Origin of the sequence: Vibrio rumoiensis, assembly GCF_002218045.2 — a bacterium.
GTDB classification, from domain to species: domain Bacteria; phylum Pseudomonadota; class Gammaproteobacteria; order Enterobacterales; family Vibrionaceae; genus Vibrio; species Vibrio rumoiensis.
Genome location: NZ_AP018685.1, coordinates 1,955,736 through 2,186,421 on the forward strand (window position 1 = coordinate 1,955,736; position 230,686 = coordinate 2,186,421).

Genomic DNA, 230,686 nt, shown 5'->3' on the forward strand with positions numbered 1-230,686 from the left:
AAGTTTTAACAAAATACGCTGATATGCAGGCTTAGGATTCGTTGTCATGGAGTTTACCTTTAAAAGTATGATTGATTAACGGTTATGAATAGACGTTACTCGAATTCTCGTCACTCGTATTGCTTCACTGCTCGAACAAGCAAAAGCATTACTTAGCTTAGTTGAATCTAATATCTATTTATAACGATTAACGCTGTTCTGAAAACTAACAGTATTTATATCAAAAAACGAGAAGCGTAGCGCCCTAGCGCCGAGACTCGTTGGCTTCATTCACAAAAAGACCGCAGCAGTGCTACGGTCCTTTAGGCTAACTATACAAATCAGGAATTAACCCTTTTGTACCGCAGCAACTTCTTCAGCGAAGCTCATTTCAGCAGCTTTCTCGATACCTTCACCAACTTCTAAACGTACGAAGTTAGTTACTGAAGCACCTTGCTCTTTCAAGAATTCGCCAACAGTTTTCTTAGGTTCCATGATGAAAGCTTGACCAGTAAGAGAAACCTCACCAGTGAATTTCTTCATACGACCAACAACCATTTTTTCTGCGATTTCTTGTGGTTTGCCTTCGTTCATTGCGATTTCAACTTGAACCGCTTTCTCTTTAGCAACAACGTCTGCAGGAACATCTTCAGGGTTTACGTATTCAGGCTTAGAAGCAGCAACGTGCATCGCAACTTGCTTGATCACTTCATCGCTAGCGTCGCCAGCAACAACCACACCGATACGTTCGCCGTGACGGTAAGAACCGACTTTAGCACCTTCGATGTATTCAACACGGCGGATACTGATGTTTTCGCCGATTTTCGCAACTAGAGCGATACGAGTGTCTTCAAATTTAGCTTGAAGTGCTTCTACATCTAGACGCTCCGCAACAGCAGCGTCAAGAACTTCGTTAGCAAACGCTAGGAAGCTAGCATCTTTCGCTACGAAATCTGTTTGACAGTTTACTTCAAGAAGCGCAGCAAAGCCGTCAGCTTCTTTTATTAAAATAGTACCTTCAGCAGCAACGTTACCCGCTTTTTTAGCAGCTTTAGCTGCACCGCTTTTACGCATGTTTTCGATTGCTAATTCAATATCAGCATTCGCTTCAACAAGCGCTTTTTTACAATCCATCATGCCTGCGCCAGTACGCTCACGCAATTCTTTAACTAGAGCAGCAGTTACTGTTGCCATGGTTTAATCCTCGGTTGATTCCAAAAATGGTAAAAAAACAGGGGCCAGCCTAATGTAAATTAAAAGCATGGCCCCTATTAGTAACTATAACTCAGCCTTATTGTTCAAATTATGACAGTCAGACTAAGTGACAAGGAGCTGAGATATTAAGCTTCTTCTACGAAAGCGTCTTTATCTGAAACAGCAACTACGTCTTTGTTACGACCTTCTGTTACTGCTTGAGCAGCAGCGTTTAGGTATAGTTGTACCGCACGGATTGCATCATCGTTACCAGGGATAACGAAATCAACGCCATCTGGGTCAGAGTTTGTATCTACAACAGCAAATACTGGGATACCTAGGTTGTTCGCTTCTTTAATAGCAATGTGCTCGTGATCAGCATCGATTACGAATAATGCGTCAGGTAGGCCACCCATGTTTTTGATACCACCAAGTGATTTCTCTAGCTTATCCATTTCACGGGTACGCATTAGAGCTTCTTTCTTAGTTAGTTTCTCAAAAGTGCCGTCTTGAGCTTGAGCTTCGAAATCTTTAAGACGCTTGATTGATTGACGAACTGTTTTGTAGTTAGTCAACATGCCGCCTAACCAGCGGTTGTTCACGTAGTACTGGTTGCTGTTGATAGCAGCTTCTTTTACTGATTCAGAAGCAGCACGCTTAGTACCAACAAAAAGTACTTTACCTTTACGCTCACCGATTTTGCCTAGCTCAGCTAGTGCATCGTTGAACATAGGAACTGTTTGTTCTAGGTTGATGATATGAACTTTGTTACGAGCGCCAAAAATGAAAGGCTTCATTTTTGGGTTCCAGTAACGAGTTTGGTGACCAAAGTGAACACCAGCTTTAAGCATATCGCGCATTGATACAGTTGCCATTATATAATCCTCTATATGGGGTTAGGCCTCCACATCCCCCATGATACCGACCCTTCTGCTATTAATAAGCGAAAAAGAGCACCCCGGATCACGTGTCGGAATGTGTGTGATTTAAGAAATAAGTATATGAAACCCACACGACTTCGCCAATCAATGAAGAGAACCGTTGCGGATTTCGGTGCGCTTTATACCATAAAAACAAGCTAAAACACCAGAAAAACCGACCTTTTCCACGAGAGAATTTTTATTATTTTGTCATTTAATAAATCAGATAAAGACATTTATCCTTAATGTAAACGGATTTCAATTGCGATTAGAGCGCACTGTTAATACACTAGACACAACAGAGATAACGGATACCAATTATGTCGATCAAAATTAACACCGCGGAAGAAATTGAAAAAATGCGCGTCGCATGCAAACTCGCATCGGAAGTATTAGAAATGATTGAGCCTTACGTAAAAGAAGGCGTAACTACCGAAGAACTGAATCAAATTTGCCATGATTACGCATTAGAAAAAGGGGCTTACTCTGCCCCATTAGACTACCATGGCTACCCAAAATCGATTTGTACGTCAATCAACCATATCGTTTGTCACGGCATTCCAGCCAGCCAAGATGAGGTCGGTAGTAACGGTCAAATTAAACCTGCTATTTTGAAAAACGGGGATATTGTCAATTTAGATATCACGGTAATCATACCTAACGATCCCAATGCAGACCTTAGCGTGCGTCCTGAAGGTTATTACGGTGACACATCTAAAATGTTCCTCGTCGGAGAGGTTGCACCGGCCGATAAGCGCTTATGCTTGGTGACTCAAGAAGCTCTTTATGTCGGTATGCGTAAAGTAAAACCAGGCGCAACCATCGGCGACATCGGTACTGCGATTGAAAAATACATCAAAGAGAATAACAAAAAGAATCCTCGCAATAAATTTTCGATTGTGAAAGATTTTTGCGGTCATGGTATCAGTGATGAATTTCACTCTGAACCACAGGTTGTTCATTATAAAAACACCGATCGCCGTGTGATGAAAGAAGGCATGATTTTCACAATTGAACCAATGATCAACGCGGGTAAATTCGGTGTGACCGTCGATGCTGAAGATGATTGGACAGTGTACACAGGGGATGGTAAAAACTCAGCACAATATGAGCACACCATCTTAGTGACAAAAGAAGGTTGTGAAGTCATGACCCTACGTGCTGAAGAATCCATTCCACGTTTAATGAATAATAACTAACTCGAAACTCGAAACAGCAAAGCCTTTATCTTCTCAATGATAAAGGCTTTTTTATTGGTTTTATACTACTGAACAGGTACTATCAAAGCAGATTCACTTGTTGCAAGGAATGCATCCATGACGTTTCAATCTCCAGTCTCTCTCGATGACCAACAACTTTCTTCTATGTCGCTTAAACAGCAATTAGAGTTATTTTCAGACCACCAAAAACAAGCCTTTCTGAAACAGCAGCAGCCTGTTCAAGACTTAGTGTATGAACGTTCATCTTATATGGATTCAATCCTCAACCGCTTATGGGATTTCTTTGGTTTCACGCACATTGAATCCCTAAGTTTAATTGCGGTTGGTGGCTACGGCCGATCCGAGCTCCATCCCCTATCAGACATAGATATTTTAATCTTATCGGAAAAAAAGATTTCCGAGGGTGTGAACAAAAAAATCAGCGAGTTCATTACCCTACTCTGGGATTTACACCTTGAAGTGGGTCATAGCGTTAGAACACTCAAAGAATGTATTGACGTCGGTAAAGGCGACTTAACCGTTGCCACCAACTTACAAGAAGCCCGTTTTTTATGTGGATGTGAAAATACTTATCATCAACTGATCGAAAAAATTTCAGCACCAAGCTTTTGGCCGAGTGAAGTTTTCTATAAAGCCAAGCTCGATGAACAACGTGAACGACATGCTCGCTACCATGACACCACTTATAATCTAGAACCCGATATCAAATCTAGCCCGGGCGGTTTGCGTGACATTCATACTTTAGGCTGGGTAGCCCGTCGACATTTTGGCACCACTTCACTACGAGAAATGAGCTACGCCGGTTTTTTAACCGATGCTGAATATCGAGAATTATTAGAATGCCAAAACTTCTTATGGAGGGTTCGCTTTGCCCTACATATTGAATTAAAACGTTACGACAATCGATTAACCTTTGGTCATCAAGCTAAGGTCGCTGAGAATTTAGGTTTTACCGGTGAAGGCAACCGAGCCATCGAAATGATGATGAAAGAATTTTATCGGACACTACGTCGTGTCGCCGAGCTCAATAAAATGCTACTCAAGTTATTTGATCAGGCCATCATGAGTAAGGGGAAACTACCGAATGCCGAAATACTCTCTGATGACTTCCAACGCCGCGGCTCATTAATTGAAGCAAGAAAACCCGCTCTATTTCAAGCAAGACCAGAAACCATTTTAGATATGTTTTTGCACATTGCGAATGACTCAACCATTGAAGGCGTGAGCCCTCCGACACTACGCCAATTGCGTACCGCAAGACGTAGACTGAATCGATTCTTGCATACCATCCCAGCCGCTCGCGAAAAGTTCATGGCGTTAATCAATCACCCTAATTCATTACATAAAGCATTCAGCCTAATGCATCGTTTAGGCGTCTTAGCGGCCTATTTACCTCAGTGGAGTCAAATTGTTGGCCAAATGCAATTCGATCTATTCCATGTCTATACGGTCGATGAACATAGTATGAGAGTGCTTAAACATATTCATTCTTTCAGCCAAATGGAAAACCACAGTAAGCACCCTATTTGCTGTGATATTTACCCTAGAATACAAAAGAAAAACTTATTGATCATTGCGGCTATTTTCCATGACATAGGTAAAGGGCGTGGGGGCGATCACTCCGAAATAGGAGCCGTTGAAGCTTATGATTTTTGTATTGAACATGGACTTTCAAAACCTGAAGCAAAACTTGTCTCATGGCTGGTACAAAATCATTTATTGATGTCCGTCACCGCACAGCGACGTGATATTTATGACCCAGATGTCATTAGTGAATTTGCGAAAAAAGTCCGCGATGAAGAATATCTAGAAAACCTCGTTTGTTTAACAGTAGCGGATATTTGTGCCACTAATCCTGAACTTTGGAATAGTTGGAAACGCACGCTATTAGCTGAGCTTTTCTATTCTACCCAACGAGCATTACGCCGAGGCTTAGAAAATCCTGTCGATCTTCGAGATCGAATTCGCCATAACCAACATATGGCAGCAGCAATGCTACGTAAAGAAAACTTCACCCCTCGCGAAATTGAAGTGTTATGGCAGCGATTTAAAGCTGACTATTTCTTACGTCATACACCAAAACAAATCGCTTGGCATGGTGAGCACTTACTTACTCATCCAGCAGATCAACCTCTAGTGTTATTGAGTAAAAATGCGACGCGTGGTGGTACCGAGGTCTTTATTTATACCAAAGATAAAGCTAGCTTATTTGGCATGATGGCTGCCGAGCTTGATCGTCGTAATCTCAGTATCCACGATGCCCAAATCATGACGAGCAAAGATGGCTATGCTTTAGATACGTTTATGGTACTTGATCAAAATGGCGATCCTATTGAAGAGGTGCGCCACGAGCAAATCAAACGTTATTTAACCGATGTTTTAAATGGAAAGATTACGGCTAACACGCGCTCACGCCGAGTACCAAATAAACTGAAACATTTCCATGTTAAAACCCGTGTCGACTTCATTCCGACTCGTACCGGTAAGCGAAGTTTGATGGAATTAGTTGCCTTGGATACACCAGGGTTACTCGCCCAAATTGGCCAAGTCTTTGCTCAACTCGGCGTTAACTTACACGGCGCTAAAATCACAACCATCGGTGAGCGAGCAGAAGATTTATTTATCCTTACTTCACCGAGTGGAGGTAGATTAGAGCCAGAAATCGAAGAAGCATTAAAAATTGAATTAGTAGAGGCAATTAAAACCTTATCACCACATTCATGACTATCACTATAATATAACCAAGTAGGCTTCAAAGTGCAGAATGAAAACCGTTAGACAAAACTAAAGCTTGATTATTCTTGCTAAAAATCGCACTTTGAGGTTACTTGGAGATAAAAGTAAACTGCAACATTCATCTTTTGTTTTAACTAGAGGTAAATGATTTATGTATCCAAATTTAGAAAAACTTGGTATTCCAGACACATCCCTCATTGCTCGCTATAGCTTGCGCCAAGAAGCCCAAGTTGATGTACTAAAAATTTACTTTCACAAACAAAAAGGTGAACTGTTTGCTAAAAGCTTAAAGTTTAAATACCCACGTCAGCGTAAAAACATTCGAGTGCACAACCAATCAGGGCAATACAAAGAAACGACCGAAGTCAGCCCGAATCTTACTCAAGTAATGACTGAGCTAAATCAAATCACCAAACCTAAAGAAATGGACAGCTCAGACATTAAACATAAAATCTTGACCGATCTCCGTCATTTAGAGAAAGTGGTTGCAGGTAAAATCGCAGAGATTGAAGCGGACTTAGAAAAGCTGAAATAAGAGCCGAGAGCCGAGAGCCGAGAGCCGAGAGCCGAGAGCCGAGAGCCGAGAAGATTGTGCCCTGCACCTAACTCGAGTCAAGTCTTTTTCTCTCTTGCCTTTGCTCTTGGGCTTCCGAGCGTAGCGTCCTCGAAACTCGTCCCTATTAACTCGCTACACTCACTTGCCAACCAAACTCGGCAATCAAGCGATTCCACACCTCATCGAATCCAGCTTCAATAACAATATTCTCATCCGTGTATGGATGTTTAAACTCCAACTTACTGGCGTGTAGCATCAAACGCTTTGCGTCATAAACATCTCTAAATAGGCGATTTTGCTTACCATCACCATGAGAGGTATCCCCTAAAATAGGATGACGTAGATGTGCCATGTGACGACGCAATTGGTGTTTACGCCCAGTTAATGGTTTCATCTCAACCAAACAAAAACGACTGGTCGGAAAGCGGCCTGTTGAGTGGGGAACTTCTACTTTCGCGAGTGGTTGGTAATCGGTAATCGCAGACTGCGCTTCAACTTCTTTTGAGGCAAACTTATCGGCTATTTTGTCTTGTTCTTTTTTCAGAGGGTAATCAAGACGGTCACCTTCTTCAATCCAACCGCGCACAATCGCATGATAGGTTTTCACAAACTGATGCTCAGCAAACATTGGCGCGGCTTTTGAGGCAAATTCGCTCGATAATGCAAACAATAGAACACCGGATGTAGGGCGATCAAGTCGATGCAAAGGAAACACGTGTTGGCCAATTTGATCACGCAAAGTTTGCATCACAAATTGAGTTTCATGACGATCCAACCATGAACGATGCACTAACATTCCTGCAGGTTTATTAACCGCGATAAAATACTCATCACGATACACCACTTCAAGCTCTATCGTTTCAACTTGTGTTTCTTCCACTGATAGTTGGTCAACCAACTCAGGGTTATCTTCTACATTCATCTAACGGTTTCATCTAATTGATTAAGAATCGGTAATAATTCATCGCGATGGGTTTTATTTACCATCGTTTGTTCAAAATAAGCACTCACTTCAAAACCAATCGGCACCTCTGATTGTGATGCAATAAGCTCGCGCATTTTAGGAATAAAAATCCACTGTAACCATTGAGTGGGTTGCAATGTATCTAAGGAAAAGGGTTGTTCACTATTTAAATCTTGTTTCGGTGGCGATTGCTCTTCCCATAAGGATAATTGAATAAGTTTATCTTCTAATTGTTCAAGTACGTCGCTTAATTCAATATATTCACTCATTTTGTTTCCACCCCTTGATATTCTTGGCATAAGATACCATTTCATAACGAATAATCTACTCGAATAAATCTGGAAGCTGATATGAATGCAATACACAACCTAAGCCAACTATTAGAACAAAGTCAGTGCCAGTTTAAAATTTTTGATTTAGGGCGACGCATTCAAGCCATTGAAATTAAAGATTTCCAGCAAGTAGAAATGGGACAAAAGCCTTACCCTTACCCGCTACAACGTCATGCCAACCTAGCAATTGCTTACTGGAATAACAGTCAGCAACCTTGGATTTGGTTCTTAAAGTTCCCTCTTGATGAACGCGGACTACTCAATCAAACCGATATTGGTAACTTTTTAAAGTATGTGACCGAAGCTTTTTCTGTCAAAGCAAGTGGCGCACTTTTAACCCAAGAACTCACCGAAGATCAGCAACAGCATTTGGCCAATAATCCATATACCTTCAAACCAAACGACGACAAAATGGCGGTTTTCCATAGTGTTATTCGAGCCGATTTAGGGTTATCCACCAGCCAATATTATGAACATGCTCAACATTATTTTACGGGTGATTTAGGTTGGAATAATTGGCAGACGGTAGGCTTACAGGGTATTACCGACATGTGTAGTCGTTTGTCAGACCAACAAAACGGCGTGGCAATACGCAAAGCATTAATCAAGCTCGCAGAAGATAACGCCAACCACCCAGCGCTCTACGCTTTACTTGGCGCTTTAGAACATGTTGAGATTCCCGACAAATTAGCACAGCGATTATCAGAACTGGCAACGCAAGAATGCGAGAAAACTCAACCCGATCTATTTTTATTATCTGCGTATGTTCGAGCCTTATCAGGCGCCGATTCACAGCAACTTATTGCTATACTTGAAAAGGTTCTCGCCGATCAAGCGCTTTGTCACGCAGAGGTGTTAATTGCGATTGCAGGCCGCTGTTGGGCACAACTGAATACCGAAGCGCGCGCGGTGAAATTTTTACTTCGTCTAGCTCAAACCAAAAACCAAGATTTATTTAACCAATTGTTTGCTGACTTGGTGATGATCCCTGATTTACGTTTTACCTTTTTGCCACTGTTAAGCCACACTCCAAGCCCTGAATTGGCGAATGCGCTTTACGCACTACAACAGCAAACCAAATCTGCTCAATAATTTCATCAGAGAACACAATGGATAAGGATAGCCAATGATAACCGACTTACTGATGATACTTGTTGTGGTGTTCATTGCTTTCCTGTTTTGGCAACAACGTCGGCAATCAGAATTAGCGCATAAAGCGATTGCTCGTCATTGTGAACAGCTGGATTTACAACTCCTATCTGTGTCGCTGTTACGTTATCAATTACGCTTACCGGACGGGCGTTTTCAGTTTCATTCTTTATATCAATTTGAATTTTCTGCCCGCGGTGATGATTATTACCAAGGGCGAGCGATCATGATTGGTTTTAAAGTCGCCAAATTTATGCTGCCACCCTATCGTATTGTCGAAAGTGACTAACTCGACATAGATTAAAGAGACCAGAAATATGCAAACACACGATGTAACACAAGAGCTACATAGAGTACTTTCTGCCATCACCGAGGAAGGCAAAGAACCAAGCGTTGCATTGGTTAAGTCTAGGCTCTCAATCCCGGTTCCTATGCCGGCAATTATTGCCACACTAAAATCGTGGAAGTCATCTCATAAAGTGCCAAAAGTAGAAGTTGCGAGTACTGAAAACACATTATCCGCAGAGGAGCGCATTGCTCAACTAGAAAAGTTAGTTAACGATTTAAGCCAACGTTTAGCGGCACTAGAAAGGAAATAACATGAAAATTTGGGTTGATGCTGACGCGTGTCCAAAAACGATACGAGAAACCATCTGTCGCGCTGCCGAACGCACCGGCATTACCACCACGTTTATTGCCAATCACTTAGTGCCAGTACCTAAACGTAACAACATCCATAGTGTACAAGTCGAAAGCGGTTTTGATATTGCTGACAATGAAATTGTGCGCCGTGTCGAAACTGGCGATTTGGTGATCACATCCGATATTCCATTAGCCGATGAAGTGATCACTAAAGGCGGACAAGCGCTCAGTTCTCGTGGTGAGCTTTATACTAAGGACACCATCAAAGCTCGTCTTAATATTCGAGATTTTATGGATACTATGCGTTCAAGTGGTGTTCAAAGCGGAGGCCCTGCGCCATTATCGCAAACCGACAAGCGTGAGTTTGCGAATCATTTGGATAGGATATTGGCGAAGAGCCGTAACTCGTAGCTCGGCCGCTGCGCTTCTCGTTACTCGAAAAAGATAACGGCAAAAGCATTCTTTAGCTCAAATAAGCGAAGCGACCTACTTCAAATGATCCCAGGATAAATTCGACACAATGCGGCAATCGTCGCATTTAAAATAGAAAATATCATGCAGCGGCGCTTCTAATTTCCAATCGCCACCACAACGAGGACAAGGTCGATTTTGCTCAGCTTGCAAGCTTTCTCCCCCCACTCGGTATAAATAATAATAAGTCGGAATTTTTGTGATGTATTCTAATCGACCACGTAGATCCCAACCTCGGCGGAATAAATCACTGTCTACTTGAGCAATTTCTTTCAAGCCAGCATGTTCCGCTTCACAAGCGCCGGCCATTTGCAATTCATCACAGGCTTGCCACTCTGTCTGCCATTTTATTAACGATTTATGATCGCCATTTAAGGTTGGCGGATTATGATACAAAGGGATCGGTCTAAACGTATCACCACAGCGTAATGGTGAGCACGAGTGGACAAAAGTGGTATATAAAACCTGCCAACTCGGTGTGTTTTGCTCATCAAATGCCACGGTTTGCTCAGAGTTGAGATCTTGGCCAAGCACTTTGACTTTAGGTGCTAATACCTTAGCTTCCGTTAATCGCTGCAAACACACTTTGACATAATCAGAATGATAATCCGCGTGTAAACTATTGGCTTCTGGGCAAATTAAGCGTGCCCGAAATTCTCCATCGCCAATAATAATCGGAAACTCTCGACCTAAAATCTGTCCGTTATAACGCAAAGCATCAAATAAGCCGTTAATTGCTTTTTCTACTGCATCAATAGTGGTGTTATCAAAACATTCAAATCGTAATTCGACTACGTACACTTAAAACTCCAACTACACTTCAGCTTGGCACTGTAATAAAAACTGCTCGATATTAGGCGATAACACATCACGTTTATCGGTACCTAGTCGCTCTAAAATCACCTCACCAGAAATATTACAAATTGAAATCACATCCAACTCGGCATCAGTGGTACCAATGAAGATGGTCGGTTTTAATTTTAAGCGACGCTGCGTCACTAAGTGGCCTAGCAGGTTTTCTTGCAGGCGAATAAAGTCATCATCACTCCACACTTGTAACAAAGTGAATGGCTTACCTTTCCAAGACAAAGTAAGATCAGCGCTATATTGAGAGCCATAGAAGGTTTTCACATCTGGATGAATAAGCAATTCAATGCCACGCTCTAAATGGCTAAAATCGGCAAGTTCATCACGCTCTTGAGGTAACCACTCAATATTTTGGCCATCGGTACGTTGCACGCAAGGTGAAGGAATGCCCTCCATTTCATTGGCGATAGGAAAACTTTGATAGACCTCCTGCCATTTATCCACAAATTCTGTGGTTAAAACCGCTAATGCCTGGGCAATATTGTGATTCATTTAGGGCTCCCTGATGACAGTTAACTTTTGATTCAGTAATATTCAAACAAAATTTCGGATAAGAGAAGTCTCATGCCCCACTCATCAAAGCAGACAAAATATGCTAATGCCAAAGAATTGCAAGGATTAACATTAGGTCAAGCGACACAATATAGCCATGACTATGATCCTAGCCTTTTACAGCCTGTCCCACGTAGCTTAAACCGCGATGATTTGGGGTTACATGATGTAACAACACTTCCTTTTGTCGGTGGCGATATTTGGACGTTATATGAGCTGTCATGGCTGAATAACAAAGGACTTCCTCAAGTTGCGATTGGTGATGTTATTTTACCCCCGACTAGCCCCAACTTAATTGAATCAAAGTCATTCAAGTTATACCTCAATAGCTTCAACCAAACTCGCTTTGAATCTTGGCAACAAGTTGAGCAAATTATCGCCCAAGACTTATCTAATTGCGCAGGAGAAACCGTAGAAGTCACACTGCATCCGCTAAGTCACTACACTCAGCAGCCTATCACGACCATGCAAGGTCAATGCATTGATGAACAAGATATTGAGATAACAAACTACCAATTCAATGAAAGTTATCTTGAAGACTCAACAGAACCTCAAGAAGTTAGTGAGTGCTTGCATAGTCATTTATTAAAGTCTAACTGCCTGATCACCAACCAACCGGATTGGGGCAGCGTTGAAATTGAATACACCGGCAAGAAAATCAATCAAGAAGCCCTATTGCGTTATCTGGTTTCGTTTCGCGAACACAATGAATTCCATGAGCAATGTGTAGAACGTATTTTTTGCGACATTATGAAGTATTGCCAACCTGAACAATTAAGCGTTTATGCACGCTATACTCGCCGTGGTGGACTCGATATCAACCCATTCCGTTCTACACATCTTGCTAAACCAAGCCAGATGACTCGAATGGCTCGCCAATAACAACGCACTGATCCCCATTCATAAATGTAGGCTTATTCTTACTTACAACTCAACAAGCTGTCACAATAATGCTAAGCTACGGATACCCAAGTGACCTGAAAATACACGACTGTGTGCACTTCAAGTGATTGGGTATCATTCATTTCGTACCGCTTCTTAGAGATATTGTAATTATGAAAAAGATCCTTTGGATATGTATCGCTCTTATGCTGACATTCAGCTCTGCGCTTCAGGCCAAGGTCTATCTTTCTCCTATTCTCAATGAAGCGCATAAACTGCTCACCGTAAACCCTGAGCAATCCCTCGAGATCACCAAACAATATATTTCTAAGCGAAAACTCGTTTCAACCAAAAGTCAGGATTACACCTTATCGAGAGAAGGCAGTGAAAAAACCATTCGCACACCTTCAACGTCAATTGAAGCTCTACAGATCATGGCGAGTGCCTACTACGCATTAGGCTCGCAAAACCTAGCGTTTATTACTTTGAAAAAAGCGGAAGCTTTAGCAAAAGAATATCAAGTTACCCAGCCATTAATCACAACCGAACTGGCCTATGCGCAATTACTTTGGCAATGGACCAAAGATCTAGAAAGGGTACAAAACCACCTTAATGAGATTTCCGCGCAAGTACAAAAAGAGACGACCAATAAAAATTGGCAGCAAGAAACCCTATATCAAATCAACATGCTACAAGCTGAGATGAATGGCTACATGGGAAATGAAGTCAAAGCCAAAACCGCCTTCCAGCAAGCTTATCATTACTTAAATAGTGCTAAAACCACGGCACTGACTATCGATTATCACTTACGATTAGGTCAGTACTATTTATTTCAAGATCAATATGACCAGTCGTTAACCGAACTTTTAACTACCTATTGGTTAGCGGTTAAAGAAAGTGACAGCGTTGAACTCGCCAGAACAAACCTGTTACTTGCAAAACTATTTTACACTCGTCAAGTGTTTGATAAAGCGATTGAACATGCGACTGAAGCGGCTGATTTTTATGACAATTACCCACATTCAATACCACTCTCCAATACCGTTAAATTAATGGCGGATATTTTCTTCAAGCAAGGTAAATACAATTTAGCTTTGGTGAATTACTTGAATGTTTTGGACAATGAGACCAATCAAAAAAATATCGAACATGTCATTAAACTCAGGCTCGATATCGCTAAAACTTACCTAAAGCTTTTTGATTTAACCCATGCTGAAACTTATTTAGAACAAGCTAAAATCCTAGTTGAACAGACTGATAACCAACAGTTAAAATCAGAAGCCTTATTATTAAGTGCAGGGCTTTCTTTACCTAAAAACCAGACCGAAACCGCTCTATCCGAGAGTAAAAAAGCATTAGCTATTGCAGAAAAAATACAAAATAAGCCTCTGCAAATGCAAGCCTATCAAGTGCAATCTGAAGCTTACCAACAGAAGAAAGATTACCAACAAGCATTGCTCATGCAGCAACAATACCTGCGTCTATGGCAAAGCCAACAAGATCAATTTAATGCGATTAACGAAGATGTGTTTCGCCAACAAAAAGACATTATCGAAAAATCCCTTCATTACACAGGCTTGGAAGACAACTTAATTTACCTCAATGACCAATATGCAAAATATCAGCGAGCGACAGTTATCTCGATCATAGTGGCTTTCATTTTACTTTGCTTAGTGGTTCGCCGTGGTTACCTAATCCAAAAAATGCGTGAAGAGGTCGAAACTCAAACTATCGATTTATATCAACACCCAAGATCTGGCCTGCAAAATCTCAAGTTATTAAATGCCAAACTACCGAAATCATTAGAAAGAAGTAATGCGGTATTCGAACAATGGCGACTCGGTGAACTCATTAATGAACCATTAAGTGACCGTCTGAATTTTGTTATGTTTGATTTTCCTTTTTTACGTAACATATACCTGAAACAAGGTTACAAAGCCGGACTTGAAATTGAAAAGCAATTTGGCGAATATATGACCGACCTTATTATTAAGCCTGCACGCCTTTATCACTTCTCTGATGGATTATTTCTCTATATAGAACCCAAAAGCGACACGCAAAATACGCCAGATTATTTTTGTCATAAAATCCAAACTTGGATCGACCAATTTGAGCCGAATCAAAATATCGACCGACGCTTTAGAATGGGCATGGCTGAATACCCATTTTTACCTCGTGCTTATACTGCAATTAATGATAAAGAACTCATCGATATTTTATTTATAGCGATTTATCTCGCACGTAAAATCAAAAAACGTTATCCAGATAAATCGTCTTATTGGGTACAGCTATCGGCAATAGAAAATGCGCCTGCTGCCAGTTTCGCCAGTAAAGACATTCGTCATGCCTGTGAGCAAGCGGTCGAGCAAGGGTTAATAAAAATCCACACTTCCGGTGGTCACGATGAGTTAGCCAAAGCTATTTTGCGTAATGACGAAAGCAGCTTAAATCTTTAACGATCAAGCTTTAAAGTGTAAACAATGTCAAATAGATCACAGGCTTACCGATAAATATTATTGCCCACATATGGCGCAGTTAACAAAACCTGTGTAAGGTGAAAGCACCTACCGAAACAATCATAATTCATAATCGGTGAAAAGGAGCTTTCCATGATTACTCAAATTAGCCCAATGGGCAGTTTAGATTTATTGTCTCAATTAGAAGTGAGCAAGCTAAAAAAGGCCGCTTCTAGCGATCTTTATCAACTTTATCGTAGCTGTTCACTTGCCGTCTTAAACTCCGGTAGCCATACTGATGATTCTGAGCAGTTACTTAAATTAAACGAATCTTTTGAAATTGAAGTTCTCCGCCGCGAGCGTGGCATTAAACTTGAGTTAACCGATGCACCTGAACATGCTTTCGTTGATGGCACCATCATCAAAGGCATTCAATCTCACTTATTTTCCGTACTGCGTGATATCGTCTTCTTGCATGTACAATTAGCGGAAAGTCAGCGTCTACATCTAACCGACTCCACGCAAATATCTAACTTAGTCTTTGGTATTTTACGTAATGCCAAGGCACTACAACCGGGCACTGAGCCAAACCTTGTCGTTTGTTGGGGCGGCCACTCTATCAACCCTATCGAATACCAATATACTCGTGAAGTGGGCAATGAACTTGGTTTACGAGAAATGAATATTTGTACCGGTTGTGGTCCCGGCGCCATGGAAGGTCCAATGAAAGGTGCGGCCGTTGGACACGCCAAACAGCGTTATTCTAACCAGCGCTATATTGGTTTAACTGAGCCCTCAATTATTGCCGCAGAGCCACCAAACCCAATCGTCAATGAATTGATCATCATGCCTGATATCGAGAAGCGATTAGAAGGGTTTGTACGCTTAGGACACGGAATTATCATCTTCCCAGGTGGCCCAGGTACCGCCGAAGAGTTGCTGTATATTTTAGGTATATTGATGCATCCAAATAATGCCGACCAACCTTTGCCATTAGTACTTACTGGACCAAAAGAAAGTGAAGCTTACTTCCGCTCTATCGATCAGTTTATTCACGATACGCTTGGGCCTGAGGCGCAAAAACACTACCAAATCGTGATTGATGATCCGGCCAAAGCGGCGCGCATCATTAAAGACGCCATGCCGAAAGTCAAAGAACACCGTAAAGCTCACGAAGATGCTTATAGCTTCAACTGGTCCCTACACATTGCTGCGGATTTCCAAGCCCCATTTGAGCCCACGCATGAATCAATGGCGGCTCTGGATTTACACCTAGACCAACCAGCGGAAAAACTGGCGGCCAATTTACGCAAAGCCTTCTCTGGTATTGTGGCAGGTAACGTAAAATCGGAAGGTATTCGTGAAATCAAAAAGCACGGTCCATTCATTATTGATGGCGACCGTAATTTGATGGAAAAAATGGATACACTATTGAACGACTTTGTTGAACAGCAACGGATGAAACTACCCGGCTCTGAGTACATTCCCTGCTATCGCATTGCGCGTTAATCCAAACTAAAAAATCGACCTCAACGAACATGAGTTTGTTACAATGGCTCTGACTTACACGAAAAGTCAGAGCCATTTTATATGCTGCGTAGGAGAAGTTATGTCAATTCATCTGGTGATCATCGATGCCCTCAACCTGATCCGTCGAGTGCATTCCGCACAACCTGATCCCAACGATATTGACCGTACGATTACGACCACCAGCCGAACCATCAATAAGATTTTGGCTGAATCACAACCCACTCATATCATTGCCGTCTTTGATCATCACCTGCAAGATAGAGGCTGGCGAGCTCAAGTGCTACCTAGCTATAAAGAAGACCGAAAACCGATGCCTGCCCCTCTCCTTACTGGTTTAGAAAAGATCCAATCCGCTTGGTGGGAACTTGGTATTGATTCATTACTCTCTGATGGCGACGAAGCCGATGATTTAGTGGCAACTCTTGCATACAAGGTCGCTTCAGCAGGAGAAAAAGCCACCATCATTTCAACCGATAAAGGCTACTGCCAACTACTCTCACCCAATATTCAAATTCGTGATTATTTCCAACATCGTTGGTTAGATGCCCCGTTTATTGAACAAGAATTTGGCGTCAAACCCGAGCAACTTGCCGATTATTGGGGATTAGTGGGCATTAGCTCAAGTAAAGTTCCTGGTGTGCCGGGGATCGGACCAAAAGCCGCCAAGGAAATATTGCAACAATATGGTGATATTGAAGCCGCTTATGCCGCCGAAGATTTGGTGCCCAAATATCGTAAGAAGCTTGATGAGCACATTGAACTGGCACGTACCTGCAAGCGCATAGCTGCTCTACAAACAGATATGAAGCTAGGGTTTAATTTGCAGGATGTGAGGTTTGTTAACGAGGCTCGTAGCTAGGACGCTGCGCTACTCGAGATTCGAAAAAGATAAAAAGAATAATTGAATTAGTGGCTCATACCATCAAGATACGAGCCACGATAAGCGAAGCGCCCAAGAAGCGCAGCGCTCGCTGTAAATCAATACGGCGAAATATTTTTTAGAATCTGCACATGAACGGTAATTTCTTCACGGTCATGATACAAATGTTTCGCTTGCAGTTTAAAAAGCACATCATTTTCTTTAAAAAAGATCTTTAAGTTTTCAATGTCTTCCAATACTTCATCGTAACGGCCTTTCATCGGCAGTTTTAAGTTAAAAATGGCTTCTTTGGCCAAGCCACGAATCAACCATTCACCCATCAATTGTGCCACGCGAGACGGTTTCTCGATCATGTCGCACACCAACCAGGTCACATTCTTTTTCGCTGGCTCAAATTTAAAACCATCAGCCGCATGGTATTTCACTTGGCCAGTGTCCATTAAACTTTGTGCCATCGCGCCATTATCCACCGCATGCACAAACATAGAGCGCTTAACTAACTGATAAGTCCAACCGCCAGGACAAGCTCCTAAATCCACCGCCCACATACCAGGTGCTAAACGGGTATCCCATTCTTCTTTCGGAATGAAAACATGAAACGCTTCTTCCAATTTCAAGGTTGAACGGCTTGGCGCATCCGATGGAAATTTTAAACGAGGAATGCCCATAAAGAACTGGGAGTTATTTTGTGATAATGAATAACCAACATAGCAATGGCCGGGCGCTACAAAACAAATATGCAACACCGGTTTTTTAGCATTATCTTTTGCAAATAAGAAACCTTTACCACGCAACGCATTTCGCATAGGCACTGTAAACTTACGGCAGAATTTCAGCAGTTCTTTCGCTTCATTGGTATCCGGCGTTTCAATGCGAATATCACCACAAGTTGGGAATTTATCTTGCGCTTCAATCGCCGCTAGAATTGGAGAGATACGATCTTCTGTCGGCAAATCAGTTAATGCATCAGAAACGGCGATCATTTGACGCGCAAAAATCAGCGCCTTAAAGTCGAGAAGTTTGATCAGCTTATCCGCATCACCTTCTTGGTAACACTCGAAAAGCACGTAACCCGATAATCTTTTCACACGGGGAAAGCCAAAAATCTCTAAATTATTGGCTTTATCTTGGATTTCTCCTGCGCATTCTTTTTCAAAACCAGAACGGCAGTAAAGTAAAACGTGTTTCACAGTGTCACCTTATTTAATCGTAAAACGGATAGAGCGAAGATAATCCAGCCCAACATAAAAAACACACCACCTAATGGGGTAATTGGGCCAAACCATTTTATCCCAGTTAAAGCCAGCGCATATAGACTGCCACTAAAACAAAGGATGCCGATGATAAAGCAAATAGCAGCATATGCCACACCTTTACGCCCTTTCTCTGAGTATTCAGGTGTCTGAGACGCCGAATTCGGCGCAGTGATCATCAAAATCAAACCACAAGTGAGCAAAGCAAAAGTATGCCACGCTTGGTATTGTACTCCCGTTTTAAATACGCCAAGTAAATACTCAGGCAAACGATGCGATAAACCATGTGCCGCAAAGGCACCAAGTGCTACCGTGATGACTCCTGAAAAGCCAGCAAAGGCGAGAATCTTCTGCCCTCTGCATTGTGAAATAGACATATTTTTCTCTTATTTTGTTTGAGTATGTTGGTTAATGAACGCCATCATTTTGTTCACGGCCAGTGCTCGATTACCTGGTTCGGTAAAACCTGACTTCACTCGAGGTTTCAAACTGTGGTCACCATCAGGGATAAAATCAAGTTCGATAGAATCAGACAGAGCAAATGACTGGCACTCTTCTTTTGTACCAAACGTATCGCGTTCACCTTGCAAAATTAAGGTCGGTTTAGTGAGACTAACTAAATGTTCGCCTTTATAGTTTTCTGGCTTACCCGACGGATGAAAAGGAAAGCCTAAACACATAATCCCGCTTACCAAAGGATGTTCCGACAAATGGCTGGCCATTCGCCCGCCCATGGATTTCCCCGCAAGAAACAAATGCTGCTCTTCGCGGTGAAACGTATTAATTTTTTCTTCAAAATCCGCCAATAGTTTCGGAGCACGATCCGGTGGTCTTTTTGTCCCCTCTTGCGAACGAATCACCATATAAGGAAAGTTAAACCGCACCACACGAATTCCGTGAGCCGCTAGTTGTTGAGCCATGTCAGCCATGAACTCATGCTCCATACCAGCGCCTGCACCATGAGCAAATAATAACGTGACCTTAGCATTGTCATCTCCATCAATAATGAATGAATGCTCACAAGGCTGCCTGGTTACTGTCATATTTTTTCCTCGGTATTTTTTACATCATCACTTACTTCATGCGTAATATTTTCAGTGATATCTTCACCTATCTCATCAAGTAATTGATCTTGCTCACTCGCCGCCTTGCTTAGCATCCAATCACGGAAAGTGGCCACTCGTCCCACATCGGCTTGCTTGGTATCGCACACCACATAAAAGGCATTTTTACTGATCAATACTTCATCAAATGGCTGCACTAAACGGCCAGAATCCAAATCAGGTTGCGCAAGCACATTGTTCACTAACGCGATACCTTGACCGTGCATAGCGGCTTGAATCACCATGGTCGAGTGACTAAAGATCGGTCCATGATTAACATTAACACCATCAAGATTGTTCTCTTTAGTAAACTGCTTCCAATATTTACGTGAGCTATCATGCAATAAGGTGTGATGTTTAATATCCGCTAAACAATTTAATGGTTTAGTGCCTAATAACAACTGCGGAGAGCATACCGGGATCAAGCATTCTAAATACAACTTATCAGCGCGAACACCCGGCCAATTACCGCGACCATAATAAATCGCCACATCAACATCATCAGATAGAAGCCCTTCATCCATATCCACCGCTTTAATGCGAACGTCGATATCTGGCTCTTGTTGATTAAAGTCTGCCAGCCTAGGCACTAACCACTGGATCGCAAAGCTTGGGGTTAAGCTAATAGTTAACGCACCTTTTTCACTGCGTTCTAACACTTTATCAGTTGCATCAGAAATTGAAGTAAAAATATCTTTAATATCTAAAAAGTAGCTTTGCCCTTCCTCCGTGAGTAATAAAGAACGATTACGACGTCGGAATAACTTAATACCTAAAAACTCTTCTAATGCTTTAACCTGGTGACTGACCGCCGCTTGAGTCACAAAAAGCTCCTCAGCAGCACGAGTAAAACTCAGGTATCGGGCCGCGGCTTCAAACACACGTAATGAATTCAAAGGGGGTAAACGTCTAGCCATAGTTCAAACCTTATTAGCCAAAAATGACAGGATTGTTTGCATAAGATTAACGACATTATTATGCATTAATTTTTCTCATGCGAAGCATTATAATTTGTCCATTGCTGAACTGCCATTAAAACTCTATATTTCATCACACATTAATGAGTTACAGCATTTATTTCAAACCTGTAAATCTGTGATTGACTAATGCTAATGTTGTGTTTGCATTAACTCTTTTGAGTTTTATGATGCAGTGGTAATACTCCCTCATTACCCTTGTGTCCTGATTATTTGATAGTGAATCAAATTTATGCACAGTTAGATTTATTCTAGCTGTGCTTTTTTTATGTCTGCGATATTATCTTTTGCCACTGCTCTTTATCTTAATGCCGCTCATCAAGAACCTTATGCCCCTAATTCTCATATAAAAAACGCCGACTAAAAAGTCGACGTCTTATCTAAGTATGATTAATAAGTATCTGACAATAATTAAGGGCGATACACTTTTACGTTGTTATAGCCTAAATCTTTAAGGTACAAAGCTTGCAAACGACTCATCACGCCTCGGTCACAGTACAATAAATATTGTTTACTCTGATCTAAATCACCAAACTGAGTTGCTAGCTTGTAGAAAGGTAGATGTTTAATCTCAACACCATCAATTTCTAATGGATTCATATCCTCTTCATCTGGGCTACGAATATCAAGTACAACCGCTTCTTGAGCAATCTCGGCAACTTGTTCTACTTCCGGCGCTTGCTCTTGGCTTTCGGTTTCAATATCACGGATATCCATCACACGAGCATTGGAGACCACTTGCTCAAGAATATCGAAGTTAAAATTCAATTCTTCTTTTTCAAGTTTGGCTTTCACCGCTTTCACCGTTGGCTTTTTAGAAATCACGCCACAGTATTCAGGCATCACTTTGGCAAAATCTTCAGTACCGATTTGACGAGCAACGTTGATAATGTCTTCTTTATCCCAGTTGATCAGAGGACGAAGAATCAATGTATCGGTCACATTATCAATCAAACGTAGGTTAGTTAGCGTCTGGCTTGATACTTGACCTAACGCCTCACCGGTTACTAACGCTTCAATACCGAACTTCTCAGCAACCATGCCACCTGCGCGCATAAACATACGTTTCAGTACTACGCCCATTTGGCCGTCATCAACGTTTTCAAGAATTTCAGCGACTACAGGCTCAAAATCCACCGCGATGAACTTCACTTTGGCTGAAGAACCGTATTTCTTCCATAAGAAGTGCGCTACTTGCTTCACGCCGATTTCGTGCGCAGGCCCACCTAAATTAAAGAAACAGTAATGGGTTTTTGAACCACGCTTAATATGAAGATAGCTTGAAACACCGGAATCAAATCCACCAGAGATTAAGCTCAATACATCTTCTTGAGTCCCAAGAGGGAAGCCACCCAAACCTTTATGACGAGCGATCACTTGGTTTAGCTTATCATTCGAAATTTCTAAGTTGACCGTTACTTCTGGTTTAGTCAATTTTACTTTTGCTGACTCAACCGCTTGGTTTAGGCCACCACCGACATAGCGCTCAACTTCAATAGAAGTAAAATCATGCTGACCACGGCGTTTAACACGCACCACGAAGGTTTTACCTTCTATCAGGTCACGGCTTTGCTCTAGCGCTTGCTCGTAGATATTATGCAAATCAGTAAAATCTGACTGCAACACTTCAAGCGAGTGATGAATACCCGGTGTATGCGTTATGATCTCAAGCACTTTATCGTAATATTCATCGCTATTGGCAGCGATTTCAATGTGATCACGACGGTTTAATACCGCAACAGATTCTGTTTCGCGCTGGATAATATTGCGAAGATTACGCTCCAGTGTGCGAGTGAAACGCTTACGAACCGAGTCACTTTTAACAAAGATTTCTGGATGGGGCTTTACAATAAACTTCATATCATGATTCACTTTTTATCGGATTATTCGACGTTATGGCTAAATGCAATGCAGATAACGCCAAAACTAAGGCGCAAAATTATACACGACAATTCACCTAGGCGGAATGTATTTCCACTATCACCACTCTAAGCCACAATTTCCTATCGATTTTAGGATAAAAAGCAGATTAACCCTTGTTTCACCGCCTGTAGGTCAAATACAATTGACCCTTTCCAGATCATCTATATAAGCAGAATCAACATGGCGAGCAAAAAACCTGAAAACATGAGCTTTGAAGAGTCCTTAACCGAGCTAGATGCTTTAGTTAATCAACTTGAAAATGGCGATTTAGATTTGGAAGACGCATTAAAGAAATTTGAGCGTGGAATTGCTCTTGCTCGCTCTAGTCAAACCAAATTGACCGAAGCAGAACAACGCGTTGAGATTCTGTTAAAAGATGATGATGAATCAGAGCTGATTCCTTTTGACCCTGAAAGTGACCTTTAATATGAGCATTGCACTGGCTGACTATCAAGCAAGAAACAATAAACAGCTAAATTTATGGCTAGATAGTATTCCGCATCAAAACCAAACGTTAACCAAAGCCATGCGCTATGGCCTTTTGCTTGGTGGCAAACGTGCACGCCCATACTTAGTCTATATTACTGGGCAGATGTTTGGTTTACGCTTAGAAGATCTTGATACTGCGGCCTCAGCCATTGAGTGTATTCATGCGTATTCACTGATTCATGATGATCTGCCCGCGATGGACGATGATGAGCTGCGTCGAGGCCAACCGACTTGCCACATTGAATTTGATGAAGCCACGGCAATTTTAACCGGTGATGCGCTGCAAACACTGGCGTTTACTATTTTGGCAGAAGGTTCATTAGCTCCAAGTAGTGAGCCCTATCGCATTCAATTAATCAAAGAACTGGCCAATGCGTCAGGCTCTCTTGGCATGTGCATGGGACAATCACTCGATCTAGAAGCGGAAAATCGTTTAGTCAGTATTGAAGAATTAGAAGACATCCACAGAAACAAAACGGGGGCTCTGATTAAATGCGCTATCCGTATGGGAGCACTTTGCGCTGGTGATAAAGGCATTGAAGTGCTGCCACATCTCGATCGCTACGCTGAAGCCGTTGGGCTAGCTTTCCAAGTTCAAGATGACATTCTTGATATCATTAGCGACACTGAAACGTTAGGGAAACCTCAAGGTTCCGATCAAAATTTAAATAAGAGTACCTATCCTGCTCTGCTAGGATTAGAAGGAGCCATGCAAAAAGCGCAAGACTTGTTACAAGAAGCGCTTCAAGCTTTGCAGGCAGTGCCTTACAATACTCAGTCACTCGAAGAGTTCGCCCGATACGCCGTCGAGCGCAGCCATTAATATAATAAAAACGAACATCACTAAGCGCTAAATTTTATGACTCTTGATATATCAAAGTACCCAACACTCGCACTCGCCAATACTCCTGACGAGTTGCGTACTTTACCAAAAGAAAGCTTATCACCGCTTTGTGATGAGTTGCGTACCTATTTGCTTAACTCAGTGAGCCAATCAAGCGGACACTTAGCATCAGGTTTAGGCACGGTTGAACTCACAGTCGCACTACACTACGTTTATAACACGCCATTTGATCAACTTGTTTGGGATGTCGGCCATCAAGCCTATCCGCATAAAATTTTAACGGGTCGCCGTGAACGCATGCCAACTATCCGTCAAAAAGACGGTTTACACCCTTTCCCATGGCGTGGTGAAAGTGAATATGACACCTTATCAGTCGGTCACTCTTCGACCTCGATAAGCGCCGCGTTAGGCATGGCAATTAGCGCACAAAAAGAAGGTAAAGACCGTAAAGTTGTGAGTGTGATTGGTGATGGCGCCATCACCGCAGGTATGGCCTTTGAAGCCATGAACCACGCTGGTGATGTGCATGCGGATATGCTCGTGATCCTAAATGATAATGAAATGTCGATCTCAGAAAACGTCGGGGCATTAAATAATCATTTGGCACAACTACTGACGGGTAACTTTTATACTTCAATTCGTGAAGGCGGCAAAAAAGTGCTGTCGAATGTCCCGCCAATTAAAGAGCTAGTTCGTCGTACTGAAGAACATCTAAAAGGCATGGTCGTACCGGGAACCATGTTTGAAGAGCTTGGTTTTAATTACATCGGCCCAGTCGATGGACACGACGTGAAAGAGCTCGTTAAAACACTGAAAAACATGCGCAGTTTAAAGGGCCCGCAGTTTTTACATGTGATGACCAAAAAAGGCAAAGGCTATGAACCTGCGGAAAAAGATCCGATTGGTTATCACGGCGTACCTAAATTTGACCCAAAAGAAACCTGCCTACCGAAAAGCAGTGGCGGTAAACCGACCTTCTCTAAAGTGTTTGGTGATTTCCTATGTGATATGGCTGCCCAAGATCCAAAGCTCATGGCAATTACCCCGGCAATGCGTGAAGGCTCTGGCATGGTACGTTTTTCCAAAGAATTCCCACAGCAATATTTTGATGTGGCGATTGCCGAACAGCATGCTGTCACGCTTGCTTCAGGTATGGCGATTGCGGGGCAACACCCGATTGTGGCGATATACTCAACTTTCTTACAGCGTGGTTACGATCAATTGATCCACGATGTGGCCATTATGGATTTGCCTGTGATGTTTGCCATTGACCGTGCCGGCCTCGTTGGCGCAGATGGTCAGACTCACCAAGGCGCATTTGATCTAAGCTTTATGCGCTGCATTCCAAACATGGTGATCATGGCACCAAGTGATGAAAATGAGTGTCGTCAAATGCTTTACACTGGCCATAAACACCAAGGTCCAAGTGCAGTCCGTTATCCTCGCGGTTCGGGTTGTGGCGCAGAGATTCAAGCTGATATGACTGAACTTGAAATCGGTAAAGGTCGTATTGTTAAAGAAGGCTCGACTAAGAAAATTGCCATTTTATCTTTCGGGACCTTCTTACCTGAAGCATTAAAAGCTGCCGACAATCTTGATGCGACCGTTGCCGATATGCGCTTTGTTAAGCCACTGGATGAAGAATTAGTGCTTAAACTCGCAGCAGATCACGATGTGCTGGTTACGTTAGAAGAAAACGTGATTGCCGGCGGTGCAGGCTCTGGGGTGATTGAACTTCTCATGCAACGCAAGCAAATTAAACCTGTATTGCAACTAGGCTTACCTGATAGCTTTGTACATCAAGGCACTCAAGATGAGTTGTATCAAGAACTTGGTTTAGATGCCGCAGGGATTGAAAAGCAGATAAAAGCTTATTTGAACTAGCTTCAAGAGTAGATAAAAATGGCCCGATAGTCTTATCACTACCGGGCCATTTTTTATTGGTTCAATAAACCTTTAAAACTTAGGCGCGTCAAAGTTGTTTGGTTCATCGGTATAAACCGCGACATTTGATTTCTCTACTAAGCCTGTTTCTGCCACGCATTGTTGTTGGAAGAAGTCGGCAATTTCTTGACGTTGACAGTGCGCTTCAAACGCTTCGTTGCTTGCCCAAATTTCATGAAATGCAATTGGGTAGCTTTCGCCACCGGCAAATGGGCTAGTACGGTGACGCGTCACCACATATTGTAAGCATCCATCTTCACGCAGAGTATTTGGCTCTAGTGCTTGAAGTACCGTAAACAGTTCGTCTAGTTTGCCTTCTTTTGGTAAAAACTGCGCCACACAATACACTTTCTTCGACATATTATTTATTCCTTTCTATCAAACTATTTCCCAATCGCACGATAGTTCAATTGGTATTAGTAATACAATACCAGCAGCCATAAGCTGATGGCGGCAAAAACGCCAGCTAACACATCATCGATCATAATGCCAAACCCACCATGTACATGGCGATCCAATAAGCTGATCGGCCACGGCTTCACCATGTCAAAAATTCGAAATAGCACAAAACCAATCAGCAAAGTTTGCCAATCATAATGCGGTAGTCCCATCAAAGGCACCACACTCATGGTGATCCAAAATCCGACAAACTCATCCCAAACAATCGCACCATGATCATGCACTTGCATATCATCAGAGGTTTTTTGGCAAATGGTAATGCCAACTAAAGCCGCCAATACGACGACCACACAATAAGCCATCGCAGGCAACTGCACCAATAATAAGTAAAAGGGAATGGATGCAAGTGTTCCCATGGTTCCGGGAACAATTTTAGATAAACCACTACCAAACCCAACCGCTAATAAGTGCCACGGGTTAGATAATTTAATTCGCTCAATAGGGTTTACCCCACGGGATGGTTGCGACATGTTATGCCTTCTATATTGTTATTTTAATTAAAGTGATCAAATCCATGAACTTGCCTTGCCAGATCATCTTCTTGGATAGGCAAACCATTTCGAAGTAATTGAATAGTATGCTCAGCGTCCCGCTGGTTTTCAGTAACCTGCCCAATACAAGTTAACAGGCAACCGACCTGTTGCGCGATTTCATCTAACAGAGGTTTATCTTGCTTTGAAATGGTAAAGCACAATTCATATTCTTCACCACTTTGTAATGCGGCCAATTGGGCTTGTTGAGTATCACCGAAAAAGTCCGTTGCCAAATCACTAATAGGCAGTTGGGTAATCTCTACTTGGGCACTCACGTTTGAACGCTTTAGCACATGTTTGAGATCGGACATCACCCCATCGGAAATATCAATACAACTCGTGGCATGATCACGCAGTCGCTCAGCAAGCTTAATTCGAGATTGGGCATAAAAGTGACGTGACACTAATTCCTTCGCATGAGGTTTATTTGTAGCCTCAGGATTGAGAATAACACTTAAGCCAGCCTGACTGTCACCGAGATTTCCGCTTACAAAAATCCAATCCCCCACTTGAGCACCGCTGCGAGTAAGTGCTTTTCCTTTTGGCACCAAACCTTGAATGGTAAAGGAAATGCTCAGAGGTCCCTTGGTGGTATCCCCACCGATTAGCTGTAAATGATGAGCATCGGCAAGCGTAAACATTGAATCACAAAAAGGTGCTAACCATGCTTCATCAATTTCAGGCAAACTGATTGCCATTGAAAACCAAGCGGGCGTGGCTCCCATTGCCGCCAAATCACTAATATTGGACATTAATGCTTTATAGGCAACAGCAGAAGGATCAGCATTCGCTAAAAAATGTGTACCTAACACCACCGTATCGGTACTAATGGCCAGTTGATACCCTTCCGGTGGCGATACTAAAGCGCAATCATCCCCCAAAGCTAAATCAACATCTTGTCGATTCGCTTGGCGATGAGCAAAATATTTATCAATGAGATTAAATTCACCGGACATGGGCTTAACTCGATTAAATTCAGTGACAGTGATTATACAAAAAAGGCCAGCACTTGGCTGACCTTGATTAACAATTCGCAGAAATTACTTTTTGCGAACGTGCGGTGCTGCTTTATCAAGCACACCGTTGATGAACTTATGACTATCTTCTGCTGCAAATACTTTTGCTAGCTCAATTGCTTCGTTGATCACCACTTTATACGGTACATCATCACGCTTAGTCATTTCATACATCGCTAGACGAAGTAACGCGAGTTCCATCATATCCAAATCTTGCATTGGACGAGAAAGGAATGGGCGAAGCTTGCTGTCTAATTCCATATTAGTGTTCACGACACCTGACAGTAAGTCTTGAAAATAAGCAACATCCGTCTCAGGTGCTTTTAAGCTAGGCTCGCCAGCATGATGTTCTTCTTCATCATACTTTTCACCGGTTAGAAATTGATGTTCAATTGTTGCCACATTTTCTTTAGTGACTTGCCAAGAATATATCGCTTGTAGAGCGAATTGACGTGCATTACGACGTGCGGCTGGTTTCACGCGAGCCCCCATTAGGAATTAGATTGCAAAAAATTAATTAATTTCATTAAGAACGTTGATCATCTCAAGTGCGCTAAGAGCAGCTTCTTGCCCTTTATTACCAGCCTTGGTGCCTGCGCGTTCAATCGCTTGATCGATGGTATCAACAGTCAATACGCCAAATGCAACTGGAAGGCTATATTCCAAAGACACTTGAGCTAAACCTTTATTACACTCACTACATACATAATCAAAGTGTGGTGTACCACCACGGATAACCGTGCCAAGTGAAACAATCGCATCAAACTTGCCCGTTTTTGCTACACGTTGTGCAACAAGAGGCAATTCAACAGCACCAGGGCAACGAACAACGGTAATGTTGTCATCGCTTACTTGGCCGTGACGCTTCAATGTGTCAATCGCACCTGAAAGTAAACTTTCGTTAATAAAGCTGTTAAAACGAGAAATAACGATAGCAATTTTTGCATTAGGAGCGGCAAAAGCACCTTCGATTACTTTCATAAGTTATCCTTTAACTGTTTTCTAGAGAGTGAGAATCGGCGGATTCTACCACAAAATTGTGAGTGATATCTATTGGTAATTCGTTTCTCGTTGCTCGGAAGCTCGTAACTCGAATAAAAGCTTTTTCAAGCAACGAATAACGAGATTCCGAAAAACGTTATTCTGTTACATAATCCACAACATTCAAGCCGAAACCGGATAGTGCATGGTAGCGCTTATCTGATGACGATAATAAACGCATGTCTTTTACGCCTAAATCCGCAAGGATCTGAGAACCCACACCGACTCGGCGTGAAGTGCCTTGCTTTTTGGCCATCACAGGGGCAGTAGCATTATCTTGTTGCTCAAATACTTTCACTTTATGGATGATTGATTCTGCGGTTTCTTCCTTACCAAGAATAATCAGAACTCCACCTTCTTGGTGAATACGCTTCATCGCTGCTTCTAGAGACCAGCTACGATCGCTTGAACGGTTAGAGTGTAATAAGTCGGTAAAGGTATCTTGCAAGTGCACTCGAACTAAACAAGCATTATCCGTTACATTACCTTTACGTAATGCATAGTGGATTTGACTATCAATCGTATCGCGGTAAGTCACTAAATCAAACTCACCAAATTCGGTCGGTAGTTTACATTCCGCGACACGCTCAATGGTGGTTTCAGTATTGTTGCGGTATTCAATCAAATCAGCAATGGTGCCTAATTTAATGCCATGTTTTTCAGCAAACACTTCTAAATCCGGACGACGAGCCATGGTGCCATCATCATTTAAAATCTCAACGATAACGGAAGCAGGTTCTAGACCGGCAAGGCGCGCTAAATCACAGCCAGCTTCGGTATGACCAGCACGGGTTAATACCCCACCTTCTTGCGCCGCTAGTGGGAAGATATGGCCAGGTTGAACAAGGTCTGCTGCTTTAGCATTTTTCCCTACTGCTGCTTGAACCGTAACCGCGCGATCCGCGGCAGAAATACCGGTTGTGACGCCTTCTGCCGCTTCAATAGAAACAGTAAAGTTGGTGGTGTATTGAGCGTTATTATCTTGCACCATTGGCGGCAAACCTAGATTATGACAACGCTCTTTGGTCAGAGTTAAACAAATCAAACCACGACCATGGGTGGCCATAAAGTTAATCGCTTCTGGCGTGACATGCTCAGCGGCCATGATAAGATCACCTTCATTTTCACGGTCTTCATCATCCATCAAGATAACCATCTTACCTAAACGAATATCATCAATAATTTCTTTTGAGCTGCTAATTGGCATATTTGATTCCTAACTATTCTGCTGATGCTTTATTCGGCTGCAAATAACCCGAAAATAAAGTTAAATTAACTAAGGTTAAGCAAATCCATTTTTTTGCAATAGGTCCATAGTAACGCGAGAAGCTGGCGTCTCTTCTGCTTCCGCTTTACCGGTAATTAATCGCTCTAAATAGCGAGCGATCACATCGACTTCTAAATTGACTTTTCGTCCAACCACGAAACTATTAACGGTTGTTTCTTGAGAAGTATGCGGAACGATGGTGATTTTAAAGGCATTTTTGCGTACATCATTGACCGTTAAGCTAATACCATCAATGGTAACCGAGCCTTTTTCTGCAATATAACGGGATAAATGCGTTGGCACTTCAATCCAGTATTCCATTGCTCGGCCAATGGGTTGACGATCAACAATGACACCAACATCATCAACGTGCCCAGAAACAATATGTCCGCCAAAACGAGTCGAAGGTAGCATGGCTTTTTCTAAGTTGACTGACTCGCCCACTTGGTACTGTGAAAAACCAGTACGCTTGAGAGTCTCTAACGATAAATCCGCGCTGTAACTACGCTGATCAAATTCCACTACTGTCAGGCAAACACCATTGGTTGCGATGCTGTCACCTAAGTGCACATCCGACATGTCGAGCTTACCCGCATCAACCTTAATGGTGACATCTTCACCTTTAGGAGTAATCGCCAAGATAGTACCGACCGCTTCAACAATTCCTGTAAACATAACGTCTCTTTCTTATTTAAATTCTATTTTGTTTTGATGGCCGCGGTTAAGCGAATATCACTGCCTACCATGCGCACATCTTTGATATCAAGCTCAATAATATCGCTCATTGAGCTTAGGCCACATAGTTGAGTTAAACCACGCCCATCGGTACCCATCAGCTTAGGTGCTAAATACACAATCAATTCATCGACACAATTTTTCTCAATGAAACTCGCCGCTAACTGCGCACCAGCTTCAACCCAAACGTGGTTAATATTGTGTTCATCGGCTAATTGTTTTAACAGTGCGGGGAGCTCAAATTGTTGATTCACTACTTTTGCAGCAACAAATTGTTGGTAAGACTTAAGCGAAAGTGGCGACTCTATTAATGGATCATGGACAGCTAAAACATCCCCTTCATTCTTCCATAACTTTAAATCAGAATATTGAGCGTCTTGCAGCAGACCTTGGCGATCCAATATCACGCGAATAGGTTGGCGTACTAAATCCTTTTGGTAAACCGCCTGAACTGAATTCGGGAGTTCTTGCCAGCGGACATTTAAAGAAGCATCGTCATCTATCACCGTCTTGGCCGTTGACAGAATGGCGCCAGCCTTGGCTCGGTAAGCTTGTACATCTTGGCGAGCTTTAGCACCGGTAATCCATTGGCTTTCACCATTAGCGAGCGCGGTTTTACCATCAAGGCTTGCCGCAAGTTTTAATTGTACAAAAGGCATTCCGGTTTTCATTCGTTTAATAAAACCGGGGTTGAGATTAATGGCATCTTGCTCAAGCAAACCGACATCCACTTGAATGCCAGCATCACGCAACATTTGAACCCCTCGTCCAGCCACTTGTGGGTTAGGATCTTGCATAGCACACACGACCCGAGCGACTTGCGCTTTAATTAACGCTTCAGCGCACGGTGGCGTTCGCCCATAATGAGAACACGGTTCTAAAGTGACGTAAGCCGTTGCCCCTTTTGCTTGATCAGCGGCTTGACGAAGAGCATGAACTTCCGCGTGAGGTTGACCCGCTTTCAAATGCGCGCCTTGCCCTATCACCGTTTTTTCTTTTGTAATCACACATCCCACATTAGGATTGGGTGCAGTGGTATAGGTACCTTGTTTAGCCAAAGCAATGGCTTGCGTCATCATTTTATAATCAAAAGAGGAGAATACGGTTTGAGTCATGACTTTATTCCAATATCTGAAGCTGAAGGCAAAACGATTAATCTTCTAAGCGTGCGATCTCTTCGCCAAACTCTCGAATATCTTCAAAACTTCGATAAACAGAAGCAAAACGAATATAAGCCACTTTATCTAATATTTTCAGTTGTTCCATCACTAGATTGCCAATCATTTCACTCGGTACTTCACGCTCGCCAGTTGCACGCAGCTTCGATTTAATTGTACTGATCGATAGCTCAACCGCATCGGCACTAACAGGACGCTTTTCCAGTGAACGTTGAATGCCACCAATCATTTTATCTTCATCAAAAGGTTCGCGATTACCATTGGTTTTGATGACTTTCGGCATCACCAATTCAGCACTTTCAAAAGTGGTAAAACGCTCACTACAAGCAAGGCATTGGCGACGACGGCGAACTTGATGGCCATCGGCAACCAAACGTGAATCGATCACCTTGGTATCATTTTCAGAACAAAATGGGCAGTGCATGCTATCTCCCTTGAAAGCTATATTTATTGTTATTTCGTTAGTTTATCCGAAATCCCTAGGCTTAGCGACCGCACACATAGGCTTCTTCGGCATTATCGAATAAATTTTGTCCCTAAGTTGAGCAAAGTTGGCGATAAGGTTACACTTACTACAGTTTCAGTGATTGCCTAGCCACCACTCTAGGCTCTAGCAATCATTCACATTTTAATCCGATTATCTCGACGGATAAATATAGGAAGTAGCAATATGAAATATGTAGGATTAGCTGGATTGCTAGTATTGGCCTTGTCAGGTTGTTCAAGCACCACCCAAGAAGATAATTACTTAGATGCATCGTTTGAGCTATGTAACACTGAAGTCAAAGTATTCTCAACTAGCGATGATGGTAAAGTCCGTATCGTTTGTGCTGACGGTTCTAAGTTTGCGATGGACAACGCTAAGACATTAGACACCATGCGTGATCTGAATGCTTCTTACTGTTCAGGCGAAGGGCTTGGCCAATTTAACGAAAGCTCTCGTTATTACATGTTCAAATGTAAATCTGGCTCAATGATCAGCATTAATAAAGACGACTAAATTCAGTTTCGAGTTTCGAGTTTCGAGTTTCGAGTTTCGAGTTTCGAGTTTCGAGTTTCGAGTTTCGAGTTTCGAGAAAATCTTAAAGCCTCAGTTTGAATATTCAAGCTGAGGCTTTTTTTCCAAAAAACAAAACCCAGCCATTTCTGACTGGGTTTTATCTTATTCGAGAAGCGAAGCGCCCTAGATTCGAGTCACGAGATTCCGACTCAGCTATGGCGCAAAAATCGCCCCTTTTTATGCAGAAATATTATGCGTAAACCGGTTTACGCTTACAGATCTCTAATACTTTTGCTTTGGTTGCTTCAATCACAGACTCATCACCCATGTTGTCTAGAATGTCACACATCCAGCCAGCAAGGTTTTTCGCGTCTTCTTCTGTAAAGCCACGACGAGTAATTGATGGAGAACCGACACGAATACCAGACGTTACAAATGGGCTACGTGGATCGTTTGGTACTGAGTTTTTGTTTACTGTGATGTTAGCTGAACCTAGAGCAGCATCGGCTTCTTTACCGGTAATGTCTTTGTCAATAAGGTCAACAAGGAATAAATGGTTTTCTGTTGAGCCAGACACGATGTTGTAGCCACGTGCGATAAACTCAGCCACCATCGCTTTAGCATTTGCTACAACGCGCGCTTGGTATTCTTTAAACTCAGGCTCTAGTGCTTCTTTAAAAGCAACCGCTTTTGCCGCGATCACGTGCATTAGAGGGCCACCTTGGCCACCTGGGAATACTGCTGAATTTAGCTTCTTATAAAGATCTTCACCTTCATTAGAAAGAATCAAACCACCACGTGGGCCAGCTAATGTTTTATGGGTTGTCGTTGTCACAACGTGCGCATGCGGTACTGGGTTCGGGTAAACACCAGCAGCAATAAGACCGGCAACGTGCGCCATATCAACGAATAGGTAAGCACCAACTTTGTCTGCGATTTCACGCATACGTGCCCAATCACACACTTGAGAATACGCTGAGAAACCACCGATGATCATCTTAGGTTTGTGCTCAACCGCTAATGCTTCCATTTCTTCATAGTTGATCTGACCCGCTTCATCAATGCCGTAAGGAATGATGTTATAAAGCTTGCCAGAGAAGTTAACAGGAGAACCATGAGTTAAGTGACCACCGTGCGCTAGGCTCATACCTAATACCGTATCACCGGCATTCAATAGCGCCATGTAAACTGCGTTATTCGCTTGAGAACCAGAGTGAGGTTGTACGTTTGCGTATTCTGCACCGAACAATTGGCAAGCACGTTCAATCGCTAGAGTTTCTACTTTATCGACGAACTCACAACCGCCGTAGTAACGCTTACCAGGATAACCTTCAGCGTATTTATTCGTTAGCTGAGAACCTTGGGCTTCCATTACACGTGGGCTGGTGTAGTTTTCTGAAGCGATAAGCTCAATGTGCTCTTCTTGACGAAGAGTTTCTTCCTGAATTGCGGTAAAAAGATCCGCATCGTAATCCGCAATGTTCATATCACGCTTAAGCATTTGTATCTCCTGGTTCAGATTATCTGATAATTCCTAAAAAACCCGAAAGGTCTATAAAAACGGTAAGTTTCGTAAAAATACAGCCAACGACGCAAAGCAAACGTTTTCGTCACTGATTTGGATGGGGCTATTCTACCTAATTTGATTCATATCAGAAAGTAGCAATATGAACTTTCTGCATGCGAAAAGTTAACCATTAAGTTGAAAGAAAGTAATAGTGAGTAAATATCCACCACTTCACACTTAATATGTAAAAAACCATATCGTAAGTTTACATTTTCGTAAACATTCAAATACAAGTATCTAACACCAAATTTCCCATAAAACTATCATAATCACAATTCATTGATTAAAATTTTGCTCATTATGGACAAGAAAATTATTTCAATGATTGAAAAACACACAATATATGAAGATGGCATCGCTTTATTAGTGGGCAGCTTTCTGGTTGCTCTCGGCGTATTCTTTCTATCCTCAGCACAACTCATTACCGGCGGAACCGCGGGCTTAGCGCTACTATTTAGCCAGTTAACTGTTTTGTCTTTTGGCACCTTATACTTTTTTATTAATCTACCATTTTATGCTTTGGCTTGGCTACGGTTTGGTAAAGCATTTGCTATGAATAGTTTAATTGCTGGAGCGTTGGTTTCCATCTTTGCCGATCAGCTGCACCACTTTATTCAACTGAGCCGAATCAGTGACGTATTTAGTGCGATAGCCGGAGGGTTATTGATTGGAATAGGAATGCTGATTTTATTCCGTCATCGTTCAAGTTTGGGTGGATTCAATGTGATGTGTTTGCTAATCCAAGATAAAACCGGAATTTCGGTCGGTAAAACTCAGATGGTGCTCGATTGCAGTATTGTCGTTGCATCCCTGTTTTTTGTCTCAACATGGATCATAGCCTTGTCGGTACTCGGCGCTATCGTATTAAACATCACGCTTGCCATGAACCATAAGCCCACTCGCTATACGGTGAAATACCAACAATAGTTCACTTCAGCGTCGGGTCATTAAAACATGAAAATAAACGCAATAAAAAAGGGCTCATTTGCCCTTTTTTACTTTACTTCACAAGAAAACAGTCATTGAATGTTTCATGATTTAAGGTAATTGTCGCCTTATCACCTTTTTCCCAAAATATTTGCATACCATCGACAGATGCGTATTTGCTGCCTGATGCCGATTCAACGCGAGTCAGTGGATAAGATCCCGAACGTTCCACCAGCATTGCTTGTTCTTGACCAGAGTATTCAATCAAAAAAGGCTTCTCAAACTGACCTTGCGATTCACTTTCCGACTGATCAATGCGGCATTTATAAGCCACGCTGGTTACTTTAACGCCATCAACCGACGTCGTGGTTGCGATATTGTCTGTATTCGGTTTTTCTTCAACCGTGGTACACCCAGCTAATAATGCAACTGAAAGTACTGTCAATAAAAACGATTTATTGTATGTCATAAATCACCATCCAATTAATTATATAAAAAACACGAGACAGAATGATGAGAACCTTCATCTTCTATCAAAACTGGCTGTTGTTGGCATTTTGACATGACTTTAGGGCAGCGTGAAGCAAAGCGACAACCTTTAGGCCTATCAATCGGTGATGGAATATCTCCTTTTAATAAAATTCGCTCACCAATACCTTGCTCTTGTAATCGAAGCTTAGCATTTCTGTATTTAGGATGAGTGATCGGAATCGCCGATAATAAAGATTGGGTATATGGATGTTTCGGATGCTGATAAACACTTTGCGCTTCGCCGTATTCAACAATTTGCCCCAAATACATCACGGCAATTTTGTCGGAAATATGACGAATCACCGATAAATCATGAGCAATAAAAATTAAGGTCAGCTCCATTTCTTGTTGCAACTCGAGCAGTAAATTTAAGATTTGAGCTTGCACCGACACATCCAACGCCGACACTGACTCATCACACACCACGAGTTTCGGCTTTAAGGCTATGGCGCGCGCGATACCAATACGCTGCTTTTGACCACCAGAAAACTCATGCGGATAACGCTCAGCTGCATCTGGTGTTAAGCCTACTTTTAGCAGCAACTCTGATACCCATTGTTTTCTTTCCTCTTGTGTCCCCAATTTATGGATGACAAACGGCTCTTGTAAAATCATCCCAACAGTATGACGAGGATTTAATGACTCCGTCGGATCTTGAAATACCATTTGCATTTCTTGGCGTAACGAACGCATTGCCTTGTTATCAAACTGGCAAATATCTTGCCCTTCAAATAAGATCTGCCCACTGGTTGGTTCATATAAACGTAATAAGCTGCGACCAAGGGTGCTTTTTCCGCAACCCGATTCCCCCACGATCCCAAGCGTTTCACCTTTATGGACCACCAGAGACACGTCATCAACCGCATGTACGGTGTAGCCTTTTTTCAACAAGCCCTTTCCTGAATGAAAGTACTGCTTAAGATTTTTAATACGAAGTAACTCACTCATACAGCAGGCTCCTGACCATTACCTTTGGCACGTAAATCAGACCAAAAATGACAACTCACTTGATGCTCAGCATTTTTCATTTCTAGGATAGGAGCTTGTTGCAAGCATTTATCTTGTTGATAAGGGCAACGTGAGGCAAATCGACATCCCACAGGCATCTCATTGAGGTTAGGCACCGCGCCTTCAATGGTCGGTAAAATAGCTTTTGGAATAGATTGACTATTGGGCATAGAAGCCAGTAACCCTTGAGTGTATGGATGGCTTGGGTGATCGAACAGTTCAAACACATCAGCTTGCTCGACGACTTTCCCCGCATACATCACCACTACCTGATCACAGATCTCAGCTACTACGCCTAAATCATGGGTGATAAAGATAATCGACATGCCCGTTTCTTGTTGCAGTGATGTCATCAAATCTAAAATTTGCGCCTGCACGGTCACATCAAGCGCCGTGGTCGGTTCATCACAAATTAGCACATCAGGCTTACACGCTAAGGCAATCGCGATCATCACACGTTGACGCATTCCGCCAGATAATTGATGCGGAAATTCAAGCATTCTTTGTGTAGCAGAAGGAATACCAACTTTTTCTAGCATTTCGAGTGACAATTGATAACGCTGTTTTTTCTTCAATTCAGGTTGATGTAATTGATAGACTTCCATCAATTGCTTACCAATGGTATGAACCGGATTAAGCGCGGTCATCGGATCTTGGAAAATCATCGAAATCGCATTACCACGCATTTGGTACATTTTATCCGGGGTTAAAGAAGCAAGATCATCGATTTTACCTTGATGGGCATAATCAATTCGCCCTTCAACGATATTCCCAAAGGGTTTTGGCAATAAACCCATAATCGACATCGCTGTGACGCTTTTACCACATCCCGACTCACCTACAATGCCGACGGTTTTCCCTTTAGGGACATGGAAAGTCACCCCATCAAGCACACGAACTTGACCATTATCGGTTTCAAATTCAGTGCATAGATCGGTAATGGTTAATACAACATTTGAAGTCATTTGGGTCCCGTTAATTAAACTTTGTTCGGCTCTCGTCGCTCGGCCGCTTCGCTTATCGTTACTCGAAAAAGATAAAAAGAAAATTACCGATAAACGAGAAGTGAAACGCCCGAGACTCGCATTACGAAAACACTTTCTCCTCCCGAGCATAGCGTCCCCGAAAATCGGCACTCGCGGTGACTTTTCCTAGAAACTCGGGACGAGTAACCTAGCATCCTCTTTTTACTTATATTTCTCATCAACAATAGTGACTGGCTCAAACGATTTGCCTGAATCCATTGCTTCTTTAGTTTCATTTTTTACATCTTGATCGATCCAAAATGTTCCTAATCCCCCGACAAAACCGGCAGGATAAAATAAAACCTCCGCTTGTTTCGTTGCGAATTCTTTTGGCAACTTCATCCAACGCCAATAACCTTCACGTGCATATGGCACGCTATAACCAGAAATGATCACTTTCGCATCATCAATTTTCTGTTGGATTTGTCGTGATAATTGATGCTTCTTCTCTAAATCAAATTCGTTGCGATAAGACTCGATTAACTTATCCAATTCAGGTGAACTGTAGTTGGTAAAGTTATTGTTTTGCGGTTTATTCGCAAATTCAGAAGAGAAGTACTGCCAGTAAACCGGAATACGTGAAGCGGACATATCATGAAATGACAATTGATGCTTTTTCTCAAGCACATATTTAAACATGCTAGAGCCATCGATCAGGTTAAGCGTTAAATCTAAACCCGCTAATTTGGCTTGTTCACGTAAATAAGCAATGCGTGGCGTATGCGCAGGCGTTGCGTAGGTCACCGCAAAACTCAATCGCTGACCTTTGTCATTTTGACGGATGCCATCGGGACCTATTTGAGCAAAGCCTGCTTTTTCAAAAAAAGAAACCGCTAATTTTGGTTCAAATTTTGGTGCGGAAATATCAGGTTGATCATACTCACCATGCCCGCTCCCCATTGGATTATTTTTACGAACATAGTCATTACGCAAGATTTTATTTAACATGCCATCATAATCCATCGCATGCATTAAACCCTGACGTACATTAATATCATCTAGCATTGGCATCGCGGTATTCAACCAAATGCCTCCCGCCCCGACTGGCGCTTGATTAAACGCCCACGCTTTATGAATATAACCTTTATCGTAGTTTTCACCGACGGCTTTATCATGCCAAAGCGTAGGTCGTAATAATGCAAATGAGTCAAGTTGGCCTTTTTCAAAATATTTGAATGCAATATCCGGATCTCGAATAACTTTGATGCTGATTTTTTCAACGTTGAAACGATGCTGGTAGTACTTATTACCGTAACCCCACCAGTCTTTCACATGCTTAAAGCTCACCGCTTTACCTTTATCAATATCATCAATGTAATACGGACCTACGGTCGGCTCGGGCTTAAAGTTATAGCGACGAACAAAATCATCGGCAATACCATCGTCATTTTCATCTTTACGAGGATTAGCATAAAAATGAGCCGGGATCGGTGACAGGTTCACATAATCCATCAACTCATCGGGATTTCTTGGTTTACCTGAAACAACAGCAATGGTGTGATCATCATAAGCAATCACATCACTGACTTCCTTGGTATAAAAATCGTTGTACCACGGCGCGACGATATCTTTCGAGCGCATCAGTTGCAGAATAAAGGTGAAGTCTTTGGCGGTAACCGGCTTGCCATCGCTCCATTTTGCTTTGGGATCAAGCTTGAAATACACCGTTTTATGATCATCGGAAAATGCCCAAGAAGTGGCAATCGATGGTAACCAATTATCAGTATTAGGATGCCGATCGAGCAGCGCCATGGTAGAACGGCTCCATGCTGCAAAAGTGCCGTTGGCATCCGGGCCAACTGTACGAAAAGTTTGTGGAAAGCTCGCCATGTAGGTGTGATAAATACCACCAAATTTAGCGTCTGGCGAAGCAAAAATAGGATCGTTATTATTAGTCTGCCAATCTAAGTTATCGGGCAGCTGAGCGGCATTAATCAGCGGTGATGAAAGCGTAAGGTAAAATGAAAAACCTGCCGCGATGAATGCTCGTGTCGTTTTCAATAGAGTCATGGTTTGTCCTTAAACATAGTCTTTCTATTCTCATTTAAACATATTTGGTAAAACGTTTGGGATCAAAGGCTTCACGAATGGCTTCACCAATAAAGGTCACCATGATTAATACCGATACAATGGCCGTTACCACTGAAATGGCAATCCAAGGGGCATCGAGATTAGATTTACCTTGTTGCAGTAATTCCCCCCAACTCGGTGTTGGTGGCATCAGGCCTAGCCCTAGGTAATCTAATGCCGTTAACGCTGTAATATTGGCGACAATAGTAAAGGGCGCCAGAGTCACTATCATCACCATCGTATTTGGCAAAATATGATGAAATAAAATTCGCCAATTCGAGGCCCCTAACGCTTTAGCCGCTAAGGTATATTCTCGCGCTTTTTCTTTGTATGTCATGGTGCGCATATACCAAGTCATCCCCATCCAGCCAAATAACACATTAATGAAGGTGAACAACATAAAGCTTGGCTGCATAATTGAGACTAAAATCATGATCACATACAAAAACGGCACCATCGACCAGATTTCAATAAACCGTTGAAAGAACAAATCGAACTTACCGCCCCAAAAACCCATCACACAACCAACGGTAACGCCTATCGCATAAGAGATCACCATGGTTAACAGAGCAAATCCCATCGCGATCCTAAAGCCATATAATAAACGAGCTAAAATATCTCGCCCTATGGTATCGGTACCTAAATAATGTTTTGCGTCCATACTTGGTGCCGCAGGGGGGAAATCGCTATCAAAATCTTGTTCATAAGGATTCCAAGGTACAAGCGGCATAATCACCAAACCTTGGGGATCTTTTTCACTTATCACTTTTTGAAGCTGACGGTAATTGGTTTCCGATTGGTAACCGAGCTCAAAGGTAGTACCAGAAATCACATCAGCATACGTCGGGAAATACCATTGGTCTTGATACTTGACCACAATGGCGCGGCTATTCACCAGCAGCTCTGCCAATAATGCGAGCACAAATAAAAACGTTAAAATCATTAGCGACCAATAACCACGTTTGATCGCTTTAAAGCGCTTCAGTTTCTTTTGCGTTAAAGGATTCGATATCAAGGTCATATCAGGCTCCAAACTTAATGCGAGGATCAACTAAAGCGACGCAAATATCCGACAAAATATTGCCAATCAGTAGCATCAAGGCATTGATCGCAAATAAGCCCATCACCACCGGATAATCTCGCTCCATGATCGATTCATACCCCAAAAGCCCGATCCCATTAATATTAAAAATCACTTCAATTAAAAATGACCCTGTTAAGAAGAACATTAGTGAATTACCAAATGAGCTGGCAACCGGAATCAAACTGTTTCGCAATGCATGTCGCTTAATCGCTTGTTTAAACGGTAACCCTTTTGCGATAGCGGTTCGCACATAATCGGCCGCTAAGTTTTCCATTAAGTTATTTTTCATCGTCATGGTTAATAGAGCAAAGTCCCCAATCAAATAACAAAAAAGAGGCAACACCGCATGCCACAGCACATCTTTAATTTGCTGTGGCAGGGTGAAGTACTCAAAATCATCACTGACAAAACCGCCCATCGGAAACCATTCCAAATGGAAGCTAAAAAGACTCAGCAATAAAACCCCTATGACATAACCGGGCAAAGCAAATCCGACAAAGATAAAAATAGAACTGGAGGAATCGATGACACTACCATGTCGGAGTGCTTTGAGATAACCAAGAGGAATTGAAACGAAATAACTGATTAGAAACGTCATACCGCCATAAAATAACGATACGGGTAAACGCTCAGCAATCATATCGGTGACGGGCTCGTAATAACGCGTTGACTCACCGAGATCCAATTGAATGAGTTTGGTTAACCATTGCCAATAAGCTTGTGGAATGGGTTTATCTAAACCATAAAATTCATTAAGCTCGGCAATTTGATCATCAGACAAGGCATTATTTGCCCCTTGCGTTACGCTACTTGATACCGTCGTTTCACCTTGCTGCATCTGTAAGCTAAGCAGCATTCGTTCAACCGGCCCACCAGGCACAAAACGCGTTAAAGTAAATATCAATAAAGTAATGCCAATAAACGTGGGCACCACCAATAATAATCGTCTAATTACATAAGCAAGCATCAAATTCTATCCATTGAAATACTAACAACTCCCACAGCTCAGTAACATATCAAACATCAAGCTGCCTAATACTTTCATCGCTCAACAATAGACGACCGTTATACCACTAACATATTATTGTTTTTAAATAAATTTATTCTAAATCCAATCAGAAAAAACAGACACCAACGTGATTGCAAATATCATTGCGATAAATACCTATACCCCAACCCATAAAGTGTGACGAAGATCTAATTTTCATGGCTAATTTGAACGTTTAAAATTATAATAGCCGCTTCATTATTGCTTGCGAAAACCTCATGCGTACACCAACCATCTCTTTAAGAACGGCGGTTATTTTACCGTTTATGGCTGTTCTACTGCTTACTGTTTGTGTGATTACTCTAATACAAAAACACACTTATCAAGACATGATTAAAGAAATCAGTCATAAACAATTAAGCTCTATTTCACAAAATGTAGATTCTAATTTATCGGCATTTCTCTATGGCCCATACAAAGTTAGTATTGCTTTAAGCCAATCTATTCTCAATGATGGAATATACGCCCCAGAAAACTTAACCCCTCTCGTCAATTATATACGCTCAAACTATAACAACTTAAAAACGCACCTCCCCCAACTCTCATTAATGAAATTTGCTAGTGAGAAAGACGGTTCTTTTGTAGGGTTTCGCGCCGATAGCTCTCACAATTTATCTTTTATAAAGAAAGATCAAACGACCTATGGGAATATGAATATTTACAGCGGTGAAACCGATTCAACCCCTATTTTAGCGACAATACCTAACTATAACCCATTGCCTCGACCATGGTACCAACCAGCAGTACAAGCGGGTAAAACAATTTGGTCAGCACCTTATATTGATCAAGATGAACGCCAAGATATTTCTTTATCCGCCTCAACACCGCTTTATAAAAATAACCAATTAATCGGGGTGTTTTCGTCTGATGTGCGTTTAGCTGAGTTTAGCGATTTCTTAGCCGAACAAAAAAAATTGAACAATGCGTCTATTTTTATCTTTGATGAAGACCATCATCTGATCGCACATTCAAACTTTCACAATTCGATCGCCTCTAACCAAACAAGTAACAAACAACCTTTTATTCATCGCTTAACCACCAACAGTCATGATCCGATCATTAAGGCAACCGCAAGCCAAATTATCGAACAAGGCATTGACTTAACATCTGGTTCTGATTTTACCTTTTCTCTCAATAATGAACGCTACTATAGCTATACCATCCCATTTAGAGACAGTAACGGCATTAAGTGGTCGATTGCTCTAACGACACCCGAGTCAGCATTACTCGGCACTTTACCGACGGAGCAACATAATGCACTTTGGTTTGGCTTATTTGCAGGTCTACTGGCCAGTATTTTTGGCTACTTGGTATTTAGCCGAGTCACTCGCACGTTGAACGCTACCGCAACTGCAGCTTATAAAATAGCGGAAGGTGAATGGGAAACCTCATCACTACCTAAAAGTTGCTATATCCAAGAAACCAATGTTTTGGTCGAAGCGTTTTCAAGTATGACACACAAATTAAAACAGTCTTTTGAGAACCTACGAGAACAGCTTATCTACGATAGCTTAACTCAGCTCTATACCCGCCATGGTTTGGTTGAAGCGTACAACAAATCAACTGCTTCACACTCCGGTACTTTAATTGCGATTGGTATTGCTCGTTTTAGAGACATCAATGATAGCTTTGGTCACTATAAAGGCGATCGCGCTTTATTATTGGTAGCGCAATACTTAAAAGACATAAAAGAAAAAGATCATATTATCTCTCGTAGTTCGGGGGCGGAATTCATCTTGTATATTCCAACGCAAGATGAAGACGCCATTGAAACGATCGCCAACAAAATCCAAGGTCACTTTAAAGCCCCTCAAGAGGTTGGAACGAAACAAATATTGATCACGCCAATATTGGGCATTGCTAGCGTCAATAAGAGTGAAAATCTGCATGATGAGATTAAAAATGCCAGTATTGCACTGAGTTATGCGAAAAAATCCCCGGAAAAACGCGTGAGCTACTCCGATGAGATGGCCAACGAATCAGGCAAACGCATGGAATCGATTGCTGATATCACTAAAGCAATCAGTAACGATGAGTTTATTCCTTTTTATCAACCTATTATGGATGTAAAAAGCGGCAAAATGATTGGGGTTGAGGCACTTGCTCGTTGGATTTCCCCAACGAAAGGCTTAGTTTCCCCACTCGACTTTATTCCGACCGCTGAAGAGTATGGGTTGATCAAACACATTGGTTATAAAATCTTGCTTAAGTCTTGTATTGATACTCAAAAAGCAATCCGTGAAGGTATGTGGGATAAAGACTTCCACTTGCATGTCAATATTTCAGTGAAGCAATTACAGCAAGAACACTTTATTGATGATATCCGTGACATCCTTGAGCAATCTCAACTCGATGTTAAACACCTTACGCTTGAAGTAACCGAAAGTAATATGGCCGATGCCGACACCATGGTTATGCAAAATATGAAAGCCATTCGGGCACTTGGCATTGGTATCGCTATTGATGATTTTGGTACTGGTTACTCATCATTATCATACTTACATAAACTGCCTTTTGATTGCTTAAAAATCGATCGGGCATTTATCAAAGATCTTGATACAGAAAATGCGCCGTCGTCCATCGCGGCAATCATCATGGGAATGGCGCAAAACATGAGTGTTACTGTGGTTTCCGAAGGGGTCGAAACCGAAGGACAAGCTCAAATATTAAAAGACTTAGGTTGCCAACAAGCTCAAGGCTTCCTATACGCTAAACCGCAACCTTTCGAAGAGTGGGTAAAACTGGCGACGAATAACGACTGTAATAACCATCAGAAAAAATTAACCACCTCGTCTCAATAAAAAACGCCCAATGAAGTCAATCATTGGGCGTTTTTTTCAAACAACAAAGTTTCAGGAAACCTATCGCTCAGCAAGGTACTTCGGTACATCTTTAATACTATCTAACACCACATCGGCTAAAGACTGAGACTCTTCCGTTACCTTTTTACCTGTACGCACTAAAATTTTGTGCTTCAAGCCTGCCGCAATCGCCGCTTTCATATCATCGGCTTTATCACCAATCATGACAGAGCGTGACATATCGATATCCAACTCTTCTTGAGCTGAAATAAACATCCCAGGAGCAGGCTTACGACAATCACACACTTGAGCGTATTTTTCTACCGAACCGTCAGGATGATGTGGGCAATAATAAAAACCATCAAATTCCACCCCTTGATCAACGAAATTCCAGTCCATCCACTCGGTTAAGGTTAAAAATTCTTTCTCTGAATAATAACCACGGGCGATGCCAGACTGATTAGTGACTAACACTAGCAAATAACCTAAATCTTTCAGCGCTTTGGTTGCCTCAAACACACCGTCGATGTATTCAAAGTCATCGACTTTACTGACATAACCATGGTCGACATTAATGACACCATCACGATCGATAAAAACGGCGGGTTTAGACACTATTACACTCTCTCTTTAAGCTCAAACTAATCGTGTTTGAGTCTGAAATTTCTAGTACGTAATTATTGCACGCTTTGCTTTGTTGTTCATTAAGATTAATCCGAGCTAAGTTAGATTAAGTCGGTCTTATCTGAAATAACACTTTAGACGTCTAGACGTAAAAATATCTATTGACTTGAGATGGTGAAAACCATAGCATCATCTACCAAGTCGCAATCACAATGCGTGTTTTCACTAAACTTATACGTTATTGAAAATAGAATATATGGAACGTATTACCCATTAGGTTGTTAAATGATTGAAATTAATCAAGTCAATAAAGTGTTTTATCAAGGCAATAAAAAGATCCCAGCCCTGATAGACATTAATCTTCATATCCCTCAAGGGGAAATCTTTGGTGTAATCGGCTCATCAGGTGCCGGTAAAAGTACCCTTATTCGCTGCGTTAATATGCTAGAAGCCCCAACGTCTGGATCGGTTTTAGTTGATGGCTTAGATCTCACCAAGCTTTCTTCTAAAGAGTTAGGTCAAGCGCGCCGCAATATCGGCATGATTTTCCAGCATTTTAACCTACTGTCTTCTCGAACCGTTTTCGATAATGTAGCGCTACCTTTAGAGTTAGCTCAAACACCAACCAGCGAAATTGAAAAGCGAGTGGAGGAGCTGCTTGATTTAGTGGGTCTTGCCGACAAACGTGACACCTACCCTGCGAATTTAAGTGGTGGACAAAAACAGCGCGTTGCGATTGCACGTGCATTAGCCTCGAAACCAAAAGTATTATTGTGTGATGAAGCGACTAGCGCGCTCGATCCTGCAACCACTAAGTCTATTTTAGAATTGCTAAAAACCATCAATCAGCAGCTTAATTTGACGATTTTAATCATTACTCATGAAATGGATGTGGTGAAAAACATTTGTGACAAAGTGGCGATCATTGGCGGTGGCCGATTAGTGGAACAAGGCCTAGTGAGCGATATTTTTGCCCACCCTAAAACCGAACTGGCACAAGAGTTTATTCGTTCAACGCTCGATTTATCGATTCCTGAAGATTACCAAGCGCGCTTGCAAGACACTCAAGTGGAAGGCTCTATTCCTTTGGTGCGCCTTGAATTTACTGGCTCAACCATTGATGCGCCGGTTATTAGTCAACTCTCTCGCAAGTTTAATGTCGATGTCAGTATTTTGAACTCTGATATTGATTACGCCGGTGGCGTTCGCTTTGGCTTGATGGTTGCAGAACTGTTTGGTGAAAAAGAACAGGTTAAGCAATCTGTTACCTTCTTAAAAGAACACAATATAAAAGTCGAGGTACTTGGCTATGTTTTATGATCACATCATGGATTGGTATTACGATCATCGCACTTTTCGCCTCATTTGGGGCGCGACCTGGGAAACGCTTTACATGGTCGGCATTGCAGGTTTAATCGGCTTTATCATTGGTATTCCGATGGGCGTGATTCTGCATATCACCAAAAAAGGTGGCTTAATCGAAAACCGAGTGGTCAACATGGTGCTTGGTGCCATTGTCAATATTGGCCGCTCAGTTCCTTTCTTGGTATTAATGGTCGCCATTATCCCATTTACGACGTTACTCATTGGTAAATTCATTGGTACTACCGCTGCTATTGTTCCATTGACCGTTGGTGCGATCCCGTTTATTGCTCGCTTAGTGGAAAGCGCTTTAGTTGAAGTGCCAAGCGGCCTAATTGAAGCGGCGCAATCAATGGGTGCGAGCCCAATGCAAATCATCCGCAAAGTATTGTTACCAGAAGCATTACCTTCTATTGTTAACACCATTACTATCACATTGGTTACCTTAGTAAGCTATTCAGCCATGGCAGGAACCGTTGGCGGTGGTGGCCTAGGGGATGTAGCAATGCGTTATGGTTATCAACGCTATCAGCCTGACATCATGTTCATCACCGTTGTGTTATTGGTAGTAGTGGTACAAATTATTCAAATGGTCGGCGATCGAATCGCCAGCCGAGTGGATCATCGTTAATTACAAGAAATAGACCCGAATAAACATATCCAAAGTCATTGGAGTTGCAGTGAGGCGACAAGTGAATGAGACCCCATGAGCATAGTTTACCTATTCGATTGGGGCGAATGAACGCCGTCAACAAAGCTGCGGCTTCAAGTACCAAGGATATAGTCATAAAGAATGCATTTTTATACATGGAGATAAGTATATGAAATTAAAAAGCCTATTTAGCGCAGCTGCGGTTGCTACCTCACTACTTTTAACTGGCACAGCCAATGCTGCCGATAACACTATTAATGTTGGTGTCATTGCAGGGCCAGAAGCACAAGTTGCGGAAGTGGCGGCAAAAGTGGCCAAAGAGAAGTACAACTTAGATGTGAAATTGACCATTTTCTCTGATTACATCATTCCTAACGCCGCTTTAGATGATGGTTCAATTGACCTCAATGCATTCCAACATTTGCCATACCTTGATAAACAAATCAAAGACCGTGGCTACAAAATCAAACCGGTTGGCAATACATTCGTTTACCCAATTGCCGGTTACTCGAAAAAAATTAAATCACTTGATGAGCTGAAAAAAGGCGATAGCATCGCGATTCCAAACGATCCAACTAACGAAGGTCGCGCATTATTACTTCTACAAGAAAAAGGCTTAATTAAACTAGCCGCAGATGCTGGTCTTGAAGCAACGCCTCTTGATATCGTTGAGAACCCTAAAAAGCTAGACTTTGTTGAACTAGAAGCACCACAGCTTCCTAATTCACTACAAGATGTCGCGATTGCGATCATCAACAACACGTTCGCCGCTCAAAACGGTTTAACCGCTGAGAAAAATGGCGTATTTGTTGAAAACAAAGAATCTCCATACGTAAACCTAATCGTTGCGCGTGAAGACAATGCCGATAGCGAAAACGTGAAGAACTTTGTTAAAGCCTACCAAACAGACGAAGTTTACCAAGAAGCAATGAAACTGTTTAACGGTAGTGTTGTAAAAGGTTGGTAATCCAACATTCAACTTACCTAAGTTAAAAACTCATCAATCACAAAGGGTAGCTTCGGCTGCCCTTTTTTGTGCCTCTATTTTGCGGCATAGGAAATGGATTGAAACAAATTATTCATGAGATCTAGATAAAATTGCTCGCATACCCCACTAGACTTACACGTGTAAGCTCGATATTCTAGCGCACACTTGTAGCCTGAAACTTGGTCATTTATGAAAACACAAAATCCTCCTTTCATTTGGTTAAATGTCTTCATCTTCGCTAGCAGTATGTTGCTCGCGGTCGTTGTTGCTCCCATTTACTTTATTAGCCATGGTATTACCGCGGCCCATTGGCTGTGGCTTCTGGTCACCTTTAGCTTTTGTAATCTATGCATCACAGCTGGCTATCACCGCTTGTGGTCACACCGAACTTACCAAGCTCACTGGTCTTTACGGTTTATTTTTGCTTTAGGTGGAGCGTTTGCTCTGCAAAATAGTGCGCTTCATTGGTCATCGGATCATCGAGTTCATCACCGTCATGTTGATAATAACGACAAAGATCCCTACTCCGCTAAACGTGGTTTTTGGTTTTCTCATATTGGCTGGATGCTACGCCACTACCAAAGCGCTGAAGTATATTCTGATTACTCCAACTGCCGAGATCTACAAAAAGAAAAGATCGTCATGTGGCAGCATAAATACTATGTACCTCTTGCGCTGTTAATGAACTTAGGTATTCCGCTTTTATTAGGCATCATTTACCAAGATATTATTGGCATGCTTTTAATGATTGGTGCCGTACGGTTAGTATTGAATCACCACACAACGTTCTTTATTAACTCTCTAGCGCATATCTGGGGAAGCCAACCTTATACCAATAAAAATACCGCTCGTGATAACAGCGTATTAGCGGTACTTACCTTTGGTGAGGGTTACCACAACTTCCATCATATCTTTGAAAATGACTACCGAAATGGTATTCACTGGTGGCAATACGATCCAACAAAATGGCTAATCAAAACCTGCTCATGGTTAAAATTAACCGAAAAGTTGCGTATGACACCGGCCGATAAAATCGAAAAGGCCAAAGCATTGCAATTACTCAATGACACCAAGAAGAAGATTCGCCACTTGCCGAATCAACATGATGTTATCGAAAAAATGCACAAAGAATACGATGCATTAATAAGCCAAATGACAGAATATTATGATTTGAAAAAGCAGCTGATGAGCACTAAAAAGCAAGAGATGATGGAGCAATATGAGCATGCCGTTTTAAAGCTTCGCTATCAACAAATGAAGCAACACTTTAAACAGCAACAATTACAATGGCTGATGTTAATGAAGCAATATGCATAAGCTCTTATCCTCTTATAAATGATGTATATAGAAAATCCCCAAACGATCAAACATCGTTTGGGGATTTTTATTAACGCTTTGAATAACGTTATCAATGTCTCTTAAGGCGTATAGTAGGTTGCAGCTCCTGGACCTACCGGTAGACCTAATACGAATACCCAGATGTAGAACAATAAGCTCCAACCCACTAAGAAACATAACGTATATGGCAGCATGGTAGCGATTAGCGTACCAATACCTAAATTCTTCACATAACGCGATGCCACCGCCAAAATCAAGCCAAAGTAACTCATCATAGGCGTGATTAAGTTAGTCACAGAATCACCAATACGGTAAGCCGCTTGAATGGTTTCTGGTGCATAACCGACTAACATCAACATTGGGATAAAGATAGGTGCTGTTACCGCCCACTGAGCCGATGCTGAACCAATCATTAAGTTGATAAAGCCACACATGATGATGAACGCAAAGAACAAAGCTGGGCCTGTCAGACCGATGGTTTGTAGAAAATCTGCACCACCAACCGCAAACACTTGACCAAAGTTAGTCCACTTAAAGAACGCGACAAATTGCGCAGCAAAGAACACTAAAACAATGTACATACCCATTGAAGACATTGATTTAGACATTGCATTGATCACATCGCGATCATTGTTCATGCTGCCAGTGACTTTACCGTAAATAAAGCCGGGAATAGCAAAGAAGACAAAGATAAAGGCAACAATACTCTTTAAAAATGGAGAGCCCGCGACTTCACCGGTTACCGGATTACGTAATACGCCATTTTCCGGAACAATCGTCCAAGCTAATAAAGCACATACTACCAAGGTTGCAAGACCGGCCATTTTGAGACCTTTCTTTTCCACCGCCGTTAATGCGCCCATTTTATCTTGAGATAAGTCTTCCGCCGCTTCTTCAATTTTGTATTCGCCCAACTTAGGCTCAACAATCTTTTCAGTAACGAAAGCACCGACAATCGCAATAAAGAACGTCGAAATGAACATGAAGTACCAGTTCACTTCAGGGCCAACCGTATAAGTTGGATCAATCATTTGCGCTGCTGATTCGGTGATACCAGAAAGCAGTGGATCGACAGTACCAATCAATAAGTTGGCAGAATAACCACCCGAGACACCAGCAAACGCTGCCGCAAGACCGGCCAATGGGTGACGACCTAATGAATGGAACAACATCGCGGCTAGAGGGATTAGTACCACATAACCTAGCTCAGAAGCCGTATTAGAGATAATACCGGCAAAGATTACTGTGAATGTCACCATGCGTTTTGACGCGCCCATCACCATGCCACGCATTGCAGCAGATAAAAGGCCAGAGTGTTCAGCAATCGCCACCCCCAACATAGCAACCAATACCGTACCTAATGGCGCAAATCCGGTGAAGTTTTTCACCAAATTGGTCACGATAAGCTGCAAGCCTTCCGCATTAAGCAGACTCACCACATGGATAATACCATCGGCAGAACGGCCACTTGCCCCTTCAGGACGCGGATCAACAACCGACACCTCAAAATAACCGGCAATTCCTGATGAAATCAGAATGGCGACACAAAAAATGGCAAATAAAGTGATGGGATGAGGAAGTAAGTTTCCTAAATATTCAACCGAATCGAGAAAGCGGGTAAAAAGCGTTTTCTTCGAGCTATACGGCTTACTCGAACTTTGAGTTGTCATCGGGACCTCCTAGTCAATGACATCCAGCGTTTTGACACTGGCATAACAAAAGGGCGCTTAGGGTACGTGACTCAACAAAATTCAGAAAAGCATAAAATGTTAATAAGTGTAACTGTACTGAAATAAAAATTTATATATATACGGAAAGATAAAAAGTAAAATCTGCAATTTCAATAAAATAGCAGAACTATATAGACTAAAAATCAAACGAATTGAGTGAAATTTAACGATGAATCGGCCTTATCAAGAATGTGATCTTGATCGACACTAGATTATTTCCCATCTCTGACTATTTATCGTTATCATTAACCATTACTTCCTAACTAGATCACGACTATGCCATTTTCCATTGAACCTATTGGGCGAATCCATTCTCCTTATAAAGAAAAATTTTCAGTGCCAAGGCAACCTAGACTAGCCCCTTCAGCAAAGGCTCGCATTGAATTATTCGGTGAAGCAAACTCCCCCGAAGCGGTACGCGGCCTAGAACAATTTAGCCATGTGTGGTTATTGTTTTTATTTGATCAAAACCTAGAAGCTGGTTGGAAGCCAACCGTTCGTCCACCAAGACTTGGCGGTAATGAACGAGTTGGAGTATTTGCTTCGCGTTCCACATTTAGACCAAATGGTATTGGTATCTCTGCGGTAGAAGTCAAAGGCATAACGCAACAAGGCAATCAAACATGGATTGAACTTGGCAGTGTTGATTTAGTTGATAACACACCAATTATTGATATCAAACCTTACATCCCCTATTCAGATGCCATTCCAGATGCGATCGGTGGATTTGCAGAAAGTGAGCCCGATGTATTGCCGGTAATATTTTCAACTTCAGCGCAATTAACGTTGAAATCCCATTCAGAAGGTCAGCATATTCAATCGGTGATTGAGCAGGTTTTAGCGCAAGACCCTCGCCCTGCTTACAAAAAGAATAAGGCCGATGACAAAGAATACGCCACGCATTTATTCGATCTCAACGTCAAATTTAAAGTCGAAAGCGATAGCAGCAGCCATAATCCAGAAATAAATCGCAATTTCATTCATGTAACGTCCATCGAACGCTTTTGAGAAAACCTCAGTGCTGCTATTATTACGGGCTAAATTGCCTCTTTGATTTTGGCTTTCAATTATTAACACTATATAAATAAGCGGGTACAAAAATGCGCACCAGCAAATACCTTGTTTCTACACTAAAAGAAACTCCAAACGACGCAGAAGTGATCAGCCACCAGCTGATGCTACGTGCCGGTATGATCCGTAAACTAGCTTCAGGTCTTTATACTTGGTTACCGACCGGTCTACGCGTGCTGCGTAAAGTTGAAACCATCATTCGTGAAGAAATCAACAATGCAGGTGCCATTGAAACCTTAATGCCCGTTGTTCAACCATTTGAACTATGGGAAGAAACAGGCCGATCTGAAAAAATGGGGCCTGAACTACTTCGCTTTACGGATCGCCACTCTCGTCCATTCGTTCTTAGCCCAACGGCGGAAGAAGTGATCACCAGCCTTGTTCGTAACGAAGTGAGCTCGTACAAACAACTTCCATTGAACTTGTACCAAATCCAAACTAAATTCCGTGATGAGCGCCGCCCACGTTTTGGCGTCATGCGTTCTCGTGAATTCTCAATGATGGATGCTTACAGCTTTGATATCGATAAAGCTGGATTACAGCAATCTTACGATGCAATGCACGATGCTTACTGTAAAGCATTCGACCGCATGGGTTTAGACTACCGCCCAGTCCTTGCTGATAGCGGCGCGATCGGTGGTAACGGCTCTCAAGAATTCCACGTATTAGCAGAAAGTGGTGAAGACCTGATCGTATTCTCAACCGAATCAGACTACGCCGCTAACATTGAAAAAGCAGAAGCTTTGGCACCAACCACTGAACGTGCAGCGCCAACACAAGAAATGACGCTAGTCGATACGCCAAATGCTAAAACCATTGCAGAACTTGTTGAACAACATGGCCTAGCGATTGAGAAAACCGTCAAAACACTATTTGTTAAAGCTTCAGATGAAGTCGATGCCTCGATCATTGCCTTGATCATCCGTGGCGACCACGAGCTAAACGAAATCAAAGCTGAGAACCTACCACAAGTGGCTGCGCCTTTAGAAATGGCAAGCGAAGAAGAAATTCGTCAGCTTATCGGTGCAGGTCCAGGTTCATTGGGCCCTGTAGGCCTTGAATTACCGTTCATTGTTGACCGTTCGGTCGCGGTAATGAGTGACTTCGGTGCCGGCGCTAACGAGGATGATAAACACTACTTCGGTATCAACTGGGGTCGTGATGTTGAATTAGGCCAAATTGAAGACTTACGTAACGTAGTTGAAGGCGACCCTAGCCCATGTGGTCAAGGAACACTACAGCTTAAGCGTGGTATCGAAGTAGGTCATATCTTCCAATTAGGTACTAACTACTCAGAAAAAATGAACTGTGGCGTACTTGATTCAAATGGCAAAAACGTCATTCTAGAAATGGGTTGCTACGGTATTGGTGTCACTCGTGTGGTAGCCGCTGCGATTGAACAAAACCACGATGATTCAGGGATTATCTGGCCAGATGCAATTGCCCCATTCCAAGTCGCCATTGTTCCTATGAACATGCACAAATCTGAGCGCGTAAAAGAAGCAGCAGAAAAACTGTATGCAGAGTTAACCGCCGCGGGTATTGAAGTGCTATTTGATGATCGTAAAGAGCGTCCTGGCGTAATGTTTAAAGATATCGAGTTAATCGGCATTCCTCATACGGTTGTGATCGGCGATCGCAGCATGGATGAAGGTAACTTTGAATATAAAGACCGCAAGAATGGTGACAAAGTTGCGATTGCAATGGATAACATTGTTGAGCACTTGATCAGCAAGATTAAATAATCGCTCATAACACGATAAAAGGCCGCGTGATTGAAGGGTTAATAACCTCAATTACGCGGCCTTTTTGTATCAATCAAAACGCTCTAATTGCTCAATCTAATTTAACTTATCAAATCGATACGGAATTGGCTTTAAGTATTCTCACCAAAAAATAACCGAGTGATGAGATCATTATCAATCGTCTCACCTTTTAGCGTTCGCACAAGTAATTCACTGCCTAATAATTGCAGTGAAAATACAACATCAGGTTTCACTCGCTTCACTTGAGAGATATGCTTACTTGAGTTTACCAATGCTATAGTTTTTGTATTCGCTCCTCCAACTTCTTTGGCTGCTAATACACTAAATGCGTTTTCTGCATCATCATTTCTTAATGCCATAACATATTTGGCTTTTTGAGCACCAGCTTCAATGAGTATATTTGATGACGAGGATTCACCAATCACAATATCAGCGTCATGAGGATATTCATGCTCACAATCAGCAGGGACAACGACCGTCACTGCTTCCCCTCTCTCAGTTAACCCAGCATAAACACTGTGTGCCGTTGGCGACACACCTAAAATAATATAATGATTTTTTCTCATCACGTTTGATATCCTGCCTTTAACAATTCTTTTTAAATTCCCTCCAATCACAGGGCCGATAATAGCACTGATTGAAGTAGCAAATACGGTAATTCCCATGACAATAATAGAGGCAGTAAATAACCTTGCTGTTGAGGTGATAGGATAAAGATCGCCATACCCAACCGTTGACATACTGACAATTGAGAAATAAAACGCCGTCGGTAAATCCATGATAGGTGAGCTAAACTGCTCTCCAAGATATAACGTTCCAAAAACCGCGTAGAGCATTAAAGCGCCAGTGCTCGTCAAGGCAAATAGACTACCAGCCGCAATACTAGAGCTATCAAATGTCTTCCAATATATAAGCAGTAATACAGAAACAACGAGGGAATAAGATAAGAGTAATAGGCCGGCACTGTCTGATAATATATTGATCGTACAAACAACCGCTAATAAGATCAGAGAAAATGTCCAAGCAAGCCTAGCTTTTAACGCTAAACCTATCGACATGATAATAAGGCCGCCTCCAAGAACCACACGAGGTAGCTGAGTAATACCAATTATATCAATAAAACCGGACCAATCATCAGCTAAATGTCCAAAGCTTGGAATGATGGAAAAGCTGTGTAGAATGACGGGTTCAATAAACCAGTAGCCATTCAGTGCGACCAAAATAGCCAGTAACCAAGCTGGGTTATATAATTTAAGTAACTTACATTTAAGCATTCCGATTTTCAAACCCAATAACAACACAAAAACAAAGGATAACACTGACTATTTATAAGTGAAATAATATCCAGTAGGAATTTTGAGTCTTTTCTTTCCACTCATTCCCAAAAACATTAATCTAGTGACATCATCCCCCATTAGGAATATTACGTGAAAATTTATGACTGCTGTGATTTAGTCCGTGAGCTTTATGCTCAAATTGGTAGTGGCGATCAAGGTTACATTCCTCAAGCCATTACTTGTGCGGTAAAAACATTTAATGACATCGCTGCCGATGAGAGCTTGCCAAAGCAAACACGTGAGCGAGCGGCCTTTGCTGCCGCGAATTTATTAATTTCAGACTTTGAAGACTAAGAAATATTAGCTGCCGGAGAATAACCATGAATTTAGCGAATTTTGAAAGTATGGATCCCGTGATGCTAATGAGTATTATCAATATGAAACTGCGCGATGAGTATGGTGACTTAGATAACCTAGTCAAGGCGTTTGATATTGATAAGCAAGCGTTGATAAACAAGCTGTCTAGTGCTGGCTTTGATTACCTACCAGATGTGAAACAATTTAGATAATCATAACCCCTCATCAATAAAAGCCGTAATAACCATCAAGTCTTCTCTTGAAATTGAGTATTACTGTTATGCGGCTTTTTGTCAGATACACGACGATCATCTTCACTGATTAACGCTCTTTCTTAGCCCCTCTTATTGATACATTTATCCGATAAACCTTACCTAAGTATAAGCTCTTATTAAACAACCTTTAGCCTTGAAAAGGGTTGATATAAAAAAGTAAACTCCCGCCTCTTAATGAACTACCATAATTAAAGTTAACCCCTATGCCGACCGTATCAATAAAGTCCCAACCGAATATATTGGCCCAAGTAATTCCAACTCCGGCTTCATAATAAGAGTTGGTTTGTAAAATACTGGTCGCATCATGACCAATATCAATACGTTTCAAACTGGTGTACAACGCTGGTTTAAACTGCTCAAAACTGGCAAGATCATATTCAATTTGAACACCATTACTCACTCGCCAACCTTCAGGAGAGCCATAAGCTCCTTCATCGATCTTATCCCAGTTAACTCCCGTAAAGTAATGCCATTGGCTCATCAAAGCCCAACGCCCCCACTCAGTATCGACGTTATAATGAAATTCAATATAAGGCTCAATTAAGGTTGACCACACCGACATATTAGAGAAAGTCCGATCTAGCTCTGGCTGGATTTGTTGTGATTCTGGACTTCGAAAATTATAGTCGTTGTTGGCATACATTAAATACGAACCAACGCCATAAGCAAGTGTCCACTTATCGGTAAGCGAATATTCCAAAGTATAAGCAAGGTAAGCAGAATACACTTCCTGCTTGAGATGATCGGCTGGAACATTTTCAACTAAATTGATATTTTCACTGTATGAAAAATAACTGAATTTAAGCGTTATTTGATTTTGAAAATCTGGATGAGCGCCAGCCATATTAAAGTGTAAAGGCAGGTTATAAACGGATATTTTTTTACGCTCATTTAACGCGTCTTGAGTCCCTAGGTTTTCATTTTCTCTTTTAAAAACCTCATTGGGATTAAAGCTTTTTATCCCTAATGAAATAAGATCACTATCCGACAAAATTACAGCGGAAGCTAACAACTCTTCATAGTAGTTCTTCCCCGCATCCCTCAGTTCATCAGCCCCCCCCACTGAAGACATCCCTAAGGATAAAGCTAAAGTTACTATCGATGAAGTCCATTTCATCCAATGAGTCCTTAATTGCTTAGCATCACGATAACAGCACTAAAAGACATAGCGGATTCCACTCGCCAATATCAAATTACTGCTTTGATAGAAATCCAAGTTCGATACTTTCTCTGTATAGCCTCCCATGATAGAAACCCCAACACCATGCCAATCAAAAATATTGTCATAACTATACGTTACTATTACCCCAACAATATCGTCCTCACGTGTTTCCATGAAAATAGGATGCTTATCAGAAAATTTGGCATATTGATATTTAAAACTTGCCGTTAAAGTCGCACTATCAAACTGTTGAACAACCGCTAGCTGACCTGTATAAGTATCGGATGATACGGCATCACCTTTGGCATCCTGCTTTAAATAACCGAGGGAACTTCTGAGGAATAATTTTTCCGTCAGCGGGGTTAAATAAGAGAGCTCGGTATAATAAATATAACCATCTCTATCTAGTTGAGATTGAATATCTCGATTGTATTGGCTGGCACTAAGCTCATCTTCCAACTTACGCTGGCCAACGGCTACCTCTAGACCCAACCCCGTCCCCAAAATTTCTTGATACTGAAACCGCCCGCCAACAATCCGCTGATCCGTTTCTTGTCGTTTGCTGCCCACTAAAAAAGGATCTTCCCAAGTTGTTGAACTTAATAAACCGGGAATATAAGAAATTTTAAACGTACCAATTTGTTGAACATGCTTCGCATAGCCAATGGCAAAATGAGGTTTCCCTAGTGCAATATCGGCATTACTAGTCCCGAGAAAGAGTTGATTATTGCCGCCTTTAAAAGTGTAATTAAATTGGCTTGCGGCAATTGGAAAAATAAATGCCTCTGTCTTGGTTTCAGCTTTATCGTCTAATGAGTCAAGCTTATCACTGCCAGAATCGGCTTGAGAATCTGATTGACTAACCCCAAACAATAGCATCGCAGTACCAGAAAAACCTTCCTCCCACTTACCTTTAGTTTCTGCTCCACTGACCATTGATGAAGACAATAGCAGCATCAGGCCCGTGTAGTGTCGTCTTTTCATATCCATTCCTTAAATACTTAAAAATTCAAACGACTTAAACTCAATAATTTAAGTTTAAGTCGTTTGAATCTATCCCGCTAATCCTTTGGCTAACCTAAATAAAAGTTATAACTGAGTTGCTTATAAACTACAAATAGAATACCCGATCACATCTATTAATTTGCTTATCAAGTCTCATAAAAAAACCAACTAACCTTAGCTAGTTGGCTGTTATCAAGCAATTGAAAATCATAACATAGACGTGAATGCAGTAAGTTAGATCACAAACACTTCATAGCCTTTTAATTCAGGTACTTGTTGACGAAGCGCTTCTTCATCTTTTGCGATATCTTTCAAATCAACACAGTAATCGTTGGCTTCTTTTTGTAATTCTACTGACTGAGATTGTAGTTTTGTTTGCACTTTTGTTTTTAAATCAATTAATTGATTTTGTAATTCACTTAAATTAACACTGCCATCGGCTTTCATTTTTTCCGATAATACAGCAAAAGCGCTAGAGAAAAACTCACCATTAAAACGTTGCATCGCGGCGGCTGAATCCGCCTTCCAATTGGCAATGGCTTCGCTTACTGCATCTTTTTTTAGGACCCATTCGCCATTATTGTAATAACGAGATTCAATGTCGGCATAGAAATCATTCATAGATGTTTTCAAATTATTGAAAGAATTAGGGTCGTTAAACGATTTACTCACATCATCAATCACTTCATTAGCTAATTCGACACCTTGATCTGCAATGTCTTTAGCTTTCGGCACATAAGTACTGACTTTCTCACGATACGTTGCGACTGCTTGCTGCTGCATTTGGTTTAAATCAAATTTCTTACCGTTAATGAATAATTGGTTATTTTGGTCAATAACCACCTTTGGCTCACCTTGTTGATAAACCGATACAACGTTATCTTTAAGGTGTAGCTCATTATTGATATTAATATCACATTGAGGGGTCTGCGCTAGAACAGAAAAAGAGGACAATACAAGAGTGGTAGCCAGTAGCGTTTTTTTCATTTAGGTTGCCTCATTAGAGATGAGTAAATACAGTTATATATGAGAAACAATAGCAAGATTCTTCCTTCTAACGTCAGTAATAAGTGAAATTATTCACCATCTCAATCAAAATAATGTAACTACTTCATAATACTTTGGCTTTCCACTGATGGTTAACTCGCACTCATCTCCTACAAATTTATTTTTAAGTGCACGCCCTAAAGGAGAATCGAGTGTAATCATTTGAACTGTAAGCCCATTAAAATCAAGGCTAAGCCCCCCCGCAACCGGACTAACAAAAAACCATTTATTGCGATCTAACTCTTCGTCATACAATTCAAGTAATGCTCCTAAATTTACCCCATCATCTTGAGAAAACGCTTTTATCGGTAGCGTCTTAAAGGTATGAATATCCTGCAAGCACTGTTGTACTCTTTGCGCTTGTCCATGGGCCAAGTACGCGGCTTCCAAACTTAATGTATCGTACTTATGTTCGGGTATGTTTTGCTTATCGGTTGCGGCACTGATCGCGGTTTGTGTCGCTTGGTGAGCCACATCATGGATATCTATCAGAGCTTTTATGATCGCCTGATGTAAATATTCTTTATTCATAGAAAAGCTCGATATCCTTTTTCATTAATCTTTTTAAATGCGCTAAGATGCGTCTTCGTTTATCGATATATCGCATTATTTCTCAAGAGTAGATGGATTTTATGAGCCCGATTCAACAAGCCCTAAAAGATTACTTTGGTTTTGACAACCTTCGCGGTGGTCAACAAAAAGTCATTGATACGATTTTATCGGGCCAGTCTGCAGCCGCCATCTTTCCCACAGGCTCTGGCAAATCATTATGCTATCAGCTTCCAGCAATATTATTACCTCATCTTACTCTGGTTATCTCCCCATTATTGGCCTTAATGAAAGATCAACTTGAATTTTTACATAGTAAAGGTATTGCCGCGGCATCAGTTGATTCAAGCCAAGATAGAGAAACGACCAACCGCATTATGCAACAAGTTCGTAATGGCGAGATAAAAGTTTTAATGATTTCAGTTGAACGCCTTAAGAATGAACGTTTTCGCCAGTTTATTTCGCAAGTGCCGATTTCAATGTTAGTCGTAGATGAAGCGCATTGTATTTCTGAATGGGGGCATAATTTCCGTCCTGATTATCTCAAGCTCCCCTTTTATTGCCAAAGCTTAAATATTCCTCAAGTACTACTACTGACCGCAACGGCGACGCCATCTGTCATTGATGACATGAGCCGTAAGTTCAATATTGAAAAGCAAAACATCACCATTACTGGCTTCTATCGTCCCAATTTAGATCTCAACGTTCTTCCTTGCGAGGATGATGAAAAGCCACAAGTATTAGTCGATCTATTATGCACTCAAGCAAACTTACCGACGATTGTTTATGTCACGCTGCAACACACTGCCGAACAAGTTGCTAAGCATTTGCAATATCATGGGCTAAATGCTTTGGCTTATCATGCGGGACTAGATTCCGATATACGTCAAAATATTCAACAGCAATTTATGAGCGGTGCTGTGCCTTGTATTGTAGCTACGATCGCATTTGGTATGGGAATAGATAAATCGGATATACGCCGTGTCGTTCACTACGATTTACCGAAATCAATTGAAAACTATTCACAAGAAATAGGCCGTGCAGGTAGAGATGGCAAGCAATCCCACTGTACCGTTCTGGCGAATAAATCGGGTATCAATGTTCTAGAAAACTTTGTTTATGGAGATACGCCCGATCCTCAATCCATTCTATCGGTACTTGAATCAATCTTTGATGATCAAAGTGCTTCCGGTCAATGGGAGGTGATGCTGACTCGCTTATCTCGCGATTCAAATATCCGCCAGTTACCGCTAAAAACACTGCTGGTCTATTTAGAGCTGCAACAGGTCATTCAAGCTAAATATAGCTACTTTGCCGATTATCGTTTTAAGCATCGAGTCAGTGAGAATGAGATTTTGTCACGGTTTCCTGAGCATGGTCAACATGCCGAAAGACGTCAATTCATCCAAGCGATTTTCAGTTGTTCAAAAATCGCTAAGACATGGCGCAGTGTTGACTTTGACGCACTTTGGATGAACTATCAAGCCGACCGCTCCCGTGTCATAGCCGCTTTAGACTACTTTCATGAACAAGGTTTAATTGAGTTAGAAAGTAAGCAGATTACCGATGTCTATCAAGTATTAGATAACCCAGAAATCCCACATGATCATCAAGTGATCGCACAAGAGCTGTCTCAGCTATTTCAGCAAAAAGAACATGGTGATCTAAACCGAATACAAACCCTGATTAATTTATTTGAAAGCCCGTCATGCTTGAGCTCTAAGCTTGCCAGTTACTTTTTAGATCATGATGTTCCAAATGCTTGTGGGCACTGTAGTGTTTGTCGGGACAAAATTGCGGTTCTCCCTTCTCCCTATTTGGAGGACGTTGATATTGATAAGGTATCGCACTGGCTTAAGCCCTACAGACAAGCGTTTTCTAATCATGATAAGCCTCAACAATGGCGCTTAACATTAGAAGCTCAGACGCGATTTCTGTGTGGAATTGCAACGCCACTCAGCACTCAACTCAAAGCGAGTAAAATGGATGGGTATGGAAAATTAGAACACTATCCATTTGCTCAGGTAAAGCGGTGGGTCGAAAGCTGCGCTTAACATGAATCTGGTCATAAACTCAGCATAAAAAAACGGCTACTGTACGTAGCCGTTTGATGTTGTAAGTTAGCTGAACTGCTTTCAGATAACACAAATAAGATTACTCTTCGTTTTTTCGCTTACTAGCAGAACGTCGCTTATTACGCTCAGATTGAATCTTTTGGAACTCAACTAATTCTTTTTCTGCCCACTCTTTAGCTTCCGCTTCTGTAGCGAAACCAAGTTGACGTTTAGAAACTACCGTTCTACGTGAAGTAATTTGGCGAACAATTTCTGCCGCCCACCCGTTACGCTTCTCGATTAATTGAAAGTCGTACTTTTTACTCATAATACTCTTTTGACCTTTCCTACCTCAAACAAGGAAACATTCGCTCTGACATAGGAATAAATTAGGTGCGCATTAGAGCATAAATCCACTTAAAAAGATGTAATTATTCTTGCAACAAAATCACTCCGGTTGGAAGACAAATTGAGCCGTCACCGGAATACTGGTTGCAATTGAATCTAGCTTCGCCACATCTTGTAATGCTTTCACCCCTTCACCAAGATCAAATGTATTGATATCAATCACAATAGGCTCTAGCGTATTCACTTGGAATGCTCCATCACTCAACGCAGAAACTGACACTTTAGTATCAATTTGTTGTTGATGATCATGCAAAGAAAGATCAATCTTCAGTGGCATTGTTTTAATGTCCCCCACTTTCATGGTATTCAGTGCTTTTAAATCAACTTGCGCACTTAAGCTCGCTTCAGGGTAATTAACAACGTTAAACAACATATCTTTGATTCGTTCATCACGAATTTCAATATGAGTATTCACACTAGCCAGATCAATATCAACGACCGCCATCCCCTGTTCGTTCATCATACCGCTGATAGTACGGAAGCTGTGAACCTCAGTAATGGCGCTATTTTTAACGGTGATAAAATGTAACTCGGATTGTAAAGGGTCCAAGTGCCATGATGCTAAGGTTTGTTGTGAAAAGATAATCCCAGACGCCAATATGACTATTTTTGAGAAAACCTTGCCAACGGACGTTTTCATACAGCCTTTCCTATTATTAAATAAAACTTCTTATCCGTTAGTTTATGATTATTTTGTAAAAGTTAAGTACTAACAATGTCAGAACATTATTAATTTTATGACAATATAAAAAAACGGCCACCGAAGTGACCGCTTGGTTCTTATGTTTTTCCTAGAAACTAGGGACTCGCTACCTAGTCTCCTTAACCTATATGCTTACGTGCATTGCGGAACATACGCATCCATGGGCTATCTTCTGACCCTGCACCTCAAGGAATAAGGTCTGGGTGCCAAGAGTTCGCGACCGTTCTAAATACACGTTCAGGTTCTGTTGGTTAGGCGCATCATGATGCTTTTAGATACGCCTACCAATTTCATTAGCCTATATGCTTGCGTGCATTGCGGAACATACGCATCCATGGGCTATCTTCACTCCAATCCTCTGGGTGCCAAGAGTTCGCGACCGTACGGAAAACACGCTCAGGGTGCGGCATCATGATGCTCACACGTCCATCTTGCGTTGTTAGACCAGTAATCGCATTTGGTGAGCCGTTCGGGTTATTTGGATATTGTTGAGTTGGATTACCCATATTATCTACATAACGCAACGTTACCGTACCTGAATCTTCAATCGCTTGTAGATGCTGATTATCACGAACCTCTACACGACCTTCACCGTGTGAAACCGCGATTGGCATACGAGAACCAGCCATGCCATTAAAGAAAGCGGATTGTGATTCTTGTACTTCCACTAAACTAAAGCGTGCTTCAAAGCGCTCAGATTCATTGCGCACGAAACGTGGCCATAAATCGGCACCAGGAATTAAATCGCGTAGATTAGATAGCATCTGACAGCCATTACACACCCCGAGAGAAATCGTATCTTGGCGTTCAAAGAAGCTTGCAAACTGCTCACGAGCATTATCATTAAACAAAATAGACTTCGCCCAACCTTCACCAGCACCTAATACGTCACCGTAAGAGAATCCCCCACAAGCCACTAAGCCTTGGTATTCTTCTAGTGCTGCTTGACCGGTAAGAATATCGCTCATGTGGATATCGGTCGCTTCAAAGCCTGCACGATCAAACGCAGCGGCCATTTCAACATGCGAGTTCACGCCTTGCTCACGCAAAATTGCCATTTTAGGTTTCGCGCCTTTATTGATCATAGAAGCGGCAATATAAGGAGCAGCCACATCTTCATTAATATCAAAGCTTAATTTTACGTTCAGACCAGGGTCGCTGTTATCAGCTTTCGCGGCATGCTCTTGATCGGCACACGCAGGGTTATCACGCATCGCTTGCATTTTATGGGTCGTTTCTGCCCAGATAGTACGAAGCTCGGTACGATTACGTTCAAGGACGACCGTGTTACCTGAACTAATGCGAACGGTATCGGATGCTTCAACCGAACCAATGACATGCGAACAAGAGGCTAATCCATTGTCTGCTAACACAGCTTGAACTGCTTCCAGTTCATCATTACGAACCTGAATCACCGCACCTAGTTCTTCATTGAACAATGTAGCTAACGCATCTTCACCTAAATTAGCAATATCTGCATTGATACCGCAGTGGCCAGCAAACGCCATCTCAGCAAGCGTGACAAATAAACCACCATCGCCTTTATCGTGGTAAGCCAGAAGCTTATTCTCACGAACGAGTGCTTGCATGCCAAGGTAGAAACCTTTTAATTGTTCAGCGTTATCCACATCAGCAGGTTTGTCACCTAATTGCTTGTAAACTTGCGCCAGCGCGGTTGCACCCATACGGTTTTTGCCATTACCTAAATCAATCAGAACTAGGCTCGTCTCGCCTTTATTCGTTTGAAGTTGTGGGGTAACAGTTTTACGAACATCTTCTACGCGAGCAAAGGCAGTGATCACCAATGACAATGGCGAAGTCACTTCACGCTCTTCACCATCTTGTTGCCATTTGGTCTTCATTGACATCGAGTCTTTACCCACAGGGATCGTTAGGCCTAGTGCCGGACAAAGCTCTTCACCAACCGCTTTCACCGCTTCATATAGACCGGCATCTTCACCAGGATGACCCGCTGGAGACATCCAGTTTGCAGACAGTTTTATATGCTTAATATCGCCAATATCGGTCGCGGCGATGTTAGTGATCGACTCACCGACCGCTAAACGCGCAGATGCGCCAAAATCAAGTAATGCAACGGGGGTTCGCTCACCAAGAGACATCGCCTCACCATGATACGAGTCGTAGCTTGCTGCCGTCACTGCGCAGTTTGCAACCGGTACCTGCCAAGGACCAACCATTTGGTCACGGGCCACAAGACCGGTTACGCTGCGGTCGCCAATAGTGATAAGGAACGTTTTTTCTGCCACCGTTGGTAAACGTAATACGCGATCTACTGCTTCATTCAGCTCAATGCCACTGCGATCAATCGCTGGGTTATTGGCTTTTAACGTTTTCGCATCGCGGTGCATTTTCGGCGTTTTACCAAGTAGCACATCCATAGGCATATCGATTGGCGTATTGTCAAAATGTGAATCTTCCAGTTTCAATTCACGCTCTTCTGTTGCAACACCGACTACCGCATAAGGGGCACGTTCACGCTTACAAATCGCATCAAACACGTCCATATTTTCTGGCGCAACCGCCATAACATAGCGTTCTTGCGATTCATTACACCAGATCTCTAATGGGCTCATTCCAGGCTCATCATTGGGTACATCGCGTAATTGGAAAATACCGCCGCGTTCACCATCATCGACCAATTCAGGCAATGCGTTTGAAATGCCACCTGCGCCCACATCGTGAATAAAGGCAATTGGGTTGGCATCACCTAGCTGCCAACAACGGTCGATCACTTCTTGACAACGACGCTCCATTTCTGGGTTTTCACGTTGCACTGAAGCAAAATCTAAATCTTCGGCTGATTGACCAGAAGCCATTGAAGAAGCCGCGCCACCACCTAGGCCGATGTTCATGGCAGGACCACCTAAAACGATAAGGCTTGCTCCTACTGGAATTTCTTTTTTCTGAACATGCTCATCACGGATGTTCCCCATACCACCAGCCAGCATAATTGGCTTATGGTAACCACGGATTTCTTCACCGTTGTGTGAGTTCACTTTCTCTTCGTAAGTACGGAAGTAACCCAATAAGTTAGGACGACCAAATTCGTTGTTAAATGCCGCGCCACCTAGTGGACCTTCGAGCATAATATCCAACGCGGTTACGATACGGCTTGGCTTACCAAAATCGGTTTCCCAAGGCTGTACAAAATTTGGAATTTTAAGGTTAGACACAGAGAAACCAACTAGGCCGGCTTTTGGTTTACCGCCAATACCCGTCGCGCCTTCATCACGAATCTCACCACCCGAACCAGTTGAAGCACCCGGCCAAGGAGAAATCGCCGTTGGGTGGTTATGAGTCTCAACTTTCATCAAGATATGTGCTTGCTCTTGATGGTAACCATATTGACGTGTTTTCGGATCAGGGAAGAAACGTCCAACCGTTGAGCCAGTCATGACCGCCGCATTATCTTTATAAGCAGATAACACATTATCAGGCGTCACTTCATACGTATTTTTGATCATCTTGAATAGAGATTTTTCTTGCTCTACCCCATCAATCGTCCAACCGGCATTAAAGATTTTATGGCGACAATGCTCAGAGTTCGCTTGAGCAAACATCATTAATTCAATATCCGTTGGGTTACGCTTTAATTTTTCAGTAAAGCTTTCAACTAGATATTCAATTTCTTCTTCTGCCAGCGCTAAGCCCAGTGAAACGTTTGCTTCTTCAAGTGCAACTCGGCCACCAGAAAGTAAATCCACTTCGGTTAACGGTGCAGGTTCTGCGACTTGGAATAAAGCTTCGGCTTCTCCAAAGTCAGTGAAGACAACTTCCATCATGCGATCATGCAATAACGCTTTCAGCTCAACGAGTTGTAATTCAGAGAGCTCAACCGAAGATTCAATGTAATACGCACTGCCGCGCTCAAGACGTTTAATTTTGTCTAAGCCACAATTATGAGCAATGTCCGTTGCTTTCGATGACCAAGGTGAAATGGTACCTGGGCGAGGAGTAGTGAGAAGTAACAAACCTTGAGGCTCGTGGTCCTCAATCGTTGGACCATACGTAAGCAACTTTTCGAGCTTTTCCAACTCTTGTGTATCTAATTCAGAAGTGAGGTCTGCAAAATGCGTAAATTCAGCATAGATGCCAGACACAGGTAGATTCAATTCACGACACAGCTCTAAAAGCTTGTTGACACGAAACTCGGATAAAGCGGGGGAACCACGCAAAATTCTCATGTGCTTAGGTCTCTTTAGCAGTTGTTAAAAAAGAAAAGTGATATTGAAATCAGTTCAAAAAAGCGTTCTATCAGTATTAACACAAAAGCTGATTTCAATTTCACCTTATCCTTTTGCGGCGTATTATAGAGTAAATTCCATGCCGACGTAACACCAAAAGCAACCGTTTGCGTGTTTTTTTAAATAAAAATTTTTCACTTTAAAATCTTGACGTAAATTTCCTCAGCAGCAAACCAGTTCTAGCAGATAAATCCCTCGGAATTTTGCTGATATCGCTACCTTTTGGTATAAAGTAACTATTAATGGCTTTGTGAGATTTTCTTTTGATAAAACTTTGTTCTCATTTCCAATATAAGCGATTGGTTTTTATGTTGTTTATCCTAATTGGAATAACCGCATGTAAGCCAGATAGCAAATCAATGACTGATATAGAAAAGATCCAAGAACGCGGTGTTTTACGGGTGGGTACTTTAAATAATCAGCTTTCCTATTTTATCGGTTCAGAGGGACCAACTGGGCTAGAATATGAGCTAGCAAAACAGTTTGCAGATGAATTAGGTGTAAAACTTGAAATTAAGCCTGTCTATCACCTAACCGGATTACTTCCGGCTTTAGAAAACCACGAAGTAGACATCGTGGCTGCAGGCTTAAGTCATACTCCTGACCGCTTAAAAAAATTTAATGCAGGCCCTGCTTATTATTATGTAAGCCAACAAGTGATTTATAAGAAAGGCACTTGGCGCCCAAGAAATTTGCAGCAATTGATTGATAAAAAAGCTGAACTTCATGTCGTTAAAGGTTCTCAGTACGAATATACATTAACGCAATTAAGTAAAATTCATCCTGATTTAAAATGGAAAGCGACGGCGACTGAAGATAATACTGATTTATTAAAAGATGTATCAGAAGGTAAAATTGATTTCACTGTCGTTGATTCTGTCTCACTTTCTATCACACAAAGACTTCACCCTAATCTCGCTTTAGCATTTGAATTAACAGAAGATCAACCGATCTCTTGGTTCATTCGTAAAACCGATGATGACTCTTTATATGCATTAGTGTTGGAATTTTTTGGCAACTTTAACCAATCAGGAAAACTGGCGATCTTAGAAGAAAAATATTTCGGTCATATCCAAAGTTTTGATTATGTGGATACCAGAGCCTTTATTCGCTCTTTAGATACCAAGCTTCCCCAATATAAAAAATTATTCCAAACGTACTCAAAAGAATTTGATTGGCGCCTGATTGCTGCGCTCTCTTATCAAGAGTCACACTGGAACCCTCACGCCACATCTCCAACAGGGGTTAGAGGGATGATGATGTTAACCCAGTCCACGGCAAAAATGGTTGGGGTGCGAGATCGCCTTAATCCATCAGAATCCATTCGCGGTGGGGTTGAATACTTAAGGCGAGTCACACAACGTATCCCAGATTCAATTCCAGAGTACGAGAAAATCTGGTTTGCTCTTGCCTCTTATAACGTAGGTTATGGGCATGTTATGGATGCAAGACGTATTACTCTTCATGAAAATGCCAACCCAGACTCATGGGCTGACGTAAAAGAACGACTGCCGAAATTAAGAATCCCTGGTTATTATAAATATACTCGTTATGGGTTTGCTCGTGGCGATGAGGCAAAAAATTACGTTGAAAACATACGCCGTTACTACCAGACAATTATCGGTTATGAATCGGAAAATCAGATGTTAAGCCCAAATGGTGACACTGATGATTTTCAGGTTATTCCAGCAACAGTAAGCAATGCCGATACAAGTAACGTCGATGAACAAGTCGAGCCACACGCATCAGATGACGCCAGTACAGATAAATAAACTAAAGCGACCATAAACGCATAAATAAAGAGACTCAACGAATAAGGTTCAATACTTAGTTCATCAAGTATTGAGCCTTTTTATCATTTATATGATGCTTTGGCGCTAAATGTCTAAAAGGGTGATTTAGGCAAAGAAAAATGATTAGCTGGAAAAAATAAACTGTGCTACAAATGTCATTGTTACGTCATAAAAGAACGATATAAAAAGATCAATAAAATCGCAGATAAACATTAAGGAGGCATCATTATGTTCTCTAAAAAGAAAACCATGAACCGGCTTGTTCGAAATAAAGCCAATAACACTCGTAGAAAACGTATGCTTGCAAACAATAAGAAACAGGTATTATGGCGTCACCGCTCTTATGTATTCTGGTCTGAAGTTTAATTGCAAAAGTAATACGAAACACAAATAAGTAAATCTATCGACAAACAACTGATTGAGCCTTGTTTGTCGATAAGCATCATTCTCCAGGATCCTTTTCTTCTGGTTTAACCTTCAAATTTTTCAACTTTCTTGCTTGTTTTATTTCTTTACGGCGACGCTTAAAAAAAGCCTGTAACTGATGACGACACTCTTCTTCCAATAAACCACCTTCTACTTGAGCGTAGTGATAAGAAGCCTGACTTTCGAACAAATTTAAAACTGTTCCAGCCGCTCCTGCTTTTAAGTCATAAGCGCCGAAAACAATGCGACCGACTCGGCTATGTAATAAAGCCCCCGCACACATTGGGCAAGGCTCGAGAGTGACATATAATGTGGTATCTAAAAGACGATAATTTTGTAACGTTTGTCCTGCTTTCCGCAGTGTAACAATTTCAGCATGTGCCGTTGCATCATGCCCACAAATTGAAGCATTCCAACCTTCAGCAATGATCTTGCCCTCTTTGACGAGTATCGCTCCCACAGGCACTTCACCATGCTCTTCCGCGATACCGGCAAGTTGCATAGCGCGCTGCATAAACACTTTGTCTTGCTCACTAAAAGTAACTTGAGGCTTATCCTCACTATCTAAACACATGTCAGTTAACTCACAGGTTACATAATCTAGCCGGATTATACCTGATCACATTTAAGATAGAGACTCGATTTATTGCACATTAAAAATCTCGCCATGATCCTTTAACCCAACGGGGTGGTGTCGTCCCTAATACCGCATCAATCACATCTTCGTTATAGCTAAAATTTAATGAATCATGGAACAATGCTAATTGACCATCCATATCGAGAAATTGCCCCCCAGTGAAATTAAATGAACCTCGCTGAAAATAAGCAGCGGTATTAGCTGGAGCATAATTATTTCCATAGGCTTTCTTCAACTGGTGATCAAAAACCGTTACACCAGGGCTATTTAAATAATCGTTAGCCTCCAAACCAACCCAATCTGCGGCACTAGGTTGAAATCCATCGTTTAATTGGAATAGTACTCCTTTAAAATTACCACTACCGTTTAAAGAAAAGACGCCATTATGAACGAATAATAATACGCCATCTGTCAGTTGGCTGGTTTGCGTCATACCTGATAAATTCGCTCCCGATATTTCACACGAGCCTTCCATCCAAATATGTGTATGACCGAGATCCACTAATTCTTTTACCTTTTGACCGCAATCAGTAATTCTTGCAGAAGAGCTTCCGGCTACAGCAGCATCTCCATTCAAAATAACAAAATCATATTTAGGGTTATCTCTCACTTGTGTCCAATTATCTTTTGAGACTTCAAACATCGATTCAAATGGATTTAAATTTGAATCTTGCATCAAATCTTGTTCTTGATGGTTACTCGACGCTGATTGAGTATCATATCCTTCTGCACAATCCTTCCCATTATTATCAAAGCCAACATAAGGTGCTTCAATAGTATCACCTACTCCTTGGTTAGTTATCCCTGCTCCTGGCGAAAACACCCCCTTATAGCGAACCGCTACACACTCCCAGCCATCCTCAGTTTCCATTCCAGGGTCGGGAGGACTTATGGTTGTTGAAGCTTGAGTAAAAAGGTCAGCAGTGGATTGAATGGCTCCGGCTAAACGATTATTACTAAAATCCATGACTTTCTGCACTATCGGTTGGGTACCTCCATCGACAGGTTGTAGAGAATATTTTTTATTCCCTACCGATACCACTTGAATACCATTTAAGTTTAAAGGTTGTTGGCAATCTGCTTTTAGATAATCGGCTTGAGTAAACTGAGTACGACTTCTGTCTTGTTGCGCTTTAGTAAATGCGCACTCAATAGCACCTTCACCAGCCCATTGATTTTGGCGGGAAAGAATTTCATTTTGCGCACGCTTAGCTTGAAAGAATGTTGATTTGTAACCCGCGAGAGATAACGTCAAAGCAGCAACTAAAATCAAAGCCGTAAAAAGGAGGCCCACAGCCCCCTTCTGATATCTCATCATTGCAATTCCTTTGCATTAATTATTATTTTTAAAACAAAGAAATTTTAATTGATAAATTGGTTATTTAAATTAATTTGAGACAGTTGTTGATAGTTACAACAATAAATTCGAGTCAGTTATCAAATTCATTGTATTTAGAGATCATAGTTTTCAGTGCAACAGATTGTCGCTCATTCCAGCGGTTATTCCAGCCTGTTTCTATATTGATCGTTTTTAAAGCTCCCGACAACGAATCAGTCACAATCCATTGAGAAGTGTAAACTCCAGAAACACTAGAACCACTTGAAATAGAAGCAAACGTTATTGTCCCATCTGCGCCACTTACTGAGCGAGTACGAAATAGTTCTAATTGGGCCTCAGCCAAGTGAAGTGCTTTAATGCAATTTTCAGCGTAATCCGCCTGCCTTTCCATATAGGTTTGTAACTTGATTAACCCCATAATGCCGACGATAAGAATGATAAAAGTAATCAACACTTCAATTAAGCTAAAGCCTTGTTGTTTAGAAATCATTCCATGATCCTTTTAGCCATTTGGGTTTAAGTAATTGACCAAGTGGGTTTTCTATTTTTGATTTATTGTATGAAAACTTTATACTTCCTTGAAATACTGCCAGCTGATCTGGCGCATCAATAACTACAAGTCCATCCGGTATATATGATCCGCTAAGGTACATAACTGGTACCTCTCCAATATCGGAATAAGTCGAGTTTGCCCAAGTATTCCCTGTTAGCCCATCCCATTGAGTAAGGCTTGGTGCCGCAGAGTTTGTATATAACTGGTACAAAACACCATTAAATGGAACACTTCCTTCAGAAGATAATAATCCATTATATACAACAACAATTATTCCTTCTCTTCCTGTCGAAATATCAGCAAGGCTTATCTTACTACCTAACCCTAAATCACAGTCTCCATTTACCCAAATCAGCTTCTTACCTGCGTCTATAGATGCTGCTATGTTTTTATCACACTGACAATCAGATGGGTTGATAACACTTGTACCATTACTATAAAAATCACATCGGCCACCGCTAATTACTTCGAACTCATCTTTAATAGAATCTAGCTCGGCAAGTGGAGCACCAAAAAGATCTTCAAATGGCTGGAAATTTCTTTCAAAGACATAATCACCTTGAAATTCTACCTCTTCGGGCAAGCTATCACTCGCGCTATCCAAGTTATCTTTTTCTTCATATAACTGCTTAGTTACGCTGACAGTTCTAACGTTTGTCTTAAAGTTAGAATCACATTCTACGTTAACCATGCTCGGTGTTTGAATTGATTGTGTATCTAATAAGCTTTCAGGAGTGTTTGGGGCTAGATATAAACTCTTCGAATATTTTACACTCACACATGATGGTTTTCCCGATTCCTTCATATCTAGAGGCTGAGGGTTAAAAGAATATGAGCCGATAAAATACACATCAGCATTAGCAGATAAAGCCCCCATAGCCCCGACACTAGGGACTCGTATTATTTTAATGACTTTATATCCATTCTCATTGGATTCAACTCTATAAAGATTAGATGAGCCCTGTCTAACAACTGCAATGCTAGTAGGTTGATCGCATTCTGAGTAAGCAATGGTTGTTGGTAATACCGAAGAGTTATCTGAAACCTTCGCCATCACACATTCTAATCTTCCCTCACCCTTCCAGTGTAGTTGCCTAGCCTCAATCTCATTTTGCGCACGCTTAGTTTGAAAGAAGACACCTTTATAACTCGTCAATGAAAGAACCAACACACTCGCAAGTAGCAGTACTGCCACCAATAATGTTACAGCTCCTCTTTGTTTTGAAAGTAAGGAGGTAAAGTTAGGATGATTCAACATTACTTCCAGTTCCTTTGTTTGATCTGCGTAGTTAATGTTTGGGGATGAGTACCATCAAGCAGAGAAGCGGTGAGTGATAAGGTAATAAAAGCAGAACTAACCGTACTGCCTAATGGAGCTTCACTAACATTAAACGCATCGACCGTTAATCTATGCTGATCTAATAAAGACTGTACTGGTGTACATGTAGTCAAAATAGGACTGGCTTCTGTATTTTCGCAAATTTTAAGTTTGGAATCGTCTAAAGCAAAAGTCACTTGAGTGTATTGGCCATCGGGTTTCTTATAGGTATAGGCCAGACTCGAAGACGATGTGCTGATAACATTCGTCGCGCCAGATAGCATTAATGAGGCCCCCTGCGAACCATTAAATCCCGCTCGTTGTGCATCTTCTTTTATATAACGAAGTGCTTCGTTAATTCCTTGAATAACCAATAAACGCTGGGTTCGTTCTGTCGCCAGTTTTTGTCCTGAAAGAAAAACGCTCCCAATGGCAATAATGGCAACAATACTAATTGCCGAAGCCACCATCATTTCAACGAGGGAAACGCCTAATTGTTTGTGACGCAAATTAAACACAGGATGGATAGCCATAAAACGCTCCTCCGTCACCACAAATTCGTATGCGACCAGTGATACTACTAAACACCAATTTGAGCGGCTTATTGGCGTCAACAAAAAAAGATAGATTTGAAGATTGGACAGGCTTACCATTCACTGGCTCAAATTCGAGAATTGAAAGCAAAGTGGTTGCATTTGCCATTGGAAAATTCACCGTTATATTTTTGAAGGGTGAACCATCTAAATAGACCAAAGCACCTGATTGTGCAGAAGAAAGTGACGTTGCTGGGGTTGATGTCGACTTTGTGGCTATCCCCCACTCACCACTGTACGCTGACCCGATCTTCACAAAATTGAGATACACGGGCTGATTTCTCAATACAGCCTCTGATTTCGTCTGAACAAAAAAGCCTTGCAGTTCTTCGGCTAACCTTTGCATTTTCGCTCTTTCATTCATCCCGCTAAACGATGGTACTGCTGCCGCTAGCAAAACCGCTAGCACGACTAATGAAATCAGCATTTCTATTAGCGTAAACCCTCGAGCCATTCCCCAAAATCCTCTGCAACTAGTTACATCTTGATATTTCAACTTGCAGTGATGCTAGCACTTATCAAAAATGGCATAAGTCTCTAACAGGAAGTAATAGAAATGATTCGAATAAATCGATGCAAGAAAAACAGCAGAAGACAAAAAGGAATGACATTGATCGAATTATTGATCGCTCTAGCCATTCTTGGTGTTTTGACCGCCATCGCCTACCCTAGTTATCAAGAGCATGTGCTGAAAAGTCACCGGGCTTCTGTCATGTCCGATATGATGAAAATTCAATTAGAGCTTGAGCAGCATCGTACCCAAAGTGGCAGTTATGATTATACGGTTGTCGATAATACTGCGGGGACGTGTAACTCTCGTTTAGGCTGCCAAACCGATACTGACCGCTATAAATTGTCTATCACTTCCGGTGCAAGTGGCATTGACCTTTATGTGATTAAAGCCACACCACAATCAACTTTGGGACAGGATAAAGACAAATGCGGCACACTAGAGATGAATGCAGGTTCAGTAGGAAGTGCCAAAAAAGGTGGAGTTAATGTGGATAGATGCTGGAATTGAGATGCGTTACTCGAATCTCGGACGCTGCGCTGCTCGTTTTTCGAAAAAGAATAAAAGCATCGCCTGAAAAATATATCTGTCAATAGTTGCTCTTAGTCTCTTCACGTTACTAAAAATCGCTCTTTACCGAGCAACGAGCAATGAAACGCCCGAACACCGAGAGTCGTAAACCAACAAAGCCCCTACTATCGCTAGCAAGGGCTTTGTTATTCATATCAAAGTTGACGATTAACTCGTTAAATCATCAAAAAACTTCTTTACGCCATTGAAGAAACCATCCGATTTGGGCTTATGCTTTTGGCTCGCTTCTTTTCCACCAAAAGAATCTTCCAATTCACGCAATAGTTCTTTCTGACGAGAACTTAATTTCACCGGTGTTTCCACTACCAGCTTACAAATTAAGTCACCCGTCGCACCACCGCGTACTGATTTCACACCCTTGCCGCGCATACGGAACATGCGACCAGTCTGCATCTCAGCAGGCACTTTAAGCTTAAAGCGACCATCCAATGTTGGAACTTCAACTTCACCGCCCAATGCCGCTAAAGTAAAGCTTACTGGTACTTCACAATGTAAGTTATTACCGTCACGCTCAAAGATATGATGATCTTTCAAATGGACTTGTACATATAAATCGCCAGCAGGAGCACCACGCTCTCCAGCTTCGCCTTCACCATTTAAACGAATGCGATCACCGGTATCGACACCTGCCGGAATTTTAACATTTAATGTTTTGCTCTTATTCTTACGGCCTTCGCCATGACACGCACCGCATGGATCTTTAATGATTTGACCACGACCATTACAGGTAGGACACGTTTGTTGTACAGCAAAAAAGCCCTGACGCATTTGAACTTGGCCATGTCCATGACAAGTACCACAAGTTTGCGAGCTAGACCCAGCTTTGGCACCACTACCATCACACACTTCACACTCAGTTAGTGTCGAAATGTTAATCTCTTTTTCGCAGCCTCGAACCGCTTCTTCAAGAGACAGCTCCATGTTGTAGCGTAAATCGGCACCACGTTGGGCGCGCTGTTGACCACCGCGACGGCCGCCGCCAAAGATATCGCCGAAGACATCACCAAACATGTCTTCAAAGCCGCCGCCTCCACCGAAGCCACCGCCGCCCATGCCACCTTGTTCAAAGGCAGCATGGCCGTACTGATCGTAAGCTTGCTTTTTCTGTGGGTCAGTTAAAACTTCATACGCTTCTTTAACTTCTTTAAATTTGTCAGATGCATCCGCTTCCTGGTTGCGATCTGGGTGATATTTCATCGCAAGACGTTTATACGCCTTTTTAATATCGCGCTCTGATGCATCACGGCTGACACCTAATACTTCATAAAGATCACGTTTTGACATGCTCAGTTCACCAATTTCTTTTAACCAACAAGCACAGCTTATCGGTGTATGTTTTAACTATAAAAAAGCTATATCTAGCTAGATAATCCGATATACCCCTAAACACCCGCCCTTTCATTGCAAACTGATGCGAAGTAGAAGTGATTATCTAGCAGGACAAGGCGCTCATTTTTCGTTTGCCTTCAGATATTTGACGACTAACAGATCGAAAATTGCGGGCGTGAGAGACAAACTCTAAACGCCCGCAGTTTCGTATCATTCGCTCTTTAATCAATAAAGAGCGACAGACTTAACAATAATCAACGCGGATTATTTTTTGTCTTCGTCTTTAACTTCTTCAAACTCAGCGTCAACAACATCATCTTCAGGTTTAGCTTGCTCGCCACCTTCAGCTTGCTGTGATTGTGCTTTTTGCTGAGCAATTTCCATCAGTTTTTGAGCTGCTGTTGCTAACTCTTGAACTTTCGCATCGATCGCTTCTTTGTCGTCGCCAGATTTAACACGCTCTAGCTCGCCAATTGCTTTTTCGATGTTTACTTTGTCTTCTTCAGGAAGTGCATCACCAGCTTCTTCCACTTGCTTACGAGTACCGTGAATCATTTGGTCAGCTTGGTTACGAGTCGTTACTAACTCTTCGAACTTTTTGTCCGCTTCTTTGTTAGCTTCGGCTTCTTGTACCATTTTTTCGATTTCTTCGTCGGTTAAGCCACCATTCGCTTGAATCGTGATTTTTTGCTCTTTACCGGTCGTTTTATCTTTCGCTGACACATTCAAGATACCATCTGCATCCAAATCGAAAGTTACTTCAATTTGAGGCATACCACGTGGTGCAGGGTTAATGCCTTCTAGGTTAAATTGACCTAGAGACTTATTGTAAGACGCTTGCTTACGCTCACCTTGCAATACGTGAATCGTTACTGCACTTTGGTTGTCTTCTGCTGTTGAGAATACTTGATTCGCTTTAGTTGGAATCGTTGTGTTTTTCTCAATCAGTTTCGTCATTACACCACCCATCGTTTCGATACCGAAAGATAGAGGCGTCACGTCTAGTAGAAGTACGTCTTTCACGTCACCCGCAAGAACACCACCTTGAACGGCAGCACCAATTGCCACTGCTTCATCAGGGTTCACGTCTTTACGCGCTTCTTTACCAAAGAATTCAGCAACTTTCTTCTGAACCATAGGCATACGAGTTTGACCACCCACTAGGATAACGTCAGTAATCTCACTTACTGATAGGTCAGCATCCGCAAGCGCAACTTTTAATGGCTCAAGTGAACGTTGAACTAGGTCTTCAACTAGAGATTCTAGTTTAGAACGCGTTACTTTTACGTTCATGTGCTTAGGACCAGTCGCATCTGCCGTTACGTATGGTAAGTTCACGTCTGTTTGTTGTGCAGAAGATAGTTCAATCTTCGCTTTCTCAGCCGCTTCTTTCACACGCTGCATCGCTAGTGGATCTTTCTTAAGATCGATGCCTTGCTCATTTTTAAACTCAGATACTAAGTAGTTGATTAGGCGCGTATCAAAGTCTTCACCACCTAGGTGTGTATCACCGTTAGTAGAAAGAACTTCGAATGTTTTCTCGCCTTCAACTTCATCAATTTCGATAATAGAGATATCGAATGTACCACCACCAAGGTCGTAAACAGCAATAGTGCGGTCGCCACCTTTCTTATCAAGACCATAAGCAAGCGCTGCTGCTGTTGGTTCGTTGATAATACGTTTCACTTCAAGACCTGCGATACGACCAGCATCTTTTGTTGCTTGACGTTGAGCATCGTTGAAGTATGCAGGAACCGTAATAACGGCTGCGGTTACTTCTTCACCAAGGAAATCCTCAGCGGTTTTTTTCATTTTTTTCAAGATTTCAGCAGAAACTTGAGGAGCCGCCATTTTTTGGCCTTTCGCTTCAACCCAAGCATCACCGTTATCTGCCTTAACAATTTTATAAGGCATGATTTCGATATCACGTTGAACTTCTTCGTCTTCAAAACGACGACCGATCAAACGTTTGATTGCGAACAATGTGTTTTCAGGGTTAGTTACCGCTTGGCGTTTTGCAGGTTGACCTACTAATGTTTCGCCATCTGTGTAAGCTACTACTGATGCTGTTGTGCGTTCGCCTTCAGCATTTTCAATTACGCGTGGTTTGTCGCCGTCTAGTACCGCAACACATGAGTTAGTTGTACCTAAATCAATACCAATGATTCTACCCATTTGACATTCTCCAAAGAATTTCAGTTATTCAGTTTTTGCTATATCCAGCTATTTTATAACAAATAGATGGGGGCTCAGAATTGGGATTCAACCCTGTAAGCTAATTTGTTTTGCATTTCGCATTACGTGTTTCTGTATGCTCAATAGATAAGGGCACTAAAATGCTTTTCAAGGGTAAAAATAAAAAAATTAACGTCTTTCTCCTTATTTCAAAACAATTAGGTCAATAAAAAAGCTGCCCCATGGAAGAGACAGCTTGATTATTCACCCACTAATAAGCGACTAGCTTCGTATGAAGAAGTTATTTGACTACGTTTGTGAAGATTTAGCCCATAGGTTGATGGCTTCATCTTGTGCATACAAATCAATCTCATCTAGCTCTTGTTGAGTAAAATCCAAATGATGAATCGCACCGGCACAATCTAAGACCTGTGATGCTTTTGAAGCACCAATTAATGCAGTGGTGATACCTTCATTGCGCAGTACCCAAGAAATAGCCATCTGAGCAAGCGTTTGTCCACGTCGTTGGGCAATATTATTAAGGGCTTTAATTTTTTCAATCGCGTTCTCGGTCAGCATATTTTGTTGCAACGACTTACCTTGAGTGGCTCGACTGCCTTCTGGAATACCATTGAGGTATTTCGTGGTCAACATCCCCTGAGCTAAAGGACTAAATGCAATAGAACCGACGCCTAATTCTTTTAACGTCTCTTTTAGGCCATCCGTTTCAACCCAGCGATTCAACATACTGTAACTTGGCTGATGAATTAAGCACGGCGTTCCAAGATCATTTAAAATCTCAACCGCCTTACGTGTACATTCCGAGTTATATGAAGAAATCCCAACATATAAAGCTCGACCAGATTTAACGATATGATCAAGTGCACCCATCGTTTCTTCTAATGGGGTATTAGGATCAAAACGATGCGAGTAAAAAATATCAACATAATCAATCTCCATGCGTTTTAACGATTGATCACATGAAGAAATTAAATATTTACGTGACCCCCACTCTCCATAAGGGCCATCCCACATGTGGTAGCCCGCTTTCGTCGAAATGACCAATTCATCGCGTAAACCTAAAAAGTCTGTTTTTAAAATTTGACCAAAAGCGCGCTCTGCACTGCCCGGCTCTGGGCCGTAATTATTGGCTAAATCAAAATGCGTAATGCCGTTATCAAACGCGGTTTGGCAAATTTCGCGCTTATTTTGATGGCTAGTATCATCACCAAAGTTATGCCACAAACCTAAAGAAACCGCAGGCAAAAGTAACCCAGATTGACCACAACGGCGGTATTTCATTTTTTGATAGCGATCATCGGCAGGAATATAACGACTCATATAAGCTCCTAAAACGAAAAAAGTGTAGAGAACATTATTCCCTACACTTTCATAATCATTCGTTATCAGACTAAGCCGTTACCCAAAAATTTTGAAAGTGATCACTTTTCTTCTGTCAAAAGGTGATCTTTCTAACAAACTTCCAGGCTTTTATGACGTTATTTAGCAACCATAACCATGGCAGGACGAATGACTCGACCATTTAATTGATAGCCTTTTTGCATCACGATCATTACCGTATTAGATTCATGATCTGGGCTTTCTTGAATGCCAATCGCTTGGTGCAATTCAGGGTTAAATGCTTCACCTTCAGGGTTAATGGCCTCTAAACCAAATTTAGCCACCGTATCTACGAAAGATTTGTGGGTCATATCAACACCTTCAAGAATCGGCTTAACGGCTTCATCTTCAGGGTTAGCAGCTTGTAATGCGCGCTCTAGGTTATCGATAACCGGTAATAATTCTTCGGCAAATTTATTCAATGCATACTTACGAGCTTTATCAATTTCTTGTTCAGAACGACGACGCATGTTTTCAACTTCAGCTTTTGCACGTAATACCGAATCTTGCTGCTCTTTTACCTGCGCTTCCGCAGCATGCAAAGCGGCTTCTAATTCGATAACTCTTGAAGCTTCTTGTTCAATCTGCTCAATTTCTTCATTCCAATCAAGGTCACCTTCGCCACCAATTGTTTGGGCATCATCTTGAACAAGCTCTTGCTCAACTTGTACTTCTTCAGCTTTAAGCTCTTCATCTTGCGGTTTGTTATGTTCTGTAGTCATGATATCTCCAAGAATATATTCAACACTATACGTTTGTCCCACCGAAATAGGCACAAAATACTCGCATAGTCGTTCCACTTGCCTCTATACCCAAGTGACCTCAAGATGCAGATTCAGAGCATTCATCCAAGCTTTTACTCAAGGAAGATTGGTGAAGTCATGTACTCACCTTACAGACCAATCTGACGTAGAATAAAAGTTTGGATGAAGCTCCCGAAGGGCAAGTTAAAACAAGCTTTATGCGGCGTTAAATTAAATAGAGATAAAATAACTATGATCATATTCAATTTGCCTTGCCTAAAGCTTATTTTATTCTTGCTGAAACTCGCATCTTGAGGTTGCTTGGGTATATTATGGGGATGAAGATTTATGATTCAAGCGTAGAGTGTGTTTATCTTTCACTATGCTTAATAAATATGCTTGATAAAATAGCGGCAACCCCTTTTCATCAATAGAGTTGATACCTATGCAGAAGCCTTTTAACGTTATCGCCATTATTGGTAAGCCTCGCGACCATAAAGCTGTGCAAACGCATAAAGAGCTTTTTCATTGGCTTACAGAACAAAATTATACCGTATTAATTGATGACCGATTGATCGACATTTTAGATGACATTCCAAAAGACGTATTTTCTAGTTTGCTCAATATTGGCAAACAAGCCGATTTAGCAATAGTAGTCGGTGGTGATGGAAATATGTTAGGGGCAGCCCGTATATTATCTCGTTTTGATATTTCAGTGATTGGCGTAAACCGAGGTAGTTTAGGCTTTCTAACCGATCTTAATCCTGAAGATTTTCATGAAGCGTTACTGAATGTTCTCAAGGGAAACTATCTAGTTGAAGAGCGCTTTTTGTTAGAAGCGGAAGTTCATCGAAGTGGTCATGTAAAAAGCCATAATTCAGCATTAAACGAAGTGGTTTTACACCCTGGTAAAATTGCTCATATGATTGAATTTGAAGTCTATATCGATGATAGGTTCGCCTTTTCACAACGCTCTGACGGGTTAATTGTTTCGACACCAACCGGCTCTACTGCCTATTCACTTTCTGGCGGAGGTCCGATCCTATCCCCTAGTTTAAATGCAATCTCATTGGTTCCAATGTTCCCGCACACTTTATCCAGCCGACCTTTAGTGGTTGACGGTAATCGAAAAATTAAACTCGTTGTCTCCCCTGATAATAGAGGCACTCAAGAAGTCAGTTGCGACGGGCAGATTTCACTTCCAGTTTCACCGGGCGATGAAATCCAAATCTTCCAAAGCCCAAGTATTTTAAAGTTAATTCACCCTGAAGATTACAGTTACTATCATGTCTTGCGCCATAAACTAGGCTGGTCAAGCAAGCTGTTTTAACCAAAAACCTGTCACTTATCGACCGATTTTCATTTAAGCAAACCTAAAAAATGCCCAAGTGATTTTGTGATCATTTGGGCACTTTTATGACTAAGCAAAAAATTCACACAAAAAAACTTTACTGTATAAAAAGCCAGTATATACTGTTTTTACATACAGTGATTTGTTTTATCTTTTTTCGAGGTGGATTTATGCTCTCCCATTTAAGTATTAATAATTTTGCAATTGTTAAGTCTTTACAGCTAGAGCTTTTCAAAGGAATGACGACCATTACCGGTGAAACTGGTGCTGGTAAATCTATTGCGATTGATGCATTAAGCTTATGCTTAGGTGGACGGGCCGATAGCAATATGGTGCGTCCCGGCGAAGATAAAACCGATATCACCGCCTCCTTCATTCTTGATAACAACATTAATGCCACTCGATGGTTAGAAGATAACGAATTACTGGATGGCGAAGAATGTATTATTCGACGCATCATTACTAATGAAGGTCGATCTCGCTCGTTTATTAATGGCAATCCAGTGCCATTATCACAATTGAAATTACTAGGCCAAAATTTAGTCAACATTCATGGGCAGCACGCTCATCATTTACTGATGAAACAAGAACATCAGCTAACTCTATTGGATCAATACGCGGGCCACCAACAGTTGATCCAAGCAAGTAAAAAACACTACTCCGATTGGCGTCAGCTTCGAAATCAGCTAAAAAGCTTACGCGCCAATAGCCAAGAAAACTTAGCTCAGAAGCAACTACTTGAGTACCAAGTCAAAGAACTAGATGAATTAGCATTATCTGAAAATGAATTTGAAGACCTAGAACAAGAACATAAAGTGTTGTCTAGCAGTGGTCAAATTGCACTTATTTGTCAGCAAACCATTAATGAATTGTACGAAAGTGAAGACGTGAATGCGTTAGGGCTTCTTCATTCTGTTAGTAATTCGCTTTGTGAGCTTGCCGAATTAGATCCATCATTATCCCACTTACCGAACCTATTGTCGGAAGCTATGATTCAGATAGAAGAAACCAACTCAGAATTAAGGCACTACGCTGATAATATTGATGTGGATCCAGCGAGAATAGCAGAAGTCGAAGAACGCTTTAGCAAAGTGATGAGCACGGCACGTAAACACCACGTTCGACCGGAAGAACTATATCAATATCATCAGGATGTAAAAGCGCAAATAGAGGCTCTAGATTGCTCTGATGAAAAGTTCGAACAGTTAGAAAAAGATGTCGACGAAAAGTACCAAGCATTCTTGGTTGCAGCGGAAAAACTCAGTAAAAGCCGCAGCCGTTATGCAAAAGAGCTGAATAAACTTATTTCTCAAAGCATGCACGAGCTGAGTATGGAAAAAGCGCAATTCTGTATTGATGTGATAAAAGATGAAAAGCATGCTGCGCCACTAGGTGTAGACCAAATAAATTTCTTAGTTTCGACTAACCCAGGCCAACCATTGCAAGCATTAGCAAAAGTCGCCTCTGGTGGTGAGCTATCTCGAATTTCTTTGGCTATTCAAGTTATTACGGCACAAAAAGTTCAAACACCAAGCCTAATATTCGATGAAGTTGATGTCGGTATCAGTGGTCCAACTGCAAGTGTTGTCGGCAAAATGTTACGCCAACTTGGTGCATCTACTCAGGTTTTATGTGTCACTCACTTACCTCAAGTGGCAGGCTGTGGTCATCAACAATTATTTGTCGCTAAACAAGCAAAAGCAGGAAAAACCGAAACTCGTATTCACCAACTCGATGAGAATCAACGCATTGATGAATTAGCTCGCTTACTTGGGGGAAGCACAATTACCGATTCAACCAAAGCAAATGCTAAAGAACTATTAATTGCAGCTTAACACTCTCGGGTCTCGGGTCTCGGGTCTCGGGTCTCGGGTCTCGGGTCTCGGGTCTCGGGTCTCGGGTCTCGGGTCTCGGGAGGAATTATTAATTTCTATTTAAAGTTTGCAACTAAACTCTAAATTTTCAGTCTTATTTTGCATGTTTAACACTACGGGCTTTTACTTCTTTGCTTGGCTTGTTTATCATCGAGCAAGTTTTTCGCCTTTAACTCAAAGAAACCACTATGCATTTTAAAAAGTGGATACTCATTATCCCTTTCGTTTTAACGATATTATCCGGCTGTAGCGTACTCGAACGCTTGGTTTATCGCATCGACATTGCTCAAGGTAATTATATTGAGCAACCTGATGTCAATAAACTTCGTGTAGGTATGACCAAAGAACAAGTTCAGTTTGTTCTAGGATCTCCGATGTTGGTTGAAAATGGTTACCCTGACACTTGGTACTACATCTATCATTTTACTCATGGTCATGACGACCCAGTTCAGAAAAACTTTATTGTGAAATTTGATCCTCAAAATCAGACATTAACTGAAGCTTCGGGTGATTTTGAATTGAGCCCAGATTTCAATACCCCATTGAACTAATCACCATATACTCAAAATGGCCTATCAAGTGTTTACTAAAACATCACTTGATAGGCCATTTTTTTTATCACTATCTAAAAAGCTACATAACCTAACCTCCAGCGAGGTTAGATGAATCAAACTTAAGCTTTTTGGTTCTTTGCCTGCTCCGCTCGTTTACGGCGAATTTCTTTTGGATCTGCCAGTAAAGGTCGATAAATTTCAATACGGTCTTTATCACGCACCGTCGAATCGAGTTTTACATTTCGACTAAATACACCAACTTTATTTTTGGCTAAATCAATTTCAGGATAATTGGCTAGCACACCTGATTGTTCAATAATTTCCTGAACAGTTAAATCTTCTGATACCGCGAGCTCAAACACCTTTTGTTCATGCGGTAGTGCATACACCACCTCAACATGAATCAGAGAAGCCCCACCTGTTTGCTCTGTCATTCTTTCTCACCTGTAATGGCAACTTGCCAATCAATTACTATAAACTTGCTTTGCTCGTTGAGTAAAAGAGTTCACCATATTATTCGTCAACTCATTGAATATTTTACCAAACGCCATTTCAATCAACTTATTGGAAAATTCAAACTCTAAACATAATTCTACTTTGCATGCGAAGTCATCAAGTGGTGTAAATAACCAATACCCCGATAACGATTTAAATGGCCCATCCACGAGTGCTAAAGTAATTTTACGGCCTGGTTCCATAGTATTGGATGTGATAAACGTTTTCTTAATCCCCGCTTTAGACACATCAACAGAAGCAACCAAAGCGGTGTGACTAGATTCAATCAACTTTGCGCCTGAGCATCCAGGTAAAAACTCAGGGTAGTCTTCAACATCATTGACCAAATCATACATTTGCTGAGCACTAAACGACACTAATGCCGAACGATTAACCTGGGGCATACTTCTTCCTAATTTGAGCCATGAAGCAAATTCTCGAAAATAAACAAAATATTATCAAGAATCGAACAAAAGGATTCGCCAAAATAAAAGCAATCCGTATAATGAGGCCATTATGGCAAAGAAAAAATCAAAATCAAAAGCCGGTAGTAATACTATCGCTCTTAACAAGCAAGCTCGACACGAATATTTCGTTGATGATGAAATAGAAGTTGGTCTTGAGCTGCAAGGTTGGGAAGTAAAATCTTTACGTCAAGGTAAAGCCAATATCGCAGAAAGCTACGTCTTTCTTCGCGATGGTGAAGCATTCCTAAGTGGCGCCTCAATCATACCACTTCAACAAGCTTCTACCCACATTGTTGCTAATCCGACACGTGTTCGTAAATTATTACTAAACCGCCGAGAATTAGATAACCTGTTTGGTCGAGTGAATAGAGAAGGCATGACATTAGTTGCCCTATCGCTTTACTGGTCAAAATCTTGGGTAAAAATGAAAATTGGTGTCGCGAAAGGTAAGAAACTTCACGACAAACGCGATGATAAAAAGAACCAAGATTGGCAGCGTGACAAAGCTCGAATTATGAAGAGCAGCTTACGCTAACACTCTGTTCCAAGTAATAAACAACAAGTGGGTTAATGTTAACCACTTAAACGCAAGTCACTAGACTCTTAAAGGTTTTATGTTACTATGCGTTTGAAGTATCGAGTATCACAATACTTAGTAAAGATACAAAGCGTGAAAGCGCAAGTTTGACATTTTGATGAGTAGTTCAAAATCAATCAAACAACCCTTGGGGCTGATTCAGGATTCGACGGGAATTTGTAAGTCTGAGGTGCATGTCGTGGGGCGGTTTGCCACGTTAAAAGCCGCAAAAAAATAGTCGCAAACGACGAAAACTACGCACTAGCAGCTTAATAACCTGCTGAGAGCCTTTCTGCCCTAGCTTCCGTTTGTAAGACGGGGAATAACAGAGAGTCAAAACCAAACAAACTCGTGTGGAGTCTCCAGCCTGAGAGACAAAGCATTAAAAATAATTCAGGATAGCCATCAACTAGCGTGTCGGTTCGCAGGTCGGTGGTGAAATTAAAGATCGACTAAGCATGTAGTACCAATGATGGATGATTTTCGGACGCGGGTTCAAATCCCGCCAGCTCCACCAATCGATTGGAAAGGCCGCTAAGTTCTCATACTTAGCGGCCTTTTTGATTTTTATACTTTAAAAACTAGAATCGGATTCAGATGCGCTGGCGGGATTTTAACCCGCGTCCGCTTTTCTTTTATTCTTGTTCCGATTCACTCTTTCTTAATTCACGAGTTTCAGCTTCTAACCTTGCCGCATCAATTTCATCTAGAATGGATTCTACGTCAGCTAATTCGTCTGACTCTACAAACAAACCTGTCAGTTTAGTATCGGGAAATAACTCCCCGGCTTGATAAAGTTGCCACATTTCCTTGGCGTATTCAGTCTGCTCTAGTTCTGGAACATATTGGCCGTAATAGCTGCGCATGTTGTTAACATCACGAGCAAACATCCACTCTGCATTGTTATTAGCAGAAGCATTGACGGCTTGGGGTAAATCAATGATAACAGGGCCATATTCATCCACCAGCACGTTAAATTCTGACAAATCGCCATGGATGATACCTGCGCACAACATTCGTTTGATGTACTCGATCATTTCATCATGATCTTCTAAGGCTTGCTCCGCTGACATAGAAACATCATTTAAACGAGGAGCAACAAATCCTTCTTCGTCAGTGATCAGTTCCATCAACAAAACACCATCAACGACACCGTAAGGTTCAGGTACTCTGACTCCAGCCGCTTTCAAAGCATATAACGCATCCACTTCTGCACTTTGCCACACGGCTTCTTGTTCACCACGACCAAACTTTGAGCCTTTTTCCATGGCACGAGCACGACGACTATTTTTTACTTTGCGCCCTTCTCTATATTGCACCGCTTGCTTAAAGCTACGTTGATTGACTTCTTTATACACTTTGGCGCAACGAATTTCATCGCCACAACGCACGATATAGACTGACGCTTCTTTGCCACTCATAAGTTGGCTAATTACGTCATCAACGACGCCATCTTCAACTAAAGATTGCATTTGTTTAGGTATTTTCATTACAGAGGTGGGGCTACTTATAGAAAAGGAGAATTCAGCCTAGCTTATCTCATTTATAGCCAATTAGATATTATTGACTCAATTAAGCTACTCCCTTCTCTCACTACAGACAATAGGATTAGCCTATCAATACAATAAGAACAATCTATTTTTCAAAACATTCAAACAATGTGAATATACTTCCCGTAAGCAACAAACGAGGCGCAATAACGCATTGCCCCTTTAGATTTCAGAAAGACTTTAGAATTTTAAAAAAAGGAAAGGCAATATTATGATTAACACTCAAATCAAACCATTCAACGCAACAGCATTCAAAAACGGCGAGTTTGTTGAGGTTTCAGAAAAAGACGTATTAGGTAAATGGGCGGTATTTTTCTTCTACCCAGCAGATTTTACGTTTGTATGCCCAACGGAGTTAGGAGACCTTGCTGACCACTACGAAGAACTACAAAAACGTGGTGTAGAAGTTTACTCAGTATCAACCGATACTCACTTCACTCACAAAGCATGGCACGATAGCTCTGAGACTATCGGAAAAATTCAGTACTACATGCTAGGTGACCAAACAGGCAACATCACTAACAACTTTGGTGTTATGCGTGAAGGTCAAGGTCTTGCAGACCGTGCAACATTCCTTATCGATCCAGAAGGTACGATTCAAGCGATGGAAATTACAGCCGAAGGTATTGGCCGTGATGCAGAAGACCTACTTCGTAAAGTAAAAGCTGCACAATACGTAGCTGCACACCCAGGTGAAGTATGCCCTGCGAAGTGGAAAGAAGGAGAAGCGACTTTAGCCCCTTCTCTTGACCTAGTAGGCAAAATTTAATTAGCCACAATAAATAGTAAACAGTCGGTAGTCCCCCGCTACTGACTGATAAATAGAGAGCGGGTCGGCAATATTACTTCTGACGACCTATGTTGCTGATTCGCTCTCCCCCTGAATCATTTTCATTTTAGATTTTATCCAGAGTAACCACTCTAATTTAAAGAATGTAAGGTGTCATACCATGCTTGAACAAGCGATCAAACAACAATTAGAACAGTATTTAGCCAATATAAAACATGATATCCAACTAGTGGTTAGCCTAGATGAAAGCAAAGCTTCACAGGATATTCTTGCACTGGCTAACGAAATTGCTGAGTTAAGCCAATTTATTACCGTCTTACGCGATGATGCAGCAAGCGACCGTAAGCCCGTTATGTCTGTGGTTAACCCAGATAAAGGTACGCAATTACGCTTTGCTGGCTTACCAATGGGCCATGAATTTACTTCGTTAGTTTTAGCCCTACTGCACACCGGTGGTCATCCAATTAAATTGGAAAGTGAAACGATTGAGCAAATCCACCAACTGGACAAAAAGCTTGATGTGGAAGTCTTTATTTCTCTGTCATGTCAAAACTGCCCAGATGTCGTTCAAGCGTTCAATATGATGTCCGCTATTAATCCTGACATTCGCACCACCATGATTGACGGCGCGCTCTTCCAAGATGAAGTGAAAAAACGCGACATCATGGCCGTACCAAGTGTCTTTGTGAATGGTGAGTTATTTGGCCAAGGCCGCATGACGCTAAATGAAATTCTTGGAAAGCTTGATGATGGAGCAGCCAAAAAAGCCGCTGCTAGCTTAAACGAAAAAGCGCCATATGATGTGCTAGTGGTCGGCGGTGGCCCTGCAGGTAGTGCCGCAGCTCTATACGCTGCCCGCAAAGGCATTCGCACTGGCGTAGTAGCCAAGCGCTTTGGTGGACAAGTTATGGATACCATGGCGATTGAAAACTTTATTTCAGTGAAACGCACTGAAGGGCCAAAACTAGCAACCGATCTGGCTGAACATCTAAAAGAATACGATGTTGATGTGGTAACCGAGCAACAAGCCGATAAAATTATGGGGGCGACTCATAATGAAGATGGCCTTATTCATGTTTCACTTGAAAGTGGTGCTACATTAAAAAGTAAAAGTATCATCCTTAGCCCAGGAGCGCGCTGGCGTGAAATGAATGTACCGGGTGAGCAAGAGTATCGTAATAAAGGTGTCGCTTACTGCCCACACTGTGATGGACCATTATTCAAAGGCAAACGTACTGCAGTGATCGGTGGCGGTAATTCAGGTATTGAAGCAGCGATTGATCTTGCTGGCATTGTAGAGCATGTCACGGTACTGGAATTTGCAGATGTACTACGTGCAGACCAAGTACTGATTAATAAAGCAAATTCATTACCTAATATCCATATTATTACCATGGCTCAAACCACTGAAGTGATTGGTGATGGTAAACGTGTCACGAGTCTAAAATACAAAGATCGCAACACCGATGAAATCAAAGAAATCGAGCTATCAGGTATCTTTGTCCAAATTGGCCTAGTTCCAAATACCGAATGGTTAAAAGATAGTGAAGTAAAACTCTCTGAACGTGGTGAGATCATCGTAAATGATCGCGGCGAAACTAGCCTACCAGGCGTTTTTGCTGCAGGCGATGCAACTACAGTGCCTTACAAACAAATCATCATTGCGATGGGTGATGGCGCTAAAGCAAGCTTAAGTGCTTTTGACTACTTAATTCGTCAAGATGTTTGATATTTGATAACACTGACCTAGTACAAAAACGAGCTCATTACGAGCTCGTTTTTATTTATATCGTTATACCTCAGCAGGTGCATGCTCCCTTTCTTCCGGTAATTTTTCTTTTACCACTTCAGGGACTTGGCCTTCACTTACCGCTTCTAAGTAACAGCCACTCATCTTAATGGCGAGGTACATATCTGCACGCAGTCGAATGCCCTCTTCTCCAACCTTAATTCCAGCCAAATCACACCATTGCTTAAGACGCCGCTTATGACCTGCAAACACTAAGCGAATACCGCGTTTTTTTAAGATAACTTGGATATCGCTGATCACAGCCATCACTGTCAGATCTAAATGAGTGAAACTTGCCACCGCATCAATAATCACACATTTAACATCATTAGAGCCTGCTTCAGCCACTTGGAATAATAAACGCCGTTTAAAGTGCGCAGCGTTAAAGTAGGTTAACGGTGAATTGAAACGATAAATCACGAGACCTGGAATCGCTTTGGCTTTTCCTGATTTACCTAAACTTCTCACAGTCCCTTTAGTGTCAAGGCCTAGTACTTGATCAGTAGGACGCATTATAATTCGCAAAAATTGGAACAATCCAAGCAATACCGCCAGCGTAATCCCCGGAATAACACCAATTACCAACACGGCAATAAAAGTGATGCTGGATAAATAAAATGCATCCTTATCTCGCTTACGTAGCCCCCAAATACCTTTTAAATCAATTAACGATATTGACGCTACAATCAAGACGACACCTAACGCGGCGACAGGAATAAACTGTAATGGTTGATAAGCAATCACCGCCACAATAGCAATAATGGCAGCAGAAATAATGGAAACCAGCTGCGTTTTACCGCCATTGGCATCATTCACTGCCGTTCTTGAACTGGTACCACTGACCACAAAACCTTGAGAAAACGCCGAAGCAATATTGATCATACCAAGTGCACGAAATTCTTTATCCGCATCAATATCATAACCATTTTTAGCGGCAAAACTACGCGCGGTAATCATCATACTAACAAAACTCACCATCGCTAAGTTAAGTGCAGGCATCACTAACTCTCGGCTTAGACCTATATCAAATTCAGGAGTTTGAAAAACCGGTAGTCCACCTTCAACCATTCCGACAATACCCACACCAACCGATTGGAAATCGCCAAGCCAAACGAAAAGGCTAGAAATAATGATTGCGAGCATCGCGGCAGGCCAAGTTGGTCGTAGCTTCTTACAAAAAATGTAAACACCAACTGTCATGGCACTTACTAACAGTGTTTGCCAATGAATATTGACCAATTGCGAAGGCGCTTCCCACACCTGTTCAATGAGGTTCGGTTGGTTATAGGTAATACCGAAGACTTTAAAAAACTGACTAACTATGATGGTGATCGATACACCATTAAGTAGCCCAAGCAAAATAGGACGAGAAAGAAAATCTGCAAATACACCGAGTTTAAATCGGCTCGCAATCAAACACCACACACCGGTCATGGCTGTCATGGTGATAACTAACTGCCAATGCTTAACCGTATCGCCAGCAGCAAGCGGTGTCACCACGGCCGCAATCACCGCACAAGTTGCCGTATCTGGGCCAACAATTAATTGTTTGGAGGTTCCCATTAAGGCATAAACTAACATAGGTAAAACGCAGGAATACAAACCAACTATCGCGCTTACCCCGGTTAATTGCGCATAAGCAATCGCAACGGGCAAGGCAACAGCGACCACCGAAAGTGCCGCTCTTATATCATCGCCAAGCCAAGCTCTTTCATAAGACTTTAATTGAGATAAGCCGGGAAACCACTCTTCAATCCATGCTCTTTTCAATTCTGAATATCCTTTATAAACTTACCTTTCCATATCATATACCTTAGTAAGTGTAAGTGATCGTTTTCATAAAAATATTTTTATCTATATAAATAAACCACTTAACCTCAAGCATTCATTTAAACAATCAATACTTAAGGTTAGTAAAAGATTTGAGGGTTAGAATAGTAAACAGCGTTATCGCGGTGGGTCGACTTTATTTACTCCCGAACCATTCACTCGAAACCAACCCGCGATTGAATAACGATCACGATTAGCAGGTAGTACCTCATGAGGAAAGTCTTCACTGAGAAAAATAGCAACCGTCCCAAAGCTAGGAGTGACACGTACAAGCTCATCGCTGCTCTCTTCTCGATAGATCACTAATTCCCCTTGATCTTCTTTAATCCAATCGGGGTTTAAGTACACCACTAAGCTAATAATACGATTAGATTCTCCCTTAAAGGCATCTTTATGCGTTTTATAAAAATCCCCCGGTGAGTAATGAGCAAAGTGGCTTTCAAATGAAAAAAGCCCTAAAAATAAGTGTCGATTTAAGTAGCGTTGTAATTCGGCAGCCCAACTCAACCATGCTTGCCCTGCCTCGCTTTCTCCATTAATCCAACACACTTCATCTTTACGCACAAACTGATTGAGCATCAGTTTATCTTCACGGCCAATTCCTGCACGTTTAAAGTTCTCATCAGGCATGCTATGTACATGGTGATGCAATTGATTGAGTAAATTAAGAGGAAGTGCATTAGGGTGAATGCTATAACCTTGATGAGCAATATTTTCGGCCATAGTATGGAATAGTGATTCATTCACCAAAGGCAAATCAATCACATCTTCAGTCAAAACAACGTTCATTTTTATCCTTTAAAAAATACACGCTGCCTCTCTTCTCTAAACAGATACATAGAGAAAACCAAAGAGGTCAGAACGGCGGATGAGTGTAATTCGTGTTTAATTTTTAGGCGAGTGTTATTTGATTCATAAACTGAATTATTAGATAGATACATATAAAAAAACACCAAACTGGGGAGGTTTGGTGTTTTTTCATTTTTCACTAGTCAACTTGGAGTTTCACTAGGTTTTCCCAGAGAGATACATCGCTATTCCAATTGAAACGACTAGGATTTTAAGCCTAAATACATTTCAGCGACGCTCAATTTACAGCAAACAATTTGTCGGAATCTGACTATTTAAACAACAAGCAAATAAAACAATCAGTACGCAACATCTTGATTACATTCCATCCATTATGCTTACATTCATGAAAAACTAAACCATCATTTTTGAAATGTAAATTTACTTGAAAAGGTCGTTTTCAAGTTGGCCTTTTTCAAATAATCGTCTACAAAAATGACAATGGTATCAACTCTAAACCGAGCACTGAGCTAAATGCCATAACCACTAATAGTGACGTCTTAAATACCGATTTAGACCATTGAATATAATTCGATTCATCCATGCTTCGAAAGGTTACTTTTGACCATGCAAAGCAAGATAATGCAGCGACCGCTAAATACTCATAGCCAGTGTGCCCAAAAGCATACAGACCAAGTGCAACCAACGAAAATGCCGCTACATATGCCATCATATGCTGACGAGCGCGCTGTATTCCTTTTACGACTGGAAGTACCGGAATACCCGCGTCTTCATAGTCTTGCATTCTGAACATGGCAATCGCATACGAGTGCGGCATTTGCCATAAACAGAACAAGCTAAACAGTAATACCGCTTCAAAACTAATGTAATTAGTCACGGCAAGATAGCCCACTAATGGTGGAATCGCCCCCGATACACTGCCGACTAAAGTGCCGTATACCGAGGTTCGCTTATACCACATGGTATAAAAGAATACGTAAAACACATATCCAAGCAGCACCATTACTGCTGATAATGGGTTGGCCATTTTATACAGCAATCCAGTACCTGCCAGTAACATCACCAAGGCGTAAAGAAAGGCGTGATCAGCCTTGATTCCACCTTTCACCATGGTGCGATTCTGAGTTCGTGACATTTTAAAATCGATATCACGATCAAAAATGTTATTAATCACACAGCCAGAGGCTATGACCAACGCCACGCCTAGCATAGTAAACAACAGCAAACTCAATGTAGCAGGCTCTGATTTAGCCGCTAGAAAGTAACCTGCTAAAACAGAGATCAAATTGCCAACAATAATGCCGGGTTTGGTGATGGATACGTATTCTTTCAACATGAGTTACAACCTACATCATCATGTTATGGTTCAAGTTCCACATAATCCAGATTGAACCTGCAATTACGATGAAAACGATCACGGCCGTAAACGCAAAAGACAGTGCGTTAAACCGGCCTTTTTCAGAGCTATCCATGTGTAAGAAATACACAAGATGAACCAATAACTGAACCACTGCGGTAATGATCAAAATTTCGATCGTCGCCTCGCGTGATAACACACCAGTGTAAGCAAAATAAAACGGAATAATCGTCAACACTAATGAAGCGATAAAACCAATAATATAGCCTTTAGCACCAGAGTCTTGGTGGTCTTTTGATACTGCTGAATTTGACATTAGATCACCCCTAGTAAGTACACGATAGTGAATACACAGATCCAAACGATATCTAAGAAGTGCCAGAATAAACTTAAGCAGTAAAAACGGCCTTTCATTAAATCATTCAACCCTTTAGAGCTTAATTGGAAGTAGCATACAGACAACCAAATAAGACCAAAAGTTACGTGTAATCCGTGCGTGCCGACCAAAGTAAAGAATGCCGATAAGAACGCACTACGCTGTGGCCCAAAACCTTCTTCAATCAAATGATGGAATTCATAGACTTCCATCGCGATAAAGCCAAGCCCGAGTAATGCGGTGATCAGTAGCCAACGTTTTAAGCCAGCGACATCTTCACGTTTCATCGCAATAATACCGAAACCAAAAGTGATACTACTTAATAGCAGCAGCATAGTTTCGACAAACACAAATGGCAGCTCGAAAATATCTTTACCTGTTGGCCCACCAGCAGTGGCATTTACGAGTACCGCATAAGTAGCAAACAAACTACCAAATAGAATGCAGTCACTCATCAAGTAAATCCAGAAGCCATATTGCTTCATCTCATTCGCGTCATGATGATCGTGATCATCATGATGACCATGCTCAACCGCAGTATTAGCGTGCATAATCGACCTCCATATCTTCATCATCACCCGATGGGGCTGTTTGCTGAGATTTTGCTTTTCTCAACTGCTCTTTATGCGCATTTTCTATTGCTTTAATTTCCTCAACCGAGACATAGTAATCACGATCTTCATTAAAGCTATGCACAATCGCAGTCACGACAATACCGATGAAACCAACGGCAGCTAACCACCACATATACCAGATCATGGCGAAACCAAAGATCAAAGCAAAACCAGAAATAACCATACCTGTCGCGGTATTTTTCGGCATATGAATTGGAGCGTATTCTTCTTGTTCAGCCAACTTAGCCTCTACACCTGCTTCGCCACGTTGCTTCTGATACCAAAACGCATCAATTTCATCGCCTTTCGGGATTTTGGCAAAGTTATAAAATGGCGGTGGTGATGAAGTTGCCCACTCAAGAGTACGAGCATTCCACGGATCCCCCGTTAAATCGCGATTTTGTTCACGATCACGCACACTCACAATAAATTGAATCGCTTGACACAGTACGCCACAGAAAATAATGAAGGTACCGAACGCTGCCGTAGCTAATAACGGGAAGTATTCAGGGTCAATGTGTTGACTCAAACGACGAGTCATCCCCATAAAGCCAAGTGCGTATAGTGGAATAAAGGCAAATAAGAAGCCGATGATCCAGCACCAGAAGGCACGTTTGCCCCATGTTTCATTAAGCGTGAAACCTGTTGCTTTCGGGAACCAGTAAGTCACACCAGCAAAACAACCAAATACCACACCACCAATGATTACGTTATGGAAGTGAGCAATCAAGAATAAGCTGTTGTGTAGAACGAAGTCCGCTCCTGGAACCGCCATCAATACCCCTGTCATACCACCAACGGTAAAGGTGATCAGGAACCCGATAGTCCAAAGCATTGGAGAAGTAAACTCAACGCGACCACGGTACATAGTAAATAGCCAGTTGAAGATCTTAACCCCAGTTGGAATCGAGATAATCATGGTGGCAATACCAAAGAAGGCATTAACGTTCGCCCCTGAACCCATGGTAAAGAAGTGATGCAACCAAACCACAAACGCTAAGATGGTAATAACCACGGTAGCCCAAACTAATGAGGTATAGCCGAATAGCTTCTTACGAGAGAACGTTGCAACGACTTCTGAATACACACCGAATATCGGCAGTACTAAGATGTAAACTTCCGGATGTCCCCATGCCCAGATTAAGTTGACGTACATCATCATGTTGCCGCCCATATCATTAGTGAAGAAATGGGTGCCGATGTAACGGTCAAGCGTCAGTAACGCAATGGTCACTGTCAAAATTGGGAAAGAGATAATAATTAAGATATTGGCGCATAATGAAGCCCAAGTGAATACTGGCATCTTCATTAACGGCATTGATGGTGTACGCATACGCATAATCGTCGTGAAGAAGTTCACACCCGATAACGTAGTACCTACGCCCGATATTTGCAGTGCCCAAATCCAGTAATCAACTCCAGTACCTGGGCTGGCTTTAATACCGGACAAAGGTGGGTACGCTAACCAACCGGTACGAGCAAACTCACCCACACCTAAAGAAACGTTAGTCAGAATCACACCTACCACAAATAACCAGAAGCTCAAGTTATTCAAATATGGGAATGCCACATCACGTGCACCAATTTGCAGTGGTACGACAATGTTCATCAAACCAATGATCAAAGGCATCGCCACGAAGAAAATCATGATCACACCGTGAGCACTGAAGATTTGGTCATAGTGCTCAGGAGGTAAGTAGCCTGCCTCTCCTGCAGAAGAAAGCAATTGTTGGCTACGCATCATCACGGCATCCGAGAAACCTCGAATCAACATGATTAATGCAACCGCAATATACATGAAACCAATTTTTTTATGGTCAATCGACGTAAACCATTCTGACCATAAGTATTGCCATTTACCGTAATAAGTAATGGCTGAAACTAATGCTATCCCTACCAGAGCGATCACTGCCAATGTCACCACGATAATGGGTTCATGGTATGGCACGCTGTCGAGGGAAAGTCTTCCAAAGATACTTCCAAACATAGTATTTCCTACCCTTTAATGTTGTGCCATGTCCATATGGTGCCCTTGATTCATACCTTCATCGGATGAATTCAGAGAACCTTTATACTGCTTAACCACATCGGCAAACAAATGCTCAGGAACGCTTGAGTAATACGTTACTGGTACATTTTCACTTGGTTTAGCAAGCTGGCGATAGCCGTCAAAATCATTCATGACTAAGGCATTCTTATTCGATTTAACGCTGTTTACCCAGTCATTAAACTGCTCTGGCGTGTCAGTAACATGGGCTGTAAATTTCATCCCAGAAAAACCGTCACCACTATAACTAGCCGAAATACCTTTATAATCATTTGCTTCATTCGCCATAAGATGAACACTAGTCATCATGCCTGGCATCGCATAGATCTGGCTGCCAAGACGAGGAATAAAGAAAGAATTCATGATGTTGTCTGAAGTAACTTTGAACTTAACAGGGACATCTTTAGGGAAAGCAACGTAATTCACCGTTGCAATATGTTGTTCAGGGTAAATAAACAACCACTTCCAATCTAAAGAAACAACTTCAATGGTCATATGATCGACTTCACTCACTAGCGGTTTAGATTGCTCTAATTCGTGAGTGGTGCGCCAAGTGATGGTGCCTAAAATGGCAATAATAATGATAGGAACAGTCCACACCACCACTTCAATCTTGGTTGAATGCGCCCATTCTGGATCATATTTTTCATCGGTATTGCTAGCACGGTATTTATAAGAAAAAAAGACTGTCATTAAAATGACGGGGATAACCACGATCAACATCAGCAATAATGCGGTGATGATCAGTTCTTTTTCTTGAATGCCAATGACCCCTTTAGGATCAAGCAAAGCAGATTTACACCCTGACAAAAGAAGGGCTGCACTAAGCATCCCCACTCGTGACAAGATACTTTTATATCTTGAGGCTTCCATTCTAATTCTCGATGTTTAAGGGTTGCTGTCACATTGTGGATATAAACGAAACAACCGAGTGGTAAACAACGCAGTTTTATTAACCAATAGCCACATTTAGCGGCATGTTAACTAACATTTACTGCTTTTTATTTGTTATTTCCAATGTCTAACTTGCCGATCTAAAGAGAAAAAACGAAGAAAAACACGCAGAGGAAAACAACAAAACACAACAAGCATGTGCAAACATTACATTTACAAACATCTAGTTACATTTAGAACATTATGCTTACACACAAACAACAACTCACCATCTAAAAATGAAAACTAACTTCTCACAAATAAACACAAGAATATAAAAACCACTAATATTCAATACGTTAAATAATCACACAAGAAATATACTTTAAATAAAAGTGAAAAATATGATCACTGAGATAATAGAAGTTAAGCGATTTTTAATGAGATATAACGTATTTTCAAGCTATTTTCTTGCCATTTATCTAAACTAAGATATGTCAATATTGAAAACAAAAAAAAGGAGCCGGAATCTAAGTTCACACTCCTCTTTCTATCAAAAAATTCGTTCTAACAATGTTAAGCGGTTCCAAACCTTTTTATCTAGTGCGCAGGTTGTTGGAGCTAATGATAAAAGCCACTAACATACACCAGAAAAATGCATTAAGCATAAAAATCCACATAATCAATAAATATCAAATTAAAAAATCAAAAAAGACAAAAAATCAGACTTTAATCTTATTATTTTATATGAAAAGTGTTATTTTTCATGTGAAGCCACAATTTAAAGGTGGCATTTTAATTAATGGATTGTCGTATTTTGCTTAGGAGTAGCTATTATGAGCACGCAAAAAAATCCCTTTGCTTTAATTGATAAACCCACCTTCTTTGGTGCGTTATTCGTATTATTCGCAGCCGTTGTACCTTTATTGATTTTCCCCGAAAAAGGCGCTGAATGGATCGCCATCGCCAAAACCTTCATGACCGATGAAGTCGGTACGCTATACCTGATTCTTGGGTTAGCGGCATTCTTCTTTATGATTTATATTATTTTTTCCGATATCGGCCAAATTAAGCTGGGTGAGCCGGATGAAAAGCCAGAGTTTAAAACTGGCTCATGGGCAGCCATGTTGTTCTGTGGCGGTATTGGGGCCAGTATTTTATATTGGGGCACCATTGAGTGGGCCTTTTATTATCTAAACCCACCATTCCAACTAGAACCTGGCAGTGATGAAGCGATTCGCTGGGCTGCTACCTATGGTATTTTCCACTGGGGCCCGATTGCGTGGTCAATCTATTTAGTTCCAGCCATTCCAATCGCCTACTTCTACTATGTGCGTAAACAACCTGTACTAAAAGTGTCTGCCGCTTTAATGCCTGTCATTGGTGAAAAACGCGCTCACGGTTGGTTAGGTAAAACCATCGATGTACTATTTATCTTCGGTTTACTTGGTGGTGGTGCGACAACATTAGGTTTAGCTGCGCCACTTATCACCGAAGGTTTGAATAACTTATTTGGTATTCCTAAAACCACCATGGTGCAACTTGGGGTACTACTCGTGTGTACCATGATTTTTGCTTATTCTGCTTATGCCGGGATGTCCAAAGGTATCCAACTATTAAGTAACATCAACTTCTGGGGTGCCATTGGCCTACTTGCCTTTATCTTTGTCGTCGGGCCAACCAACTTCTTAGTTGAAACCGGACTTGATTCATTAGGCCGTATGCTAACCCACTTCTTTAGAATGGCGTCTTGGGCGGAACCATTTGGTGGCTACGGAGACTTTAAAGATACCCACTTCCCACAAGACTGGACTATTTTCTACTGGGCTTGGTGGTTAGTGTTTGCGCCAAGCATGGGTTTATTTATTGCTCGTATCTCACGGGGTCGTACGATTAAGCAAATGGTGGCAGGTTCTATTTTCTTTGGTTCACTAGGTTGCTTCTTGTTCTTTATGATCTTAGGCAACTACGGACTGTCGTTACAGCTATCTGGCACAGTTGATGTAGTGGCTATTTTGCAACAACAAGGGACAACAGCCGCTATCTTCTCCATTTTAGAACAGCTGCCGATGAGCACATTTGTCATTGCGGTATTTACTATTTTATGTGTTCTATTTACCGCCACCACCTTTGACTCAATCTCATACATCTTAGCCTCTGTGGTACAAAATGATGTAACCGAAGAGCCAATGCGTTGGAACCGTTTGTTCTGGGCATTTACGCTATCATTTATGCCTGCGGTACTGATGTTTATGGGTGGCTTATCGACACTACAAACAGCAGCGATTGTCGGAGGCTTACCTTTAATTGCCATCGTCGCCATGTTGATGCTATCCATCATCAAAGCTGCCTCTCTCGACTTATCGCACCAAGACGGTTACCAAGATCCTGTGATCAATATCGAAGACTTACCCGAAGTGGATCCTTGGTCGACTGAAGGTATGGCTCTGGCAAAATTTGAAGAGTTAAAAGCCACCGCTATTGAAGCGGCTAATGATGAGCGCGAAGCCCTCAAAGCGATTTGGAAATTGAAAAAACAGATCCGCGAGGAAGCGCTCACTTATGGTGACAATGGTTTAGAGCTTGGTGACATTCCAAGTGAGATGCAAAAAGAGCTAGACCGCCTCACTACCGAAGCGATGGCTGCGAAAGAAGTCAAGCTTGCGGCATCTGAAGAAGCTCAACAAGCTCGTATTGCTTTCAATGAATTATTAAAAGAAAGAGAAGAAGAGTCTCAAGGCTCTGAAGTAATCGATGCTTCAGCCGCAATGCAAAAAGAAAGCAAAGCCGCAAGTTAAACAACTCAGGCTTGCAGAAAAACGCTAAAAACAAGGGCAGCCAATAGCTGCCCTTTTTGTTGTTTATTGGTTGTTTATTTCATACTCACGACTTTTATTATCAGCAGTTATGCCAATAAATAGTTCGCATGAAACTTAATGTGATCATCAATGAAGCTCGCAATAAAGAAATAACTGTGGTCATAACCATCACGAAGATTAATTTCAAAAGGATAGTTCACATCGTTAGCCGCATTTTCCAAAAGTTGCGGTTTCAATTGCTCTTCCAAGAAGTTATCCGACAAACCTTGATCAACTTTAATCGGCGGTAGGTAGGCTTCATTACCTTTGATTTTTTTCATCAATTCCACGGAGTCATACTTAACCCACAATGCTTGGTCATCTCCCAAGTAAGCCGTTAAAGCTTTGTGCCCCCACGGACAATGCAGTGGGCTAGCAATCGGGCTAAATGCCGAAATCGACTTAAACCTTGGCGCATTACGCAAACCAATCGTTAACGCGCCATGACCGCCCATCGAGTGTCCAGAAATAGAACGCTTATCGCTTACCGGAAAATGCGCTTCAATCAACGCGGGTAGCTCATAGGCAATGTAATCATACATTTGATAATGCTTAGCCCAAGGCGCTTGAGTAGCATTAAGATAAAACCCCGCCCCTTTACCAAGATCGTAAGCTTCATCATCCGCCACATCGTCACCACGAGGGCTGGTATCAGGCGCAACAATCGCAATGCCTAATTCCGCCGCCATACGTTGCGCGCCAGCTTTTTGGACAAAATTTTCATCGCTGCAAGTCAAGCCGGATAACCAATATAACACTGGCACTTTATTCGACTCTGACGCTTGCGGTGGTAAAAAAATCGAAAAGCGCATTTGGCAATTAAGCACTGATGAATCATGCTCAAATTGCTGTTGTTGCCCACCAAAACACTGATTTGAATTCAACTGTTTCATAAATATCCATCTACCATTTTTACGTGTCTCGTGTCTCGTGTCTCGTGTCTCGTGTCTCGTGTCTCGTGTCTCGTGTCTCGATAAAGAGTTTACACTTGAAACACAAATAACAAGCTTCCTAGCCACGATTCAATCTTCAAAGTAATTGAACTTACAGCTAGGCGACAAGTAAGCGAAGCCCCATGAGCATAGCTCGCCTATGTGATTGGGGTGAGTGCACGCAGTCAACAACGCTGTAAGTTCAAGAACGAAGAAGATTAGTAATGAATCACACTGCGGATACTCTTACCCTCATGCATCAATTCGAACGCGTCATTAATATCTTCTAAGCCCATCGTATGAGTAATAAAGTCATTCAACTTAAACTCACCTTTCATGTAACGCTCTACGTAATCAGGTAATTGTGAACGACCTTTTACACCACCAAAAGCCGATCCTTTCCAAACTCGACCTGTGACTAATTGGAATGGGCGAGTTGAAATCTCTTGGCCAGCGCCCGCGACACCGATGATAATCGATTCGCCCCAACCTTTATGGCAACACTCAAGTGCAGAGCGCATTAAATGCACATTACCAACACATTCAAATGAGTAATCAACGCCACCATCGGTCATTTCAACAATCACTTCTTGAATTGGCTTATCGAAATCTTTCGGGTTGACCACGTCGGTTGCGCCTAGTTTTTTGGCTAACTCAAATTTTGATTCATTAATATCAATCGCAATGATTCGACCCGCTTTAGCCATAGTTGAACCAATGATCGCAGACAAACCAATGCCCCCCAAACCAAAAATAGCCACGGTATCACCTGGTTGCACTTTCGCAGTATTGGTCACCGCGCCCATACCGGTTGTTACCCCACAACCCAATAAACACACTTCTTTTAAGTCGGCTTCTGGGTTGATTTTGGCTAAAGAAACTTCTGGTAAAACGGTGTACTCAGAGAAGGTAGACGTTCCCATGTAATGGTAAATAGGCTCACCGTTAATAGAAAAACGCGTGGTACCGTCCGGCATTAAGCCTTTACCTTGCGTTTCACGAACCGAAGAACACAAGTTGGTTTTGCCTGATTTACAGAATTTACATTCGCCACACTCCGCGGTGTAAAGTGGAATAACATGATCGCCAACTTTCACCGATGTCACACCTTCACCAATCGATTCCACAATGCCGCCACCTTCATGGCCAAGGATCGCAGGAAAAACACCTTCTGGATCATCACCAGACAGCGTAAATGCATCGGTATGACATACACCGGTAGCAATAATTTTCACACGAACTTCGCCAGCTTGCGGAGGCATCACATCTACAGTTTCCATCTTAAGAGGCTCACCCGCTTTCCATGCGACGGCTGCGCGTGACTTGATTACTTGTGCTGTCATTTCAATTCCTTATTGAGAATATTAATAATGGATATTCATTGATTTCAGTATAGTCAAACTCACTTAAATGATAAGGATCGTATTTGCAAAACACTTTTACCATTAAGTAATAATAGCTAAGATATGACATCAATTAATACATATAGGTGATAAAGATGCAGTGGCAAGGAATATCGGAATTTGTAGCTGTCGCGGAAACTGGCAGCTTTACTTTAGCGGCAAAACACCTATCGGTATCGACCGCACAAATCAGCCGTCAGGTGAATCAATTAGAAAAACGCCTGTCGGTAAAATTGTTTTATCGCACCACTCGCCAAGTTAAATTAACCGACATTGGCCAAAATTATTTTCAACAATGTCAGGCGATTCTAGAACAATTAAAAGAAGCCGAATTATCCGTTACCAACCTCAATCATAGCTTGCAAGGCCAACTGAAAGTTTCGGTACCCATTGCTTACGGGGAAAGTCATATTGCGCCATTAATTAATGATTTCTGTCTGCTATACCCAGACTTAACTATCGAGCTTTGGTTAACCAATCAATTGGTCGATCTGACCGAAGAAAAAGTCGATTTAGCGATTCGCTTAGGCACGCTAGATGATTCAAGCATGATGGCGAAAAAATTACGTCCAAGGCAGCAGTACTTATGCGCCTCGCCCAAATATTTACGTCAACAAGGCATGCCGGAATCGCTACACGATCTCAAGCAACATAACTGCTTAGTGGGAACCTTAGATTATTGGCGTTTTCATAATAGGAAGTTAACCGTCAATGGCTCACTCAAATGCAATAATGGCTATGCTTTACTGGATGCTGCGCTTAAAGGAATAGGGATTGTCCAACTTCCTGACTACTACGTTGAAAGTTATGTCGAGTCAGGTCAATTGGTCTCCATTTTGCCTCATCTACAAACAAAAAATGATGGTGTGTGGGCGGTGTACCCTCACAACCATCATTTATCAACTAAGGTTCGTTTACTGCTCGATTACTTAGATAAACATCTCAACTAACTCGTTAACGCTACTTTTTATTCATCTCCGCCAACGTCGCTTGCAGTTGATCGAGCTTTTCATTAAGCGCCTGCATTTCTTGTGAAGTCGCCATGGTATCCGCATCAGGATTTTGCTCTTCACGTAGTTGCTTATGCTCTTCTGACATCACTTCCAAAATAGTACCAACCATCATATTTAAGAAAATGAACGCGGTAAGGAAGATGAACGTTAGGTAGTAGATCCAACTTAATGAATAGACTTCCATGGTTTCATACATCACATCAGTCCAATCCTCAAAGGTCGCCACTCGGAACAGGGTTAGCATTGAGATCGACACATCACTCCACAAAGTTGGGTTAATATCGGCGAACAACATGCTGCCGATTGCGGCGTAAATGTAGAAAATGACAAACATTAATAATCCGATATACCCCATCTGAGGAATCGCTTTTATCAATGCATTGACCAGTACCCGTAACTCCGGAACCATGGATACCAAACGCAACACGCGGAAGATACGTAGTAGCCTCGCGATAAGGATGGTCGAGCCTGCTGCTGGATATAAGCTACCGATAACAATAATGGTATCGAAAATATTCCAGCCCTTTTTAAAGAAAGAGCGGATACCATCACTAGCGAGGTAGCGGATCACTAATTCCACTAAAAAGAATACCGTGATCGCGATATCCATAATGTTGAGGGCCGACTCCATCGCCGGTGGCAAAGAATAGGTATGGGCTCCAACCGTTAGGGCTGAAATGATGATCACCGCAATGACAAACCATTGAAAACTTTTGCTTTGATCGATGCGTTTAAAAGCTCGCTGAAAGTGCGAAAAGGTAGACGTTTGTTCCAAGAATTTATCCCTTATTAATATCGTGTCATACCAATTCCAATAAGTAAGTGGGCTAAATTAGCGTAGAGAAAAAGCTTGATAACAAGGCATAAAATTTTTGTTCGTAGTGGTTCTACATACAAATTTTATAACGCAGTTAGCAAGTTTTTTAACAAGCTAAGATGATCAGTTATTTGTTGGAGTTGGTATTATAACTCACATCATGATAAGTGGATTCTTGGTATAACAAAGTGAATAGACGTAACAGAGTATTACCTGCACGTCTATTCAATGACAATTAACTCATTAAGCCTAATAAATATTTGGCCGCTGCTTGTGGATCTTGCGCATGACAAATGGCTGAAACCAAAGCCAAACCATGAACGCCAGTTGCCATTAATTCAGGAATATTGCTTTGATTAATGCCTCCAATCCCGACAATCGGTAACGAGGTAGTATTCAACGCCTTTTTCAAACCTTCAATGCCCCAATGATTTTTCGTATTGGTTTTGGTCGGGGTGGCAAAAATGGCGCTTAAACCAATGTAGTCAATTGGCAACGTATCGGCTTGTGCAAGTTGTTGTTCGTTTTCAATCGACAAGCCAAGGATCTTATCTGGGCCAATTAACCGACGAGCGATGTCAGCAGGCATATCCGACTGACCTAGGTGAACGCCATCAGCATCAATCGCCAGTGCAACATCCACTCGATCATTGATAATTAAAGGTACGCCACTGCCGGTTAAAATATCTTTTACTGCTTGTGCCCGTTCAATAAAAGCACGCACATCACCATGTTTTTCGCGTACTTGCACCATGGTAACGCCACCTAACACTGCTTCACTGACTACATGTTTCAGTGTGGCTAAATCTTGTTGATCATCGGTGACCAAATACAAACGATAGTCGCTCATTGCGCTTCCTTATTCACACGCTCTAGGTTTAGAGGTTCTCATTTAAGACGTTCTAATTTAAGACGTTGACTCAGCGTTTGCACATCAAGTTGATATAACTCATCTAACAATGCCATTTGCAGACTACCCGGGCCACGCGCTTGCTCCGCAGCCATCTCACCGACTACACCAAGCACCGCTGTAGCAGCTAAACCAGACTCATCACCGACGGCGGCAAATGCTCCGGTCAAAGCGCTAAGCGTACAACCCATCCCCGTTACGCACGGCATCATGGGATGACCATTGCTGAGTTTTACGGTTTGTGTATTACTCACTATGTAGTCGGTTTCACCAGAGATCACCACACTCGCACCATACTCATTAACCAAGAAGCTGGCTGCGCTTAATGCCGCATCACTACTATCTAAAGCATCTACGCCTTTGCTTTGCGCTTGTTCACCGGCTAATGCAATAATCTCAGAAGCGTTGCCACGAATGATCAACTTATTGACTAACTGAGCAATTTGACGTGAAGTGTTGGTTCGTAACTGACTGGCACCACAACCCACAGGATCAAGCACCACTACTTTGTTGTTGGCATTGGCTTGCTCGACGGCAAACATCATTCGCTCTGTCCAAGCACTATCAAGCGTGCCAATATTCACCACCAGCGCGCCAGCAAATGACATCATCTCCGCCATTTCTTGTTTTGAATGCGCCATGATAGGAGATGCACCAATTGCCAATAACGCATTAGCCGTATTATTCATCACTACATAATTCGTAATGTTCACTACTAATGGCTTCTGCTCTCGTAACGAAGTGAGCGCTTGAGTAATTTGTTCGATTAACATGTGAATTCTCCAATTAGCCCTATTTAACGTTTAAACCTTGCTGCCAAAAAGCCACTTCCATACGAGTTGCGGTTTTAAATACTTCAATCAAGTTTCGGCCACGCTGACTATTAATATCGATTTCGGCTAATAGCTGATTAAAGTGCTCCGCTCCACTTGCCACACCAGACTGAAACTCTTCACCGCCGTATAAATTTATCCAGCTTGTATAAGGATTGCCTTCCAAAACAGTATCGCCATCTTCTATCAACCTTTTTCCGATCACGGCATACCCAATCGAACAAGGCGCTAAAGCAGCATAAAGATCGACGAGATCGCCAGTCATGCCAGCATCAAGTACATAACGGGTATAGGCAACGGTGCCAAAATCTTCTGGCTCATTTTCCAAATCACTTTCGGTTAACCCCCACTGACCGCAATAAGTCACATGATGCGACAGTTCAGAATCAAGTAAACCTTGTACCGTAGGTAAAGCGCGGCGCATATCATCCAAAGTACGAGCTTTGTAAATCGCCAACGCGTAAGCTCGTGCGTATTGTTTTAAGAATAAAAAATCTTGCTTTAAATAATGTAAAAAACAAGGTTGAGCCAGAGTACCTTTTGCTAATTGCTCAACAAAAGCATGTTCAGTGTATTGCTGCCAATCTTGCTGACAAGCGTTAATCAAATCTTGGTATTTCATAATGTGGTTCTCTCAAATTGGTGATATATACCCGTCGAACTTGAAGCTGCAGCTTTGTTGACGGCGTTCATTCGCCCCCCTGTGTCTTTATAAAAGAAAGCCATAGGCAAGCTATGCTCATGGGGTCTCATTCACTTGTCGCCTCACTGCAACTCCAATTACTTTGGGTATAGGATTAATCAAATCCATAGTTAAAACCTTATAACTAAATCTCTTAGCTTAAAGGCTAGGTACGTAATCTTTTGCTTTTGGTAGCGTCTCGATGATTTTTTTATCAAACATAAACTTGGCGTAATCGTCATAACGTTTGAGATCGACCGCTGATGGACGCAGTGAAAATCGAGTTAAAGTATCTTTCCACGCACGATGATTAAGCTCGTTATCTAGCGTATCCGGTGCGTAGGCGACAAACTCTTTCCACGAGGTTTCTGGATGGTTAACGATATAAGTAGTGGCTTGTTGTAGTGCGGTATTGAAAGCTTGGATCATCTCTTTATCGTAGCTTTTCGCATTGGCAACAAACACCAACTCATCATAGGCAGGCACTCCATGCTCTTCAGGGTAGAAAGATTTCGCTTTATAACCTTCTAGCGCTAATTGGTTGGTTTCAAAGTTACGTAGACCGCCCCAAATCGCATCCACCTTGCCAGAAGCTAATGAAGACGATAGCGCCCAACCAACGTTGATCATTTGCACATCAGAAAGCTCAACGCCCTCTTGCGCTAACATAGTGCCCACCGTTGCTCCTTCATTACCGGAAATCGCAATACCAATTTTTTTACCTTTAAGATCTGCAAGATTTTCATTCTTTCCGTTATCCAGCACCATCAAGGTATTAAGCGGTGTGGCGACAAGAGTTGCCGAGCGAATTAAAGGCAAACCAGCTGCCACATCAATGGTTAAACTAGGTTGGTATGAAATCGCCATATCAACCTTGCCTGCTGCAACCAACTTGGCCGGAGTACTAGGGTCAGCTGGCTCTTGAATATTGACTGTTAAACCTTGTTGCTTGAAGTAGCCCCGCTCTTTAGCAATCACAATTGGGCCATGATTTGGATTGACGAACCAATCCAGCATTAAGGTCATTTCTTTGTCTGCGGCAAGCGCGTTAGTCGAAATAAGCGAGGTAACTAAAGTGACAGCACTGAGCAATTTGTTTATTTTCACGAATCATTCCTTATTAAATTGTCCTGTTGGTTTACGACTTACTAGGCTCTGTTGAGCTTTCGATTCTTGGAGAGCGTTATTTGCTTTCCCAAGGGCTTAATCATTTGGTTTCTCAAGGGGCTAATTATTTGCTCTCCCAAGGGATAGCGGCTTTCAATAATTTATCGGTGATGAAATACAAGGCGATCGATAGCATTGCCAAAATAAATAACGCGGCAAACATTTCATCGATAATCATCCGGGCGTTAGCTTGTAACATTAGATAGCCCAAGCCTTCACTTGATCCGACCCACTCCCCCACGACGGCTCCAATTGGTGCGATCACTACCGCGACACGAATCCCTGAAGCTAAGGTTGGTAAGGCTGCCGGTAGTTGAATATGACGTAACAACTGCCACTTAGAAGCGCCCATGGTTTTGGCGAGATCAAGGTAACCCGTTGGGGTATTACGCAGGCCGTCATAACAACAAGTCGTCACCGGGAAGAATATAATGATGGCCGCCATCACCACTTTCGATGCAATGCCATAACCGAGCCAAAGCATCAAAACTGGCGCGATAGCAAATACTGGGATCGCCTGGCTGGCAATAAGAATCGGCAATAGCCAGCGCTTGAGCGGTTCAAACATCAACATTTGTAAGGCGAACAGCAAACCCATCGATAAACCAAGCGCAAGACCTAGCAAAATTTCCTGCGCGGTTACCCAAGTGTGTTTAAGCAACACATCATATCGAGTGAGTAATTTATCCAGTACATCGACTGGCGCAGGTAAAATAAAGCTTGGCATATCAAACATCACTACAACCAACTGCCATAAGCCGAGAATCACCACAACCGTAACTAGCAAACGTAGCGCAGGATGCGTCACACGCTCTTTTTGACTCACTCGGCGAGAAAGCGATTGGTATTGAGTCATCTCACTCATAATCTTTCTCCAATTGCTGCAAAATGGCTTGCTGTAACGCGGCGCATTCGCCATCCAATACTCGGGGAATCGGCGATTCAGGTACCGCAAGAGATTGCGCTTTGGCTGGTGTTCCTTGCAGTACATACAATTGATTGGCTAGCCGGACGGCTTCTTGTGGATCATGGGTGATCAAAACTACGGTTTTCTCTTTCAATAACTCGGCTGACAAAGTCTGTAATTTATGACGCGTCACGGCATCTAACGCAGAGAACGGCTCATCCATCAATACCACTGGCTTGTCTTGCATTAAGGTGCGAGCAAGCGCCACACGTTGTTTCATTCCACCAGAAAGTTGATCCGGCTTGGCATGGCAATAATCCACCAGCCCGACTTGCTGCAATAATTTCAGTGCACGTTGCTGCTCTTGTGGAGAATCTCTTGGAGAATGGTTAAAACGCGAACTTAAACAAACGTTATCCAACACATTGAGCCACGGCAGCAGTAGATCTTGCTGAGCCATATAAGCGATATGTTCAGTTAAAAGTAAATTGTCGGTAGTCGTCAGATCGCCCTGACACTCCACTTTGTCAGCCAATAAGCCCGCTAAGTAGCGAAGAATCGTGGTTTTTCCACAACCACTTCGACCTAGTAACACCGTCCATTGTCCAGCTGGGATCTGCATATTGATGCCTGAAAGCGTCGGAGTTTGGCTACCCTTATATTGCAAACAAGCGTTGGTAATTTGAATGCCGATGGTTTTAGCTGGCATTGCTCTAGGAGACGTAGATTTAATAGACATAGCTAACGCCTAGCTTTATCACGATGGTATTAAGTGGGATGACCGATAAGTGATTTAAATCAACGTAGTGAGAACCCAAGATCACAGGCGTACTAGGTTCTTTTAATGAAGATATTTTTTGAGGATTACGCTGTATTGAAAAATTCGCCATTACCACTCCTATTACCGACGTATAGGAACTGGCTTTGGCCGTCATTTGGAAGGATCGAAGATCAGATTCGCAAAGGTTGCCGGGCTGATTCGGCGAGTGGCAAAGCGTGATAGTTCCCTACGTCAGTGCTAACTGAATCAGGTTCTACGGGTCTCGAATTTCGATCTCAGCCATTACTGGCCCCCCGACTATTACGCGCAAATCATAACAGGACATTTACATCAGTAATATGCTTTTTTGATAATAACTCCTATTTAGAATTCATTTATGAGAACTAGGTATTCCGTTTGCTATCACTTTTGGTCAAGCGAGTGCTATGCCTGAATGATGGATAAAAAAATAATGTTTCTAGTGACTTACCCCTAAAGAGCAATGGTGATTATTTAAAATGGCCAGCAGAACTCAATAACTGTCCCACCTTTCTCGCTAATATAGCAGCGAGTATTGCCATTGTGTGCCGTAGCAATCGCTGAGACAACAGCCAAGCCTAATCCGCTGCCCCTTTTAGGATTATCCGTAGCACCGCGAAACGCAGTGAAAATATGCGGAATGAACTCTGGTGAAATTCCCGGACCTGAATCTTCCACACTTAAATAACAAAAACCATCTTTAAGCTGGGTCGAGATGGTTATTGCCCCCGGAAGCGCATATTTACTCGCATTTTCCAATATAGCCAACAAAGCTTGTCTTATTCTGGTAGGGTCACAAAAGACCGGTTGTGTGGTTACATTAAGCTCTACATGTTGGCCGGCTTCATCAAGCATGTTTACTGATAAATCCGTAAGTAATTTTATTTCTGTCGCTAAGTTGGTTTCTTTCCTATTTATTTTTAATTCATCACTATTCATTAAGCTAATAACACGAAGATCTTCTATTAATCGAGATAACCCTTCAATTTGTACTAATAGTTTAGTGAACTGGGTTTTATCTGGCGTAAATACACCTTCAGCTAACCCTTGTAATCGGCCCCGCAAAATTGTCACTGGGGTTCTAAGTTCATGGGCGATCGCTGCATTCCAAAATGCGTGTTCTTCTGTCATTCGTTGAAGTTTATCCGCTAACAGGTTGAAATCGTCTACCAATAAAGCAGCTTCACCTAATGAACGGTCACCAACGTTAGCGCGAAAATGTAGGTCACCTTCAGCAAGTTTCCGCATTCCCTCAGCAACAGCACTTAGTGGTTCCAAAATGCGTTGAGATAACTTAGTAGCAAGATTGACGGCTAGCAGAATAATGTAATGGACCCACCCTTTTATACGGCTTCGCAATGAGCCATGATGAAAGTGACAAACTACATCAAATAAGGGCAGGTCCACAATGAAGATTACAACAGCTGGCTTAGATATAGCAAAAAATAAGTTTCATTTTTATGGTGTTAATCAAGTTGGGAAGAAAGTTAAAAAACGAGTGCTAACTCGTTCTGAAGTCCTTCCTTTCTTTAGTACATTGGAGCCAACTCTTGTTGTCATTGAGTCTTGTGGTAGTGCTAATCATTGGGGACGAAAGCTCATAGAGCTTGGCCATGAGGTAAAATTGATAGCACCACAATATGTTGTTCCTTATAGACGAAAAAATAAGAACGATTTTAATGATGCTGAAGCGATAGCAGAGGCCGCTCAACGAAGTAACATGACTTTTGTACCGATTAAGTCAATCGAGCAACAAGATATACAAATGTTATTGCGCATTAGAGATAGGCATGTTCAAAATCGAGTTCAGCTCGGTAATCAAATCCGAGGTTTACTTGCCGAATATGGCTTAATTATTCCATCTTTGGGAAAAGCCGCGTTAAGAAAAGCATTACCCGAGTTTCTAGAAGATGCTGAAAATGAATTAACAGCTTCCAGTCGAGTCTTATTTTCAGAGTTGTATGAAGAATTACTTCAACTTGATGAAGTGATTAAAGCCTATGATAAAAAAGTAGAAGGCGTTTCAAAGTTAAATGAAACATGCAGTCGAGCTCAAACGGTTGTGGGTATTGGGCCAATCACCGCTGCAGCTCTTTATGGTGCAATAGGTGATGGGCATAATTTTGCTAATGGCCGTCATTTTTCTGCATGGTGTGGTTTAGTTCCAAAGCAGAACTCGACCGGAGGAAAGAGTGTTTTGTTAGGAATAACAAAACGTGGCAATCCTTACTTGCGAACTTTGCTTAATCACGGAGCCAGAACCGTTTTAAAAAACTGTGAAGGAAAAAACGATAGATTGAGCCTGTGGGCTCAAAAGCTCAAGAAAGAAAAACACTATAATCAGGCGTGTATTGCGGTAGCCAATAAATTGGCCAGAATAGTCTGGGCTGTCATCAGTAAAGATGAAGACTACCAAGCAAATTACATTTAAGTAGTAAAAACACAGCTATAAAAATACAGAGTTACAACACTCACCATCAGTTGCGAAATGAATTTGAACGGATAATAGACAGTTAAACTGTGCTACTTAAAAACTACTCCTGTCATTGGCTCAAAGAAGCCGTCGGAATGATAAAGTTAAGTAGAAGCAGATTGCATCCAGGCTATGGGATTAATGCCCAATGAATAAGCCGAATATATGAAGGCAATAACTATTTTATTAACTGCTCAAAATCACTTGCAAACTGGGTGGGTCCATATATGACAATAATGCAGGTTAGTGCGAGCCAAATCCATTCTGGCCAAGAAGGCGCGAGAGCGTCCTCACTCGGTATATAATTGGGCCAATATTTATCCCAAAGATAATAAAAAATAAACGAGCCTATCGTCGCAAGTAATGCGGATCCGATTGCGATTTTTATCATTGAGAACGCAATCTGACGGCTCAAACCACTTAGTTTCATTGGTCAACCTTAAAACGGTAACCAACACCACGAACACCAGCCGGAATCCCTTGAATTCCATAGGCTTCAAGTTTTTTGCGGATCTTGCTGATGTGGCTGTCAACTGTGCGTTCCAGAGCATCGCCTTCAGGTAAGCAAGAGTCCAATAATTCTCCTCGACTAAACACTCGCTTGGGTGAACGAATGAAGTGAGTTAACAACTTAAACTCAGTTAAAGTTAGCAGCAGGGTATGACGTTCTCCGTCCACATTAACAGCGATTTCGTGACTCTCTAAATCGACTTCAAACGGTTCGGCTCGCAGTCTATTTTTCTTGTGAGGTTGATTAACTTCTAATGTGCGTCTTAGAACGGCTTGAACTCTCGCAACGACTTCTGCTGGATTAAACGGCTTAACGACGTAATCATCAGCCCCAATTCTGAGTGCCATCAATTTATCTAAATCTTGGTCCATGGCAGTAAGCATGATGACGGGAGTATTACTTTTCTGACGAAGTTCCGACAACACTTTCCATCCATCCATTTTAGGCATCTGGATATCAAGCAATATAAGATCTGGATTCATGGATGAATGAAGTTCGAGTGCCCTGTGACCATCTGAAGCGTGAATCGTACGCATATTACTGCGCGTTAGGTAAGCGGAGAGTATATCGACAATTTCAAATTCATCCTCAGCGATCAGAATTAACGCCTGACGATAAGACCCGGTTCCTGCATCTGGACCAGAATCTGCAGCAAATTTCTGCCCTTCAACGTACAAATTGTTCATCTCCATCAAATCTCCACATTCACTCAGCGGGATCTCCACACACAGGTATTAGACTCTACAGCTACCTACAGCGGATAGTCCGCTTTAATTTGTTCAGAGGATACCTCAGTGAAAAAGATAAATATATGTGTATCTAGCAGCTTACATATATTGCTACTTTTCTTTTTAGTTGGCTGTAATCAATCCAATAAAGACGAAAATGAAGTCGGACTAAAAGAGTCTTTACCTTTAGTTTCAACAATAACGACGCAACCACAACAATTAGATGTGTATGAAGAGCTTCCTGGAAGAGTGAAGGCCGTACGCGTTTCGGAGATTCGTCCACAAGTGGTTGGGATTGTACAACATCGGATGTTCAAACAAGGTGCCGAAGTGAAAGCTGGTCAGTCTTTATTCCAGATTGATCCTGCGCCATTTGCAGCGGAAGTTGACACAGCCAAAGCTAATTTACAAAGAGCGCAGGTGACCTACAAACGTTCTTTGGATAAAGAACTACGCTTAAAACCTTTGGTGGAAGCTGATGCGATTAGTCGTCAAGAGTATGACGATGTTGTGTTACAGCGTGATCAAGCAGCTGCAGAAGTTGCGGTCGCTAAAGCCACTTTGACTCGTCGTATGCTTGATTTGAAATTCGCCAATGTAAAAGCCCCAATATCTGGGCTGATAGAGCAAACCCTAGTGACAGAAGGCGCTCTGGTTAGCAGTACAGACGCAACCCCGATGACGCGCATTCAACAGATCGATCAAGTTTTTATTGATATTCGTCGACCAGCGTCTTCATTAGAAGCAATTCGTGAGGCTTTAGCGGCCAAATCTGATGGAGAACCTAGCGTTGCTGGAACAAAAATTGAAATTTTACGCAGCAACGGATCTCCTTATCCAGTTAAAGGTGAAATCTTGTTTTCTGGAATCAATATCGATGTAGGCACAGGTGATGTGTTGTTACGAGTACTCGTGGACAACTCTCAACGTTTGCTATTACCGGGTATGTTCGTTAAGGCAAGGGTACTTTATTCGAGTTATGACAACGCGTTAGTTGTTCCGCAACAAGCGGTTATGCATCTTGCCGGTGCTCCTCATCTTTGGAGTATTGATCAGGAAGGGCGTGCACATTTGAAACCTGTAAAGCTCGGAGAATTGATCAATGGTCAGTACCGCGTGAAATCGGGTATTAGCAAAGGAGAAAATATCGTTGTAGAAGGCAAGGAAAGGCTTCAGGACGATATTCTTGTCGACCAACGCAAATGGGAAGAATCTGAGATTTTTTTAACATCTGCAACAAACTAATTAAGGTTAGAGAGTCTTTTTTATGTCTCAGTTTTTTATTCATCGTCCGGTATTTGCTTGGGTTATAGCTCTTTTCATTATTTTGTTTGGATGCCTTTCGATTCCGAAGTTACCTATTTCCCGTTATCCCTCTGTTGCGCCGCCAACGGTCAGTATTATGGCGACATATCCGGGAGCCAGCCCGAAGGAAATGAATGACGGTGTACTTAGTCTTATCGAGGGTGAGCTGTCGAACGTTAAGAACTTGATGTATTTCGAGTCGTCTGCTGACAACTCAGGTTCTGCGTCTATTACGGCTACATTTAAGCCGGGAACAGATTCTGATATGGCGCAAGTTGACGTTCAAAACCAACTGAAAGCGGTCGAATCTCGTTTACCTCAGGTGGTGCGCCAAAGCGGATTGTCCGTAGAATCCGCAACATCCAACTTTTTGATGATTGTCGGATTGAAATCTGATGATAACCGCTTTGATGAAATCGCATTAAACGACTATTTGGCTCGCAACATCGTAGATGAACTGCGCCGTATTGACGGTGTGGGACGTGTACAGTCATTTGGTGCTGAGAAGGCAATGAGGATCTGGGTTGACCCGAGTAAGCTCAACTCATTGGGTTTAACAATGAATGATGTTAGTCAGGCTATCACTCAGCAAAATACACAAATCGCACCCGGAAGTATCGGTGCCGCGCCGACGGTATTAGGGCAACGAGTAACGGTTCCATTAACCGTGCAAGGCCAGTTAACCAGTGTTGAAAAATTTTCCAATATTATTCTTCGCGCAAATAACAACGGTTCGAAAGTCGTCCTAAGCGACGTTGCACGTGTAGAAATCGGCTCTCAATCCTATGGATATTTAAATCGTGAAAATGGTAAAACAGCGACGGCTGCGGCTATTCAGCTCACATCGGGAGCGAATGCTGTTAAAACTGCGGATGCGGTACAAAAGCGTTTGGCGGAGTTGAGTCAAAGTCTACCTTCTGGGATGACCTATTCAATTCCATTTAATACAGCACCTTTCGTTAAAGTTTCAATCAATAAGGTTATCCATACCTTAGTTGAAGCTATGGTGCTGGTATTTTTTGTTATGCTTTTGTTTTTACAGAATATTCGCTACACCTTAATCCCAGCCATCGTAGCGCCGATAGCCTTGTTGGGGACGTTCACCGTCATGCTGTTAACCGGCTTTTCGATCAACGTGTTAACGATGTTCGGTATGGTTCTGGCGATAGGCATTATCGTCGATGATGCGATTGTCGTTGTCGAAAATGTGGAACGCTTGATGTCGGAAAAAGGCTTATCTCCGAAAGAGGCGACATCAAAGGCCATGAAGGAGATTACTGGCGCCATCATAGGTATCACACTTGTACTAACGGCGGTTTTCATCCCGATGGCATTTGCCAGTGATTCGGTTGGCGCCATTTATAAGCAGTTTACATTATCGATGGCGGTATCAATTCTGTTTTCAGCATTTTTGGCGCTGACCCTAACGCCGGCGCTTTGTGCCACGTTGCTAAAACCGGTTAATGGTAATCACCACGAGCAAACAAGATTCGCTAAATGGTTTAATCGTGGCTTTAACCGAATGAACAATAGATATGAAGCTCAGGTCAGCACATTAGTGAATCGCAAAGGACGAATGATGCTTGTCTTTGTGTTTCTGTGCGCAATTTTGGTTCTCGTCTATAGACAGTTGCCGTCATCGTTTTTACCAGAAGAAGACCAAGGCTATTTTATTACCAATATTCAACTTCCGGCAGACGCAACGACAGCACGTACGTTGGATGTTGTGAAAAAATTTGAACAGCATGCGTTAAGCCGTCCTGCAATTGAGTCAACAATGACGGTGATTGGTTTTGGATTTTCCGGTTCAGGTACTAACACCGCGCAGAGTTTTACCACGTTGAAAGATTGGGAATCACGCGACGATACCTCAACACTGGATGAGTTAAAACTTGCTGAGGAAGCGATGGCTGACGTAAAAGAAGGCACGGTTATGCACATGCTGCCTCCTTCTATTGAAGAGCTAGGAACCAGCTCTGATATTACGTTTTTCTTGCAAGATCGCGGTAATCAGGGATACGAGGCATTGAAAGCCGTTGAGGCCAAGATGTTAGAGTTAGCGAAAAATAGTAAGTCACTTAGCGATATCTATTCTGATGGACTTCCTGCAGGTACGAGTATTCATTTAGATATTGATCGCCAGAAAGCTGAGGCGTTAGGTGTTTCATTTACGAGTATTAGTGAGACGTTATCAACTGCGATTGGATCGTTATACATCAACGACTTTCCTAATGAAGGCAGAATGCAGCAAGTCATTATGCAAGCAGATGCTTCATCAAGGATGCAGATTGAGGACGTACTTAAGCTTTATGTGAGAAACATTAATGGTGGAATGGTTCCGTTATCAGAAATCGTGACACCTATTTGGTCTGAGTCGGCACCGCAATTTATTCGCTTCCAGGGTTATCCTGCGGTTCGAATTTCTGGTAGCGCAGCTGCTGGAGTTTCCAGCGGCGAGGCGATGGCTGAAATAGAACAAATGGCGAAGCAACTTCCATCAGGCTTCACCATTGCATGGACTGGACAGGCATTGCAAGAGCTTCACTCAGCAAAACAAGCACCGATGCTAATGGCGTTATCGATGCTAGTCGTTTTCTTAGTGCTTGCAGCACTCTATGAGAGTTGGGCTATTCCTTTATCGGTGATGTTGGTCGTGCCCTTGGGATTGTTAGGTGCGGTAGTCGCTATTGTCGTACGTGACATGCCAAACGACGTTTTCTTCAAAGTCGGCATGATCACCGTAATTGGTCTTTCGGCGAAAAACGCAATTCTAATTGTTGAATTTGCCAAACAGTTAAGAGAGCAAGGCAACGGGTTGGTACAGTCAGCCGTTCAAGCAGCGAAGTTACGATTAAGACCTATCTTGATGACCTCTCTGGCATTCGGTCTTGGTGTTGTACCACTGATGCTAGCCTCAGGCGCTAGTGCAGAAACTCAACGAGCTATCGGAACCGGTGTGTTCGGTGGAATGGTCAGCGCTACATTACTTGCGATTTACTTTGTTCCAGCTTTCTTCGTGTTCGTGATGAGTATTCAAGAGCGTTTAAAGTCTTGGCAACAGAGAAACTAGAAGTCACCTATGCAGATTAAAGGTTAGTACTATGCATTATATTGTTTTTATTATGGTTTTATTTCTGTCAGCCTGTTCTCTGACTCCAGAAATGACTAAGCCTGCTGCACCAATACCGGAAGTATTTACTGTAAATGGTCAAACCATTCCGGCATCTGCAATTCCAACGGCGGAAATGGGTTGGCGAGAAATGTTCATTGATAAGCGCTTGCAGGCGCTTATCGAGTTAGCGTTGTTCAATAACAGAGATCTTCGTATTGCGACACTAAATGTAGAAGCAATGAAAGCTCAATATGGAATCGAACGCTCTGCAAGATTGCCGAATGTGGGGCTATCACTTGATTCTACAAGGCAGCGATCTGTTACTGGAGGAGATCCCAAGGTATCTCAAATAGAAGAGCAGAGTAGTTTAAACGTTGGAATTAGTGCATTCGAAATTGATTTGTTTGGACGCGCACGTTCGTTGTCAGATGCGGCTTTTGCCCGCTATCTAGCGAGTGATTACGGGCGTCAAGCGGCACAAATATCGTTGATTAGTTCGATTAGTGAAGCCTATTTTTCTGAACAACTCGCCTATGAGCAACTAAAATTGGCGGAAGATACGTTAGCGGATTGGAAAAAATCATTAGAGTTAACGATTCAACTACGAATGGCTAAGCAAAACAGTGCTCTTGATGTCGCTCAAGCAGAGGGGCAAGTAGCAAGTGCAGAAGCGATAAAGATTGCGAATAAGCGAGCTTTAGAGCAGGCAAGGAACGCACTGCGTCAGTTAGTCGGTTCAGAGATACCGAGTGATCTTCCAGAGCCAGATTTGCTCTCTGATCAATCAGTGAATACCTCTTTACCTGCTGGGTTGCCGTCTGACTTGTTGCTACATCGACCTGATATTTTGCAAGCGGAGCAGAATTTAATTGCCGCTAACGAGGATATTGGTGCAGCTCGAGCTGCGTATTTTCCTCGTATATCACTGACAACTTCGATCGGATATGTAAGTCAAGATGTGAGGAACTTAGTGGGATCCGGCTTCGAAACTTGGTCAATAGCACCGCAAGTGACGCTGCCTATATTTCAAGGCGGCAGACTTGATGCGGAGTTAGAACTGGCGAAAGTTCGTAAATCGACTTCAATTGCAGAATATGAAAAAGCAATTCAAGTTGCGTTTAAAGAAGTCGCAGATGGTTTAGTTGGAAGTGAAACATATCAGTTACAAACTATCGCGCAAAAGAGAGTCGTATCTGCAGCGGAGAAAAGGGCTAAGTTATCTGATCTTCGTTACAAAGCGGGAGTGGAGCGACGTTTAGAACTGTTGGATTCGCAGCGTCAACTTTATCTAGCTAAACAAACGTTACTGGAACTCAAACAACAAGAACTAAATAACGCGGTATTTCTATATAAAGCGTTAGGTGGCGGGCTGAAGTAATACTGAAGCAGATCCTATGCTTACCACTGACAGTCAGTTTTTGTCGATTTGTTCGAAATAAGAAGCATTAAAAAAATAAAAAATACTATTTTCAAAAGGTTAATTTAGGTTATGAATGAGAAATGTGTACGTCTGATACCAGTAGGACTAGAAGATCTATCGGCCTTTAAAACAAAGTTGCAGCAGACTTTTACCGATGCATTGGTCGAGCAATTTGGCCCATCGCACAGTGAGCCGATCCCATCAGATGAAGATATATCTGGTTCTTTTAACGCTAAGGGAGCCGTAATCAATCATATAGTATACGGAGGCGAGAAAGTGGGTGGGGTTGTACTGAATATTAATACGGATACCCAATGCAACAGTCTCGACCTGTTTTTTATTTATCCCGAAATCCATAACAAAGGTTTAGGGCTGGAATCATGGAAAGCGATTGAAGCGGCGTATCCTGAAACTAAGGTTTGGACAACAGTCACTCCTTATTTTGAAAAAAGGAACATCAACTTTTATATCAATAAGTGTGGTTTCCACATTGTTGAGTTCTTTAACCAATACCATCTAGAAGATGATTCTCAGGTTAGGGATAGTGACGTCGATAACTTAGTTTTGAATGAAGAAGAGTTCTTTAGATTTGAAAAGATAATGAAGTTTTAGTTATCTTAACTAACCTTTGAACCGATCTCCATGAACAAGCCATAAAAAATGCCAGTCAAAAACTGACTGGCATTTTATTTTTTAGAACAGTGGGTTAGCTATTTATAGCAAGCCCTACTCCCACTCGATCGTCGCAGGTGGTTTACCTGAAATATCGTAAACCACGCGAGAAATACCATCGATTTCGTTAATGATACGGTTAGATACCTTACCTAGGAAATCGTACGGTAGGTGCGCCCAATGTGCAGTCATGAAATCAATCGTTTCAACAGCGCGTAGTGACACAACCCAATCGTATTTACGGCCATCGCCCATTACGCCTACAGAACGTACTGGCAAGAATACCGTAAAGGCTTGCGATACTTTGTTGTAAAGATCCGCGGCATGCAGTTCTTCAATAAAGATAGCATCGGCGCGACGTAGCAAGTCACAGTACTCTTTCTTCACTTCACCAAGAACACGTACACCTAGGCCAGGACCTGGGAATGGGTGACGGTAAAGCATGTTATATGGCAGACCAAGCTCTAAACCAATCTTACGCACTTCATCTTTAAACAATTCACGCAATGGCTCAACTAGGCCCATCGCCATATCATCTGGCAGACCGCCAACGTTATGGTGTGATTTGATCACGTGTGCTTTGCCGGTTTTCGATGCCGCTGATTCGATGACATCTGGGTAGATAGTGCCTTGCGCCAACCATTTCGCATTCTTCAGCTTCTTCGATTCTTCATCAAAGATTTCGACAAACACACGACCAATGATCTTACGTTTCGCTTCTGGTTCCGCTTCACCACCCAATGCATCTAGGAAGCGGTTTTCTGCATCTACATGGATAATATTAAGACCGAAGTGATCACCAAACATTTCCATAACTTGTTCAGCTTCGTTCAAACGTAATAGGCCGTTATCGACGAATACACAAGTCAACTTAGGACCAATAGCGCGGTGGATTAACATCGCAACCACTGAGGAGTCGACACCGCCAGATAGCCCTAGGATCACTTCATCATCACCCACTTGCTCTTTAATACGAGCTACTGCATCTTCGATGATAGAAGATGGCGTCCACAGTTTGCTACAACCACAGATATTCAACACAAAGTTTTCAAGCATGCGTAAGCCTTGACGAGTGTGCGTTACTTCTGGGTGGAATTGTACGCCATAAAAACGTTTTTCTTCATTCGCCATCGCCGCGTATGGGCAAGTATCGGTTTGAGCAACTTTGGTGAAATCGCTTGGGATCTCAACCACTTTGTCACCGTGGCTCATCCATACATCTAATAGTGGTTTACCATCTTCTGAAATCGCATCTTCGATATTTTTGAATAAAGCGCAGTCTGCCACTGATTTCACTTGAGCGTAACCAAATTCACGTTCGTTCGAACCGGCAACTTTACCGCCTAATTGCTCTGACATGGTTTGCATGCCGTAACAAATACCAAATACCGGTACGCCAGCATTAAATACATATTCCGGAGCACGAGGAGAACCCGCTTCCGTCACACTTTCAGGACCACCTGATAAGATAATACCGTTTGGATTAAATTCACGGATATCCGCTTCATCTACATCCCAGCTCCACAGTTCACAGTACACACCGATTTCACGGATACGACGAGCAATCAATTGGGTGTATTGAGAGCCAAAATCTAAAATTAAAATGCGTTCAGCATGGATATTGGTTGTCATTAGTGTTCTCTAATAATCTAATCAAAGTGAATTGGGTGTGAGTTTCGAGTGTTGAAAAGCATCCTTCTGCTTGTTTCTAGCTCAACGTCTCACACCTTTAAATTTTATATCTGCATAATTTTAAACTACCACGCAGTTATTGGACTCAATAACTCGTGTTAGATGAAAATTTTAACCTAAGCGGTAATTTGGTGCTTCTTTGGTAATTTGCACATCGTGTACATGTGACTCTTGCATGCCCGCACCAGAAATACGAACAAACTCAGCTTTGGTTCGCATATCTTCGATGGTTGCACTGCCAGTTAAGCCCATGCTTGAGCGTAAACCACCCATTTGTTGATGAATGATCTCTTTCAAATGGCCTTTATAAGCTGTACGACCTTCAATTCCTTCAGGAACAAGTTTGTCTGCTGCGTTATCCGACTGGAAGTAACGATCGGATGATCCTTGAGACATGGCGCCTAATGAGCCCATACCACGGTAAGATTTGTATGAACGACCTTGGTATAAAATAATTTCACCCGGTGCTTCTTCAGTACCCGCGAACATTGAGCCAACCATCACACAAGATGCTCCAGCGGCAATGGCTTTACAAATATCTCCTGAAAAACGAATACCACCATCGGCAATCACAGGAATACCAAACTCAGCTGCTGCGCTTGCTGCTTCAGAAATGGCAGTAATCTGAGGAACACCAACTCCCGTAACGATACGAGTCGTACAAATAGAACCCGGGCCGATACCCACTTTTACAGCATCCACACCAGCATCAATCAATGCACGAGCACCAGCAGCCGTTGCAACGTTGCCGCCAATAATTTGTAGGTTAGGGAATAAAGCACGAGTTTCTTTAATACGATCCAATACACCTTGAGAGTGACCGTGAGAAGAGTCGATAAGTAATACGTCTACACCCGCTTCAACCAGCGCTTGAACACGCGCTTCATTGCCAGCACCTGCGCCGACGGCAGCACCAACACGTAAGCGGCCTTGCTCATCTTTACAAGCATTTGGTTTACTTTCCGCTTTTTGGAAGTCTTTCGCAGTGATCATGCCTGATAATTGAAAAGCCTCATTGACCACTAATACTTTTTCAATACGACGTTCTTGCATTAACTGTTGAACATTCGACAATGACTCACCTTCTTTAACCGTCGCAAGACGATCTTTTGGGGTCATGACCTGTTCAACTGTTTTGGTCAAATCTGTCACAAAGCGAACGTCACGGCCAGTAATAATACCTACAAGCTCATTGCTTTGAGTAACCACTGGGAAACCAGCGAAACCGTGTTTCTCTGTCAGTTTTTTTACATCAGTAATGGTTGCATTTGGACGAATCGTCACCGGGTTGCTTACGACACCGGCTTCGTAGATTTTCACTAAGCGAACTTGCTCAGCTTGTTCTTCGATTGACATATTCTTATGAATAAAACCGATGCCGCCCTCTTGCGCTAGCGCAATAGCTAGACGAGCTTCTGTTACCGTATCCATAGCGGCAGAAATCATAGGAACATTAAGGGTGATCTTTTTAGTCAACTGAGTGCGAAGATCAGCTGTATTAGGAAGAACAGTGGAGTGTGCTGGGACGAGCAGTACGTCATCAAACGTTAAAGCTTCTTTAGCGATTCGTAACATTGCAATATCTCACATAAGAGTGTTAGAAGGATAAATCCCGCATTGAGCATAAACTCTCCGCAAAAAAGTCATTTCATCGTTTCGCATAACAAAATGAATTTGGGATTTGATATTGCAGCGGGATTATACGCCTCGCGCAATCGTTTGACTAGCCGTTTTTCATAGTTTCTTTATGATTATTTTCCCTGCTTTATTATTCAGTATAATAATGATTAAATTTCGTTCACTTACGACTATTATCAAGTTGATTTGCCTACTCCAAATGCGCGTCAACATTAGGTTTTGCTACCAACACACGCTATAATCTAAGCCATTGATAATATTCCGTTCACCTAACCCAATGGCAAGCGATGATTCCTGATCCTAACCCTAATATTTTTACTGTTTCGCGCTTAAATGCCGAAGTCAGAATGTTACTTGAAAATGAAATGGGGATTGTGTGGCTCGTAGGTGAGCTATCCAACTTTTCAGCCCCAGTTTCCGGCCATTGGTATTTCTCTTTAAAAGATGCACGAGCGCAAGTTAAGTGTGCCATGTTTAAAGGGAATAACCGACGAGTGAGTTTTAAACCGCTTAATGGCAATCAAGTTCTCGTTAAAGCACGTTTATCTCTCTATGAACCTCGCGGTGACTACCAACTTATCATCGAAAGTATGCAACCTGAAGGCGACGGTCGCTTACAACAAATGTTCGATGAGTTAAAAATGAAATTAGCGGGTGAAGGCTTATTTGCTCAACACCTAAAAAAACCGTTACCAGACAACCCTAAACGCATTGGGGTGATCACCTCAAAAACCGGCGCTGCACTCTACGATATTTTAGATGTTTTAAAACGTCGGGATCCAAGTTTACCGGTCGTGATTTACCCTACGGTCGTTCAGGGTGAAGAGGCAGCATTTAAAATTGCCCAAGCGATTGGACGCGCAAATAGTCGTAATGAGTGTGACATATTGATTGTCGGTCGAGGTGGCGGCTCACTGGAAGATTTATGGTGTTTTAACCATGAGATCGTGGCAAGAACGATTGCCGCAAGCCAAATTCCGATTGTCAGTGCGGTTGGTCATGAAATTGATGTCACTATTGCTGATTTTGTTGCCGATGTACGAGCACCAACGCCGTCGGCTGCGGCTGAGTTAGTCAGCCGAGATAATAGCCATAAAGCTCAAACCATTTTAAGTAAGCAACAAGCGCTAATGAGCGCTTGGCGTCATTATGATCATCAACAAAAAGCCCGGATTAATCGTTTACAGTTTTCTTTAGAAAAACAGCACCCGCGTTACCAATTGGAAAAACAAAGTCAAAAGTTAGATGACTTACACTCTCGCCTGCAACAAGCATTAGTTCGCCAGTTGGTACAATCGCAAAATCAACTCAGCCGAATGCAGCAGAAGTTAAATTTTTATTCACCAAGTAAGACCATCGAACGCAATCAATATCGTCTGAAAAGTAATAAAACTCGGTTAATACAAGCAATCAATCAACAATTACTGAGTCAACAATATCGACTTTCTCTTCAAGCAGAAAAACTCGACACAGTTAACCCACTGTCTACTTTAAAGCGAGGTTATTCAATTACTAAAGATGAAAATGGCAAGCTGATCAACTCTACTAAGCAGCTAAGATCAGGGCAAACGATTAAAACGACATTTACTGATGGTGATATATACTCAGTAGTTGTATGAATAATATCTAGCGAGTAGAAGCAAGACATTTATATAGTGAGGCTTGATTTGAATCAGCAACAAGAAACATGGCCATCGCTATGGCAAGAAATTGCAAATTTGATCGCCGAACTTGCTGATGTCCCTGTTGCGCTTATTATGCGTAAAAAAGACAACAGCATGGAAGTGATCGTTAGGAGCAATAATACTGAAGATAATCCTTATCACCTAGGTGACGAGGAGGCTCTATGCCATGACTTATATTGCCATCATGTGATTCAAACAGATTCTCCTTTGTTGATTCAAAATGCGCTAAAACTCGATAAATGGAAAAATACCCCAGACATAAAGCTTGGAATGATCTCCTATTACGGCTTACCTATCCACCTTCCTGATGGGGAGTCTTTTGGTACCTTCTGCATTTTAGATAGGAAAGAACGTCACTTTGACGAAAAGTTTCAACGTCTAATGCAACTACTGGTTAATTCAATTGAAAGTTCGCTAGCGATACATAGTGAAAATAATAAATTAAGTAAAGAGCTACAGCAGCACGAGCATTATAATGCATTAACAAACTTACCAACTCAGTCTCTTGGGCAATTAAAATATTCACATAAAGATGCTCTCAACCTCTCCATTCTCTTCATTCGAAATATACAAGCTTTCGATATTCGAGATAATTTAGGCTTAGTCGATGCACAGCGCCTGGCTCAAGAGTTTTATTCGCAAGTTAAGCTCTGTGTCCCTAATGGTGTTGAAATCTACTACATTAGTAATTCTGAATTAATTTTAGTCCACAGCACATCATCACCCGATACGTTGGCGGGTGAAACAGAAACGTTAGCGTGCCTACTTCGTGAATTATTTTCTTCTCCGCTAGAATTAGATGGTAAAAAAATCACCGTCCCTGTGAGTATCGGCTGTGCTTTTTCTTACAATAACGAACATCGTTTTGAAGAAGTCCTCGATATGGCAACCGTAGCTTGTACTCAAGGCTCCCAATCTGGCAAGACGTTTCATATATTTAATCCTGAACAACAAAAATTGCGTCAACACCATTATGAAGTAACGCAGCAATTTCCTAATGCTTTTGTAAATTCGGAATTTTACCTGAATTTCCAACCGATCATATCGGCTGAAACGAATAAAATAGTCGGCTGTGAGGCATTAGTGCGTTGGAACAATGCACAATTAGGTATGGTTTACCCTGATGAGTTTATTCCTTTAGCCGAGAAATGTGGCGCGATGGCACAGCTCGGTGATTGGATATTAGATCAAGCTCTATCAGATTTAAAACGCTGGGCAATCGATCATAATCCTGACTTTTATATCAGCATCAATATTTCTAGTACTCAATTTAATCAAGATGACTTTACCGATAAAGTTAAAGCTAAATTACAGCAATACCAAATATCACCAAATAATATTCTGCTTGAGATGACTGAGACCGCGTTACTTCATAACCAGAAGCAGGTCATGAAGCACTGCCAAGAACTTTCTCAATTAGGTATAAAAATTGCCTTAGATGACTTCGGGACAGGCTTCTCATCATTAAGCCATTTGCATGATTTCCCAATAGATATAGTAAAAATAGACAAGAGCTTTATCTTTAGCTTAAACACGTCGAAGAAATCAGAGCAATTAGTAAAAGGAATCCTTTCTCTTGGAAAGATGCTTGATTTAAAAGTCGTCGCGGAAGGCGTTGAAAGCTTAGACGTCTGCCAAAACCTGAAATCCCTTCGTTGTGATTTCATGCAAGGTTACTATTGGGATCGTCCTCTATCTTCTGAAGATTTTGAATCAACCTACATCAATCGTAACGATTAATAATGTATTGATAGCATGAAGGCCAGGTAGTCTTAATAAACTATCTGGCTTTTTTATTTAGGCGCCATTCTTTTGGTATTGAAAAGTAATACGGGATTTAGACTTCAATTCATTACAGTTAGGGCAAAAGTAACTCACCGCCCCACAAGCTTGAATTTTCTCGGCTTGCCACTTGCAATCAGGACAAAACGCTAATTGATTAAAAGTAAGGTTACAAACCTGACACTGATAGCTATCTTTCCCGGCTTTATTATTAGAATTCCACACTAACTCTCCTTCACAACAAGAACACTCATTCTTATTCATTCCCCCCTCCTTCAACTACTTCTGATTTACCCAAGATAATGAGATCTTACTCCGATCTTCCGCTTTCTACCTTGTGATCAGCGATCTACCCCATTAAGAATATTTATATCACCATATGCCGAAAGCATAAGTTACATGTTCTGCATTTCAATTTTTAAAAGGATAAAATATCGGTTAATCATTTTTAATCACCATGATCCGATATTTTAAATATTCATAGAATAACAATTTAGGGTATTAAACTGGAAGATCATACTCTAACAGAAGATGTTACTTATCCAGTGTCTAGATTAATTTTATGCTTCCAGAATATTAAATGGCTAGAGCTTTACTGTTAGTACATCCGTAAAACAGACTGCCGTTTCATATCGAGCGAAGTTAGCGAGTATAGAGGTTGCGCTATCTTACACACAAAGTAAGGTTCAAAACGACGATAAGAATAACAATAAGTCGGCGAATCATGCAACATAGGCTAGATACAAAAATACCACTCAATTAGAGTGGTATTTAAGATTAAAATCATTGTCGTTCAAATACTCTGATTATTTTTTACGGCCACGCTTGATTAGACTCACCATGCGTTTACGTTTTTGCTCTTCAGAATAACCCGCTTTCTTCGTTGGTGCTTGATTCTCAAATGGGTTCTCACTGTTTTGGAATTGAATGCGGATTGGAGTACCCATGATTTCCAAAGAACGGCGGAAATAGTTCATCAAGTAACGCTTGTAAGAATCCGGAAGATCTTTTACTTGGTTACCATGGACAACCACGATTGGTGGGTTATAACCACCCGCATGAGCATATTTCATCTTCACACGACGGCCACGGATAAGCGGCGGCTGATGGTCATCTTGAGCCATCTTCATAATACGAGTAAGAACCGAAGTACCAACACGCGTCGTCGCGGATTTATACGCTTCTTGCACAGATTCAAATAAGTGCCCCACACCTGTTCCATGTAAAGCTGAGATAAAGTGAATGCGAGCAAAATCGACAAAACCTAAACGTCGATCCAACTCTTTTTTTACTCTCTCTTTCACATCAGTATCTAGACCATCCCACTTATTTACCGCGATCACGAGTGAACGCCCCGCATTAAGCGCAAAGCCCAATAAGCTTAGATCTTGATCTGAAATGTTTTCGCGAGCATCAATAATCACTAATACAACGTTAGCATCTTCAATCGCCTTCAATGTTTTAATCACTGAGAACTTTTCAACCGCTTCATTGATACGCTTACGACGACGGACACCCGCGGTATCAATCAACACATATTCACGCTCATCACGCTTCATTGGGATGTAGATAGAATCACGAGTGGTGCCAGGCATGTCATAAACGACAACACGCTCTTCACCTAAAATTCGGTTAGTCAGCGTTGATTTACCCACATTCGGGCGACCGATGATAGCCAGTTTAATTGGTTGGTCTTGTAGACGCTTAAATTCCGCTTCCGCTTGCTCTTCTGTGTACTCTAATTGTTCTTCTTCAGGATCAATTTCACCCGTCAGGTCTTCAATATCACCATTAAGTAAGGCTTGCTCTGCTGCTAGCTCATCAGAAAATGGCTTCAATGCTTTATCAATAAGGCTCATCACACCACGACCATGTGCCGCAGCAATTTGATAAATCTTATCCATACCAAGTTGCCAAAACTCAGCACTGGCCGCATCGGCATCAATACCATCAACTTTATTCACAACCAGCATGCTTGGCTTTTCACGCATACGTAAGTGACGGGCAATCGCTTCATCGGCAACCGTTAAGCCTGCACGTCCATCAACCATAAACAAAACAACATCGGCTTCTTCAATCGCCGCCAAAGATTGCTCTGCCATTTTAGTTTCAACGCCATCTTCAGTACCATCAATACCACCGGTATCAATGACGATGAACTCATGCTCACCAGATTTGGCTTGACCGTATTTACGATCGCGAGTTAAGCCTGGAAAGTCAGCCACCAGTGCGTCACGTGTACGTGTAAGACGATTAAATAACGTGGATTTACCAACGTTTGGACGCCCAACTAGAGCTACTACAGGAATCATATTTACCTCTACAATCTAAAAATAACGACAGCAGTTATAGGTAATTAACATAGACATGATGCTTACCTATAACCACTTAATCTATTCAAATATCTTAACCACGCTTCTAAATGATATGGCTAAGAATAACAACGGCTCCTATATATCCAAATTGGATAGGAGCCGATTACTCATACTGATAAAATCAGGGTCGCAGATTATATCATGATCCTTCAGGGATCTGCATTTTCTTTATATCACCATCTCGACCAATGATAATAAAACCGTCATCCGTTTCAATTGGCGCCGTCGTAATACCATCGTCATCAATCAGTTGCTGAGCAACAAACTTACCAGTCGTTCGGTCCAACCAATGTAAGTAACCTTCCCCATCCGCCACAACCAGATATTCACCTAGCATAGTCGGAGCAGTTAGTTGACGATATTCTAACGAATCATTGCTCCAAAGCTCTGTGCCGCTACGAACATCTACCGCAGAGATATGATCTTTGTCAGTCACGACAAAGATACGACTTCCATCCGTTGCAAGATCAGTTGCAGAAGAATAAGTACGCTTCCACATTGGGGCGCCTGAACGTAAATCAATCGCCACTAATTGACCATTAATACCAACCGCGTATAAGTTCGAGCCGATAATTAAAGGGCTAGCATCGACATCAACAAGACGATCTATTTCCGTAGAACCTTTTGGTGTACCAATCGGTTGTTGCCACAATAACTGGCCACGTTGAATCAATGCGGCTGCAAGACGGCCATTTGCCATTCCCCAGAAAACGCCACCCGAAACGGAAACAGGAGAACTATCACCACGCAAAGTCAAGTTAGGAACCTCATTACTGATATCCCATGCTTTATCGCCAGTATCCTGTTTTAACGCGACCATCGAGCCTTTACTCGTATGGAACATCACTAAACTTTCATCCGCTAGTGGCTTAGCTAATATTTCGCCATCCACTTTCTTTTGCCAAACAATCGAACCATCTTCAACTGATAAAGCAAAAGCTTCGCCATTTTCTGTACCAATATATAACTTATCATAAGAAGCGGTTAAGCCCCCTGACAAGCGAGCGGGACCTTTTTCTGACAAGTCCTGCTTCCAAATGGTATCGCCAGTCTCTGGATCAAGAGCTTTAACTTCACCATCACGGCTGGCTACAAACACTTTGCCATAAGCATAAACCGGTGAGAGCTTTGAAAAATAATGTCCAACCCCATCGCCGATAGAAGCGCTCCAGTCTTGCTTTGGAGTGAATTGGCTATTTACTACAGGTAGTGGAGCCATCACAATCGTATCTTCTTCACTAGAACAGCCTAAAAGACCGAGTGCAATAACTGAAATCGCTAAGCTGCGGTTGAACATTTTCTTCATGCAAGACATCCTTTACTTTGCAAGATCATCAAGTTTTATTTGCAGTGCTTGGTCAGTGGAACCATCTTGTTGAGCTTGAGTATAAGCTTTCGCTGCTGCGTTCTTATCACCTTTTAATAGGTAGATATCTCCCATTAGCTCTTGATTTCTCGCTTTCCAAGCCTCGGATTTCACATCTGAAACCGCTTTAATTGCATTATCAAAATCACCTTTAGCTGCAAGAACTCGAGCAGTGCGATAAGCAATAATTGGCGTTAAAGTCTCATCATCAGTATGAGCTTGAGCCCATTTTAACTGATTAAGCGCATCATCCAGTTTATCAGCATCGATTTGTACCTTTGCCAATTGCAATGACGTTAAAACTGCATACGAGGTTTTATCGTTACTATCAATGAATTTTTGAGCAGACTCTGCAGCATCAATACCTTTCGCTTCTAAATTTGAAACGGCGGCAGTATAGCCATGAGAGGCGGCTTCTTGAGCACTCGTTAATGTATCTTGATAATAACGCCATCCGATAATGCCACCGATACCGACAACGATACCAATCACTACCGCTTTGCCATTTGCTCGCCACCAATCTTTGATTGCTTCTACTTGTTGTTCTTCATCAGCGTCGTAGATACTCACGTCCTGTCCTCTTAAATAAATCGACTTAATATAAATTAAATAATGCTTGCTAGATGAGCAGCGATATCCGATTGCGGTAATGTATGTTGCTCACCACCAGCCAGATCTTTTAAGACAATAGTCTGATCAGCGACTTCATTTTCACCTAAAACTAGCGCGATAGTCGCCCCGACTTTATCCGCACGTTTAAATTGCTTCTTAAAGTTACCACCACCAAAGTGAGTCATAAGACGAAGACCCGGTACCGATTCGCGCAATTGCTCGGCAAGTTTCATACCGTTAATCAACGTTCCTTCACCAGCCGTCACTAAATAAACATCAACCACTTTACGTGTATCATTAAGCTCTAAGGTTTCTAGCATAAGAACCAAGCGTTCCAGCCCCATAGCAAAACCTACGGCAGGAGCGGGCTTACCGCCAAGTTGTTCAACGAGGCCATCATAACGGCCACCACCACAAACCGTACCTTGTGAGCCTAAACTTTCGGTGATCCACTCAAAAACGGTTTTATTGTAGTAATCTAAACCACGAACTAAACGTTGATTCACTTGGTATTCAATACCCGCTGCATCAAGTAATTCACAAAGGCCAGCAAAGTGAGCTTTAGAATCCTCATCAAGGTAGTCAGCTAATTGAGGCGCATCGACTAAGATTGCTTGTATTTCAGGGTTTTTAGTATCCAGCACTCGTAAAGGGTTGGTATACATACGGCGTTTTGCATCTTCATCTAGTACGTCCATGTGCTGTTCTAAAAACTCGATCAGCACTGCACGGTAGTTTTGACGCGCCTCAAGTGAACCGATTGAGTTCAACTCTAAACGTACATGTTTATCAATACCCAGTTCACGCCATAGACGTGCGGTCATCATAATAAGTTCAGCATCAACATCTGGACCTTGAAGACCAAAGACTTCAACGCCTACTTGATGGAATTGACGATAGCGACCTTTTTGTGGACGCTCGTGACGGAACATTGGTCCTACATACCATAGGCGTTGTTCTTGGTTATAAATCAAACCATTTTCAATTCCAGCACGTACGCAGCCCGCCGTCCCCTCAGGGCGTAAGGTCAAGCTATCACCGTTGCGGTCTTCAAAGGTATACATTTCCTTTTCAACTACATCAGTCACTTCACCAATCGCACGCTTGAATAAATTCGTCATTTCAACGATTGGCATACGGATCTCACTGTATCCATAAGAGCTAACAACACGCTTAACCGCGTCTTCAACTTTATGCCAAAGTGGAGATTGTGTCGGAAGGCAGTCGTTCATGCCTCGAATTGCTTGAATTGTTTTACTCACAGTCTATACCGTTCAATGTTCGTGGATATGATTATTTATCAATGTGGTTGATATCAATACGGTTGTTGCTATCTAACATAGATGCTTTGGCGCGAATTTTCGCTTCAAGTTGGTCGATAACATTATCATTATCAAAGCGCTCTTTCTGACGTTTACCGTCTTCATAAAACGCGCTTTTCTTATTACCGCCCGCGATTCCCATATGTGAAACTTCCGCCTCACCAGGGCCATTCACCACACAGCCAATAATAGAAACATCCATCGGCGTGATAATATCTTCTAAACGTTCTTCTAACGCATTCACTGTTCCGATCACATCAAACTCTTGACGAGAACAAGTCGGACAAGCGATAAAATTAATACCTCGAGAACGAATACGCAACGACTTCAAAATATCAAAGCCGACTTTAATTTCTTCTACTGGATTGGCGGCTAACGAAATACGCAAAGTATCACCAATCCCTTCAGCAAGTAGCATGCCTAAACCGACAGCAGATTTAACCGACCCAGCACGCGCACCACCCGCTTCCGTAATACCAAGGTGAAGAGGCTGGTCGATTTTTTTAGCCAGTAATCGGTACGACTCTACGGCTAAAAATACATCAGAAGCTTTTACACTAACTTTGAATTGATCGAAATTCAAACGGTCAAGAATATCCACATGGCGCATTGCCGATTCAACCAATGCTTCCGCAGTCGGTTCACCATATTTCAACTGAATTTCTTTCTCTAACGAACCACCATTAACACCGATTCGAATAGGAATATTCTTGTCTCGAGCACAATCAACAACTGCGCGAATACGCTCTTCGTTACCAATATTGCCTGGGTTAATACGCAAACAATCAACGCCATACTCTGCAACTTTTAATGCAATACGATAATCAAAATGAATGTCCGCCACTAAAGGAACATTCACTTGTTGTTTAATCAACTTAAAAGCTTCAGCGGCGTCCATTGTCGGCACTGATACGCGAACAATATCGGCGCCAACTTTCTCAAGCGATCGGATTTGCGCTACTGTCGCGTCTACATCGGTAGTGCGAGTATTCGTCATGGACTGAACGGCGATCGGGGCACCGTCACCAATTGGGACGTTACCAACATAAATACGAGTCGACTTACGACGTTTGATAGGAGATTCGTGCTGCATAATAATTCTACGGTAATGTCAATCGAGCGACTTTACCTGGAGTATACCTAGAAAGGTCAACAGGTTCGTCAGCTAGTGAGATAGAAACTCCTTCCGGAGCGCCTAAAATAATAGAGTATGGTGCTTTACCGGTTAAGGTTAAAGATTCACCTGCTTTTTTCAGTCCAGTGGCTAATACTGAACCAGAGCTATCTTTTACTTGGATCCAACAATCATCTTTAAATTGCATAGCTAAAACATTATTGTTCTTTTGAACTTCAGTAATTTGAGCGATTTCTTGGCTTTCTGTTTTAGTTGGTTTTACGGTTTCTGTTGTTGAGTCAACAGTATTATCCGCTGGAAAAACTTGCTCATCAGTTGCTGCTTGCTCGGTCTCTTGTGGTTGACTTACAGCACCATCGTTAGATTCTTGCTCTGATGATTCCATTACAGTTTCATTAGTATCAAGTGACGAAGTCTCATCGGCTAATTCATCAGAGCCGCTGATCGTACTTTGTTCTTGCTGTGAGGAAAGAGATGACGGGCTCAAGGTATCAAGTTGATGATTTTGCCACCACCATACTGACGAGATCCCCAAAATAACGATAAGAATCCCCCAAGTCAGACGCATAATATGGTTATCATGCTGCTGTTTCTTGGTTTTTTGAGAAAAACTATGCATAGGCTGCTCTTTGTGCTGCCCTCGCCCAGATTGCTCCAGAGCGGCAAGTATATCTTTCTCTTTAATTCCAACAGCCTTGGCATAAGATCGAAAATAGCCACGGATAAATGTGGCTACATGATGGCTATCAAAATGGTTACTTTCGATATTTTCAATCACTGAAACTTTTAAACGTAGGCGCTCAGAAATGTCTTTCTGGCTTAAGCCTAGTTCTTCTCTACGCTGGCGTAATATTTCACCAGGAAGGTTATTGTGACTGTCTACTTTTGGCTCTAATTCTTTATTTTCAGTACTCATTCTGCCTGTACTTCTGATATTGGACAGAGTCTGGGTATTTAGTCTTAAGTATGTTGCCATATTTAGACACTAGCTCAGGGTTATTGGCTTTATTTTCTAGTTTTATTAATAAACCTAAGCTAACTGGACGGTACCCATATCTCTTATTAAACTTTAATAATCGACCCCTTGCATTGGAAAACTCGTCCTTTTCGATTTCCAACTCAGCCAATTGTAATAAAGACTGAGACCTGCTGGGATCATGATCAAGAGCGCGAGAAAAATAATTTCTTGCTTTATCCTTATTGCCACTTTTTAGTGCGCATAAACCCGCATTTTCATAACTGGCTGCGACTAAGTAATAATAAGGTTGCTCTATTGCGCGGTTAAAAAATTCATCCGCTTTGTCATAGTCGCCTTGTCGGCATAAAAATGCACCGTAGTTATTTAATACATCCCCATTTTTAGGAGAACTATCCAATGCATCTTCATAAGCCTCTTCGGCTAATTCGTATTCACCAACTCTCTGATAATAATAAGCAACCGAGTTTAAAGCACGATAATAAGATGGCGCATATTTAACCGCCATCTCAAGATTTTCTCTGGCTTTCACCATATTGCCTTCTTCCAAGTACCCCAATCCTAATGAGATTCTTGCTTCCGACGCTTTGATATTATCAAACTTAGCAGTATTTGGCTTGTCAGACACTGTAACACAACCAACTAAGAAACTAACTACTAAAGTAAAAACTAACTTTTTTATAGAGAACATTGGATACCGCCTATTCAGGTATAGGAACCAATGCCATCTATATTATCAGACGGCTTTTACTGGGATTGGTTCCCCTTGCTGCTTTTGCTTTGTACGTTTTGTTCGATCAATCACATCTCCGACAAGCTGTCCACATGCCGCATCAATATCATCACCACGAGTTTTACGTACCGTAACCGTATAATCGTATTGCATTAACGTTTTCATGAAACGGTCAATGCGAGAATTACTCGGTTTGTTGTATGGTGACCCAGGATAAGGGTTAAATGGAATCAAATTAATTTTTGCAGGGGTATCTTTTAACAACTCTGCGAGCTGCCTAGCATGTTCCATATCATCATTAACGTGATCGAGTAAAACATACTCCACCGTTACTTTACCGCGATTAGCATTTGAGGTCGCAATATAACGACGAACAGATTCAAGAAAGTCTTGAATATCCCAACGATCATTGATTGGCATAATTTGACTACGAAGCTCATCATTAGGCGCATGCAATGAGATCGCGAGAGCAACATCGATATTGCCTGTCATTTGGTCAAGACCAGAGACGACACCAGAAGTAGAGACGGTTACACGACGCTTAGATAAACCAAAACCGAGATCATCAAGCATGATCTCTAATGAAGGCATTAGGTTTTTCATATTAAGCAATGGTTCACCCATTCCCATCATCACGACATTGGTGATAGGACGGCGACCGGTTTCTTTTTCAAGACCAATTTCACGTGAAGCACGCCAAATTTGCCCGACAATTTCAGACACTTTAAGGTTACGGTTAAAACCTTGCTGAGCGGTTGAACAAAAAGTACAAGCCAACGCACAACCGACTTGAGATGACACACATAAGGTCGCACGATCGCCATCCGGGATATAAACCGTTTCAACATCTTGATCACCTACACGCATCGCCCATTTAATCGTGCCATCAGTAGAATGCTGAGCTTCTGATACATAAGGCGCTCGAATTTCACAGCGAGCTTCTAGCTTCGCTTTTAATGCTTTATTGATATTGCTCATTTGTGAGAAATCATCACAACCAAAATGGTAGATCCATTTCATGATCTGATCGGCACGGAATGCCTTCTCATTCAGTTCTTCGGTAAAAAACTGGCGTAAACCTTTACGGTCAAAATCCAGCAGATTTACTTTTGTCATGGTCATGGTTTTCTCACTAATGGAACGATAAATAAGGGCGCGAATTGTACAGGGTTTATACATTCACAACAAGGTTTGTTCAGTAACATGACATAAAATTCATGTATAAAAAAAGAGGCACAATAGCCTCTTTATTATAGTGGAGTTTTTATTCACTCATGTAATTCTCTTATTTACGTGAGCAGATTTCTGATTCAGGAAAAAAGAATTCTATTTCGCGTGCTGCCGACTCTGGGCTATCTGAACCATGTACTGAGTTCAAACGCATGCTAATAGCATAATCAGCGCGCAATGTACCGCAAGCAGCTTCTTCAGGGTTTGTTTTTCCCATCAATTCACGATAGCGAGCTATCGCATTTTCACCTTCAAGCACTTGAACCATAATAGGACCGGAAGTCATAAACTCTTTTAACGGCTCAAAAAATGGCTTGCCTTCATGCTCAGCATAAAATCCACTGGCTTGCGCTTCGGTCAAATGCACCATTTTAGCAGCAATGATCGACAACCCTGCTTTTTCCATCCGTTGATAGATCGCACCAATAAGGTTTCGCTCAACCGCATCGGGCTTGATGATTGAGAATGTTCTTTCTAAAGCCATATTAAATCCTTAGGTCTTATTTTTATCATTTTCTGAGAGGGAAGCTATTACTCCCCCCTTAAATTTCATGTTGTGTATTATTTTGCTTGATCGATCAAAATTCTCGCTAAGGTTCTAACCCCCATACCGGTTGCACCAGCAGACCATTTATCGCTCGAGGTTTTACGATAAGTACCTGAACAATCAAAGTGTAACCAGCCTTTTTTATAATCATCGACAAAGTAAGATAAAAAGGCTGCGGCAGTACTTGCTCCCGGGCTATAAGCACCAGAAGAAATATTCGACATATCGGCAAAATTCGATGGCAGCATGTTACGGTGGAAATCAGCCAGAGGCAGTTGCCACAAACCTTCAGATTCTAGTTCTGCGCTCTTCAACGCTTTTTGAGCTAGCTTATTATCAAAACTCAGCAGAGCATGATAATCATTACCTAACGCATTTTTTGCCGCACCGGTTAAGGTTGCGCAATCAATAATAAGTTTTGGCTTTTGTTCGCAGGCATACATTAAGCCATCAGCAAGCACCAAACGACCTTCCGCATCGGTATTCATGACTTCGACTGTCTTACCGTTTTTATAAGTAATAATATCGCCTAACTTCAAAGCACGGCCAGAAATCATATTTTCTGCACAGCATAAGATTAACTTAACGCGTTTGTTCAAGCCACGAGCGATCGCAAGTGCTAATCCGCCTGTAATGGTGCTTGAGCCGCCCATATCTGCTTTCATAGAATCCATGAACCCCGATGGTTTAATGCTGTAACCACCAGAATCGAAAGTAATGCCTTTACCAACTAGACAAGCATAAACTGGCGCGTCATCATCACCGGTTGGATTAAAGTCAAGTTGTAACATTGCAGACGTACGCTCAGAGCCTCGACCTACAGCATAAATACCTTCCCAACCTTCGGTCAGTAGATCTTTGTCTTTTACTATTTTGTAGCTAACTGCCCCTTCTGGAGCGATAGACTTAATAAACTCTCCCGCCATACTTGCTAATTGACGTGGCGCAACTTCTTCGGCACTTTTATTAATAATGTCACGAACCCAGTCCGTCACTTTTACGCGAGCTTCAAGTTCAAGTTGTGATTCTTGATCGAGCTCTGGCCAGGTAACAATATTACCTTTCTTGGAAGAACGAAAACCCTGTACAAAAGCCCAAATACTTTCTAATTCCCAATCTGAGCCAATTAATTCAACCTGTTTAATCCCTTGAGAATCCAATTTACGCGCGGCACGTTGAACTGAGTCAATTGCAGTCGTTGAAGGAATGTGCACAATCGCACCATCAGCAGAAAAAGAAAGCAGCGCATTTTCACCCCATTGAGATGGAGCCGTTTCGCGAGAAATTGTAACGGATAGTTGTGTTGACATTTTTACTCCTTACCTAGATGTCAGGTATATCAAACTTATCCTGAAGACAAATAGGCTGTCATTATTTGAAAAGGTAGCGGGTGATAAAATACAAAGCAGAGCTTTATAAGAGCCACGTCTATAAAACCTTAATGCAAAGCTAAGCTATATCATAATGACTATCATCACAAGTACCATGATAACCATAGCAACTTGTGACTCTCACCTGCATTTATAATAGCTTTTAGCCTTGTTTGACGTTACGTCGCTCAGATAAGCAAAAAGCCCCCGAAGAGGCTTTGTTGTGCTACAAAAGTCTAACCATTGATTATGATGAAACAAATGAGCAATCGACTTTATTTAAACTTAAATTTCATCAAGCCAGCAAAGCAAAATTGCTTCTAAGATTTTTTCATTTGAACGATTCGGTTCATCATCAAAATCATCAAGCTCTGTAATCCACTGGTGCATATCTGTAAAACGTACAGTTTGCGGATCAAGATCGGGAAATTTATCAGCCAATTCAATGGCTATCTCTTGAGAATCCGTCCATTTTAATCCCATGCGCGACTCCTTGCTTATTGGTTAGATGTGATTAATGATTTTCCGATGCTAAATTGATGGTATAGCGAGGGATTTCAACCACGAGATCTTGATCTGCCACTTTCGCCTGGCAGCCTAAGCGAGACTCTGGCTCTAACCCCCACGCTTTATCTAACATATCATCTTCTAATTCTTCACTTTCTTCTAATGAATCAAAGCCTTCACGAATCACGATATGACAAGTTGTACACGCACACGATTTCTCACAAGCATGCTCAATACCAATGCCATTTTTCAATGCTACATCTAATACTGACTCGCCTGTTTGTGCTTCTAATACCGCACCTTCAGGGCATAAATCTTCGTGAGGTAATACTATAATTTTAGGCATAATCCATCCTACTTCAACAGAGTCATTACAAGTACGCTTTACTCATAATATATTGTTTATGCAACAGACTAAGAAATCAACTTAGTCTATTTCCATTAGATATTGTCGACTGATTGTCCAGCTAGAGCCGCACGAATTGATACATCCATTCGACGCGATGCAAACTCTTGGCTTGCTTTGTCTGTGTCTTTAATTCCTTGCTCAATCGCATCAGCATCTTCGCCATTACGTAATTCGATCAAGGTTCTTACTGAATCTTCTAGCGCTAAGTATTCTTCTTTACTTAGTAGCTCTTCACCATTTTCTTGTAATGCGACCAGCAACCCTTCAATCACTCGGTCTGCTTCAACCTTCTGCTCTGCTAGAGCTCGAGCTTGCATATCTTCTTTAGCATGCGTCATTGACGATCTCAGCATGTCGGCAATTTCAGTATCACTTAAGCCATAAGAAGGTTTAACCTGAATATCGGCTTGTACACCTGTGCTTTTCTCCATTGCGGTAACAGAAAGTAGCCCATCAGCATCGACTTGATAAGTCACTCGAATATGCGCAGCACCCGCCTTCATTGGTGGAATACCATTTAGAGTAAAGCGTGCCAATGAACGACAATCATCAATCATTTCACGTTCACCTTGAGCGACATGAACCAGCATGGCAGTTTGACCATCTTTAAAGGTGGTGAATTCTTGAGCACGAGCGACTGGAATCGTGGTATTACGTGGGATGATTTTTTCAACTAATCCCCCCATGGTTTCAATACCAAGAGAAAGTGGGATTACATCCAATAACAACATGTCGGAATCAGGTTTATTGCCGACTAAGATATCCGCTTGAATACCAGCACCAATTGCCACGACTTCATCTGGGTTAATGCTAGTTAGCGGTGTTCGACCAAAAAACTCTCCGACCATAGTGCGTACTAATGGGGTGCGCGTTGAACCACCGACCATAACCACTTCACTCACATCGTCAGCGCTCACTTCAGCATCTTTTAGTGCTCGGCGGCAGGACATTAGTGTTTTTTTAATTAATGGCTGAATAAGGTCATTAAATTGCTCACGAGTTAATGTGATAGTTTGACCAAGCACTTCAACGCCGACTTGTTGATTATCGGATAAACCAATTTTGGCTTGAGTTGCCGCATCTAATAAAACTCGGTGCTGCTCGGCACTTAATTTATCAAGCTTGCCTACTTGCTGCTTAAAATAATCCAATAAAAGATCATCAAAATCATCGCCACCTAATGCAGAATCACCACCGGTCGCCAACACTTCAAAGACACCTTTTGATAGGCGAAGCAATGAAATATCAAACGTACCACCACCGAGATCATAAACGGCAATTACACCTTCTTGGCCAGAATCTAAACCATAAGCGATTGCAGCAGCGGTTGGTTCATTCAATAAACGAAGTACCTTAAGACCTGCAAGTTCCGCCGCATCTTTGGTACCTGCTCGCTGAGCATCATCGAAATAAGCAGGTACGGTGATCACTACCCCCTCAAGTTCATACCCAAGCGTACTTTCTGCACGTTGTGCCAAACTTTTAAGGATTTCGCTTGATACCTGAATGGGGTTAACTAGCCCTGTCGGGACTTGAATAAGTGGTAAACCATTATCGCTCGCTTGAAATTGATAAGGGAGATCGGCATAACGAGTTTTAACATCATCAAGTGAACGACCAATTAAGCGTTTTACTGAGCTAATCGTATTATGAGGATCTTGTTGAGCCCGTTGTTTTGCTTGCTCACCAACTAAGATACCGTCAGAAGAGTAGTGAACGATAGAAGGCAGAATCGCTTTTTGATTTTCATCAACCAGAGGTGTACATGTGCCACTTCTTACTGCGGCAACAAGAGAGTTCGTAGTACCTAAATCAATCCCTACGGCGAATTTATGCTCATGTGGTGCGGCACTTTGACCGGGTTCTGCAATTTGAAGTAGCATATTCGGAACTATCCTTTCTATATAGTCTTATCGATATTAGCTTGAGAGCTCGTTCTAGAAACGTTAACCAAGCAACTTATCTTCAAGTTGCTCAATTTCATATCTTAATTTATTCACAAACTTGAGTTTTCTAACGCTATCCGCAGCAGTATCCCACTGATGATTCTCAAGTTGAGATTTTAATTGTGTTAACTGCTGTTGATACATCTTTTGCACTTTGCTATCGAAATCAATTAGAGCGTTTTCTGGCTCATTCGATTGTGCAATGGTTTCAATTTCTTCTCGCAGCTCCATCTGTTCCATCAAGAACATAGGATCACTCATTGTTTGCTGTTCTGCACGAATATCCACACCTTGGAGAGCAAGAATATATTCTGCTCGTAAAATAGGGGATTTTAACGTTTGGTAGGCATCGTTTATTTCAGCAGCTTTTTGCACTGACATCAAACGATCACGCTCAGAAGCGGAAGCAAACTTATCAGGATGAAAACGACGTTGAAGGTCACGAAACGTTTCAGACAAGGAATTATTATCCAACTCAAACTGGTTAGGTAAGCCAAATAACTCAAAATGATTCATAGTAATAACTCAGCCTAATAATACGAGCCAATAACGTCATCGTCATGATTCGTCACCGACGTCTTAAAATGGCAATGGCACCCTAATTAGAGTGCCATCGTTCCTAACATAAAGGATTATACGTTGAAGCTTTCACCACAGCCACATTCACCTTTCACATTAGGGTTATTAAATTGAAAGCCTTCATTTAGCCCTTCTTTGACGAAATCGAGTTCCGTTCCATCTAGGTAAACCAAGCTTTTAGGATCAATAATAACTTTCACCCCATCATGCTCAAAGGTTTGATCTTCTTCATTGAGTTGGTCAACGAACTCCAGAACATATGCCATACCAGAACACCCAGTCGTCCTTACACCTAAACGAAGACCTATGCCCTTGCCTCGGTTTTCCAAGAATGTTCTTACGCGATTTGCTGCCGCGTCTGTCATGGTGATGGCCATACTGCAACCTTGTGTATATCAATAAATGGGGTTAAAAATAAAAAAGATGCCTAAGTAAAATGGGAGAAGGCTTCTCCTTCCCCCAATTTTAATATTATTGCTGGTGTTTCTTTTTATAATCAGACACTGCTGCTTTAATTGCATCCTCTGCAAGAATTGAACAGTGAACTTTTACCGGTGGTAACGCCAATTCTTCTGCGATTTCAGAGTTTTTAATTGAAGCCGCTTCGTCTAAACTTTTGCCTTTTACCCATTCCGTTACGAGTGAGCTTGAAGCAATGGCTGAACCACAGCCGTAAGTTTTAAATTTCGCATCTTCGATAATGCCTTCTGGCGATACTTTAATTTGTAGTTTCATTACGTCACCACAAGCAGGAGCACCAACCATACCACTACCGATAGAAGGATCTTCTTTATCAAAAGAACCAACGTTACGTGGGTTCTCATAATGTTCAATTACTTTTTCGCTATACGCCATAATGTTTACCTCGAATCCTCTACTTCCTTGAGATTAGTGATGTGCCCACTCAACGGTGTTCAAATCAATCCCTTCTTTGTACATGTCCCATAGTGGTGACATATCACGGAGTTTGTCTACTGCTACTCGAATTTGTTTAACGGCATAGTCAATTTCTTCTTCAGTGGTAAAACGACCAAAAGAAAAACGAACTGAGCTGTGAGCTAATTCATCATCTAGCCCTAATGCACGTAGTACATATGAAGGCTCAAGGCTAGCAGAGGTACAAGCAGAACCCGAAGATACTGCAAGATCTTTTAATGCCATTAATAATGACTCACCTTCAACAAATGCAAAGCTTACATTCAAGTTATTTGGTAGGCGCTGGTCAAGATCGCCATTAATGGTGACCGCTTCCATATCTTTGATGCCGTCCAATAAGCGATTACGCAATGCTAGTGCATGATCGTAATCTTTTTGCATGTCTTGTTTGGCAACGGCAAACGCTTCACCCATACCAACGATTTGGTGAGTTGCTAAAGTACCAGAGCGGAAACCACGTTCATGACCACCACCGTGCATTTGAGCTTCTAAACGAATACGCGGTTTACGGCGAACATAAAGAGCACCGATACCTTTAGGGCCATAAATTTTATGTGCCGACAAAGAAATCAAATCAACTTTTAATGCTTGAGTATCAATAGGTAATTTACCTGCTGATTGTGCTGCATCTACATGAAAGATGGTTTTGTTAGCACGGCATAGCTCACCAATCGCGGCGATATCTTGAATAACACCGATCTCATTGTTGACATGCATAATAGATACTAAAACGGTATCTTCGCGTAACGCCGCTTTAAATTTTTCTAAATCAATTAAACCGTTACTTTCTGGCTCAAGATAAGTGACTTCATACCCTTCGCGCTCTAATTGGCGACATGGGTCAAGCACCGCTTTATGTTCGGTTTTACAGGTGATGATATGCTTACCTTGCTTACCATAAAAGTGGGCTGCACCTTTAATGGCAAGGTTATCTGATTCTGTTGCACCAGATGTAAATACAATTTCACGTGGGTCAGCATTTAAGATGTCTGCAATTTGCTCACGAGCATGATCAACCGCTTCCTCTGCCTGCCAGCCAAATCGGTGAGAGCGAGAAGCTGGATTACCAAAGGTGCCATCCATCGTCATAAATTGAACCATTTTTTCAGCTACACGCTGATCAACAGGACATGTCGCTGAATAGTCAAAATAAATAGGCAGTTTCATTCTTTACTCCAATGTGAAAACTTGTTGCTCAGCTTTAAGAGCGAGCATTCATACCAACAGTGTCCGCTTTATCATTCTTATCTGAAGCGTAATTGTTATTACCAAAGCTGTTATTCACTATTAGTTCAATATTTTGGCGCTCGGAAATATCAAGAACTTCACTGTTAATCATCAGTTCTCCAAGCGTAATTCCATCCAAGAACTCACTGATGCGAGCACTCAAATCATGCCATAAAGTATGCGTTAAGCAGCGTACGCCACCTTGACAATCGCCTTTACCTTGACATTTTGTTGCATCAACTGATTCATCGACAGCCGCAATTACAGTACCAACTGCAATTTCGTTCGCTTCAATACCTAGACGGTAACCACCACCTGGGCCACGTACGCTCGCCACCAAACCAGCTTTACGTAATCGAGAGAAAAGTTGTTCCAAGTAAGATAATGAAATCCCTTGGCGTTCCGAAATATCTGCTAGCGGCACAGGTCCTTGATTTGAATGTAAAGCCACATCCAACATTGCCGTTACCGCATATCTTCCTTTTGATGTAAGTCTCATATTGCCCGTACCCACAGTAAGTTTGTGGAGACTATGATTCCATACCATAGTAAATTGGTCAAGTATTTATTTGACCAATTTAGTCAAGTATTCATAACCACTTATTTTTCATCAGGAATTGATTTTTCGATAGAGGTTAGAATACCTCTTAACATGTTTAACTCTTGAACTTCAGGACGAGCGCGGCTAAATAAGCGGCGTAATTTATTCATCACTAAATTCGGTTTATCTTTAGAGATAAACTGGGTCTTCAAGATGGTATTTTCAAGGTGTTGATAAAATAATTCTAATTCTTTGTGCCTTGGGTATTCTTCTTCGACAGGCTCTGGATATTGACCGGCCTGTTTGTTCAACCAAGCCATTCGGATTTCATAACTTAACGTTTGTACCGCCATCGCTAGATTAAGCGAGCTATATTCAGGGTTTGCAGGAATGCAGACGTGATAATGACACTTTTGCAGCTCTTCGTTCGTTAGCCCGGTTCTTTCACGACCAAACACTAAAGCGACTTTGCCTTTTTCCGCTTCTTGAATAAATTTTTCACCACACTCTCGAGGCTCAAGCATTGGCCATTCAAGTGTACGAGAACGCGCACTTGAGCCTACAACTAATGCACAGTCCGAAACCGCTTCATCTAAAGTTTCTACAATGAGTGCGTTTTCGGCCACATCTCCGGCACCTGAGGCCAAAGAAAGAGTTTGCTCATCAACTCGACATTGCGGTGAAACTAAAACTAACTCAGTTAGCCCCATCACCTTCATCGCTCTCGCCGCTGAACCTATATTCCCAGAATGTGAGGTACCAACTAAAATTACTTTTACATTGTCTAGCATTGCAGTCTTCGTCATAGTGAAAAATTGCGTTCATAATATCATACTCCTAGTTAAATAAATGCCACCTTAATAGAGACTCATTACGACTGAACAAAAAATAGACGCTTTCTATTTAAATAAACTCTGGTATACTGCACGCCGCTTTTTCGTTCTTTAACATCCGTTGGGAAAATTATATGCATCCTATGCTAAATATCGCTATTCGTGCTGCACGAATGGCTGGCAACCATATTGCAAAATCATTAGAAAATACTGACAAGATTGAATCTACTCAAAAAGGTCAGAACGACTTTGTCACAAATGTCGACAGAGAAGCAGAACAACTGATTATCGATACCATTAAGAAGTCTTACCCTGATCACTGCATCGTTGGTGAAGAAGGTGGTTCTATTCAAGGTAAAGATACTGATGTTCAATGGATCATTGACCCACTGGATGGCACGAATAACTTTGTAAAAGGTTTCCCTCACTTTTCAGTTTCAATTGCTGTGCGTATGCGCGGTAAAACAGAAGTTGCTTGTGTTTACGATCCAATTCGTAATGAGCTATTTACCGCTCAACGTGGTTCTGGCGCACAATTAAACAATGCTCGTCTACGTATTAACCCAATTAAAGATTTAAATGGTGCCATTCTTGCGACTGGTTTCCCATTTAAACAAAAGCAACACGCTGAAAGCTTCGTAAAAATCGTGGGCGGTCTATTCACTGAATGTTCTGATTTCCGTCGTACAGGCTCTGCAGCGCTTGATTTATGCTACTTAGCATCAGGCCGTGTTGATGGTTTCTTTGAACTTGGTTTGAAACCTTGGGATATTGCTGCAGGTGAGCTTATTGCTCGTGAAGCTGGTGCTATCTTGACTGACTTCTCTGGAAACACAAACTACCTTACTTCTGGAAACTTAGTGGCTTCAAGTGCACGTGGTGTGAAGAGCATTTTAAAACACGTTCGTGAACATGCTAACGAAGGTATGTTGAAGTAATTCAGCCTTTCATCGAATAAAAAACGCCCGTTGAGTCTCAGCGGGCGTTTTTGTATCTGCGTTTCTCGTTTCTCGTTTCTCGTTTCTCGTTTCTCGTTTCTCGTTTCTCGTTTCTCGTTTCTCGTTTCTCGTTTCTCGTTTCTCGTTTCTCGAGCTAATAAAAAAGGCTTTGAGTCAAAAACTCAAAGCCTTTTTTTGATCGGGTACCAGATTAAGGAATCATAGACTCTTGGTCTGCACCTTCTTTCTCAACTTGTGTTGGCATCAAGTGCTCACGGGTTAAGCCTAGTTTCAATGCTAAGGCTGAAGCCACGTAAATTGACGAGTAAGTACCTACGGTAATACCAAGCAATAATGCTAATGCAAAACCGTGGATATTTGCACCACCTTGAGTGAACAAAGCAATAACTACAAACAAAGTCGTACCCGAAGTAATCAAAGTACGGCTCAATGTTTGTGTGATTGAATGGTTCATGATATCGCCAGGTAGACCATTACGCATTTTACGGAAGTTTTCACGAATACGGTCAAATACTACGATAGTATCATTGAGTGAATAACCCACTACCGTCAACAATGCTGCGACGATAGTTAAATCAATTTCAATTTGTAGCAGTGAGAATATACCGAGTGTAATGGTCACATCGTGTGCTAGTGCAAGTACCGCACCAGCAGACAAGCGCCACTCAAAACGTATCGATACATACATTAAGATACAAAGAAGCGAGATAAGAATCGCTAAACCACCCGCTTCGGCTAACTCATCGCCAACGTTAGGTCCAACGAACTCAATACGTTTAAGTGTAACCTGATCACCCGTACCTTGCTTTAATGACTCAAGTACTTGGTTACCAATCACTTCACCTTTTGCATCTTCGCGTGGGCGCATACGTACCATCACGTCACGAGCAGAACCAAAATTTTGTACTGTAGCATCGGCAAAGCCATCTTTAGCAAGAGCTTCACGCAATACAGGTAAGTTTGCCGGGTGCTCAAATGAGACCTCAATTAAAGTACCACCGGTAAAATCGAGTCCCCAGTTAAACCATTTGGTTGAAATAGTAAACAAAGATGCAGCGATCATTAAGCCAGAGAACACAAAGGCAAACTTAGACCAACGCATAAAGTCGATCGCTTTGTTAGCTTTCAATATTTGAAACATGACTCTTCCTTAGATCGACAATTTCTTGATATTACGCTTACCGCCATACATCAGGTTAACCACACAGCGTGTGCCGATAATAGCCGTAAACATAGACGTTAAAATACCGATAGACAGAGTAACGGCAAAGCCTTTAATCGCACCTGTACCCACAGCAAATAGAATAATTGCCGTGATAAGCGTGGTAATGTTTGCATCTGCAATGGTACTGAAGGCATTGGCATAACCTTGGTGAATCGCTTGTTGAGGACTACGTCCTTCTTTCAACTCTTCACGTATCCGCTCAAAGATAAGTACGTTAGCATCCACCGCCATACCGACCGTTAATACGATACCGGCAATACCCGGCAAGGTCATCGTCGCCCCTGGAATCAACGACATCACACCAATAATCAATACTAGGTTGGCCATTAATGCCATATTGGCAATCAAACCAAAACGACGGTAATAAATCAGAGTAAATAGCATTACCGCTACCATACCCCAAATACAAGCTTGAATACCTTTATCAATGTTTTGTTGCCCCATTGATGGACCAATGGTGCGCTCTTCTACAATTGAAATCGGCGCAATCAAAGCACCTGCACGTAGCAACAGTGCCAAGTTGTGTGCTTCTGCCGCTGAATCAATACCAGTAATACGGAAACTACGGCCTAACGCTGATTGAATGGTTGCTTGGTTAATCACTTCTTCGTGTTTAGCCAGAACCACATTTCCTTTCTCATTACGTTTGCCGCTGTCTTTGTATTCGGTAAAGACGGTCGCCATTAATTTACCAATGTTTTTTCTAGAGAAATCAGCCATTTTATTGCCGCCTTCACTATCAAGAGAAATATTGACTTGAGGGCGACCATATTCATCCGTACTAGAGCTTGCATCAGTAATGCTTGAACCACCAAGGATCACGCGCTTTTTAAGCACGGCTGGGCGGCCATCTTTATCAAACTTAACTTCGCTACCCGGTGGTACACGCCCTGCTGCCGCTGCTGCCAAATCGGCTTTATCATCGACTTCACGGAATTCAAGTGTTGCGGTCGCACCAAGAATTTCTTTTGCACGAGCGGTATCTTGAACACCAGGTAATTCAACTACAATGCGGCTAGCACCTTGGCGTTGAACAAGTGGCTCAGCAACCCCTAATTCATTAACACGGTTACGTAAAATAGTAATGTTCTGCTCAACAGCATAATTACGAATTTCAAGTAAGCGTGCTTCGTTAAACTTAGCAACTAACGTATTGTTTTTGCCTTCTGTAAACACCATATCGCGGTGCTTATCTGAAAGAATCGTTTTAGCTTGTTCAAGCTGTTCTTCATTACGTAAAACAACTTCAACCGCTTCTTTACCAGAAGGACGAATAGCACGGTAGCGAATACGCTCATCACGAAGATCACTACGGAAAGATTCTTCTTGTTGACCAATTAATTTTTCCATCGCAGCATCCATATCCACTTCCATTAAGAAGTGAACACCACCACGCAAATCAAGGCCAAGCTTCATAGGTGTAGCACCGATAGAGTCAAGCCAACTCGGTGTCGCAGGAGCAAGGTTTAACGCAACGATGTAATCTTTACCAATCGATTGGTTAATTAAGTCGCGAGCACTGATTTGAGTATCAGTATCTTTAAAACGAATGAGAACTGAACCGTTTTCTAATGCAACAGATTTGGTTTCAAGATCTTTTTCTTTTAATACGGTATTTATAGAATCCAGTGTAGACATGTCAACTGAGGCGCCTCGCGCCCCAGTGACTTGTACCGCAGGATCTTCACCGTAAATATTTGGAAGGGCATAAAGTGCACTGATTAAGATGACTGTAGCCACCATCAGATACTTCCACAACGGGTAACGGTTTAGCACAGCGGATATCCTTTAGCTTTTATAGCTAACTAACTATAATTAAAGAGATTTAAGCGTACCTTTAGGTAACACAGCCGTAACGAAATCTTTTTTGATTGTTACTTCATTATTTTCATTTAAAGCTAATAGGATGTAGTCATTATCGTCTGAAATTTTAACGATTTTACCTACAAGACCACCGCCCGTTAACACTTCATCACCTTTTGACATGGCTGCCATTAAATTTTTGTGCTCTTTTACTCGTTTCGCTTGAGGGCGATAAATCATGAAGTAAAAAATAACCGCAAACATACCAAGCATGATGAACATTTCCATGCCACCGCCAGCAGGGCCTGAACTTGCAGCGTGTGCTTCTGAAATAAATAAGCTCATTAAAACATTTCCTTTTTTCTGATTTTGATAATTTGATTATAAATTGGGGTGCTCTCTACTTTTTTCAAGGCAAAGAGCAGCTTAACCCATTAAAAATACGATGTTATTGTGATGAATCACTCATTCGTAGTTCTTTTTGTAGTGGTGGTACTTCTCGATCACGACGTGCATAAAACTCTTGCACGAATTCATCGAAACGATCTTCATCAATGGCTAAGCGAATACTTGCCATTAAACGTTGATAATAACGAAGATTATGGATGGTGTTTAAACGCGCACCTAAAATCTCATTACAACGATCAAGATGATGTAAGTATGATTTCGAGTAATTCTTACAAGTGTAACAATCACAATGTGGATCTAAAGCTGATGTATCGGTTTTATGTGACGCATTACGAATCTTAACTACGCCACCTGTGACAAACAGATGCCCGTTACGCGCATTTCGAGTTGGCATTACACAGTCGAACATATCAATCCCACGACGTACACCTTCAACTAAATCTTCCGGTTTGCCAACCCCCATTAAGTAACGAGGTTTGTCTTCCGGTAGTTGTGGGCAGGTATGTTCTAACATATGGTGCATGTCTTCTTTAGGCTCACCAACCGCTAATCCGCCGACAGCATAACCATCAAAGCCAATTTCAGTTAGCCCTTTAACCGAAACATCACGTAAATCACCGTATACACCACCTTGAACAATACCGAATAACGCATTTGGGTTTTCTAACTTACCGAAATGATCACGGCTACGTTGAGCCCAACGCAACGACATTTCCATCGATTTTCTTGCTTCTTCATGTGTCGCTGGGTATGGGGTACATTCGTCAAAAATCATCACGATGTCAGACCCGAGATCTTTTTGAATTTCCATCGACTTTTCAGCGTCCATAAAAATTCGATCGCCATTCACAGGATTACGAAAGTGCACACCTTCTTCGGTGATCTTACGCATTTTACCTAAGCTAAAAACTTGAAAACCGCCTGAGTCAGTTAAAATAGGGCCTTGCCAGTTCATAAAATCATGCAAGTCACCGTGCAATTTCATGACTTCTTGACCAGGACGAAGCCATAAGTGGAAAGTATTACCAAGCAAAATTTCTGCGCCAGTCTCTTTCACTTCTTCTGGTGTCATCCCCTTTACGGTACCGTAAGTGCCTACAGGCATGAATGCAGGCGTTTCAACAGACCCACGCTTAAAGGTTAAACGTCCCCGGCGAGCAACGCCGTCTTTTTTAATTAGTTCGTATTTCACGAAGCCTCCAAAATGTCGGATAAACAGTCCAACGAAAACCAAGTCTCGATAAAGTGAGTCTTGTTTATTGAGTAACGAAATTCGAAATCACGAATTACGCTTAGTAACAAACATCGCATCACCATAACTGAAGAAGCGATATTCTTTATTTACTGCATGTTGATAAGCGTTCATCACATGCTCATAACCAGCAAAAGCACTCACCAACATGATGAGTGTCGATTCTGGTAAATGGAAATTGGTGATCAATACATCCACTAATTGATATTGATAACCTGGGTAGATAAAGATTTCAGTATCACCAAAAAATGGAACGAGATCAGTGCCCTTTTGTTTAGCATCTTGAGCCGCACTTTCAAGTGAACGAACCGATGTAGTACCCACCGCAACAATTCTACCGCCACGTGCTTTGGTAGCGGCAATCGCATCCACCACTTCTTGTGGTACTTCGACATATTCAGAGTGCATGTGATGGTCATTAATGTTATCAACACGAACTGGTTGAAAAGTCCCGGCCCCAACATGGAGAGTCACGTAAGCAAACTCGACACCTTTGGCTTTAATTCTATCTAAAAGTTCATTATCAAAATGCAACCCCGCAGTTGGCGCAGCAACCGCCCCTGGTTTCTGGTTGTAGACAGTTTGATAGCGCTCTTTATCGGCATCTTCATCAGGACGATCAATGTAAGGAGGAAGAGGCATGTGGCCAATTTCATTCAGAATATCAAATACCCCTTTTTCATTATCAAAATGAATTTCAAATAAGGCGTCATGACGTGCGACCATCTTGGCTTGATATTCATCATTATCGCCTAAAAAGAGTACATTGCCTGGTTTTGGTGATTTAGAAGCTCGTACATGAGCAAGAATAGAATGCTCATCTAAAACTCGCTCAACTAACACTTCAATTTTACCGCCAGATTCCTTACGACCGAAAACGCGCGCCGGGATCACTCGGGTGTTATTAAAAACGACTAAATCGCCCGGTTGAACTAAATCCAGTACATCCGTAAATTTCCCATCATGTAACTCACCACTACTGCCATCTAACTGTAATAGTCGGCTTGCGGTACGCTGTGGTTGAGGGTAACGAGCTATCAGCTCATCAGGAAGTTCGAAGTCAAAATCAGATACTTGCATGAAGGGTCACTTTTTTAAGGCTAAACAATTATTCAATTTGGATATTAGCGGTCTATAAATCAGGCGCTAGTATATACCCAAGTGAGTTCAAGATGCGAGTTTCAACAAGAATAAAACAAGCTTTAAGTAAGGCAAATTGAATAGGATTAAAGTGATTCTATCTCTGTTCAATTTAACGCCGCAGAAAGCTTGTTTTAACTTGCCCTTGGAGAACTTAATCCAAACCTTTATGCCACATCAGATTGGTTTGAAATGTGCTTATTCCTTCACCAACATTCCTTATCTAAAGGTTTGAATGATTGATCTGAATTCTGAATCTTGAAGCCATTTGGGGATAGGCGGTGAAACGGCTTGGATCAAAGTAAGCCTTCGACAACATCGGCTAATGTTTCAAAGGTCGCGATACGATTCGAGCTCGGGCGCCAAATTAAGCCAATTTTACGGTAAGCACTTTTACCTGGGGGCTCAATTACAACAATGTTTTGGTTATCAACTAAACCATGATCTATCGCCATTTGAGGAATAAAAGTGGTACCCAACCCATTGGCGACCATTTGTACTAAAGTATGCAAACTGGTGGCGGAAAATGGGTTAATTTTTTCCTTCTTAGTTAACTTACATGCCGATACCGCGTGTTCAGTTAAACAATGCTCATTTTCCAGTAAGAATACCGATTCATCGGGTAAATCATCGTAACGGATAGGAATGCGAATTGCGCCAGCTTGTTCACGGCTAATGATCATCCTAAACGGATCTTGCCCCACAATACGGCATTCCATTCCATCAATCTCAACAGGCATGGCAAGAATCAACACATCTAGATCACCATTACGTAACGCTTTTAATAAGTTACTGGTGGTATCTTCCCGCAGTAATAAGGTCAATTGTGGAAAGCGCAGGTTAATCTCTTGCACTAAATCACCCAGTAAAAATGGTGCAATTGTCGGTATACAACCAACACGTAGTTGACCGTGCATCGTATTCCCTTGGCACAACGACCCTAGCTCCAATAAATCTTGGCTTTTGGCTAGCAGTTCACGACCTTGCTTGATCACTTGTTTACCTGCAAGCGTAAACACTAATGGCCCTTTTTTATCTTTTTTCTCATACAGTGGGCACCCAACTAACGCTTCAAGATTCTGAATGCCTTTACTTAGTGTTGATTGGCTAACAAAACAACGTTCGGCTGCCTCACTAAAGTGACGGGTTTCATAAAGCGTCACTAAATAATGTAACTGTTTTAAACTTGGCCATTTATACCCAATCAACTTGAAGTTGCAGGTTTCAATACTTGAAAGTTATCATTAATTCGAGACATTAGTGAACTTGCAACTTCAGGTAAAGTCACATCAAAAAATGTATCGATGGCACCCTTAAAGGATGCCTTTGTGGGGAAATATACATTGTTTCTTGCATGTTCATGCATCACCTTCCACAGTCGCTCAATTGGGTTTAAATTGGGGCTGTAAGGAGGCAAATAATGAAGCTCAATATTCAGCATGGTTGCAAAGTCTTTGACTAACTGGCTACGGTGATAGCCTGCACCATCTAAAACAATGTGTACTTTTTGTTCTAATGGGTAATGTTCTTTCTTAAGTTTCCAAAGGAAACGAGCAATATTCTCACTGTTTACCGTGTCGTAATTTTCAACAACCGTGGCTGAAATATTATTTAAGTTTAAAGCACCAATGTAATTTAACCGAGTACGGCTACCCGTGGTTTCAATCACTTTATCTTCACCTTTACGGATCCAGCCGTAAGTGATTTTGGTCGCTTGGCTTGGATGCACAGCATCCATAAATAAGATAGGCTCGCCGCGTTGTTTCAGTTCACGATAATATTCAATGAAAGCGTGTTGAGCTTCAGGGTTAAACTTATGAGGAACACCTTTAGGTTGTTTGTAAGAAAAACCATTGTGATGTAGCCATTTGTTCATACCAGCAACCGTATAGGTGACCTGAAATTCAGACTGAACGTAATCAACAATTTGATGAGTATGAAAGTAAGTATTCTCAGCGAGGTGCTCAATAAGCGCCATTGTTTCCGCTGCATTGAGCTTACTCTGAGAACCGCCATTTTCTGGTGTGAGTTTTTCAGATTTCAAGTAATCATTGATATGACGAGTAACGGTAGTTTCATGAATTCGCAAAGCTTGCGAAATCATAGAATTTGACCAACCTTCAGACGCAAGCAAGACCGCTTTAATGCGGTCGCGCACTCGACCATCACGCGCAGAGTCATGCATTCGTTCGAGCTGTTTCTTCTTCTGGTTGGATAATTCTATTTTCATGTTTGTTAGCATGATCCTGTTAAAAGATAAAATCAAGCATCTTCAATGATCACGGGTATAGTCATATTAAATTTCGATAAAGTTGTGGGGAAATCATGTTGTGATCACAAATTAGAGATAATCGCTTTTTTCGATAAAGTTAATCGGTTTATTTCGCTTTTTTTCATACTACAACTTGTACTATAGTTTGTCTTGTTGAAACAAAACTCAGACACAGAAGTTTGAGTGTTGATTTTTATATCAAAGAAAAATTTAGGAGCAATAAAATGGTACTAGTAGGTCGTCAAGCCCCAGATTTCACAGCAGCAGCAGTTCTAGGTAACGGTGAAATTGTTGATTCATTCAACTTTGCAGAGTTCACTAAAGGCAAGAAAGCCGTTGTTTTCTTCTACCCTCTAGACTTCACATTCGTTTGCCCATCAGAGCTAATCGCTTTTGACAAGCGTTTCGAAGACTTCCAAGCGAAAGGCGTTGAAGTAATCGGTGTTTCTATCGATTCACAATTCTCACACAACGCATGGCGTAACACTGCTATCGCAGACGGCGGTATCGGTCACGTTCAATACCCTCTAGTTGCTGACGTTAAACACGAAATCGTTAAAGCATACGATGTTGAGCACCCAGAAGCAGGCGTTGCTTTCCGTGGTTCTTTCCTAATCGACGAAGACGGTCTTGTACGTCACCAAGTCGTTAACGATCTTCCTCTAGGTCGTAACATTGATGAAATGCTACGTATGGTTGACGCACTAAACTTCCACCAAAAACACGGTGAAGTTTGCCCAGCACAGTGGGAAGAAGGTAAAGCTGGTATGGACGCATCTCCAAAAGGTGTTGCTTCATTCCTATCTGAGCACTCAGATGACCTAGGCAAAAAATAATTTAGCCTAAACCGTTTTTATTGAGCCCCGCCATTGTGCGGGGCTTTTTTATGATTAACACTTCAACAGTATTTCAAATGTGTTCTACAATGCCCTATTGCCTGTTATCCGAGACCTATCATGATCATTGAATTAGAAGTTTGTATTGATAATTTAGAATCCCTACACCTTGCCATTGAAGGCGGCGCAACTCGTATTGAACTATGCTCATCACTTGCGTTAGGTGGCTTAACCCCTAGCTATGGTTTTATGAAAAAAGCGGCTCAGCACTCCACGGTTCCGGTTTATGCCATGATAAGAGCCCGACAAGGTGACTTTCTATATAGTGAACACGATGTTGAGTCTATGATAGAAGATGTACTGTGTGCCAAACAAGCAGGATTACAAGGTATTGTAATTGGCGCACTTACCGCAGAAGGTGATATTGATAAAGCGATTTGTCAGCGTCTTATCAAAGCGGCTTCAGGTATGGGCGTTACTTTTCATAGAGCTATTGATCAATGCCGAGATCCTAAGCAAGCATTAGAAGATATCGCGGAGCTAGGTTGTGAGCGTATATTAACGTCAGGGCTGGCAAGCACCGCAGAACAAGGCGTTAACGTTATCGCGGAAATGGTTGAACAAGCTCAAGGGCGATTTTCGATCATGGCGGGCGCCGGTGTCAACATGGATAATGCGGCACAAATAATCAAGCAAACAGGCATTCTCGAGATTCACCTTTCAGGAAAAACCACTCGACCTAGTCACATGAAACTGCACGCTGATAGAGCAAAAATGGGGGCCGATTCAGTCGACGACTTTGCCATTCCGGTAACCAGTAAACAAACCATTGAAGCGGTGAAGCAAGCGATCACTTGTATTTAAAAAATTGGTATTTCAGACTAACATTCCAATCTAATAAAAATGGCGACCTCAATTGGTCGCCATTTTAGTGGTAAAGAGTGTCCTATTCTTTAACTAGAGAGTCTAGGTAATCTTTATCATGACGAACATCTTTACCTTGTACGAAATAAATAATGTATTCACAAATGTTTTGGCAGCGGTCGCCAACTCTTTCTATCGATTGAGCGCAAGCAACAATCTGCATTACTTTTGGAATTGAGTCGGGGTCTTGCATCATAAAGTTCATCATCAGCTTTTGGACTTTTTTGTGCTCCGCATCCAACTTATCATCCATACGATACACTTTAGCCGCGCCCTGAACATCCATACGAGCAAAAGCATCGAGCACTTGGTGCAGCATATTCACCGCCATTCTCCCAAAAGCTTCGACTGCAACAATCAAGGTTTCTTGTTTTGGGGCAAACGCTTCTTGTGCAACATAACTCAACTTAGTCGCCACATCGCCAATGCGTTCCAGATCAGAAATGGTTTTAATGATCGCCATCACCAAACGTAAATCTTTCGCGGTAGGCTGCCTTTTGGCAATGATGCGAGTACAAGCTTCATCAATCGCCACTTCCATTTGATTCACTTTCTCATCATTACGCTTTACCTTAGAGGCTAATTGAGAATCGTGTTTATACAGCGCGTGTAATGCGAGAGAAAGCTGCTCTTCAACTAAACCGCCCATCGCCAATACATGAGTACGAATAGACTCAAGTTCAACATTAAACTGCCCTGAAATATGACGACCAAATTGCATGCTATTTTAAGTCCTTATTCATCCGTCACTTAACCGTATCGGCCAGTTATATAATCTTCGGTTTTCTTCATTTTTGGCGAAGTGAAAATTGAATCGGTATCGCTATATTCCACCAGCTGGCCCATATGTACAAAAGCGGTGTGATCACTCACTCTGGCCGCTTGCTGCATATTATGCGTCACAATCACCACGGTATATTTGTTTTTTAATTCAGAGATCAACTCTTCAATCGTCAACGTCGAAATAGGATCCAACGCTGATGTAGGTTCATCTAATAATAATACTTCTGGTTCTATCGCTATTGCGCGAGCAATCACTAAGCGTTGTTGTTGACCACCAGATAATCCAAAAGCATTTTCATGTAGGCGATCTTTGACTTCTTTCCATAATGCCGCCGCACGTAATGAACGTTCAACAGCATCATCTAAAGAACGAGAGTCTTTGATACCCTGTAAACGTAATCCATAAACCACATTTTCATAAATCGATTTAGGAAAAGGGTTAGGACGCTGAAACACCATTCCTACCCGCCGACGTAAGCTCGCAACATCGACATTAGGATGATAGATATTATTGCCATTGAGATGCACGCCACCTTCAACCCGACAACCATCAACCAAATCATTCATACGGTTAATGCAACGCAACAAGGTCGATTTACCACAACCAGAAGGCCCAATAAAAGCGGTCACTTGACCTTTAGGGATCCGCATAGTGATGTCTTTCAAGGCTTGATTTTTGTGGTAGAACAAATTCAGATCTTCAATAGAAATCGACGTTTGCTTTTCCGTCAAATTATGAACATCTAAAGGTGCTGCGTATCCAAGAGCCGAATGAATCGAAAACATATTAATCGTTTCCTAATATTTTAAACTTTTCACGTAAGTTATTACGGATCATGATAGCGGTAATATTGAGCCCGACAACAACGGTTATCAATAAAAATGACGTCGCGAATACTAAAGGTCTCGCCGCTTCAATATTCGGCGTTTGAAAACCAACATCATAAATATGGAAGCCTAAATGCATAAACTTCCTTTCTAAATGAAGGTAAGGGAAATCACCATCAACCGGTAAATTTGAAGCCAATTTCACGACGCCTACCAACATTAAAGGTGCGACTTCTCCTGCCGCCCTAGCAACCGCTAAAATTAATCCGGTCATTATCGCAGGACTCACCATAGGTAAAACAATCCGCCATAACGTTTCAAACTTGGTTGCCCCTAACGCATAAGAACCATGTCGAGCCGAATTCGGTACCCGAGCTAATCCTTCTTCGGTTGCAACAATGACGACTGGCAATGTTAATATCGCTAGCGTCATCGCAGACCAAAGCAACCCTGGAGTACCAAAAGTGGGCGTAGGCAAGGAATCAGAATAAAAAAGCTCATCAATGGAGTTACCAAGCGTATAAACAAAGAAGCCCAGACCAAATACGCCATAAACAATTGAAGGAACCCCTGCAAGGTTAACAACCGAAATTCGAATCAAGCGAGTTAGCATCGTATCTCTTGCATATTCATGTAAATAAACAGCGGCAATAACCCCCAGAGGCATCACGACTACCGACATAATAATAACCAATAATACGGTACCAAAAATCGCTGGGAACACCCCACCTTCCGAATTAGATTCTCTTGGGTTATCCAAGATAAACTTCATCACTTGCTTGCCCCAATGCTGAATTTTTTCTTTCCAATTCATCGCATTTGGATACCAAGCATCCAATAATGAATCTAAAGGCAGAGCGATCACTTCACCTCTCATATCTTTTACTAATACCCGTTGAGAGGATAACTGCTGCTGTAAGGTTAATATCTTTTTTTCTGCGGCATTAAATCGAGTTTCTAGTGTCTTCTGCTGTAATTGAAATGCTTTTAAAGCTTCTGGATTAACTTGGCCTTTGTTCTGTTTTAACCGCTGCTCATTTCGTAAACTATCCAACTGCTTGGTTGCTGAATACAATTCTCCCTGCAAGATTTCATCTATCTGATCTCTCACTGCATTACCATCTTGTAACGCGATTTCAATATGCGTAGCTAAAGAACCTCGATAGGTTTTATTTTGTGACTCAAATGCGATCGGTTGACCAAAGAAATCCCCCCCTCGCGTGCGCTCAAATACCGCAAGATCGGATGGTGTCTCTTGATGATGTAAATCCATCGCTAATACTGAAATAAAATCCTGTGAATAAATATCTCGATTGGCCACTTTGATGGATAAGCGCGCTACTTGACCAGCTGAAACTGCTGATTCGGGCCATTGCCTGCTTTGTTCGGATAATTGATCAAGTGAAACATAATCTCGTTGATAGACTTGCCCTATCAAACGTTGCCCTTGTGAATCTTGCCATTGATACAACGGCGCAGGCCAAAAGTATACGAGTCCTTTCCAACCAATAAGCAGCAATAGGCCTAATACCGAAATAAGGCTAATGCTCACCGCGCCAGCGGTTAACCACACCCAAGGATTTCCTGATTTAATCCAGCTGAATCGATACTGACTTATCATGATTGACCCTTGGCCATCGATATTGAGCTATAACGCACTGTATTTATCCCTTAAACGCTGACGTATCAGCTCAGCTATCGAGTTGACGACAAAGGTAAAAATAAACAATAAGAAAGCCGATAAAAATAATAACCGAAAATGGGAGCTACCAACCTCTGACTCTGGCATCTCTATGGCAATATTGGCTGATAAAGTGCGCATTCCTTCAAAAATGTTCCAATCCATCACCGGAGTATTACCGGTTGCCATTAACACAATCATGGTTTCACCGACAGCACGTCCAAGCCCCATCATCACCGCTGAGAAGATTCCTGGCGATGCTGTCACTAAAACGACCGTAGTTAAACATTGCCACGGGGTCGCACCAAGCGCACTCGCACCATCGGATAAATGCTTGGGGACCGAGAAGATGGCATCTTCAGCAATCGTAAAAATGGTAGGGATGACCGCAAAGCCCATCGCAAAACCGACAATTAACGCATTTCTTTGATCAAAGTCGATTCCCATATTGGCCATGAATAATCGAACATCACCACCAAATAACCAATGTTCCAAATAGTGGCCATAGCTAAATATTAACCACGCAAAGCCGATAACCACGGGAACTAAAAATAATGCTATCCAACCTTGGTATTCACCGAGATCTGTGGATTTTCGAACTGATTGCCACACCAATGCTGCAAGTAAAATAACCACCGGCAGTAACAAAATAAATAATACGGTGTTTAATAAATTTAACTCAACGATCGGTGCTAACCATAAACCCGCCAGAAAACCGATAATCACCGTTGGTAACGCCTCCATTAATTCAATCGTCGGCTTAACGTAACGGCGCATTGTTGGTGTCATAAAGTACGCAGTATAAATGGCACCACAAATAGAAATCGGCACAGCAAAAATCATAGCAAATAACGCTGATTTTAAAGTACCAAAAGCGATAGGCACGAGACTGAACTTCGCTTCAAAATCATTACTAGCGGCAGTTGATTGCCAGATAAATTCGGGCTCAGGATAGCCCTCATACCACACTTTTTTCCACAAAGAGGTAAACGAAATATCAGGATGAGGATTGATCACACTAAACAATGAAAATTTATCTTGAAAAGCCGTTAATAAAAAACGTTCATTTGACGATGTCGCAGCGGCAATCGGTGGCTGAGCTGAAATTTGTTTAGAAATCACTTTATCGTCAGAAGTTGTATAAAAATTATCGACATGGCCAGAACGGTCAAAAAGAAAGAAACCTTTACGATAAAAATCAGGCAAAACCAAAGCTACATCGACTTTTCTACCAGAATCAAAATCGCGTATTTGAGTAAAATGGCGCTCACCATTTTTTAATACATCAAACCATTGTGAGACAGTGCCATTCAATTGGGTAACTAAAATCGAATTCGCCCCAGACAATAAATCTAATTTAACACCTGTCACGGTTGATTGTGTTTTTTTCCCCTCTTGTGTACTCGATAACAGCACGCTTTCTCTAAGTTTAAAACTATCTTTTTCTCGCTTAAATACACTCAATCTATCCGGGTATAAAACATATAACGTCTGACCATCAGGGGTGACGGCGAAATCTTTCATTCCTGAAGAAATTTCAGGTAAAACTAAGCGAGATAACGTCCACTTAGGGTCTGTATTCGCATCCCCAAACTGCGTTTGTTTTTTATAGCTAACGGCTTGCCACTTATCATTCAAATTAACCCCCACAAAAATGGCATTGTTACTTTGAATGGCGAAATCAAACTGTCGAATAGCGACGCCCTTGTCATCAAGCATGACAGGGCTTTGCATAAAGGCTTGTAAACGAGGGGAAGGTTGACGTCCATCAGACGTGAAAACCGTCGAAAATTTAGGTTGAACAGGATAGATATTGCCACCAGCATCGGCATAAGCATACCAACGGGAACTCACCATTGCAGATTTAAAGGCAACCGGGTTGTCAACCACTTGAGTGATTGATAATGGCTTCGCTGTAAGTGTACTTTTCAAGGCGTTATCTTTGCTTTTCTCTAATGATGAAAAAATCACCTTTCCATCATCGGTAAAGCGAAAAACCGTATTTGCAGTATCATCAACACCAACTGCTAAGGTTTTATTTTCCATGGTTGAATCGTTAAGTGAATACTCACCCTTTGATATTATAGAAGCAGGAGAAAATATTGGAGCTATCACCACAACTAGATAAAAAATCAATAAAAGCAAAGCGATAAGTACACTAATACCTCCCAGTTTAATCACCGAGCTTGCAAAGCGATCCGTCAGCCAGCGCCTTTTATCTCGTTGTTGAAAGAAAGTATCGACTTGAGCCATGTTCCACATTACCTTTTTTTATTGATGCCATAATATGTCGATTGTGTGACAGTTTCATTACTATACTTTGATTTGTATTTGATTTTACTACTATTGCTTTTTTATATAAGGCACATTGAAATAAAAATGTCATACAAAACCACTAACGTAATAATTCCATGAGGTAAAGCACGCCACATTCCCCCTGCGCAACAAATACAAGCTGGATGATAAAATGAGCTCAGAAAAACTCTACATAGAAAAAGAACTTAGTTGGTTATCTTTTAACGAACGCGTTTTACAAGAAGCGGCCGATAAAACGGTTCCACTGATTGAGCGTGTACGCTTTTTAGGGATTTTTTCTAGTAATTTAGATGAGTTTTATAAAGTTCGCTTTGCTGATGTTAAACGCCGCATTTTAATCAGCCAAGAAAGTGGCAGCAACGATAGCCCGAAACATCTATTGACTAAGATGCAATCAAAAGTATTGAAGCTCAATCAAAGATTTGATGAACTTTATAATGAATTGATCTTAGAAATGGCTCGACGCCGTATATTTTTGGTCAATGAATCTCAACTCCAAGAAAGCCAACAAAAATGGATCAAAAAATATTTTCATCGTGAAGTGCTTCCCCATATCACGCCATTTCTGATGAATAAAGATACCGATGTACTCAGCTTCTTAAAAGATGAACATTCCTACCTTACCGCTGAAATCATCCATAAAGATCAAAAAAATTATGCCTTGATCGATATTCCTACCGATCATATTCCTCGTTTCATCATGGTTCCTGAGCAGAAAGGCAAACGGCGTAAAACGATCATCTTGCTTGATAATATTATTCGTTTTTGCCTTGATGATATTTTCAAAGGCTTCTTTGAATACGATGAGCTAAATAGTTACACCATGACCATGACTCGTGATGCCGAATACGATTTACGCCATGAGGTTGAACATAGCTTGTTAGAGCAAATGTCCGAGGGGGTAAACCAGCGCCTTACCGCCATGCCGGTGCGACTCGTCTATCAACGCGATATGCCCGAAGACCTGCTGAAATATTTATGTGAAAAGCTAAATATGAGTAGTTACGATAGTCTAATTCCAGGTGGACGTTACCATAACTTTAAAGACTTCACCGGCTTTCCAAACGTTGGGCGAGACTATTTAGAGAACAAACCATTAGCGCCATTAAAATGTGCTGATTTTGATGGCTATCCTAACAGTTTTGAAGCGATTAGCGCTCAAGATATTCTACTGTACTACCCTTATCACACCTTTGATCATATTACTGAATTAGTACGACAAGCTTCTTTTGATCCTAAGGTGATCAGTATCAAAATCAATATTTATCGGGTGGCTAAAAACTCCAAACTGATGAACTCCTTAATGGATGCCGTGCATAACAAAAAGAAAGTTACCGTGGTGGTTGAGTTACAAGCTCGTTTTGATGAAGAAGCGAATATTGAATGGGCCAAGCTACTGACCGATGCAGGCGTGCATGTGATCTTTGGTGCCCCTGGCCTAAAAATACATTCAAAACTGCTACTTATTACTCGTAGAGAAGACGATGAGTTAAAACGCTATGTACATATTGGCACCGGTAACTTTCACGAAAATACTGCACGTATATACACCGATTTCGCGCTATTAACGGCCGATCCTCAATTAACCGCGGAAGTGCGTAATGTCTTTGGCTATATAGAGAACCCATATCGCCCAGTGCGCTTTACTCAACTTATGGTGTCACCGCGTAATGCTCGACAACAAATTTATAAGTTAATCGACAGTGAAATCGCGATAGCGAAAGAAGGTCGTTCTGCCGGTATCACCTTAAAAGTAAACAACCTTGTCGATAAAGGCCTTGTCAATAAGCTCTATGGCGCGAGCAATGCTGGCGTTAAAATTCGCATGATCGTTCGAGGGATGTGTTCATTAGTACCCGGTATTGAAGGCGTGAGTGACAATATATCCATCATCAGCATCATTGATCGTTTTTTAGAACACCCTAGAGTCGTAGTGACCGAAAACGATGGTGACCCTAAGGTTTATATTTCTTCCGCCGACTGGATGACCCGTAATTTAGATTATCGAATTGAAGTGGCGACTCCAATCCATTCACCAAGACTCAAACAACGAATTATTGATATTCTCAACATTCACTTTATTGATACGGTAAAAGCCAGACGCATTGATAAAGAAATGAGCAACACTTATGTCCCACGCGGTAATCGAAAAAAAATCCGCTCACAAATTGCTATTTATGATTATTTGAAGCAAATTGAAAGAAAGGCTCGCTTAAAAACAGAGTAATTAATAGGTGTTTATGAATTTAGCAACCGAACCAAACATTCGTCACATAGCTGCGATAGATTTAGGCTCAAATAGTTTTCACATGGTAGTGGCCAAAGTCACCGATCATGATTTACAAATTGTGAGTCGACATAAGCAACGAGTGCGCTTAGCTGATGGTTTGGATGAACATATGAACCTCGATAATTCAGCCATACAACGCGGTTTAGATTGCCTCGCCATGTTTGCAGAACGCATACAAGATTTTGATGCGGATAACGTTAGAATTGCGGCAACCCACACACTTCGCCAAGCCAATAACGCCCATATTTTTCTCTCTCGAGCACGCCATGTGCTGCCCTTTCCAATTGAAGTGATCGCAGGCGAAGAAGAAGCTCGTTTAATCTATTTAGGCGTTGCTCATACTCAACCTGAGTGGGAGAAAAAGTTTGTTGTCGATATCGGTGGTGGCAGTACCGAGATGATCATTGGCTCTGGCTTTGAACCACAATTGCTCAACAGTAAGCAACTAGGTTGCGTGAGTTATACCAACAAATTTTTCAATAATGGAAAGCTATCAAAAAAGAATTTCTCGAAAGCCATCTTAGCCGCTGAGCAAAAATTAGAAGCCTTGAGTAAACCCTATAAAAAACTCGGCTGGGATGCGGTACTCGGGTCTTCTGGCACCATTAAAGCTATCAGAGAAGTCCTTATTGGGATGGGACACGAAGATGGCATTATTACTCTAGATCGTTTGCAACAGTTGGTTGAAGAGCTTTGTAAACTCGATCAAATTGATGACATAAAACTCGAAAATTTAACCGATGAACGAAAACCGGTGTTTGCTGCAGGCGTCGCGATTTTATTAGCTATATTTGAGTCGTTTAGTATCAAGCAAATGTACTTCTCCGACGGAGCATTACGTGAAGGGCTAATGTATGAAATGGAAGCGCGATTCCAACGCTCTGACATTCGTATGCGTACAGCAGAAAATTTAGCAGATAAGCATCAAGTGGATGTGAGCCACGCAAAAAATGTACGCCGCCAAGCCGAGCGTTTTCTCAAACAAGTTGGCCCAACGCTAGAGATAAAATCTAAGAGTGAACTTGGTAGCTTGTTAACTTGGGGAGCACTATTGCATGAAGTGGGTTTAAGCATTAGCTATAAAGGCTTTCATCGCCACTCTGCCTATATTCTTCAGCACACCAATATGCCGGGATTTAACCAAGAACAACAACAGGTTCTTGCGGCACTAGTCCGCTTTCAACGTAAAGCACTTAAACTGCAAGAAATGCCGGAATTAACCATTTATAAGAAAAAGCAAGTTTTACCTCTTATCGCCATACTTCGCTTAGCTATCGTCGTGAATGGACAAAGAAAAGAAGAAAATGAGCTACCTAAATTAACGCTTTCCGTGGTAGAGAATACGCTTAACAGTGAAGACGAGAATGTGTGTCAAGAATGGAAACTGACTTGCGAAGATAAATCGTGGTTAGAAACCAATCGATTATTACAGGCCGATTTAGAAACTGAGCAACAATATTGGAAGAATGCTGGCTGGCATTTAAGCTTTTAGTTTTAGCACCATGGCATAAAAAACATCTCAAACCTTAATATGCCGTTAAAGATATTGAGGTTTGATTATTCATATCGCTCGTTACAATAATCCTACTTTTTGTAGTTGAGCACTAGCAAGCTCTCGCGACAAGGCCACATAGCCATCTTTTTCAACTCCCATTTGCCCTTGCTTGGAATAAATAAACCTTAAAAACTCTGCTTGAGGTTTAGGCAGAGGTTTTAAGGGATTCTTATGAACATACACATATAAATAGCGTGCTAACGGATATTGTCCATTAAGAATATTTTCTCGACTTGGACTAATATAGTCTTCACCTTTTCGAGCGATCGGGATCAGTTTTGCTTTAGAGACCTGATAACCAACACCAGAATAACCAATACTATTTATGGATGACGCAACCGATTGTACCACCGATGCGGAACCAGGTTGCTCATTCACTTGTCGTTTGAAGTCACCTTCACATAAAGCATGTTGCTTGAAGTAACCATAGGTACCAGAGACAGAATTACGACCAAAGAGCTGGAATCCTAACTTAGCCCACTCGGTATTAATACCTAATTGCTGCCATTTATTTAATGACGTTGTCGCACCACACTTCAACGTAGATGAAAAAATCGCATCAACTTGTTCAAAATTAAGCCCCTTAATTGGGTTGTCCTTGTGAACAAAAATACCAATCGCATCAATAGCCACTTTTAGCTGTATTGGCGGGTAGCCATATTGTCTCTCAAAAGCTTCTATCTCTTTGGCTTTCATTGGGCGACTCATAGGGCCAAACTGAGAGGTCCCTTCCGTTAAAGCCGTTGGGGCGGTCGATGATCCTGATGCTTGCAATTGCATATTAATATTTGGATAAATATGTTGGAACTCTTGAGCCCAAAGAGAAACTAATGTGGCCAAAGTATCCGAACCAACTGACGAGATGGTTCCGGACATTCCTGATACCTTATGGTAATAATCAAGCTCATCGGTATCTGTCCCTGCCGCAAAACTAGGCATGGAAAACACAATAGCAAAATAAACAACCAAAGCGTTACGCATTACCTTCCTTATAGCGTTATGAATTGACACGAGCGACAAGCTTCTTCGGTAAAACAAATGAAAAGCAACTTCCCTTGCCTACTTCACTGAATATTTCTAGATAAGATTCGTGATGACTCAGTGCATGCTTAGCAATCGCTAACCCTAATCCACTGCCCCCTGTTTCTCGTGAGCGTGCTTTATCCACTCGATAAAAGCGTTCCGTTAATCGGTTAATATGTTGTGGTTCGATCCCATCCCCAGAATCGGCAACCGAGAAGCAGGCCCCCTCTGTCGTTTCATACCATTTAACATGAATATCTGCGCCAGGTGGTGTGTATTTAACAGCATTATAAACCAAGTTCGAAATAGCACTGCGCAATTGCTCTTCATCACCATATACTGACATGTTTTTATCAATATCAAATACAATCTGATGATGATGCTCACCACTTAATGCCACCGCTTCTTTTTCTAATATTTCGAGCATTGACGGTACATTCACGATGTCATCTAATTCATGAATTGGCGAAGCTTCAATCTTAGATAGCGTCAGCAATTGCTCCACTAACGCATTCATACGTGATAATTGTTCTGTCATTACACCATGCGCTTTAGACCACATTGGACCGGCTAAAATCTCGGGGTCTTCGGTCATTTCAAGGTAACCTTGCAGCACCGTCATCGGGGTCCTTAATTCATGGGACACATTGGCAAAAAAGTTACGACGCATACCTTCAAGCTGCTTTAATTGAGTCACATCACGTACCACCATCAAATGCTCACCATCGGTATAAGGCACAATGCGCAGCTCTAAAATACGCTCAGGAGTCAAAGGAGAAAGCATTTCCAGAGGCTCGGAAAAATCTTGTTTTGATAGATATTTAATAAAGTCCGGTGTTCGAATTAAATTCGCAATAGGCTGACCAGAATCATCAGGCCAACGAAATCCAAGTAAAGATTGCGCTAGTTTATTACACCATACGATATTACCTTCACTGCGAAACACCACAACCGCATCAGGTAATGATTCAGCGCCATTTCTAAACCGTCTGATTAAATTGCCTAGTTCTTTTCTACGTCGTCGCTGTTTTTGTTGCAGACGATAAATGCCATTAAAGAGAGGCTCCCAGTGACCGTTACCAGAAGGTGGGCTGAGACGTTTTTCATCCCATAACCATTCTGACAAGCGGACTTGGTTATGCAATTGCCATACTAGTTGCAACACGGTAGCGGCAAATAATAGCCACCCCATATAACCAAAAAACCAACCTATAATCAGCCAAGGAAGGTAAAAAAAAGCCAGCGACCAAGCTAGCTTTTTCCAGGTTAACCTTTCAACCATTCCGTTCAATACTCCGTTATTCGGATAAAATACAATTAAGCTCGCGTTGAGAAACGGTAACCAGCACCACGTACGGTTTGAACAAGTTTATCATGCCCTTCTTGCTCTAATGCTTTTCTTAATCTACGAATATGAACATCAACCGTGCGATCTTCCACGTAAACATTTGTTCCCCAAACGTTGTTGAGTAACTGTTCACGACTATACACTCTTTCTTGGTGGGTCATAAAAAAGTGTAGCATTTTAAATTCGGTCGGTCCCATATCAAGAGGCGCGTCATTGGCCGTAACACGATGAGAAACGGGATCAAGCTTCAAGCCTTGCACGTCAATCACATCTTCTAAGGCTGTTGGGGTAACACGGCGAATCACCGCTTTTAAACGCGCCACCAGTTCTTTAGGTGAAAATGGTTTAGTAATGTAGTCATCGGCGCCAACTTCTAAGCCGCGAACTTTATCTTCTTCTTCACCGCGGGCAGTGAGCATAACGACAGGGATATGACGAGTTAACTCTTCACGCTTCAAGTGTTTAATAAAATTAATACCGGAACCACCAGGTAGCATCCAATCCAATAAGATTAAATCAGGATAGGGTTCACATAATTTATTGATGGCGGTATCGTAATCTTCAGCTTCAACGGCTTGGTAACCTTTTTGCTCTAATACAAAGCACAGCATTTCCCTGATCGGAGCTTCATCTTCAACAACCAAAATTCTTCTCGACATACCCAAAAATCCTTTCGTGTCTGCTTTTTTAATCTAAATAAATTCGAGGTTTATTATGTGTCTTAAGTATGACAGTTTTGTGACTACTGCAAAGTAATTTTAATATAAGTGTCAACCAAGCTTGGTCATTTTGTCATCGCGGTAACTTTTATATCTAAAAGGATCCAGAGGAATTCAGATCCTACCTTTGATTCACCTTATAAATCTTCTATGATAAGCGTCAAATTTCCAGAGTGAGTATCAGAGTGATGTGGTTTAAGAATTGTTTAGTGTACCGTTTCAACCGTGAAATTAATTTCGATGTAGATAAACTCGAATCTCAGCTGTCGGAATTTAAATTCACGCCTTGTGGCAGCCAAGATAAGCAAAAATTTGGTTGGACTAGTGTTATCAATAAACACTCTGATGTTTTAACTCACATTGCTGGTGAGCATATTCTGATCAAAGCAAAAAAAGAAGAAAAGCTACTACCGGCTTCCGTTATCAAAGACTCCTTACAAGATAAAATTGATCTACTGGAGCAACAAGAAGGCCGACCACTTAAGAAGAAAGAGAAAGATGATTTAAAAGATGAAATTTTAGTCGACTTATTACCACGTGCTTTTAGTCGTCATAACTTCACATCCATTTTAATCATGCCAAGCCTTGGCTTTATTGTGGTTGATTCTAGTAGCAGCAAAAAAGCAGAAGATGCTTTAGCCCTACTACGTAAAACCTTAGGTAGCCTTCCAGTTGTACCTGCGATTCCCGAAGTTGCAATAGAAACAAGCTTAACAGAATGGGTGAAAACTGGAGATTTGCCGCAAGGATTACAATTGTTAGATGAAGCGGAATTCCATTCCTTACAAGAAGAAGGTGGGATCATTCGTTGTAAGAAGCAAGAGCTGAGTGCTGAAGAAATTCAAAACCATATCGCGGCTGATAAAGTTGTAACAAAGCTGGCACTTGATTGGCAAGAACGCATTGAATTTGTACTCGCAGCCGATGCCAGTATTAAACGTCTAAAATTCAGTGATGAATTAAAAGATAGCAATGAAGATATTCCTCGTGAAGACCAAGCTCAACGCTTCGATGCGGATTTCGCATTAATGTGCGGTGAGTTTGATGCCTTTTTCCCACAAATGTTCGAAGCGTTAGGCGGATTACCGAAAAACGATTAATCTGGCTTATCCCAACCGTAATTCAGGGCTTTGTTACCTTACAAAGCCCTGCTGTTTTTTTATTCCCTACTTCCCTTGTGCTTTTCTCGCTTTTCTTCTTAACTTGGCGTAAAATTCGCTCCCCTAATTTATACCGCTTGGTGGTATAAACCTGACCTGAAATCAGACCTAGAGAAATACATTATGTTTAAACCAGAACTACTGTCTCCTGCTGGCAGCCTAAAAAATATGCGCTATGCATTCGCTTATGGTGCTGATGCTGTTTACGCAGGACAACCGCGTTACAGCCTGCGTGTACGTAACAATGAATTCAACCATGAAAACCTACAAATCGGTATCGATGAAGCACATGCTTTAGGTAAAAAATTGTATGTGGTATGTAATATCCAGCCGCACAACTCAAAACTTAAAACCTTCATTCGAGATTTAAAACCAGTTGTAGAGATGGGCCCGGATGCATTAATTATGTCGGATCCAGGTTTAATCATGATGGTGCGTGAAGCTTTCCCTGATATGCCAATTCACTTATCCGTACAAGCGAATGCGGTTAACTGGGCAACAGTAAAGTTCTGGGCTTCGCAAGGTGTTGAGCGTGTAATCTTATCGCGTGAATTATCATTAGAAGAAATTGAAGAGATCCGCGAACAGTGCCCTGAGACTGAATTAGAAATCTTCGTGCATGGCGCATTGTGCATGGCCTACTCTGGTCGCTGTTTATTATCGGGCTACATGAACAAGCGAGATCCTAACCAAGGTACTTGCACCAATGCTTGTCGTTGGGAATATAAGGTAGAAAAAGGCACCGAAAATGATGCCGGTCAGATCGTTGAACAATTCGATCCAAGCCAAGCGCAAGGTATTGAAGTTCAAGAGCAACGTCCTGAAAATACATTAGGTTTAGGTAAACCGACCGATGAAGTAGTGCTACTGTCTGAGTCGCATCGCCCAGAGGAAAAAATGGCGGCATTTGAAGATGAGCATGGTACTTACATCATGAACTCAAAAGATCTCCGTGCGATTCAGCATGTTGATCGTCTAACTAAAATGGGTGTTCATTCGTTAAAAATTGAAGGCCGAACGAAGTCTTTCTATTACTGCGCACGTACTGCACAAGTTTACCGTAAAGCGATTGATGATGCCGTAGCAGGTAAACCTTTCGATGAAAGCCTAATGGGTACATTAGAAAGCCTGGCTCACCGTGGTTATACAGAAGGCTTCTTACGTCGCCATACTCATGATGCTTACCAAAACTATGATTACGGTTATTCTGTATCTGATTCTCAACAATTTGTTGGTGAATTTACCGGTAAACGTCGTGGCCACTTATCGGAAGTTGAAGTAAAAAATAAATTCTTACTCGGTGATAGTTTGGAGCTAATGACACCAAACGGGAATATCAACTTCACACTAGAAGAAATGGAAAACCGCAAGTCAGAAAAGGTCGATGATGCCAAAGGTAACGGACACTTCGTATTTATCCCAGTACCAGAAGATCTCGATTTAAGTTTTGGTTTATTAATGCGTAACCTATCGCAAGGGCAAAATACACGTAATCCAGTTTCAGCAACCACTGCAGAAGCAAAGTAATATGGCCTTATTAATTACAGACAAGTGCATCAATTGTGATATGTGTGACCCAGAATGCCCGAATGGCGCAATCAGCATGGGTGATAACATTTATGAGATTGATCATAATTTATGCACTGAATGTAAAGGACATTACGATAAACCAACCTGTCAATCGGTATGCCCAATTAATAATTGCATCATTACCGATCCTGAGCATATCGAAACGGAAGATGAGTTGTTAGAAAAATTTGTTGTTATCCAAAATTTGGCCTAATAACTTTAACAAATCATCATATTCGAAAAAGATAAAGACAATAAAATGGCCTGTTGCAAACAGCATGCAACAGGCCATTTCTATTATGGATCCATTAACAGACTTACTTTATCGCTAATCCTTTAGAGTTTAAGTAGTCACGGATGAATGGGCGTGATTCTTGACTTAATCGGCTGCTAATATGATCTGACCACGATCCTGATTTTTGATTGCTGCCGCGAGTTTGATAGTAATGACTAGTTTCAGCGTCGTATTGTGCAATCGCCTGCTCAGATATAGGTTGATATTGGTCTTGATGTACCATCACTTGTTGAGGCAAACGCGGTTTAATCTGGGGATCTTGATCTGGGTGCCCTAAACACATGCCGAACATCACTGCGCAATATTTAGGAAGCCCTAAGAGCTCATCCACTTCTTTAGGAGCGTTACGTAACCCGCCAATATAGACGCCACCTAACCCTAGAGACTCTGCGGCAAGTAGTGTGTTTTGCGCCATAATACCGGCATCAATAGCACCAATTAATGTCAGTTCAGTGAATTCAGGCCTCACCTCTGGTGATAATTGAAAATGGCGCTGATAGTCGATACAAAACACCAAAAATTCAGCTGCGGTTTCCACATACTTTTGTCCACCGGCAAGCTCCGCTAATGCAGCACGTTTAGAAGGCTCGGTCACTCGAATGATCGAGGTCGTTTGAAGAAAGCTTGATGATGATGCTGAAATGCCCGCAGATAAGATAGATTCTAATTGCTCAGAAGTAATAGGTTGCTCGGTAAACTTTCTAATTGAGCGGTGGTTTAGCATAGTTTCAATCGTTGCGTTCATAACTTTCTCCCTTAAAAACTTGCGTCAACTTTATCACAGTCTTTTTATTTACTTTCATTGATTATATGCAAATAGGATATGCATTTAAGTCATATTTAGAAGCTATAACAAGAGTCAAGATTTTAGAGTAGCAACACTTGCAACATTGTTAGTTTCACCTTTAATTAATAGCTATCAAAATTTGGGTATTAGCGGAACACGTTGCTTGGAAGAACCTACAAATATAAAAAGTCCTCAGTATTTTTTCTGAGACTTCTAATATTGAAAGGGTGGAGAGGTTAGAGCTACTAACACGCGCTAGTTTGGTATTAACGGAATCCACTACTACAAGGAGACACAATGTAAAAAAGGCCTCAGCATTTCTGCTAAGGCCTTTAATATGGCAGGGGTGGAGAGATTCGAACTCCCAACACGCGGATTTGGAATCCGCTGCTCTGCCAATTGGAGCTACACCCCTAAAACTTTGTTTATATTACTTTATATTGGCTAATAAAGTAAATTGTCTTTTTCTAAAAAACAAGAAAAAGTGGCGGAGTGGACGGGACTCGAACCCGCGACCCCCGGCGTGACAGGCCGGTATTCTAACCAACTGAACTACCACTCCGCAGTGTCTATTCAGTATGTTGCAATTTAAAGCCTGGCGATGTCCTACTCTCACATGGGGAAACCCCACACTACCATCGGCGCTACTTCGTTTCACTTCTGAGTTCGGCATGGAATCAGGTGGGTCCAAAGCGCTATGGTCGCCAAGCAAATTCTTTTGTTAAAACATCCACTAGGATGATTTAACTTAATTCGGAAAGCTGTTTGTTCTCACACTCATTCAAGTATGTCTTATATCTATTCAGTCCAACCAAAACCCTTTAGGTGTTGTATGGTTAAGCCTCACGGGCAATTAGTACAGGTTAGCTCAATGCCTCGCAGCACTTACACACCCTGCCTATCAACGTTCTAGTCTCGAACAACCCTTTAGGACGCTTAAAGCGCCAGGGAAGACTCATCTCAGGGCTCGCTTCGTGCTTAGATGCTTTCAGCACTTATCGATTCCGAACTTAGCTACCGGGCAATGCCATTGGCATGACAACCCGAACACCAGAGGTTCGTCCACTCCGGTCCTCTCGTACTAGGAGCAGCCCCCTTCAATCTTCCAACGCCCACGGCAGATAGGGACCGAACTGTCTCACGACGTTCTAAACCCAGCTCGCGTACCACTTTAAATGGCGAACAGCCATACCCTTGGGACCGACTTCAGCCCCAGGATGTGATGAGCCGACATCGAGGTGCCAAACACCGCCGTCGATATGAACTCTTGGGCGGTATCAGCCTGTTATCCCCGGAGTACCTTTTATCCGTTGAGCGATGGCCCTTCCATTCAGAACCACCGGATCACTATGACCTGCTTTCGCACCTGCTCGAATTGTCATTCTCGCAGTCAAGCGGGCTTATGCCATTGCACTAACCACACGATGTCCAACCGTGTTTAGCCCACCTTCGTGCTCCTCCGTTACTCTTTGGGAGGAGACCGCCCCAGTCAAACTACCCACCAGGCACTGTCCTCACCCCAGATAATGGGGCTAAGTTAGAACATCAACACTACAAGGGTGGTATTTCAAGGTTGACTCCACAACCACTGGCGTGATTGCTTCAAAGTCTCCCACCTATCCTACACATGTAGGGTCAATGTTCAGTGCCAAGCTGTAGTAAAGGTTCACGGGGTCTTTCCGTCTAGCCGCGGGTACACTGCATCTTCACAGCGATTTCAATTTCACTGAGTCTCGGGTGGAGACAGCGTGGCCATCATTACGCCATTCGTGCAGGTCGGAACTTACCCGACAAGGAATTTCGCTACCTTAGGACCGTTATAGTTACGGCCGCCGTTTACCGGGGCTTCGATCAAGAGCTTCTCCGAAGATAACCCCATCAATTAACCTTCCGGCACCGGGCAGGCGTCACACCGTATACGTCATCTTACGATTTTGCACAGTGCTGTGTTTTAATAAACAGTTGCAGCCACCTGGTATCTGCGACTCCCGGCAGCTTAGAGAGCAAGTCTCATCACCGCTAGAGCGTACCTTCTCCCGAAGTTACGGTACCATTTTGCCTAGTTCCTTCACCCGAGTTCTCTCAAGCGCCTTGGTATTCTCTACCCGACCACCTGTGTCGGTTTGGGGTACGATTTCTTACAAACTGAAGCTTAGAGGCTTTTCCTGGAAGCATGGCATCAATGACTTCACTACCGTAGTAGCTCGACATCGTGTCTCAGCCTAACAATTTCCCGGATTTACCTAAGAAATTAGCCTACGCACTTGAACCTGGACAACCATCGCCAGGCCCACCTAGCCTTCTCCGTCCCCCCATCGCATTTGTAAGAAGTACGGGAATATTAACCCGTTTCCCATCGACTACGCTTTTCAGCCTCGCCTTAGGGGTCGACTTACCCTGCCCCGATTAACGTTGGACAGGAACCCTTGGTCTTCCGGCGAGGGAGTTTTTCACTCCCTTTATCGTTACTCATGTCAGCATTCGCACTTCTGATACCTCCAGCAAACTTCTCAGTTCACCTTCAACGGCTTACAGAACGCTCCCCTACCCATCATAGTAAACTATGATGCCGCAGCTTCGGTGTATAGCTTAGCCCCGTTACATCTTCCGCGCAGGCCGACTCGACCAGTGAGCTATTACGCTTTCTTTAAATGATGGCTGCTTCTAAGCCAACATCCTGGCTGTCTGAGCCTTCCCACATCGTTTCCCACTTAGCTATACTTTGGGACCTTAGCTGGCGGTCTGGGTTGTTTCCCTCTCCACGACGGACGTTAGCACCCGCCGTGTGTCTCCCGGATATTACTTACTGGTATTCGGAGTTTGCAAAGGGTTGGTAAGTCGGGATGACCCCCTAGCCTTAACAGTGCTCTACCCCCAGTAGTATTCGTCCGAGGCGCTACCTAAATAGCTTTCGGGGAGAACCAGCTATCTCCAGGTTTGATTGGCCTTTCACCCCTAGCCACAAGTCATCCGCTAATTTTTCAACATTAGTCGGTTCGGTCCTCCAATTGATGTTACTCAATCTTCAACCTGCCCATGGCTAGATCACCTGGTTTCGGGTCTATACCTAGCAACTCGACGCCCAGTTAAGACTCGGTTTCCCTACGGCTCCCCTATACGGTTAACCTTGCTACTAAATATAAGTCGCTGACCCATTATACAAAAGGTACGCAGTCACACCACGAAGGTGCTCCTACTGCTTGTACGTACACGGTTTCAGGTTCTATTTCACTCCCCTCACAGGGGTTCTTTTCGCCTTTCCCTCACGGTACTGGTTCACTATCGGTCAGTCAGGAGTATTTAGCCTTGGAGGATGGTCCCCCCATGTTCAGACAGGATATCACGTGTCCCGCCTTACTCGTTTTCACTTAGTATGCGTTGTCGGTTACGGGGCTATCACCCTGTATCGCGGCACTTTCCAGAGCCTTCACCTGACGCATATAAAGCTTAAGGGCTAATCCAATTTCGCTCGCCGCTACTTTCGGAATCTCGGTTGATTTCTCTTCCTTCGGGTACTTAGATGTTTCAGTTCCCCGAGTTCGCCTTATTAACCTATGTATTCAGTTAATAATACGTGCTTATGCACGTGGGTTTCCCCATTCGGAAATCGTAGACTCAAGTGGCTTTTACTGCCTAATCTACGCTTATCGCAAGTTAATACGTCCTTCATCGCCTCTGACTGCCTAGGCATCCACCGTGTACGCTTATTCACTTAACCATACAACCCAAAAGGGTCTTAATGTATGTTCAACTAAATAAGGTTTTAGTTTTTTGACAATTAAGAGGGTAATCTTAATTGTCGTTTGCCGGACTCAATAGAATCAATTGCAAGCAATTGATTTGAATACAAGACACTTGAATGTGTGTTGTTGTGTTTATCACAAGGATAAACATTGAGAACTTTTATTAAGATAAACATTAAAATGTTTATCTAGTCAGCTTTCCAAATTGTTAAAGAGCAAAGAGTTTATTATTTTCAAACAAACCACTTTTTAAAGACTTTAGGCGACAAAGAATCCCATCCAAATCATTATTGGATGCGAAGCATCGTAAAAGTGTTTAAAGAGTGGTGGGCGATACCGGGCTCGAACCAGTGACCCCCTGCTTGTAAGGCAGGTGCTCTCCCAACTGAGCTAATCGCCCATAATATTTTAATTCCTTATGGAAGGAATGGTGGAGCTATGCGGGATCGAACCGCAGACCTCCTGCGTGCAAGGCAGGCGCTCTCCCAGCTGAGCTATAGCCCCAAAATATTTTAATTCCTATGGAAGGAATGGTGGGTCGTGCAGGATTCGAACCTGCGACCAATTGATTAAAAGTCAACTGCTCTACCAACTGAGCTAACGACCCATGGTATCCCGTAGGGGAGTCGAACCCCTGTTACCGCCGTGAAAGGGCGGTGTCCTAGGCCTCTAGACGAACGGGACACGGACTATGAAAGCATTGGGATGCTTTCAAACTCTTTTCTATATAAACCTAATCAATCTGTGTGGGTACTCATCAAAAATAATCTTTCGTATAAGGAGGTGATCCAGCCCCAGGTTCCCCTAGGGCTACCTTGTTACGACTTCACCCCAGTCATGAACCACAAAGTGGTAAGCGTCCTCCCGAAGGTTAAACTACCTACTTCTTTTGCAGCCCACTCCCATGGTGTGACGGGCGGTGTGTACAAGGCCCGGGAACGTATTCACCGTGGCATTCTGATCCACGATTACTAGCGATTCCGACTTCATGGAGTCGAGTTGCAGACTCCAATCCGGACTACGACGCACTTTTTGGGATTCGCTCACTATCGCTAGCTTGCTGCCCTCTGTATGCGCCATTGTAGCACGTGTGTAGCCCTACTCGTAAGGGCCATGATGACTTGACGTCGTCCCCACCTTCCTCCGGTTTATCACCGGCAGTCTCCCTGGAGTTCCCGACATTACTCGCTGGCAAACAAGGATAAGGGTTGCGCTCGTTGCGGGACTTAACCCAACATTTCACAACACGAGCTGACGACAGCCATGCAGCACCTGTCTCAGAGTTCCCGAAGGCACCAATCCATCTCTGGAAAGTTCTCTGGATGTCAAGAGTAGGTAAGGTTCTTCGCGTTGCATCGAATTAAACCACATGCTCCACCGCTTGTGCGGGCCCCCGTCAATTCATTTGAGTTTTAATCTTGCGACCGTACTCCCCAGGCGGTCTACTTAACGCGTTAGCTCCGAAAGCCACGGCTCAAGGCCACAACCTCCAAGTAGACATCGTTTACGGCGTGGACTACCAGGGTATCTAATCCTGTTTGCTCCCCACGCTTTCGCATCTGAGTGTCAGTATCTGTCCAGGGGGCCGCCTTCGCCACTGGTATTCCTTCAGATCTCTACGCATTTCACCGCTACACCTGAAATTCTACCCCTCTACAGTACTCTAGTTTGCCAGTTTCAAATGACCTTCCGAGGTTGAGCCCCGGGCTTTCACATCTGACTTAACAAACCACCTGCATGCGCTTTACGCCCAGTAATTCCGATTAACGCTCGCACCCTCCGTATTACCGCGGCTGCTGGCACGGAGTTAGCCGGTGCTTCTTCTGTTGCTAACGTCAAGCAACGCAGTTATTAACTACGAAACCTTCCTCACAACTGAAAGTACTTTACAACCCGAAGGCCTTCTTCATACACGCGGCATGGCTGCATCAGGCTTTCGCCCATTGTGCAATATTCCCCACTGCTGCCTCCCGTAGGAGTCTGGGCCGTGTCTCAGTCCCAGTGTGGCTGATCATCCTCTCAGACCAGCTAGGATCGTCGCCTTGGTGAGCCATTACCTCACCAACTAGCTAATCCCACATAGGCGTATCCAGTAGCGCGAGGCCCGAAGGTCCCCCGCTTTGCTCCGAAGAGGTTATGCGGTATTAGCCATCGTTTCCAATGGTTATCCCCCTCTACTGGGCAACTTCCTATGCATTACTCACCCGTCCGCCGCTCGACGCCGAAGTAGCAAGCTACTTCTCGTTTCCGCTCGACTTGCATGTGTTAGGCCTGCCGCCAGCGTTCAATCTGAGCCATGATCAAACTCTTCAATTTAAGATTTTGTGACTCAACGAATACTGACTTCAAACTACCTAAGTAATTTAAAGCTATTATCATTCCAACAGAATGATAATGAATTGACTGTGCCAATTATTAGTAAACTAATAACTGATTGGTCACTCAGTTCATTGAAATCATTTTGCTTCCTAAGAAGCTATATTGATTATCATCAACGAGTGCCCACACAGATTGATAGGTTTAAATTGTTAAAGAGCGTTGTTCTTCGTGACTGCGTCTCGTTGAACAGGGCGGCCATTCTAACGATTTGATTGAGAGTGTCAAACACTTTTTCAATTTAATTTCGTTAACCTTTTTGAGAAGGTCTGAACCGCTTGACTCGTTGCTGCAGCTAGGCTGCGTGCTCCGTGTCAGTGAGGTCGCATTATAGAGAACCGATTCTTATTGGCAAGCACTTTTCACAAAAAAAGTTAAAAATAAACGTCAAGTGTTCACTTTGCATTCAAACCTTTATTTATACATATTTACACCGGTTAAACACACAGGTTTTCCACAGAAAAATGAAAAAATAGGGTGTTTTAGCCTCTCACTCTCGTGAGCAAATCTCGAAATGACGATTGTGCTTTCGCAATCAAGCTTTCTTTATCTACCAAACAAGCTTCATTTTGGTAAACCACATTGCCATTTATCATACTGAGTTTTATTTCGGCAGGTTCACCACATAAGATAGGCGCGTATAAGGTCGAGTGACTTCCTTGATAACGAACTTGGTTTAAATCATAAAGTACGATATCCGCAGCAAAACCGACTTCTATTTTACCTATTTTATCCAAACCTAATATAGAAGCCCCGTTTTGAGTTCCCCATTCAAGCACTTTGTCTAATCGAGTACTTTCCGCTCCATTAGTTGCTCGGTGTATTAACCAAGTTAAATTCAATTCCTGAAGCATTGAACCTGATTCAGACGATGCTGAGCCATCAACACCAATACTGATTGGCATCCCTGCTTTCTGCATTTCAATAATAGGGGCGATCCCACTCCCCAAACGACAATTAGACGTTGGACAATGTGAAATTCCGGTTTTTGTTTCAGATAACGTATTGATATCCTGCTCACTAGCCTGGACTAAATGAGCAAACCAGACATCGCTACCAAGCCATTCGCACTCTGCCGCAAAATCAACGGCGCTTTTTCCGTACTTAGCAAGAGATTGTTGCTGATCAAATTCAACCTCTAATAAATGGGAGTGCATTTTTAACTTATTTTCGCGGGCAAAACGAGAAAGTAACTTTAAGTCTTCGGCAGGGGATGAATGAATAAGACTTGTCGGCGCAACCACAAGTTGCCTCATCGGCATATCGGTATTTTGGTGGTATTGACTATAACTATCATCAAGACGACGTAACATTAGATCTATAGATTCAGGTTCAATACCAGCTTTTGCAAGCCCTTTATGTGTTCCTTTGGTTGTCGCGCCACCTCGACAAAGCACCAAACGCATTCCCATATCTTCCGCGGCTTGCCATACCACAGCTTCTAATTCAGGTGAAGTCTTAGAGTGATATAGATAATGATGGTCTGCGCAAGTCGTGACACCTGAGCGAATCAAATCATAAAATCCAAGACATGCTGCGCTGTACATTATTTCAGGGGTAATTTTAGGCCAATATTGATAAGGCACACTAGCAAGCCAATCACCAAGGGATTGATTAAGCCCAGCCGGAATCCCTTTTAGAATCGATTGAGCCAAATGATGATGGGTATTAACAAAACCGGGGTAAACCACACATTGACTAGCATCAATAAGCTGTTCACCTTTTTCTATCAATAGCTCAGAGCCAACCTCTGTAATGATCCCTGCTTCTATTCTTATATCCGTTGCTGCTTGCTCAGTTACTATTCCTTTTGCACCTTTAATTAGATATTTCATGATCACTCCACCAGCCTATTTCGACATGATATGAGCAATGTCCCAGTGCAAAGCACCTAACCGCTTCTACTCATTATTAATAACATTCATACATGAGTAAGCAAGTAATAAGCCAAAAACATATCTTACAATCTCCCCTTTATACAGTGACTTGCAGTTCAACAATAAAAGTTACTTGCACCAAATAAATGCATTATTGCCTTTACGCACCTTTTCAACGCAACTAAATGCACCAAAGTTAAAACCTAAAAACCGCAGAGAATAAAAAAAGGCCTGTTAAATAAATGTTATTTCTAACAATAAATCTATTTATCGCTTTTTAGACCAAATTGGCACAGCGTTTGCTCCATTCCCTATGCGTTACAACATAGCTGTGAGTAGAAGCGGTTAGATGAGAAACATCGGGACATTGCTCACCATTACCAAAAATTACTAAAGCGCTATATGAATCATCATTCAAGCTATTTGGAATTATATTGAGTAAAGGAGAACCAAATGAAACTTTCAATCAAGCAATGGATCCACTTAACGTTAACCACAGCAGCCCTATCCACTAGCACTAATGTTCTGGCTGCCGATAAAGTTAACTTTCAATTAGACTGGTTACCGGGAGGAGATAAAGCCCCTGTTTATGTTGCCGTTCAACAAGGCTTTTTTGCCGAGCAAGATCTCGATGTTACGATTAGGCAAGGAAAGGGCTCAACCGACGCGATTACCAAGGTAGCAACTGGCACTGCGGATATTGGTTCCTCCGATCTGGTTTCCTTATTAGTAGCAAAAGCCAATGATGACGTACCAGTCAAAGCGATCTACTCATTATTTAGTAAAGCACCTTATGCTTTTTACGTTTTAGATAATTCAGGCATTAACTCGGTGAAAGATGTTGCCAATAAAAAAATTGTTACGTCCCCTTTCACCTCTGCAAATGTCTTCTTACCTCTTTTATTAAGAAAAAATCATGTAGAAGAAGATAGCGTAACTCTCACTAAAGCGGATCCTGGTGCTCTTAACCCAATGCTGATCACTGGAAAATCAGATGTCATGATTTCGTGGGTAACGGACAGCGTTAAAAACCAGAGCCAAGCCGAAGCCGTTGGGAAAAAATTAAAAATTTTACCTTGGCATGATGCAGGGTTAGATTTTTATTCTTCTTCGTTAATTGCCAGCGATCGTTTTTTAGCGGAAAAGCCAGATGTAGCAAAACGCTTTGTTAAGGCTTATGCCAAAGCCGTGGCTTACACATGGGCCCACCCAGAACAAAGTGCGAAAGGTGTCCATAACATGGTTCCTGAAGTCGATATCAAACAAGCTACCGATACCATCATCTCCATTGAAGGCTTGGTTATTAATGATGTTAGTAACAAAGATGGCATTGGTGCCTTTACACCTGAAAGATTAGCTGAAACCTGGAAATGGACAGCAGAAGCCCAACAGTTAAATGCATCAAAATTTGATCCAGAAAGTGCCATTACTCGTGACTTTATCCCTGGAGGCCAATCATGAACCCTTTTGTTTCTTTCAAACAGGTTGGCCACACATATCACAGCGATAACGGCTCAGTCAAAGTGCTCGATAACGTTAACTTTGATGTAGAGAAAAACCAATTTATTTCGATTGTTGGACCTTCAGGCTGCGGTAAGTCGACATTATTACGACTACTCTCCGGCTTAATGTTATCTAGCGAAGGTCAAGTTGAAATATTTGGCCGACAAGTAACAGAGCCTAGGGAAGATATTGGTATCGTCTTTCAGAAACCAACGTTATTACCGTGGAAAAATGTTCTTGATAATGTGCTCTTTCCACTCAAGCATAAGTTTGGCCACATCACGGATAAAGAGCGTGATTTTGCGAAACAGCTAATCAATAAAGTGGGATTAAACGATTTTCATAACAGCATGCCAGACCAACTATCCGGTGGCATGCAGCAAAGAGTCGGTATCGCGAGAGCTTTGTTACTTGATCCAGACATTTTAATTATGGATGAGCCATTTTCGGCGCTAGATGCACTAACCCGAGAAGAAATGGGATTTGAATTACTACGCCTGTGGAATGAAAAGCCTAAAACCGTGTTATTCATCACTCACTCCATATCTGAAGCCGTCTTATTGTCAGACAAAGTATTAGTGATGGGCCCTCGCCCAAGTACGGTAGTCGAAGAAATTAATATCGACTTACCGAGACCCAGAACGCTCGAGACCATTCAGCATCCATTATTCGCTGAATACACTGGAAAAATAAGGGAACACTTTTACTCTCCGCCCTCAATGCAGCACGAGAAAAAAAGCAATGTATCCCAAATAAGAACAGTCGCCTAGCCTCGCTACTGTTTATTCATACGGCGTCACTATAAGGAAATAGTATGTCTATTAAAAAACTCTATAAAGATAGCCTACCATTACTGGCAATGTTGGCGATTCTACCAATATGGGAAATAATCTGCCGCGTATTTGCGATTCCAAACTTTATTCTGCCCGCTCCATCTGCAATAGCAGAAGCCTTTATGCAAGTCTCCGCTGAACGTTGGTTTGATAATCTGTGGGCAACATTAAGAATTGCATTGCTCGGTTTTGGCTTATCGCTATTAATCAGTATTCCTTTAGCCATCATGATGGTCAGCTCTAAATTTTTAACCAAAGCTGTATTCCCATTACTGGTGATCATTCAATCCACGCCAGTGGTTGCCATCGCACCTTTACTCATCGTCATTTTAGGAACGGGAGATGCGCCGCGATTAGCTATTACCTGCTTAATTACTTTCTTCCCATTAGTGGTTTCTGCCACTACCGGTATGCTATCAACACCTTCCGAATTTATTGAATTATCCAAATCACTGAACGTGTCACAAGCCAAAACCATTTGGCAAATACGTCTTCCGTATGCCATTCCTCATATATTTAGCGGTGTGAAGGTGGCGATTACCTTGTCGGTCATTGGTGCGGTTATTTCAGAATTTGTCGCTGCCGAAAAAGGCCTTGGCTATTTTGTTCAATTCTCAACGTCATATTTCAAAATTCCACAAGCCTTTGCTGCCTTAGTCTTTTTATCCGCGGTTAGCATGCTGCTATTCAAATCCGCACATTGGATTCAAAAAGGGTTCTTCGCTTGGAGTTTACCTCAAGATAAAAGCCATTAAGGAGCAATAACATGACACCAGAACAAGACAAAGCATACCTGCAAAAAAGTTTCGATTTAGCAGAAAAAGCCAAGCGACAAGGCATCCATCCGTTCGCGGCAATTTTAGTTAATGGTCAAGGTGAAGTGCTACTTGAGCAAATCAATGGTTACTTACCCAATAACGATATGACAGGCCATGCTGAACGATTAATCATGACGGAAGCGAGTCAACAATATCGTCCTGATTATTTGAAAAATTGCACTTTGTATATTTCAGCGGAGCCTTGCGCCATGTGTTCAGGCGCGATTTATTGGGCTGGCGTAGGACGAGTTGTTTACGGATTAAGTGAACATCGACTAAAACAAATCACGGGGAATCATCCAGAAAATCCAACGTTGGATTTACCTTGCCGCACCGTTTTTTCTGCAGGTCAAAGGCCAATGGAAATTATTGGCCCACTAATGGAAGAGCAAGCAGCGCAAATACACCAAGGCGTCTGGTGATCAAAGAAATAACCATTAAGAAATTTACTGAATAAAAAACATCGTCAACAGGAGTAGAAGCGGTCTGTAGTGGGCAACCATTGCTGGACATTGCTCCAATCACTAAGCATACGCTTGACTATTGGAGAAATAATATGACAAACACAGCTTACTCATTGGATGAATTACAGTTTGAATCGACCATTGGAGGAAAAGGCATAGATGCCAAACAAAGCCATATTCCAGTGATAGACATGAGTAATTTTGAATTTCGACGCTTAGAAATCACCGAAGCATTATGGCAAGCAGCAACTGAAGTCGGATTCTTTCAAGTTAAGCACCACTCAATTGCGCTTCCCGAAATACAACATGCTTTTAAACTGACTGAACAATTATTCTCTTTACCTAATCAAGAGAAACAAACATTAAGTTTAAAACCGGGTAAAAATGCCGGTTGGGAATTCAAACAACAGGTGCGTCCTTCCACCGGTACTGCCGATCAAAAAGAATCCTATCAAATCACGCGTCCTCACATGGGGGGAATATGGCCAAGCCAAGCGCCTCTAGCCAGCTTCCAACAAGATATGCTGAATTTTGAAACTCAAGCGTGGCAACTCGGTATGAACATCCTGTCCTGCTTTGCCGATAAACTGGGCTTTGAACGCGACTTTTTCACACAAGTCCACCAACCGAGCTCACCGCAATATCAAAGTACATTAAGACTGCTTCACTATTTACCAATGGCGCAACTGCCACAAGGTGAAGAACATTGGCGCGCTGGCGCTCATACTGATTTTGATTGTTTGACGATGGTATTCCAACAACCGAATCAAGGAGGGTTACAGGTTGCAGCAGGAAAAGACTCTCAACATCAGCAAGTCTGGAGTAATGTAAAACCACAGGCGGGAGTCATTACTTGTAATATTGGCGATATGTTAATGCGTTGGAGTGATGATAAGTTAAAATCGACCTTGCACCGCGTTCGCATGCCCTACCCACAAGAAAATCAAGGTTCACGCTATAGCATGGCATTTTTCTGTCAGGCCAATAAAGACAAGGTAATTCAAGGGCCGGAAAAAAAATACCCAGCAATGACAGCGGAAGAGTATTTGAATATGAGAATTAACGCCAATTTTGCGTAATGAATGAACTTAAAACTTAAAAGAAAAAGGGAGCACATGGCTCCCTTTTTACTCATTAACGATTCAATTAAGATTGATGAGCAACGATCTCATCATCTTTAACCGTTAGATGTACTTTCTGTCCAGGAATTAATTCCCCAGCTAAAATTGAACGAGCCAATGGGTTTTCAACCATTTGTTGGATCGCACGTTTTAGTGGGCGAGCCCCATATACAGGGTCAAACCCCACAGCAGCTACCAACGACAACACTTCATCATTCACATCTAATTCGTACTCTTTTTCCGCCATACGTTGACGTAGACGATCCAGTTGAATCGATGCAATTGACTTAATTTGCTCTTTGCCTAATGGATGGAATACCACGCTTTCATCCACTCGGTTTAAGAACTCAGGTCTAAAGTGTTGGCTCACGATTTCCATTACTTCAGCCTTCATCGATTCATAATCAGACGTTGCCGCCTGTTCTTGAATGCGATCAGAACCTAAGTTGGATGTCATGATCACCACGGTATTTTTAAAGTCTACCGTGCGGCCTTGCCCATCAGTCAAACGTCCATCATCTAACACTTGCAGTAAAATATTAAACACATCTGGATGCGCTTTTTCTACCTCATCAAGTAAAATGACCGAGTAAGGTTTACGGCGAACCGCTTCGGTTAGGTAGCCACCTTCTTCATAGCCAACATAACCTGGAGGCGCACCGACTAAACGAGACACCGAATGCTTCTCCATAAACTCAGACATATCAATCCGAACCATGGCATCTTCGCTATCAAACATGAAATTCGCTAACGTTTTACATAGTTCGGTTTTACCTACCCCGGTTGGACCTAGGAACAAGAAAGATCCAATCGGTTTATTCGGATCCGACAAACCAGCACGACTACGACGAATCGCATTCGACACCACATCTACCGCTTCTTTCTGGCCAATCACCCGTTCATGCAATACCGTTTCCATCGATAGTAATTTAGCTTTCTCGGCTTCAAGCATTTTCGAAACCGGGATCCCCGTTTGCTTGGAGAGAACTTCAGCAATCTCCGCATCGGTCACTCGATTTTTAAGCAATGTCAGCTCAATATTCTCGGCTTGTGAAGCATTCTCCAGTTGCTTTTCTAGCTCTGGAATCTTGCCATATTGCAACTCAGACATACGTTGTAAATCACCGGCACGGCGAGCTACATCCATATCTAAGCGAGCTTGTTCCAGTTCAGCTTTGATATGCTGAGTGCCAGAAAGTGAGGCTTTTTCGGTTTTCCACACTTCTTCAAGCTCAGAATATTCACGCTCTTTTTCTTCCAACTCTTGGTTAAGAATCGCAAGGCGCTTAGTACTTGCCGCATCACTTTCATTTAGCAACGCTTGCTGTTCGATTTTTAATTGAATAATACGGCGATCTAAACGATCCAGCGATTCAGGCTTCGAGTCCATTTGGATACGAATGCTCGATGCTGCTTCATCAATCAAATCGATCGCTTTATCAGGCAATTGACGATCCGATACATAACGATTGGATAAGCTTGCCGCCGCAACAATCGCTGGATCGGTAATTTCAACGTGGTGATGAAGTTCATAACGTTCTTTCAAACCACGTAAAATCGCAATCGTATCTTCCACCGTTGGTTCATCCACCAGCACTTTTTGGAAACGACGTTCCAATGCCGGATCTTTTTCGACGTATTGACGATACTCATCTAACGTCGTTGCACCAACACAGTGAAGCTCACCACGAGCCAAAGCAGGTTTGAGCATATTACCAGCGTCCATCGAGCCTTCGCCTTTACCAGCGCCAACCATAGTATGCAGCTCATCAATAAATAAGATGATGTTGCCATCTTCTTGTGCCAGCTCATTCAATACGGCTTTTAAACGCTCTTCAAATTCACCGCGATATTTCGCCCCTGCGATCAGTGCACCCATATCTAATGAAAGCACTCGACGGTTACGCAAACCTTCAGGCACTTCATTATTGACGATACGTAACGCTAACCCTTCAACAATCGCCGTTTTACCAACACCTGGTTGACCAATTAAAACAGGGTTGTTTTTAGTACGACGCTGTAAAACTTGAATCGTACGACGAATCTCATCGTCACGTCCAATCACAGGATCAAGCTTGCCCTGCTCGGCACGTTCGGTTAAATCTATGGTGTATTTTTCTAATGCTTGACGCTTTTCTTCCGCATTCGGATCGTCAACATTTTGCCCACCACGGATCTCATCAATCGCTTTAGTGACGTTGTTTTTATTTAACCCAAACTCTTTAAACATTTTGCCAAGCGGACCGTTATCTTCCACCGCCGCCAACAAAAACAGTTCAGATGAGATATAACTGTCTTTACGTTGTTGAGCAATTTTGTCACAGATGTTCAATAAATTGCCAAGCGCTTTAGATGCCTGTACATCGCCACCAATACCGGTCACTTTAGGGAGTTTATCCAACTCTTGAGCCACTCGGGATCGCAGTTGTGTTGCATCCACTCCCAGCATGGTAAAAATAGGACGAATGGTACTGCTATCTTGATTAAGCAATGCTTGCATTAAATGTACAGGCTCAATGAATTGGTGATCACGGCCTAGCGCAAGAGATTGCGCATCAGAAATGGCAAGCTGGAATTTACTGGTAAATTTATCGAAACGCATAATAAGCCTCCACTCTAAGAAAATTATCCAAAGAGATACATTAGTTATGGCTTATATATGGATGCTAGGTTGGATCTTTTCAAGTATAGAAAAAAGATAATTCGCAAAGAGATAGAATCAACAACGAAGCGATTGTGATGTGAACTTACTCTATCCAGATAAAGGTCGCTTGTCGTCCTGTCAACCCATCACGGCGGTAAGAATAGAAATATTCAGGCTCAGAGAAGGTGCAACGTTGACTAGCAAACACTTGCTCAACTCCTGCTTGATTTAAACGCTGAGTGGCCAGTATCGACATGTCAGCCAGCCATTTTTTTGGCTGAAGTTGGCAGACTGTAAAAGCATCTTTAGCATGACTATCATATTGAGTGAAGGTTTGATAAACATCTTCACCGACTTCAAAAGCACTCGGGCCAATAGCTGGACCAAGCCAAGCCATCACTTGGCTTGGCTTAGTGAACCGTTGAACAGCATTTTCTAAAATGCCATCGGCCAGTCCTCGCCAACCAGCATGAACAGCCGCCACTTGAGTACCATCGGTATTGGTGAGCAATACAGGTAAACAATCAGCGGTCATCACAGCACAAACGATTTTATTATGGCTCGTCACAGAACCATCGCCATCTAACACGTGTTGTGTTGGTTTTAGTAATTCAACTACTGTTGTTGAGTGAGTTTGATTTAACCATACAGGCGAAGTCGGCATATTAAGCAATTGCACGACTTCATCACGGTTGGCTTGAACAATATCGTTGTCATCATTAACGTGCATACCAAGGTTTAAGCCTTGATAAACTCCGCTTGATAGCCCTCCCAAACGAGTAGAAGCAAACGCTTTAACGTTTTTTGGCGCAGGCCAATTGGGAAGAACAATATTATTCATCTCACCTTATTCCTCTTCTTTGTTTTCTTTGGCATCTTGTCGTAATGCTTCCGTCATTGCGACCATATCATCTGGGATTGGCGCATGGAATTTCATTTCTTCGCCCGTTTCTGGATGAACAAATTTAAGCATTACCGCATGCAGCGCTTGACGATCAAAGCTACGTATCATATCCGTTAATTGCTTCGACGCTCCTTTAGGAATACGCGCACGGCCACCATAAGCCACATCCCCTAATAGAGGGTGTTGAATATAAGACATGTGCACACGAATTTGGTGAGTACGCCCTGTTTCAAGACGTAAACGAATACGAGTATGAACACGGAAATGCTCTGCTACTCGATAATGAGTAACCGCCGGTTTACCTAATTCATTGACTGCCATTAAGGTACGTTTTGTCGAGTGACGACCAATTGGTTTTTCAACCATGCCACCTGCCGTCATATTGCCAAGTATGATGGCTTCATATTCACGAGTAATCCTACGTTTTTGCAATGCACGAACTAAACGAGTTTGCGCAGGAACCGTTTTGGCAACCACCATCAAACCAGTAGTATCTTTATCCAGGCGATGCACAATACCCGCACGAGGTACTTCAGCAATCGCTGGGTAATGATGCAATAAAGCATTCAATACCGTACCATCCGGCGTACCTGCTCCTGGGTGAACAACAAAGTCACGTGGTTTATTGATGACAATAATATGATCATCCTCGTACACGATATCCAACGGGATATCTTGTGCTTCCCAGCGCTCTTCATCTTCTAACTCAGCTTCAATAGTGATTTCCTCCCCACCCATAACACGGATGCGAGGTTTTGTTATTACTTCACCATTGACTTGAACCTTGCCTTCAAGCAACCATTCTTTCAAACGTGAGCGTGAGAATTCTGAAAATAATTCAGCAATCGCTTGATCTAAGCGTTGCCCTAATTGAGAATCTTTTACTGTATCAGTGCGTATTATCTGCTGGGCCATATCGAACTTTTTAAAAAACCATGAGACTAATATCCAACAATATGGATAAAATAGGCTATTCACCGTTATTGGTAAAATAGTGTTATTCACCATTGTATCTGTTAAGTTGTAAGAAGTAACGGACGCGATAAATTTAATTCAAGGAATTTTCTCCTCACAATGAAACGCCAATACCTTTTGGGACTTATTTCCCTACTCTTTCTTGCTGGCTGTGCTGACAATAAAGACGCAGTACCAGACATTCCTCCATCGGATCTTTACACCCAAGCTCAGCAAGAACTGCAATCTGGTGGCTGGACGGAAGCAATCAAAAAACTCGAAGCTTTAGATTCACGTTACCCATTTGGTCCTTATTCAGATCAAGTGCAACTTGATCTCATCTATGCCTACTATAAAAATGGTGACTATCCACTCGCTTTAGCGTCTATCGAACGATTTTCACGTTTAAACCCAACGCATGAACGTTCTGATTGGGTTTTATACATGCGTGGCTTGACCCACATGGCGCAAGATTCTAACTTTATGCATTCTTTATTTGGTATTGATCGTCATGATAGAGATCCTGAACCAGTAAAAGCGGCCTTCATTGACTTTAAACGTTTACTCGAACGTTACCCAGATAGTTTATATGCGGCAGATTCACGTGCTCGTTTGAGTTTTCTAAAAAATCGCTTAGCGGAATACGACCTTTCTTCTGCCGATTTTTATTTACGTCGCGAGGCTTGGGTGGCCGCCATTAACCGCAGCCAAGAAATCCAAAAAACCTATCCAGATACGGTAGCTGCACATAAATCTTTAAAAATTCAACTAGAAGCTTATAAGAAACTTGGGTTAGATGATGCGGTTAAACGCACTGAAGAATTAATCGAACTCAATAAGAAAAAGTAAAAAATAACTAATATAATTGGTAATTTTATAAAAGCAGCTTAGGCTGCTTTTTTATTTTTTAAGACGTTAGAAAGGCGTATTGATAGCGATGGTAGGCGCATTGCCAAGTAAAGGTATGCTGATAAATTAAACAACTTAATTTCAGGCTCAAGCCGAGTCCCTAAAAATGTAAATCTCTAGTAGCCATTTGATTTAATTTACCCAAATCCAGATAAATAACAAGCCTTTTCAGCCTCCAATATCACTAGGTTTTGTTTACGATCACATTTACTTCATCATCCAATGAAACTCTTATAAAACTTGATTTACGTCACATTTATTTCAATATAAAACAGTAATCTGAAGTTAACGAATTAAGGACAAAAGAGGATAGATAACTTATGAAACTAAACATTACTGGTAAAAACATTGAAGTAACCTCTTCCATCCGTGACTACATCGAGGCGAAGTTTAAAAAATTAGAAAAATGGCAAATTGATCTGATTGGTTGTCATGCCACTATCAGTACAGAACCTGGCAAGCAGCAAAAAATTGAAGTCACCGTTAGCGTGCCAAAAGGTCAACTGGTTGCCTCTGCATCTAATGAAGATTTGTACAAAGCGATTAATGAGGTAGAGCAAAAACTCGAACGACAACTTAATAAGCTCAGCCATAAACCTGAAGCGAAACGTGCTCAGTCTGAAAAACGAGAATTAGAAGAAGAGATAGAAGAAATTTAAGATTAACTAGACATGAATTTAATGGCGCTCAATTGAGCGTCATTTTTTTGCTTGACGCTTTCCCTGAGCTTGCTTATGGTACAGTTTCATCCAAGGAAATTAATACTATGCATTCACTCACTCTGTTCTTTTTTGGCTTCTTTTTTCCATCTTAATCGGTGGGGCTAGATGTCGTTTTAAAAATAAGCCAAAAACGGACAGAAAGCCTCCCACCCTGGGGGGCTTTTTTATAGGAAATATACATGACTAAGCAGCACGGTTCTTCTTCAATGAATACCAATAACTCTCAACCTAGCCTGTCTTTAAACGCGATTCGACTTCGCTTAAATGAACTCGATGATCAACTGCTAAAGATTTTATCTGAGCGCCGAACATTAAGTCTTGATGTTGCTAAAAGCAAAGTTGAAACCGCTAAGCCAGTTCGTGATGCCCAACGTGAACAAGAGCTGTTGGTAAAACTGATTAATAATGGTAAAGACAAGTATCAACTCGATGCTCCCTATATCACTAAAATTTTTCACACCATCATTGAAGACTCAGTATTGCTACAACAAGCCTACTTGCAAAACCTAGTTAACCCACAAGAAAGTCGTAAGCCACTGGCTCGTGTTGCTTTTTTAGGTTCAAAAGGCTCTTATTCACATCTTGCAAGCCTTGAATATTTCAGTCGTAAAAATACCGAACTCATAGAGCTTAATTGCAAACACTTTAAAGAAGTGACCTCAACCGTTGAATCTGGTCATGCAGATTTTGGCGTATTGCCAATTGAAAACACCAGCTCAGGTTCAATCAACGAAGTATATGACCTATTACAACACACGACGCTTTACATCGTAGGCGAGATGACCTTGCCTATCGAACATTGTTTATTAGCACCACAAGAGATGCGTCTAGAAGATATCAAAACACTGTACTCTCACCCTCAACCACACCAACAATGCAGTGAATTTTTAAGCCGCCTAAATGGAGTCACTCTAGAATCCTGTGTCAGCACGGCAGATGCGATGCAAAAAGTAAAAGAGCTTAATCGCCCTGATGTCGCCGCCATTGGTAACTCAACCACAGGAAAACTTTACGGCTTACAAGTAGTAAAAGAAAACATTGCAAATCAAACTGAAAATCACACTCGATTCATTATTGTGGCGCGTAAACCTGTTGAAGTATCCACTCAGATCCCAGCCAAAACGACTTTAATCATGTCGACTTCCCAAGAAGCAGGTTCGTTAGTACAAACCTTATTGGTGCTACAGCGTTATGGCATCAATATGACCAAACTAGAGTCACGCCCTATTATGGGGAATCCATGGGAAGAAATGTTCTATGTCGATTTAGAAGCCCATCTCGGCTCAGTCGAAATGCAGCAATCGATCAGTGAATTAACTAAAATCACTCGCCATCTAAAAGTACTGGGATGTTACCCAATCGAAAATATCAAACCAACACAAGTCAAACTGGAAGGATAAATGAAAAGTACTAAAAAAGTGGTTGTTGCTTCGTTAAACCCAGCAAAGATAAAAGCGGTAGAAAGTGCATTTACTGCCTGTTTTCCAGAGTGTGAGTTTATGTTTGAAGGGGTATCGGTGCCTAGTGAAGTGCCCGACCAACCAATGAATGACAATGAAACCAAACAAGGTGCACTTAATCGAGTACACAATGCACAATCAGCAATGACTGACGGTGATTTTTACGTCGGATTAGAAGCAGGAATTGAAGACCAATTTACTTATGCTTGGATGATCATTGAAAGCAACCCTAAGCACGGAAAGGTACAACGTGGTGAATCACGTTCAGCATGTTTAATGTTGCCACCACGAGTATTAGAGAAAGTAAAACAAGGTAAAGAGCTTGGCCATGTTATGGATGAAGTGTTTGCCACTGAAAATATCAAACAAAAAGGCGGTGCAATAGGCTTGCTTACACACCACCAATTGACCAGAAGTTCGGTTTATTACCAAGCTCTTGTGCTGGCATTGATTCCATTTTCAAATGCCAAGCACTTTCCGCTTTAAGTATTGTTAAGTTAACCTTGATTTGCAGCAGCTTGTAACATAGCTTGCAACTGCTGCTTTTGCTCCGGTTGCAGCTTTTTCAATTCCGATGAACCACGGGTAATCGTCGCGACACCTACCCCTAACATTTGACTAATTTGACGCTGAGAACGCTCACCTTTAATCAGCTCATGTAAGATATTCATACGAGCTAATAGAGCTTCTCGCTCATCATAGGTCAAAAGCATCGACAATAAAAAATCCAACTGTTCTTGCTGACAAGAATGCCCAAGTAGAGACAATACATCTTGCCAATTAACAAACTCAGGTGCCGATTGATCGTTATGGGTTTGCTGCTTTGAATTATCCATCAGACTAATATTTTTCCTTTACTTCTTGAGGGGTTAAAAATGCCCCATCTTGACCAAGTAAGTTTCGATAATACGTTTCAAACATTAAAATATTCTGCACATAGCCACGTGTTTCATCAAAAGGAATCGCCTCAATAAATGAGTAGGCATCAATACTTTGATTAGTACGTGCTCGCCACTGCTTCACACGATGTGGGCCTGCATTATAAGCGGCAAAAGCAAAAATTCTATTGCGATTAAAATCTTCCAACAAGCCACCGAGGTAAGAACTACCTATTTCGATGTTCTTTTGAACATTATAAAGTTCATCCGCATCGTTATAATTTAAATTATACACATCTGCGGTATGTTTCGCGGTAGCAGGCATGATTTGCATGATACCCCTTGCCCCAACTGGTGAGCGCGCTTCAATATCTAATGCACTTTCCTGGCGAGCTAGAGACATTAAAGTAATCAGCGGGACATCATTTTTCTTACTGTAAAAATCAAACCACCAACGGTGGGCAATAGGAAAACGCAAGCTAGTATAGTCCCACATATTGGCCTCAATTGTGGCAACCACAGTGAAATTATGCCAACGTTTATCTGAAGCATATTTGACTAATGCCTTCTTCTCGCTTTGAGTACTATGCCATAACAACCAGCGCCATTCGCTTTTTGCTGCATAAATTTTATCAACCGCAATCATCTCGGCAATACGATCAAGGGCTGGCTGATCTTTCGAAATATCAGGTAATGGTTCATTCAACAACTTACTTTGATAACGAATTGGCTCGCCAAGTAAATTGGCAGCCGCAGCACTGTAAAAATTACGTTGTCCCAACATTTTCTTTAAACGTTGAGTGGCTTGTTCATCTTTACCTTGAGAATACTCAACTCGTGCTAACCAATATTGCCAACGAAGCGTCTTTTGATCATATTCAGGCAGTTTACTTATCCAATGAGCTAAATCATTCCAATCACCATTTTGAATGGCAATACGGGCACGTCTCTCCAGGCGAGAAGGTACCCCTTGTTTATCCAGCATTTGATCGCGCCATGTGGCTAATTTGTCGGAATCAGTATTCATTAACCAAGCACTGGCATAGTTGGATAGTTCAACCTGAGCGGATTGAGGGATCTTTTGGCCTTTCATTACCTGATCGTAATACTCCACAGCTTGAGCAGTATTTTTACGAATTAGCATTCTAAATGCATATTCCGTTAATTGCTGATTGAATGGCGTAATTTTCGACTTTTGACTGAATGACAGTACATCACTAGGATCGGCATACAAGGCTTGTAAATCTTTAGATTGACGTTTTGCTTCATCGCTAACCAGCATATTATCTAAATAGGTAAATAAACCAGAATTAGACGATTTAAACCCCAATAGCATGCGCTGTAAAACCATATCGTCATTTCGTAATCCAGCTTTTGTCCACTCATCAAACAGAGGATCACAAGCCGACGACACACTACTCCCTGTTAACCATAAATCTTGAGCGCCTTTATAGGCCAACTCTTTTTCACCTTGTGTCCACTTGGCAAAATAGTAATAACAACGATATTTTTGATCTCTAGGTTCTTCGGTTTGATATTCCGTTATCCGTTTCCATTGATTCGTTTTGGCTAGTGCATCAAGGTAATTCGCTCTTACGCGAGCTGAAAATGGAAACGATTGAAATTTTTCGGTAAAACCATTCACTTCTTTCGGTGTTCTATGCTCGATATCCGTCAAAAAAGCTCGGTAGTCAACATAAGGAGTTAAAGGATAGCTAGCAATTTGCGGTCGAATCACTTGATACCCCTCCACATCATCTTTATCAAGCAAGTCTTGAGCTTGTTCATAAACCTGTCTTTGGATCTCGAGTGGTGATAACGCTTTGTCTGTTGAATTAGACACTTTCACCTGAGTTTCACTAATTGGCTGAGCGATAACATAAGCGGCAGAAAATATTGCGCTGACCGATACAACACAGAGGAATAGAGTCTTTTTACAATTCAGCATGAATTTCAAACTTCCCTAATGATGAGTTCACAAATACTGTGAAACAATAAATATTTATGTTTTTTAATCTCTTAGCTTAATCATTGTCGCCAAAGCAAGCCTCAAAATTCCTCAGCATAATAACCTTGTTTACATTCATCTAGTGTGAATCTTATGTGAGAAAGAGTAAACTAACGTTTTCAATTTATTCTAAAGAATAGGATCCGAGCGGCTATGGCTGAATACGTCTATACCATGTCTCGCGTGAGCAAAATTGTGCCACCGAAACGTCAAATATTGAAAGATATCTCACTAAGCTTTTTTCCTGGTGCCAAAATTGGTGTTTTAGGCCTTAATGGCGCTGGTAAATCCACCCTATTACGTATCATGGCAGGTATTGATACCGATATTGATGGTGAAGCCCGTCCTCAACCCGGCCTTAATATTGGCTACCTTCCTCAAGAACCTGTACTCGATGAATCAAAAACCGTACGTGAAATTGTAGAAGAAGCAGTGGCAGATGTCGCGGATGCACTGAAACGAATTGATGCCGTTTATGCTGCCTACGCAGAACCGGATGCCGATTTTGATGCGTTAGCGAAAGAGCAAGGCGAACTAGAAGCTTTAATTCAAGCGAAAGATGGTCACAACCTAGAAAATGCACTCGAGCGTGCCGCGGATGCACTTCGTCTTCCTGAGTGGGATGCCAAAATTGAACACCTTTCAGGTGGTGAACGTCGCCGTGTGGCTATTTGTCGCCTGTTACTTGAAAAACCAGACATGTTGCTACTTGATGAGCCAACCAACCACTTGGATGCTGAATCTGTCGCTTGGCTTGAGCACTTCCTCGTTGATTACAGCGGTACTGTGGTAGCAATTACCCACGACCGTTACTTCCTTGATAATGCAGCGGGTTGGATTCTAGAGCTTGACCGTGGTGAAGGTATTCCATGGGAAGGTAACTACACCTCATGGTTAGAGCAAAAAGATGAGCGTTTAGCGCAAGAAGCATCAGCTGAAAATGCTCGTAAAAAGACCATTGAAAAAGAGTTAGAGTGGGTTCGTCAAAATCCGAAAGGTCGCCAAGCGAAATCAAAAGCTCGTATGGCGCGCTTTGAAGAACTTAACAAATCTGATCACCAAAAACGTAACGAAACCAATGAGCTGTTTATTCCGCCGGGCGAGCGTTTAGGTGACAAGGTTCTTGAAGTAAACAACTTAACGAAATCATTCGGTGATCGCGTTCTGATTGATAACTTATCTTTCAGCATGCCTAAAGGCGCTATCGTTGGTATCGTCGGTGCTAACGGCGCGGGTAAATCAACCCTATTCAAAATGTTAAGTGGGACAGAACAACCGGATTCAGGCACCATTGAACTAGGTGAAACCGTGAAGCTGGCTTCCGTTGATCAGTTCCGTGACAGCATGAATGATAGCAACACGGTATTCCAAGAAATCTCGGAAGGCGCTGATATCATCAAGATCAACAACTTTGAAATTCCAGCGCGTGCTTACTGCTCTCGCTTTAACTTCCGTGGTGTTGATCAACAAAAACGTATTGGCGAGCTTTCTGGTGGTGAACGTAACCGTGTTCACTTAGCCAAGCTACTCAAAGCGGGCGGTAACGTATTACTACTCGATGAACCGACCAATGACTTGGACGTGGAAACATTACGTGCCCTTGAAGAAGCATTACTTGAGTTCCCAGGGTGTGCCATGGTTATCTCGCATGACCGTTGGTTCCTAGACCGTATCGCAACACACATTCTCGATTACCGTGATGAAGGCCAAGTGAACTTCTACGAAGGTAACTACACCGAATACAGCGAATGGTTGAAGCAAACACTCGGCGCAGCGGCTGCTGAACCTCACCGCATCAAATATAAGCGTGTGACTAAGTAGTGACTAGCTAGTATCGCTTATCAATGACATCGGAATACCCAAGTAACCTAAAGCCATTACTCTCACGTTATGGCTTTATTTTTTATTGATTGCTCCCTAGTTTTAAAATGAGAACAGCGCTGTAAATTTTATCGCTTAATCAAGTCCAACCTTTTCCCATTAAACAAATTACTGTAGACCATAAGCTAACCCAATTTTTAACTTTGTGTGCCTTATGCCTGACTTCGATTCCACATTGCCGCCCCCTCTACACTCTCGTATTACCGCAAAGCGCGAACAGAGTATTTGGCCTATGATGATCTTTAAGCTCATAGCAGGTCAAAAGCTATTTAAAACACTCGTTGTTTTTTCAATTTTCTTTTTATTTTCAACTTCATGGGTAGTCATTAGTCAGTGGCAAAATAGCCGTCATCAACTCGACACCCTTAATCAAGAATTACAACACTACAAAGTTTTATATCAACAACAACTTACAACCAATAAAAATCTGCAAGGCTCTTTACAAGAACAAGATGAAGCAGAAGTTCTGAACAATAATTCTCTCACTTCTTCAATCAATTTCGATCAAGCGCTCGTTGCAATAGATAATTCAGGAGAGATTACCTCCCCTCTTGCTCCAGCTATTGAAGCCAGCTTGTTTCGCATGATCCCCAATGATATTCCGGTCAACTACCACCGAATTTCTTCGCCTTATGGAGAACGACTTCATCCCATTAGCGGTAAATGGAAACGACATCTAGGAATGGATTTAACCTGCCCACTTGGTACTCCTATCTTTGCAACTGCCGATGGCGTCATAGAGATGACCCGAGCTAGTAATCAAGGTTACGGTAATTTATTAAAAATTCGCCATGCATTTGGTTTCTCCACTCTTTACGCCCACTTAAACCAGTTCGCAGTCAAACCAGGACAGTTTGTCGAAAAAGGTGACCGAGTTGGATTTTGTGGCAGTACTGGTAATTCGACGGGTTCACATTTGCATTACGAAGTTCGCTTTATTGGTAAAACCTTAGATCCGCAAGATTTTATGCAATGGCAACCTGAAAACATTGAGCAACTCTTTAACCAGCAATCATACGTACCTTGGGCAAACCTGATTCAGCAGCTTAATCGCACGATTAACTTACAGCTATTACTGGCCATAACCAATAAACCGCCAATTAATGTTTTAAATAAATCAAGTACATTCACCAGACAAGACAATCTAAAGAGAAAAGAAGGATTACAAGATTTTGGGATAGAGGATGATGGTTGGGTAACGGTAAAAGACTAATGAGCCTTCTCTATCAATAAAAGAAGGCTCCAATCATATCTAGCTAGAAAGTGCTTATTTACCTCGATGCATAGCATCATTGGCTTGTTTGAGTAAGTTCTGGCTTTCACGCATAAATTGTTGAGAGTAATCGCCATACCACTCGGATACCGAATTAAACTGCTTCACAAATTCAGCTTTATTACGATGATCCAAGATCTCAATTGCTTCACCAAAGTGTTGATGGAAACGTTTGATCATATCGATATTACGCTGTGACGACATAATAATATCGCCGTACAAGTCAGGATCCTGCGCAAACAGACGGCCAACCATTGCGAGCTCTAAACGATAAATCGGCGAACTAAGCTGCACTAAGGTATCAAGATTTGGGTTTTCTTTCGATAAATGCAAGCCATAGGCAAAAGAAGTGAAGTGGCGCAACGCTTGGATCAGCGTCATTCCATTATCATGCTCATCAGCGTCAATCGCACAAATACTCGCGCCCCAAATTTCAAATTGCTTCAGTAACCATTGGTAAGCTTCAGGCTCGCGACCATCACTACAAATAATCACCTGCTTAGCCATGCTTGGAATATCTGGACCAAACATCGGGTGTAAGCCAACTACAGGGCCTGAATGGGCTTCGAGCATCGCAGATAAAGGCTCTGCTTTAATCGATGTTAAATCACATAAAATACAATCGTCAGGTAGTTTAGGTAACTTTTTAATCACCGAGTCGGTTAAGTGGATCGGCACGCTCACCACCACCATACCGGCCTCTTTTACTAATTCTTCAGCACGATCCCAATCTTGACTGCCCAGAACATTAACCTGGTAGCCTGAAAGATCAAACATGCGCTTAAATAAACCACCTAATTGGCCATTACCACCGACAATCACAATAGAGCGCAATTCTGGATTTAAGCATTTAAAACCAGAGTCTTTTTCGCTCGCGTAAGACTCACGCATCGTGCGGCGCAGAATATCTTCAATCAGTTGCGGCGGGACGCCACGTTTTTCTGCTTCTTCACGACGAGATGCCAACATTGCGGCTTCACGATCCGGTGCGTAAATCGGCAAACCATGTTTACTTTTTACTTCGCCGACCTTCTCGACCAAAGACAAACGTTGAGCCAAAAGCTCAACGATTTGTTTGTCCACCGCGTCAATTTGATCTCTTAATTCATTTAATTCAACGGCCATTTTACTTCCTACTAAAATGCAATCGTCTTACTCTACCCTTTTAAACGGTTTTGTAAAAACGGAACTAATTCTTTATGTGCATGACGTAACAAGGTTTCAGTAGTATCCCAGCTAATACAAGCATCAGTAATCGATACCCCGTATTGCATTTCAGACAGTGGGATATCAGAACCTTGGTTGCCTTCATTAATATGGCTTTCAATCATTAGGCCAATAATCGACTTATTACCTTCGCGAATTTGGTGAATCACATCTTCTGCAACTAATGGCTGGCGACGGTAATCTTTACGAGAGTTTGCATGGCTACAATCCACCATCAATGCAGCATCTAATCCATGTTTTGCCATCTCTTGTTCACATTCATTCACCGAGACTGAATCGTAATTGGTTTGCTTACCGCCACGTAGAATTACATGACCGTTGGCATTACCTTGGGTTGTCAATAGTGCCACTTGACCATCACTATCAATCCCCATAAAACGATGGCTAGAAGAAGCGGCTTGCATCGCATTAATGGCGGTGCCTAAACTGCCATCAGTACCATTTTTAAAGCCAACTGGAACCGATAAACCACTGGCCATTTCACGGTGAGTTTGAGATTCAGTAGTACGCGCACCAATCGCTGCCCAGCTGAATGTATCGCCAAGGTATTGTGGGCTAATAGGATCGAGCGCTTCGGTTGCCAATGGGATTTCCATTTCGGCTAAATCGACCAATAACTGACGAGCAAGATGCAAACCTTGTTCAATATCGAATGAGTTATCTAAGTGTGGATCGTTAATCAAACCTTTCCAACCCACTGTGGTGCGTGGTTTTTCAAAGTACACACGCATCACTAAGTAAATTTGATCATCTAATTGAGTCGATAATGCTTTTAGGCGTTTCGCGTACTCTTTTGCCGCATCAATGTCATGAATCGAACATGGTCCACAAACAACCAATAAACGATGATCTTTCTTATGTATAATGTTAGAAATAGTTTGGCGTGATGATTGGATAAACTGACGAGCATGATCGCTTAATGGAATTTTCTTTTTCAATTCGTTTGGCGTGATGATGACTTGTTCATCGCTGATGTTGATATTGCTTAATTCGCTTTTGTACATAACTTCACCTGTAAATTTTTTAATACACCTGATACCTGAGCCAACTATCAGCGTTTGATGAACCCAAATTAACAGTATTAACAAAGTTTGCAACCATGGATACGCCAAAAATCACCACACGCGCAACTGTAAACAAAATAGAACACGTGTATTTTTATATTTACAAATAGACATACTGTCAATTCAAGCCAATGAACTAGGTACTATGGATTTAATACTTTCCTTGCTTCAACAAATGTGTGTTTACCTAGTACTGGCTTACATGCTAAGTAAAACGCCGATCTTTTTACCTTTACTCAATATTTCTTCCCGCTTATCTCATAAGTTTAGCTGCTATGTCTTATTTTCACTCTTTTGCATTATGGGGACTTACTTTGGCTTACATATCAATGATGCGATAGCCAACACTCGAGCGATTGGCGCTGTCATGGGCGGCTTATTTGGCGGTCCGATTGTTGGCTTTGCAGTTGGCTTTACTGGCGGGATGCATCGCTATAGTTTAGGTGGATTCACCGATGTAGCTTGTGCAATATCCACTACCGCAGAAGGATTAATTGGTGGACTACTTCACTTATACTTGGTAAGAAAAGATAAAGCGGAACAACTATTTAATCCTATTATCGTACTGGCGATTACCTTTGTGGCAGAAGCCACTCAAATGCTGATCATCATTTCGGTTGCCAAACCTTTTGATCAAGCTTATGCCCTAGTCTCGAATATCGCTGCACCAATGATCATTGCTAACTGTGTTGGGGCTGCGCTGTTTGTCAGTATTTTGCAGGATCGAAAAACCATTTATGAAAAATACTCAGCTACCTTTTCTCGCCGAGCTTTAACAATTGCTGAGCGCAGTGTGGGTATTTGGAGTTCGGGCTTTAACTCAACCAATGCTGAAAAAATTGTCCGCATCATTTATGAAGAAACCAATGTTGGCGCGGTCGCGATCACCGATAAAGATAAAATTTTGGCTTTCATTGGCCTGGGCGATGATCACCACAAACCAAATACTCCAATCTCTTCCGATTGCACTATTCGAGCAATGGAATTGAACCGAGTGATGTATCTAGATGGACGAGAAACGCCTTACCAATGCTCATTATCGCCAAGCTGTAAATTAGGCTCCGTTTTAGTGATCCCATTAAGAGCCGGTAAAGAAGTGATCGGCACCATTAAGCTTTATGAGCCAAAGCGAAAACTACTGTCTAATATTAACCGTTCAATGGGTGAAGGGATTGCTCAACTACTCTCTAGTCAAATTCTATATAACGATTTTCAACGTCAACAAGCGTTATTGAGCCAGGCTGAAATCAAATTATTACAAGCTCAAGTAAACCCGCACTTTTTATTTAATGCGCTCAATACCATCAGCGCCATAATTCGTCGTGATCCCGCGAAAGCCCGCGAACTCATTCAGCATCTTTCGCATTTCTTTAGAAGTAACTTAAAACAGAATATAGAAACCGTGACTTTCAAAGAAGAATTGGCGCATGTAAATGCTTACCTCACCATAGAAAAAGCCCGCTTTACCGACCGTTTAGAAGTGGAAATCAATATTGATGAGGCATTACTTGAAAAATCTTTACCGAGTTTTACGCTGCAACCTCTGGTTGAAAATGCGATTAAACACGGAATTTCGAATAAACTTGAAGGTGGCAAAATCCGGATTGTGAGCCAGCAAAGCTCCCTAGGATATCGGATCGTTGTTGAAGATAATGCAGGGAGCTTTATTCCGCCACAACCCGGGCATGAAGGTCTAGGAATGGAGATTGTGGATAAACGCTTGACCAATTACTTTGGTTCAACCGCAGCACTACAAACTCACTGCCATAAAGATCATTTTACCCGCATGAGTTTTTTGATCCCTTACGAAAAAATTGGTCAATAAAGGATAATCAATGCTAACAGCAATCGTCATTGATGATGAACTCTTCGCTCGCGAGGAACTAACAGAGTTATTACAAGAAACCGGTCAGGTAGAAGTTATCGCTCAAGCCAGTAATGCTATTGAAGGCTTAAAGCAGATCAACAATTTAAAACCTGAAGCGGTGTTTGTTGACATTCAAATGCCGCAAATTAGTGGCATTGAATTACTCGGTATGCTTGATCCCGATACCATGCCACACGTTATTTTTGTCACCGCATTTGACCAATATGCGATTCAAGCATTCGAAGATAATGCCTTTGACTACTTATTAAAACCGGTCGATCCCAAACGTCTTGATAAAAGCATTCAACGTTTACTCAAAGCCAGACAAAATAAAGAGGCGCTGCACACTCAAGCGCAAATTGAGGCTCTCACGCCTAAACGCTTGCAACAAGTGCCTTGCATGGGGCACAACCGGATCATGATCATTCCACTACAAGAAATTGAATCTGCGTTTAGCGATCTTTCTGGTGTACATATTCAAACGGCTCAGCAAACCGCTACCAGCCAGTTAACCCTCAAAACACTAGAAGAGAAAACCGAATTACTACGCTGCCATCGACAGTATTTGATCAACACTCAAAAGATCAAAGAGATCAAACTACTCGATAACGGTTTAGGGGAAGTGATCACTCAAAGTGGCCAAGTGGTTCCCATTAGCCGACGCTATTTGAAACCACTAAAAGAAGAATTGGGAATAGTGTAAAAAGGTTCCTAGTAACGAGTTCCTAGATTCGCTTCGCTGCTAGAAAGAGCATAGTAGTTACGAGTAGTGAGAACGCTTCGCTTAGTGTTGCGAGGAAAGCTTTCCATGCTATCCGAAAAATGTTTCTCGGTACTCGTGGCTCGACAGTGCTTTCGAGCCACGAGAAGCGAAGCGCCCTAGTAACAGAAGCGCTAAAAACCCCTCAACTGAATACGGCGTAAAAACTCGGTCATAATACGATCGTACAGCAAATCACCTAACCATAGGTCTTCCACTTTATTATCAATGCTTGGGTTATCGTTCACTTCAATCACGTACACTTGACCATCAATTTCTTTTAGATCAACACCGTATAGGCCAGAACCAATCAAGTTGGCTGCTTTAACTGCCGTATCCACTACGTTCTTTGGTACTTGTTTTAAATCTAGCGTATCAAAGCCACCAGACGTGGTGCGCCCACTGTTATGATGCTGATAAATCTGCCAGTGACCTCGGCTCATGTGATAACGACAGGCATAAATGGCTTGTCGATTCATCACTCCAATTCGCCAGTCAAAATCGGTTGGCATAAAGGCTTGCGCTAAAATCAAAGCACTTTTATCAAACAGTGCTTGGGCTTTTTCCTCAAGCGAGGTTTCATCGGTAACTTTCACCACCCCAACCGAGAATGCCCCATCTGGAATTTTCAGCACTAAAGGCAAAGACATGTGTTCCAGCAAATTCTTTTTCCAATCAGGATCGAAGCTACGCAAAATCATCGACTTTGGTGCAGGTACATTATGTCTATCCAATAGCTCTGTCAGGAAGACTTTATTGGTGCATTTCATGATCGATTCAGGATCATCCATCACCACTAAACCTAGCTTTTCTGCTCGTTTGGCGAAACGATAAGTAAAGTTGCTGATATTGGTAGTCGCACGAATAAATAAGCCATCAAATTCACTCAAACGCGAAAAGTCATCCGCGGTAATGGTTTGTAAACTCATCCCTAAGCGATTGGCCGCTTTCTTAAAACGATTAAGCGCCACCGAATCCGATGGTGGCATTTTTTCTTCAGGATCCACCAGCATCGCAATGTCATAACGATACTGCTTGCTTGGTTTCGGAGAAGCACGCCAAACTTTATTGGAGAATAACTCTAACGACTGAGCAAACACATCTTGCTCTTCATTGTTCAAATCTTGAAATGGAAAAGGGACCACTTTTGCTAGTTGCCAGTGCTTACCATGCTTTTTCAATTCGATATCTAAAACAGGGATCATAAAGTGTTCAAATAATCGACGAGCGACTTTTTCCAATCCTTTAATATTCGTGCGGCCAAAATACACTTTACCAGCCACTTGTTCAGCATCGCCAAAATACTTGTTAAGATCTTGTTCAGGAAGAGAAATCACAAATGGTTGATTAACGTCATTAATCGCCATCACTCTAGGAATAACCCTATGCCCGCGCGCTTCAGCTAATAGTGAACAATAATAGCCATTACTCATATAGCCGTAATCACGACATAAATTCAGTACTTGGACACTTTTATGCTTTTCTGATTTATCCGATAAGAAGCTAGGTTGAAGGTACTGATCAACCGTCACAACTTGGTCAGAAGGAAAGTACTGACGCCAGTCGCTGTCTTTATCCGTTACAATAACAAAATTTGCCATGAATCCATTTTCCTCTAGCAAAAAAACAATTTGTCGTATCTAATCATTAAGCCGTGATCGGAAGTAAGACACGCGCCATGATCATTATTAAGTGGGGCACTAAGATGGAATTTCGCCGAGCAACGTTACAAGATTTACCCGCTTTAATTGAATTAGAAAGCAAAGTATTCAGCAGTGATACCATTGCACCAAGACAAATGAAACGCTTTATACTGTCTCAGCATAGCATGGTATTTATAGCTCAACAGCAGCAACAACTAGCCGGTTATGCACTTCTCCTTTTCCATCAAGGAACACAGCTGTCTCGTCTCTATTCTATAGCAGTTAACCCAGCATTTCGTGGGCAACAAATTGCTCAGCAACTGGTTGAAATTTGCGAACAATCTGCTTTAGAACAAGGTTCCACAACATTACGCCTAGAAGTCAGAAATGACAATATTGCGGCCAAGAATTTATATCAAAAACTCGGCTATAAACCCTTAAAGGTTCTGATTCATTACTACGATGATTTAGCCGATGGCATTCGTATGCAAAAGCGCTTAACCGCCAGCCAGCCTAAAACCTTACTGCCGATGCCGTTGTATATTCAAACGACCCCTTTTACCTGTGGCGCGGCTTGTTTGTTAATGGCCTTTGCTACCTTAGACAAACAATTTGAACTCGGACGTAAGGAAGAATTACAACTCTGGCGAGAAGCCACCACCATTTTTATGGCGGGAGGTCATGGTGGTTGCAGTGGACATGGTTTAGCCCTTGCCGCGAAAAAACGTGGCTTTGATGTTGAGCTATGGACTCAATCACAATCGACGCCTTTTATTGATAGCGTACGAGATCCCAATAAAAAAGAAGTGATTGAAATTGTTCATCAAGATTTCTGCCAACAAGCGGATGAACTGGGTATTACAACGATCAGCGCACCACCCAGTACCGAACAACTTGAACAATGGATTGAGCAAGGAAAGTGTGTATTACTGCTGATCAGCACTTATCGCTTTAATGGTTATAAAGAACCACATTGGATTATTTTATCGGGTATGAATGAACAATTTTTCTTTATTCATGATCCACACAGCGATCGGGAAAACGATGTCGCCTCCTCAGCATCAATTCCGGTGAGCAAAGCCAGCCTAGGGCAGATTATTGGATTTGGTAAACAAAAACATACCGCCTGTGTGGTAGTCAGTACCTAGTCTCGAGTTCCTAGATTCGCTTCGCTGCTAGAAAGAGCATGGTAGTTACGAGTAGCGTGAACGCTGCGCTTCGTGTTGCGAGTAAACGCTTTTTCGCGCGACTCACAACACGAAACTCGTCACTTCTTTTTCTTTTCGGCTCCCGAGCAGAGCGTCCCCTTGACTAGTCACACTCTTTTCGAGCCACGAAAAGTGAAGCGCTCTAGCAACGAGATTCGAATCTATTCTTTAATCAAACTCACCACCGTCCAACCAGCTTCCGTGGTATGAGTACTGTCATTCGATAAAATGTGAATATTACCTTTAGGATCGACGGTAAACAGCGATAAACGGTGCCCATCCACATATTTCATCACATAATCTTGCCACTTAAATTCAGCGGTTAGTTTAGTGTGTTTGATCTCGGCTCCTTGATTAATCAGACTCGCCAATTTTTTATAACTAACATCATCACCAAATAAAGTTCGGCCATGCTTTTCTTCAACTAAACGATGTTTCTCATGTTCGTTGTCTTTATTTTTGCCATTCAAGAAAAACACTCGGCGCTCACCAAATTCGGCCATAAAGTATTTAGCGACCACCACATTGAAGTGTTTATCGGGCGTCACCGCAATCAAGTTACCAATACCAATTAAATCTAAATATTCCGCTGCGTGACTAGAGATTGGATTCCCATAGTAGGTTTCTAAACCTTGCATACGCGCTTTACGAATGTACTCCCAGTTTGAATCGGTGATAATGATTCGATAGCCGTACTTTTGTAAGGCAGTAGCTAAGGTTCGCCCCACATCGTTCGCGCCTACAATCAGGAATCCTTTTGGTGAAGGCTCGGATAAACTCAGCGTATTGGCTAGTGGTCTCGCGGTAATACTTTGTAGCACCACAGTTCCAACAATCACCATAAAAGTGAGAGGCACTAATAAACTGGCACCTTCTACTCCCGCTTCTACCAATTTAATCGCAAACAGGGATGAGATAGAGGCCGCAACAATGCCTCGTGGCGCCACCCAAGCAATAAAGAGTTTTTCTTTAACACTGAGGCTACTGCCGATAGTGGCAATAAAGATCGCAATAGGACGTGAGAATAGCTGTATTGCGGCAAATAAAAGTGCAGCTGCGACGCCTAAAGTGGCAAAATCGGCCAATTCCATCCGAGCGGATAGCATTAAAAACAAACCGGAAATCAGTAAAATCGTTAGGTTTTCTTTAAAATGCAGAATATTTTGGATCTTGACGTCTTTGGCATTAGCAAGCCACATCCCCATCACGGTGACGGCTAATAAGCCCGATTCAGATTCCAACGCATTGGAAACCGCAAACACGCCTAACACTAAGGTTAATACCGCAAATGGCTGTAAATATTCCGGTAATAAACGACGTCTTAGTATCTGCGCCAATAACATTCCGGCAATACCACCGAGTACGATGCCGAGCAATAAGATCAAACCAAACACATGCAAACTGTGCATCTTGCTACTCGAGACAATAAACTCATACACAATCACGATAAATAATGCGCCGATAGGATCGATTAAAATCCCTTCCCAACGCAATATATTGGCAAGCTTAGATTTTGGTCTTACCGTTCGCAATAATGGCACAACCACCGTAGGACCTGTGACTACCGTTAAACTGCCAAACAACAACGCCAACGGCCAACTAAAATCAAGCAAATAGAATGTGAAAACACTGGTTAGCGCCCAAGTAATCAACGCCCCAATCGTGACAATATTAATGACGGTTCGGTTTACTTCTCGAATCTCTTTAAGATTAAGGGTCAAACTGCCTTCAAATAAAATCACCGCAACAGCAAGTGATATTAGGGGAAAGAGCAATTCGCCAAACATTTCATTCGGCTGAAAAATATGAGTAATCGGGCCAATAATAAAACCAGCAATCAGTAAAAATAAGATAGCCGGTAATTTCATTCGCCATGCAAGCCATTGGCAACCTAACCCTACTAGCCCTACAGCGGCGAGCATTAAACCTAGATCTTCAGTGAGCATCGAACATGATACCTATTGGTCAATTGGTGGTGAATAGAATCATAACGAGTGAAAGGCACCGCCCCCTTCTGCACTAATCATGACAGGGAGATACCTTCGATAAATGAGTGAGTTAATCCGCTATTTATTCAACTGGCTATCATTCCAACCACGTTGCCACTCCATACGAAATTTTTGTGAATCAGGCGTCCCTTCACATACACCTTCATAATAATTACCGCTTAAACCAATTTGGTAAGCATGGTTAGGATTACAATATTCTTTAATACCCTTCATGTAGCCATCGGCATAATCATTGACATTAACGGTACCATAATCTTTAAAATCTGACGCAGTACGATGCTGCTTACCTTTAATACCATCGGAGTACCCAACCGCATTCCAATCCCCAGCTTTGGCATAATCTTCCGATGTGTTTGCACAAGCCGCTAATAAAATAAGCCCACCGATTGAGAACGCAGCTTTCGTCCATTTCTTTAATTGAATTTGTTGAGTTTTCATTTATTCCCTCTATTGGCCGTTACCGATTTATCACAACTATTACACAGGTCACATTTAAAGCAAATCAGAAAAACCTTATTTACTGCAGAATAAAACCACTCACGACGACCTATGACCGCTCAACCTCCTATTCGACCACTCAGTAAAAGGTTAAATGATTGTAAATAAGCCTCGGATTATTATGTATCCCGTATTCCTCAACCCTTTTATTGAACAGGACAATAATTATGATGATGTTCCTTTTTTGTGTAGCCGCGTTGATTGCTGGTTACTTTATTTACGGAGCTTTCGTTGAAAAAGTTTTCGGCATTAAAGAAAACCGTACAACTCCTGCTTACTCTAAGCAAGACGGCGTCGATTATGTGCCAATGTCAAACAAGAAAGTTTATCTCGTTCAACTGTTAAACATTGCTGGTGTCGGCCCAATTTTCGGCCCAATCATGGGGGCCCTTTACGGCCCAGCGGCGATGCTTTGGATTGTTTTAGGCTGTATCTTTGCAGGTGCGGTTCACGATTACTTCTCTGGCATGTTGTCTATTCGTAATGGCGGAGCTTCGGTGCCATCGATTACAGGTCGTTACCTAGGCAAAGGCGCAAAACACTTTATGAACGTGTTTGCGATTGTGCTTCTAATGCTCGTTGGCGTGGTATTTGTTTCAGCCCCTGCTGGCATGATCACCAACTTGGTTAACGAACAAACTAGTGCCACCGTTTCTATGGGCACAATGGTAGCAATCATCTTTGGTTACTATATCTTAGCGACCATCGTTCCTATCGATAAAATCATCGGTCGTTTCTACCCTCTATTCGGCTTCTTATTAATTTTCATGTCTGTTGGCTTAATCAGTGCTATTGCATTCTCTAGCGATCACGCCATCCTAGCGGGTTATAAGTTCAGCGATATGTTCACCAACATGAACCCTCATGATCTACCATTATGGCCAGCCCTGTTCATTACAATTGCGTGTGGTGCCATTTCAGGCTTCCATGCCACACAGTCTCCTCTGATGGCTCGCTGCTTAGAAAATGAGAAGAACGGCCGTTTCGTGTTCTTTGGTGCGATGATTGGTGAAGGTGTGATTGCACTGATTTGGTGTGCGATTGCCTTGTCTTTCTTTGGTTCAATGGACGCACTTGGTGAAGCAGTGAAACATGGTGGCCCAGGTAACGTAGTTTACTCATCATCATTTGGTCTACTTGGCGTATTCGGTGGTGTCATTGCTTTCCTAGGTGTAGTCATTCTGCCTATCACTTCTGGCGATACCGCTTTCCGCTCTAGTCGTTTGATCCTTGCTGAATACTTCAACATGGAACAAAAAACACTAAAAAGCCGCTTACTAATGGCACTTCCATTATTTGTTATCGGCGGCATTTTGACTCAAGTAGATTTCGGCATCATCTGGCGCTACTTCGGTTTTGCTAACCAAATGACCGCAGTAATGATGTTGTGGACCGCATCTGCTTACCTACTACGCTTTAACAAGTTGCATTGGATTACTACTGTTCCTGCGATGTTTATGACGACAGTATGTATTACCTTCATCCTAAACAGCAGCACACTTGGCTTTGGTATGGATATGCAAATCTCAACTATTATTGGTGTAGTCGCGATGCTATTCATCACAGGCTATGTAATTAAAGTATCGAAAGGCAAAGGCGACCCAGAGTTCGACCAAGTTGAAGAAGATAAATTAGACGCGAAACCTGAGACGGTATAAGCGTTACTCGGAAGCTCGTAACTAGAGCGCGTTGCTTCTCGAAAAAGATAAAGACCGATAGTTGAGAGACTGTCGGTTTTTTTGTATATAAAGAACGGGGATAAAGCTGTTGAGGGGTTAGTGGCTTTTGGTTAATTGGGTATCAATGATGTAACTCGTTTTTGGACAAAAACGAGCTAGCGATGAGAACGGCAGTAACTCACTTCGGATAAAAAAATGTATTGATAACGTCTAAAGTAGTGGCCAATTTAGATAGGTCACATCACAACTAAAAAGAAGTTTTCTTTCGGCTGTAGATGTCCTCGATGACATACAGGTAATAGTGTTGTCATCGAACCTTTGAAGGTAAGTAAGTGATATCCCATGTGTAGACTTGGTTCGAGTCCGTAGCAGTGTAACTGGTTGGCTTCGCTGGCTTCTGTCTACTCCGTTGACGGCTTCGTTTGTGAAGTTGCCCCTGCCTACTCAGCACGCGATAGTGGCTTGACTTGGATGCACACTGCATCCATGAATAAGATAGGCCCACCGCGCTGTTTTAGCTCGCGATAGTATTCAATGAAAACGTCCTGAGCTTCAGGGTTAAACTTTTGAGGAACACCTTTAGGTTACTTATAAGAAAAACCATTGTGATCTAGCCATTTATTCATACCGGCAACAGTATAAGTGACTTGAAATTCAGACCGAACATAATCAACAATTTGATGGGTATGAAAATAAGTATTGTAGTTGGATAATAAAGTTTGATCGAAACAAGCGAGAAAACGGATACGTGAATTCTTCACTATCGTTGTTTTATAAGACGTTAATCGCTGAAATAGATCAAACTATATTATCTAAAATTGGTGAAGGGTTGTGACAAAGAAGTAGATGAAAGATGTAAAACGATCAAACTTTAACGATTTACCAACCCAAAAACTAACAAAATCAGCTAAATCTGATCAGACTTTATTATCTGCCTACAAGTATTCTCAGTTAAGTGTTCAATGAGTGCCATCGTTTCCATTGCATGGAGCTAACGCTGAGAACCACCATTTTCTGGTGTGAGTTTTTTTAGATTCTAAGTAATCATTGATAGACGAGTAACGGTGGTTTTATGAATTCGCCAAGCTTGCGAAATCATAGAATTTGACCAACCTTCAGATGCGAGCAAGATCGCTTTAATGCGGTCACAAACGCGACAGTCACGAGATGAGTCGTGCATTCGTTCAAGTAGCTTCTTTTTTTGGTTGGATATTTCTATTTTCATGTTCGTTAGCATGATCCTGTGAAAGGCAAAAATCAAGCATCTTCAATGATCACGGGTATATAATGGTCTTGCCGTGCTTTATTGTTAAATACACCACCTATTTTAGACAGAACTTTAAATAGGTGGTATTTAATTATTATCCTTTCAACTATTGAAATAAATATTACCTATAGCGTTATTTTTTTGACCATTCCCGCTTCTGCATGACCTGGAATATTACACGCAAATTCGACATTAGGATTGCCATGGAAGTGCCATAGCATTTGCTTAGCTTTACCGGGTGCAACGGTGACGCTATTTCCTGAGTCATGATCATGGCTCATTCCTGCCATATTTTTCATCATTTCACGATGTTCAGTTTGCTCTTTTTCACTGCCAATCGTGAATTCATGATCGATTTTGCCTTTGTTCATAATGACAAATTGCACCACATCATTCGGTTGTATATCGGCATTTCCAGCGAAGGTGATGCTCATATCGTCAGCAAGGATCACTTGAACAACCTTATTAGGTTTCACGCCTTTGGCTGGCATGCCCACCTCGGTCATACTCTTCATGTCCATTTCACTCATATCCATACCATCCATATCCATGTTTTCCATGTTCATTGAATGACCTTCCATGTGTTCTGAGCCCATGTTGTGATCTTTCATATCTGCCATAACAAATGAAGATGTCATGACTAGGCTAAGCGCGATGGTAGTGGTGATTAGGTTCTTTTTCATTTTATTTTCCTTTTAAATGACTAGGCAGTGATACCCGCCTAGTTGATTTATGGTTAATGATTAATGTCAGTGTTTCAGAGTTATGATTTTTGGTGCTTGGTTATTGGATACTTGGTTAATTGGTGTGAATGTTGTTTCCATAATTTAAAAATGGCAGGGAGTACTACGAGTGTCAGTATCAATGCCGATGCCATGCCGCCAATCATAGGTGCGGCAATTCGCTGCATGACTTCTGAGCCAGTACCTGATCCGTACATGATGGGTACTAGGCCGATAATTACCGTCAGTACCGTCATCATGACCGGACGAACACGTAATCCGGCACCTTGCTTAATCGCCGTAATGAGTGACTGATGGGTAAGAGGTTTATGGTCTCTTTCAGACTCAATAACGGCTAGATGCCAAGCTTGATTGAGATAGACCAGCATGATCACGCCAATCTCTACCGCCACTCCAGCCAGTGCAATAAAGCCAACCCCGACAGCAATCGAGAAGTTGTAGTTAAGCTGCCACATCAGCCATAAGCCGCCAACCATCGCGAGAGGTAGAGTCGCCATGATAATGAGCACTTCGCCAACACGTTTAAAACTTAAATACAGCAACAACATAATGATGATTAAGGTCACCGGAACCACAACGCTTAGCCTTGCTTTGGCGCGTTCCATATATTCATATTGTCCAGACCAAGCTAAAGAGTAGCCAGCGGGAAGTTGTACCTCTTGCGCGACAATAGCTTGAGCTTCTTTCACATAAGAGCCTAAATCTCGATTATCAATATCAACAAATACCCAACCGTTCGGTCGTGCGTTCTCGGTTTTAATCATTGGTGGGCCATCTTCATATCGAATATCAGCAACATCACCAAGAGCGATACGAGCGCCATTCGGCGTAACCAAAGGCAAGCTTTGCAGTTTGACCACCGAATCTCGATAAGATTGAGGGTAGCGAACATTGATCGGATAACGCTCTAGACCTTCAATGGTTTCCCCAACATTCATGCCGCCTACCGCGGTAGAAACAACGCGTTGAACATCTTGGATACTTAAACCGTAACGAGCCGCTTGACGACGTTTAATATCAATCGTGACATAACGGCCACCAGCAACGCGCTCGGCATAGACGGATGTAGTGCCCGCTACTTGATTTAAAACTGGTTCAAGCTCAGCACCAATCTCTTCAATAACCTTAAGATCTGGGCCGGATATTTTGATGCCGATTGGCGTTTTGATCCCTGTGGCAAGCATATCGATACGAGTTTTGATTGGCATAACGAAAGCATTGGTTAGTCCGGGAAATTGAATCAAAGCATCAAGCTCTTTTCTCAAAGATTCCGAGGTAACTCCAGGTCGCCATTCTGATTTAGGTTTTAATTGAATGGTGGTTTCAATCATAGTGAGTGGCGCAGGATCGGTTGCGGTTTCCGCTCGGCCAATTTTTCCCCATACCGTTTTCACTTCGGGTACGGTTTTGATCAACTTGTTGGTTTGTTGCAATAGCTCACGCGCCTTACCAATGGAAATGCCTGGGTAAGTGGTTGGCATGTACATCAAATCCCCTTCATCTAACGGTGGGATAAACTCACTACCAATTTTACTTATTGGGTAATAAGTGGATGCCATCAGCGAGATAGCGATAACCACAATCGTTTTAGGATAAGTCAGGCTCAAGTTGAGCAATGGGCGATAGAGTGCAACTAGCCCTTTATTAACCGGATTCTTATGTTCTGGAAGAATTTTCCCTCGAATAAAATAGCCCATTAACACCGGCACTAAGGTAATGGCCAAGGCTGCGGATGAAGCCATCGCAAAGGTTTTAGTAAAGGCTAATGGAGAGAACATTTTGCCTTCTTGTCCTTCAAGGGCGAAGACTGGAACAAAACTCAAGGTAATGATCAGTAATGAGAAAAATAACGGTGCGCCCACTTCTGCGGCTGCATCACCAATCACTTGCCAGCGGTTTTTATCGGTCAGCGGAGTGCGCTCCATGTGTTTATGAACATTTTCGATCATAACAATGGCACCGTCGACCATGGCACCAATGGCAATAGCGATACCGCCTAAAGACATAATATTGGCGTTAATCCCTTGCCAATGCATGATGATAAAAGCCGATAAAATACCAATAGGTAAGCTGATTGCGATAACCAGTGATGACCGAATGTGGAATAAAAACAAAGCACAAACCACCGCCACAACAATGAATTCTTCCGCTAGCTTCTGCCATAAGTTTTTGACTGCATGATCAATCAAATTGGAACGATCATAAGTCGGCACAATCTCAATACCATCAGGTAGGCTTTTTTCTAAACGCTTAAGCTTAGCTTTGACATTGGCGATCACTTGGCTCGCATTTTCACCATAACGCATGACCACCACACCACCGACAGCCTCACCTTCGCCATTTAATTCAGAAATCCCACGACGCATTTGTGGGCCAATATTGATATCGGCAATATCACCCAACAACAAAGGCGTGCCTTTTTCTGTGACTTTGAGAGGCAAAGCTTTGATGTCTTCCACACTGCTTAAATAGCCGGTGGTTCGAACCATATGCTCAGCTTCAGCCACTTCAATAACGGATGCTCCCGCTTCTTGATTACCTTGAGAAATAGCGGAATTGACTTGCTGTAGTGTTAAGTCGTAAGCACGCAATTTTGCGGGATCAATTTGTATTTGATACTGCTTCACCATGCCGCCGACAGTGGCGATTTCCGATACTCCATCCACGGTTTGCAGCTCATATTTCAAAAACCAATCTTGGTAGCTACGTAGCTCTGAAAGATCGTGCTTACCAGTCTTGTCTTGTAGAACATAGCTGTACACCCAACCAACCCCTGTGGCATCAGGCCCTAACGTGGGTTTCGCTTGTGGTGGAAGCTTAGGTGCAACTTGGCTTAAGTACTCTAAAACTCGCGAACGAGCCCAGTACATGTCGGTATCATCGTTAAAAATGATATAAACATACGAGTCTCCAAAGAATGAATAACCTCGAACAGTGACGGCTCCTGGGACAGCGAGCATCGCGGTAGTTAAAGGGTAAGTCACTTGATCCTCTACTACCTGTGGCGCTTGTCCTGGATACGAAGTTTTGATGATTACTTGCACATCAGATAGATCCGGCAGTGCATCAACCGGAGTATTTTTAACGCTATATAAACCCGCTGCGGTCAATAAAATGGCAGCGATGATGACCATAAATCGATTTTGAATCGACCATCGAATAATCGCCGGGATCATGATTGACCTCCTTGAGCTTGAATATCAATAATGCGGTAATCATCTTTGACTTTTTCAATCAGAAACCGAATGGTTTGACCGGCTTTAAAAGGCGATAGATCAAGGTCATCTGACGTTTCAAAACTCATTTGGCCAGCTTGCCAGTGCCATTTATCAATCGCGTTAAAATCAATGATAACCATGCCAAAATCAGCCATTAAGGTATTAATGTTACCCTCTGCCCAGACGGTTTCGCCTTTCGGCTCTGAGCCATTGATTCGGCTTAACTCGGCATTTTGGCTAGATTCAGAATCCAACATGAATTGAGCGGAAGTGACGACTTTATCTTGAGTCGTTAATCCTTCTAAAACCTCCACTCTATCGTCGGCTTCACGACCAACTTTTATACGAGCAGAGCGATATTTCCCTTCACCTTGCGCTAATACTACCCGAGTCATATTGCCTGAGCGGATCACCGATTCGCGCGGAATATTAATCACCTTGCCATCGGTTTTCGGTTTCAGGCTGATATTGGCAAACATATTGGGTTTGAGCTTGCCATCGGGATTATCAAACTTTAAACGGACTCGTAAAGTACGGGTTTTTGGATCAAGTATTGGGTAAACGTAATCCACAACCCCTTGCCATGATTGCCCCGGAATGGAATCCAATGTCATTTCAGCGGTCGTACCCGCGGTAATCCAGTGCCCTTGACGTTCAAAGACTTCCGCATCCACCCAAACTTGTTGGATTGGGCCAGCGCTAATAACCGCTTGCGCTGGAGATAAATAGCCTCCTTCACGAACATTTAAACTGGCGATGATCCCATTATTAACGGCTTTAACTTCAACAGATGTCACCGCTTTACCACTACGAACAATTTGTTTTATCTGCTCTCTATCTACTCCCAACGTCACTAAACGCTCGGTTGCGCCTTTGATCAGCCCTTGGCGTTTGGTTCGGTAAGCATTGAGTAATTCCTCTTGTGCTTTAATCAATTCAGGTGAGTAAAGAGTGAATAACACATCGCCTTTATTCACTTTCTCGCCTACTGCATTAATGTTGAGCTTTTGTACCCAACCACTAACGCGGACGTTGGTTTGCCATAATTTACTTTCATCAAAAGCGATATAACCCACTGTTTGAATTCGTGGAGACAAAGGGCTAAGCGTAACGTCCGCCACCTTAACGCCAAGATTATTTTCAACAGCCGATGAAATGATGACCGTTCCGGCAGGCTCATCGGCGGTATTGGCTTCTTCATATACCGGCACTAAATCCATACCCATTGGGGATTTGCCAGGTTTATCGCGACGATAATTGGCATCCATTGGTGCGACCCAATAAAGAGGTTCATTTTTATTGGTTGCTTTTGCGTTGATCGTTTTTGTATTGCTAGCAGAATGATTAGCGCTCATTGATGACATGTGACTATTTACATAGTAATAACTCGCGGCTCCACCGACTGCTAAGCTGATTAATGAGGTCAGAGCTAAGGTTGAAAAATTTTTCATCGGATGTCCTATTTTTGTTCAGTTGGCAATGTTGGAGCGTCGATTTGGTAATCGAATCCATTGAAGAGAAAGGCCAAGTTACTGTTGGCGATGTTGAGATCGGCGCTGAGCCTCTGTAACTCAAGTTTTAAACTGAGCTCATCACGAATCGCGGCAACCACGTCATTAAATTGACTAGTATTGCTTTGATAACCACGCTCAACAGCTTGGGTTCTCGACTTAGCTTGAGGTAATAGGCGGGATTGATAACGATCGAGTCGTTGCTCCAAATTGCTACGATCAACCATGATCGCATTCGCTTTGGCGTTTAATTGCTGTAATAGAACATCGCGTTGGGATTTTGCCGCCCCTACTTGATATTGAGCAGCCGCATATTGTCGGTCTTGTCGTTTATCAGTGAACAGTGGTAAATCCATGGTGAGATAGGCACTAACCAAATCGGAAGCTGGTTCGCCATTCATGCCATTGGCTTGACGGTAGCCATACATCACCTCGACACCAAATTTTGGCTTATAAGATTGATCCGCAATGTCGACTTGAACCTTATTCGCTTCAATATTGGCCTCAGCCATTTGAACACTAGGGTGCAGCTTCAAAAGGTTATAGAACTCGGTTTTCTGTGGGGCTTGATGGGATTGGAGGGCTAATATTTTCTCTAACTTACTCCAGTTTAAGCTTTCTAACTTATGATTAGATCGCTGTTTTGCTAACCAGCTTGAGCCTAGCCATTCTGAAAGTTGAGCGAATATTCGTTGTTGGTTTTGTTGATTTTGTTGGAGTTGGTCATTGAGTTTTTCAAGCTGAACTCTTGCTTGCAGCACATCCTGTGATTCACTTCGACCCATTGAATAATTGGTATCCGTAAACCTTATTAGCTCTTTTACCAGCTTGGTATTTTCTTTGATGATATCTTCAGCTTGTTGCTGATAGATCAGTTCAGCCCATAACTGAGTGATGGTATTGGCAATAGTGAGCTCACGAATTTTAATTTGCCATTCATTACCGTCGGCTTGTTTATTGGCCATTTCGGCTTGTAAATCTAAGCTGGAGCCACGCCCAAATTCTTGCATTAAACCGATAGAAATATTGGTCATAGGGTCGCTATCTAAGGACCAACTATCGACAGGCATTCCGCCAACCCCTAATTTTATTTTGGGATCAGCTTGGGTGGCACTAGCAATGCCATTTTCACGTATGGCTTGTGATTGAGCCAAAATTTGTTGTCTACCAGCGTCGATGGTTAAAGCTTGTTCGATCACACTGGTTAGCTGACTTTGCGCCCAAACAGGAGTGCAAAATCCAGCCATTAACGCGTAAAGCGTCCATGGTTTGAAAGTCATAATGTAACGTTCCAATAATTACAGAAAAACAGCAGCACATGGAAATACCATGGCCGTGATTGACATAACGCAGCGAGAAAACTCGTGCGATTGGGACGTTAAGCTATCGGTGGTCGATAAAGAGAATTAGAGGGGCGAGAAATCAATAAAGGTAGAGATGGTTCAATCAGCAATAAACTAGATTGTTCAATAAGTTGATCATTGGGTGTTGGCAAATAGACGTAGCTGGCGACACAAGTAGAATCGCAGCAATCATCAGTCATAGAATGTTTATGATGATTTGAATTATCCGATTGAACATTGATTGAGTGACAAGCATTTTTTACAAGAGAGGATTCTGAGAGGTTAGAATGGTCGAGCATACTCGAAACACGGTTCGCAGATTGATGCTGCATGTTATCTGAGTTGCATTGAGTAGCGGTTAACATTAATACAGGCATGGTCGCAGCGCTATAGCTTGAAAGCAAAAGCGAAAATAAAGCTGCAAATGTAATAAACCATGTGCGTATCATTTCAATACTCAATAACCCCTAAACATGGCAAGCACTTTAAATTGAAAAGACACAACAATCAAGAAAGATATCCAAGTTATTCATCAATATATACCCAATTAACTTGAAGATGCAGGTTGCAGGACCTGAAAATTGTCGTTAATTCTAGTCGTCAGTGAGCCTGCAACCTTTGGTAAAGTCACATCAAAAAAACCATTTATTGCATCCTTAAAGGATGCTTTTGTCGGGAAGTAAACATTATTTCGGGCATGCTCATGCATGACCTTCCACAGTCGCTCTATTGGATTTAAATTTGGACTGTAAGGGGGTAAATAATGCAGTTCGATATTGAGCATCCGAGCAAAATCTTTTACCAACTGACTTCGGTGATAACCAGCACCATCTAAAATAATGTGAACCTTTTGTTCTAATGGATAATGTTCTTTTTTCAGCTTCCAGAAGAAACGAGCAATACTTTCACTATTAATCGTGTCATAGCTTTCTGTCACTGTCGCAGCTATATCATCTAGATTTAGAGCACCGACAAAATTCAATCGAGTACGACTACCCGTGGTTTCAATCACTTTGTCTTCACCTTTGCGGATCCAACCGTAAGTGATTTTCGTCGCTTGACTCGGATGCACAGCATCAATAAATAAAATCGGCTCATTGAGTTGCTTCAGCTCTTGATAATGCTGAATAAAAGCCTCTTGAGCTTTCAGGATTAAGTTTGTGTGGAACACCTTTAGGTTGTTTGTAAGAAAAACCATTGTGATGTAGCCACTTATTCATTCCCGCTACGGTGTAGGTAATAGTAAACTCAGACTGAACATACTCAACAATTTGATGGGTGTGGAAGTAGGTATTTTCAGAGAGATGTTCAATGAGTGCCATTGTTTGACTTGCATCGAGTTTACTTTGAGAACCACCATTTTCTGGTGTGAGTTTTTCAGACTGTAGGTAGTCGTTGATATGGCGAGTAACGGTGGTTTCATGAATTCGCAAAGCTTGCGAAATCATTGCATTTGTCCAACCTTCAGACGCAAGCAAAACCGCTTTAATGCGGTCACGCACTCGACCATCACGTGCAGAGTCATGCATTCGTTCGAGTTGTTTCTTCTTCTGGTTGGATAATTCTATTTTCATGTTTGTTAGCATGATCCTGTTAAAGAAGAAAATCAAGCATCTTCAATGATCACGGGTATAAATCAGATTCAGATGTACTGATTAAGCGAGAAGATGAGAGTGGGAAAAATACGCTAGTACACACGCTTTTACAGCAGTCACCACCAGAGGTAGATGAGCTATCGCAATGAATAGAACTATCGCTCTTTGTCACCTCCATCGATGGGCAGCCTATCATCGCATAATGGCTTGCTGTAGTCTCAGACATTTCCATCGAGTCATGATTAGAAGGTTGAACTGAAGAGGTCGATATTGGACTCATATCCATCATTGGCATACTTGAGACGTAGCTCGACATCAACATCGCTAAGATGCTGATAATCAAAATACTTGTTTGTCTCAAAGAGTTTGTCATGTGGTACCTTTTCACTTTGAATTCATAATACAGTATCAGAACTGATGGGCAATAGTGATATTTAAAACTTGTTAGAACTAAAGGTTATTGAAAATAAAGACGAACTCACTTCGCTCATCCTTCGAATTAACTAAAATATCCCCATTGTGTGCTTTCATAATAGCCTTAGCTATAGGAAGCCCTAACCCGGCACCTACACTTCCATTATGGACACGAGATTTATCGGAACGATAGAACCGTTTAAATATATAAGGCAAAGAGCCCGTAGAAATAGGCTCACCAATGTTGCTGATTGTCACCGTGTTGGTCGTCTCTGACTCTGTGATTACAACCGATACCTCCGTATTATGAAAGCAGTGCCTCAACGCATTAGACAACACATTACCAAATGCTCGTTGAAGCATATCTTTGTCACCGAGTAAAGTCGATGAGCCATCGAAGGTAAATCGAACGTTTTTCTCTTCTGCCAACACTTCATAGTACTCAAGTAAGGGTGTGATCACCTCTTTTAAATCAAGCTTTTCTTCGATCTTATGTAAAAGTTTATTCTCTGATTTAGCTAGGTAAAGTGTATCCGAAATGGTCTTATTGAATCGCCCTAACTCTTCAAGATTAGACACTAAAATATCTTGATACTCTTCAATTGAACGCTCTAAACCAAGCGTTACTTGAGTCTGGGTCATGATATTGTTCAAAGGTGTTCTTAGCTCATGAGCAATATCAGATGAAAACTCACTCAACCTGAGGTAGCCTTCTTGCAGCCTCTCTAACATTTCATTTTGAGAAATAACTAAGCTGCTTAACTCCTTTGGAAGTGAGTCACTTGGTATACGCATACTGAGGTTGCTCGTGTTCACTTCCGCGATATACTCTTTTAATTGTTTCAGTGGCTGTAATCCATTTCTAACAATAATTAATGCGTAAGTACCCGACAAACTCAGTGTCAAAACTAATGTCCAAAATAGAATAGTATTTAGTTTGTCGAAAAACACCTTATGGTGAGTCACATCAATTGCAAGAACAACCGCACCACCTTCTATCTCTGGGTAATCAAACTTAAAAGCATGAAAACGGTTATTGCCTACACTCCATTCATATGAGGAGCGGCCTATCAGCTCAGATGGAAAGTCAATAGTTTCATTATTTGTTTTCACCACCTGTTTGTTGTTTAAGACCCAAGCGGAAATATTCCAAGAATGGAACAAGTCTAAATCACGCTCAACAGTGCCTATCAAAGGGCGGAGTTTTGTTTCTAGGTGCCTATAGTCCTGTTCATTAAAGTGGTTCTTGATAGCGTGTTGGATCGTTAAAGCAAACACGACTAAAACCACAAAAGAGGCTGTGACAAACATAAACACCAGTTTGCGTGCGATTGATTGATTTAGTAATTTTTTCATTCTACGCCGTCATCAAGCTTGTACCCCATACCTCGCACGGTCTGGATGAGTTTGTTTTGATAAGGCTTGTCGATTTTCGACCTCAATCTTTTCACTGCTGCATCAATAACATTCGTATCACTATCAAAGTTCATATCCCAAACAGCGGACGCTATCTGAGTGCGAGTGACGACTTGACCTCTTTTCGCAAATAGATATTCCAACAAAGAAAACTCTTTTGCTGTCAGAGGGATCGTGTCATTGTTACGAGTCGCCTTTCGTTTAAGCAAGTCGAGGCTCAAATCAGCAACACATAGAACAGACTCTGTCTTGACTGTTGCGGCTTGATGACGTAATGCGTTTTTGACTCTTGCTAGCAACTCAACAAAGGCAAAAGGTTTGACAAGGTAATCATTCGCTCCTAGCTCAAGCCCCTTAACTCTATCTTCAACCTGATCTTTAGCGGATAGAATAATGACAGGTGTAGTAAGTTCACTGCTGCGAAGCGTCTGTAATAGCTGCCACCCATTCAGCTTTGGTAGCATAATGTCTAAGACTATAAGATCATATTCATTGGTCGTAGCTAAGTACAAAGCATCTACACCGTCGGTAGATAGATCTACATTGTACCCTGACTCCATTAAACCTTTTTTAAGATAGGATCCTGCTTTCTCTTCATCTTCTACAACGAGTAACTTCATATAAGAAAAATACCTTGGTTTCCTTCGGTGTTATACATCAAGCTTGTGATTATATGATGGGTTAGAAATCTGTTTTTTCATATTATTATCAAACAACAAAACGTTCTCTATAACAGACGTAACACCATTGCCTTCTTGTGACACACATAGGGTATCCAGTAGTGCCCCAACCAAGCTCTGAGTATGGCTATGACCAATGAAAACATCTAGTTGGTAATGTGTGTTTAAAGCATGGGTATCAATTACGTTCGTATGCCTTCCACGCCCTTACACTTGACTAATCGTGAAGTTTAGCACACCTTCCTCTGCGAGGATCGATTCTATATCGTCAAGCTTTTGCTCCTGAAATATTATCGAAATTTTATCAATCATAGCTGCTCCTTAGCCCTTAGAACAAATTAAGGTTCTAAGGGCTCTGCTGAGTTTAGTTGTTGCTATCTCGTTCTGTATAATGGACATGAAGATGTACTTTCGCTACATATTCTAGCTGACCTTGAGTATTCAATCTTTCTTGAACAGTTACATACCCTCCATCTTCTAGGTGAGTCTTATCTCGACCAATACCATAACTTCTTATAAAGATTAGAGCTGCATTTAAGTCTCGCCCACTCATACCCTCAAACTCTAACAGTTTTTCTGCCCCTAACGTGTATGCTTCTTGTTTAGAGCCCACTGCATCAGTAGATACCGTTTTATGATCTACTCGACTAATGTAATTGCCACCGGAATACAACGGCTGAGCAATTGCAGCGGCGCTAGTCAGCAAAATAGAGCTAGTTAATAGCATTTTGTTTAATAAGTTCATTTACTTTTCCTTTTCTGTTTTGATGAACTCAGTTTAGCTAAATTATTGTGACGATTTCCGGCACTCAAATATGACATTTTTGTCATATTGAGATTTAGGTGGTAGGTAATCAAAAAACTTTTCACCACAACAAAATCAAGCAACCCTATAAGCAGCCTTGTTGTAATTGCGATGAATCCTGTGGCAATAAACGATAAAGAGCCGCCCAGTTAGCTGAGGCGGCTCTTTTTTACTAGAAAAAGTAAAGGGGATCTCTTTTTCTGATTACGAGTATTTCATTGGTTCAGCTACTCATCATTTTTTTGCACTCTTCTGGCATGTCTTCCATGTTCATGCTTTGCATCATTTGCATGTGTTCTATCATCCTATCGTGATCCTTCATCTTATCCGCGTGAGATTGCTTAACATGCACTTTCTCATTTTGCGCGACATTGTGATGTCGATGCTGATCATCGATGGAACTTGTTGCTAACACCGGCATCGCAACTAGACCACTAAATAACACTGATACATATAACTTTTTCATAACATCACCTAACCCTTACTTATGCTTTGAACTGTTGATTGTTTTCAATTTTTTCCACCGATTGCTCGTTGGCTTCGGAGTCTTTCTTTTCACTTGGCATCATCATCTTCATCATTAAACCATGCATAGCTAAACAGATGATTAATGGAACAATCGCACTACTAAGGTATGCCCAACTAAATATCTCTTGGCTAGAAGAGAGAATAAACAATGGAATACCCACCATTAATAACGCGCATAGAACCATCATCCATCCATGACCTTTATGATGACCATTCTTGTGACAATCTGATTTTTTGCTTTTCATTCTCTTGCTCTCAAAAATAACTTTAACTCGTTTAACTGAGACTCAGTTTATCGCAACGCTTAGATCAGGAGTTGGGAGGGGTTCATGACAATTTTGTCACCTTAGCCGTTTTTCTTACCCCAAAACCACCAGACTATAAACACGATTGCTGTAAGACCTAATATATTGACTAACATAGTATTACTCCTCATTGGTTGTAGAGGCTGAAGCTGGTGTATAAAAGCGCAAGCGATTAGCATTGGTTACAACAGTAACAGAGGACAGTGACATCGCAGCCCCAGCGATGATCGGACTTAATAGCCAACCCGTGAACGGAAACAGAAGCCCTGCTGCCACAGGAATACCCAAGCTGTTATAGATAAACGCCCCCCACAAGTTCTGCTTAATGTTTTTCATTGTGGCAGTACTGATCCCAATCACATCTGAGATACCGTGGAGTGAGCTGCGCATCAAGGTAATATCGGCACTTTCAATCGCGACATCCGTACCACTGCCAATAGCAAAACCAACGTCTGATTGAGCAAGTGCTGGCGCATCATTGATACCATCACCGACCATGCCGACAACATGCCCTTTCGCTTGCAACTGTTTAATCCAGTCAAGCTTATCCTCAGGCATCAATTCCGCATGATATTCATCAACATTCGCGAGTGATGCCACCGCCTTCGCTGTATTGTGGTTATCCCCCGTTAGCATCACGACATGAATGCCTTGCTGATGAAAACGATTTATCGCACTTCGAGCATCATCTCGAATCGGGTCACTGATACCGAACAGCGCTTGCACTTGAGCGCCTATCGCAAAATACACCACTGTGGTGGCTTCTTGCTCCCACTGCAATGCATGCTCTGTAACCAATTCAACATTGACGTTAAACTGTTTCATCAGCTTGCGATTGCCAAGCAACACGCGTTGACCCGCATACTGAGCCTGAACACCAAGTCCGGTTAATGACTCGAAATCTGACACTTCTGGTAAGCGCGCTTCATCACGCACCTCACTTTGAGTAAATGCGATTAACGCTTTAGCTAGCGGATGGTTAGATCCTTTCTCCAAAGCATTGACCAGAGGCAGAAACTCTGAATCATCTGACAACGAGACAAAATTTGTTACTTCAGGTTTACCTTGAGTAATCGTACCGGTTTTATCCAGTACGACGACATCCAACTCACTGGCTCTTTGTAACGCTTCTCCATTTCGGATTAGCCCGCCAAACTCGGCTGCCTTACCGACACCGATCATAGTAGAAATCGGCGTTGCTAGACCAAGTGCACAAGGGCATGCGATGATCAACACCGAGGTAGCTGCCACTATCATATAGACTAAGGAAGGTTGAGGGCCAAAGTTATACCAAACCAGCGCTGTCAGAATCGATAGAATCATCACGGTTGGTACAAACACTGAAGACACTTTATCGGCTAGATGGCTGATTGGTGGCTTTGAGTTTTGCGCGTTCGACACCATGCTGATGATCTGAGCAAGAACGGTATCACTGCCCACTTTCTGCGCCTCAAAAACGAAACTTCCGTGGTCATTAATCGTCCCGGCAGACACTGAGCTGCCCACTTGTTTAACAACAGGAATTGGCTCTCCAGTGAGCATAGACTCATCAATCGTTGTCTCGCCCTCTGTAATCACACCATCAACCGGGACTTTTTCACCGGCTCTAACCCGAATCAAGTCGCCTGTGATAACTTGTTCAATCGATAAAGACATCTCCTTGCCGTCACGAATCACCATGGCAGTTTTGACTCTCAAATCAAGCAAACGCTTGATAGCCTGCGAAGTTCTGCCTCGAGCCTTTAACTCAAGCGCCTGTCCTAAATTGATTAAACCAATGATCATGGCTGTAGCTTCAAAGTAGAGGTGCCTTGCACTTTCCGGAAGCCACTGTGGCCCGACAACGACCACCATTGAATAGAGCCAAGCGGTACCCGTTCCCAGCGCTATTAATGTGTCCATGTTCGCATTACGGTTCAGAAAGGCCTTCCAAGCTCCAGTAAAAAAGTGCTTGCCCGCACGGACTAAAATGAAAAATGTCACTAAACCTAAGGCCAACCATAGTAACTGCTCAGATTGCGTATTGACATTCATTGGTCCGCCGAACAGACCGTACACCATCAACGGTACTCCGAGACCAAGACCAATAACGCTTTGTTTTACTTTAAAGCGATACTCCTCAGATTCACGCTCTTCTTTGAGGTCACTTGCTAACGCCTGATCGACAATTTCTTCTGCATCATATCCTGCGCCTTGTATCGCCTCAATTAGTACGCTGGCAGGCTGACTTGAAACCACGGTCGCCGTTCGATTCGCAAAGTTCACGTCAACAGAGTCGACACCTGACACCGATATAAGAGCACCTTCAATCGTGTTAACACAACTTGCGCAAGTGACACCGATTAATGACAGCTCGATACTGACATCCAACGCCTGTGTTGTTTTCACTTTGTTCGATTTAATTACATCCGTAGTTTGTGGTTGCGTGTCATCAGTCATACCGCTATAACCCAGTTCGACTAATACGCTTTCAATGTCATTGCCGTTCAAACTGCTATTCACAACCAATGTTTGATTTTCTAAATCAACAACCACTTGAGCAGCACCATCCAATGCACCTATCGCTTGAGTGATTTTACCCACACAGTGTTGGCAAGTAACATTAGATACTGATGTACGGTACTCTTGTTGCCTAGGTATTGAAGCCGCATAACCTAACTTTGCAAGGACTTCTATCGCGCTTTCTGGCAGCAACGTGGTTATGAGCTCTGCTCTGTTTTTCGTATCATTAATAGTGAAAGATACATCAGGGTCTCTTTCACGTAACCCATCTACAATTTTAGCGACACATCGGCCACAGTTAATGCCGGAAAGTGCTAGAGAATACTGTATTGTGTTCATGTTAGTTTTCCTCGGGTAATACTTAATGGTGCTTCTCAGACCAGTCCTCGATTAAGCAACATAATGCGTTGCCGTTGGGCTCCATATCCGGTTTTTCATTCCACTCTGCGTAAGTTGCTTCCATCATGGCTAAATGGCGTTGGTGCTCTTCGATCTTTTGCTTGGTTTCTACGATTTTATCAGTCAGCATTTGCCTCACAGCTGGGCAAGGAGTCAGCCCTTGCTCGGAGTAATCAATGATTTCTTGAATCTGGCTAAGGCTAAAACCAATAGATCGCGCATGAGAAATGAACTTCAGGCGATTAACCGCACTTTGCTGGTACATCTTGTAGCCATTGTTGGGGTCTCGCTCTGCATAAAGAAGGCCTTTTCTAGTGTAAAACCTGACTGTTTCAGCAGTCACACCTGCTGCTCTCGCAATTTCAGTTGTCAACATAATCCATGCCTCTGAAGGTTTAACGCACATGAAACTTTATTCGTTTTATGTTGCTAGCCAAAAATAAATGCGACTAAAAATATAATCACAAACAACCCAATAAACAGTTTAAGTAACAACTTAGGGTCACTGCTCCCACCGTTTGGGGCTTTGTTACAACAACTCATAACTATCTCCAATTCGTTACTAATGTGTATTAGTTGTAGCTTAAAACCTATGTGTTAGACATAGGTCAAGCATATTGAGAAAAAATTTAAGAGGTATGTTATTGATGAGTAATAAATTGGGAGCTAATTACAATAATGTAATGAACTCTAAATGATTTGGGGGCACTTCGGATTCAGATAGTGCCACGAACCACTTAACCACATAGCTAAAAACACTAGAGTTTCTCAGCAACCCTCCCAGCCCAGTCTAAGATAGATTCAGTTGGAATACCTGTCGAGTGCCCCTCTACTGACTTAGGGTGAGATATACCAATATGCTTTTTGAAGCCAAACATGGCATCCATTTCTTGTGTTGGCCATCCAAGAGACTTTGTTACCACGCCTTTTTTAATTCGAGAAAACTGCTCTTTCCAGTTACGAGTATCAATCTGTCGCAAGCATTTGGTAGAAATCCATTTATTCAGCCCTGTGACATCAATTTCAAGCAAGTAATTCACATGCCCATTTAACTCCACGACAACGCAACGGATCGTTCTCTTTGCACCAGACTCAATCAAGTGACATTTGCTGCGCCCGACCTGATCTAGTTCATGAGTGTAAGAGTCGATGATTGTGCAGGCGTATTTTTCCTCTAGCATTTGTACCATTATGTTAAAAGCAGTAAAACGCGAGGCATACTCCTCTGATTGATCAGTACAATCTTGTATACCTCCACCCATATCTGCACAAGATATTTCACCATTACTACTAGGTTCATTGGTACTGACCGAATCACTAGCTTTCTTGGAGGTATCTTTACTACTATCTGATCTATGACTCCTTTTCGGCATTGTTGCTTTCGACGTTGAAAACCGATTTTTAAACCTTACTGAGCAGGTATTTTCTCCCAGAAAGAATGCTTGGTTCGCATCGGAAGCTTCCCCCCTCTGGCAGGATAGTTGTCACTGTTAAAATTTAACCAGTTAGGGGCGGTAACAGAGTAAGTCATGTCTCGTTATCCGCAGGAAAGAAAAGAAGCAATATTGAAAAAGCTATTACCTCCATACTCTCGTTCAGTGGCGGAAGTAGCAAAAGAAGAAGGCATCAGTGAAGCAACCCTGTACAATTGGCGTAACGCATTAAGACAGTCAGGAGCCGTTGTGCCAGATAGTAATACTTCCTCCGAGCAGTGGTCAGCCCAAACTAAGTTAGCTGTAGTTGCTGAAACCTTTTCCATGACAGAGCATGAGTTAAGTCAGTATTGTCGTGAAAAGGGGCTTTACCATGAGCAGATCAAAGAGTGGCGCAGCGAATGTATGCACGGTTTCATGACTCAAAAAGAACGAGAAGCGGAAGCCAAGAAACAGGCAAAAGCGGACAAACATGAAATAAAAGAGTTGAAGAAAGAAC

198 protein-coding genes, 6 tRNA genes, 3 rRNA genes, 1 other RNA gene, 6 pseudogenes, 1 riboswitch and 1 other annotated feature (2 of these 216 only partly in view) are annotated in these 230,686 nt (G+C 42.0%); of the genes and pseudogenes, 69 read left to right on the forward strand and 145 right to left on the reverse strand.

Annotated elements, in window-relative coordinates:
* The 3 genes from pyrH to rpsB all read right to left on the reverse strand — a co-directional run.
* A protein-coding gene (gene pyrH / locus VRUMOI_RS08970) for a UMP kinase (protein WP_089140580.1) crosses the window boundary here: on the reverse strand, positions 1–48 show its start. Its footprint begins 687 nt before the window's first position; 48 of the gene's 735 nt are visible here — the first part of the coding sequence; the start codon lies at positions 46–48; the stop codon falls past the left edge of the window.
* A 279-nt stretch (positions 49–327) separates the two neighbouring features.
* On the reverse strand, positions 328–1,173 hold the full coding sequence (gene tsf, locus VRUMOI_RS08975) for a translation elongation factor Ts (RefSeq protein ID WP_089140579.1): 846 nt from the start codon (positions 1,171–1,173) through the stop codon (positions 328–330).
* Positions 1,174–1,319: 146 nt separating this feature from the next.
* Positions 1,320–2,048 (reverse strand): 30S ribosomal protein S2, encoded by a 729-nt coding sequence (rpsB, locus tag VRUMOI_RS08980; RefSeq protein ID WP_089140578.1) that lies wholly within the window; start codon positions 2,046–2,048, stop codon positions 1,320–1,322.
* A gap of 365 nt (positions 2,049–2,413) precedes the next feature.
* Here rpsB and map point away from each other — a divergent pair, with 365 nt between their 5' ends.
* From map to VRUMOI_RS08995, 3 genes are all read left to right on the forward strand, one after another.
* Positions 2,414–3,292 (forward strand): type I methionyl aminopeptidase, encoded by an 879-nt coding sequence (map, locus tag VRUMOI_RS08985; RefSeq protein ID WP_089140577.1) that lies wholly within the window; start codon positions 2,414–2,416, stop codon positions 3,290–3,292.
* 117 nt (positions 3,293–3,409) lie between these two features.
* Complete coding sequence (gene glnD, locus VRUMOI_RS08990) at positions 3,410–6,037, forward strand: bifunctional uridylyltransferase/uridylyl-removing protein GlnD (protein ID WP_089140576.1); 2,628 nt, start codon at positions 3,410–3,412, stop codon at positions 6,035–6,037.
* A 163-nt stretch (positions 6,038–6,200) separates the two neighbouring features.
* A complete protein-coding gene (locus VRUMOI_RS08995) occupies positions 6,201–6,584 on the forward strand; it encodes a DUF3461 family protein (protein ID WP_089140575.1) in 384 nt (127 codons plus the stop codon).
* Positions 6,585–6,729: 145 nt separating this feature from the next.
* Here VRUMOI_RS08995 and truC read toward each other — a convergent pair whose 3' ends face one another.
* Entirely contained in the window at positions 6,730–7,527 is a 798-nt protein-coding gene (gene truC / locus VRUMOI_RS09000) for a tRNA pseudouridine(65) synthase TruC (protein WP_089140574.1), read from the reverse strand.
* Positions 7,524–7,838 (reverse strand): YqcC family protein, encoded by a 315-nt coding sequence (locus tag VRUMOI_RS09005; protein WP_231897442.1) that lies wholly within the window; start codon positions 7,836–7,838, stop codon positions 7,524–7,526. The genes truC and VRUMOI_RS09005 overlap by 4 nt, the downstream gene beginning before the upstream one ends.
* Positions 7,839–7,919: 81 nt before the next feature.
* On the opposite strand from VRUMOI_RS09005, the gene VRUMOI_RS09010 reads away from it, so the two are divergent.
* Genes VRUMOI_RS09010 through VRUMOI_RS09025 form a run of 4 tightly spaced genes read left to right on the forward strand, consistent with a single transcriptional unit; the run spans position 7,920 to position 10,103 of the window.
* On the forward strand, positions 7,920–8,993 hold the full coding sequence (locus tag VRUMOI_RS09010) for a DUF3549 family protein (protein WP_089140572.1): 1,074 nt from the start codon (positions 7,920–7,922) through the stop codon (positions 8,991–8,993).
* A 34-nt stretch (positions 8,994–9,027) separates the two neighbouring features.
* Positions 9,028–9,339, forward strand: a complete 312-nt coding sequence (locus VRUMOI_RS09015) for a DUF3301 domain-containing protein (RefSeq protein WP_089140571.1) — start codon at positions 9,028–9,030, stop codon at positions 9,337–9,339.
* 28 nt (positions 9,340–9,367) lie between these two features.
* Positions 9,368–9,649 (forward strand): hypothetical protein, encoded by a 282-nt coding sequence (locus VRUMOI_RS09020; RefSeq protein ID WP_089140570.1) that lies wholly within the window; start codon positions 9,368–9,370, stop codon positions 9,647–9,649.
* Between the two features lies 1 nt (position 9,650).
* A complete protein-coding gene (locus VRUMOI_RS09025) occupies positions 9,651–10,103 on the forward strand; it encodes a YaiI/YqxD family protein (protein ID WP_089140569.1) in 453 nt (150 codons plus the stop codon).
* A 75-nt stretch (positions 10,104–10,178) separates the two neighbouring features.
* Here VRUMOI_RS09025 and VRUMOI_RS09030 read toward each other — a convergent pair whose 3' ends face one another.
* Entirely contained in the window at positions 10,179–10,964 is a 786-nt protein-coding gene (locus VRUMOI_RS09030; RefSeq protein WP_089140568.1) for a Zn-ribbon-containing protein, read from the reverse strand.
* 12 nt (positions 10,965–10,976) lie between these two features.
* Positions 10,977–11,522 carry a SecY-interacting protein gene (syd, locus tag VRUMOI_RS09035; RefSeq protein WP_089140567.1) on the reverse strand — a complete coding sequence of 182 codons (546 nt, stop codon included), beginning with the start codon at positions 11,520–11,522 and terminating at the stop codon, positions 10,977–10,979.
* Positions 11,523–11,594: 72 nt separating this feature from the next.
* Between syd and queF the strand changes: the two genes are divergently transcribed.
* From queF to xni, 4 genes are all read left to right on the forward strand, one after another.
* Positions 11,595–12,464 (forward strand): NADPH-dependent 7-cyano-7-deazaguanine reductase QueF, encoded by an 870-nt coding sequence (queF, locus tag VRUMOI_RS09040; RefSeq protein ID WP_089140566.1) that lies wholly within the window; start codon positions 11,595–11,597, stop codon positions 12,462–12,464.
* A 173-nt stretch (positions 12,465–12,637) separates the two neighbouring features.
* Entirely contained in the window at positions 12,638–14,920 is a 2,283-nt protein-coding gene (locus VRUMOI_RS09045; RefSeq protein ID WP_162598357.1) for a tetratricopeptide repeat protein, read from the forward strand.
* 153 nt (positions 14,921–15,073) lie between these two features.
* Positions 15,074–16,429, forward strand: coding sequence for a nucleotide 5'-monophosphate nucleosidase PpnN (gene ppnN, locus VRUMOI_RS09050; RefSeq protein WP_089140564.1), 1,356 nt, complete (start codon positions 15,074–15,076; stop codon positions 16,427–16,429).
* A gap of 100 nt (positions 16,430–16,529) precedes the next feature.
* Entirely contained in the window at positions 16,530–17,309 is a 780-nt protein-coding gene (gene xni, locus VRUMOI_RS09055; RefSeq protein WP_089140563.1) for a flap endonuclease Xni, read from the forward strand.
* Between the two features lie 119 nt (positions 17,310–17,428).
* On the opposite strand, the gene rlmM is transcribed toward xni, so the two are convergent.
* From rlmM to thiI, 5 genes are all read right to left on the reverse strand, one after another.
* The gene (gene rlmM / locus VRUMOI_RS09060) at positions 17,429–18,520 is read right to left on the reverse strand and encodes a 23S rRNA (cytidine(2498)-2'-O)-methyltransferase RlmM (protein WP_089140562.1); all 1,092 of its coding nucleotides are present in this window, start codon (positions 18,518–18,520) and stop codon (positions 17,429–17,431) included.
* Positions 18,517–18,960 (reverse strand): DUF423 domain-containing protein, encoded by a 444-nt coding sequence (locus tag VRUMOI_RS09065; protein ID WP_089140561.1) that lies wholly within the window; start codon positions 18,958–18,960, stop codon positions 18,517–18,519. The genes rlmM and VRUMOI_RS09065 overlap by 4 nt, the downstream gene beginning before the upstream one ends.
* A 9-nt stretch (positions 18,961–18,969) precedes the next feature.
* Positions 18,970–19,626, reverse strand: a complete 657-nt coding sequence (locus VRUMOI_RS09070; RefSeq protein ID WP_089140560.1) for an alpha/beta fold hydrolase — start codon at positions 19,624–19,626, stop codon at positions 18,970–18,972.
* Positions 19,623–20,603, reverse strand: a complete 981-nt coding sequence (locus tag VRUMOI_RS09075) for a transcriptional regulator GcvA (RefSeq protein ID WP_231897443.1) — start codon at positions 20,601–20,603, stop codon at positions 19,623–19,625. Before VRUMOI_RS09075 ends, VRUMOI_RS09070 begins: the two co-directional genes overlap by 4 nt.
* A 471-nt stretch (positions 20,604–21,074) precedes the next feature.
* Positions 21,075–22,523 (reverse strand): tRNA uracil 4-sulfurtransferase ThiI, encoded by a 1,449-nt coding sequence (gene thiI / locus VRUMOI_RS09080; RefSeq protein WP_089140559.1) that lies wholly within the window; start codon positions 22,521–22,523, stop codon positions 21,075–21,077.
* A 243-nt stretch (positions 22,524–22,766) separates the two neighbouring features.
* On the opposite strand from thiI, the gene xseB reads away from it, so the two are divergent.
* From xseB to dxs, 3 genes are read left to right on the forward strand one after another with little or no spacing between them, the layout of a single operon-like run.
* Positions 22,767–23,012, forward strand: a complete 246-nt coding sequence (xseB, locus tag VRUMOI_RS09085; RefSeq protein ID WP_089140558.1) for an exodeoxyribonuclease VII small subunit — start codon at positions 22,767–22,769, stop codon at positions 23,010–23,012.
* Position 23,013: 1 nt separating this feature from the next.
* The gene (ispA, locus tag VRUMOI_RS09090) at positions 23,014–23,898 is read left to right on the forward strand and encodes a (2E,6E)-farnesyl diphosphate synthase (RefSeq protein ID WP_089140557.1); all 885 of its coding nucleotides are present in this window, start codon (positions 23,014–23,016) and stop codon (positions 23,896–23,898) included.
* A gap of 36 nt (positions 23,899–23,934) precedes the next feature.
* Positions 23,935–25,803: a 1-deoxy-D-xylulose-5-phosphate synthase gene (dxs, locus tag VRUMOI_RS09095; RefSeq protein WP_089140556.1), complete on the forward strand. Its 1,869-nt coding sequence runs from the start codon at positions 23,935–23,937 to the stop codon at positions 25,801–25,803.
* A gap of 72 nt (positions 25,804–25,875) precedes the next feature.
* On the opposite strand, the gene VRUMOI_RS09100 is transcribed toward dxs, so the two are convergent.
* The 9 genes from VRUMOI_RS09100 to nrdR all read right to left on the reverse strand — a co-directional run bounded on the left by VRUMOI_RS09100 (position 25,876) and on the right by nrdR (position 32,516).
* Complete coding sequence (locus tag VRUMOI_RS09100; protein WP_089140555.1) at positions 25,876–26,223, reverse strand: putative quinol monooxygenase; 348 nt, start codon at positions 26,221–26,223, stop codon at positions 25,876–25,878.
* Positions 26,224–26,279: 56 nt separating this feature from the next.
* On the reverse strand, positions 26,280–26,792 hold the full coding sequence (pgpA, locus tag VRUMOI_RS09105) for a phosphatidylglycerophosphatase A (RefSeq protein WP_089140554.1): 513 nt from the start codon (positions 26,790–26,792) through the stop codon (positions 26,280–26,282).
* A gap of 23 nt (positions 26,793–26,815) precedes the next feature.
* The gene (gene thiL, locus VRUMOI_RS09110) at positions 26,816–27,811 is read right to left on the reverse strand and encodes a thiamine-phosphate kinase (RefSeq protein WP_089140553.1); all 996 of its coding nucleotides are present in this window, start codon (positions 27,809–27,811) and stop codon (positions 26,816–26,818) included.
* Positions 27,812–27,895: 84 nt separating this feature from the next.
* Positions 27,896–28,363 carry a transcription antitermination factor NusB gene (gene nusB, locus VRUMOI_RS09115; RefSeq protein ID WP_089140552.1) on the reverse strand — a complete coding sequence of 156 codons (468 nt, stop codon included), beginning with the start codon at positions 28,361–28,363 and terminating at the stop codon, positions 27,896–27,898.
* A 21-nt stretch (positions 28,364–28,384) separates the two neighbouring features.
* Positions 28,385–28,852 (reverse strand): 6,7-dimethyl-8-ribityllumazine synthase, encoded by a 468-nt coding sequence (ribH, locus tag VRUMOI_RS09120; protein WP_027696879.1) that lies wholly within the window; start codon positions 28,850–28,852, stop codon positions 28,385–28,387.
* Between the two features lie 157 nt (positions 28,853–29,009).
* A complete protein-coding gene (ribBA, locus tag VRUMOI_RS09125; RefSeq protein ID WP_089140551.1) occupies positions 29,010–30,119 on the reverse strand; it encodes a bifunctional 3,4-dihydroxy-2-butanone-4-phosphate synthase/GTP cyclohydrolase II in 1,110 nt (369 codons plus the stop codon).
* Positions 30,120–30,194: 75 nt separating this feature from the next.
* Positions 30,195–30,854 carry a riboflavin synthase gene (locus VRUMOI_RS09130; RefSeq protein WP_089140550.1) on the reverse strand — a complete coding sequence of 220 codons (660 nt, stop codon included), beginning with the start codon at positions 30,852–30,854 and terminating at the stop codon, positions 30,195–30,197.
* 23 nt (positions 30,855–30,877) lie between these two features.
* Positions 30,878–32,029: a bifunctional diaminohydroxyphosphoribosylaminopyrimidine deaminase/5-amino-6-(5-phosphoribosylamino)uracil reductase RibD gene (gene ribD, locus VRUMOI_RS09135; RefSeq protein ID WP_089140549.1), complete on the reverse strand. Its 1,152-nt coding sequence runs from the start codon at positions 32,027–32,029 to the stop codon at positions 30,878–30,880.
* Positions 32,030–32,066: 37 nt separating this feature from the next.
* Positions 32,067–32,516 carry a transcriptional regulator NrdR gene (gene nrdR, locus VRUMOI_RS09140; RefSeq protein WP_089140548.1) on the reverse strand — a complete coding sequence of 150 codons (450 nt, stop codon included), beginning with the start codon at positions 32,514–32,516 and terminating at the stop codon, positions 32,067–32,069.
* Positions 32,517–32,762: 246 nt separating this feature from the next.
* Between nrdR and VRUMOI_RS09145 the strand changes: the two genes are divergently transcribed.
* Positions 32,763–33,092, forward strand: a complete 330-nt coding sequence (locus tag VRUMOI_RS09145; RefSeq protein ID WP_089123403.1) for a hypothetical protein — start codon at positions 32,763–32,765, stop codon at positions 33,090–33,092.
* A 250-nt stretch (positions 33,093–33,342) separates the two neighbouring features.
* Here the strand turns inward: VRUMOI_RS09145 and glyA are convergent, their stop codons facing one another.
* Positions 33,343–34,593 (reverse strand): serine hydroxymethyltransferase, encoded by a 1,251-nt coding sequence (gene glyA, locus VRUMOI_RS09150; RefSeq protein WP_089140547.1) that lies wholly within the window; start codon positions 34,591–34,593, stop codon positions 33,343–33,345.
* A gap of 390 nt (positions 34,594–34,983) precedes the next feature.
* On the opposite strand from glyA, the gene VRUMOI_RS09155 reads away from it, so the two are divergent.
* A complete protein-coding gene (locus tag VRUMOI_RS09155; RefSeq protein WP_162598389.1) occupies positions 34,984–35,586 on the forward strand; it encodes a YitT family protein in 603 nt (200 codons plus the stop codon).
* Positions 35,587–35,659: 73 nt separating this feature from the next.
* Here the strand turns inward: VRUMOI_RS09155 and VRUMOI_RS09160 are convergent, their stop codons facing one another.
* The 6 genes from VRUMOI_RS09160 to VRUMOI_RS09185 form a co-directional block, all read right to left on the reverse strand.
* Positions 35,660–36,055 (reverse strand): MliC family protein, encoded by a 396-nt coding sequence (locus VRUMOI_RS09160; RefSeq protein ID WP_089140545.1) that lies wholly within the window; start codon positions 36,053–36,055, stop codon positions 35,660–35,662.
* Positions 36,056–36,069: 14 nt separating this feature from the next.
* Positions 36,070–37,065: an ABC transporter ATP-binding protein gene (locus tag VRUMOI_RS09165; RefSeq protein ID WP_089140544.1), complete on the reverse strand. Its 996-nt coding sequence runs from the start codon at positions 37,063–37,065 to the stop codon at positions 36,070–36,072.
* Positions 37,062–38,090 carry an ABC transporter ATP-binding protein gene (locus VRUMOI_RS09170; protein ID WP_089140624.1) on the reverse strand — a complete coding sequence of 343 codons (1,029 nt, stop codon included), beginning with the start codon at positions 38,088–38,090 and terminating at the stop codon, positions 37,062–37,064. Before VRUMOI_RS09170 ends, VRUMOI_RS09165 begins: the two co-directional genes overlap by 4 nt.
* A gap of 222 nt (positions 38,091–38,312) precedes the next feature.
* A complete protein-coding gene (locus tag VRUMOI_RS09175; protein WP_089140543.1) occupies positions 38,313–40,160 on the reverse strand; it encodes an extracellular solute-binding protein in 1,848 nt (615 codons plus the stop codon).
* A 34-nt stretch (positions 40,161–40,194) separates the two neighbouring features.
* The gene (locus tag VRUMOI_RS09180; RefSeq protein WP_089140542.1) at positions 40,195–41,241 is read right to left on the reverse strand and encodes an ABC transporter permease; all 1,047 of its coding nucleotides are present in this window, start codon (positions 41,239–41,241) and stop codon (positions 40,195–40,197) included.
* Position 41,242: 1 nt separating this feature from the next.
* On the reverse strand, positions 41,243–42,271 hold the full coding sequence (locus tag VRUMOI_RS09185; RefSeq protein ID WP_089140541.1) for an ABC transporter permease subunit: 1,029 nt from the start codon (positions 42,269–42,271) through the stop codon (positions 41,243–41,245).
* Between the two features lie 299 nt (positions 42,272–42,570).
* Between VRUMOI_RS09185 and VRUMOI_RS09190 the strand changes: the two genes are divergently transcribed.
* The gene (locus VRUMOI_RS09190) at positions 42,571–45,153 is read left to right on the forward strand and encodes an EAL domain-containing protein (protein WP_089140540.1); all 2,583 of its coding nucleotides are present in this window, start codon (positions 42,571–42,573) and stop codon (positions 45,151–45,153) included.
* A 60-nt stretch (positions 45,154–45,213) separates the two neighbouring features.
* On the opposite strand, the gene gmhB is transcribed toward VRUMOI_RS09190, so the two are convergent.
* A complete protein-coding gene (gmhB, locus tag VRUMOI_RS09195) occupies positions 45,214–45,768 on the reverse strand; it encodes a D-glycero-beta-D-manno-heptose 1,7-bisphosphate 7-phosphatase (protein WP_089140539.1) in 555 nt (184 codons plus the stop codon).
* 294 nt (positions 45,769–46,062) lie between these two features.
* Here gmhB and metN point away from each other — a divergent pair, with 294 nt between their 5' ends.
* The 4 genes from metN to VRUMOI_RS09220 all read left to right on the forward strand — a co-directional run bounded on the left by metN (position 46,063) and on the right by VRUMOI_RS09220 (position 50,096).
* Positions 46,063–47,097: a methionine ABC transporter ATP-binding protein MetN gene (gene metN, locus VRUMOI_RS09200; RefSeq protein ID WP_089140538.1), complete on the forward strand. Its 1,035-nt coding sequence runs from the start codon at positions 46,063–46,065 to the stop codon at positions 47,095–47,097.
* Positions 47,087–47,770: a methionine ABC transporter permease gene (locus VRUMOI_RS09205; protein ID WP_089140537.1), complete on the forward strand. Its 684-nt coding sequence runs from the start codon at positions 47,087–47,089 to the stop codon at positions 47,768–47,770. Before metN ends, VRUMOI_RS09205 begins: the two co-directional genes overlap by 11 nt.
* A 190-nt stretch (positions 47,771–47,960) precedes the next feature.
* On the forward strand, positions 47,961–48,758 hold the full coding sequence (gene metQ, locus VRUMOI_RS09215) for a methionine ABC transporter substrate-binding lipoprotein MetQ (RefSeq protein WP_089140535.1): 798 nt from the start codon (positions 47,961–47,963) through the stop codon (positions 48,756–48,758).
* A gap of 210 nt (positions 48,759–48,968) precedes the next feature.
* Positions 48,969–50,096, forward strand: coding sequence for an acyl-CoA desaturase (locus VRUMOI_RS09220; RefSeq protein WP_089140534.1), 1,128 nt, complete (start codon positions 48,969–48,971; stop codon positions 50,094–50,096).
* 101 nt (positions 50,097–50,197) lie between these two features.
* Here the strand turns inward: VRUMOI_RS09220 and VRUMOI_RS09225 are convergent, their stop codons facing one another.
* A complete protein-coding gene (locus VRUMOI_RS09225; protein ID WP_089140533.1) occupies positions 50,198–51,787 on the reverse strand; it encodes an AbgT family transporter in 1,590 nt (529 codons plus the stop codon).
* Between the two features lie 336 nt (positions 51,788–52,123).
* On the opposite strand from VRUMOI_RS09225, the gene tsaA reads away from it, so the two are divergent.
* Both tsaA and VRUMOI_RS09235 read left to right on the forward strand, forming a co-directional pair.
* Complete coding sequence (gene tsaA, locus VRUMOI_RS09230; RefSeq protein ID WP_089140532.1) at positions 52,124–52,855, forward strand: tRNA (N6-threonylcarbamoyladenosine(37)-N6)-methyltransferase TrmO; 732 nt, start codon at positions 52,124–52,126, stop codon at positions 52,853–52,855.
* A 92-nt stretch (positions 52,856–52,947) separates the two neighbouring features.
* Positions 52,948–54,663 (forward strand): proline--tRNA ligase, encoded by a 1,716-nt coding sequence (locus tag VRUMOI_RS09235; RefSeq protein ID WP_089140531.1) that lies wholly within the window; start codon positions 52,948–52,950, stop codon positions 54,661–54,663.
* 131 nt (positions 54,664–54,794) lie between these two features.
* Here VRUMOI_RS09235 and kch read toward each other — a convergent pair whose 3' ends face one another.
* Complete coding sequence (gene kch, locus VRUMOI_RS09240; RefSeq protein ID WP_089140530.1) at positions 54,795–55,958, reverse strand: voltage-gated potassium channel protein; 1,164 nt, start codon at positions 55,956–55,958, stop codon at positions 54,795–54,797.
* A 153-nt stretch (positions 55,959–56,111) separates the two neighbouring features.
* Here kch and VRUMOI_RS09245 point away from each other — a divergent pair, with 153 nt between their 5' ends.
* Both VRUMOI_RS09245 and VRUMOI_RS09250 read left to right on the forward strand, forming a co-directional pair.
* Positions 56,112–56,315, forward strand: a complete 204-nt coding sequence (locus VRUMOI_RS09245; RefSeq protein ID WP_089140529.1) for a YaeP family protein — start codon at positions 56,112–56,114, stop codon at positions 56,313–56,315.
* 26 nt (positions 56,316–56,341) lie between these two features.
* The gene (locus VRUMOI_RS09250) at positions 56,342–56,530 is read left to right on the forward strand and encodes a DUF4250 domain-containing protein (RefSeq protein WP_089140528.1); all 189 of its coding nucleotides are present in this window, start codon (positions 56,342–56,344) and stop codon (positions 56,528–56,530) included.
* A gap of 190 nt (positions 56,531–56,720) precedes the next feature.
* Here the strand turns inward: VRUMOI_RS09250 and VRUMOI_RS09255 are convergent, their stop codons facing one another.
* From VRUMOI_RS09255 to VRUMOI_RS09270, 4 genes are all read right to left on the reverse strand, one after another.
* On the reverse strand, positions 56,721–57,710 hold the full coding sequence (locus VRUMOI_RS09255; RefSeq protein WP_089140527.1) for a Solitary outer membrane autotransporter beta-barrel domain: 990 nt from the start codon (positions 57,708–57,710) through the stop codon (positions 56,721–56,723).
* Positions 57,711–57,749: 39 nt separating this feature from the next.
* Positions 57,750–58,739 (reverse strand): surface lipoprotein assembly modifier, encoded by a 990-nt coding sequence (locus tag VRUMOI_RS09260; RefSeq protein ID WP_162598358.1) that lies wholly within the window; start codon positions 58,737–58,739, stop codon positions 57,750–57,752.
* Positions 58,740–58,994: 255 nt separating this feature from the next.
* Positions 58,995–59,747 (reverse strand): DUF2884 family protein, encoded by a 753-nt coding sequence (locus tag VRUMOI_RS09265; RefSeq protein WP_089140525.1) that lies wholly within the window; start codon positions 59,745–59,747, stop codon positions 58,995–58,997.
* 105 nt (positions 59,748–59,852) lie between these two features.
* On the reverse strand, positions 59,853–60,338 hold the full coding sequence (locus VRUMOI_RS09270; protein ID WP_089140524.1) for a GreA/GreB family elongation factor: 486 nt from the start codon (positions 60,336–60,338) through the stop codon (positions 59,853–59,855).
* 101 nt (positions 60,339–60,439) lie between these two features.
* Here VRUMOI_RS09270 and VRUMOI_RS09275 point away from each other — a divergent pair, with 101 nt between their 5' ends.
* Positions 60,440–62,410 carry a RecQ family ATP-dependent DNA helicase gene (locus VRUMOI_RS09275; protein WP_394607275.1) on the forward strand — a complete coding sequence of 657 codons (1,971 nt, stop codon included), beginning with the start codon at positions 60,440–60,442 and terminating at the stop codon, positions 62,408–62,410.
* 100 nt (positions 62,411–62,510) lie between these two features.
* Here the strand turns inward: VRUMOI_RS09275 and VRUMOI_RS09280 are convergent, their stop codons facing one another.
* The 3 genes from VRUMOI_RS09280 to purL form a co-directional block, all read right to left on the reverse strand.
* On the reverse strand, positions 62,511–62,738 hold the full coding sequence (locus tag VRUMOI_RS09280) for a DUF3622 domain-containing protein (RefSeq protein WP_089140522.1): 228 nt from the start codon (positions 62,736–62,738) through the stop codon (positions 62,511–62,513).
* 120 nt (positions 62,739–62,858) lie between these two features.
* Positions 62,859–63,458 (reverse strand): YceI family protein, encoded by a 600-nt coding sequence (locus VRUMOI_RS09285; RefSeq protein ID WP_089140521.1) that lies wholly within the window; start codon positions 63,456–63,458, stop codon positions 62,859–62,861.
* 356 nt (positions 63,459–63,814) lie between these two features.
* Positions 63,815–67,726, reverse strand: coding sequence for a phosphoribosylformylglycinamidine synthase (purL, locus tag VRUMOI_RS09290; RefSeq protein WP_089140520.1), 3,912 nt, complete (start codon positions 67,724–67,726; stop codon positions 63,815–63,817).
* Positions 67,727–68,052: 326 nt separating this feature from the next.
* Between purL and mltF the strand changes: the two genes are divergently transcribed.
* Both mltF and VRUMOI_RS19365 read left to right on the forward strand, forming a co-directional pair.
* Positions 68,053–69,558, forward strand: coding sequence for a membrane-bound lytic murein transglycosylase MltF (gene mltF / locus VRUMOI_RS09295; RefSeq protein WP_269459981.1), 1,506 nt, complete (start codon positions 68,053–68,055; stop codon positions 69,556–69,558).
* Positions 69,559–69,807: 249 nt separating this feature from the next.
* A complete protein-coding gene (locus VRUMOI_RS19365; RefSeq protein WP_174208801.1) occupies positions 69,808–69,945 on the forward strand; it encodes a hypothetical protein in 138 nt (45 codons plus the stop codon).
* 76 nt (positions 69,946–70,021) lie between these two features.
* Here VRUMOI_RS19365 and tadA read toward each other — a convergent pair whose 3' ends face one another.
* The 6 genes from tadA to VRUMOI_RS09325 all read right to left on the reverse strand — a co-directional run bounded on the left by tadA (position 70,022) and on the right by VRUMOI_RS09325 (position 74,899).
* A complete protein-coding gene (tadA, locus tag VRUMOI_RS09300) occupies positions 70,022–70,579 on the reverse strand; it encodes a tRNA adenosine(34) deaminase TadA (protein WP_089140518.1) in 558 nt (185 codons plus the stop codon).
* Positions 70,580–70,658: 79 nt separating this feature from the next.
* Complete coding sequence (locus VRUMOI_RS09305; protein WP_089140517.1) at positions 70,659–71,960, reverse strand: hypothetical protein; 1,302 nt, start codon at positions 71,958–71,960, stop codon at positions 70,659–70,661.
* 112 nt (positions 71,961–72,072) lie between these two features.
* A complete protein-coding gene (locus VRUMOI_RS09310) occupies positions 72,073–72,471 on the reverse strand; it encodes a type IV pilus modification PilV family protein (RefSeq protein WP_089140516.1) in 399 nt (132 codons plus the stop codon).
* The gene (locus VRUMOI_RS09315; RefSeq protein WP_089140515.1) at positions 72,461–73,792 is read right to left on the reverse strand and encodes a hypothetical protein; all 1,332 of its coding nucleotides are present in this window, start codon (positions 73,790–73,792) and stop codon (positions 72,461–72,463) included. The genes VRUMOI_RS09310 and VRUMOI_RS09315 overlap by 11 nt, the downstream gene beginning before the upstream one ends.
* On the reverse strand, positions 73,792–74,385 hold the full coding sequence (locus tag VRUMOI_RS09320) for a hypothetical protein (protein WP_089140514.1): 594 nt from the start codon (positions 74,383–74,385) through the stop codon (positions 73,792–73,794). The genes VRUMOI_RS09315 and VRUMOI_RS09320 overlap by 1 nt, the downstream gene beginning before the upstream one ends.
* On the reverse strand, positions 74,363–74,899 hold the full coding sequence (locus VRUMOI_RS09325) for a GspH/FimT family pseudopilin (protein WP_089140513.1): 537 nt from the start codon (positions 74,897–74,899) through the stop codon (positions 74,363–74,365). Before VRUMOI_RS09325 ends, VRUMOI_RS09320 begins: the two co-directional genes overlap by 23 nt.
* A 102-nt stretch (positions 74,900–75,001) precedes the next feature.
* Here VRUMOI_RS09325 and VRUMOI_RS19595 point away from each other — a divergent pair, with 102 nt between their 5' ends.
* The gene (locus tag VRUMOI_RS19595; RefSeq protein ID WP_089140512.1) at positions 75,002–75,466 is read left to right on the forward strand and encodes a type IV pilin protein; all 465 of its coding nucleotides are present in this window, start codon (positions 75,002–75,004) and stop codon (positions 75,464–75,466) included.
* Positions 75,467–75,694: 228 nt separating this feature from the next.
* Here the strand turns inward: VRUMOI_RS19595 and dnaJ are convergent, their stop codons facing one another.
* The 4 genes from dnaJ to grpE form a co-directional block, all read right to left on the reverse strand.
* Entirely contained in the window at positions 75,695–76,831 is a 1,137-nt protein-coding gene (gene dnaJ / locus VRUMOI_RS09335; protein ID WP_089140511.1) for a molecular chaperone DnaJ, read from the reverse strand.
* Positions 76,832–77,140: 309 nt separating this feature from the next.
* Entirely contained in the window at positions 77,141–79,051 is a 1,911-nt protein-coding gene (gene dnaK / locus VRUMOI_RS09340; RefSeq protein WP_089140510.1) for a molecular chaperone DnaK, read from the reverse strand.
* Between the two features lie 309 nt (positions 79,052–79,360).
* The gene (gene mgrA, locus VRUMOI_RS09345; RefSeq protein WP_089140509.1) at positions 79,361–80,392 is read right to left on the reverse strand and encodes an L-glyceraldehyde 3-phosphate reductase; all 1,032 of its coding nucleotides are present in this window, start codon (positions 80,390–80,392) and stop codon (positions 79,361–79,363) included.
* A gap of 158 nt (positions 80,393–80,550) precedes the next feature.
* Entirely contained in the window at positions 80,551–81,174 is a 624-nt protein-coding gene (grpE, locus tag VRUMOI_RS09350; RefSeq protein WP_089140508.1) for a nucleotide exchange factor GrpE, read from the reverse strand.
* 466 nt (positions 81,175–81,640) lie between these two features.
* Between grpE and nadK the strand changes: the two genes are divergently transcribed.
* The 3 genes from nadK to bamE all read left to right on the forward strand — a co-directional run bounded on the left by nadK (position 81,641) and on the right by bamE (position 84,971).
* The gene (gene nadK, locus VRUMOI_RS09355; protein WP_089140507.1) at positions 81,641–82,525 is read left to right on the forward strand and encodes an NAD(+) kinase; all 885 of its coding nucleotides are present in this window, start codon (positions 81,641–81,643) and stop codon (positions 82,523–82,525) included.
* Positions 82,526–82,716: 191 nt separating this feature from the next.
* Positions 82,717–84,381, forward strand: coding sequence for a DNA repair protein RecN (gene recN / locus VRUMOI_RS09360; protein WP_089140506.1), 1,665 nt, complete (start codon positions 82,717–82,719; stop codon positions 84,379–84,381).
* Positions 84,382–84,608: 227 nt separating this feature from the next.
* Positions 84,609–84,971, forward strand: a complete 363-nt coding sequence (gene bamE, locus VRUMOI_RS09365; RefSeq protein WP_089140505.1) for an outer membrane protein assembly factor BamE — start codon at positions 84,609–84,611, stop codon at positions 84,969–84,971.
* Positions 84,972–85,093: 122 nt separating this feature from the next.
* On the opposite strand, the gene VRUMOI_RS09370 is transcribed toward bamE, so the two are convergent.
* The gene (locus VRUMOI_RS09370) at positions 85,094–85,408 is read right to left on the reverse strand and encodes an RnfH family protein (RefSeq protein ID WP_089140504.1); all 315 of its coding nucleotides are present in this window, start codon (positions 85,406–85,408) and stop codon (positions 85,094–85,096) included.
* Positions 85,409–85,438: 30 nt separating this feature from the next.
* Positions 85,439–85,873: an SRPBCC family protein gene (locus VRUMOI_RS09375; protein WP_089140503.1), complete on the reverse strand. Its 435-nt coding sequence runs from the start codon at positions 85,871–85,873 to the stop codon at positions 85,439–85,441.
* 112 nt (positions 85,874–85,985) lie between these two features.
* Between VRUMOI_RS09375 and smpB the strand changes: the two genes are divergently transcribed.
* Both smpB and ssrA read left to right on the forward strand, forming a co-directional pair.
* The gene (smpB, locus tag VRUMOI_RS09380; protein WP_089140502.1) at positions 85,986–86,471 is read left to right on the forward strand and encodes an SsrA-binding protein SmpB; all 486 of its coding nucleotides are present in this window, start codon (positions 85,986–85,988) and stop codon (positions 86,469–86,471) included.
* Positions 86,472–86,663: 192 nt separating this feature from the next.
* Positions 86,664–87,030: a transfer-messenger RNA gene (gene ssrA / locus VRUMOI_RS09385) on the forward strand.
* Positions 87,031–87,148: 118 nt separating this feature from the next.
* Here the strand turns inward: ssrA and VRUMOI_RS09390 are convergent.
* Entirely contained in the window at positions 87,149–88,003 is an 855-nt protein-coding gene (locus tag VRUMOI_RS09390; RefSeq protein ID WP_089140501.1) for a PA4780 family RIO1-like protein kinase, read from the reverse strand.
* 271 nt (positions 88,004–88,274) lie between these two features.
* Here VRUMOI_RS09390 and ahpC point away from each other — a divergent pair, with 271 nt between their 5' ends.
* The gene (ahpC, locus tag VRUMOI_RS09395) at positions 88,275–88,832 is read left to right on the forward strand and encodes an alkyl hydroperoxide reductase subunit C (RefSeq protein WP_089140500.1); all 558 of its coding nucleotides are present in this window, start codon (positions 88,275–88,277) and stop codon (positions 88,830–88,832) included.
* A 181-nt stretch (positions 88,833–89,013) separates the two neighbouring features.
* Positions 89,014–90,582, forward strand: a complete 1,569-nt coding sequence (gene ahpF / locus VRUMOI_RS09400) for an alkyl hydroperoxide reductase subunit F (protein WP_089140499.1) — start codon at positions 89,014–89,016, stop codon at positions 90,580–90,582.
* Positions 90,583–90,645: 63 nt separating this feature from the next.
* Here ahpF and VRUMOI_RS09405 read toward each other — a convergent pair whose 3' ends face one another.
* The 7 genes from VRUMOI_RS09405 to cyoA all read right to left on the reverse strand — a co-directional run bounded on the left by VRUMOI_RS09405 (position 90,646) and on the right by cyoA (position 98,549).
* On the reverse strand, positions 90,646–92,412 hold the full coding sequence (locus VRUMOI_RS09405) for a SulP family inorganic anion transporter (protein ID WP_089140498.1): 1,767 nt from the start codon (positions 92,410–92,412) through the stop codon (positions 90,646–90,648).
* 177 nt (positions 92,413–92,589) lie between these two features.
* Positions 92,590–93,261 carry a 2OG-Fe(II) oxygenase gene (locus VRUMOI_RS09410; protein ID WP_089140497.1) on the reverse strand — a complete coding sequence of 224 codons (672 nt, stop codon included), beginning with the start codon at positions 93,259–93,261 and terminating at the stop codon, positions 92,590–92,592.
* A gap of 487 nt (positions 93,262–93,748) precedes the next feature.
* Positions 93,749–94,618, reverse strand: coding sequence for a heme o synthase (gene cyoE / locus VRUMOI_RS09415; RefSeq protein ID WP_089140496.1), 870 nt, complete (start codon positions 94,616–94,618; stop codon positions 93,749–93,751).
* Between the two features lie 10 nt (positions 94,619–94,628).
* Positions 94,629–94,955: a cytochrome o ubiquinol oxidase subunit IV gene (gene cyoD, locus VRUMOI_RS09420; protein ID WP_089140495.1), complete on the reverse strand. Its 327-nt coding sequence runs from the start codon at positions 94,953–94,955 to the stop codon at positions 94,629–94,631.
* Entirely contained in the window at positions 94,955–95,566 is a 612-nt protein-coding gene (gene cyoC, locus VRUMOI_RS09425; RefSeq protein ID WP_231897444.1) for a cytochrome o ubiquinol oxidase subunit III, read from the reverse strand. The genes cyoD and cyoC overlap by 1 nt, the downstream gene beginning before the upstream one ends.
* On the reverse strand, positions 95,556–97,604 hold the full coding sequence (gene cyoB / locus VRUMOI_RS09430; protein WP_089140623.1) for a cytochrome o ubiquinol oxidase subunit I: 2,049 nt from the start codon (positions 97,602–97,604) through the stop codon (positions 95,556–95,558). Before cyoB ends, cyoC begins: the two co-directional genes overlap by 11 nt.
* Before the next feature lie 27 nt (positions 97,605–97,631).
* Entirely contained in the window at positions 97,632–98,549 is a 918-nt protein-coding gene (gene cyoA, locus VRUMOI_RS09435; protein WP_089140493.1) for a ubiquinol oxidase subunit II, read from the reverse strand.
* Between the two features lie 836 nt (positions 98,550–99,385).
* On the opposite strand from cyoA, the gene VRUMOI_RS09445 reads away from it, so the two are divergent.
* Complete coding sequence (locus tag VRUMOI_RS09445; RefSeq protein WP_089140491.1) at positions 99,386–101,347, forward strand: BCCT family transporter; 1,962 nt, start codon at positions 99,386–99,388, stop codon at positions 101,345–101,347.
* Positions 101,348–101,454: 107 nt separating this feature from the next.
* On the opposite strand, the gene fghA is transcribed toward VRUMOI_RS09445, so the two are convergent.
* Positions 101,455–102,306, reverse strand: coding sequence for an S-formylglutathione hydrolase (fghA, locus tag VRUMOI_RS09450; protein WP_089140622.1), 852 nt, complete (start codon positions 102,304–102,306; stop codon positions 101,455–101,457).
* Between the two features lie 251 nt (positions 102,307–102,557).
* Positions 102,558–103,682: an S-(hydroxymethyl)glutathione dehydrogenase/class III alcohol dehydrogenase gene (locus VRUMOI_RS09455; RefSeq protein ID WP_089140490.1), complete on the reverse strand. Its 1,125-nt coding sequence runs from the start codon at positions 103,680–103,682 to the stop codon at positions 102,558–102,560.
* 155 nt (positions 103,683–103,837) lie between these two features.
* Here VRUMOI_RS09455 and VRUMOI_RS09460 point away from each other — a divergent pair, with 155 nt between their 5' ends.
* On the forward strand, positions 103,838–104,692 hold the full coding sequence (locus tag VRUMOI_RS09460; protein ID WP_089140489.1) for a LysR substrate-binding domain-containing protein: 855 nt from the start codon (positions 103,838–103,840) through the stop codon (positions 104,690–104,692).
* Positions 104,693–104,702: 10 nt separating this feature from the next.
* Here the strand turns inward: VRUMOI_RS09460 and VRUMOI_RS09465 are convergent, their stop codons facing one another.
* The 9 genes and pseudogenes from VRUMOI_RS09465 to VRUMOI_RS09500 all read right to left on the reverse strand — a co-directional run bounded on the left by VRUMOI_RS09465 (position 104,703) and on the right by VRUMOI_RS09500 (position 112,277).
* The gene (locus tag VRUMOI_RS09465; RefSeq protein ID WP_089140488.1) at positions 104,703–105,530 is read right to left on the reverse strand and encodes an ion transporter; all 828 of its coding nucleotides are present in this window, start codon (positions 105,528–105,530) and stop codon (positions 104,703–104,705) included.
* A 277-nt stretch (positions 105,531–105,807) separates the two neighbouring features.
* A complete protein-coding gene (gene thiE, locus VRUMOI_RS09470; protein ID WP_089140487.1) occupies positions 105,808–106,422 on the reverse strand; it encodes a thiamine phosphate synthase in 615 nt (204 codons plus the stop codon).
* 38 nt (positions 106,423–106,460) lie between these two features.
* Positions 106,461–107,255 (reverse strand): hydroxyethylthiazole kinase, encoded by a 795-nt coding sequence (thiM, locus tag VRUMOI_RS09475; protein ID WP_089140486.1) that lies wholly within the window; start codon positions 107,253–107,255, stop codon positions 106,461–106,463.
* A gap of 19 nt (positions 107,256–107,274) precedes the next feature.
* The gene (gene tenA / locus VRUMOI_RS09480) at positions 107,275–107,937 is read right to left on the reverse strand and encodes a thiaminase II (RefSeq protein WP_089140485.1); all 663 of its coding nucleotides are present in this window, start codon (positions 107,935–107,937) and stop codon (positions 107,275–107,277) included.
* Positions 107,938–108,156: 219 nt separating this feature from the next.
* On the reverse strand, positions 108,157–109,104 hold the full coding sequence (locus tag VRUMOI_RS09485; protein ID WP_089140484.1) for an ABC transporter substrate-binding protein: 948 nt from the start codon (positions 109,102–109,104) through the stop codon (positions 108,157–108,159).
* A 124-nt stretch (positions 109,105–109,228) separates the two neighbouring features.
* Positions 109,229–109,963, reverse strand: a pseudogene (locus VRUMOI_RS09490) (ABC transporter permease); the annotation flags it as partial.
* Between the two features lie 58 nt (positions 109,964–110,021).
* A complete protein-coding gene (locus VRUMOI_RS09495; RefSeq protein ID WP_089140621.1) occupies positions 110,022–110,780 on the reverse strand; it encodes an ABC transporter ATP-binding protein in 759 nt (252 codons plus the stop codon).
* 19 nt (positions 110,781–110,799) lie between these two features.
* The gene (locus VRUMOI_RS19225; protein ID WP_162598359.1) at positions 110,800–110,961 is read right to left on the reverse strand and encodes a hypothetical protein; all 162 of its coding nucleotides are present in this window, start codon (positions 110,959–110,961) and stop codon (positions 110,800–110,802) included.
* Between the two features lie 97 nt (positions 110,962–111,058).
* Positions 111,059–111,158, reverse strand: a riboswitch (TPP riboswitch).
* Between the two features lie 186 nt (positions 111,159–111,344).
* The gene (locus VRUMOI_RS09500; RefSeq protein ID WP_231897445.1) at positions 111,345–112,277 is read right to left on the reverse strand and encodes an ATP-binding protein; all 933 of its coding nucleotides are present in this window, start codon (positions 112,275–112,277) and stop codon (positions 111,345–111,347) included.
* Position 112,278: 1 nt separating this feature from the next.
* Between VRUMOI_RS09500 and VRUMOI_RS09505 the strand changes: the two genes are divergently transcribed.
* On the forward strand, positions 112,279–113,301 hold the full coding sequence (locus VRUMOI_RS09505; protein WP_110410641.1) for an IS110 family RNA-guided transposase: 1,023 nt from the start codon (positions 112,279–112,281) through the stop codon (positions 113,299–113,301).
* Between the two features lie 468 nt (positions 113,302–113,769).
* Here the strand turns inward: VRUMOI_RS09505 and VRUMOI_RS09515 are convergent, their stop codons facing one another.
* Positions 113,770–114,546 carry a response regulator gene (locus VRUMOI_RS09515; RefSeq protein ID WP_089139465.1) on the reverse strand — a complete coding sequence of 259 codons (777 nt, stop codon included), beginning with the start codon at positions 114,544–114,546 and terminating at the stop codon, positions 113,770–113,772.
* Between the two features lie 102 nt (positions 114,547–114,648).
* Between VRUMOI_RS09515 and VRUMOI_RS09520 the strand changes: the two genes are divergently transcribed.
* The 4 genes from VRUMOI_RS09520 (at position 114,649) to VRUMOI_RS09535 (ending at position 121,031) form a co-directional block, all read left to right on the forward strand.
* Positions 114,649–115,827: an efflux RND transporter periplasmic adaptor subunit gene (locus VRUMOI_RS09520; protein WP_231897446.1), complete on the forward strand. Its 1,179-nt coding sequence runs from the start codon at positions 114,649–114,651 to the stop codon at positions 115,825–115,827.
* Positions 115,828–115,849: 22 nt separating this feature from the next.
* Positions 115,850–118,957: an efflux RND transporter permease subunit gene (locus VRUMOI_RS09525; protein ID WP_089139464.1), complete on the forward strand. Its 3,108-nt coding sequence runs from the start codon at positions 115,850–115,852 to the stop codon at positions 118,955–118,957.
* 31 nt (positions 118,958–118,988) lie between these two features.
* On the forward strand, positions 118,989–120,377 hold the full coding sequence (locus VRUMOI_RS09530; protein ID WP_089139463.1) for an efflux transporter outer membrane subunit: 1,389 nt from the start codon (positions 118,989–118,991) through the stop codon (positions 120,375–120,377).
* 111 nt (positions 120,378–120,488) lie between these two features.
* Positions 120,489–121,031, forward strand: coding sequence for a GNAT family N-acetyltransferase (locus VRUMOI_RS09535; RefSeq protein WP_089139462.1), 543 nt, complete (start codon positions 120,489–120,491; stop codon positions 121,029–121,031).
* 114 nt (positions 121,032–121,145) lie between these two features.
* Here the strand turns inward: VRUMOI_RS09535 and guaA are convergent, their stop codons facing one another.
* Positions 121,146–122,723, reverse strand: coding sequence for a glutamine-hydrolyzing GMP synthase (gene guaA, locus VRUMOI_RS09540; protein WP_089139461.1), 1,578 nt, complete (start codon positions 122,721–122,723; stop codon positions 121,146–121,148).
* 171 nt (positions 122,724–122,894) lie between these two features.
* Positions 122,895–124,358, reverse strand: coding sequence for an IMP dehydrogenase (guaB, locus tag VRUMOI_RS09545; RefSeq protein WP_089139460.1), 1,464 nt, complete (start codon positions 124,356–124,358; stop codon positions 122,895–122,897).
* 350 nt (positions 124,359–124,708) lie between these two features.
* On the opposite strand from guaB, the gene xseA reads away from it, so the two are divergent.
* Positions 124,709–126,040 (forward strand): exodeoxyribonuclease VII large subunit, encoded by a 1,332-nt coding sequence (xseA, locus tag VRUMOI_RS09550; protein ID WP_089139459.1) that lies wholly within the window; start codon positions 124,709–124,711, stop codon positions 126,038–126,040.
* Positions 126,041–126,088: 48 nt separating this feature from the next.
* Positions 126,089–127,846, forward strand: coding sequence for a sensor domain-containing phosphodiesterase (locus tag VRUMOI_RS09555; protein WP_089139458.1), 1,758 nt, complete (start codon positions 126,089–126,091; stop codon positions 127,844–127,846).
* Between the two features lie 57 nt (positions 127,847–127,903).
* Here the strand turns inward: VRUMOI_RS09555 and VRUMOI_RS09560 are convergent, their stop codons facing one another.
* The 20 genes from VRUMOI_RS09560 to trmJ form a co-directional block, all read right to left on the reverse strand.
* On the reverse strand, positions 127,904–128,152 hold the full coding sequence (locus VRUMOI_RS09560; RefSeq protein WP_089139457.1) for a zinc ribbon domain-containing protein: 249 nt from the start codon (positions 128,150–128,152) through the stop codon (positions 127,904–127,906).
* Between the two features lie 542 nt (positions 128,153–128,694).
* Positions 128,695–130,200, reverse strand: a complete 1,506-nt coding sequence (der, locus tag VRUMOI_RS09565) for a ribosome biogenesis GTPase Der (protein ID WP_089139456.1) — start codon at positions 130,198–130,200, stop codon at positions 128,695–128,697.
* Positions 130,201–130,402: 202 nt separating this feature from the next.
* A complete protein-coding gene (gene bamB, locus VRUMOI_RS09570; protein WP_089139455.1) occupies positions 130,403–131,569 on the reverse strand; it encodes an outer membrane protein assembly factor BamB in 1,167 nt (388 codons plus the stop codon).
* A 12-nt stretch (positions 131,570–131,581) separates the two neighbouring features.
* Entirely contained in the window at positions 131,582–132,199 is a 618-nt protein-coding gene (locus VRUMOI_RS09575; protein WP_089139454.1) for a YfgM family protein, read from the reverse strand.
* Between the two features lie 35 nt (positions 132,200–132,234).
* A complete protein-coding gene (hisS, locus tag VRUMOI_RS09580) occupies positions 132,235–133,503 on the reverse strand; it encodes a histidine--tRNA ligase (protein ID WP_089139453.1) in 1,269 nt (422 codons plus the stop codon).
* 31 nt (positions 133,504–133,534) lie between these two features.
* Entirely contained in the window at positions 133,535–134,656 is a 1,122-nt protein-coding gene (ispG, locus tag VRUMOI_RS09585; protein ID WP_089139452.1) for a flavodoxin-dependent (E)-4-hydroxy-3-methylbut-2-enyl-diphosphate synthase, read from the reverse strand.
* Between the two features lie 7 nt (positions 134,657–134,663).
* Positions 134,664–135,614 (reverse strand): cytoskeleton protein RodZ, encoded by a 951-nt coding sequence (gene rodZ / locus VRUMOI_RS09590; RefSeq protein ID WP_089139451.1) that lies wholly within the window; start codon positions 135,612–135,614, stop codon positions 134,664–134,666.
* Positions 135,604–136,365 carry a type IV pilus biogenesis/stability protein PilW gene (gene pilW / locus VRUMOI_RS09595; protein ID WP_089139450.1) on the reverse strand — a complete coding sequence of 254 codons (762 nt, stop codon included), beginning with the start codon at positions 136,363–136,365 and terminating at the stop codon, positions 135,604–135,606. Before pilW ends, rodZ begins: the two co-directional genes overlap by 11 nt.
* 45 nt (positions 136,366–136,410) lie before the next feature.
* On the reverse strand, positions 136,411–137,529 hold the full coding sequence (locus VRUMOI_RS09600; protein WP_089139449.1) for a bifunctional tRNA (adenosine(37)-C2)-methyltransferase TrmG/ribosomal RNA large subunit methyltransferase RlmN: 1,119 nt from the start codon (positions 137,527–137,529) through the stop codon (positions 136,411–136,413).
* 163 nt (positions 137,530–137,692) lie between these two features.
* A complete protein-coding gene (ndk, locus tag VRUMOI_RS09605) occupies positions 137,693–138,121 on the reverse strand; it encodes a nucleoside-diphosphate kinase (protein ID WP_089139448.1) in 429 nt (142 codons plus the stop codon).
* 77 nt (positions 138,122–138,198) lie between these two features.
* Entirely contained in the window at positions 138,199–139,494 is a 1,296-nt protein-coding gene (pepB, locus tag VRUMOI_RS09610; protein ID WP_089139447.1) for an aminopeptidase PepB, read from the reverse strand.
* Positions 139,495–139,839: 345 nt separating this feature from the next.
* Positions 139,840–140,037 (reverse strand): Fe-S cluster assembly protein IscX, encoded by a 198-nt coding sequence (gene iscX, locus VRUMOI_RS09615; protein WP_089139446.1) that lies wholly within the window; start codon positions 140,035–140,037, stop codon positions 139,840–139,842.
* A gap of 31 nt (positions 140,038–140,068) precedes the next feature.
* Positions 140,069–140,407 carry an ISC system 2Fe-2S type ferredoxin gene (gene fdx / locus VRUMOI_RS09620; protein WP_089139445.1) on the reverse strand — a complete coding sequence of 113 codons (339 nt, stop codon included), beginning with the start codon at positions 140,405–140,407 and terminating at the stop codon, positions 140,069–140,071.
* Positions 140,408–140,502: 95 nt separating this feature from the next.
* Positions 140,503–142,353 (reverse strand): Fe-S protein assembly chaperone HscA, encoded by a 1,851-nt coding sequence (gene hscA, locus VRUMOI_RS09625; protein WP_089139444.1) that lies wholly within the window; start codon positions 142,351–142,353, stop codon positions 140,503–140,505.
* 63 nt (positions 142,354–142,416) lie between these two features.
* Entirely contained in the window at positions 142,417–142,932 is a 516-nt protein-coding gene (hscB, locus tag VRUMOI_RS09630; protein ID WP_089139443.1) for a co-chaperone HscB, read from the reverse strand.
* A gap of 116 nt (positions 142,933–143,048) precedes the next feature.
* The gene (iscA, locus tag VRUMOI_RS09635) at positions 143,049–143,372 is read right to left on the reverse strand and encodes an iron-sulfur cluster assembly protein IscA (RefSeq protein ID WP_089139442.1); all 324 of its coding nucleotides are present in this window, start codon (positions 143,370–143,372) and stop codon (positions 143,049–143,051) included.
* Between the two features lie 94 nt (positions 143,373–143,466).
* Positions 143,467–143,850, reverse strand: coding sequence for a Fe-S cluster assembly scaffold IscU (iscU, locus tag VRUMOI_RS09640; RefSeq protein WP_017024463.1), 384 nt, complete (start codon positions 143,848–143,850; stop codon positions 143,467–143,469).
* A gap of 33 nt (positions 143,851–143,883) precedes the next feature.
* The gene (locus VRUMOI_RS09645; RefSeq protein ID WP_089139441.1) at positions 143,884–145,098 is read right to left on the reverse strand and encodes an IscS subfamily cysteine desulfurase; all 1,215 of its coding nucleotides are present in this window, start codon (positions 145,096–145,098) and stop codon (positions 143,884–143,886) included.
* Positions 145,099–145,132: 34 nt separating this feature from the next.
* Entirely contained in the window at positions 145,133–145,657 is a 525-nt protein-coding gene (gene iscR, locus VRUMOI_RS09650) for a Fe-S cluster assembly transcriptional regulator IscR (protein WP_089139468.1), read from the reverse strand.
* Between the two features lie 101 nt (positions 145,658–145,758).
* Positions 145,759–146,490 (reverse strand): tRNA (cytosine(32)/uridine(32)-2'-O)-methyltransferase TrmJ, encoded by a 732-nt coding sequence (trmJ, locus tag VRUMOI_RS09655; protein WP_089139467.1) that lies wholly within the window; start codon positions 146,488–146,490, stop codon positions 145,759–145,761.
* Positions 146,491–146,666: 176 nt separating this feature from the next.
* On the opposite strand from trmJ, the gene suhB reads away from it, so the two are divergent.
* Positions 146,667–147,470 (forward strand): inositol-1-monophosphatase, encoded by an 804-nt coding sequence (gene suhB / locus VRUMOI_RS09660; RefSeq protein WP_089139440.1) that lies wholly within the window; start codon positions 146,667–146,669, stop codon positions 147,468–147,470.
* Between the two features lie 211 nt (positions 147,471–147,681).
* On the opposite strand, the gene secF is transcribed toward suhB, so the two are convergent.
* From secF to VRUMOI_RS09695, 7 genes are all read right to left on the reverse strand, one after another.
* Positions 147,682–148,632 (reverse strand): protein translocase subunit SecF, encoded by a 951-nt coding sequence (gene secF / locus VRUMOI_RS09665; protein WP_089139439.1) that lies wholly within the window; start codon positions 148,630–148,632, stop codon positions 147,682–147,684.
* A 9-nt stretch (positions 148,633–148,641) separates the two neighbouring features.
* Complete coding sequence (gene secD, locus VRUMOI_RS09670; protein ID WP_089139438.1) at positions 148,642–150,492, reverse strand: protein translocase subunit SecD; 1,851 nt, start codon at positions 150,490–150,492, stop codon at positions 148,642–148,644.
* Between the two features lie 39 nt (positions 150,493–150,531).
* Entirely contained in the window at positions 150,532–150,864 is a 333-nt protein-coding gene (yajC, locus tag VRUMOI_RS09675) for a preprotein translocase subunit YajC (protein ID WP_089139437.1), read from the reverse strand.
* 103 nt (positions 150,865–150,967) lie between these two features.
* Entirely contained in the window at positions 150,968–152,119 is a 1,152-nt protein-coding gene (gene tgt / locus VRUMOI_RS09680; RefSeq protein ID WP_089139436.1) for a tRNA guanosine(34) transglycosylase Tgt, read from the reverse strand.
* An 87-nt stretch (positions 152,120–152,206) separates the two neighbouring features.
* Positions 152,207–153,259 (reverse strand): tRNA preQ1(34) S-adenosylmethionine ribosyltransferase-isomerase QueA, encoded by a 1,053-nt coding sequence (gene queA / locus VRUMOI_RS09685; protein ID WP_089139435.1) that lies wholly within the window; start codon positions 153,257–153,259, stop codon positions 152,207–152,209.
* 356 nt (positions 153,260–153,615) lie between these two features.
* The gene (locus tag VRUMOI_RS09690) at positions 153,616–154,524 is read right to left on the reverse strand and encodes a hydrogen peroxide-inducible genes activator (protein WP_089139466.1); all 909 of its coding nucleotides are present in this window, start codon (positions 154,522–154,524) and stop codon (positions 153,616–153,618) included.
* The gene (locus VRUMOI_RS09695; RefSeq protein ID WP_110410610.1) at positions 154,524–155,549 is read right to left on the reverse strand and encodes an IS630 family transposase; all 1,026 of its coding nucleotides are present in this window, start codon (positions 155,547–155,549) and stop codon (positions 154,524–154,526) included. The genes VRUMOI_RS09690 and VRUMOI_RS09695 overlap by 1 nt, the downstream gene beginning before the upstream one ends.
* A gap of 266 nt (positions 155,550–155,815) precedes the next feature.
* Here VRUMOI_RS09695 and VRUMOI_RS09700 point away from each other — a divergent pair, with 266 nt between their 5' ends.
* The gene (locus VRUMOI_RS09700) at positions 155,816–156,427 is read left to right on the forward strand and encodes a peroxiredoxin C (RefSeq protein WP_089139898.1); all 612 of its coding nucleotides are present in this window, start codon (positions 155,816–155,818) and stop codon (positions 156,425–156,427) included.
* Between the two features lie 120 nt (positions 156,428–156,547).
* The gene (locus VRUMOI_RS09705; RefSeq protein WP_089139897.1) at positions 156,548–157,291 is read left to right on the forward strand and encodes a copper homeostasis protein CutC; all 744 of its coding nucleotides are present in this window, start codon (positions 156,548–156,550) and stop codon (positions 157,289–157,291) included.
* Positions 157,292–157,373: 82 nt separating this feature from the next.
* Here VRUMOI_RS09705 and phoU read toward each other — a convergent pair whose 3' ends face one another.
* The 4 genes from phoU to VRUMOI_RS09725 are packed head-to-tail and all read right to left on the reverse strand — an operon-like array spanning position 157,374 to position 162,896.
* A complete protein-coding gene (phoU, locus tag VRUMOI_RS09710) occupies positions 157,374–158,072 on the reverse strand; it encodes a phosphate signaling complex protein PhoU (RefSeq protein WP_089139896.1) in 699 nt (232 codons plus the stop codon).
* Between the two features lie 29 nt (positions 158,073–158,101).
* Positions 158,102–158,920 carry a phosphate ABC transporter ATP-binding protein PstB gene (gene pstB, locus VRUMOI_RS09715; RefSeq protein ID WP_089139895.1) on the reverse strand — a complete coding sequence of 273 codons (819 nt, stop codon included), beginning with the start codon at positions 158,918–158,920 and terminating at the stop codon, positions 158,102–158,104.
* 1 nt (position 158,921) lies between these two features.
* Positions 158,922–160,583, reverse strand: coding sequence for a phosphate ABC transporter permease PstA (pstA, locus tag VRUMOI_RS09720; RefSeq protein WP_089139894.1), 1,662 nt, complete (start codon positions 160,581–160,583; stop codon positions 158,922–158,924).
* Between the two features lie 27 nt (positions 160,584–160,610).
* The gene (locus tag VRUMOI_RS09725; RefSeq protein ID WP_089139893.1) at positions 160,611–162,896 is read right to left on the reverse strand and encodes an ABC transporter permease subunit; all 2,286 of its coding nucleotides are present in this window, start codon (positions 162,894–162,896) and stop codon (positions 160,611–160,613) included.
* Positions 162,897–163,110: 214 nt separating this feature from the next.
* Here VRUMOI_RS09725 and ppk1 point away from each other — a divergent pair, with 214 nt between their 5' ends.
* Both ppk1 and ppx read left to right on the forward strand, forming a co-directional pair.
* Positions 163,111–165,186, forward strand: coding sequence for a polyphosphate kinase 1 (ppk1, locus tag VRUMOI_RS09730; RefSeq protein WP_089139892.1), 2,076 nt, complete (start codon positions 163,111–163,113; stop codon positions 165,184–165,186).
* Positions 165,187–165,199: 13 nt separating this feature from the next.
* Positions 165,200–166,741 carry an exopolyphosphatase gene (ppx, locus tag VRUMOI_RS09735; RefSeq protein ID WP_089139891.1) on the forward strand — a complete coding sequence of 514 codons (1,542 nt, stop codon included), beginning with the start codon at positions 165,200–165,202 and terminating at the stop codon, positions 166,739–166,741.
* A gap of 81 nt (positions 166,742–166,822) precedes the next feature.
* Here ppx and VRUMOI_RS09740 read toward each other — a convergent pair whose 3' ends face one another.
* Genes VRUMOI_RS09740 through phoB form a run of 3 tightly spaced genes read right to left on the reverse strand, consistent with a single transcriptional unit; the run spans position 166,823 to position 169,834 of the window.
* Entirely contained in the window at positions 166,823–167,785 is a 963-nt protein-coding gene (locus tag VRUMOI_RS09740; RefSeq protein WP_107922922.1) for a PstS family phosphate ABC transporter substrate-binding protein, read from the reverse strand.
* 16 nt (positions 167,786–167,801) lie between these two features.
* A complete protein-coding gene (gene phoR, locus VRUMOI_RS09745; RefSeq protein WP_089139890.1) occupies positions 167,802–169,109 on the reverse strand; it encodes a phosphate regulon sensor histidine kinase PhoR in 1,308 nt (435 codons plus the stop codon).
* Positions 169,110–169,144: 35 nt separating this feature from the next.
* Positions 169,145–169,834, reverse strand: a complete 690-nt coding sequence (gene phoB / locus VRUMOI_RS09750) for a phosphate regulon transcriptional regulator PhoB (protein WP_089139889.1) — start codon at positions 169,832–169,834, stop codon at positions 169,145–169,147.
* A gap of 248 nt (positions 169,835–170,082) precedes the next feature.
* Between phoB and rdgC the strand changes: the two genes are divergently transcribed.
* From rdgC to VRUMOI_RS09765, 3 genes are all read left to right on the forward strand, one after another.
* The gene (gene rdgC / locus VRUMOI_RS09755; RefSeq protein ID WP_089139888.1) at positions 170,083–170,994 is read left to right on the forward strand and encodes a recombination-associated protein RdgC; all 912 of its coding nucleotides are present in this window, start codon (positions 170,083–170,085) and stop codon (positions 170,992–170,994) included.
* Positions 170,995–171,177: 183 nt separating this feature from the next.
* Complete coding sequence (gene trhP / locus VRUMOI_RS09760; protein WP_089139887.1) at positions 171,178–172,581, forward strand: prephenate-dependent tRNA uridine(34) hydroxylase TrhP; 1,404 nt, start codon at positions 171,178–171,180, stop codon at positions 172,579–172,581.
* A 1-nt stretch (position 172,582) separates the two neighbouring features.
* Positions 172,583–172,837 carry a YfhL family 4Fe-4S dicluster ferredoxin gene (locus VRUMOI_RS09765; RefSeq protein ID WP_089139886.1) on the forward strand — a complete coding sequence of 85 codons (255 nt, stop codon included), beginning with the start codon at positions 172,583–172,585 and terminating at the stop codon, positions 172,835–172,837.
* A gap of 103 nt (positions 172,838–172,940) precedes the next feature.
* Here the strand turns inward: VRUMOI_RS09765 and nfsA are convergent, their stop codons facing one another.
* The 11 genes from nfsA to VRUMOI_RS09820 form a co-directional block, all read right to left on the reverse strand.
* Entirely contained in the window at positions 172,941–173,663 is a 723-nt protein-coding gene (nfsA, locus tag VRUMOI_RS09770) for an oxygen-insensitive NADPH nitroreductase (RefSeq protein ID WP_089139885.1), read from the reverse strand.
* 380 nt (positions 173,664–174,043) lie between these two features.
* Positions 174,044–174,120, reverse strand: a tRNA-Trp gene (locus VRUMOI_RS09775).
* 70 nt (positions 174,121–174,190) lie between these two features.
* Positions 174,191–174,267 (reverse strand) — tRNA-Asp (locus VRUMOI_RS09780).
* A 31-nt stretch (positions 174,268–174,298) separates the two neighbouring features.
* Positions 174,299–174,414, reverse strand: a 5S ribosomal RNA gene (gene rrf / locus VRUMOI_RS09785).
* A 123-nt stretch (positions 174,415–174,537) separates the two neighbouring features.
* Positions 174,538–177,423, reverse strand: a 23S ribosomal RNA gene (locus VRUMOI_RS09790).
* A 349-nt stretch (positions 177,424–177,772) separates the two neighbouring features.
* Positions 177,773–177,848, reverse strand: a tRNA-Val gene (locus VRUMOI_RS09795).
* Between the two features lie 28 nt (positions 177,849–177,876).
* Positions 177,877–177,952: transfer RNA gene (locus tag VRUMOI_RS09800), tRNA-Ala, on the reverse strand.
* Positions 177,953–177,979: 27 nt separating this feature from the next.
* Positions 177,980–178,055 (reverse strand) — tRNA-Lys (locus tag VRUMOI_RS09805).
* A gap of 1 nt (position 178,056) precedes the next feature.
* Positions 178,057–178,132: transfer RNA gene (locus VRUMOI_RS09810), tRNA-Glu, on the reverse strand.
* 92 nt (positions 178,133–178,224) lie between these two features.
* Positions 178,225–179,764: ribosomal RNA gene (locus VRUMOI_RS09815) — 16S ribosomal RNA — on the reverse strand.
* The 16S, 23S and 5S rRNA genes sit together here with 6 tRNA genes alongside, the layout of an rRNA operon.
* Positions 179,765–180,306: 542 nt before the next feature.
* Positions 180,307–181,659 (reverse strand): amidohydrolase family protein, encoded by a 1,353-nt coding sequence (locus VRUMOI_RS09820; RefSeq protein WP_089138887.1) that lies wholly within the window; start codon positions 181,657–181,659, stop codon positions 180,307–180,309.
* A 495-nt stretch (positions 181,660–182,154) separates the two neighbouring features.
* Here VRUMOI_RS09820 and VRUMOI_RS09825 point away from each other — a divergent pair, with 495 nt between their 5' ends.
* From VRUMOI_RS09825 to VRUMOI_RS09845, 5 genes are all read left to right on the forward strand, one after another.
* Complete coding sequence (locus VRUMOI_RS09825) at positions 182,155–183,162, forward strand: ABC transporter substrate-binding protein (protein WP_089138888.1); 1,008 nt, start codon at positions 182,155–182,157, stop codon at positions 183,160–183,162.
* The gene (locus VRUMOI_RS09830; protein ID WP_089138889.1) at positions 183,159–183,974 is read left to right on the forward strand and encodes an ABC transporter ATP-binding protein; all 816 of its coding nucleotides are present in this window, start codon (positions 183,159–183,161) and stop codon (positions 183,972–183,974) included. Before VRUMOI_RS09825 ends, VRUMOI_RS09830 begins: the two co-directional genes overlap by 4 nt.
* A gap of 44 nt (positions 183,975–184,018) precedes the next feature.
* Positions 184,019–184,792: an ABC transporter permease gene (locus tag VRUMOI_RS09835; RefSeq protein WP_089138890.1), complete on the forward strand. Its 774-nt coding sequence runs from the start codon at positions 184,019–184,021 to the stop codon at positions 184,790–184,792.
* An 11-nt stretch (positions 184,793–184,803) separates the two neighbouring features.
* Positions 184,804–185,277, forward strand: coding sequence for a nucleoside deaminase (locus VRUMOI_RS09840; RefSeq protein WP_089138891.1), 474 nt, complete (start codon positions 184,804–184,806; stop codon positions 185,275–185,277).
* A 134-nt stretch (positions 185,278–185,411) separates the two neighbouring features.
* Positions 185,412–186,398, forward strand: a complete 987-nt coding sequence (locus VRUMOI_RS09845) for an isopenicillin N synthase family dioxygenase (protein WP_089138892.1) — start codon at positions 185,412–185,414, stop codon at positions 186,396–186,398.
* A gap of 67 nt (positions 186,399–186,465) precedes the next feature.
* Here VRUMOI_RS09845 and clpB read toward each other — a convergent pair whose 3' ends face one another.
* The 3 genes from clpB to rluD all read right to left on the reverse strand — a co-directional run bounded on the left by clpB (position 186,466) and on the right by rluD (position 190,903).
* Entirely contained in the window at positions 186,466–189,042 is a 2,577-nt protein-coding gene (clpB, locus tag VRUMOI_RS09850) for an ATP-dependent chaperone ClpB (RefSeq protein ID WP_089138893.1), read from the reverse strand.
* Positions 189,043–189,187: 145 nt separating this feature from the next.
* Entirely contained in the window at positions 189,188–189,925 is a 738-nt protein-coding gene (gene pgeF / locus VRUMOI_RS09855; protein WP_089138894.1) for a peptidoglycan editing factor PgeF, read from the reverse strand.
* A gap of 6 nt (positions 189,926–189,931) precedes the next feature.
* Entirely contained in the window at positions 189,932–190,903 is a 972-nt protein-coding gene (rluD, locus tag VRUMOI_RS09860; RefSeq protein WP_089138895.1) for a 23S rRNA pseudouridine(1911/1915/1917) synthase RluD, read from the reverse strand.
* A 159-nt stretch (positions 190,904–191,062) separates the two neighbouring features.
* On the opposite strand from rluD, the gene bamD reads away from it, so the two are divergent.
* The 4 genes from bamD (at position 191,063) to yjjX (ending at position 194,519) form a co-directional block, all read left to right on the forward strand.
* The gene (gene bamD, locus VRUMOI_RS09865) at positions 191,063–191,791 is read left to right on the forward strand and encodes an outer membrane protein assembly factor BamD (RefSeq protein ID WP_089138896.1); all 729 of its coding nucleotides are present in this window, start codon (positions 191,063–191,065) and stop codon (positions 191,789–191,791) included.
* A gap of 380 nt (positions 191,792–192,171) precedes the next feature.
* Positions 192,172–192,510, forward strand: coding sequence for a ribosome hibernation-promoting factor, HPF/YfiA family (gene hpf, locus VRUMOI_RS09870; RefSeq protein ID WP_089138897.1), 339 nt, complete (start codon positions 192,172–192,174; stop codon positions 192,508–192,510).
* 109 nt (positions 192,511–192,619) lie between these two features.
* Positions 192,620–192,741, forward strand: a sequence feature (Phe leader region).
* Between the two features lie 38 nt (positions 192,742–192,779).
* Positions 192,780–193,973, forward strand: a complete 1,194-nt coding sequence (pheA, locus tag VRUMOI_RS09875) for a prephenate dehydratase (RefSeq protein WP_089138939.1) — start codon at positions 192,780–192,782, stop codon at positions 193,971–193,973.
* A complete protein-coding gene (gene yjjX / locus VRUMOI_RS09880; RefSeq protein WP_089138898.1) occupies positions 193,974–194,519 on the forward strand; it encodes an inosine/xanthosine triphosphatase in 546 nt (181 codons plus the stop codon).
* Between the two features lie 11 nt (positions 194,520–194,530).
* Here the strand turns inward: yjjX and trpR are convergent, their stop codons facing one another.
* Together trpR and VRUMOI_RS09890 are read right to left on the reverse strand one after the other, a co-directional pair.
* Entirely contained in the window at positions 194,531–194,869 is a 339-nt protein-coding gene (gene trpR, locus VRUMOI_RS09885) for a trp operon repressor (RefSeq protein WP_089138899.1), read from the reverse strand.
* Between the two features lie 4 nt (positions 194,870–194,873).
* A complete protein-coding gene (locus VRUMOI_RS09890) occupies positions 194,874–196,859 on the reverse strand; it encodes a transglycosylase SLT domain-containing protein (RefSeq protein ID WP_089138900.1) in 1,986 nt (661 codons plus the stop codon).
* A 213-nt stretch (positions 196,860–197,072) separates the two neighbouring features.
* Here VRUMOI_RS09890 and ettA point away from each other — a divergent pair, with 213 nt between their 5' ends.
* Together ettA and VRUMOI_RS09900 are read left to right on the forward strand one after the other, a co-directional pair.
* Positions 197,073–198,740 (forward strand): energy-dependent translational throttle protein EttA, encoded by a 1,668-nt coding sequence (ettA, locus tag VRUMOI_RS09895; protein WP_089138901.1) that lies wholly within the window; start codon positions 197,073–197,075, stop codon positions 198,738–198,740.
* A gap of 214 nt (positions 198,741–198,954) precedes the next feature.
* Positions 198,955–200,013, forward strand: a complete 1,059-nt coding sequence (locus VRUMOI_RS09900; RefSeq protein WP_089138902.1) for a M23 family metallopeptidase — start codon at positions 198,955–198,957, stop codon at positions 200,011–200,013.
* Positions 200,014–200,067: 54 nt separating this feature from the next.
* On the opposite strand, the gene tyrA is transcribed toward VRUMOI_RS09900, so the two are convergent.
* Together tyrA and VRUMOI_RS09910 are read right to left on the reverse strand one after the other, a co-directional pair.
* Entirely contained in the window at positions 200,068–201,198 is a 1,131-nt protein-coding gene (gene tyrA / locus VRUMOI_RS09905) for a bifunctional chorismate mutase/prephenate dehydrogenase (RefSeq protein ID WP_089138903.1), read from the reverse strand.
* Between the two features lie 32 nt (positions 201,199–201,230).
* Positions 201,231–202,304 carry a 3-deoxy-7-phosphoheptulonate synthase gene (locus tag VRUMOI_RS09910; RefSeq protein ID WP_089138904.1) on the reverse strand — a complete coding sequence of 358 codons (1,074 nt, stop codon included), beginning with the start codon at positions 202,302–202,304 and terminating at the stop codon, positions 201,231–201,233.
* A gap of 205 nt (positions 202,305–202,509) precedes the next feature.
* Here VRUMOI_RS09910 and VRUMOI_RS09915 point away from each other — a divergent pair, with 205 nt between their 5' ends.
* Positions 202,510–204,189 carry a sensor histidine kinase gene (locus tag VRUMOI_RS09915; RefSeq protein ID WP_089138905.1) on the forward strand — a complete coding sequence of 560 codons (1,680 nt, stop codon included), beginning with the start codon at positions 202,510–202,512 and terminating at the stop codon, positions 204,187–204,189.
* A gap of 10 nt (positions 204,190–204,199) precedes the next feature.
* Entirely contained in the window at positions 204,200–204,934 is a 735-nt protein-coding gene (gene btsR / locus VRUMOI_RS09920; RefSeq protein ID WP_089138906.1) for a two-component system response regulator BtsR, read from the forward strand.
* Between the two features lie 191 nt (positions 204,935–205,125).
* Here btsR and VRUMOI_RS09925 read toward each other — a convergent pair whose 3' ends face one another.
* Complete coding sequence (locus VRUMOI_RS09925; protein ID WP_089138907.1) at positions 205,126–206,592, reverse strand: RimK family protein; 1,467 nt, start codon at positions 206,590–206,592, stop codon at positions 205,126–205,128.
* A gap of 104 nt (positions 206,593–206,696) precedes the next feature.
* Here VRUMOI_RS09925 and VRUMOI_RS09930 point away from each other — a divergent pair, with 104 nt between their 5' ends.
* Positions 206,697–207,782, forward strand: a complete 1,086-nt coding sequence (locus VRUMOI_RS09930) for a GNAT family N-acetyltransferase/peptidase C39 family protein (protein WP_089138940.1) — start codon at positions 206,697–206,699, stop codon at positions 207,780–207,782.
* Between the two features lie 221 nt (positions 207,783–208,003).
* Here the strand turns inward: VRUMOI_RS09930 and VRUMOI_RS09935 are convergent, their stop codons facing one another.
* Together VRUMOI_RS09935 and VRUMOI_RS09940 are read right to left on the reverse strand one after the other, a co-directional pair.
* Positions 208,004–209,788: a cation:proton antiporter gene (locus VRUMOI_RS09935; protein WP_089138908.1), complete on the reverse strand. Its 1,785-nt coding sequence runs from the start codon at positions 209,786–209,788 to the stop codon at positions 208,004–208,006.
* Positions 209,789–209,908: 120 nt separating this feature from the next.
* A complete protein-coding gene (locus VRUMOI_RS09940) occupies positions 209,909–210,289 on the reverse strand; it encodes a DUF2799 domain-containing protein (RefSeq protein ID WP_089138909.1) in 381 nt (126 codons plus the stop codon).
* Between the two features lie 227 nt (positions 210,290–210,516).
* Between VRUMOI_RS09940 and VRUMOI_RS09945 the strand changes: the two genes are divergently transcribed.
* Positions 210,517–212,007 (forward strand): carbon starvation CstA family protein, encoded by a 1,491-nt coding sequence (locus tag VRUMOI_RS09945; protein WP_089138910.1) that lies wholly within the window; start codon positions 210,517–210,519, stop codon positions 212,005–212,007.
* Between the two features lie 331 nt (positions 212,008–212,338).
* Here the strand turns inward: VRUMOI_RS09945 and VRUMOI_RS19485 are convergent.
* The 18 genes and pseudogenes from VRUMOI_RS19485 to VRUMOI_RS19495 form a co-directional block, all read right to left on the reverse strand.
* A pseudogene (locus VRUMOI_RS19485) lies at positions 212,339–212,503 on the reverse strand (IS3 family transposase); the annotation flags it as partial.
* Positions 212,485–212,726, reverse strand: a pseudogene (locus VRUMOI_RS19490) (helix-turn-helix domain-containing protein); the annotation flags it as partial. The pseudogenes VRUMOI_RS19490 and VRUMOI_RS19485, both read right to left, overlap by 19 nt.
* 296 nt (positions 212,727–213,022) lie before the next feature.
* Positions 213,023–213,265, reverse strand: a pseudogene (locus VRUMOI_RS09955) (helix-turn-helix domain-containing protein); the annotation flags it as partial.
* A gap of 155 nt (positions 213,266–213,420) precedes the next feature.
* On the reverse strand, positions 213,421–213,978 hold the full coding sequence (copI, locus tag VRUMOI_RS09960) for a copper-resistant cuproprotein CopI (RefSeq protein WP_089138913.1): 558 nt from the start codon (positions 213,976–213,978) through the stop codon (positions 213,421–213,423).
* Between the two features lie 80 nt (positions 213,979–214,058).
* Positions 214,059–217,214 (reverse strand): efflux RND transporter permease subunit, encoded by a 3,156-nt coding sequence (locus VRUMOI_RS09965; protein WP_089138914.1) that lies wholly within the window; start codon positions 217,212–217,214, stop codon positions 214,059–214,061.
* Entirely contained in the window at positions 217,211–218,707 is a 1,497-nt protein-coding gene (locus tag VRUMOI_RS09970; protein ID WP_089138915.1) for an efflux RND transporter periplasmic adaptor subunit, read from the reverse strand. Before VRUMOI_RS09970 ends, VRUMOI_RS09965 begins: the two co-directional genes overlap by 4 nt.
* 8 nt (positions 218,708–218,715) lie before the next feature.
* Entirely contained in the window at positions 218,716–220,047 is a 1,332-nt protein-coding gene (locus tag VRUMOI_RS09975) for a TolC family protein (RefSeq protein WP_089138916.1), read from the reverse strand.
* A gap of 98 nt (positions 220,048–220,145) precedes the next feature.
* Positions 220,146–220,559, reverse strand: coding sequence for a hypothetical protein (locus VRUMOI_RS09980; RefSeq protein ID WP_089138917.1), 414 nt, complete (start codon positions 220,557–220,559; stop codon positions 220,146–220,148).
* 98 nt (positions 220,560–220,657) lie between these two features.
* A pseudogene (locus tag VRUMOI_RS09985) lies at positions 220,658–221,684 on the reverse strand (IS630 family transposase).
* Positions 221,685–221,733: 49 nt separating this feature from the next.
* Positions 221,734–222,078 (reverse strand): hypothetical protein, encoded by a 345-nt coding sequence (locus VRUMOI_RS19230; protein ID WP_162598361.1) that lies wholly within the window; start codon positions 222,076–222,078, stop codon positions 221,734–221,736.
* Between the two features lie 77 nt (positions 222,079–222,155).
* Positions 222,156–223,475: a heavy metal sensor histidine kinase gene (locus tag VRUMOI_RS09990; RefSeq protein WP_089138918.1), complete on the reverse strand. Its 1,320-nt coding sequence runs from the start codon at positions 223,473–223,475 to the stop codon at positions 222,156–222,158.
* Positions 223,472–224,155 carry a heavy metal response regulator transcription factor gene (locus VRUMOI_RS09995; RefSeq protein WP_089138919.1) on the reverse strand — a complete coding sequence of 228 codons (684 nt, stop codon included), beginning with the start codon at positions 224,153–224,155 and terminating at the stop codon, positions 223,472–223,474. The genes VRUMOI_RS09990 and VRUMOI_RS09995 overlap by 4 nt, the downstream gene beginning before the upstream one ends.
* A 424-nt stretch (positions 224,156–224,579) precedes the next feature.
* Complete coding sequence (locus VRUMOI_RS10000) at positions 224,580–224,960, reverse strand: DUF3316 domain-containing protein (RefSeq protein ID WP_089138920.1); 381 nt, start codon at positions 224,958–224,960, stop codon at positions 224,580–224,582.
* Between the two features lie 283 nt (positions 224,961–225,243).
* Complete coding sequence (locus VRUMOI_RS10005; RefSeq protein WP_074373097.1) at positions 225,244–225,486, reverse strand: hypothetical protein; 243 nt, start codon at positions 225,484–225,486, stop codon at positions 225,244–225,246.
* Positions 225,487–225,505: 19 nt separating this feature from the next.
* The gene (locus tag VRUMOI_RS10010) at positions 225,506–225,793 is read right to left on the reverse strand and encodes a hypothetical protein (protein ID WP_074373098.1); all 288 of its coding nucleotides are present in this window, start codon (positions 225,791–225,793) and stop codon (positions 225,506–225,508) included.
* A gap of 180 nt (positions 225,794–225,973) precedes the next feature.
* Positions 225,974–228,694 (reverse strand): heavy metal translocating P-type ATPase, encoded by a 2,721-nt coding sequence (locus VRUMOI_RS10015; protein WP_089138921.1) that lies wholly within the window; start codon positions 228,692–228,694, stop codon positions 225,974–225,976.
* Positions 228,695–228,716: 22 nt separating this feature from the next.
* Positions 228,717–229,130, reverse strand: a complete 414-nt coding sequence (locus VRUMOI_RS10020) for a MerR family transcriptional regulator (RefSeq protein WP_231897447.1) — start codon at positions 229,128–229,130, stop codon at positions 228,717–228,719.
* 382 nt (positions 229,131–229,512) lie between these two features.
* Entirely contained in the window at positions 229,513–230,127 is a 615-nt protein-coding gene (locus tag VRUMOI_RS19495) for a Tn7-like element transposition protein TnsE (protein ID WP_244875213.1), read from the reverse strand.
* Positions 230,128–230,283: 156 nt separating this feature from the next.
* Between VRUMOI_RS19495 and VRUMOI_RS10030 the strand changes: the two are divergent.
* Positions 230,284–230,686: pseudogene (locus VRUMOI_RS10030) on the forward strand (IS3 family transposase) (it continues 1,131 nt past the right edge of the window).

Excerpts from the sequence above, each read along its gene's own strand:
- VRUMOI_RS09180 (WP_089140542.1), bottom strand. The coding sequence starts at position 41,241 with ATGACCTTGATATCGAATCCTTTAACGCAAAAGAAACTGAAGCGCTTT.
- tadA (WP_089140518.1), bottom strand. The coding sequence starts at position 70,579 with ATGTGTTTAGATAGTGAGGATAAGCCTCAAGTTACTTTTAGTGAGCAA.
- VRUMOI_RS09700 (WP_089139898.1), top strand. The coding sequence starts at position 155,816 with ATGGTACTAGTAGGTCGTCAAGCCCCAGATTTCACAGCAGCAGCAGTT.
- VRUMOI_RS09305 (WP_089140517.1), bottom strand. The coding sequence starts at position 71,960 with ATGATGAGATATCAGAAGGGGGCTGTGGGCCTCCTTTTTACGGCTTTG.
- VRUMOI_RS09390 (WP_089140501.1), bottom strand. The coding sequence starts at position 88,003 with ATGAAAATACCTAAACAAATGCAATCTTTAGTTGAAGATGGCGTCGTT.
- dnaK (WP_089140510.1), bottom strand. The coding sequence starts at position 79,051 with ATGGGTAGAATCATTGGTATTGATTTAGGTACAACTAACTCATGTGTT.
- VRUMOI_RS09455 (WP_089140490.1), bottom strand. The coding sequence starts at position 103,682 with ATGACAGCACAAGTAATCAAGTCACGCGCAGCCGTCGCATGGAAAGCG.
- VRUMOI_RS19225 (WP_162598359.1), bottom strand. The coding sequence starts at position 110,961 with ATGGCGAATTTTTCAATACAGCGTAATCCTCAAAAAATATCTTCATTA.
- VRUMOI_RS10015 (WP_089138921.1), bottom strand. The coding sequence starts at position 228,694 with ATGAACACAATACAGTATTCTCTAGCACTTTCCGGCATTAACTGTGGC.
- VRUMOI_RS09825 (WP_089138888.1), top strand. The coding sequence starts at position 182,155 with ATGAAACTTTCAATCAAGCAATGGATCCACTTAACGTTAACCACAGCA.
- VRUMOI_RS09205 (WP_089140537.1), top strand. The coding sequence starts at position 47,087 with ATGTTTTATGATCACATCATGGATTGGTATTACGATCATCGCACTTTT.
- VRUMOI_RS09190 (WP_089140540.1), top strand. The coding sequence starts at position 42,571 with ATGCGTACACCAACCATCTCTTTAAGAACGGCGGTTATTTTACCGTTT.
- ndk (WP_089139448.1), bottom strand. The coding sequence starts at position 138,121 with ATGGCTTTAGAAAGAACATTCTCAATCATCAAGCCCGATGCGGTTGAG.
- VRUMOI_RS09525 (WP_089139464.1), top strand. The coding sequence starts at position 115,850 with ATGTCTCAGTTTTTTATTCATCGTCCGGTATTTGCTTGGGTTATAGCT.
- VRUMOI_RS09840 (WP_089138891.1), top strand. The coding sequence starts at position 184,804 with ATGACACCAGAACAAGACAAAGCATACCTGCAAAAAAGTTTCGATTTA.
- VRUMOI_RS09255 (WP_089140527.1), bottom strand. The coding sequence starts at position 57,710 with ATGAAATGGACTTCATCGATAGTAACTTTAGCTTTATCCTTAGGGATG.
- der (WP_089139456.1), bottom strand. The coding sequence starts at position 130,200 with ATGATTCCTGTAGTAGCTCTAGTTGGGCGTCCAAACGTTGGTAAATCC.
- VRUMOI_RS09020 (WP_089140570.1), top strand. The coding sequence starts at position 9,368 with ATGCAAACACACGATGTAACACAAGAGCTACATAGAGTACTTTCTGCC.
- VRUMOI_RS09460 (WP_089140489.1), top strand. The coding sequence starts at position 103,838 with ATGCAGTGGCAAGGAATATCGGAATTTGTAGCTGTCGCGGAAACTGGC.
- fdx (WP_089139445.1), bottom strand. The coding sequence starts at position 140,407 with ATGCCTAAAATTATAGTATTACCTCACGAAGATTTATGCCCTGAAGGT.
- phoU (WP_089139896.1), bottom strand. The coding sequence starts at position 158,072 with ATGCAATTTGGTCGTCATATTTCAGGGCAGTTTAATGTTGAACTTGAG.
- VRUMOI_RS10000 (WP_089138920.1), bottom strand. The coding sequence starts at position 224,960 with ATGAACTTATTAAACAAAATGCTATTAACTAGCTCTATTTTGCTGACT.
- cyoA (WP_089140493.1), bottom strand. The coding sequence starts at position 98,549 with ATGGAAGCCTCAAGATATAAAAGTATCTTGTCACGAGTGGGGATGCTT.
- rodZ (WP_089139451.1), bottom strand. The coding sequence starts at position 135,614 with ATGAGTACTGAAAATAAAGAATTAGAGCCAAAAGTAGACAGTCACAAT.
- map (WP_089140577.1), top strand. The coding sequence starts at position 2,414 with ATGTCGATCAAAATTAACACCGCGGAAGAAATTGAAAAAATGCGCGTC.
- bamE (WP_089140505.1), top strand. The coding sequence starts at position 84,609 with ATGCATTTTAAAAAGTGGATACTCATTATCCCTTTCGTTTTAACGATA.
- hpf (WP_089138897.1), top strand. The coding sequence starts at position 192,172 with ATGAAACTAAACATTACTGGTAAAAACATTGAAGTAACCTCTTCCATC.
- glyA (WP_089140547.1), bottom strand. The coding sequence starts at position 34,593 with ATGCTTAAGCGTGATATGAACATTGCGGATTACGATGCGGATCTTTTT.
- dnaJ (WP_089140511.1), bottom strand. The coding sequence starts at position 76,831 with ATGTCAAAACGTGATCTTTATGAAGTATTAGGTGTCAGCCGTGATGCA.
- VRUMOI_RS09100 (WP_089140555.1), bottom strand. The coding sequence starts at position 26,223 with ATGTCGAAGAAAGTGTATTGTGTGGCGCAGTTTTTACCAAAAGAAGGC.
- VRUMOI_RS09445 (WP_089140491.1), top strand. The coding sequence starts at position 99,386 with ATGAGCACGCAAAAAAATCCCTTTGCTTTAATTGATAAACCCACCTTC.
- pheA (WP_089138939.1), top strand. The coding sequence starts at position 192,780 with ATGAATACCAATAACTCTCAACCTAGCCTGTCTTTAAACGCGATTCGA.
- VRUMOI_RS09370 (WP_089140504.1), bottom strand. The coding sequence starts at position 85,408 with ATGACAGAGCAAACAGGTGGGGCTTCTCTGATTCATGTTGAGGTGGTG.
- VRUMOI_RS09010 (WP_089140572.1), top strand. The coding sequence starts at position 7,920 with ATGAATGCAATACACAACCTAAGCCAACTATTAGAACAAAGTCAGTGC.
- iscX (WP_089139446.1), bottom strand. The coding sequence starts at position 140,037 with ATGGGATTAAAATGGACGGATTCTCAAGAGATAGCCATTGAATTGGCT.
- grpE (WP_089140508.1), bottom strand. The coding sequence starts at position 81,174 with ATGACTACAGAACATAACAAACCGCAAGATGAAGAGCTTAAAGCTGAA.
- VRUMOI_RS09530 (WP_089139463.1), top strand. The coding sequence starts at position 118,989 with ATGCATTATATTGTTTTTATTATGGTTTTATTTCTGTCAGCCTGTTCT.
- pgeF (WP_089138894.1), bottom strand. The coding sequence starts at position 189,925 with ATGAATAATATTGTTCTTCCCAATTGGCCTGCGCCAAAAAACGTTAAA.
- VRUMOI_RS09740 (WP_107922922.1), bottom strand. The coding sequence starts at position 167,785 with ATGCGTAACGCTTTGGTTGTTTATTTTGCTATTGTGTTTTCCATGCCT.
- VRUMOI_RS09830 (WP_089138889.1), top strand. The coding sequence starts at position 183,159 with ATGAACCCTTTTGTTTCTTTCAAACAGGTTGGCCACACATATCACAGC.
- VRUMOI_RS09315 (WP_089140515.1), bottom strand. The coding sequence starts at position 73,792 with ATGTTGAATCATCCTAACTTTACCTCCTTACTTTCAAAACAAAGAGGA.
- tsf (WP_089140579.1), bottom strand. The coding sequence starts at position 1,173 with ATGGCAACAGTAACTGCTGCTCTAGTTAAAGAATTGCGTGAGCGTACT.
- VRUMOI_RS09940 (WP_089138909.1), bottom strand. The coding sequence starts at position 210,289 with ATGAAAACTCAACAAATTCAATTAAAGAAATGGACGAAAGCTGCGTTC.
- VRUMOI_RS09910 (WP_089138904.1), bottom strand. The coding sequence starts at position 202,304 with ATGTACAAAAGCGAATTAAGCAATATCAACATCAGCGATGAACAAGTC.
- VRUMOI_RS10020 (WP_231897447.1), bottom strand. The coding sequence starts at position 229,130 with ATGTTGACAACTGAAATTGCGAGAGCAGCAGGTGTGACTGCTGAAACA.
- VRUMOI_RS09265 (WP_089140525.1), bottom strand. The coding sequence starts at position 59,747 with ATGAAAAAAACGCTACTGGCTACCACTCTTGTATTGTCCTCTTTTTCT.
- VRUMOI_RS19365 (WP_174208801.1), top strand. The coding sequence starts at position 69,808 with ATGTTCTCTAAAAAGAAAACCATGAACCGGCTTGTTCGAAATAAAGCC.
- VRUMOI_RS09280 (WP_089140522.1), bottom strand. The coding sequence starts at position 62,738 with ATGAGTAAAAAGTACGACTTTCAATTAATCGAGAAGCGTAACGGGTGG.
- VRUMOI_RS09185 (WP_089140541.1), bottom strand. The coding sequence starts at position 42,271 with ATGCTTGCTTATGTAATTAGACGATTATTATTGGTGGTGCCCACGTTT.
- VRUMOI_RS09410 (WP_089140497.1), bottom strand. The coding sequence starts at position 93,261 with ATGAACGTTGTTTTGACTGAAGATGTGATTGATTTGCCTTTGGTGAAT.
- VRUMOI_RS09250 (WP_089140528.1), top strand. The coding sequence starts at position 56,342 with ATGAATTTAGCGAATTTTGAAAGTATGGATCCCGTGATGCTAATGAGT.
- VRUMOI_RS09645 (WP_089139441.1), bottom strand. The coding sequence starts at position 145,098 with ATGAAACTGCCTATTTATTTTGACTATTCAGCGACATGTCCTGTTGAT.
- VRUMOI_RS09945 (WP_089138910.1), top strand. The coding sequence starts at position 210,517 with ATGATGATGTTCCTTTTTTGTGTAGCCGCGTTGATTGCTGGTTACTTT.
- nadK (WP_089140507.1), top strand. The coding sequence starts at position 81,641 with ATGCAGAAGCCTTTTAACGTTATCGCCATTATTGGTAAGCCTCGCGAC.
- VRUMOI_RS09560 (WP_089139457.1), bottom strand. The coding sequence starts at position 128,152 with ATGAATAAGAATGAGTGTTCTTGTTGTGAAGGAGAGTTAGTGTGGAAT.
- rpsB (WP_089140578.1), bottom strand. The coding sequence starts at position 2,048 with ATGGCAACTGTATCAATGCGCGATATGCTTAAAGCTGGTGTTCACTTT.
- VRUMOI_RS10005 (WP_074373097.1), bottom strand. The coding sequence starts at position 225,486 with ATGAAAAAGTTATATGTATCAGTGTTATTTAGTGGTCTAGTTGCGATG.
- VRUMOI_RS09145 (WP_089123403.1), top strand. The coding sequence starts at position 32,763 with ATGAAATATGTAGGATTAGCTGGATTGCTAGTATTGGCCTTGTCAGGT.
- kch (WP_089140530.1), bottom strand. The coding sequence starts at position 55,958 with ATGCTTAAATGTAAGTTACTTAAATTATATAACCCAGCTTGGTTACTG.
- VRUMOI_RS19495 (WP_244875213.1), bottom strand. The coding sequence starts at position 230,127 with ATGCCGAAAAGGAGTCATAGATCAGATAGTAGTAAAGATACCTCCAAG.
- VRUMOI_RS09980 (WP_089138917.1), bottom strand. The coding sequence starts at position 220,559 with ATGATACGCACATGGTTTATTACATTTGCAGCTTTATTTTCGCTTTTG.
- thiE (WP_089140487.1), bottom strand. The coding sequence starts at position 106,422 with ATGAGCGACTATCGTTTGTATTTGGTCACCGATGATCAACAAGATTTA.
- pilW (WP_089139450.1), bottom strand. The coding sequence starts at position 136,365 with ATGTTCTCTATAAAAAAGTTAGTTTTTACTTTAGTAGTTAGTTTCTTA.
- ispG (WP_089139452.1), bottom strand. The coding sequence starts at position 134,656 with ATGCAGCACGAATCTCCTATCAAACGTCGTAAGTCGACTCGTATTTAT.
- truC (WP_089140574.1), bottom strand. The coding sequence starts at position 7,527 with ATGAATGTAGAAGATAACCCTGAGTTGGTTGACCAACTATCAGTGGAA.
- yajC (WP_089139437.1), bottom strand. The coding sequence starts at position 150,864 with ATGAGCTTATTTATTTCAGAAGCACACGCTGCAAGTTCAGGCCCTGCT.
- pstB (WP_089139895.1), bottom strand. The coding sequence starts at position 158,920 with ATGTTTTCGATTCATTCGGCTCTTGGATACGCAGCACCTTTAGATGTT.
- clpB (WP_089138893.1), bottom strand. The coding sequence starts at position 189,042 with ATGCGTTTCGATAAATTTACCAGTAAATTCCAGCTTGCCATTTCTGAT.
- queF (WP_089140566.1), top strand. The coding sequence starts at position 11,595 with ATGCCCCACTCATCAAAGCAGACAAAATATGCTAATGCCAAAGAATTG.
- iscU (WP_017024463.1), bottom strand. The coding sequence starts at position 143,850 with ATGGCGTATAGCGAAAAAGTAATTGAACATTATGAGAACCCACGTAAC.
- ispA (WP_089140557.1), top strand. The coding sequence starts at position 23,014 with ATGAGCATTGCACTGGCTGACTATCAAGCAAGAAACAATAAACAGCTA.
- VRUMOI_RS09890 (WP_089138900.1), bottom strand. The coding sequence starts at position 196,859 with ATGCTGAATTGTAAAAAGACTCTATTCCTCTGTGTTGTATCGGTCAGC.
- recN (WP_089140506.1), top strand. The coding sequence starts at position 82,717 with ATGCTCTCCCATTTAAGTATTAATAATTTTGCAATTGTTAAGTCTTTA.
- VRUMOI_RS09270 (WP_089140524.1), bottom strand. The coding sequence starts at position 60,338 with ATGAATAAAGAATATTTACATCAGGCGATCATAAAAGCTCTGATAGAT.
- xni (WP_089140563.1), top strand. The coding sequence starts at position 16,530 with ATGTCAATTCATCTGGTGATCATCGATGCCCTCAACCTGATCCGTCGA.
- nusB (WP_089140552.1), bottom strand. The coding sequence starts at position 28,363 with ATGGGGGCTCGCGTGAAACCAGCCGCACGTCGTAATGCACGTCAATTC.
- purL (WP_089140520.1), bottom strand. The coding sequence starts at position 67,726 with ATGAGAATTTTGCGTGGTTCCCCCGCTTTATCCGAGTTTCGTGTCAAC.
- pstA (WP_089139894.1), bottom strand. The coding sequence starts at position 160,583 with ATGATAAGTCAGTATCGATTCAGCTGGATTAAATCAGGAAATCCTTGG.
- metN (WP_089140538.1), top strand. The coding sequence starts at position 46,063 with ATGATTGAAATTAATCAAGTCAATAAAGTGTTTTATCAAGGCAATAAA.
- tenA (WP_089140485.1), bottom strand. The coding sequence starts at position 107,937 with ATGAAATACCAAGATTTGATTAACGCTTGTCAGCAAGATTGGCAGCAA.
- thiL (WP_089140553.1), bottom strand. The coding sequence starts at position 27,811 with ATGTCCGGTGAATTTAATCTCATTGATAAATATTTTGCTCATCGCCAA.
- guaA (WP_089139461.1), bottom strand. The coding sequence starts at position 122,723 with ATGACAACCAATATCCATGCTGAACGCATTTTAATTTTAGATTTTGGC.
- iscA (WP_089139442.1), bottom strand. The coding sequence starts at position 143,372 with ATGGCCATCACCATGACAGACGCGGCAGCAAATCGCGTAAGAACATTC.
- btsR (WP_089138906.1), top strand. The coding sequence starts at position 204,200 with ATGCTAACAGCAATCGTCATTGATGATGAACTCTTCGCTCGCGAGGAA.
- VRUMOI_RS09965 (WP_089138914.1), bottom strand. The coding sequence starts at position 217,214 with ATGATCCCGGCGATTATTCGATGGTCGATTCAAAATCGATTTATGGTC.
- trhP (WP_089139887.1), top strand. The coding sequence starts at position 171,178 with ATGTTTAAACCAGAACTACTGTCTCCTGCTGGCAGCCTAAAAAATATG.
- copI (WP_089138913.1), bottom strand. The coding sequence starts at position 213,978 with ATGAAAAAGAACCTAATCACCACTACCATCGCGCTTAGCCTAGTCATG.
- VRUMOI_RS09835 (WP_089138890.1), top strand. The coding sequence starts at position 184,019 with ATGTCTATTAAAAAACTCTATAAAGATAGCCTACCATTACTGGCAATG.
- VRUMOI_RS09975 (WP_089138916.1), bottom strand. The coding sequence starts at position 220,047 with ATGACTTTCAAACCATGGACGCTTTACGCGTTAATGGCTGGATTTTGC.
- glnD (WP_089140576.1), top strand. The coding sequence starts at position 3,410 with ATGACGTTTCAATCTCCAGTCTCTCTCGATGACCAACAACTTTCTTCT.
- VRUMOI_RS09170 (WP_089140624.1), bottom strand. The coding sequence starts at position 38,090 with ATGACTTCAAATGTTGTATTAACCATTACCGATCTATGCACTGAATTT.
- VRUMOI_RS09930 (WP_089138940.1), top strand. The coding sequence starts at position 206,697 with ATGGAATTTCGCCGAGCAACGTTACAAGATTTACCCGCTTTAATTGAA.
- VRUMOI_RS09220 (WP_089140534.1), top strand. The coding sequence starts at position 48,969 with ATGAAAACACAAAATCCTCCTTTCATTTGGTTAAATGTCTTCATCTTC.
- metQ (WP_089140535.1), top strand. The coding sequence starts at position 47,961 with ATGAAATTAAAAAGCCTATTTAGCGCAGCTGCGGTTGCTACCTCACTA.
- VRUMOI_RS09260 (WP_162598358.1), bottom strand. The coding sequence starts at position 58,739 with ATGAAAAGACGACACTACACGGGCCTGATGCTGCTATTGTCTTCATCA.
- VRUMOI_RS09325 (WP_089140513.1), bottom strand. The coding sequence starts at position 74,899 with ATGGCTCGAGGGTTTACGCTAATAGAAATGCTGATTTCATTAGTCGTG.
- nrdR (WP_089140548.1), bottom strand. The coding sequence starts at position 32,516 with ATGCACTGCCCATTTTGTTCTGAAAATGATACCAAGGTGATCGATTCA.
- rluD (WP_089138895.1), bottom strand. The coding sequence starts at position 190,903 with ATGGCCCAGCAGATAATACGCACTGATACAGTAAAAGATTCTCAATTA.
- phoR (WP_089139890.1), bottom strand. The coding sequence starts at position 169,109 with ATGGTTGAAAGGTTAACCTGGAAAAAGCTAGCTTGGTCGCTGGCTTTT.
- VRUMOI_RS09320 (WP_089140514.1), bottom strand. The coding sequence starts at position 74,385 with ATGGCTATCCATCCTGTGTTTAATTTGCGTCACAAACAATTAGGCGTT.
- VRUMOI_RS08995 (WP_089140575.1), top strand. The coding sequence starts at position 6,201 with ATGTATCCAAATTTAGAAAAACTTGGTATTCCAGACACATCCCTCATT.
- mgrA (WP_089140509.1), bottom strand. The coding sequence starts at position 80,392 with ATGAGTCGTTATATTCCTGCCGATGATCGCTATCAAAAAATGAAATAC.
- VRUMOI_RS09695 (WP_110410610.1), bottom strand. The coding sequence starts at position 155,549 with ATGAAAATAGAATTATCCAACCAGAAGAAGAAACAGCTCGAACGAATG.
- rdgC (WP_089139888.1), top strand. The coding sequence starts at position 170,083 with ATGTGGTTTAAGAATTGTTTAGTGTACCGTTTCAACCGTGAAATTAAT.
- cyoE (WP_089140496.1), bottom strand. The coding sequence starts at position 94,618 with ATGTTGAAAGAATACGTATCCATCACCAAACCCGGCATTATTGTTGGC.
- xseA (WP_089139459.1), top strand. The coding sequence starts at position 124,709 with ATGATTCCTGATCCTAACCCTAATATTTTTACTGTTTCGCGCTTAAAT.
- yjjX (WP_089138898.1), top strand. The coding sequence starts at position 193,974 with ATGAAAAGTACTAAAAAAGTGGTTGTTGCTTCGTTAAACCCAGCAAAG.
- VRUMOI_RS09015 (WP_089140571.1), top strand. The coding sequence starts at position 9,028 with ATGATAACCGACTTACTGATGATACTTGTTGTGGTGTTCATTGCTTTC.
- ppnN (WP_089140564.1), top strand. The coding sequence starts at position 15,074 with ATGATTACTCAAATTAGCCCAATGGGCAGTTTAGATTTATTGTCTCAA.
- ppk1 (WP_089139892.1), top strand. The coding sequence starts at position 163,111 with ATGAGCTCAGAAAAACTCTACATAGAAAAAGAACTTAGTTGGTTATCT.
- VRUMOI_RS09005 (WP_231897442.1), bottom strand. The coding sequence starts at position 7,838 with ATGAGTGAATATATTGAATTAAGCGACGTACTTGAACAATTAGAAGAT.
- queA (WP_089139435.1), bottom strand. The coding sequence starts at position 153,259 with ATGCAAGTATCTGATTTTGACTTCGAACTTCCTGATGAGCTGATAGCT.
- VRUMOI_RS09970 (WP_089138915.1), bottom strand. The coding sequence starts at position 218,707 with ATGAAAAATTTTTCAACCTTAGCTCTGACCTCATTAATCAGCTTAGCA.
- VRUMOI_RS09995 (WP_089138919.1), bottom strand. The coding sequence starts at position 224,155 with ATGAAGTTACTCGTTGTAGAAGATGAAGAGAAAGCAGGATCCTATCTT.
- VRUMOI_RS09310 (WP_089140516.1), bottom strand. The coding sequence starts at position 72,471 with ATGATTTCTAAACAACAAGGCTTTAGCTTAATTGAAGTGTTGATTACT.
- trmJ (WP_089139467.1), bottom strand. The coding sequence starts at position 146,490 with ATGCTAGACAATGTAAAAGTAATTTTAGTTGGTACCTCACATTCTGGG.
- phoB (WP_089139889.1), bottom strand. The coding sequence starts at position 169,834 with ATGTCGAGAAGAATTTTGGTTGTTGAAGATGAAGCTCCGATCAGGGAA.
- tyrA (WP_089138903.1), bottom strand. The coding sequence starts at position 201,198 with ATGGCCGTTGAATTAAATGAATTAAGAGATCAAATTGACGCGGTGGAC.
- ribBA (WP_089140551.1), bottom strand. The coding sequence starts at position 30,119 with ATGCCAATTAGCAGCTCAAAAGAAATTATTGATGATATTCGTTTAGGT.
- VRUMOI_RS09235 (WP_089140531.1), top strand. The coding sequence starts at position 52,948 with ATGCGCACCAGCAAATACCTTGTTTCTACACTAAAAGAAACTCCAAAC.
- VRUMOI_RS09925 (WP_089138907.1), bottom strand. The coding sequence starts at position 206,592 with ATGGCAAATTTTGTTATTGTAACGGATAAAGACAGCGACTGGCGTCAG.
- cyoC (WP_231897444.1), bottom strand. The coding sequence starts at position 95,566 with ATGCACGCTAATACTGCGGTTGAGCATGGTCATCATGATGATCACGAT.
- tsaA (WP_089140532.1), top strand. The coding sequence starts at position 52,124 with ATGCCATTTTCCATTGAACCTATTGGGCGAATCCATTCTCCTTATAAA.
- cyoD (WP_089140495.1), bottom strand. The coding sequence starts at position 94,955 with ATGTCAAATTCAGCAGTATCAAAAGACCACCAAGACTCTGGTGCTAAA.
- hscA (WP_089139444.1), bottom strand. The coding sequence starts at position 142,353 with ATGCTACTTCAAATTGCAGAACCCGGTCAAAGTGCCGCACCACATGAG.
- VRUMOI_RS09820 (WP_089138887.1), bottom strand. The coding sequence starts at position 181,659 with ATGAAATATCTAATTAAAGGTGCAAAAGGAATAGTAACTGAGCAAGCA.
- thiI (WP_089140559.1), bottom strand. The coding sequence starts at position 22,523 with ATGAAGTTTATTGTAAAGCCCCATCCAGAAATCTTTGTTAAAAGTGAC.
- VRUMOI_RS09375 (WP_089140503.1), bottom strand. The coding sequence starts at position 85,873 with ATGCCCCAGGTTAATCGTTCGGCATTAGTGTCGTTTAGTGCTCAGCAA.
- pgpA (WP_089140554.1), bottom strand. The coding sequence starts at position 26,792 with ATGTCGCAACCATCCCGTGGGGTAAACCCTATTGAGCGAATTAAATTA.
- ppx (WP_089139891.1), top strand. The coding sequence starts at position 165,200 with ATGAATTTAGCAACCGAACCAAACATTCGTCACATAGCTGCGATAGAT.
- xseB (WP_089140558.1), top strand. The coding sequence starts at position 22,767 with ATGGCGAGCAAAAAACCTGAAAACATGAGCTTTGAAGAGTCCTTAACC.
- VRUMOI_RS19230 (WP_162598361.1), bottom strand. The coding sequence starts at position 222,078 with ATGACAAACTCTTTGAGACAAACAAGTATTTTGATTATCAGCATCTTA.
- secF (WP_089139439.1), bottom strand. The coding sequence starts at position 148,632 with ATGTTTCAAATATTGAAAGCTAACAAAGCGATCGACTTTATGCGTTGG.
- dxs (WP_089140556.1), top strand. The coding sequence starts at position 23,935 with ATGACTCTTGATATATCAAAGTACCCAACACTCGCACTCGCCAATACT.
- VRUMOI_RS09600 (WP_089139449.1), bottom strand. The coding sequence starts at position 137,529 with ATGACCATGACAAAAGTAAATCTGCTGGATTTTGACCGTAAAGGTTTA.
- VRUMOI_RS09075 (WP_231897443.1), bottom strand. The coding sequence starts at position 20,603 with ATGGCTAGACGTTTACCCCCTTTGAATTCATTACGTGTGTTTGAAGCC.
- bamB (WP_089139455.1), bottom strand. The coding sequence starts at position 131,569 with ATGAAGAAAATGTTCAACCGCAGCTTAGCGATTTCAGTTATTGCACTC.
- VRUMOI_RS09285 (WP_089140521.1), bottom strand. The coding sequence starts at position 63,458 with ATGAAAACGTCCGTTGGCAAGGTTTTCTCAAAAATAGTCATATTGGCG.
- hscB (WP_089139443.1), bottom strand. The coding sequence starts at position 142,932 with ATGAATCATTTTGAGTTATTTGGCTTACCTAACCAGTTTGAGTTGGAT.
- thiM (WP_089140486.1), bottom strand. The coding sequence starts at position 107,255 with ATGTTAATCGAACAAATTACTCAAGCGCTCACTTCGTTACGAGAGCAG.
- pepB (WP_089139447.1), bottom strand. The coding sequence starts at position 139,494 with ATGTCAACACAACTATCCGTTACAATTTCTCGCGAAACGGCTCCATCT.
- VRUMOI_RS09845 (WP_089138892.1), top strand. The coding sequence starts at position 185,412 with ATGACAAACACAGCTTACTCATTGGATGAATTACAGTTTGAATCGACC.
- ribD (WP_089140549.1), bottom strand. The coding sequence starts at position 32,029 with ATGACTCAAACCGTATTCTCCTCTTTTGATTATAAAATGATGACGCAA.
- VRUMOI_RS09900 (WP_089138902.1), top strand. The coding sequence starts at position 198,955 with ATGCCTGACTTCGATTCCACATTGCCGCCCCCTCTACACTCTCGTATT.
- ahpF (WP_089140499.1), top strand. The coding sequence starts at position 89,014 with ATGCTTGAACAAGCGATCAAACAACAATTAGAACAGTATTTAGCCAAT.
- VRUMOI_RS09935 (WP_089138908.1), bottom strand. The coding sequence starts at position 209,788 with ATGCTCACTGAAGATCTAGGTTTAATGCTCGCCGCTGTAGGGCTAGTA.
- syd (WP_089140567.1), bottom strand. The coding sequence starts at position 11,522 with ATGAATCACAATATTGCCCAGGCATTAGCGGTTTTAACCACAGAATTT.
- VRUMOI_RS09275 (WP_394607275.1), top strand. The coding sequence starts at position 60,440 with ATGAGCCCGATTCAACAAGCCCTAAAAGATTACTTTGGTTTTGACAAC.
- trpR (WP_089138899.1), bottom strand. The coding sequence starts at position 194,869 with ATGGATAATTCAAAGCAGCAAACCCATAACGATCAATCGGCACCTGAG.
- VRUMOI_RS09915 (WP_089138905.1), top strand. The coding sequence starts at position 202,510 with ATGGATTTAATACTTTCCTTGCTTCAACAAATGTGTGTTTACCTAGTA.
- VRUMOI_RS09765 (WP_089139886.1), top strand. The coding sequence starts at position 172,583 with ATGGCCTTATTAATTACAGACAAGTGCATCAATTGTGATATGTGTGAC.
- VRUMOI_RS09515 (WP_089139465.1), bottom strand. The coding sequence starts at position 114,546 with ATGGAGATGAACAATTTGTACGTTGAAGGGCAGAAATTTGCTGCAGAT.
- VRUMOI_RS09535 (WP_089139462.1), top strand. The coding sequence starts at position 120,489 with ATGAATGAGAAATGTGTACGTCTGATACCAGTAGGACTAGAAGATCTA.
- iscR (WP_089139468.1), bottom strand. The coding sequence starts at position 145,657 with ATGAGACTTACATCAAAAGGAAGATATGCGGTAACGGCAATGTTGGAT.
- suhB (WP_089139440.1), top strand. The coding sequence starts at position 146,667 with ATGCATCCTATGCTAAATATCGCTATTCGTGCTGCACGAATGGCTGGC.
- ahpC (WP_089140500.1), top strand. The coding sequence starts at position 88,275 with ATGATTAACACTCAAATCAAACCATTCAACGCAACAGCATTCAAAAAC.
- VRUMOI_RS09045 (WP_162598357.1), top strand. The coding sequence starts at position 12,638 with ATGAAAAAGATCCTTTGGATATGTATCGCTCTTATGCTGACATTCAGC.
- VRUMOI_RS09505 (WP_110410641.1), top strand. The coding sequence starts at position 112,279 with ATGAAGATTACAACAGCTGGCTTAGATATAGCAAAAAATAAGTTTCAT.
- VRUMOI_RS09160 (WP_089140545.1), bottom strand. The coding sequence starts at position 36,055 with ATGACATACAATAAATCGTTTTTATTGACAGTACTTTCAGTTGCATTA.
- VRUMOI_RS09705 (WP_089139897.1), top strand. The coding sequence starts at position 156,548 with ATGATCATTGAATTAGAAGTTTGTATTGATAATTTAGAATCCCTACAC.
- VRUMOI_RS09990 (WP_089138918.1), bottom strand. The coding sequence starts at position 223,475 with ATGAAAAAATTACTAAATCAATCAATCGCACGCAAACTGGTGTTTATG.
- VRUMOI_RS09495 (WP_089140621.1), bottom strand. The coding sequence starts at position 110,780 with ATGCCAGCTAAAACCATCGGCATTCAAATTACCAACGCTTGTTTGCAA.
- VRUMOI_RS19595 (WP_089140512.1), top strand. The coding sequence starts at position 75,002 with ATGATTCGAATAAATCGATGCAAGAAAAACAGCAGAAGACAAAAAGGA.
- VRUMOI_RS09175 (WP_089140543.1), bottom strand. The coding sequence starts at position 40,160 with ATGACTCTATTGAAAACGACACGAGCATTCATCGCGGCAGGTTTTTCA.
- VRUMOI_RS09725 (WP_089139893.1), bottom strand. The coding sequence starts at position 162,896 with ATGGCTCAAGTCGATACTTTCTTTCAACAACGAGATAAAAGGCGCTGG.
- VRUMOI_RS09225 (WP_089140533.1), bottom strand. The coding sequence starts at position 51,787 with ATGACAACTCAAAGTTCGAGTAAGCCGTATAGCTCGAAGAAAACGCTT.
- VRUMOI_RS09165 (WP_089140544.1), bottom strand. The coding sequence starts at position 37,065 with ATGAGTGAGTTACTTCGTATTAAAAATCTTAAGCAGTACTTTCATTCA.
- smpB (WP_089140502.1), top strand. The coding sequence starts at position 85,986 with ATGGCAAAGAAAAAATCAAAATCAAAAGCCGGTAGTAATACTATCGCT.
- VRUMOI_RS09025 (WP_089140569.1), top strand. The coding sequence starts at position 9,651 with ATGAAAATTTGGGTTGATGCTGACGCGTGTCCAAAAACGATACGAGAA.
- ettA (WP_089138901.1), top strand. The coding sequence starts at position 197,073 with ATGGCTGAATACGTCTATACCATGTCTCGCGTGAGCAAAATTGTGCCA.
- VRUMOI_RS09130 (WP_089140550.1), bottom strand. The coding sequence starts at position 30,854 with ATGTTTACAGGAATTGTTGAAGCGGTCGGTACTATCTTGGCGATTACT.
- guaB (WP_089139460.1), bottom strand. The coding sequence starts at position 124,358 with ATGTTACGAATCGCTAAAGAAGCTTTAACGTTTGATGACGTACTGCTC.
- VRUMOI_RS09070 (WP_089140560.1), bottom strand. The coding sequence starts at position 19,626 with ATGACAGTAACCAGGCAGCCTTGTGAGCATTCATTCATTATTGATGGA.
- ribH (WP_027696879.1), bottom strand. The coding sequence starts at position 28,852 with ATGAAAGTAATCGAAGGTGCTTTTGCCGCTCCTAATGCAAAAATTGCT.
- VRUMOI_RS09065 (WP_089140561.1), bottom strand. The coding sequence starts at position 18,960 with ATGTCTATTTCACAATGCAGAGGGCAGAAGATTCTCGCCTTTGCTGGC.
- VRUMOI_RS10010 (WP_074373098.1), bottom strand. The coding sequence starts at position 225,793 with ATGAAAAGCAAAAAATCAGATTGTCACAAGAATGGTCATCATAAAGGT.
- nfsA (WP_089139885.1), bottom strand. The coding sequence starts at position 173,663 with ATGAACGCAACGATTGAAACTATGCTAAACCACCGCTCAATTAGAAAG.
- bamD (WP_089138896.1), top strand. The coding sequence starts at position 191,063 with ATGAAACGCCAATACCTTTTGGGACTTATTTCCCTACTCTTTCTTGCT.